Annotated in this window: 200 protein-coding genes, 1 tRNA gene, 1 pseudogene and 1 riboswitch (1 of these 203 running past the window's edge); of the genes and pseudogenes, 98 read left to right on the top strand and 104 right to left on the bottom strand. The window is 62.5% G+C overall.

From position 1 onward, the window contains the following. The 4 genes from LNV07_RS07115 to LNV07_RS07100 all read right to left on the bottom strand — a co-directional run. Positions 1-543: the start of an efflux RND transporter periplasmic adaptor subunit gene (locus LNV07_RS07115; protein ID WP_263570487.1), read on the bottom strand. 570 nt of this gene lie to the left of the window's left edge; the window shows 543 of its 1,113 coding nt (coding positions 1-543); its start codon is at positions 541-543; the stop codon falls past the left edge of the window. Continuing rightward, positions 540-1,154, bottom strand: a complete 615-nt coding sequence (locus LNV07_RS07110) for a hypothetical protein (RefSeq protein WP_263570486.1) — start codon at positions 1,152-1,154, stop codon at positions 540-542. Before LNV07_RS07110 ends, LNV07_RS07115 begins: the two co-directional genes overlap by 4 nt. Beyond that, positions 1,151-2,422: a TolC family protein gene (locus LNV07_RS07105; RefSeq protein ID WP_263570485.1), complete on the bottom strand. Its 1,272-nt coding sequence runs from the start codon at positions 2,420-2,422 to the stop codon at positions 1,151-1,153. Before LNV07_RS07105 ends, LNV07_RS07110 begins: the two co-directional genes overlap by 4 nt. 130 nt (positions 2,423-2,552) lie before the next feature. After that, entirely contained in the window at positions 2,553-2,912 is a 360-nt protein-coding gene (locus LNV07_RS07100; RefSeq protein ID WP_263570484.1) for a hypothetical protein, read from the bottom strand. A 181-nt stretch (positions 2,913-3,093) separates the two neighbouring features. Between LNV07_RS07100 and LNV07_RS07095 the strand changes: the two genes are divergently transcribed. After that, positions 3,094-3,756 (top strand): PEP-CTERM sorting domain-containing protein, encoded by a 663-nt coding sequence (locus LNV07_RS07095; RefSeq protein WP_263570483.1) that lies wholly within the window; start codon positions 3,094-3,096, stop codon positions 3,754-3,756. On the opposite strand, the gene LNV07_RS07090 is transcribed toward LNV07_RS07095, so the two are convergent. Together LNV07_RS07090 and LNV07_RS07085 are read right to left on the bottom strand one after the other, a co-directional pair. Further along, positions 3,745-4,410 (bottom strand): DNA alkylation repair protein, encoded by a 666-nt coding sequence (locus tag LNV07_RS07090; RefSeq protein ID WP_263570482.1) that lies wholly within the window; start codon positions 4,408-4,410, stop codon positions 3,745-3,747. The two genes, LNV07_RS07095 and LNV07_RS07090, sit on opposite strands and share 12 nt — an antisense overlap. Before the next feature lie 24 nt (positions 4,411-4,434). Continuing rightward, positions 4,435-5,028, bottom strand: a complete 594-nt coding sequence (locus LNV07_RS07085) for a Crp/Fnr family transcriptional regulator (RefSeq protein WP_263570481.1) — start codon at positions 5,026-5,028, stop codon at positions 4,435-4,437. 59 nt (positions 5,029-5,087) lie between these two features. Here LNV07_RS07085 and LNV07_RS07080 point away from each other — a divergent pair, with 59 nt between their 5' ends. The 5 genes from LNV07_RS07080 (at position 5,088) to LNV07_RS07060 (ending at position 9,758) form a co-directional block, all read left to right on the top strand. After that, the gene (locus LNV07_RS07080) at positions 5,088-5,822 is read left to right on the top strand and encodes an SDR family NAD(P)-dependent oxidoreductase (RefSeq protein ID WP_263570480.1); all 735 of its coding nucleotides are present in this window, start codon (positions 5,088-5,090) and stop codon (positions 5,820-5,822) included. 20 nt (positions 5,823-5,842) lie between these two features. Then, entirely contained in the window at positions 5,843-6,175 is a 333-nt protein-coding gene (locus LNV07_RS07075) for a darcynin family protein (RefSeq protein ID WP_263570479.1), read from the top strand. Positions 6,176-6,279: 104 nt separating this feature from the next. Then, on the top strand, positions 6,280-6,870 hold the full coding sequence (locus LNV07_RS07070; protein ID WP_263570478.1) for a LysE family translocator: 591 nt from the start codon (positions 6,280-6,282) through the stop codon (positions 6,868-6,870). 9 nt (positions 6,871-6,879) lie between these two features. Then, positions 6,880-8,349 carry an aminotransferase-like domain-containing protein gene (locus LNV07_RS07065; RefSeq protein ID WP_263570477.1) on the top strand — a complete coding sequence of 490 codons (1,470 nt, stop codon included), beginning with the start codon at positions 6,880-6,882 and terminating at the stop codon, positions 8,347-8,349. 101 nt (positions 8,350-8,450) lie between these two features. Beyond that, positions 8,451-9,758, top strand: a complete 1,308-nt coding sequence (locus LNV07_RS07060; RefSeq protein WP_263570476.1) for a hypothetical protein — start codon at positions 8,451-8,453, stop codon at positions 9,756-9,758. A gap of 8 nt (positions 9,759-9,766) precedes the next feature. Here LNV07_RS07060 and LNV07_RS07055 read toward each other — a convergent pair whose 3' ends face one another. Both LNV07_RS07055 and LNV07_RS07050 read right to left on the bottom strand, forming a co-directional pair. Beyond that, entirely contained in the window at positions 9,767-10,669 is a 903-nt protein-coding gene (locus LNV07_RS07055; protein ID WP_263570475.1) for a LysR family transcriptional regulator, read from the bottom strand. Positions 10,670-10,759: 90 nt separating this feature from the next. Further along, entirely contained in the window at positions 10,760-11,737 is a 978-nt protein-coding gene (locus LNV07_RS07050) for an alpha/beta hydrolase family protein (protein WP_263570474.1), read from the bottom strand. Positions 11,738-11,838: 101 nt separating this feature from the next. Between LNV07_RS07050 and LNV07_RS07045 the strand changes: the two genes are divergently transcribed. Continuing rightward, on the top strand, positions 11,839-12,774 hold the full coding sequence (locus LNV07_RS07045) for a LysR family transcriptional regulator (RefSeq protein WP_263570473.1): 936 nt from the start codon (positions 11,839-11,841) through the stop codon (positions 12,772-12,774). Positions 12,775-12,964: 190 nt separating this feature from the next. After that, a complete protein-coding gene (locus LNV07_RS07040) occupies positions 12,965-14,086 on the top strand; it encodes an acyltransferase family protein (protein WP_263570472.1) in 1,122 nt (373 codons plus the stop codon). 6 nt (positions 14,087-14,092) lie between these two features. Here LNV07_RS07040 and LNV07_RS07035 read toward each other — a convergent pair whose 3' ends face one another. The 4 genes from LNV07_RS07035 to LNV07_RS07020 form a co-directional block, all read right to left on the bottom strand. Continuing rightward, positions 14,093-14,440, bottom strand: a complete 348-nt coding sequence (locus LNV07_RS07035; protein WP_263570471.1) for a carboxymuconolactone decarboxylase family protein — start codon at positions 14,438-14,440, stop codon at positions 14,093-14,095. 31 nt (positions 14,441-14,471) lie between these two features. Beyond that, a complete protein-coding gene (locus tag LNV07_RS07030) occupies positions 14,472-15,002 on the bottom strand; it encodes a lipocalin family protein (RefSeq protein ID WP_263570470.1) in 531 nt (176 codons plus the stop codon). 47 nt (positions 15,003-15,049) lie between these two features. After that, positions 15,050-15,244, bottom strand: a complete 195-nt coding sequence (locus LNV07_RS07025; protein ID WP_263570469.1) for a YgaP family membrane protein — start codon at positions 15,242-15,244, stop codon at positions 15,050-15,052. Between the two features lie 84 nt (positions 15,245-15,328). Next, entirely contained in the window at positions 15,329-16,015 is a 687-nt protein-coding gene (locus tag LNV07_RS07020; RefSeq protein WP_263570468.1) for a helix-turn-helix transcriptional regulator, read from the bottom strand. A 102-nt stretch (positions 16,016-16,117) separates the two neighbouring features. Here LNV07_RS07020 and LNV07_RS07015 point away from each other — a divergent pair, with 102 nt between their 5' ends. Next, positions 16,118-16,729, top strand: coding sequence for a GNAT family N-acetyltransferase (locus LNV07_RS07015; RefSeq protein WP_263570467.1), 612 nt, complete (start codon positions 16,118-16,120; stop codon positions 16,727-16,729). On the opposite strand, the gene lplT is transcribed toward LNV07_RS07015, so the two are convergent. Further along, positions 16,726-18,015: a lysophospholipid transporter LplT gene (gene lplT, locus LNV07_RS07010; RefSeq protein WP_263570466.1), complete on the bottom strand. Its 1,290-nt coding sequence runs from the start codon at positions 18,013-18,015 to the stop codon at positions 16,726-16,728. The genes LNV07_RS07015 and lplT overlap by 4 nt on opposite strands. Positions 18,016-18,174: 159 nt before the next feature. Between lplT and alr the strand changes: the two genes are divergently transcribed. The 3 genes from alr (at position 18,175) to LNV07_RS06995 (ending at position 20,200) form a co-directional block, all read left to right on the top strand. Next, entirely contained in the window at positions 18,175-19,284 is a 1,110-nt protein-coding gene (gene alr / locus LNV07_RS07005) for an alanine racemase (protein WP_263570465.1), read from the top strand. Positions 19,285-19,290: 6 nt separating this feature from the next. Continuing rightward, positions 19,291-19,695, top strand: coding sequence for an alternative ribosome rescue aminoacyl-tRNA hydrolase ArfB (gene arfB, locus LNV07_RS07000; RefSeq protein ID WP_263570464.1), 405 nt, complete (start codon positions 19,291-19,293; stop codon positions 19,693-19,695). Positions 19,696-19,834: 139 nt separating this feature from the next. Continuing rightward, positions 19,835-20,200, top strand: coding sequence for a PspC domain-containing protein (locus LNV07_RS06995; RefSeq protein ID WP_263570463.1), 366 nt, complete (start codon positions 19,835-19,837; stop codon positions 20,198-20,200). A 3-nt stretch (positions 20,201-20,203) separates the two neighbouring features. Here the strand turns inward: LNV07_RS06995 and LNV07_RS06990 are convergent, their stop codons facing one another. The 4 genes from LNV07_RS06990 to LNV07_RS06975 are packed head-to-tail and all read right to left on the bottom strand — an operon-like array spanning position 20,204 to position 24,726. After that, positions 20,204-21,085 (bottom strand): DMT family transporter, encoded by an 882-nt coding sequence (locus tag LNV07_RS06990; protein WP_263570462.1) that lies wholly within the window; start codon positions 21,083-21,085, stop codon positions 20,204-20,206. Next, on the bottom strand, positions 21,085-21,714 hold the full coding sequence (locus LNV07_RS06985) for a LysE family transporter (RefSeq protein WP_263570461.1): 630 nt from the start codon (positions 21,712-21,714) through the stop codon (positions 21,085-21,087). The genes LNV07_RS06990 and LNV07_RS06985 overlap by 1 nt, the downstream gene beginning before the upstream one ends. A gap of 55 nt (positions 21,715-21,769) precedes the next feature. After that, on the bottom strand, positions 21,770-22,921 hold the full coding sequence (locus LNV07_RS06980; RefSeq protein ID WP_263570460.1) for an HD-GYP domain-containing protein: 1,152 nt from the start codon (positions 22,919-22,921) through the stop codon (positions 21,770-21,772). Between the two features lie 26 nt (positions 22,922-22,947). Continuing rightward, a complete protein-coding gene (locus LNV07_RS06975) occupies positions 22,948-24,726 on the bottom strand; it encodes an HDOD domain-containing protein (protein ID WP_263570459.1) in 1,779 nt (592 codons plus the stop codon). 91 nt (positions 24,727-24,817) lie between these two features. Here LNV07_RS06975 and radA point away from each other — a divergent pair, with 91 nt between their 5' ends. Genes radA through LNV07_RS06960 form a run of 3 tightly spaced genes read left to right on the top strand, consistent with a single transcriptional unit; the run spans position 24,818 to position 26,980 of the window. Next, a complete protein-coding gene (gene radA / locus LNV07_RS06970; protein WP_263570458.1) occupies positions 24,818-26,185 on the top strand; it encodes a DNA repair protein RadA in 1,368 nt (455 codons plus the stop codon). After that, positions 26,182-26,541, top strand: coding sequence for an antibiotic biosynthesis monooxygenase family protein (locus tag LNV07_RS06965; protein ID WP_263570457.1), 360 nt, complete (start codon positions 26,182-26,184; stop codon positions 26,539-26,541). Before radA ends, LNV07_RS06965 begins: the two co-directional genes overlap by 4 nt. A 22-nt stretch (positions 26,542-26,563) precedes the next feature. Further along, the gene (locus LNV07_RS06960; protein WP_263570456.1) at positions 26,564-26,980 is read left to right on the top strand and encodes a hypothetical protein; all 417 of its coding nucleotides are present in this window, start codon (positions 26,564-26,566) and stop codon (positions 26,978-26,980) included. Here LNV07_RS06960 and LNV07_RS06955 read toward each other — a convergent pair whose 3' ends face one another. Then, complete coding sequence (locus LNV07_RS06955) at positions 26,981-27,601, bottom strand: PEP-CTERM sorting domain-containing protein (RefSeq protein WP_263570455.1); 621 nt, start codon at positions 27,599-27,601, stop codon at positions 26,981-26,983. 202 nt (positions 27,602-27,803) lie between these two features. Here LNV07_RS06955 and LNV07_RS06950 point away from each other — a divergent pair, with 202 nt between their 5' ends. From LNV07_RS06950 to LNV07_RS06930, 5 genes are read left to right on the top strand one after another with little or no spacing between them, the layout of a single operon-like run. Further along, positions 27,804-28,739 carry a branched-chain amino acid transaminase gene (locus LNV07_RS06950; RefSeq protein WP_397545531.1) on the top strand — a complete coding sequence of 312 codons (936 nt, stop codon included), beginning with the start codon at positions 27,804-27,806 and terminating at the stop codon, positions 28,737-28,739. Between the two features lie 40 nt (positions 28,740-28,779). Beyond that, entirely contained in the window at positions 28,780-28,986 is a 207-nt protein-coding gene (locus LNV07_RS06945; RefSeq protein ID WP_263570453.1) for a zinc-finger domain-containing protein, read from the top strand. Between the two features lie 10 nt (positions 28,987-28,996). Further along, the gene (locus LNV07_RS06940; RefSeq protein WP_263570452.1) at positions 28,997-29,455 is read left to right on the top strand and encodes a YybH family protein; all 459 of its coding nucleotides are present in this window, start codon (positions 28,997-28,999) and stop codon (positions 29,453-29,455) included. Positions 29,456-29,466: 11 nt separating this feature from the next. After that, positions 29,467-30,441 (top strand): YheT family hydrolase, encoded by a 975-nt coding sequence (locus tag LNV07_RS06935; RefSeq protein ID WP_263570451.1) that lies wholly within the window; start codon positions 29,467-29,469, stop codon positions 30,439-30,441. Positions 30,442-30,443: 2 nt separating this feature from the next. Further along, entirely contained in the window at positions 30,444-30,977 is a 534-nt protein-coding gene (locus LNV07_RS06930; protein WP_263570450.1) for a DUF2946 family protein, read from the top strand. Positions 30,978-31,060: 83 nt separating this feature from the next. On the opposite strand, the gene LNV07_RS06925 is transcribed toward LNV07_RS06930, so the two are convergent. From LNV07_RS06925 to LNV07_RS06915, 3 genes are all read right to left on the bottom strand, one after another. Beyond that, entirely contained in the window at positions 31,061-31,633 is a 573-nt protein-coding gene (locus tag LNV07_RS06925; RefSeq protein WP_263570449.1) for a c-type cytochrome, read from the bottom strand. Between the two features lie 112 nt (positions 31,634-31,745). Beyond that, positions 31,746-33,107 carry a hypothetical protein gene (locus LNV07_RS06920; protein ID WP_263570448.1) on the bottom strand — a complete coding sequence of 454 codons (1,362 nt, stop codon included), beginning with the start codon at positions 33,105-33,107 and terminating at the stop codon, positions 31,746-31,748. 4 nt (positions 33,108-33,111) lie between these two features. Further along, a complete protein-coding gene (locus tag LNV07_RS06915) occupies positions 33,112-34,389 on the bottom strand; it encodes a PEP-CTERM sorting domain-containing protein (RefSeq protein ID WP_263570447.1) in 1,278 nt (425 codons plus the stop codon). A gap of 132 nt (positions 34,390-34,521) precedes the next feature. On the opposite strand from LNV07_RS06915, the gene LNV07_RS06910 reads away from it, so the two are divergent. Both LNV07_RS06910 and LNV07_RS06905 read left to right on the top strand, forming a co-directional pair. Continuing rightward, a complete protein-coding gene (locus tag LNV07_RS06910; RefSeq protein ID WP_263570838.1) occupies positions 34,522-35,427 on the top strand; it encodes a LysR family transcriptional regulator in 906 nt (301 codons plus the stop codon). Between the two features lie 54 nt (positions 35,428-35,481). Beyond that, positions 35,482-35,556 (top strand) — tRNA-Arg (locus tag LNV07_RS06905). Between the two features lie 299 nt (positions 35,557-35,855). Here the strand turns inward: LNV07_RS06905 and LNV07_RS06900 are convergent. The 5 genes from LNV07_RS06900 to LNV07_RS06880 form a co-directional block, all read right to left on the bottom strand. Then, complete coding sequence (locus LNV07_RS06900) at positions 35,856-43,259, bottom strand: autotransporter-associated beta strand repeat-containing protein (RefSeq protein WP_263570446.1); 7,404 nt, start codon at positions 43,257-43,259, stop codon at positions 35,856-35,858. Between the two features lie 467 nt (positions 43,260-43,726). Then, a complete protein-coding gene (locus tag LNV07_RS06895; RefSeq protein ID WP_263570445.1) occupies positions 43,727-44,167 on the bottom strand; it encodes a hypothetical protein in 441 nt (146 codons plus the stop codon). A gap of 270 nt (positions 44,168-44,437) precedes the next feature. Further along, positions 44,438-45,688: a D-alanyl-D-alanine carboxypeptidase family protein gene (locus tag LNV07_RS06890; protein WP_263570444.1), complete on the bottom strand. Its 1,251-nt coding sequence runs from the start codon at positions 45,686-45,688 to the stop codon at positions 44,438-44,440. Between the two features lie 949 nt (positions 45,689-46,637). Then, positions 46,638-46,829, bottom strand: a complete 192-nt coding sequence (locus tag LNV07_RS06885; RefSeq protein WP_263570443.1) for an anti-sigma factor family protein — start codon at positions 46,827-46,829, stop codon at positions 46,638-46,640. Continuing rightward, on the bottom strand, positions 46,826-47,398 hold the full coding sequence (locus LNV07_RS06880; RefSeq protein WP_263570442.1) for a sigma-70 family RNA polymerase sigma factor: 573 nt from the start codon (positions 47,396-47,398) through the stop codon (positions 46,826-46,828). Before LNV07_RS06880 ends, LNV07_RS06885 begins: the two co-directional genes overlap by 4 nt. 249 nt (positions 47,399-47,647) lie before the next feature. On the opposite strand from LNV07_RS06880, the gene LNV07_RS06875 reads away from it, so the two are divergent. After that, positions 47,648-50,452, top strand: coding sequence for a serine/threonine-protein kinase (locus tag LNV07_RS06875; RefSeq protein ID WP_263570441.1), 2,805 nt, complete (start codon positions 47,648-47,650; stop codon positions 50,450-50,452). Here the strand turns inward: LNV07_RS06875 and LNV07_RS06870 are convergent. Both LNV07_RS06870 and LNV07_RS06865 read right to left on the bottom strand, forming a co-directional pair. Next, positions 50,447-52,096 carry a mechanosensitive ion channel family protein gene (locus LNV07_RS06870; RefSeq protein ID WP_263570440.1) on the bottom strand — a complete coding sequence of 550 codons (1,650 nt, stop codon included), beginning with the start codon at positions 52,094-52,096 and terminating at the stop codon, positions 50,447-50,449. The two genes, LNV07_RS06875 and LNV07_RS06870, sit on opposite strands and share 6 nt — an antisense overlap. A 95-nt stretch (positions 52,097-52,191) precedes the next feature. Continuing rightward, positions 52,192-52,839: a hypothetical protein gene (locus LNV07_RS06865; protein WP_263570439.1), complete on the bottom strand. Its 648-nt coding sequence runs from the start codon at positions 52,837-52,839 to the stop codon at positions 52,192-52,194. A 196-nt stretch (positions 52,840-53,035) separates the two neighbouring features. Between LNV07_RS06865 and LNV07_RS06860 the strand changes: the two genes are divergently transcribed. After that, entirely contained in the window at positions 53,036-54,076 is a 1,041-nt protein-coding gene (locus LNV07_RS06860; protein WP_263570438.1) for an AraC family transcriptional regulator, read from the top strand. 197 nt (positions 54,077-54,273) lie between these two features. After that, entirely contained in the window at positions 54,274-55,689 is a 1,416-nt protein-coding gene (locus LNV07_RS06855) for a tyrosine phenol-lyase (RefSeq protein ID WP_263570437.1), read from the top strand. A gap of 5 nt (positions 55,690-55,694) precedes the next feature. On the opposite strand, the gene LNV07_RS06850 is transcribed toward LNV07_RS06855, so the two are convergent. Together LNV07_RS06850 and LNV07_RS06845 are read right to left on the bottom strand one after the other, a co-directional pair. After that, positions 55,695-57,086: an ATP-binding protein gene (locus LNV07_RS06850; protein WP_263570436.1), complete on the bottom strand. Its 1,392-nt coding sequence runs from the start codon at positions 57,084-57,086 to the stop codon at positions 55,695-55,697. Positions 57,087-57,088: 2 nt separating this feature from the next. Then, positions 57,089-57,754: a response regulator gene (locus LNV07_RS06845; RefSeq protein ID WP_263570435.1), complete on the bottom strand. Its 666-nt coding sequence runs from the start codon at positions 57,752-57,754 to the stop codon at positions 57,089-57,091. Between the two features lie 168 nt (positions 57,755-57,922). On the opposite strand from LNV07_RS06845, the gene LNV07_RS06840 reads away from it, so the two are divergent. Both LNV07_RS06840 and LNV07_RS06835 read left to right on the top strand, forming a co-directional pair. Continuing rightward, complete coding sequence (locus LNV07_RS06840) at positions 57,923-58,651, top strand: hypothetical protein (RefSeq protein ID WP_263570434.1); 729 nt, start codon at positions 57,923-57,925, stop codon at positions 58,649-58,651. Between the two features lie 35 nt (positions 58,652-58,686). Then, on the top strand, positions 58,687-59,247 hold the full coding sequence (locus LNV07_RS06835) for a cytochrome b (protein ID WP_263570433.1): 561 nt from the start codon (positions 58,687-58,689) through the stop codon (positions 59,245-59,247). A 56-nt stretch (positions 59,248-59,303) separates the two neighbouring features. On the opposite strand, the gene LNV07_RS06830 is transcribed toward LNV07_RS06835, so the two are convergent. The 3 genes from LNV07_RS06830 to LNV07_RS06820 all read right to left on the bottom strand — a co-directional run bounded on the left by LNV07_RS06830 (position 59,304) and on the right by LNV07_RS06820 (position 64,761). Next, complete coding sequence (locus LNV07_RS06830; RefSeq protein ID WP_263570432.1) at positions 59,304-59,771, bottom strand: cache domain-containing protein; 468 nt, start codon at positions 59,769-59,771, stop codon at positions 59,304-59,306. Positions 59,772-60,012: 241 nt separating this feature from the next. Then, the gene (locus LNV07_RS06825) at positions 60,013-60,480 is read right to left on the bottom strand and encodes a cache domain-containing protein (RefSeq protein WP_263570431.1); all 468 of its coding nucleotides are present in this window, start codon (positions 60,478-60,480) and stop codon (positions 60,013-60,015) included. 141 nt (positions 60,481-60,621) lie between these two features. Next, a complete protein-coding gene (locus LNV07_RS06820; RefSeq protein ID WP_263570430.1) occupies positions 60,622-64,761 on the bottom strand; it encodes a PAS domain-containing hybrid sensor histidine kinase/response regulator in 4,140 nt (1,379 codons plus the stop codon). Positions 64,762-65,131: 370 nt separating this feature from the next. Here LNV07_RS06820 and LNV07_RS06815 point away from each other — a divergent pair, with 370 nt between their 5' ends. After that, entirely contained in the window at positions 65,132-67,516 is a 2,385-nt protein-coding gene (locus LNV07_RS06815; protein WP_263570429.1) for a histidine kinase dimerization/phosphoacceptor domain -containing protein, read from the top strand. A gap of 10 nt (positions 67,517-67,526) precedes the next feature. Here the strand turns inward: LNV07_RS06815 and LNV07_RS06810 are convergent, their stop codons facing one another. After that, complete coding sequence (locus LNV07_RS06810) at positions 67,527-68,441, bottom strand: LysR family transcriptional regulator (RefSeq protein ID WP_263570428.1); 915 nt, start codon at positions 68,439-68,441, stop codon at positions 67,527-67,529. Positions 68,442-68,531: 90 nt separating this feature from the next. Here LNV07_RS06810 and LNV07_RS06805 point away from each other — a divergent pair, with 90 nt between their 5' ends. Together LNV07_RS06805 and LNV07_RS06800 are read left to right on the top strand one after the other, a co-directional pair. Beyond that, positions 68,532-69,437, top strand: coding sequence for a DMT family transporter (locus tag LNV07_RS06805; RefSeq protein WP_263570427.1), 906 nt, complete (start codon positions 68,532-68,534; stop codon positions 69,435-69,437). A gap of 36 nt (positions 69,438-69,473) precedes the next feature. Continuing rightward, on the top strand, positions 69,474-70,397 hold the full coding sequence (locus LNV07_RS06800) for a CHAD domain-containing protein (RefSeq protein ID WP_263570426.1): 924 nt from the start codon (positions 69,474-69,476) through the stop codon (positions 70,395-70,397). Here LNV07_RS06800 and LNV07_RS06795 read toward each other — a convergent pair. Then, positions 70,394-71,437: an SdiA-regulated domain-containing protein gene (locus LNV07_RS06795; protein ID WP_263570425.1), complete on the bottom strand. Its 1,044-nt coding sequence runs from the start codon at positions 71,435-71,437 to the stop codon at positions 70,394-70,396. The genes LNV07_RS06800 and LNV07_RS06795 overlap by 4 nt on opposite strands. Before the next feature lie 231 nt (positions 71,438-71,668). On the opposite strand from LNV07_RS06795, the gene LNV07_RS06790 reads away from it, so the two are divergent. Continuing rightward, the gene (locus LNV07_RS06790; RefSeq protein ID WP_263570424.1) at positions 71,669-72,439 is read left to right on the top strand and encodes a ParA family protein; all 771 of its coding nucleotides are present in this window, start codon (positions 71,669-71,671) and stop codon (positions 72,437-72,439) included. Here LNV07_RS06790 and LNV07_RS06785 read toward each other — a convergent pair. Further along, the gene (locus LNV07_RS06785; protein ID WP_263570423.1) at positions 72,425-74,197 is read right to left on the bottom strand and encodes a sensor domain-containing diguanylate cyclase; all 1,773 of its coding nucleotides are present in this window, start codon (positions 74,195-74,197) and stop codon (positions 72,425-72,427) included. The genes LNV07_RS06790 and LNV07_RS06785 overlap by 15 nt on opposite strands. A 193-nt stretch (positions 74,198-74,390) precedes the next feature. On the opposite strand from LNV07_RS06785, the gene LNV07_RS06780 reads away from it, so the two are divergent. The 3 genes from LNV07_RS06780 to LNV07_RS06770 all read left to right on the top strand — a co-directional run bounded on the left by LNV07_RS06780 (position 74,391) and on the right by LNV07_RS06770 (position 77,243). Next, positions 74,391-75,941, top strand: a complete 1,551-nt coding sequence (locus tag LNV07_RS06780) for a methyl-accepting chemotaxis protein (RefSeq protein ID WP_263570422.1) — start codon at positions 74,391-74,393, stop codon at positions 75,939-75,941. Between the two features lie 31 nt (positions 75,942-75,972). Further along, the gene (locus tag LNV07_RS06775) at positions 75,973-76,725 is read left to right on the top strand and encodes a hypothetical protein (protein ID WP_263570421.1); all 753 of its coding nucleotides are present in this window, start codon (positions 75,973-75,975) and stop codon (positions 76,723-76,725) included. A gap of 137 nt (positions 76,726-76,862) precedes the next feature. Next, on the top strand, positions 76,863-77,243 hold the full coding sequence (locus tag LNV07_RS06770) for a hypothetical protein (RefSeq protein WP_263570420.1): 381 nt from the start codon (positions 76,863-76,865) through the stop codon (positions 77,241-77,243). Between the two features lie 20 nt (positions 77,244-77,263). Here the strand turns inward: LNV07_RS06770 and nadC are convergent, their stop codons facing one another. Continuing rightward, entirely contained in the window at positions 77,264-78,130 is an 867-nt protein-coding gene (gene nadC / locus LNV07_RS06765) for a carboxylating nicotinate-nucleotide diphosphorylase (RefSeq protein WP_263570419.1), read from the bottom strand. A 20-nt stretch (positions 78,131-78,150) separates the two neighbouring features. After that, positions 78,151-78,849: a fumarylacetoacetate hydrolase family protein gene (locus tag LNV07_RS06760; RefSeq protein WP_263570418.1), complete on the bottom strand. Its 699-nt coding sequence runs from the start codon at positions 78,847-78,849 to the stop codon at positions 78,151-78,153. 92 nt (positions 78,850-78,941) lie between these two features. Here LNV07_RS06760 and LNV07_RS06755 point away from each other — a divergent pair, with 92 nt between their 5' ends. Beyond that, positions 78,942-79,901 (top strand): septal ring lytic transglycosylase RlpA family protein, encoded by a 960-nt coding sequence (locus tag LNV07_RS06755; protein WP_263570417.1) that lies wholly within the window; start codon positions 78,942-78,944, stop codon positions 79,899-79,901. Between the two features lie 11 nt (positions 79,902-79,912). On the opposite strand, the gene LNV07_RS06750 is transcribed toward LNV07_RS06755, so the two are convergent. Further along, positions 79,913-80,659, bottom strand: coding sequence for an SDR family oxidoreductase (locus tag LNV07_RS06750; protein WP_263570416.1), 747 nt, complete (start codon positions 80,657-80,659; stop codon positions 79,913-79,915). A gap of 87 nt (positions 80,660-80,746) precedes the next feature. Between LNV07_RS06750 and LNV07_RS06745 the strand changes: the two genes are divergently transcribed. Both LNV07_RS06745 and LNV07_RS06740 read left to right on the top strand, forming a co-directional pair. Then, positions 80,747-81,946, top strand: a complete 1,200-nt coding sequence (locus LNV07_RS06745) for a GGDEF domain-containing protein (RefSeq protein ID WP_263570415.1) — start codon at positions 80,747-80,749, stop codon at positions 81,944-81,946. Next, positions 81,943-83,124, top strand: coding sequence for a GGDEF domain-containing protein (locus LNV07_RS06740; protein WP_263570414.1), 1,182 nt, complete (start codon positions 81,943-81,945; stop codon positions 83,122-83,124). The genes LNV07_RS06745 and LNV07_RS06740 overlap by 4 nt, the downstream gene beginning before the upstream one ends. Here LNV07_RS06740 and LNV07_RS06735 read toward each other — a convergent pair. Beyond that, positions 83,121-84,746, bottom strand: coding sequence for a tetratricopeptide repeat-containing diguanylate cyclase (locus LNV07_RS06735; RefSeq protein WP_263570413.1), 1,626 nt, complete (start codon positions 84,744-84,746; stop codon positions 83,121-83,123). The genes LNV07_RS06740 and LNV07_RS06735 overlap by 4 nt on opposite strands. 291 nt (positions 84,747-85,037) lie before the next feature. On the opposite strand from LNV07_RS06735, the gene LNV07_RS06730 reads away from it, so the two are divergent. Continuing rightward, positions 85,038-85,550, top strand: a complete 513-nt coding sequence (locus tag LNV07_RS06730) for a nuclear transport factor 2 family protein (RefSeq protein WP_263570412.1) — start codon at positions 85,038-85,040, stop codon at positions 85,548-85,550. Between the two features lie 16 nt (positions 85,551-85,566). Here the strand turns inward: LNV07_RS06730 and LNV07_RS06725 are convergent, their stop codons facing one another. Further along, positions 85,567-87,081, bottom strand: a complete 1,515-nt coding sequence (locus tag LNV07_RS06725) for a CoA-acylating methylmalonate-semialdehyde dehydrogenase (protein WP_263570411.1) — start codon at positions 87,079-87,081, stop codon at positions 85,567-85,569. 91 nt (positions 87,082-87,172) lie between these two features. On the opposite strand from LNV07_RS06725, the gene LNV07_RS06720 reads away from it, so the two are divergent. Together LNV07_RS06720 and LNV07_RS06715 are read left to right on the top strand one after the other, a co-directional pair. Beyond that, complete coding sequence (locus tag LNV07_RS06720) at positions 87,173-88,132, top strand: LysR substrate-binding domain-containing protein (protein WP_263570410.1); 960 nt, start codon at positions 87,173-87,175, stop codon at positions 88,130-88,132. Between the two features lie 387 nt (positions 88,133-88,519). Then, entirely contained in the window at positions 88,520-89,218 is a 699-nt protein-coding gene (locus tag LNV07_RS06715; protein WP_263570409.1) for a YecA/YgfB family protein, read from the top strand. Here the strand turns inward: LNV07_RS06715 and LNV07_RS06710 are convergent. The 3 genes from LNV07_RS06710 to LNV07_RS06700 all read right to left on the bottom strand — a co-directional run bounded on the left by LNV07_RS06710 (position 89,212) and on the right by LNV07_RS06700 (position 94,357). Beyond that, a complete protein-coding gene (locus LNV07_RS06710; RefSeq protein WP_263570408.1) occupies positions 89,212-91,638 on the bottom strand; it encodes an alpha/beta hydrolase family protein in 2,427 nt (808 codons plus the stop codon). The genes LNV07_RS06715 and LNV07_RS06710 overlap by 7 nt on opposite strands. Before the next feature lie 46 nt (positions 91,639-91,684). Next, a complete protein-coding gene (locus tag LNV07_RS06705; RefSeq protein WP_263570407.1) occupies positions 91,685-93,001 on the bottom strand; it encodes an Hsp70 family protein in 1,317 nt (438 codons plus the stop codon). A 75-nt stretch (positions 93,002-93,076) separates the two neighbouring features. Next, complete coding sequence (locus LNV07_RS06700; RefSeq protein ID WP_263570406.1) at positions 93,077-94,357, bottom strand: D-amino acid dehydrogenase; 1,281 nt, start codon at positions 94,355-94,357, stop codon at positions 93,077-93,079. A 186-nt stretch (positions 94,358-94,543) separates the two neighbouring features. Here LNV07_RS06700 and LNV07_RS06695 point away from each other — a divergent pair, with 186 nt between their 5' ends. Continuing rightward, positions 94,544-95,470 carry a LysR family transcriptional regulator ArgP gene (locus tag LNV07_RS06695; protein WP_263570405.1) on the top strand — a complete coding sequence of 309 codons (927 nt, stop codon included), beginning with the start codon at positions 94,544-94,546 and terminating at the stop codon, positions 95,468-95,470. 9 nt (positions 95,471-95,479) lie between these two features. Here the strand turns inward: LNV07_RS06695 and LNV07_RS06690 are convergent, their stop codons facing one another. Then, positions 95,480-95,704, bottom strand: a complete 225-nt coding sequence (locus LNV07_RS06690; RefSeq protein WP_263570404.1) for a hypothetical protein — start codon at positions 95,702-95,704, stop codon at positions 95,480-95,482. A 278-nt stretch (positions 95,705-95,982) separates the two neighbouring features. Between LNV07_RS06690 and LNV07_RS06685 the strand changes: the two genes are divergently transcribed. Further along, positions 95,983-96,201: a hypothetical protein gene (locus LNV07_RS06685; RefSeq protein WP_263570403.1), complete on the top strand. Its 219-nt coding sequence runs from the start codon at positions 95,983-95,985 to the stop codon at positions 96,199-96,201. Positions 96,202-96,207: 6 nt separating this feature from the next. On the opposite strand, the gene LNV07_RS06680 is transcribed toward LNV07_RS06685, so the two are convergent. The 4 genes from LNV07_RS06680 to LNV07_RS06665 form a co-directional block, all read right to left on the bottom strand. Further along, a complete protein-coding gene (locus tag LNV07_RS06680) occupies positions 96,208-96,630 on the bottom strand; it encodes a universal stress protein (RefSeq protein WP_263570402.1) in 423 nt (140 codons plus the stop codon). Positions 96,631-96,702: 72 nt separating this feature from the next. Continuing rightward, on the bottom strand, positions 96,703-97,494 hold the full coding sequence (locus LNV07_RS06675; RefSeq protein ID WP_263570401.1) for a metallophosphoesterase: 792 nt from the start codon (positions 97,492-97,494) through the stop codon (positions 96,703-96,705). Positions 97,495-97,561: 67 nt separating this feature from the next. Next, a complete protein-coding gene (locus LNV07_RS06670; protein WP_263570400.1) occupies positions 97,562-98,320 on the bottom strand; it encodes a UPF0149 family protein in 759 nt (252 codons plus the stop codon). After that, on the bottom strand, positions 98,317-99,288 hold the full coding sequence (locus tag LNV07_RS06665) for a LysR family transcriptional regulator (protein WP_263570399.1): 972 nt from the start codon (positions 99,286-99,288) through the stop codon (positions 98,317-98,319). Before LNV07_RS06665 ends, LNV07_RS06670 begins: the two co-directional genes overlap by 4 nt. Before the next feature lie 122 nt (positions 99,289-99,410). Here LNV07_RS06665 and LNV07_RS06660 point away from each other — a divergent pair, with 122 nt between their 5' ends. Continuing rightward, a complete protein-coding gene (locus LNV07_RS06660; RefSeq protein ID WP_263570398.1) occupies positions 99,411-99,647 on the top strand; it encodes a hypothetical protein in 237 nt (78 codons plus the stop codon). Positions 99,648-99,736: 89 nt separating this feature from the next. Here the strand turns inward: LNV07_RS06660 and LNV07_RS06655 are convergent, their stop codons facing one another. Further along, a complete protein-coding gene (locus LNV07_RS06655; protein ID WP_263570397.1) occupies positions 99,737-101,605 on the bottom strand; it encodes a phosphoenolpyruvate carboxykinase (GTP) in 1,869 nt (622 codons plus the stop codon). Positions 101,606-101,915: 310 nt separating this feature from the next. Between LNV07_RS06655 and LNV07_RS06650 the strand changes: the two genes are divergently transcribed. After that, positions 101,916-102,488 (top strand): MOSC domain-containing protein, encoded by a 573-nt coding sequence (locus LNV07_RS06650; protein ID WP_263570396.1) that lies wholly within the window; start codon positions 101,916-101,918, stop codon positions 102,486-102,488. A 15-nt stretch (positions 102,489-102,503) separates the two neighbouring features. Here the strand turns inward: LNV07_RS06650 and LNV07_RS06645 are convergent, their stop codons facing one another. Then, positions 102,504-103,577, bottom strand: coding sequence for an alkene reductase (locus tag LNV07_RS06645; protein WP_263570395.1), 1,074 nt, complete (start codon positions 103,575-103,577; stop codon positions 102,504-102,506). A gap of 78 nt (positions 103,578-103,655) precedes the next feature. Between LNV07_RS06645 and LNV07_RS06640 the strand changes: the two genes are divergently transcribed. From LNV07_RS06640 to LNV07_RS06610, 7 genes and pseudogenes are all read left to right on the top strand, one after another. Beyond that, the gene (locus tag LNV07_RS06640) at positions 103,656-104,795 is read left to right on the top strand and encodes a right-handed parallel beta-helix repeat-containing protein (RefSeq protein ID WP_263570394.1); all 1,140 of its coding nucleotides are present in this window, start codon (positions 103,656-103,658) and stop codon (positions 104,793-104,795) included. Between the two features lie 28 nt (positions 104,796-104,823). Continuing rightward, entirely contained in the window at positions 104,824-105,681 is an 858-nt protein-coding gene (locus LNV07_RS06635; protein WP_263570393.1) for a 23S rRNA (adenine(2030)-N(6))-methyltransferase RlmJ, read from the top strand. Positions 105,682-105,789: 108 nt separating this feature from the next. Beyond that, positions 105,790-106,458 (top strand): CAAX prenyl protease-related protein, encoded by a 669-nt coding sequence (locus LNV07_RS06630; protein ID WP_263570392.1) that lies wholly within the window; start codon positions 105,790-105,792, stop codon positions 106,456-106,458. Between the two features lie 4 nt (positions 106,459-106,462). Beyond that, positions 106,463-107,773 (top strand): annotated as a pseudogene (locus LNV07_RS06625) (MFS transporter); the annotation flags it as partial. Positions 107,774-108,012: 239 nt separating this feature from the next. After that, positions 108,013-108,435, top strand: a complete 423-nt coding sequence (locus LNV07_RS06620; RefSeq protein ID WP_263570391.1) for a hypothetical protein — start codon at positions 108,013-108,015, stop codon at positions 108,433-108,435. Then, the gene (locus LNV07_RS06615; RefSeq protein ID WP_263570390.1) at positions 108,435-109,229 is read left to right on the top strand and encodes a DUF2145 domain-containing protein; all 795 of its coding nucleotides are present in this window, start codon (positions 108,435-108,437) and stop codon (positions 109,227-109,229) included. Before LNV07_RS06620 ends, LNV07_RS06615 begins: the two co-directional genes overlap by 1 nt. Positions 109,230-109,240: 11 nt before the next feature. Beyond that, positions 109,241-111,133, top strand: a complete 1,893-nt coding sequence (locus tag LNV07_RS06610) for an MFS transporter (protein ID WP_263570389.1) — start codon at positions 109,241-109,243, stop codon at positions 111,131-111,133. Here LNV07_RS06610 and LNV07_RS06605 read toward each other — a convergent pair. The 6 genes from LNV07_RS06605 to LNV07_RS06580 are packed head-to-tail and all read right to left on the bottom strand — an operon-like array spanning position 111,130 to position 117,058. Next, complete coding sequence (locus LNV07_RS06605) at positions 111,130-111,624, bottom strand: hypothetical protein (protein WP_263570388.1); 495 nt, start codon at positions 111,622-111,624, stop codon at positions 111,130-111,132. The two genes, LNV07_RS06610 and LNV07_RS06605, sit on opposite strands and share 4 nt — an antisense overlap. A 44-nt stretch (positions 111,625-111,668) precedes the next feature. Next, positions 111,669-112,805, bottom strand: a complete 1,137-nt coding sequence (tgt, locus tag LNV07_RS06600) for a tRNA guanosine(34) transglycosylase Tgt (protein ID WP_263570387.1) — start codon at positions 112,803-112,805, stop codon at positions 111,669-111,671. 22 nt (positions 112,806-112,827) lie between these two features. Then, positions 112,828-114,126 carry a hypothetical protein gene (locus LNV07_RS06595; RefSeq protein WP_263570386.1) on the bottom strand — a complete coding sequence of 433 codons (1,299 nt, stop codon included), beginning with the start codon at positions 114,124-114,126 and terminating at the stop codon, positions 112,828-112,830. Continuing rightward, positions 114,126-114,905, bottom strand: a complete 780-nt coding sequence (locus LNV07_RS06590; RefSeq protein WP_397545537.1) for an outer membrane lipoprotein-sorting protein — start codon at positions 114,903-114,905, stop codon at positions 114,126-114,128. The genes LNV07_RS06595 and LNV07_RS06590 overlap by 1 nt, the downstream gene beginning before the upstream one ends. 27 nt (positions 114,906-114,932) lie before the next feature. After that, on the bottom strand, positions 114,933-116,339 hold the full coding sequence (locus LNV07_RS06585) for an ABC transporter permease (RefSeq protein ID WP_263570385.1): 1,407 nt from the start codon (positions 116,337-116,339) through the stop codon (positions 114,933-114,935). After that, entirely contained in the window at positions 116,336-117,058 is a 723-nt protein-coding gene (locus LNV07_RS06580; RefSeq protein WP_263570384.1) for an ABC transporter ATP-binding protein, read from the bottom strand. Before LNV07_RS06580 ends, LNV07_RS06585 begins: the two co-directional genes overlap by 4 nt. A gap of 226 nt (positions 117,059-117,284) precedes the next feature. On the opposite strand from LNV07_RS06580, the gene LNV07_RS06575 reads away from it, so the two are divergent. Together LNV07_RS06575 and LNV07_RS06570 are read left to right on the top strand one after the other, a co-directional pair. Then, complete coding sequence (locus LNV07_RS06575; protein WP_263570383.1) at positions 117,285-118,112, top strand: substrate-binding periplasmic protein; 828 nt, start codon at positions 117,285-117,287, stop codon at positions 118,110-118,112. Between the two features lie 30 nt (positions 118,113-118,142). Then, on the top strand, positions 118,143-118,751 hold the full coding sequence (locus LNV07_RS06570) for an IMPACT family protein (protein WP_263570382.1): 609 nt from the start codon (positions 118,143-118,145) through the stop codon (positions 118,749-118,751). Here LNV07_RS06570 and LNV07_RS06565 read toward each other — a convergent pair. Then, complete coding sequence (locus LNV07_RS06565; protein ID WP_263570381.1) at positions 118,748-119,473, bottom strand: SOS response-associated peptidase; 726 nt, start codon at positions 119,471-119,473, stop codon at positions 118,748-118,750. The two genes, LNV07_RS06570 and LNV07_RS06565, sit on opposite strands and share 4 nt — an antisense overlap. A gap of 62 nt (positions 119,474-119,535) precedes the next feature. Between LNV07_RS06565 and speB the strand changes: the two genes are divergently transcribed. From speB to LNV07_RS06545, 4 genes are all read left to right on the top strand, one after another. Next, positions 119,536-120,456: an agmatinase gene (gene speB, locus LNV07_RS06560; protein WP_263570380.1), complete on the top strand. Its 921-nt coding sequence runs from the start codon at positions 119,536-119,538 to the stop codon at positions 120,454-120,456. Between the two features lie 107 nt (positions 120,457-120,563). Beyond that, positions 120,564-121,745, top strand: coding sequence for an FIST signal transduction protein (locus tag LNV07_RS06555; RefSeq protein WP_263570379.1), 1,182 nt, complete (start codon positions 120,564-120,566; stop codon positions 121,743-121,745). Positions 121,746-121,777: 32 nt separating this feature from the next. Continuing rightward, positions 121,778-124,954: a PAS domain-containing protein gene (locus tag LNV07_RS06550; protein WP_263570378.1), complete on the top strand. Its 3,177-nt coding sequence runs from the start codon at positions 121,778-121,780 to the stop codon at positions 124,952-124,954. Between the two features lies 1 nt (position 124,955). Continuing rightward, complete coding sequence (locus tag LNV07_RS06545) at positions 124,956-126,014, top strand: HD-GYP domain-containing protein (RefSeq protein ID WP_263570377.1); 1,059 nt, start codon at positions 124,956-124,958, stop codon at positions 126,012-126,014. Positions 126,015-126,045: 31 nt separating this feature from the next. Here the strand turns inward: LNV07_RS06545 and dacB are convergent, their stop codons facing one another. The 4 genes from dacB to queA all read right to left on the bottom strand — a co-directional run bounded on the left by dacB (position 126,046) and on the right by queA (position 130,677). Further along, the gene (gene dacB, locus LNV07_RS06540; RefSeq protein ID WP_263570376.1) at positions 126,046-127,488 is read right to left on the bottom strand and encodes a D-alanyl-D-alanine carboxypeptidase/D-alanyl-D-alanine endopeptidase; all 1,443 of its coding nucleotides are present in this window, start codon (positions 127,486-127,488) and stop codon (positions 126,046-126,048) included. A 4-nt stretch (positions 127,489-127,492) separates the two neighbouring features. Continuing rightward, positions 127,493-128,293: an alpha/beta hydrolase gene (locus LNV07_RS06535; RefSeq protein ID WP_263570375.1), complete on the bottom strand. Its 801-nt coding sequence runs from the start codon at positions 128,291-128,293 to the stop codon at positions 127,493-127,495. Positions 128,294-128,385: 92 nt separating this feature from the next. Continuing rightward, positions 128,386-129,573, bottom strand: a complete 1,188-nt coding sequence (locus LNV07_RS06530) for an amino acid aminotransferase (RefSeq protein WP_263570374.1) — start codon at positions 129,571-129,573, stop codon at positions 128,386-128,388. Positions 129,574-129,612: 39 nt separating this feature from the next. After that, positions 129,613-130,677 carry a tRNA preQ1(34) S-adenosylmethionine ribosyltransferase-isomerase QueA gene (gene queA / locus LNV07_RS06525; RefSeq protein ID WP_263570373.1) on the bottom strand — a complete coding sequence of 355 codons (1,065 nt, stop codon included), beginning with the start codon at positions 130,675-130,677 and terminating at the stop codon, positions 129,613-129,615. Between the two features lie 131 nt (positions 130,678-130,808). Between queA and LNV07_RS06520 the strand changes: the two genes are divergently transcribed. Both LNV07_RS06520 and LNV07_RS06515 read left to right on the top strand, forming a co-directional pair. After that, a complete protein-coding gene (locus tag LNV07_RS06520) occupies positions 130,809-131,213 on the top strand; it encodes a TraR/DksA family transcriptional regulator (protein ID WP_263570372.1) in 405 nt (134 codons plus the stop codon). A gap of 30 nt (positions 131,214-131,243) precedes the next feature. Further along, positions 131,244-131,624: a hypothetical protein gene (locus LNV07_RS06515; protein WP_263570371.1), complete on the top strand. Its 381-nt coding sequence runs from the start codon at positions 131,244-131,246 to the stop codon at positions 131,622-131,624. Between the two features lie 100 nt (positions 131,625-131,724). On the opposite strand, the gene LNV07_RS06510 is transcribed toward LNV07_RS06515, so the two are convergent. Beyond that, positions 131,725-134,121 (bottom strand): YCF48-related protein, encoded by a 2,397-nt coding sequence (locus tag LNV07_RS06510; protein ID WP_263570370.1) that lies wholly within the window; start codon positions 134,119-134,121, stop codon positions 131,725-131,727. 177 nt (positions 134,122-134,298) lie between these two features. On the opposite strand from LNV07_RS06510, the gene recG reads away from it, so the two are divergent. Next, positions 134,299-136,374, top strand: coding sequence for an ATP-dependent DNA helicase RecG (gene recG, locus LNV07_RS06505; protein WP_263570369.1), 2,076 nt, complete (start codon positions 134,299-134,301; stop codon positions 136,372-136,374). Between the two features lie 496 nt (positions 136,375-136,870). Here recG and LNV07_RS06500 read toward each other — a convergent pair whose 3' ends face one another. Both LNV07_RS06500 and LNV07_RS06495 read right to left on the bottom strand, forming a co-directional pair. Further along, complete coding sequence (locus LNV07_RS06500; protein WP_263570368.1) at positions 136,871-137,272, bottom strand: hypothetical protein; 402 nt, start codon at positions 137,270-137,272, stop codon at positions 136,871-136,873. Between the two features lie 101 nt (positions 137,273-137,373). Further along, positions 137,374-139,800 (bottom strand): beta strand repeat-containing protein, encoded by a 2,427-nt coding sequence (locus tag LNV07_RS06495; protein ID WP_263570367.1) that lies wholly within the window; start codon positions 139,798-139,800, stop codon positions 137,374-137,376. An 829-nt stretch (positions 139,801-140,629) separates the two neighbouring features. Here LNV07_RS06495 and LNV07_RS06490 point away from each other — a divergent pair. Next, positions 140,630-142,354, top strand: coding sequence for a hypothetical protein (locus LNV07_RS06490; protein ID WP_263570366.1), 1,725 nt, complete (start codon positions 140,630-140,632; stop codon positions 142,352-142,354). Between the two features lie 495 nt (positions 142,355-142,849). Here LNV07_RS06490 and trhP read toward each other — a convergent pair whose 3' ends face one another. After that, the gene (gene trhP / locus LNV07_RS06485) at positions 142,850-144,211 is read right to left on the bottom strand and encodes a prephenate-dependent tRNA uridine(34) hydroxylase TrhP (RefSeq protein ID WP_263570365.1); all 1,362 of its coding nucleotides are present in this window, start codon (positions 144,209-144,211) and stop codon (positions 142,850-142,852) included. 233 nt (positions 144,212-144,444) lie between these two features. Beyond that, the gene (locus LNV07_RS06480) at positions 144,445-146,559 is read right to left on the bottom strand and encodes a TonB-dependent receptor (RefSeq protein ID WP_263570364.1); all 2,115 of its coding nucleotides are present in this window, start codon (positions 146,557-146,559) and stop codon (positions 144,445-144,447) included. Between the two features lie 216 nt (positions 146,560-146,775). Here LNV07_RS06480 and LNV07_RS06475 point away from each other — a divergent pair, with 216 nt between their 5' ends. The 4 genes from LNV07_RS06475 (at position 146,776) to LNV07_RS06460 (ending at position 151,010) form a co-directional block, all read left to right on the top strand. Beyond that, on the top strand, positions 146,776-148,335 hold the full coding sequence (locus LNV07_RS06475; protein ID WP_263570363.1) for a DUF4331 domain-containing protein: 1,560 nt from the start codon (positions 146,776-146,778) through the stop codon (positions 148,333-148,335). A 22-nt stretch (positions 148,336-148,357) separates the two neighbouring features. Continuing rightward, entirely contained in the window at positions 148,358-148,624 is a 267-nt protein-coding gene (locus LNV07_RS06470; protein WP_263570362.1) for a hypothetical protein, read from the top strand. A 65-nt stretch (positions 148,625-148,689) separates the two neighbouring features. After that, on the top strand, positions 148,690-149,883 hold the full coding sequence (locus tag LNV07_RS06465; protein ID WP_263570361.1) for a tetratricopeptide repeat protein: 1,194 nt from the start codon (positions 148,690-148,692) through the stop codon (positions 149,881-149,883). Beyond that, positions 149,880-151,010 (top strand): HupE/UreJ family protein, encoded by a 1,131-nt coding sequence (locus tag LNV07_RS06460; protein ID WP_263570360.1) that lies wholly within the window; start codon positions 149,880-149,882, stop codon positions 151,008-151,010. The genes LNV07_RS06465 and LNV07_RS06460 overlap by 4 nt, the downstream gene beginning before the upstream one ends. Here the strand turns inward: LNV07_RS06460 and LNV07_RS06455 are convergent. Beyond that, positions 150,975-151,802, bottom strand: coding sequence for a S1/P1 nuclease (locus tag LNV07_RS06455; protein ID WP_263570359.1), 828 nt, complete (start codon positions 151,800-151,802; stop codon positions 150,975-150,977). The genes LNV07_RS06460 and LNV07_RS06455 overlap by 36 nt on opposite strands. 221 nt (positions 151,803-152,023) lie before the next feature. Here LNV07_RS06455 and LNV07_RS06450 point away from each other — a divergent pair, with 221 nt between their 5' ends. From LNV07_RS06450 to LNV07_RS06420, 7 genes are all read left to right on the top strand, one after another. Beyond that, positions 152,024-154,972: an EAL domain-containing protein gene (locus LNV07_RS06450; RefSeq protein ID WP_263570358.1), complete on the top strand. Its 2,949-nt coding sequence runs from the start codon at positions 152,024-152,026 to the stop codon at positions 154,970-154,972. Between the two features lie 35 nt (positions 154,973-155,007). Continuing rightward, positions 155,008-156,066 (top strand): LacI family DNA-binding transcriptional regulator, encoded by a 1,059-nt coding sequence (locus LNV07_RS06445; protein WP_263570357.1) that lies wholly within the window; start codon positions 155,008-155,010, stop codon positions 156,064-156,066. 170 nt (positions 156,067-156,236) lie between these two features. Continuing rightward, complete coding sequence (locus tag LNV07_RS06440) at positions 156,237-157,538, top strand: ABC transporter substrate-binding protein (protein WP_263570356.1); 1,302 nt, start codon at positions 156,237-156,239, stop codon at positions 157,536-157,538. Between the two features lie 22 nt (positions 157,539-157,560). Beyond that, positions 157,561-158,490 (top strand): carbohydrate ABC transporter permease, encoded by a 930-nt coding sequence (locus LNV07_RS06435; protein WP_263570355.1) that lies wholly within the window; start codon positions 157,561-157,563, stop codon positions 158,488-158,490. A gap of 18 nt (positions 158,491-158,508) precedes the next feature. Continuing rightward, positions 158,509-159,339: a carbohydrate ABC transporter permease gene (locus LNV07_RS06430; RefSeq protein ID WP_263570354.1), complete on the top strand. Its 831-nt coding sequence runs from the start codon at positions 158,509-158,511 to the stop codon at positions 159,337-159,339. A 40-nt stretch (positions 159,340-159,379) separates the two neighbouring features. Then, positions 159,380-160,705: a GH1 family beta-glucosidase gene (locus LNV07_RS06425; RefSeq protein ID WP_263570353.1), complete on the top strand. Its 1,326-nt coding sequence runs from the start codon at positions 159,380-159,382 to the stop codon at positions 160,703-160,705. A 12-nt stretch (positions 160,706-160,717) separates the two neighbouring features. Next, positions 160,718-161,779, top strand: a complete 1,062-nt coding sequence (locus tag LNV07_RS06420) for an ABC transporter ATP-binding protein (protein ID WP_263570352.1) — start codon at positions 160,718-160,720, stop codon at positions 161,777-161,779. A 23-nt stretch (positions 161,780-161,802) separates the two neighbouring features. Here LNV07_RS06420 and LNV07_RS06415 read toward each other — a convergent pair whose 3' ends face one another. The 6 genes from LNV07_RS06415 to LNV07_RS06390 all read right to left on the bottom strand — a co-directional run bounded on the left by LNV07_RS06415 (position 161,803) and on the right by LNV07_RS06390 (position 168,452). Next, positions 161,803-162,681 (bottom strand): LysR family transcriptional regulator, encoded by an 879-nt coding sequence (locus LNV07_RS06415; protein WP_263570351.1) that lies wholly within the window; start codon positions 162,679-162,681, stop codon positions 161,803-161,805. 25 nt (positions 162,682-162,706) lie between these two features. Further along, complete coding sequence (locus tag LNV07_RS06410; RefSeq protein ID WP_263570350.1) at positions 162,707-163,792, bottom strand: ABC transporter ATP-binding protein; 1,086 nt, start codon at positions 163,790-163,792, stop codon at positions 162,707-162,709. Between the two features lie 26 nt (positions 163,793-163,818). Continuing rightward, complete coding sequence (locus LNV07_RS06405; protein ID WP_263570349.1) at positions 163,819-165,585, bottom strand: ABC transporter permease; 1,767 nt, start codon at positions 165,583-165,585, stop codon at positions 163,819-163,821. Between the two features lie 42 nt (positions 165,586-165,627). After that, a complete protein-coding gene (locus LNV07_RS06400; RefSeq protein ID WP_397545536.1) occupies positions 165,628-166,956 on the bottom strand; it encodes an ABC transporter substrate-binding protein in 1,329 nt (442 codons plus the stop codon). A gap of 79 nt (positions 166,957-167,035) precedes the next feature. Further along, positions 167,036-167,692 carry a histidine phosphatase family protein gene (locus LNV07_RS06395; RefSeq protein ID WP_263570348.1) on the bottom strand — a complete coding sequence of 219 codons (657 nt, stop codon included), beginning with the start codon at positions 167,690-167,692 and terminating at the stop codon, positions 167,036-167,038. A 247-nt stretch (positions 167,693-167,939) separates the two neighbouring features. After that, positions 167,940-168,452, bottom strand: a complete 513-nt coding sequence (locus LNV07_RS06390; RefSeq protein ID WP_263570347.1) for a GNAT family N-acetyltransferase — start codon at positions 168,450-168,452, stop codon at positions 167,940-167,942. Positions 168,453-168,531: 79 nt separating this feature from the next. Here LNV07_RS06390 and LNV07_RS06385 point away from each other — a divergent pair, with 79 nt between their 5' ends. After that, a complete protein-coding gene (locus LNV07_RS06385) occupies positions 168,532-168,693 on the top strand; it encodes a hypothetical protein (protein ID WP_263570346.1) in 162 nt (53 codons plus the stop codon). A 12-nt stretch (positions 168,694-168,705) separates the two neighbouring features. Here LNV07_RS06385 and LNV07_RS06380 read toward each other — a convergent pair whose 3' ends face one another. The 5 genes from LNV07_RS06380 to LNV07_RS06360 form a co-directional block, all read right to left on the bottom strand. Beyond that, on the bottom strand, positions 168,706-169,320 hold the full coding sequence (locus tag LNV07_RS06380) for a DUF2306 domain-containing protein (RefSeq protein ID WP_263570345.1): 615 nt from the start codon (positions 169,318-169,320) through the stop codon (positions 168,706-168,708). A 55-nt stretch (positions 169,321-169,375) separates the two neighbouring features. Beyond that, positions 169,376-169,792: a GNAT family N-acetyltransferase gene (locus tag LNV07_RS06375; protein WP_263570344.1), complete on the bottom strand. Its 417-nt coding sequence runs from the start codon at positions 169,790-169,792 to the stop codon at positions 169,376-169,378. 68 nt (positions 169,793-169,860) lie between these two features. Beyond that, positions 169,861-170,682, bottom strand: coding sequence for a polysaccharide deacetylase family protein (locus tag LNV07_RS06370; protein WP_263570343.1), 822 nt, complete (start codon positions 170,680-170,682; stop codon positions 169,861-169,863). A gap of 39 nt (positions 170,683-170,721) precedes the next feature. Continuing rightward, the gene (locus LNV07_RS06365; protein ID WP_263570342.1) at positions 170,722-172,935 is read right to left on the bottom strand and encodes a formylglycine-generating enzyme family protein; all 2,214 of its coding nucleotides are present in this window, start codon (positions 172,933-172,935) and stop codon (positions 170,722-170,724) included. Further along, positions 172,907-173,878: a glycoside hydrolase family 16 protein gene (locus LNV07_RS06360; RefSeq protein WP_263570341.1), complete on the bottom strand. Its 972-nt coding sequence runs from the start codon at positions 173,876-173,878 to the stop codon at positions 172,907-172,909. Before LNV07_RS06360 ends, LNV07_RS06365 begins: the two co-directional genes overlap by 29 nt. 157 nt (positions 173,879-174,035) lie before the next feature. Between LNV07_RS06360 and LNV07_RS06355 the strand changes: the two genes are divergently transcribed. Next, the gene (locus LNV07_RS06355; protein WP_263570340.1) at positions 174,036-174,707 is read left to right on the top strand and encodes a response regulator; all 672 of its coding nucleotides are present in this window, start codon (positions 174,036-174,038) and stop codon (positions 174,705-174,707) included. A gap of 150 nt (positions 174,708-174,857) precedes the next feature. Continuing rightward, positions 174,858-176,381 carry a sensor histidine kinase gene (locus tag LNV07_RS06350; protein WP_263570339.1) on the top strand — a complete coding sequence of 508 codons (1,524 nt, stop codon included), beginning with the start codon at positions 174,858-174,860 and terminating at the stop codon, positions 176,379-176,381. On the opposite strand, the gene rodA is transcribed toward LNV07_RS06350, so the two are convergent. The 5 genes from rodA to LNV07_RS06325 all read right to left on the bottom strand — a co-directional run bounded on the left by rodA (position 176,372) and on the right by LNV07_RS06325 (position 182,360). Further along, positions 176,372-177,529, bottom strand: a complete 1,158-nt coding sequence (gene rodA / locus LNV07_RS06345; RefSeq protein WP_263570338.1) for a rod shape-determining protein RodA — start codon at positions 177,527-177,529, stop codon at positions 176,372-176,374. The two genes, LNV07_RS06350 and rodA, sit on opposite strands and share 10 nt — an antisense overlap. Then, positions 177,526-179,631 (bottom strand): penicillin-binding protein 2, encoded by a 2,106-nt coding sequence (gene mrdA / locus LNV07_RS06340; protein ID WP_263570337.1) that lies wholly within the window; start codon positions 179,629-179,631, stop codon positions 177,526-177,528. The genes rodA and mrdA overlap by 4 nt, the downstream gene beginning before the upstream one ends. 43 nt (positions 179,632-179,674) lie before the next feature. Continuing rightward, the gene (mreD, locus tag LNV07_RS06335) at positions 179,675-180,196 is read right to left on the bottom strand and encodes a rod shape-determining protein MreD (RefSeq protein WP_263570336.1); all 522 of its coding nucleotides are present in this window, start codon (positions 180,194-180,196) and stop codon (positions 179,675-179,677) included. Then, entirely contained in the window at positions 180,193-181,170 is a 978-nt protein-coding gene (gene mreC / locus LNV07_RS06330; protein WP_263570335.1) for a rod shape-determining protein MreC, read from the bottom strand. Before mreC ends, mreD begins: the two co-directional genes overlap by 4 nt. A gap of 146 nt (positions 181,171-181,316) precedes the next feature. Beyond that, positions 181,317-182,360 carry a rod shape-determining protein gene (locus tag LNV07_RS06325; RefSeq protein WP_263555083.1) on the bottom strand — a complete coding sequence of 348 codons (1,044 nt, stop codon included), beginning with the start codon at positions 182,358-182,360 and terminating at the stop codon, positions 181,317-181,319. 323 nt (positions 182,361-182,683) lie between these two features. Here LNV07_RS06325 and gatC point away from each other — a divergent pair, with 323 nt between their 5' ends. From gatC to gatB, 3 genes are read left to right on the top strand one after another with little or no spacing between them, the layout of a single operon-like run. Further along, positions 182,684-182,983 carry an Asp-tRNA(Asn)/Glu-tRNA(Gln) amidotransferase subunit GatC gene (gene gatC / locus LNV07_RS06320; protein WP_263570334.1) on the top strand — a complete coding sequence of 100 codons (300 nt, stop codon included), beginning with the start codon at positions 182,684-182,686 and terminating at the stop codon, positions 182,981-182,983. Then, positions 182,983-184,479, top strand: coding sequence for an Asp-tRNA(Asn)/Glu-tRNA(Gln) amidotransferase subunit GatA (gatA, locus tag LNV07_RS06315; RefSeq protein ID WP_263570333.1), 1,497 nt, complete (start codon positions 182,983-182,985; stop codon positions 184,477-184,479). The genes gatC and gatA overlap by 1 nt, the downstream gene beginning before the upstream one ends. 2 nt (positions 184,480-184,481) lie before the next feature. Continuing rightward, positions 184,482-185,933 (top strand): Asp-tRNA(Asn)/Glu-tRNA(Gln) amidotransferase subunit GatB, encoded by a 1,452-nt coding sequence (gene gatB, locus LNV07_RS06310; protein WP_263570332.1) that lies wholly within the window; start codon positions 184,482-184,484, stop codon positions 185,931-185,933. Here the strand turns inward: gatB and LNV07_RS06305 are convergent. From LNV07_RS06305 to LNV07_RS06295, 3 genes are all read right to left on the bottom strand, one after another. After that, positions 185,922-186,632 (bottom strand): hypothetical protein, encoded by a 711-nt coding sequence (locus tag LNV07_RS06305; RefSeq protein ID WP_263570331.1) that lies wholly within the window; start codon positions 186,630-186,632, stop codon positions 185,922-185,924. The two genes, gatB and LNV07_RS06305, sit on opposite strands and share 12 nt — an antisense overlap. After that, on the bottom strand, positions 186,632-187,309 hold the full coding sequence (gene pyrE / locus LNV07_RS06300) for an orotate phosphoribosyltransferase (protein ID WP_263570330.1): 678 nt from the start codon (positions 187,307-187,309) through the stop codon (positions 186,632-186,634). Before pyrE ends, LNV07_RS06305 begins: the two co-directional genes overlap by 1 nt. A gap of 119 nt (positions 187,310-187,428) precedes the next feature. Beyond that, the gene (locus LNV07_RS06295; protein WP_263570329.1) at positions 187,429-189,732 is read right to left on the bottom strand and encodes a TonB-dependent receptor; all 2,304 of its coding nucleotides are present in this window, start codon (positions 189,730-189,732) and stop codon (positions 187,429-187,431) included. Between the two features lie 268 nt (positions 189,733-190,000). On the opposite strand from LNV07_RS06295, the gene LNV07_RS06290 reads away from it, so the two are divergent. Next, positions 190,001-190,804 (top strand): exodeoxyribonuclease III, encoded by an 804-nt coding sequence (locus LNV07_RS06290; RefSeq protein WP_263570835.1) that lies wholly within the window; start codon positions 190,001-190,003, stop codon positions 190,802-190,804. A gap of 43 nt (positions 190,805-190,847) precedes the next feature. On the opposite strand, the gene LNV07_RS06285 is transcribed toward LNV07_RS06290, so the two are convergent. Both LNV07_RS06285 and LNV07_RS06280 read right to left on the bottom strand, forming a co-directional pair. Then, positions 190,848-191,819 carry an AraC family transcriptional regulator gene (locus tag LNV07_RS06285; protein WP_263570328.1) on the bottom strand — a complete coding sequence of 324 codons (972 nt, stop codon included), beginning with the start codon at positions 191,817-191,819 and terminating at the stop codon, positions 190,848-190,850. After that, on the bottom strand, positions 191,819-192,367 hold the full coding sequence (locus LNV07_RS06280; RefSeq protein WP_263570327.1) for an OsmC family protein: 549 nt from the start codon (positions 192,365-192,367) through the stop codon (positions 191,819-191,821). The genes LNV07_RS06285 and LNV07_RS06280 overlap by 1 nt, the downstream gene beginning before the upstream one ends. A gap of 208 nt (positions 192,368-192,575) precedes the next feature. On the opposite strand from LNV07_RS06280, the gene LNV07_RS06275 reads away from it, so the two are divergent. The 4 genes from LNV07_RS06275 to katG all read left to right on the top strand — a co-directional run bounded on the left by LNV07_RS06275 (position 192,576) and on the right by katG (position 197,497). Further along, on the top strand, positions 192,576-193,391 hold the full coding sequence (locus LNV07_RS06275) for a class I SAM-dependent methyltransferase (protein ID WP_263570326.1): 816 nt from the start codon (positions 192,576-192,578) through the stop codon (positions 193,389-193,391). A gap of 7 nt (positions 193,392-193,398) precedes the next feature. Further along, positions 193,399-194,217, top strand: coding sequence for a class I SAM-dependent methyltransferase (locus LNV07_RS06270; RefSeq protein ID WP_263570325.1), 819 nt, complete (start codon positions 193,399-193,401; stop codon positions 194,215-194,217). A 264-nt stretch (positions 194,218-194,481) separates the two neighbouring features. Next, positions 194,482-195,102, top strand: coding sequence for a transporter substrate-binding domain-containing protein (locus LNV07_RS06265; RefSeq protein ID WP_263570324.1), 621 nt, complete (start codon positions 194,482-194,484; stop codon positions 195,100-195,102). Positions 195,103-195,298: 196 nt separating this feature from the next. Then, entirely contained in the window at positions 195,299-197,497 is a 2,199-nt protein-coding gene (gene katG / locus LNV07_RS06260) for a catalase/peroxidase HPI (protein ID WP_263570323.1), read from the top strand. A 2-nt stretch (positions 197,498-197,499) separates the two neighbouring features. On the opposite strand, the gene LNV07_RS06255 is transcribed toward katG, so the two are convergent. From LNV07_RS06255 to LNV07_RS06235, 5 genes are all read right to left on the bottom strand, one after another. Continuing rightward, positions 197,500-198,603: a flavin monoamine oxidase family protein gene (locus tag LNV07_RS06255; protein ID WP_263570322.1), complete on the bottom strand. Its 1,104-nt coding sequence runs from the start codon at positions 198,601-198,603 to the stop codon at positions 197,500-197,502. Positions 198,604-198,671: 68 nt separating this feature from the next. Further along, positions 198,672-199,256 (bottom strand): TetR/AcrR family transcriptional regulator, encoded by a 585-nt coding sequence (locus tag LNV07_RS06250; protein ID WP_263570321.1) that lies wholly within the window; start codon positions 199,254-199,256, stop codon positions 198,672-198,674. A gap of 55 nt (positions 199,257-199,311) precedes the next feature. Beyond that, positions 199,312-200,007 carry a cupin domain-containing protein gene (locus LNV07_RS06245; RefSeq protein WP_263570320.1) on the bottom strand — a complete coding sequence of 232 codons (696 nt, stop codon included), beginning with the start codon at positions 200,005-200,007 and terminating at the stop codon, positions 199,312-199,314. Between the two features lie 37 nt (positions 200,008-200,044). Next, entirely contained in the window at positions 200,045-200,824 is a 780-nt protein-coding gene (locus LNV07_RS06240; protein WP_263570319.1) for an SDR family NAD(P)-dependent oxidoreductase, read from the bottom strand. 238 nt (positions 200,825-201,062) lie between these two features. Next, positions 201,063-201,950: a DMT family transporter gene (locus LNV07_RS06235; RefSeq protein ID WP_263570318.1), complete on the bottom strand. Its 888-nt coding sequence runs from the start codon at positions 201,948-201,950 to the stop codon at positions 201,063-201,065. Positions 201,951-202,060: 110 nt separating this feature from the next. On the opposite strand from LNV07_RS06235, the gene LNV07_RS06230 reads away from it, so the two are divergent. From LNV07_RS06230 to LNV07_RS06220, 3 genes are all read left to right on the top strand, one after another. Continuing rightward, positions 202,061-203,407 carry an aminotransferase-like domain-containing protein gene (locus tag LNV07_RS06230; protein ID WP_263570317.1) on the top strand — a complete coding sequence of 449 codons (1,347 nt, stop codon included), beginning with the start codon at positions 202,061-202,063 and terminating at the stop codon, positions 203,405-203,407. A gap of 629 nt (positions 203,408-204,036) precedes the next feature. Beyond that, on the top strand, positions 204,037-204,240 hold the full coding sequence (locus tag LNV07_RS06225; protein WP_263570316.1) for a helix-turn-helix transcriptional regulator: 204 nt from the start codon (positions 204,037-204,039) through the stop codon (positions 204,238-204,240). Between the two features lie 1,084 nt (positions 204,241-205,324). Further along, positions 205,325-205,570 (top strand): helix-turn-helix domain-containing protein, encoded by a 246-nt coding sequence (locus tag LNV07_RS06220; RefSeq protein WP_263570315.1) that lies wholly within the window; start codon positions 205,325-205,327, stop codon positions 205,568-205,570. 267 nt (positions 205,571-205,837) lie between these two features. Here LNV07_RS06220 and LNV07_RS06215 read toward each other — a convergent pair whose 3' ends face one another. The 3 genes from LNV07_RS06215 to LNV07_RS06205 all read right to left on the bottom strand — a co-directional run bounded on the left by LNV07_RS06215 (position 205,838) and on the right by LNV07_RS06205 (position 207,754). After that, entirely contained in the window at positions 205,838-206,311 is a 474-nt protein-coding gene (locus LNV07_RS06215; RefSeq protein ID WP_263570314.1) for a hypothetical protein, read from the bottom strand. Positions 206,312-206,542: 231 nt separating this feature from the next. Then, on the bottom strand, positions 206,543-207,346 hold the full coding sequence (locus LNV07_RS06210) for an N-formylglutamate amidohydrolase (protein ID WP_263570313.1): 804 nt from the start codon (positions 207,344-207,346) through the stop codon (positions 206,543-206,545). A gap of 12 nt (positions 207,347-207,358) precedes the next feature. Next, positions 207,359-207,754 (bottom strand): DUF3293 domain-containing protein, encoded by a 396-nt coding sequence (locus LNV07_RS06205; protein ID WP_263570312.1) that lies wholly within the window; start codon positions 207,752-207,754, stop codon positions 207,359-207,361. Between the two features lie 69 nt (positions 207,755-207,823). Next, positions 207,824-207,929, bottom strand: a riboswitch (SAM-I-IV-variant riboswitch). 21 nt (positions 207,930-207,950) lie between these two features. Here LNV07_RS06205 and LNV07_RS06200 point away from each other — a divergent pair. The 9 genes from LNV07_RS06200 to tnpC all read left to right on the top strand — a co-directional run bounded on the left by LNV07_RS06200 (position 207,951) and on the right by tnpC (position 215,169). Beyond that, positions 207,951-208,151 (top strand): hypothetical protein, encoded by a 201-nt coding sequence (locus tag LNV07_RS06200; protein WP_263570311.1) that lies wholly within the window; start codon positions 207,951-207,953, stop codon positions 208,149-208,151. Between the two features lie 116 nt (positions 208,152-208,267). Further along, positions 208,268-209,113 carry an SIR2 family NAD-dependent protein deacylase gene (locus LNV07_RS06195; protein WP_263570310.1) on the top strand — a complete coding sequence of 282 codons (846 nt, stop codon included), beginning with the start codon at positions 208,268-208,270 and terminating at the stop codon, positions 209,111-209,113. Positions 209,114-209,249: 136 nt separating this feature from the next. Continuing rightward, on the top strand, positions 209,250-209,636 hold the full coding sequence (locus LNV07_RS06190; protein ID WP_263570309.1) for an HIT family protein: 387 nt from the start codon (positions 209,250-209,252) through the stop codon (positions 209,634-209,636). Between the two features lie 80 nt (positions 209,637-209,716). Beyond that, positions 209,717-210,613 carry an HNH endonuclease gene (locus LNV07_RS06185; RefSeq protein WP_263570308.1) on the top strand — a complete coding sequence of 299 codons (897 nt, stop codon included), beginning with the start codon at positions 209,717-209,719 and terminating at the stop codon, positions 210,611-210,613. Between the two features lie 15 nt (positions 210,614-210,628). Next, the gene (locus LNV07_RS06180) at positions 210,629-210,943 is read left to right on the top strand and encodes a very short patch repair endonuclease (protein WP_318013690.1); all 315 of its coding nucleotides are present in this window, start codon (positions 210,629-210,631) and stop codon (positions 210,941-210,943) included. A 245-nt stretch (positions 210,944-211,188) separates the two neighbouring features. After that, complete coding sequence (locus LNV07_RS06175; RefSeq protein ID WP_263570307.1) at positions 211,189-212,784, top strand: DNA cytosine methyltransferase; 1,596 nt, start codon at positions 211,189-211,191, stop codon at positions 212,782-212,784. A 130-nt stretch (positions 212,785-212,914) separates the two neighbouring features. Further along, entirely contained in the window at positions 212,915-213,262 is a 348-nt protein-coding gene (tnpA, locus tag LNV07_RS06170; RefSeq protein ID WP_263570306.1) for an IS66-like element accessory protein TnpA, read from the top strand. Beyond that, positions 213,259-213,591: an IS66 family insertion sequence element accessory protein TnpB gene (gene tnpB / locus LNV07_RS06165; RefSeq protein WP_263570305.1), complete on the top strand. Its 333-nt coding sequence runs from the start codon at positions 213,259-213,261 to the stop codon at positions 213,589-213,591. The genes tnpA and tnpB overlap by 4 nt, the downstream gene beginning before the upstream one ends. A 57-nt stretch (positions 213,592-213,648) precedes the next feature. Further along, positions 213,649-215,169: an IS66 family transposase gene (tnpC, locus tag LNV07_RS06160; RefSeq protein WP_397545530.1), complete on the top strand. Its 1,521-nt coding sequence runs from the start codon at positions 213,649-213,651 to the stop codon at positions 215,167-215,169. A 219-nt stretch (positions 215,170-215,388) separates the two neighbouring features. Here tnpC and LNV07_RS06155 read toward each other — a convergent pair whose 3' ends face one another. The 7 genes from LNV07_RS06155 to LNV07_RS06125 all read right to left on the bottom strand — a co-directional run bounded on the left by LNV07_RS06155 (position 215,389) and on the right by LNV07_RS06125 (position 226,751). Next, on the bottom strand, positions 215,389-217,521 hold the full coding sequence (locus LNV07_RS06155) for an AIPR family protein (protein ID WP_263570304.1): 2,133 nt from the start codon (positions 217,519-217,521) through the stop codon (positions 215,389-215,391). Beyond that, a complete protein-coding gene (locus tag LNV07_RS06150; RefSeq protein ID WP_263570303.1) occupies positions 217,521-218,489 on the bottom strand; it encodes a PD-(D/E)XK motif protein in 969 nt (322 codons plus the stop codon). Before LNV07_RS06150 ends, LNV07_RS06155 begins: the two co-directional genes overlap by 1 nt. Beyond that, complete coding sequence (locus LNV07_RS06145; protein WP_263570302.1) at positions 218,476-221,202, bottom strand: Z1 domain-containing protein; 2,727 nt, start codon at positions 221,200-221,202, stop codon at positions 218,476-218,478. The genes LNV07_RS06150 and LNV07_RS06145 overlap by 14 nt, the downstream gene beginning before the upstream one ends. After that, positions 221,199-222,653 (bottom strand): ATP-binding protein, encoded by a 1,455-nt coding sequence (locus LNV07_RS06140; protein WP_263570301.1) that lies wholly within the window; start codon positions 222,651-222,653, stop codon positions 221,199-221,201. Before LNV07_RS06140 ends, LNV07_RS06145 begins: the two co-directional genes overlap by 4 nt. 405 nt (positions 222,654-223,058) lie before the next feature. Next, on the bottom strand, positions 223,059-223,730 hold the full coding sequence (locus LNV07_RS06135) for a hypothetical protein (protein WP_263570300.1): 672 nt from the start codon (positions 223,728-223,730) through the stop codon (positions 223,059-223,061). Positions 223,731-223,899: 169 nt separating this feature from the next. Beyond that, a complete protein-coding gene (locus tag LNV07_RS06130; protein ID WP_263570299.1) occupies positions 223,900-225,519 on the bottom strand; it encodes a site-specific integrase in 1,620 nt (539 codons plus the stop codon). Beyond that, positions 225,516-226,751, bottom strand: coding sequence for a ParB/RepB/Spo0J family partition protein (locus tag LNV07_RS06125; protein ID WP_263570298.1), 1,236 nt, complete (start codon positions 226,749-226,751; stop codon positions 225,516-225,518). The genes LNV07_RS06130 and LNV07_RS06125 overlap by 4 nt, the downstream gene beginning before the upstream one ends. A gap of 715 nt (positions 226,752-227,466) precedes the next feature. Here LNV07_RS06125 and LNV07_RS06120 point away from each other — a divergent pair. The 3 genes from LNV07_RS06120 (at position 227,467) to LNV07_RS06110 (ending at position 228,515) form a co-directional block, all read left to right on the top strand. Then, positions 227,467-227,688: an MbcA/ParS/Xre antitoxin family protein gene (locus LNV07_RS06120; protein WP_263570297.1), complete on the top strand. Its 222-nt coding sequence runs from the start codon at positions 227,467-227,469 to the stop codon at positions 227,686-227,688. A gap of 242 nt (positions 227,689-227,930) precedes the next feature. After that, complete coding sequence (locus tag LNV07_RS06115; RefSeq protein WP_263570296.1) at positions 227,931-228,170, top strand: hypothetical protein; 240 nt, start codon at positions 227,931-227,933, stop codon at positions 228,168-228,170. Between the two features lie 111 nt (positions 228,171-228,281). Next, the gene (locus tag LNV07_RS06110) at positions 228,282-228,515 is read left to right on the top strand and encodes a hypothetical protein (protein WP_263570295.1); all 234 of its coding nucleotides are present in this window, start codon (positions 228,282-228,284) and stop codon (positions 228,513-228,515) included. Positions 228,516-228,734 lie beyond the last annotated feature (219 nt).

The following is a 228,734-nucleotide window of genomic DNA, read 5'->3' as shown; positions in this document are numbered from 1 at the left end:
GGCCAATGATTGCGCCTCGATGCGGGCCGCCGCGATTTCCTTGGCCGGCACCGTGCCGGCCAGCGCCTCCAAACGCTGGACCCGCTGCTCGGCCAGCTCGCGGCCGGCGCGCAGCTCGCTGCGCTGTGACTGCTGTGCGGCCAAGGCAAAAGGTTCAGCGTTAGGGCGCACCCAGGCCAAGACCTCACCTTGATGCACCGTTTGGCCGGGCATCGGCAGACCCTGGGGGCCGGCCTCGATGCGGCCGCCGATAGACGCTTGCACGCGGCCGCTGGCGTTCGGGTCGGCCACCACGCGGCCCGGCAGCAATTGCGTCGCGGCCGCCTCCGTCTCCGGGGCCAGCAGGGTTCTGATCCCCAAACGGCGCTGCGCCAGCTTGGGCACATTGACGCTGCCATCGGGCAGGCGCGCCAAACCATCCGAAGCAGGCGCTACGGCGGCATCCAGATGCTCGCCGTTAGGACCGTGAGCGCCGGGGCCGGCAAGTGCAAACAGCGGCAGCAACAAGGTCGCGAGGAAAATGGCTTTATTGAACGCGCTCATGCCTGCTCTCCCGCAAACTTGGTGGCTTGTTTGGCCTTGCGGCGCCAAGCCCAGACCAGCAGGGTCAGCAGCAGCAAGGCCGCGCCGCCCAGCCAGCGCGCCCAAATGGGCAGCCAAGGTTTGCCATGGCCATACTCGGTGTCGTGATCCAGCCCGGCCGCACCCGCGGCGGCGGTGCGCAACACGCCTTCCAACAGATCGGCCTCGTCACCGGCCATGATCGTGATCAGCAGCGCATGCTCGCCGGGCGTGGCCAATAGCTTGAGCAGCGCCGGGTCGTCGACCGCATAGTCACCCTGCTCGGCGCGGAATTTGGCCTTGGCCTTCAAAGCGCCCGACTCCAACTCCACCGCCGCCTTGAGCACCGGCTCATTGCTGGCATAACGATCAATCAAGATAGACAAATGATCGCCTTGCAAACGGGCGACCAGCTCGAACAACTCGGACTTGGCCTCCAGACGGGCGCCGCCGGCCAGCGTCGAAGCGCCAGCGCTCGGTTCCGCATGATCGCCGTCCGGGCCATGGGCCAAGGCTGTTGGCGTGCCAAGACCCAACAAAACGCTCAAGAGGCTCGCGGCGACAAGCCGCTTGAATAAAAAGTAATGATTCACGGAAAAACTCCAAATGCTTGTTGAAACCGAGCCTGAGCCAGCGCATGGGCAAGGGCTTGTCGCGCGGCGGCGGCGTCGGCTTGTGCGGCGGCGTTGAGGGCACGCAGCAGCTCGGGCAAGGCTGTTTCGCCGAGCTTGAATGATTTGTCCAGCAACTGCGCTCGCTCACGCAGCAAGGCCGCACGCTCACGTTCGGTGGACTCTTGTGCGGCCGAGCTTTTCAAGCGCGCACGCGCGAGCGCCTGCTCGGCCTCGATCTGCAACTGGCTGCGCTGGGCGGCGGCAAGGGCCAGCCCTTGCTCGGCCAAGGCCGCTGCCAGTTGCTGCGTTCTTTGCGGTGGGTCACTGCCGAAGGGCATTCGCAGGCTGACGGCCACGCTGCTCTGAGCCGACTGGCCGGAACCCGGCTGTTCCTGGCGCAGGCTCAGCCCCAATTCCGGCTGCGCACCGCGCTGCGCCTGGCCCAGCGCGACCCGTTGGCGCGCCCGCTCGACGCCGAGCTCCAGCAGTCGCTGAGCCGGATGCTGCTGAGGCGATTGGGCGCCGATCAAGCCATCAAGGGCTGGCTCAGGCGCGGGTTCGGCATCAAATCCGGTCAGCAATCGCCAGGCCGAAGCTTGCCCGCGCAAAACCTGCTCAGCCTCGCTGGCGAGCGCCTTGGCGGATAACCACTCGGCCTTGGCGGCCAGCGCATCGGCCGGCGCCAAGTCCCCCGCCTTGACGCGCCGGTCGACGTCGACCGACAGCTGCTGCAGCAACAGTGCCTGCAGCTCGGCCATTTGCAGGTCGACCTGTGCGGCATGCAGGCTGCCACTCAGTTCCCGCAATTGACCGAGCAAACGCAGGCGCGCCGCCTGCTCGGCCGCTTGCGCCCAGTCCTGCTCGACCTGCGCCGCCTGGGTGCCGAGTTGACGCTGGCCAAAACGCCAGAGCGGCAACTGAACGCCGATTTCGGTCTCGCGCGCGCCGGCCGCAGCCGCGCCGCGGCCTTGGCGCTGCGAAATTTCCAGCGCCGGAGCGCCGGCCAACCAAGCCTCGGCCACGCGCCTCTCGGCGGCGGCCAAGCCGAGCTGACCGCGACTTTCGGCGGATTCCAAGGAGCGCGCCCAAGCGGCTTCAAGCGCTTGCGCCAGTGACGGTTGGGGTGCGCGTGGAGGGTTGATGGCTTGGCTAGGCTGCGCCTGCGCCGCAGCCAGGCCGCTGCCGACAAGCAGGCTCAGCAAGACCGAGCGGACGAGCCGGGGCCTGATTCTTAAAGAGGATTTCACGCGAACTATTCCTGAAGGAGATAGACGGCGGCATGCTCCGCAAGGACTCCTGTCCGAAGCCCTATGGTGCGAGCGAGGCCACCCGAAAGCATAGATGCCACTCAACGGACTGAGCAGCATCGCGGACGGTTCAGCGGTTCAGGCGCGGGGGCCTTTCGAGGCCCGGTAAAAACGGGCGCGGCCCTTCGATCGCGAGCAGGGCGACCGGCACATCCAGGCTCAGGCCGGGCAGCAGCAGCGGCGTAACAGGCAGCAAGGCCGGTGCATGCACGCAGGCATCATCGATCAAATGCTGCGCCGAAGCCTGCGAATCATCGAGCTTCAGATCGGCATGATCTTGCTCGTCATGGTGATGAGCCGCGCCCTCGAAGTGCAGGGTGGCATGCACCTTCTCGTTGCCGCTGGCCATCAAGACCGCCGAACCCGCGCAGGCCAAGGACTGCCAGAACAGGCAGAACATCAGCAAACAGGTAGTGAAACGGCGGCGCATGGGCGGCGAGTTTAGCTGAACTATCAAGACCACCTAGGGCGGCCATTTCCAGGCTTACCCCGGCACAACCCTAATTAACATCGACACCGAAATCGTTGATCCTCAGCTGGCCCTACCCTGGTGGATTGAGAATGCTCCGAATGACGGCTGCAAGCTGGCGGCCAACTTGCAAAGGACTGTCATGAAACTTGTGTTCAACACCCTGACCTTGGCCGCCACGCTGGCCTTGCTCTGCGCCGGGCCTGCCCGCGCCGACACCACTGTCATCACCTTCGAGGACCTTGTCGAAGGCGCCTTGTTGAGCACGCAGTACAGTGCGCTCGGTGTGACGTTCAGCGCCAATGCCTTCAGCGGCGCGGGCAGCTCGAGCTCGACCCAGCCCTGGGCCGGCAACACCGATATGACGATCACCGCCACCGATCTGGGCGGCCTCGGCTCGCCGCCGCTGGTCAGCGGCAAGATGCTGCATAGTTTCAACGGCTGGGTGGCAGAAGACGGTGACGCAAGTTTTTGGATCAACTTCTCGGCACCGGTCGGCTCGGTCAGCATGGACTTTGCGGGCATTTCCAAGGCTTCCGATGTGCGGCTGTTTGCCTACAACGGCACCAGCTTGCTGGGGGTGGTCAGTGCCACTGCCTTGACTGGCCAACAAACGCTGAGTTTCAGCGCAGCCGCCATCACCAAGGTCGCGGTAGCCCCGGGCAGCCATGACGACTGGGTCGGCGTCGACAACATCAAATTCGCGCCCGCCGCTGCGGTGCCCGAGCCCACCAGCCATGCGCTGATGGCGATCGGCCTGATGGCCTTGCTGGCCAAACGACGCGGCTGCGGCTCACGCATGTAGCCGAGGATGCAACTCACGCAAGGCGTCGGTGGCAATCCAGCGCGCCGCTTTTTCCGGCCGCTCGCGCAGCCGCTCGGCCAAAGCGATCGCCTGAGGCAGCAGCGCGCTTGAGCGCTTGCCGATCTGGCGCAGTGCCCAGTTGACCGATTTCTTCACAAAATTGCGCTCATCATCGGCGGCCGCAGCGATTAAGGGCAGCATCGCGATGAAGTCGGCATCGGCGCGCGGCTTGTCATGCACGGCCAGCACCGCCAAAAGCGAAAAGGCCGCCCGCTTGACGAATTCTTCGTCGCTGCGCGCCCACACCGGAATGCGCGCCCAAGCCAGCGGTGAACGCCGGAACGCATTCAAGCAAGCCTGGTCGCAGACATCCCAGGATCGCATGCCTGCGACCCAATGATTCATTTCACTAACGCTCAATTGGCGCGGGTCGGCTAGCAGGCTTGCGAGGATTTGCGCGTCCGGGATGGCGCTGTCCCACATCGCCAGCGCAAGTTGATGGTCCGGCCCCAGCTGCTTGCCCAAGCTGCGCAAGGCCGGCATCGACAAGCCCAGGCGCGCATCACCCGTCAAGCCGAATCTGGCCATCGCGCCCAGTTGATCGAGGCGCGCCTGCTGCTTCAATAATTCCAATGCCTGTTTGAGCTCGGCCATCGTGGACGCCCGGCTGGGCCGGGCTCAAGGCCGCAGCCGCGCGCGGATGCGGCTCAGGCTGACCGGCGTGACGCCCAGATAGCGGGCCAAATCCTTCTTCGGCAGGCGCTCGCTCAGGCTAGCATTGGCCTGCACAAAGGCGGCGTAGCGCTGCTCCGGGTTCAGGGTCAAAAGCTCACGTTCACGCGCCTCCTTAAGCGCAGCAAAGTGTTGCATCGCCCGGTACAGCGCCAGCAGCCAAGCGGGATGGCGCGCGGCCAAGGCTTCGAGCTCGAAGTAGTCAACCCGCTCCAGCTCGCTGTCCTCCACGGCCATCACGTCGAAGCTGCTCAGGCCGCCGTGCTTCAGCGCCGTCAGGCTGCCGAAGAACATGCCTTCATGGCTGAAGGACTTGATCCACTCGTCCCCATTGGCCAGCAGATAGTGCAGCTTCAACAAGCCCTTGCGCACCAGATAGACATAAGGGTGAGGCCGATCGGACTCGAACAGAGTCTGGCCGGCCGCCACCTGGACCCGCTTCAGCGTCAAGCCCTCGCTTTCGGGCAAGGGCTGCCCGGCCAGGTTTTGCAGCAAATCCAGCAGCATGACCTCGGCCGGCTTATCTTTTGTAAACGACATCGCGCCGCCGTCTCCCTAAAGTTCTTGGCATGCATTCAAACACATCCTTAGCTACAGCGATGCCACGGGTCTGGCTAGTTACTGGCGCCAGCTCGGGGCTAGGCCGTGCGATCGCCTTGCAACTGGCCGAGTCGGGTCAGCAAGTGATTGCCTGGGGTCGCGATCCCGCCCGCCTGGCCGAGCTGCAGTCCAGCCATCCCAACATTGTGGCCAGCGCCAGCCACGATCTGAGCAGGCTCGGTAGTTTGGAACAGGCGGGTCTGGACGCCGCCCGCCAATGGCCGGGCTTGAACGGCATCGTGCATTGCGCCGGCATTCAGCATGAGTTGCTGCTCGAAATACCGGGCTACGGCGCCGGCGACATCGAAGCGGAGTTGCTCGTCAATCTGGCCGCGCCGATCGAGTTGACCCGCGCGCTGCTGCCGCATCTGCAAGCACGGGCCAGCGCTCACATCGTCTTCGTCAGCAGCGCCCTGGCCCATGTGCCGAAAAAAAGATCGGCCACCTACAACGCCAGCAAGGCCGGCCTGAGCGCCTTTGCTTGCAGCCTGCGCGCCCAGCTGCGCGGCAGCCGGGTGCAGGTCAGCGAATTGATTCCGCCGTTGGTGGACACGCCGATGACGGCCGGTCGCGGCGGCAAGCACAAGCTGCCGCCGGAGGCCGTGGCGCGCAGCCTGCTGCGGGCCTTGCGCTCGCGCCGGCCGGCAACGCAGATCTGGGTCGGCCCGGCGCGCTGGCTGCCCTGGCTCTTGCGCCTTGCCCCCACGACGATCAAACAAGTTTTTTTACGTTAATCACTCTGGAGAGAATCGCTATGAATACCTGTTTCATGCTCGTCAACGCCCTGCCCGCCTGGTTGCGCCTGAGCCGAGGCCAACGCGCCGAGGTCTTCGCCCAGGAAGTGCTGAGTCTGCTGCCCCAACACCCCGGCATACAGATGCGGCACTTCGATGCCGAGGCCTATTCGGCCGTGTGCAGCGATGTGCTGATGTTGCAGGTGCCGGATACCAAGGCGCTGCACTTCTTCATCGAAGGCCTGCGCGATTCGGCGATCTACACCACGCCCTATTTCGAGATCGTCCACATCATCCCGACCTGGGAGGATGGGTACCGGGCCTATGAGGAGGCACAGGGCTTGGCCTTGTAGGGCTAGCCCGACTGATACAGCGCAAGCTTGTGGGCCGCTCCCTGTACCTTGGCGAATCTAGCCGAAGCCGCCACAGTCGAGGCCTTGCTGTTGGAGTCCAGACCATGTTGTTATCCCCCGCCGAGTTGCTGCCCTTGATGAGCTATTGCTTCGTGATGTCGGGCACGCCAGGGCCTAATAATGTGATGCTGGCCAGCTCGGGCGCCAACTTCGGCTACCGCCGCGCACTGCCCCTGATCATCGGCATCCAGGTCGGTGGCGCGCTGCTGACTTTTGTCACCTGCCTGGGCCTGGGCAGCTTGTTCAACGCGTTTCCGGTCTTGCACCAGATTCTGCGGGTGACCGGCGCGCTCTATCTGATCTTTCTGGCCTGGAAGCTCGGCACGATGAAGGTCGGCGAGGCCGCCAAGCCCTTGACCATCACCCAGGCGGCGCTGTTCCAGGCGGTCAACCCGAAGAGCTGGATGAAGTCCATCACGCTGGCCTCCGTCTTCATGCCGGCGGGTTTGAGCGTACCGGTCGGGGCGCTGTTGGTGACCGTTACCGGTGTCTTGGTCGGCCTGCCGATCTCCTCGACCTGGGCACTGTTCGGCGTCGCGATCCGCCGTTGGCTGGACGATCCGCTCAAGCGCCGCATCTTCAACCTGAGCATGGGCGGCACCTTGCTGGTGTTGGCGATTTCTTTCTTGCGCTAACCTACAAGCATGTTTTCCCTCGACCGCAATGCCGCTACGCCCTTGGCCGACCAGATCGAGCTGCGCCTGCGCGAGCTGATCGCGGCCGGCCAGATGCCGGCCGGCGCGCGTCTGCCGTCGATCCGGCAACTGGCTGCGCAGCTGCAGGTCAGCCCTAATACCGTCGTGACCGCCTATGACCGGCTGGTCGCGCTGGGTCTGATCGAATCGAGGGGTACGGCCGGCTATTTCGTCAGCGAAAGCTCGCGCCATCCGGTGCTGCCCGATGCGGCGGTGCTGGAGGCGGGCGAAGAGCAGGAGGCCGTCTGGCTGGTGCAACAGTCGGGCGACCAACGCGCAGGTGTCTTGCTGGCCAGCAGCGGAGCGCTGCCGGCGACTTGGCTGGAAGACGGGGTGACGGCCGCCGCCGTGCAGCGCGGGCTGGCGCGAGCCAGCGCCGGCATGGCCTCGCGTTGCCCGCCGCAGGGCTTGCCGGAGCTTCGCGAACGCCTCGCCATGATGCTGCGCGGCATCAGCATTGCAGTCGACGCCGGCCGCATCCTCACCACGTTTGGCGGCACCCACGCGATCGACCTGATCTGCCGGGCTTTTTTACAGCCGGGTGACTGCGTCCTGGTGGAAGACCCCGGTTACTTTTTGATGTTCGACCGGCTGCGCAAAGAGGGCATACGTCTGATCCCGGTCACTCGCCGCCCGGACGGCATCGATCTGGAGGAGTTGGAAGCCGCCTGCCTGGCTCACCGGCCGCGCCTGCTCTTCATCCAGACCGTGCTGCACAACCCGACCGGCTGGAGCAGCAGTGCAGCCAATCTGCACAAGGTTCTGGTGCTGGCTCAAAAGCATGGTTTTCTGATCGCCGAAGATGATGTGCAAGGCCAATTCAACCCCGGTCATGCCACGCGGCTCGCCAGTCTGTCGGGGCTGGACCGAGTGATCTACTACTCGAGCTTTTGCAAGGCCTTGAGCCCGGCGCTGCGCATGGGCTATATCGCCGCCGACCCCGTCCTGTTGAAGGCCTTGATGCGCGAGAAAATCTACTCGGTTCTGACCGGTGCGGCGCTGCTGGAATATGTGTTGCTGGAGGTCTTGGCGGCCGGGCGCTGGCGCAAGCATCTGGACCGCTTGAACGCCAAGTTGCTGGCGGCCCGCCACGCCAGTGCACGCCAACTGACTGCGGCCGGCATCACGCTCGACCACCCTGGCGAAGGCGGCATGTTTCTATGGGGTTCGGTGCCCGCCGAGCTTGACCTGAAGTTGCTGGTGCAAGACGCCTATCGCAACAAGATTTTGTTGGTGCGCGGCGCGACCTTTTCGGCCGGCCATGCTTTTGACTCGCACCTCCGGTTCAATGTCGTGTTCAGCCAGCAGCCGCGCTTGGCCGACTATCTGCGCGAGCGCCTGCAGTCGCTGGCGGGCGCCAAGGAGGCGCTTTCCCGGGCGAGTCTGGCACCAATCAAAGCGCCACTAAAAGCGCCCTGAGAGCGCAATTCATCCCGCCCAGGCTGCGGTCCGTCGGGCGGCCCGCGATGGCGGGAGGGCAAATCGATAAGCTGCCGATCTTTGCCTTTCAAGAGCCTCCGATGACCGTCCGTATCCGGCCCGCCATGCTGATTTTCAGCCTGCTGCTGGCCTCCTTTTCCGGGCTTGCCGCAGCGTCAAGCGGCGAACCCAATGCTGCCGAAACGGCTGCCGCCGAAGAAGCATCGCTGACGACAGAAGCCAGCGCCAAGGCCACCTCCCATCTGCACCAGGTGCAGGTGCAAGGCGTGTCCACGATGGCCCGCGACCGCAAGACCTTGGAGCAAATCTTCAAGGCGCAATCACTGTTCCAGAAACATCACAAACTGGCACCGCAAGCCAGTTTGAACTACCGCGTCTATGCCCGCAAGTACCCCGACGATCTGCAGCGCGCCGATTTGGGTCTGGTCGGCGCGCAAGGGCGTACGCCCGTCCCGCTGGATGAGCAACACCGATTCAAAGCCGACCCCGCTTGGGCGGCGCTGGACCAGGACAGCGAGGTGCGCAGCAAACTGGCGGATGGGCGCGTCACCTGGCGAGCCGACATCCGCACGCCCGGCTGGCCCGATGGCGAGCGCCGCCTGGGTGACCTGCGCCTGCAGTGCAAGGTGGGTTTTGGCAGCGGCCTGGCTCGCACAGACCAGGGCTTCGTCCGGCTGCTATTCAAGGTTTTCAATGCTTTTGAAGATCAATGCGACAAGCCTGATTGGAGCCCCAGCAACTTCGCCGACCGGCCGATTTTTTCGGTCACGCTGGTGCATGGCGAGCGCCGCTTGAGGCTCAACCAGCGCAATCTGCACGGCCTGTTTGACGAGCAAGGCGAGGACTATGACTGGGGCTTCTTGCTGCGCGACCGCATGTTCCGCCTGCCGCTGGGCGACCTCAGTTGGCCCGACGAGACGCGGGTGGTGTTCGAGTACATGGACGGCCCGGATCCCTCGGCAAGCCTGGGCTTGCAAGACTCAAAACATCGCTTCGCCGAGCTCGCTCGAGCGCTGACGCCCGGCGTGAGTGGCGAAGCCGACATTCGCGCCCTGATGGGGAAAATCAAATTCAAGGTACTGCGCTTTGAGGACGGCATGCAGATTTGGCGCTGTTGGCAGCTAGCGGCCGAGCCAACAGCGGGGGCCGGAGCAGCCGGACTCACCGAATTGGCCGGGCTGGTTGGACCGGGTGGCATAGCCGGCCTATCGGGGGCGAAAGGCATCGAGGATGCGGCGCAAGCGAAGGCCGCTTTGGCCGCTGTTGCGGCGAGTGCGGCCAAGGCGGCCAAGGTCTCACCCATGTCGTCCGAGCGCGGCACCGAGCTGGTGTTGCTGCTTAACGCCGATGGCCTGCTGAAAAAGTTCGCCTTCACCGAGCGGCGCTAGAAGCTGGTTCAAGCAATCGGCGCCTGCCCCTCAAACAGCGGCAGCATCGCGCGCGTGCCGTCATACACCGCATCAAACAATTGCTTGATGCGCGGCACCTGACGCAGCTCGACACGGGTCAGCATCCACAAATCGCTGCGCCACATCTTCGGTGGCGCTTGGATAACGCGGCAGATGGACGGCTCCAGATCGCCTAGATAGCAAGGCAAGACGGCCAAACCCGCGCCGGCCATGACCAGCTTCAAGACATTGACATGGCTGTTGGTGAGCAAGACCGCCTGCGCGTCCAGGCCTTGTTGGCGCAGCCATTTGGAAGAGTCCAGATGGGCAAAGGTGTCGTCACCGGCGATCCAGGAGAAGTCGGCCAGGTTCTCCGGCGTCACGCCGCCCAGCTTGCGCGAGCGATAGACGGTTGATTCGATACGGCACAAGCGCCGCGCCACCAGCGGGTCGGCGGGCCGGCCGCCGGCGCGTATCGCCACATCGGCCTCGCCCTTCAGGATGTCTTGCTGCACGGTCGAGGTGTTGATCAGCAGTTGCACACCGGCTGCGCGTTGATAGGCGCTGAGCATGGGCGCCAGCGCGGCATGCATCAGCGTGTCGGTGGTGGTCAAACGCACCACACCGCCCGGCCAGGCGGCGCGACTGCCGAGCCGGCGAGTGGCCGAGGCCAGGTCCAGCTCCATCTCGGCGGCAACCCGCAGCAACTCCTCGCCCGCAGCGGTCAAGGTGTAGCCGGCTCTTGAGCGCTCGAACAAGCGCACGCCGACCTCATCCTCGAGACGCTGCAGACGCCGGAACACCGTCGCATGGCTAACCGCCAAACTACCGGCAGCCGCAGTCAGCGAGCCGGCGCGGCCAATGTGCAAAAAGAAACGCAGATCGTCCCAAGAACTGGGAGTGATTGCCATGGCCGGCCTACTTTTATTTGCCTCGGGGAGATGCGAATTTTGCCATCGAGCTTGGTACGGCCGAGCTTGGCCTTTGAGTCTCCGGACGGATCACGCCAATCTTGCACGCAACACCGGCGTCGCCTGCTCCACCGGCGCCAGCAGCAAGGGCCAAATGCGTTCGCCCAAATCGCGCCTGAACATGCCGAAATGGCCGATCGCACGCAGGCCCAGGGCGCGCGGATCAAGCGTGTGGCGAGCCACGCTGGCGCTGCTGAACTGCTTGCCGAGGTGGTCCACCGCCGGGCCGGGGCCGAACAAGGTGTCGTCGCTGATGTTCCACAGATGCACCGGGCCCGTGAAGCGGTGAAATCCCAGCTCGGCCTGCAGCGCAGGGTCGGTGAACATATAACCCTTGCGGCGGCCCCAGCGGGCCCAGTCCAAGGCCGCCAACTTCGGCAAGCCTTCGGCCCTCGCACCCAGCAACCAGCCCGGCGCATGACCGAACATATGACTCAGGCCAGGCAGCAAGGCGTGAAAGAACATCGCCGCCTTGGCGCGTTGCAGGCCCGACCAAAAGCGCCAGTCGGCCGCCTGCGCCGCCACGCCCAACAAAGCGTCGACCTGCTCGAAGCCGGGCGCCAGGCCGACCGCATTGCCGCCGAAGGAATGCCCGATGGCCAGCAAGCCGATCGCATGCCCCTGCTCACGCCGCTCAAGCTGGCGGCGCTTGTCGGCCGCACGCAGCGCGGCGGCCATGTCCAGCTTGGCCCAGTCGCGCAGGCCAGCGCCTTCGCCGCGCAACGGCCCTTGCAAATTGGCGCCGATGCCGCGGTAGTCATAGCTGAGCACCGCGTAGCCACGCCCGCTCAGCCATTCGGCAAAACCTCGGTAGAAAGGACTGGACACCGCCATCGCCGGGCTAACGACCGCCACCGCACGCACCGGGCCGGCCGCTGCATCCGGCTCATACCAGCAGGCATTCAGCAAGCGGCCATCGGCGCAGCGCAATTGCAGCGGCCGGGGCCCGCGCGGTGCAGCCGATGGTGTGGGCGCTGGCGATTGTGAAGGGTTTTGGTCGGTATTCATGAGCTTGTACTCCTGCGGAAAAATCTGGGCTCAGTCTAAATTGGCAACATTGACGTGACTAGACCAAGACAAAGCCACACATTGGTGATTAAATATTGACAATGAAGCTCACCATATCCCGCAGCCGTCGCACCGCCGCCGACCAAGCCTTGGACGCCAATGCGCTGGAGCTGTTCGCCCGGATTGCTCAGGCCGGCAGCTTTGCGCGTGCGGCCCGCGAGTTGGGGCTGACGCGGGCGGCGGTAAGCCGGCGGGTGGCGGCGATCGAGGCCGCGGTTGGCCTGGCCTTGTTCGCCCGCAGCACCCGCAGCCTGAGCCTGACCGAGGCCGGTCGGCGCCTGCATGCTCGCGCCCGCACGGTGCTGGAGGCGGCCGAGGGCGCGCGGCTGGCGCTGCGCAGCGAGCGCGATATGCTGGGCGGCACGCTGCGCATCAGTGCCGCGCCGGTGTTTGGCGTCCATGTGCTGGCGCCGCTGCTGGCGCGCTTTCAGACCCTGCATCCGGCGTTGCGCTACGAGTTGATGTTTACCTACCGCAAGGTTGATCTCTTGCGCGAAGGGGTGGATATCGCCTTTCGCGCCACCGCCCGGCCGCCAGAGGACTGGGTGGTGCAACCACTGCTGCGCTACGCGGTGCGCGCCTATGGCGCCAGCGGTCGGGCGCCGCTGGCCGGCCCGCTAGCCTTGGCCGAATTGCCCTGCCTGCTGGTCGGCCAACATGAGGAGCCGAGCGCCGGTTTTTGGCTCAGCGAAAGCGGCGAACGTGTCGAGTTGAGCCTGCAAGCCAGCGCCTGGGGCAATGATCTGGACGCCTTGCTGATGATGGCAAGACATGGCGAAGGGGTGGTGCTGAGCCCGGATTTTTGTGTGCCGCCCGATGCCGGGCTGGTCGACCTTTTGCCGGGTTGGCGGCTTGCTGTGCAGGAGGGCGAATGGATTCAAGCGCTGACCTTGCCAATGCCGGCCGGCTCGGAAACAGCGCGTGCGCTGCTGCGCTTCCTTCGGGAAGTACTGGCTGACAGCCCATCCCCGGATTAAGTGATGGCGTAAATAGCCCCAAACTCCTACAATCGCGGGTTTGGCGCAGCGGCTTCGTCGCTTCGCGGCTTGAGCTTGGATCAGTTCCAAGGCCGCCGACCGAGTCGGCAAGAACAGCCGCCCCAGCCAAAACATAACAAGACAGAAGAACAAGAAGCGCCCTTTGCTGCGAGCTGGGTGTACTCGATACATGAGTTTGACCAAGCCCAAGTCCTCCCGCCTGCTGCATATCGACGCGCTGAAAGCCTTCGCGGCACAGCTGATCGTGCTGCACCATTTGTCCGCCTACGGCCCGATCGCCGACGCCATTCAAACGCTGGCGCCACAGTTGATCGCGGCGCTTTATCACTATGGCCGCATGGCCGTGCAGGTGTTCCTGGTGGTCGGCGGTTTCTTGAGCGCACGCGCCTTTTCGGCCCGTGGGCAACTGTTCGAGGGCAGCTTGCCCGAACAATTGTGGCGGCGCTATCTGCGTTTGACCCTGCCTTTTATGGCCGCCGTGTTGCTGACCTTGGTCTGCTCGGCCTTGATCGCGTCCTGGCTGCCCGAGTTGGCGCCCGAGTCGGTCGGCCTACCCCAGTTGCTGGCCCATGCGACTCTTTTGCACGGCGTACTCGGCTATGAGTCGCTGACCGTTGGCGCCTGGTATGTGGCGGTCGACTTCCAACTCTTCGCCCTCTTGCTGCTGATCTTGTGCTTGGCCCGCGGCCTCAACTCGAGCTTTGTTTTGGCCCGCTCGCAGGCCCGCTTCGTGGGCCCCGCCCTGGTGCTGCTGCTGAGCTTGGCCTCGCTGTTCGCCTTCAACCGCGATGCCAGCCTGGACATTTGGGCGCCCTACTACTTTGGCGCCTATGGGCTCGGCGCATTGGTGCATTGGCTGGGACTGGTTTCTTATCGGCGCGCGGGGCTCTATTTGATCAGCGCTGCCGTTTTGATCGCGCTGCTGCTGGACTTCCGCGAACGAGTCGCCTTGGCCTTGTTGACGGCCTGGGTTTTGGCCTGGTTGCAACAGCGTCATCAAAGCCAGCAATGCCTGCTGGCGGACCGACGGATCGCCCCGCTGCTGGCTCATCTGGGCACCCATTCCTACGCCTTGTTCCTGGTGCATTTTCCGATCTGCCTGCTGGTCAATGGCTTGTTTGAACACCGCGATGCCGAGCACGCTTGGTCGGCCTTGCTGGCGGCCTTGCTTGCCTTGGCCCTGAGCAATATGGCCGCCGTACCCTTCTATCGCTGGGTGGAGGCCCCTTCGGCGCGCCTGCGCGTGGGCCCATTGCTGGCTCGCCTGCTGCCCAAAGCCTCGCGCTCATGAGCCGCCTCAGGTCGGCGCCATATCGTCCCAGGCCTTGATGACTTCGGCGCAATACATCAGCGCCGGCCCGCCGCCCATATAGACGCAGACCGCCAGCATTTCGTCCAACTCGGCCCGCGTGCATTGCAGCTTGTGCAAGGCCTTGACGTGAAAGCCAATACAGCCGGAGCAATGCTGAGTCACGCCGATCGCCAGCGCGATCAGCTCCTTTTGCTTGCCGCTGAGCGCGCCTTCTTTCATGGCTGCGCCCGCTAGCTGACCGAAGGCCTGCAGCGCCTCGGGCTGCGACTTCCTCAATGGCGCCAAATTACTGTTGATGTCTTTGGTCAGGCCGATATGGTCAAAGCTGCTCATGGGGCATGTTCCTGATGTCAAGGTAGGGGCTTCAATCCAGCGGCTGCGTCTGCGGCGTGCGTTGAAACGCTGCACGCTCGAAACCTAGCTCGGCCGCCCGGTCCAGCAGCTTTTGCAAGGCGGTCTCATCCATCTGCGGCGTGCGCGACAAAATCCAGGCGTACTTGCGACTGGGCTCACCGATCAAGACTTGGCTGTAGTCCTTGTCCAAATCGAGCACCCAGTAATTGCCGTAAAAGGGCCAAAAAAACGTCACCTTGAGTTTGGCGTTCGCGCTGCCTTCCACCACCTTGGCGTGACCCGCCGTGCGATCAAGCTCGCCCTTGGCGGTGCGGCAGCGGTTGATCACCTCGACCCGGTCGCCATCCAGCCGATAACGCGCCTGGGTGTCCGCCACGCATTGCTTTTGGAAGCGGTTCGGGAGCAGCGCAATCTCATACCATGCGCCGGCATAACGCTGCAGGTCAAGTGCCACAACCGTCGGCAAGGCGGCCGGCTCCGCGGTCGCTTGGGCCGAGCCAAGACATGCCCACAAAACGAGAATGACAGAGAAGTTGCGCATAGAGGAGGTCGGCCGTTGATCAGCCGCCACCATAGCAAAGACCGAATTCACCGTTCTTTCAGCGGGCATGTGTTCATGCCCAGCAAAGAATAGGCGGGGCAAAAACGAAACACGCCGGTCAGCAACGGAACGATGCCCACATAACCCAAAAGTCCGACGGTACCTGTGGCCGCCAAGGCCATCAAGGCCAAGCCACCGGCAATGCGCAAGACCCGGTCGACAGTACCCACATTGGCTCTCATCGCAACTCCTTCAGCAAGCGTGAGGCTAGGTTTAGCTCTTGCTGAAGATTGTGGCCGTGGCCGCGCCGCTGCACTTGCGCTGGATCAACCCTCGCGTGCCGACTCGGCCCGCCGCATATCGGCCAAGGTCTTGCCGGCCTCGTCTCGAAAGCGATCTTCCAAAAGCATCAAACCCTGGATGCGATCAACTCTGAAGTTACGGAACCCGCCCCGCTTCTCGCACCAGGCCGCCAGCGTCCAGCTCGGCCCCCAGAAATAGCAAGCCAGCGGCCGCACCACGCGTTCGCTGGCGGCGCCCGACAGATCCAGATAATCGAGCCGCAATTTGTGGTGGCTCTCGGTCGCCTCCCGCAGCTTGGCCAAACGATCGCGCATGGCCTGATCCAGTCCGGTCAGCGGCGCGTACAAGGCCAAACTCTCGGCGGCGGCCCTGGCTTGCGCCGGCATAACTCCCAAAATCTTCAGCATGGCTTCTTCGGCCTGGGGCGCCAAGCCGCTGTCCAACTGACCCTGCGCCAGCCGCAAGGCCGCGACCAGCGCTTGCGCCTCTTGCTTGGTGAACATCAGCGGCGGCAAATCAAAGCCGGCGCGCATCCGGTAGCCGACCCCGGCCTCGCCGTCGATCGGCACGCCTTGCGCCTGCAAGGCGGCGATGTCGCGATAGACGGTGCGTACCGAGACCTCCAGGCGGGTCGCCAGGAAGTCGGCCGTCGACAGGCGACGCCCCCGGATCAGGTGAACGAGTTGAAAGAGTCGGTCGGCGCGGCGCATGGCGGCATTGTCGGGCCAGCCTGCAAAACACTGGCACGCGACTTGCGTAAGTCCTTCGGTGGACCTCGCGTCAAACCATCACCCAAGGATTAGGAGCTTTCCATGAGAAGACTTGCTGCATCCAACTTTCAGCTCGGTGCACTACCCCTGCAAAACCCCTTCATCGACTCGCTGCAGGCCTTGCACGGCCAGCACTTCGGCCGCGGTCAGATCTGGGTTGCCCGCGCCACCAATGCGCTGACGAACCGGCCCGCGCCAAGCCCCACGGTACAGATCGAAGCGTCAACACAGGCCGAAGTACAAGTATTGCTGAGCGCGCTGGATCAAGAACAAGACCGTTTGCTGCGCCCCAAGCCCCACATCAAAGCCAAGGCCGCTCTACGACGTGCGGGCTCGCGCTTGGCCGTGGTGCGCGACGCCCAAATGCGGGTCATCGCCTGCGGGGCGCTGCTGCTGCATGAGGACTACGCCGAGCTGGCCTGCTTGATGGTGACGCCCTCGCGGCGCGGCCAGGGTCTGGGCCAACTCTTGCTGAACAAGCTGGAAGGCGAAGCGCTTAGGCTGGGCCGGCCGGTCTTGCGGCTGCAGGTGGATGTGCGCCAACACGCGCTGCATCGCTTGGCCGAACGCGGAGGCTTCAGGCGTTGCGGCCCCTTTGATGGGCGCCGCGCCGACCCCTTCGGCGTCTTTATGGAGAAACTGCTCGGTGCTTAGGAGGGGGTGTGGCACTCATCGCACCGCGCCAACACCATCAGGCGCTCGACCTCTTCGCGGTGATTGATGCAGTTGCTCTGGTGCCAGAGCCGGATCAGCGCCATCGTGCCGGCCACGATCAGGCCGAAGATCGAAATGGCGATGAAGGCCGAGAGCCCTATCCTCGTCATGCCGGTATAGAGCGCGCCCAGCCCCAAGATGCAGGCCTGCTCATTGAAATTCTGTACCGCGATCGAACGACCCGCACCCATCAGGTTGTGCCCACGGTGCTGCAGCAAGGCGTTCATCGGCACGACCAGAAAGCCGCCGACCAGACCGAGCAGAATCAAGAATGGCACCGCCACCCAGATGTTCGTGACCGCATTCAGACCCACCACCAACAGACCCAGGATGATGCCCAGCGGGATCACTTTTGTGGCCCTGTCCAAACGCATATAGACCGAAGCCGCCACCGCGCCGACCGCCGTACCCAGCGCTACGACGCCGCCCAAGGTGGACGCCTGCGTGGTGCTGTAGCCCAGCGCCGCCGCCGCCCAGGGGAACACGATGATGCGCATATTGCCCGAGATGCCCCAGAACAAGGTCGTGGTGGCCAGCGAGATCTGGCCCAGCTTGTCGGCCCACAGGCGCGAGTTGCAAGAGGCGAAGTCGCGCACCAGAGCAAAAGGGCTGTGCGCCAAGGGCTGCAGCTCGGTCTGGGTACGCGGAATCGCCAAATTGAAAATCGCTGCCACCAGATACAGCAAGACCAGACTCGCAATCGCGGCCTCGGGCGGGGTGTCAATGCCGGTGTCGAGGAAGGGCAAGTCGAGGCCGAGCAAGAGCGGCGCCAAATGCGGACCGACCAGTTGACCGCCCAGCAAGATGCCCAGAATGATGGAGGCAATCGTCAAGCCTTCGATCCAGCCATTCGCTTTGACCAACTGCGAAGGGGGCAGCAACTCGGTCAAGATGCCGTACTTGGCAGGCGAGTAAGCCGCCGCGCCCAAGCCGACGATGGCATAAGACAAGAGCGGATGCGCGCCGAACATCATCATCAGGCAACCGACAATCTTGATCAGATTGGCGTAGAACATCACCTTGCCCTTGGGTACCGCGTCGGCAAAAGCGCCCACAAAAGGTGCCAAGATCACATAGAAGAGCGCAAAAATCGGCCCCAAAGCCGGGACCTGCCAAGCGGGCGCGCCGGTGTTCCTGAGCAACTCGATGGCGCCGACCAGCAATGCGTTATCAGCCAGCGAGCTGAAAAACTGCGCTGACATGATGGTGGAAAAGCCTTTTTTCATGGACCCATTCGATACTGCCGGAAAGGCGAAACCACGGCCTACAACCCGCCATGGCGGGCTCGGCAAATGTGGTGCTGCGTCGGGTTTATAGCATGCGCCTCGTTCTAGGGGGGTAGGCGGGTCAGCAAAGCGAAGCCCGGCCGATGCCACAATTCAGCCATGCCGCGTCCAATTGAAGCCCTCATCCACGTCCAAGCCCTGGCCCACAACCTTGCCCGCGCGCGCGCCTGCGCGCCGGATGCGATGGTGTGGGCGGTCGTCAAAGCCAATGCCTATGGCCACGGCATCACCAACGCTTACGAGGGCCTGCGCGCCGCCGATGGCTTCGCGCTACTTGACCTGGACGAAGCACAGCAGCTGCGCGCGCTCGGTTGGCGCGGCCCGATTCTGCTGCTGGAAGGCGCGTTCGAGACTCGCGATCTGGAACTCTGTTCGCGCCTGAAGCTCTGGCATGCGGTGCATTGCGAGCAGCAGATCGACTGGCTGGCGATGCACAAGACACATGAGCCGCACCGGGTCTTCTTGAAGCTCAACAGCGGCATGAACCGGCTGGGCTTCAGCCCGACCGCCTTCCGCGCCGCCTGGACTCGGCTGAACGCCTTGCCCCAAGTGGACGAGATTTCGTTGATGACGCATTTCTCCGATGCCGACGCGCTGCGCTTCGGTGTCGACGGCATCCAGCACCAGCTCGATGTGTTCGAGGCCGTCTGCGCCGACCTGCCCGGCGAGCGCTCGCTCAGCAACAGCGCCGCCACCTTGCGCCACAGCGCCCGCGTACACAGCGACTGGGTGCGCGCCGGCATCATGAGTTACGGCGGCGTGCCCGACTACCCCGAACATGGCCCGGAACATTGGGGCCTTCTGCCCGCGATGACGCTGCGCTCCAAGATCATCGGCGTGCAGCAGTTGCAGGCCGGCGACACGGTCGGCTACGGCAGCAGTTTCACCGCATCTCAGCCCATGCGCATTGGCACGGTCGCCTGCGGCTATGCCGATGGCTACCCCCGCCACGTGCCGAGCGGCTCACCCGTGCTGGTGAACGGCCAACGCACGACGACGGTCGGCCGGGTTTCGATGGACATGCTGGCGGTCGACCTGAGCGCGCTGCCCCAGGCTGGCTTTGGCAGCGAGGTCACCTTGTGGGGCCAAGGCCCCAAGGGTCAGGTCTTGCCGATCGATGAGGTTGCCAAGGCGGCGGGCACGATTGGCTATGAGTTGATGTGTGCGCTGGCCAAGCGCGTGCCAGTGACCGTTCAACACTTGGACTAAATCGCAGTGAACCTGCACTGGACGCCGGCCGATTGGGAGCTCGATTTCAGCTTCATCCGCGCCAGCGGCCCCGGCGGGCAAAACGTCAACAAGGTCTCCAGCGCCGTTCATCTGCGCTTTGACATTGCGCGCTCGACGCTGCCGCCCATCATCAAGGAGCGGCTGTTGGCGCTATCCGACCAGCGCATCACCAACGAAGGCGTGATCGTGATCAAGGCGCAGGAGACGCGCAGCCAGGAGCAGAACCGTGCCGATGCGGTGGCGCGGCTGGTCGAGATGGTGCAGGGCGTCGCCCACACACCCAAGACCCGGCGCGCGACCAAACCGACCTATGGCTCCAAAATGCGCCGGCTGGAGGGCAAGGCGCAGCGCAGCGGCATCAAGGCCGGGCGCGGGCGGGTCAGCGAATAGGCAAGCAGGCAAGGGATTACCCTTGACTTTGACGCCTCGACCGGCGCGGCTTGCAGTTCGTCGCATGCCGCTCGCCGGCCGGCGGGCTTGGCCGCAGACTGCCAACCATGGCATTCAAGCCTTCACACAGGAGCTCTCCATGTCCCTCAGCAACGAATTCGAACGCCTCGCCGATTTGCACGACGCCGGCCAACTGTCCGATGATGAATTCAGCCGCGCCAAGGCCAGGCTGCTGGATGGCCAAGCGAGCATGAGCGGCCGCGAGAGCCCCCCATTGCGAGGCGCGGGCCTGGGCCACGCGATCAACGGCCTGCAGCGCAGCCGCGACGAGCGCTGGTTGGGTGGTGTGTGCGGCGGGCTGGCGCAGATCAGCGGCTTGGCCGCCTGGATCTGGCGGCTGATCTTCATTGCTGCCGTGCCCTGCCACGGCATCGGCCTGATGGCCTATTTGATCCTGTGGGTTTTGGTGCCGGAAGAGCGCAACGAGCCGCTGCGCTTGAGATGAAAGTTAGCGCCGCTTGGTCGCCATATAGATGCTGACCAAGCACAGCGCCATGCCGCTCACCGACAAAACCGTCGGCACCCAACCCTCCAGCGCGGCCGAAATCACCAGCGCGATGACCGGAATTACCACCCCGGTCAGCGCGGCTCGGGCCGGGCCCTGCAACTGCGCCAGCTTGAAATACAAAACAAAGGCCGTGACCGAGCCAAACACCGACAGATAGAGCAGGCTCAAGACATAGGGCGCGTGCCAGTCAAAGTGCAGACCCTGACCGGTCAACAAGGACATCAGGATCAAAAAGAGCGCGCCATAGCCCATGCTCCAGGCCAGGATGGGCACCAACGCCAGCCCGCGCCTCGTCAGCGTGAGCGTCAGCACATTGCCGATGCAGGCGGCCAAGACGGCCAGCAGGCCCAAGCCAAGACCAAGCGCCGCGCTGGGTCGCGCGCCGGTCTCGGCAATCTCGGGCCAGAAGATCATCACCACGCCGACCACACCGCCGCTGGCCGCCAGCAAAAAGCGCCGCGTCACCGACTGGCCAAAAAACACCTTCCCCGACAAGGCGTTGCCGAACACCATCAGGCAGAACAAGACCGCCACCAAGCCCGTCGGGATATGCCGTTCGGCCTCGTAGACCGAGAAATAATTGCCGCTGTACTGAACGATGCCGGTGGCCAACATCAGCCCATGCGCGGAAGTCGGCATGCGCAATGACTCGCCCCGCAGCTTCGCCAAGCCGACCAAAAGCAAGGCCGCAATCGCAAAGCGCCAAGCCACCGAGTTGAGTACCGGCACGCCGCTGGCCAGTTGATACAGGATCACATGCCAGGTGCTGGCCCAGATCAGCGTCGGGCCCCAGAACAGGGTGCGAGGGGAAAGCCGCGCCATCAGGCGCTGCGCTTGAAGGTCGCCAGCAAGGCGCCGGCCGCGATGAAAAGCGAACCGAAGGTCCGGTTCATGATCCTGATGTGATGGCTGGAGCGCAAGGCCGACAGGACTCGCGCGGCCAAGGCCGTGTAGCCTGCCATCACCACCATATCGGTGAATGCCAGCGTCGCGGCGATCACCAGGTATTGATGCGTCAGGTCGCCCTTGAGGTTCAAGAACTGTGGCACCACGGCCAGCAAAAACACCGTGCCCTTGGGGTTGACCGCATTGATGCCCCAACCGCGCAGCACCAATTGGCGCCTTGTGACTAGCGCCACATCGCTATCCGCCGCCACCATCGGTGTGGCCGGAGCGCGCCATTGCTGCACGCCCAGATAGACCAGATAGGCCACGCCCAAATATTTGACCAAGGCAAAGCCCAGGCTGGAGGTGGCGATCAAGGCGCCGAGGCCGGCGCCGACCAAGAGGATCTGGGTCAGGATGCCCAGGATCAAGCCAAAAGTGGTGAAGTAGCCGCGCCGAAAACCGTGGTTGAGCCCCGAACTCATCGCCGCGATGGCACCCGCGCCGGGCGACAGGCTGATGGCCCAGGAGGCGGCAAAAAAGGCGGCCCAAGTCGAAAATTCCATCGGTGATTCCTAAACTGCTGAGGCAAGCCAAAGTGGCTTTGTAGCATGAGCGCTATCAATGCGTGGGATTCAGACTGTCCAACCCGTGCATGCCGTACAAGCCATATAGCCTCTCGCTGGGCATGCGCGCCAGCATGCTTTTGTCGGATTCGACCGCCACCACCGCGTATTCCCGCTTCGATGTATCGAGCCGCACCGGATTGGCGTTGATCTGTCCCTTGGCGTTGGCCAGCGCCATCACCAGCGGGCATTGCAGGCTGGCACCGCGCCGTATCACCACGGCCAGGTCGCCATTGGCCAAACGTAAGAGTTCACCCGGCGGATACATGCCGAATTCCTTGACCAAGGAGGCCACCATCGCATTGCCGGGTGCCTGCTCATAGACCTGGCGCACGGCGGTCTTGATATCCAGCGCCGGCCGGTTGACGCGTGCGCTGATTTTCGCCAAAAACACATCCGCCAGACGCAATAGCTGAGCCAACTCGACCACCTCGCGCTGACCCTTGGGGTAGCCCTTGCCGCCCACCTGCTCATGATGTTGAGCCACCGCCTGCAACCACTCCTCGTCCTGGATGCCGGCGGCTCGCAAACGTCGGTAGGCATCCTCCGGGTGCTGCCGCATCAGCTCGCGCTGCGACTGCGTCAGGCGCACACCACTGATTGCGTACACACCTTGCAGCTCGATGATGCTGGCATTCATCGTCAAAGCCGCCTTGACCGCCTTGCGCTGCCTTTCCTCCGGCCAGCCCAGTCGCCGCGACACCATCAGGCACAAGGTGGCAACGTACAAGGAATGCGTCAGCCCGTATTGGCGCAGCTGCAGGTTTTCTTGTCGCACCGCGTGGTAGATCGCCAAATCCCCGTCTTGCAAGGCCAAGGCGATCACCTCGCTGGCCGCTTCATCGCAGCTCCCCATGAAGCGCAGTGCGTCGGGCATGGTCTTCAGCATCGCATCGATAGACCAGACCGCCTGCGACCAGCGCGCCGCCAGCGGCGGGGGCTCGGCCGCCACCCTGCTGCCGGCCTTCAAGGCACGCAATTCCTCCGCATCGGCATACATGCCTCGTGTCAATAGCGAGGCCAGCTGGGCGGGGCTGATCACGATCTGCCCACAAGCCAAGAGCAATCCGCCCGAGGCATCGCGCACATTGAAGGGCAGCGGCGCGCCGATTTGAATTTGTTCCGCGACCAGCTTCAGTAATTGCATGGGCTGAGCAGCGTCGGGCAGAAGGTTCAGCCGTTGCCTGCGCCGAAGCGCAAGGCCATCACCACCTGATTGCGCAGCGTCTTCAACAAGGTCAACTCCCGTTCGCTGATCTGCAAGGTGCCGGCGTCCGCCTTGTCGCCATAAAAAGCACCGAGCACCTGCCCGCCCGCCACCATGGGCAAGAGCACAAAGGTGCCGGCCTGCACCTGATTGCGGAACCAGGCCGGCAGGCGCTGTGCGATCACCGGGTCGGCGGTGTCGGAGATCAAGGTGTCGGCGCCCTTGCTGCAAAGCAGACCGAACAGCTCGCTGGGAGGCTGCAGCGGAATCTGAAACACCGGCGCCAGCGCCGTTGCACGCTCGCCTACGCCCATGCCGCCCTTCAACATCGAGCCGCTCGGGTCGCGCAGGCAGACCACCACGCGACGCAAGTTCAGCGCCTCGTGCATCTGCTTCATGCAGAGTTGCAGCAGCTGACCTGGAGGCGCGCCGGACAAGACCAGACCACTGAGTTTTTCGAGCGCATTGGAGAGCGACTCGGCCACCGCAGGATTGACCGGCGCAGCCGGCACGACCGGCCGTGGCGGCGCCGGCTTGGCCGCAGCTGCCAAGTTGGACGAACCCGCAGCGCTCGCCACTTTGCCCACCCCCGGCTTGCCGCCCAGATCGGCCTCCTTGGGCTTTTTCGCCACCGGGGGCGCAGCCACCGGACCAAAACCGAGCACCTTGGCCAAGTCGTCCCAAACCTCTTGCACGCCTGCCACCTCATCCACCAGCGGCTCCGGGTCCAGGCTCAGAGGCACGGCCATCTCGGCCGCAAAGCGCTCGACACAGGCCCGCCGCGCCTCGGCTTTCTCTTCGGCCGAGCCGCTGCTGGGCAGACCCAGCAACTCGGCCGCCAGTACATTGGCGGCGGTGCAGAGCACGCGCTGGTATTCCTCCGGGCTGGCGGCGCGTTCAGCGCTGCTGGGCTGCAAGCGACGCATGCCATTGCGCACCGACTCCGGCCAACCCCATTGCCCGGCCACATCAATGGCGATGTCCTCGATGTCCACCCCCCAATGCTCGCGGGCCAACTTGTCGCGCGCATCCATCCAGTCACCCTTGCCCATGGTCAGGCCGCGCGCCGCCAATTTCTCCTCGAAACTCTGCAGATCCTCGGGGAAATGCAGGCCGCCGAGCATGCCGCCGAGGTTCTGGAACAACGCCGCCAGGTAAGAGCCTTCGATCGCCTTGTTTCGATTGCAGAACTGCTGAGCCAATAGCGCGGCCAGTTGCGCGCGGCCGAATTCCTCGCGCAGCCGGTTGCCATCGGCGCCCTTGGGCAGGCGGTCAAACAGCATCAGCGAATTCGCCATCATGCCGACGGTCTGAAAACCCATCAGCGCCACCGCACGCTGCAAACTGGTGATGTTGCCGCCACCGGCCGCGCTGTAGAAGGCCGCGTTGACCAAGCGCAAAAGCTTGGCCGTCATCGCAATATCCTCCGAAATAGCGCCGCTGAGCGCGCGCGCATGGGCATTCTCGGAGCGCGAAATCTTCTGCATCAAGCGCACCGAATCCTTCATTGAGGCGAAGTCGGCCTGCTTGGCAATTTTTTGCATCAGACGCTTGTGTCGTGCCTCGCGTTCGGCGGCAGCCTTGTCTTCGGCCTCCTGCTCGGCCTGCTTGCGGGCGGCTTCGGCCTCGGCGGCGGCGCGCTCTTCGGCGCTGAGCTCAGCCGGCGGCGCTGCGGCATCAAGTGCCGCTGGGTCTTCAGCATTCGAGGCCGCTTCGGCCTGCAAGTCGGGCGATTCAGTATTCATTCTTTTCAGACCCTGATGACAGAGTTAGGAGCTTCGGCAGCCAGGGTCCGAACTTGAGGCTGGCGCCTCGGCTTGCTGTGACAATCCACGCATGGCCAAAGAAAAATCGATCTATACCTGCAGCGATTGTGGCGGCATGAGCCCCAAATGGCTAGGCAAATGCCCTTCCTGCGGCGCCTGGAACACCTTGGTCGAGGGCATTGCCGAGGCGCCCGGCGCCGGCGGCAAGAACAATCGCTATCAAGCCTTGGCCAAGAGCCAGCCGGTCGCCACGCTGAGCGAGATCGAGGCGACCGACTTCGAGCGCACCCCCACCGGCCAGGAGGAACTCGACCGCGTGCTGGGCGGCGGCATCGTTGCCGGCGGCGTGGTCTTGATCGGCGGCGATCCCGGCATCGGCAAATCGACGCTGCTCTTGCAAGCGATTGAGGATCTGTCCCACAAGCTGCCGGTGCTCTACGTGACCGGCGAAGAGTCGGGCGCGCAGATTGCGATGCGCTCGCGCCGCTTGGGGCTGGCGGGCACCCATGTGCGCGTGCTGGCCGAGATCAGTCTGGAGAAAATTTTGGCCACGCTGGAGGCCGAGAAGCCGGCGTTTTGTGTGATCGATTCGATCCAGACGCTGTACTCTGAGCACCTGTCCTCCGCGCCGGGCTCGGTCGCGCAGGTGCGCGAATGCGCGGCGCAGCTGACGCGTACGGCCAAGTCCAGCGGCTGCGCCATCGTGCTGGTCGGCCATGTCACCAAAGAAGGCGCGATCGCCGGCCCGCGTGTGCTCGAGCATATCGTCGACACGGTGCTGTACTTTGAGGGCGACACCCATTCGAGTTTTCGGCTGGTGCGGGCGATCAAGAACCGCTTCGGCGCGGTCAATGAAATCGGCGTGTTCGCGATGACCGAAAAAGGCCTGAAGGGCGTCGCCAACCCGAGCGCCATCTTCTTGAGCACGCATGGCGAGCCGGTGCCGGGCAGTTGCGTGCTGGTGACGCTGGAAGGCACGCGGCCGCTCTTGGTCGAGTTGCAAGCGCTGGTCGACAGCGGCGGCCCCAGCCCGAGGCGGCTCTCGGTCGGACTCGACAAAGACCGCTTGGCGATGCTGCTCGCGGTCTTGCACCGCCATGCCGGCGTCGCCACCAATGATCAGGATGTGTTCATCAACGCGGTCGGCGGCGTGCGCATCAGCGAACCGGCGGCCGACTTGGCGGTGCTGCTGGCGATCCAAAGCTCGCTGCGCGGCCGGCCATTGCCCAAGGGTTTTATCGCCTTCGGCGAGATCGGCCTAGCCGGCGAAGTGCGCCCCGCGCCACGCGGCCAGGAGCGCTTGAAAGAAGCCGCCAAGCTCGGCTTCAGCGTCGCCATCGTGCCGAAGGCGAATGCGCCGAAAAAACCGATTGAAGGCCTGACCGTGCATGCGGTCGAGCGGATCGAAGAAGCGATGGATCTGGCCCGAGGACTATGAAAAACTTTGATTTCGAGCCGCCTTATTACGCGGTGATCTTCACCAGCCAGCGCAACTCGGTCGAGTTGGGCTATGCCGAAACGGCCGATCGTATGGTCGAGCTGGCTGCGCAACAGCCCGGCTACCTGGGTGTGGAGAGCGTGCGCGGGACCGACGGTTTGGGTATCACCGTCTCCTACTGGCGCAGCCTGCAAGACATCGCTGCCTGGCGCCGCGAGGGCGAACATGCGCAGGCCCGCGAGCAGGGTCGCGCCGACTGGTATCGCCATTACGCCTTGCGCATCGCCAAGGTCGAGCGGGCCTACGGCTGGGATGCCGAAGAAGGTGGCGGCGATCCGATGCTCGGCCAGCCATGATCTGGGGTTAGCATTCGCCCCCATGAATACTTGGATTGGAAGTGCGCTGGCCTTGCTGGCTTTTATTGCAGGCGGCATTTTGTGGGGCTGGAAGGGCGTGATCCTGGCCCTCAGCGTGGTGGTGTTCTGGCTGCTTTTGCAGTTCGGGCGCTTGATGCGAATCATGCGCGCCGCGTCCGAAGCACCGGTCGGTCAGATCGATAGCGCGGTGATGCTGAATTCCAAGCTGCAGGTCGGCATGAAGCTGATCGACCTGCTGCCCCTGAGCCGCAGCCTGGGCCGCAAACTGACGGACAGCCCCGAAACCTATGGCTGGATCGACGCCGGCGGCGTGCAGTTGGAGATCGTGATGGACAAGGGCAGAGTCATCAGCTGGGCACTGAACCGGCCGGCCGAGCCAGGCGACACCGTCGCCCAGTCGACTCTGCCGACCTCGTGATCAGACGGCGTTGCGACGCTTGGCGACAAAAGCCACAGCGGCCAAACCGGCCAGCAACATGGCATAGGTTTCTGGTTCCGGCACGGGCGACGCTGTCTGAAACACCGCCACCCCCGAGGACGCACTCATATAGGAATTCAGCGTAAAGATGTTGACACCCTGTGTCCCGGCATCGAACCTGTAAAACGCCGTCGCGCCGCCCGCCACGTTGGACGAGAATTTATCCGAACCTCCGCCCATGTGCAAACCGATCACCGTGTCGCCGATCAATAGCGTGCCGAAATTGACCGGGAAATTGCCACCGTTACTGGAAATTTTCTCGATATAGCTCATTGAACTCGCGTTGCTAAGGCCCAAAAGACCGAGCTGCTGAGCGATCTCAGTCGACACGGCAGCGCCGGTGCCGCCCTGCAGCAAATTGCCTTGTACGAAGCCCGCACAAGCCGTCACGGTGACGCCGGTCAAGTCGCTAAAGCTGCATGCGGGTACGGGGGCTGCGGCTGGAGCAGCCTGCGCCGGCAGAGCAAAGCCAGTCAGAGCAAGAAGGGCAATCGAAAGTTTTGTATTCATGATGGACTCCTGGTAAGCCGGTAACAAACTTTGCTTGGACAGTTGCGTCAAGCCATGACTGAACTATGCAACGTCCGCGCAGATTTGGTGGCGATTCGCCCCCCTGAACAGGGGCTGCAAAGCGTGCAAACTTCGCACTGGCGGCGTGAGATTTCGACACCTGTGAAATGCGTCACAACTGACGCTTGGTGCTTGGCCGCCCCGTTAGAATCGCAGCCTTGTGAGTTTCAGCGCAATGAACAAGGAAAGTCCCATGTCACTGGACGATCGCGACGGCAAAATCTGGATGGACGGCGAATTGGTCGAATGGCGTGACGCCAAGATCCATGTGCTGAGCCACACCTTGCACTACGGCTGCGGCGCTTTTGAGGGCGTGCGCGCCTACAAGACCGACCGCGGCCCGGCGATCTTCCGCCTGCAAGAGCACAGCCGGCGCTTGTTCGACAGCGCCAAGATCCTGCGCATGAAGATCCCGTTCAGCCAAGAACAGGTCGAAGACGCGCAGCGCCAGGTCGTGCGCGAGAACAAGCTGGAGAGTTGCTATTTGCGCCCGCTGGTCTGGATCGGCTCCGAAAAGCTGGGTATCAGCCCCAAGGGCAACAAGATTCATTTGATGGTGGCCGCTTGGGCCTGGGGCGCCTATCTGGGCGAAGACGGCATGAAGCGCGGCATCCGCGTCAAGACCAGTTCCTACACCCGCCACCATGTCAACATCACGATGACGCAGGCGAAAGCCGTTAGCAATTACACCAACTCGATCCTCGCCAATATGGAAGCGACCGAAGATGGTTACGACGAAGCGATGTTGCTCGACGCCTCGGGCTTTGTCTCCGAGGGGGCGGGAGAGAATCTGTTCGTGATCAAGAACGGCGTGGTCTACACGCCCGACCTCTCGGCCGGAGCGCTCAACGGCATCACCCGCAATACGATCTTTCACATCTGCGAAGACTTAGGGCTCAAGCTAGTGGAGAAGCGCATCACCCGCGATGAGGTCTATATCTGCGACGAGGCCTTCTTCACCGGCACCGCCGCCGAGGTGACGCCGATCCGCGAGTTGGATCGCATCGAACTGGGTGCGGGCAGTTATGTCGGCACACGTGGGCCGATCACCGAAAAAATTCAAGCCGCGTTCTTTGACATCGTCAACGGACGCAATCCGAAATATGCGCATTGGCTGACCCTGGTCTAAGCCCAATCCCCTCAGCCATTGCAAGAAACGAGACCCTCAAATGAGCGAAGCAAAATCCATCGTCGAAGTCGGCGCCGCCGATGTTCAAGGTGCCGGTGTAGTGGCCTGCCCTAACCCCAAGATGGCCTTGTGGAGCAGCCATCCCAAGGTCTTCATCGACCTCAGCCACGACGGCCAAGGCAAGTGCCCTTATTGCGGCACGGTCTACAAGCTCAAGGCGGGCGAAGTGCTGCACAGCCACCACTGAGCGCAGCAATATGCACCGCGCCAACGCCCCGGCCGCCGCCCTGCTGTCCTCGCCCGAGGACACCGAAGCGCAATTTTACGAAGCGCTGCAGCAGGCCGATCTGAGTCGTTTGATGGCCGTCTGGTCGGACGAAGAGGAGGTCTCCTGCGTGCACCCGGGCGGCCCGCGCGTGGTCGGTCTGGGGGCGATCCGGGCGGCCTTCGAGGTGGTGTTCGCGCAGGGTGCCATCTCGGTGCACCCGGAGCGTGTGCGGCGCGTCCAGACCAGTGAAACCGCCATCCACCAGGTGCTTGAGCGCGTCGTCGTCGAAGGCAATGGTGGGAGTGGTGGTCAGCAATGCGCATGGGTGATTGCCACCAATGTCTACCTGAAGACCGCGATGGGTTGGCGCATGGTGGTCCACCATGCCAGCCCAGGCACCGCGCATGACATCCAGGAAGTCATCGAAGAGCCGGCGACCTTGCATTGAGACCTAGCGTTATGCAGTACCAAGCCCCAAGGTGGCTACCCGGCGGCCAAGCGCAAACCATCTGGCCATCGCTCTTCTCTCGCCACACCGGCGGGCCCAAGCTCGACTTCAGGCGCGAGCGCTGGGACACGCCGGATGGCGATTTCGTCGACGTAGATTGGCTGGACAGCCCCTTCGAGTCAGCTGCCGAGCGCCCGCTCCTGGTCCTGTTCCACGGCCTTGAAGGCAGTTCACAAAGCCATTCCTCGCAGGCCTTCGCCACGGTTGCACGCTCGCGTGGTTGGGCCTTCGCGATGCCGCATTTCCGCGGCTGCTCAGGCGAGTTGAATCTGGCGCCGCGCGCCTATCACTCGGGTGACTTTGAAGAAGTGGCCTGGATGCTGGCGCGCTTCAAAGAAATGCATGACGGCCCGGTCTTGGCGGCCGGCGTTTCGCTCGGCGGCAACGCCTTGCTGCGTTGGGCCGAGGAGCATGGCCAGAGCGCGGCGGCCACCGCGCGTGCGGTCTGTTCGATTTGTTCGCCCCTCGATTTGGCGGCGGCCGGCCGTGCCATCGGCCAGGGCTTCAACCGCCTCGTCTATACCCGCATGTTTCTGCGCACCATGGTGCCCAAGGCCTTGCGCAAGCTGCAACAGCATCCGGGCCTGTTCGACGGCGAACGGCTGCGCGGTGCGCGCGATCTCTACGAGTTCGACAATCTATTCACCGCGCCGCTGCATGGCTTTCGCAGCACCGAAGACTATTGGGCGCGCGCCTCGGCCAAGCCGCATCTGAAGCGCATCCGCATTCCGGCGCTGGTCTTGAACGCCCGCAATGACCCCTTTGTGCCGGCCAGCTGCCTGCCCAGGCAGCAAGACGCTGGGCCCTATGTGACGCTGTGGCAGCCGGCGCAAGGTGGTCATGTCGGCTTTGCCGAAGGGCGGCCGCCCGGCCATGTGTTCGGCATGCCGGAGCAGGTGTGTGACTGGTTGGCGCGAGCGCTCTAACAATGGATGCCATCGTCGAGGCGGCACTCAAGAAATGGCCCAATGTGCCGCATTGCCATGGCTGGCTGGCGCTGGACGCGCGCGGTGACTGGTATATGCGGGACGAACGCATCCAGGCCGCCGGCCCCTTCCCGCTGGTCAAGGGCAGCCGCGTCACGCATGAGAAGCTGCGCCAGTTCATTGAGCGCAATTACGCGGCGGATGAGTCGGGTTGCTGGTTTTTTCAGAACGGGCCGCAGCGGGTCTATTTACAGCTCGAAGCCGCGCCCTGGGTGTTCAGGTTGGATGCCGGCCTGCTCGGCGACGGGCTGGTGCACACCCATACCGGCCTGAGTTGCCCTGTCGATGCGAGTTGGCTGGACGAACAGGACCGCCTCTTCCTCTCGACCCCGCTGGGTCTGGGCTTGGTGCACAGCATGGACATGGACTGGGCGGCGCAAGCGGTGGAGCTTGGGCTCTGGGCGCCGATGCCCCTCACTCATACCGAGCTATTGCAGCGGTATTGCGTGGTCTTGCAGCCAATGGTCAAGGCCTGACCCCAGCCGGGGCGAGAGTCAGGCGAAAGCTGGGCGTAAAAAAACCGACCAGGCTGGTCGGTTTTTTAAGGCAGGAACCCGCTTCAGTTTGCAGCCGAGGCCGCCGCTGCCGGCGCCTTCGGCTCATCAAACTTGGCACCGCCCTGATTGGCCATATAGACCACGGCGCGGGCAATTTCGAAATCGCTGAAATCACCGCCGCCTTGCGCGCCCATCGCGCCCTTGCCCTTCAGCGCCGAGCCCAGCAAGGCCTCGAATCCGGTCGCCACACGTGGGCCCCAGGCGGCCAGATCGGCCAGCTTCGGAGCACCGGCCGCGCCGGTGGCGTGGCAGGCCGCGCACTGTGCCTGGAACACCTGCTCGCCGGTCTTCAGGGACGCGACGTTGTTCATGTCCTTCAACTCGATGCTGCCAATCGGCTGGATGCGCGCAGCCACCGACATCGCCTCAAGAGCCTCGCTGCCGGCGGCCGGCTTGCTGTCGGTGCTGACGTAATTGGCCAGCATGATGATCACGATGATGGGCACAACAAAGGCAAAAAACACCGCCCAGGCCAATTGCTTGGGGGTCTTGATCGGGCCTTCATGGGCCTCTTCCTCGTGTGCGTGAGCCTGTGCTTGAGCTTTTGCGTTCACGTGGTTGTTGTTTGCGCTCATGAAATCCTCGTTGGCCGATTGGCCGTGTTGGGCAGAGAGAAAAAAGGCTGTGCCCCACTTGAACGCAGGGCGCAAAACCGCGAGATTATATCTAGCGGTTTTGCGATTCTCGTCAAGGGCGTTGGCGCGGCGCCACCCTTGATTCCAAGGCTGCGGGTTGAAAGTCGGGCTGCATGCGGCAACCGGGTCCAAAACCGCCCTCCATGGACTTGCATCGCCGCGCCACGCTGGCCGGACTGGGCTTCTCCCCGCGCGCCACCCAGTCCAACAATTCGGCCATCAAGGCCGGATAGACCGGGTCGCTCAAATAGCTGTGCTCGCCCTCGTCGCTGAAGGTCTGCACCAAACGCCCGGCCTGACCGGCCGCCGTCACCGTGCTGCGAAACTGCGACTCCAATTCGACAAAGGCGATCGGATCATGGATGCCGTGCACAGCCAGCATGGGCACGCCGACGCGGCCGTCGGGGTCGCTGTCCTGAGCAAACCTGGCCACTGCCTGCGGGTCGGCCGCATAGCGCAGCGCGCCGGCATTCAGCGCCGCATCATCGGCAGAGCCGCTGTAGCGCACGCCGATATTGCCCCAGGGGCTCAAGCCGCCGCTGCGCTTTTGCACCACATCCTGAAAATGCCAGGTCGCCCAGTTCAGATGACCCAGTACAGAGCGCTCCGGGATACGGATGACATCAACAAGGGTCTTCAAGCGTGCCGACTGTTCGGGCGTGCGCCGCGCGGCGGGCTTGGCAAGGCCCAGGCAGCTATCGGCCCGCGCCGCCAATTCGGCCCGCGTCAGCTGGGCGCCGTCAGGCAACCCCATCCAGAGCGGGTATTGCGCCTCGTCGGGTCGCGGATGATTGGCGCAGAGGTATTGATAGACCACGCGCAGATCGAGCCTGAAATCGTAAGACCTGGTGCCGCCGCCGAGCACGCCGTTGCTGAGCAGCACACCGTCGTAGGCCGGCCTTGGCGAGCCCGGCGCGGCATACATCTCGGCCGCCTTGGCCGCCACCCCGGCGCCCCAGGATTGCCCGTGCAATAGGGTGGTTTTTGGTTTGGCGACATGGGCGACAAAGATCTGCCGCAGCCGCTCGGTGTCGGCGGCGGCAGCGCGCACCGCCACCCCGCCTTGCGCAAAGGTCGAGCCGGCCCAGGCATAGCCGGCCTTGACCATGATGGCCCAGCGCTTCAGATCCTCGGCCGCACGTTCGGCCTTGGGCGCACCCAACTCCGGCCCACCATGCGCATGCAAGACCAGCACGCCGGCCCAATCCTTGGGGATAGCGATCAGATAGAAAGCGCCGGCCGAGTCCTGCCCGCCCAGACAGCGCGTGCCGGCGGGCAAGTCGGCCGGGCAATCGCGCGGCTGCGGGGCCGCCTCGGCGAAAGGGGGAGGCAAGGCGGGGCCGCCCGTGCAGCCCAATAAGAGTTGCATCGCCAAGACCGCGCCGGCACCGCGCATGAACCATGTAGCTCTCATGAACTCAAACCTTGCGTTGACGTGCCCGCAAGCCCATGAGCAGCAGCCCGGCCAGACTCAAGGCCCAGGTGCCGGGTTCCGGTACCGCAACTGCGAAGCCAAGTTGCGCCGCCGCCACCCCTTGCAAGGCCCAGGCCGCATCGGCGCTAATGCCGAGGTCAGCCGCAGCCTGCTCCTGCCTGCCCAGGCTTTGCGGGTCAAGCCCGGTGATGCTGCCGAACAGCGTCAAAGCGCTCAGGTAGGAGCCATATTTGCTGGCATGGGTGCGATCCAGCCACCAAAGATTCATGCTGCCGTCGCTCGGCTCGACATAGACGCCGTTGGCGTCATAAAAGCCCTTGCCAAGCACCAAGCCCTGATCGACGGCGCGCTGAAACGCGTCGCCTACCGGCACCACGCCGGCAAAGCCGCTATTGCTCGTCGCCTTGTCATAAAAGGACTTGTGCAGATCGCTCGTCATGCCGGCCAAGTTGCCGTAGTAGAGCGTGGCTGCGCCGCCGCTGGCGCCGGTGTCGACGATGGGCGCGCCATTGGGCGTGGTTTTGTCCGGCGTGGTGATTTTGTGCGCCTCGACCATATCCGGCCTGGCCCAGCTTTGCTCCAGATAGATCTGCGTGTTCGCGTTGGCGTTGTTGTTCTTCGGGATCACGCGGCTGAGGTTGCAGCTGGTGCTGCTCAGGCCGGTCGCCGTGCAAGCGGCCAGGCTGCCGAACAATTGCGTTTCGGTATAGGTCTGGGCCGAGCCGTCATGGATAAAGCGCTCGAACTGATCGGCATAGGCATTGAAGGTGGCGAGATTGGCGTTTTTGCCTTTGCCCGGCGGCAACGCTGCATCGCTTTGCTCCTGCAAGACCACCTTGCCCCAGCTTTGGGAGGCCACGTTGCCGCGCAAGTCCCAGGTCGAGTTGGCCGTGTTGAGAAATTGACCCCGCAGCGATGCGGCGTTACGGGTTGACAAAGAAACATCGTAATTGAGGCCGGCCTCATCGGTCATCTTCTTGAACACGCCGGGCACGCCGCCCCAGGGATGTTGCTCGAAGGAGCCCCCGGTGGCGGGTGGCGTGCCAATGGGATAGCTATTGGTGCCGCTTGGGTTGATCGCATTGAAAGCGGCGGTCAAATCATGCACATTGGCCGCGTTGTAACTCATCACCGGGTCGACCCGGCCGAAGGTGTAGCTGTTGCCCACGAACAAGATCGTCGTGGGGTCGGCCAAGGCGGCGGCGCTTGCGCCCAAAAGGGCTACCGCTAGGGCGGACTGGCGCAGAAAGGACGGGCTCATGTTTTGTCTCCATTTTTTGTTGGCTGCGCAAGGGCCGGCGCAGGCGCACTATGAGCATCTTGCCTCGCTAGGTCAAATATACTGATACGACAATTTCAAGACGTTTTGCATATGACGCCAGCCGCATTGCCCTTGGATCTGCGCCTCTTGCGCTACTTCCAAACCGTCGCCGAGGAGGGCCATATGACGCGCGCCGCCGCACGCCTGGGCCTGCAGCAGCCGCCGCTGAGCCAGCAGATCAAGGCGCTGGAATTGCAGCTCGGCCTGCAACTGTTCGAGCGCCACCCCAAGGGCGTCAGGCTGACCGAAGCGGGTCGACTGTTGCAGGCCGAGACCGCCAAGATCTTGCGAGACATGGCCGATATGCAGCAGCGCATGGCCCGTGTGGCGCAAGGCGAACAGGGGCGCGTGGCGGTGGGCTTCACCAGCTCGGCGGCGGCCCACCGTTTCACGCCGGCCGCGCTGCGCGAATGCCGGCGCCGCTACCCCGACATCGCGCTCGAGCTGAGCGAGGCCAATGCCGCCGAAATTACCGCCGCCGTGCTGGCCCACCGACTCGACTGCGGGCTGATCCGTGTGCCGGTCAGCCAAGCCGATGACTTGTGGTTCGAGACGCTGTTCCGCGAACCGGTGGTGCTGGCGCTGCCGGTCGACCATCACCTGCTGCGCGGCCGCCCCGTGCGCCGCACATTGAGCCTGCTCGATCTGCATGATGAGCCCTTGATTCTGGCTCGCCGGCCCGGCGCCCCCGGCCTGTATGCCAATTTGCTGGCCCAATGCGAGGCGCTCGGCGTCAAACCACACATCGCGGCCGAGGTTGACCGGATGATGAGCAACCTGAATCTGGTCGCCGCCGGTGTGGGCATCAGCGTGGTACCGGCGTCAATGCAGGGCAGCCATCCAGACGCAATCGTCTACTGCCCGCTGAAGGAGGCCGAACTGCTGGATGCGCCGATGACCCTGGTACGTCGCCGTGCCGCGCCGACCGGTGCGGTGGCGACCTTTTTAGCCTTGCTGGCCGAGTTGGCCCTGGCTTGATTTCGCTCCTTCTCCATGCCGGCGTCGGCACAGGTTAGAATGCCGCTCCAGTCAGCGACCGTGGTGAAGTGGATATCATTGGGCCCTCCGAAGGCTTAGGCGCAAGTTCGATTCTTGCCGGTCGCACCAAATCAGTGAATCACAAGGGTTCACAAACATTGTCAAGTAAAGCAAAACGTGTCGGTTTCGACACGTTTTGCTTTGAGACAAGTAGCGCCAACATTTTCTTGCCAGGATGCTCGCCCAAAGCGCCGTCTTGGGCAAAATAACTACGAAGCCGCTGCAGGCAGCAATGCCTGGCAGCGGCTTTTTCGTTCTGTCTGGGCGCTTTGGGGCCGTCACCCGACCACCAAAGCGATGGCCAGCACGCCGGCCCCTCAGCTCACACGCTGAACAAAAGGGGTCGTTTCACAGGTTCAAGAAAACATTCAGGCCGCCACCGCGCTCACCACCCGACGTCGCCTTGCCCAAGTGGCCAGCGCGGCCACGCCGCCCAGCATCAGCGCCCAGGAGGCCGGCTCGGGCACTGCCGTGACGGTCAAGCTGCCGTTGGCAGCGAACTGATTCAGGTCCAGGCGCTGGCGGTCAAAGCCGCTGACGGTGATGTGATCCGCGCTGAGGCTGCCGCCAAAGCTGTTGAAGCCCAGCAGCGCGAAGCTGCCCGACTGCGGCGCGAAGCCCGCACCGAAGACCAGATTCAGCGTGCCGTCGAATTGCAAGTTGCCAATGTTCAGCAACTGGTCGTACTGGCTGCCAGCCTGCAGGCCGTTGATCTCCAGCGTTAGCACCGAGTCTTTGCCGAAGTGCACATCGCCGCCATTGAAGTCGATGGCGGCCGGGCTGTTGCCGGGATTGAAGGCGGCCAGGAACTCGATCTTGCCGGCAAAGCTGCCGGCGCCGCTGACGGTGTTCAGGAAGCTCAGCGCGCCCTGCTTCGACTCGATCAGGCCCTGGTTGTCCACCAGGCCCGCCAGTTTGGCATCATTGCCGGTGCTCAGCGTGGCGCCTTGTGCCACCTCGACGGCCCCGGCCAAAGCGACCGGCTTGGAGCCGTCGCCCAAGACTAGACGGCCGGCGGCCACGGTGGTGATTCCGGTGTGGTCGGTGGCGCCCGTCAGCGTCAGCGTGCCGGTGCCGAGTTGCTGCAGGCTACCGCTGCCGCTAACTATGCCGATGAGCGTCTGATTGCCGGCGTTCGCGAAGGCCAGCGTACCTGTATTGATGGTGGTGGCGCCGGTGTAGCTGTTGATGCCGGCCAGGGTCAACGTGCCATCGTCCCCCGACTTGGTCAAGCCGCCGATACCAGAGATGTCCCCGCTGAGCGTCTGGTAGCCCGGGCTCGTAAAGGCCAGCGTACCGCCGTTGATGGCGGTGCTGCCGTAGTAGTTGCCGCTGTAGCCGGTCAAGGTCAAGGTGCCGGTCCCTGACTTGGTCAACCCACCTCTGCCTTGTAGGTAGTTGAGCGTCTGGTCGCCTTCATTCGTCAAGGCCAGCGTGCCGCCATTGATGGTGGTCGTGCCGCTGAAAGCACTGATGTCGCCGCTCACGGTCAAGGTGCCCGCACCCGACTTGATCAAATAGCCATTGATGCGTCCACTGATAGCGCCGCTGAGCGTCTGGTTGCCCGCATTCGTGAACAACACAGTGCCGCCTTGGATTTCGGTAGTGCCGCTGTAGCTGTTCATGCCGGCCAGGGTCAGTGTGCCGCCGCCAACCTTGATCAGATTGCCGCTGCCGATGATGTCGCCGGAGAGCGTCTGATTGCCCGAGTTCGTGAAGGCCAGCGCGCCGCCATTGATCTCGGTGACGCCAATGTAGCTGCTGATGTCGCCGCTCAGGGCCAGCACGCCCAAGCCCCCCTTGATCAATTGACCTTTGCCGGTGAGGGCACCGCTGAGCCATTGGTCGCCTGTACTCATGAACGCTAGCTTGCCATCGTTGACGGCGGTGGTGCCGCGGTAGCCGACGGAGCCGGCCAGGGTCAGCGTGCCTGCGCCGGACTTGGTCAAATTGCCATTGCCAGTGATGGCGCCGCTGAGCGTCTGATTGGCGTCCCTCGTGAACGCCAACGTGCCGGCGTCGATCCCGGTGACGCCAATGAAACTGTTGATGTCGCCGCTCAGGGTCAGCACGCCCCCGCCCGTCTTGCCCAGATGACCACTGCCGGTGATGGCACCGCTGAGCGTCTGATCGCGATGGCTCGCGAAAACCAGCTTGCCATCGTTGATGGCGGTAGTGCCGCTATAGCTGTTGATGTCGACCAGGGTCAGTGTGCCTGTGCCCGACTTGGCCAAATTGCCGCCGCCGGCAATGGTGGAGTGAAACTCATCGCGAGCGTTCGTGAACTCCAGCGTGCCGCCATTGATGGCGGTGGCGCCGCTGTAGCTGTTGTTGCCGGCCAGGGTCAGCGTCCCGGCGCCGGACTTGGTCAAACTGCCGGAGCCGGAGATGGCGCCGACAAACGTCTGATGGCCCGCGTTCATGATGCTCAGCGTGCCCTCGTTGATGACCGTCGGGCCGGTGTAGCCGTTAATGTCGCCGCTCAGGGCCAGCGTGCCTGAGCCTGTCTTGAACAAACTACCGCTTCCGGAGATGGCGCCGGCGAGCGTCTGAGCACTCGCGTTCGCGACGGTGATGACTAGTGTGCCGTCGTTGATGGTGGTCGTACCGCTATAGCTGTTGATGTCGGCCAGGGTCAGCATGCCTGCGCCGGACTTGGTCAAATTGCCGCTGCCGGTAATGACATTGAGAAACTGATTGCGCGCATTCGTGAACGCCAACGTGCCGCCGTTGATGGCCACGCTACCGATCCCCTGAACGAAGCCGCTCAGGTTTAGCGTGCCCGCGCCCGACTTGACCAAGCCGCCAAGGCTGCTACCGTCAATGGCGCTGACGAGCGTCTGGTTGTCTGCGTTTTCAAAGGCCAGCACGCCGCGCTTGATGTAGATGTCGCCGATGAATTTGCTGATGTCGCCGCCCAGGGTCAGCGTGCCGGCCCCGTCCTTTTGCAGCTGGCCGCTGCCGTTGATGGCGCCGGAGAGCGTCTGATTGCCTGCGTTCGTGAAAGCAAGCATGCCGCCGTTGATGGCAGTCGTGCCGGCGTAGCCGTTGATGCCGGCAAGGGTCAGCGTGCCCGCCCCATGCTTTTGCAAGCCGCCGCTGCCACTGATATTTCCAGAAAAGCTGAGGTTGTCGACACGGTTGAACGCCAACACACCGTTGTTGACCACATTGCCCACGATGGAGCCCATGTTGCCGCCGTCGCCGATCTGCAAGGTACCGCCAGAGATGGTGGTGCCGCCAGTGTAGGTGTTCTGGCCACTCAGGATCTGCGTGCCCGAACCCTCCTTGATGAGCTTGCCCCGGAACCCCGAGTTGTCCGGGTTGTCGGCGATCACACCCGAAAAGTTACCCGAGCCACCTGCCACACCGACGGTGAAGCCCTTGTTGTACAGGTCGCTTGTATAACCGGTGATGATGCTGCCGCCACCGCTCAAGGCATCGACGCGCACATTCGCTTCTGCGCCGGTGAACTTGGCGCCGGCTTCCACGTTCAAGCTGCTTCGGTTCTGGCTCCAGTCCTCGTTACCGTAGGCGCCGCCTTTGAGATGCCCGGCCTGCACATCGATCAGGCTGCCCGTATCCATTGCGAAGGTCGCTGCAGCACCGCCCCATACCGACTCGCCCGCGCCGGTTTTGTGCAGACTGCCCAGGCCTGAGAACCGGGTGTTCACGCCACTGTCAACGCTGCCGCTGGCAATATTCAACTCAAGCACGGCGCCACTGGAAATGGCAAAAGACGGGCTTCTGCTTTGCCCGTTCAGTAGCAAGGTGCCAGCGTTGATCTGGGTGGCGCCGGTGTAGGTGTTGTTGACACTTAGCATCAGCGTGCCCGCGCCGGCCTTGGTCAAAATTCCGTTGCCGCTGATCACGCCGGCAAAGCTGCTGGCGTCAGACCGGTTGAAGGCGAGCGTGCCGTTGTTCAGCACATTGCCGACGATGGCGCCCGTGTAGCCGCCATCGCCGATCTGCAAGCTGCCGCCCCAAATGGTGGTGCCACCGGTATAGGTGTTCTGGCCGCTCAAGATCTGCGTGCCGGTGCCCACCTTGACGTAAGCGCCGATATGGCCATTTGCCGCGTTGGTGTCGGCCAGCACGCCCGAGAAATTGCCCGAACCATTGGCCACGCCCATCGTGAAGCTGGCGTAGCCGGCGCCGCCAAAGCCTGAGGTGATGCGTCCGTCGCCTTCGATGCCGTCCACGCGCACGTTTGCCTCGGTGCCAGCGAAGGTGGCGCCATTGGCCACCAGCAGCTGGCTCTTGTTCTGGCTCCAGTCCTCGTTGGCATAAGAGCCGCCATTGAATCGCCCGCCCTGGATGTCGATCAGGCTGCCCGCAGCCATCGCGAAAGTCGCTTTGCTGCCAGTCCAGACCGACTCGCCCGCACCGGTTTTGCGCAGGCTGCCCAGGCCGCTGAACCGGGTGTCCACCGCGCCATCGCGGCTGCCGCTGGCGACGTTCAGTTCCAGCACGGCGTTCGTGGCGATGTCGAATGATGGGCTCCGGTTTTGCCCACTCAGCAGCAAGGTGCCTGCGTTGATCTGGGTGGCGCCTGAGTAGGTGTTGTCACCGCTCAGCGTCAGCGTGCCGGCGCCGAGCTTTTGCAGCTTGCCGTCGCCACTGATGAGGCCGGCAAAGCTGCTGGCATCGCTGCGGTTGAAAGCGAGCGTGCCGCCGCCCGAGAGCGACACATTGCCTGCCAGCGTGCCGCTATTGCCGCCGTTGCCCACCTGCAGCATGCCGCCGATGATGGAGGTGCCGCCGGTGTGCGTGGCGGCACCTAGCAAGGTGGTGCTGCCGCCGTATTCATGGACCAGCGCGCCGGCGCCTGTGATAGGCGCGGCCACGGTTTGCGTGTCTGCAAACAGCAGCGTCGCTCCCGCCGCGATAGCGAAGCTGCTGCTCGATACCGAAGAGGCCTGCGCACCGTTGGCGCCGAACTTCAGCATGCCGGCGTTGACGATGGTGGCGCCGGTGTAGGTCTGCGGGCCGGCCAGCGTCAGGATATGGCCGCTTTGCTTGCTCAAGCCGCCCGCACCGCTGACGGTGCCCAAGAGCGTGAAGTAGCCCCCCGTCGATTCGAAGCTGCCGCCCCCTGTCGGGCTCAGTACGACATTGCGCGTCAGGATGATGTCTTGGGTGTTGAGTAGGGTTCCGCCGCCAAAGAACAGATCGCCGCTGCCGAGGTTGGACGCGCTGGCGACCGAGATCTTGCCTGCACTCAGATAGGTGCCACCGGTGTAGCTGCTGCTGCCTCCCAGCACCAGCGTGCTGGTGCTGCCTTGTTGCAGGCTGCCGTCGCCGCTGATGTTGCCACTGATTATCTGATCGCCCGCGCTCGCAAAGGCGAGTCGGCCGCCGTTGATGGCCGTGGTTCCGGCGTAGCTATTGATGCCGGTGAGCGTCAGCGTGCCCGAGCCCGACTTGCTCAAACCGCCGCCGCCGGTGACGGCGCCGCTGAGCGTCTGATTGCCCGGGTTCGTGAAGGCCAGCGTACCGTCATTGATGTCGGTGGCGCCGGTATAGCTGTTGATACCGCCCAGAGTCAGCGTGCCCGGGCCAAATTTTCTTAAACTTCCGCTGCCGCTGATGGCGCCGCTGAGCGACTGATCGTTCCAGCTTGAAAATAGCAAGGTGCCACCGTTGATGACAGTGGCGCCGGTGTAGCTGTTGATGCCATCAAGCTGCAATGTCCCAGCACCCGATTTGGTCAAGCCACCGGTGCCGCTGATGGCGCCGGAGAGATAGCCGCCCGAGCCCGAGAATGCCAGTGTCCCGTCCTTGATGGTTGTGGCGCCGCCGTAGCTGACGTAGCCACTCAGCGTTAGCGTGCCCGCGCCCGACTTGCTCAAACCTCCCGAGCCGTAGATGAAGCCGCTGAGCGTCTGATTGCCCGGGTTCGTGAAGGCCAGCGTGCCTTCAGAGATGTCGGTGTAGCCTGTATAGCTGTTGATACCGGCCAGGGTCAGCGTGCCCGCGCCCGACTTGGTCAAGCCACCGCTGCCGCTGATGTTGCCGCTGAGTGTCTGGTTGCCCGCGTTTGCGAATTCCAGTGTGCCACTGTTGAGGGTGGTGGGTCCGGTGTAGCTGTTGATGCCGAGCAGGGTCAGCGTGCCAGCGCCCGACTTGGTCAAGCCACCGCCGCCACTGATGGCGCCGCTGAGCGTCTGATCGCTCGGGTTCGTGAACGCCAGCGTGCCGCCATTGATGGCGGTGGCGCCGCTGTAGCTGTTGATGCCGGCCAAGGTCAGCGTGCCAGCACCCGACTTGCTCAAGCCACCGCTGCCGCTGATGGCGCCGCTGAGCGTCTGATCGCCCGGGTTCGCGAAGGCCAGCGTGCCGCCGTTAATGGCGGTGACGCCGCTATAGCTGTTGATACCGGCCAGGGTCAGCGTGCCCGCGCCGGACTTGGTCAAGCCACCGTTGCCGCTGATGTTGCCGCTGAGTGTCTGGTTGCCCGCGTTTGCGAATTCCAGTGTGCCACTGTTGAGGGTGGTGGGTCCGGTGTAGCTGTTGATGCCGAGCAGGGTCAGCGTGCCGGCGCCCGACTTGGTCAAGCCACCGCCGCCACTGATGGCGCCGCTGAGCGTCTGATCGCCCGGGTTCGTGAACGCCAGCGAGCCGCCATTGATGGCGGTGGCGCCGCTGTAGCTGTTGATGCCGGCCAAGGTCAGCGTGCCAGCACCCGACTTGCTCAAGCCACCGCTGCCGCTGATGTTGCCGCTGAGCGTCTGATCGCCCGGGTTCGCGAAGGCCAGCGTGCCGCCGTTAATGGCGGTGACGCCGCTATAGCTGTTGATGCCGGCCAGGGTCAGCGTGCCGGCGCCGGACTTGCTCAAACCGCCCCAGCCGGTGATGGCGCCGCTGAGCGTCTGGTCACCTGCATTCGTGAACGCCAGCGTACCTTCTTCGATGTCGGTGGCACCGGTGTAGCTGTTGATGCCGGCCAGGGTCAGCGTGCCCCCGCCCGACTTTCTTAAACTTCCGCTGCCGGTGATCGCGCCGCTGAGCGACTGATCGTTCCAGCTTGAGAATAGCAAGGTGCCACCGTTGATGGAAGTGGCGCCGGTGTAGCTGTTGATGCCAGCAAGCGTTAATGTGCCAGCACCAGACTTGGTCAAGCCACCGCTGCCGCTGATGGCGCCGGAGAGATTGCCCCCCGAGAATGCCAGTGTCCCGTCCTTGATGGTTGTGGCGCCGCCGTAGTTGACGTAGCCGCTCAGCGTTAGCGTGCCCCCGCCCGACTTGCTCAAACCTCCCGAGCCATAGATGGAGCCGCTGAGCGTCTGATTGCCCGGGTTCGTGAAGGCCAGCGTGCCTTCAGCGATGACGGTGGTTCCGGTGTAGGTATTGATGCCACTCAACGTCAACGTGCCGGCACCTAGCTTTCTTAGATCACCGCTGCCGCTGATGCTGCCCGCAAAACTCAGGTCATTGGAACGATCGAAGATCAGCGTGCCGTTGTTGAGTACATTGCCGGTGATGGAGCCCGTGGTGCCGCCATTGCCGATTTGCAGCGTGCTGCTGGCGTTGATCAGCGTGCCGCCGCTGTAGCTGCTGGCGCCGGTGAGGGTGACCCAGCAATTGCTGCCTTGAACCAACAGCCCACCTGCGCCGATGTAGTCCTCACCGATCAGCGTGCAGGCCGGTGTGAGCCACTGGCCGCCCGGTATGCTGACCGTTGCCGCCTGCGCTTGCCCAAAAGCCATCGCCAGCCCAAGGGCCAGGGCGGAGTGGCGGGGGCGTAACGAGCGGGTGGGGCGGCGGTGCATGTTGATCTCCCTGATCTGTGGACTTGTTTGGCGCGATTTTGGGTGCAAGCGACACAGAGGCAGGCGAACCTGACTGTGCACTGCCATGGATGCCGGCTTCGGCCGGTCTTTGATTGGTCTTTGAGCCGACCGGATTCTGTTCGGCAACGACGGCTTTGTCCACCCTTGGGTTGAGGGGAAGGGTGGCCTGGAGATGAAAACCATGGAGAACCCCTGGCCCACCGCGCTCACCACCCGCTCCCGGCCGCTAGCTGTCATTGATACAGCCAAGTCCACCGACCACTTCATGACACCCCTCGGCCGCTCGCGCGGTAAGTGCGATCATGGCGCCGTTGACGTGCCGAGGCTTGGTTCTCCAGCGCGAGAGGGTCAGGTATTGCTCGAGCTAGGGCCTGAAACTTGAGCCCTGAATCTGAGCCTTGCGTGACCCCGAGCCTGCGAGCCTGATCTCTGCGGGGTTCGGCCGCTCATACCTTGGCGAGGAAGGCCGCCGCATCCCCAGCTTCACACTTCCAGTCTGCGAAGACCCCGACCAGATTGCATTCCACGCAGCGGCAAGCGATGTAGTACCAGCTCACGTCATGTGTGCCCTTGTACACGGAGACGCCGGACATCAGCTCGAACACCTCGTTCTCGCACACGCACTCGTGCGCCTCGGGCGCGGCTTCTTCAACGTAGTCCGCGCTGTCGCCCATCAGGTGCTCCTGCCCGCAGTCTGTGCAGGTGCGGATCGCCACGCCGGCTTCTTCATCGGTCTGCAGCGCGAAGGTCCGGCACCCGCAATCGCATTTGGACGCGGCAAACCGGACGGCCTCATGGCGATTCGCAACGCTGTAGCTGCGCAGCTCGGCTTGGGTGTCGCCGGACGTCGTCCCGTACCAGAACTCGCCTTTCTTCGTCAGTGCCATTGATGCTGCTCCATTCTTCAAGTTGGGCTTCCCGGCAGGCCTGATGCCAGGCTCGCCCCTATCATCTGGATTTTGCCTGGAGGCGCGGCGAATCGTCATCAGGGGCCCGGGTCGGGGTGGTCGCCGGCAAGGGCTGCGGACATCCTTAAATGCTGATTCTTGGAGATTGCAGCCCTCCGGTGGCCTCTCCGATTCGAACGGCTCCGATCAGCCTGTTGGCGCCGGTCTTGCTTGACAGCGACAGCTCGACGTCCACGCTCACCCGGTGCTTTACTTCGAGAACCAGCCGGAGACGCGCTGGCGCAGGCGCTCGAAGAAGCCCGCGCGCTCCACGTCAGCGAGCGCAACCACGGGGGCCTCGCCGAGTTGCTTTCCGTTGGCCGTGGCGACGACCTTGCCGATCACGGCGCCCTTGGCGATAGGCGCCTCGAGTGCAGGATTCAGCGTGACTGCCGTCTGGACAGCGGCCGCCTGGCCCTTGGGCACCACCAGCGTCCATGGCTGTGCAATGCCTGCAATGACCGTAGGCGCCACGCCGTAGGTGACCTTCGCGCTGGTCAGCGTCGCGCCAACCTGTGCGGGGGAGGCTTCCTCGAAGTTCGCGTATCCCCAGTTGAACAGCACGCGCGTCTGATCGGCGCGGGCCTGCTTACTGTCGGCATTCAGGATGACCGAGATCAGGCGCATGCCGTTGCGCTTGGCCGATGCGGTCAGGCAGTAGCCCGCTTCGTCGGTGTGCCCGGTCTTGAGTCCGTCGACCGTGGGGTCGGTGTACAGCAGTGCATTGCGGTTGCCTTGCTTGATGCCGTTGTAGGTGAACTCCCGCTCGGCGTAGATGGGGTAGTACTCGGCGCTGTTGCGGATGATGGCGGCCGCCAGCACCGCCAAGTCGCGGGCCGATGCCTTGTTGTTGGGGTCGGGCAGGCCGGCCGAATTCGCGAAATGGGTCTTGGTCATGCCCAGCTTCTGCGCCTCGGTGTTCATCATCGCCGCGAAGCCGGCCTCCGAGCCGCCAATGTGCTCTGCCAAGGCCTTGGACGCATCGTTGCCGCTGGCGATGACCACGCCGCGCAGCATGTCCATCAGGGACGCCTGCGCGTTGAGAGGCACGAACATACAGCTGTCACCCTCCTTGCCGCCGCGGCACCAGGCGCTGAGGCTCATGGTGACCGGATCGTTGGGTTTGACCTTGCCGTTCTTGAGCGCCTGCTCGACCAGGTAGCTGGTCATCATCTTGGTCAACGACGCCGGCGGCAGCGGCTCGTCCGGATTCGACGAGGCCAGGAGCTGCCCGGTATTGAAATCCAGCAGCACCCAGGCCTTGTTGGCAAGGACCGGCACCGACTGCCCGTTGGCGTCGGTGGTCATCGCCGGTTCAGCGGGGGCAGCGGCCTTTTGTTTGTGCGCGGCGGCGCGCGGCTTGGCGTGCTGGGCGCTGAGGGCCGTCGTGGGCGCTGCGACCAAGAAAGCGCTGGCAAGCATGACGGAAAGCTGGAAGGCAGGGTGGAAGCGGGAATTCATCGAGAGGTGCTTTTTCAAAAGGGCGACAGCTGGGAGCATGAAAAGGGCCGGCAACAGGCACGGGACGAAACGAAGCTAGATCGTGCATTGTGCCAATTGAGTAATTCTGCCGATTGTGGGGCCCTGCATGCTGCAGGGGCAACGCTGTTCGTTAGGAAAGCGGAAAGACGCCCGGGCCGTTTGACACGGGTTCACCGCTTCAGGGAAACGACGTGGGCATCGCCTAGGGCCGCACTGGGCCGGCTGCCTTGCAGCGAAGTGAGTCTGTCGCGACGCTCAGAAGCTGTCGTTTGGGGCCAGTGCGTAGGCCGCTCCGGCACCGAGCGAGCGATTCCGATCAGCCTAACGCTGAATGTGGACGAGCTTCCGCTTTGGGCACTTATGCACAGTGCCTCGTTATGAATAGTTTGATGTTGGCGCCGGCGGGCCCTGATGGTCTCGCGCCGCAAATTTGTCGATCGGCAGCTTCGGGAGGTGCTGCAGACGTTTGTCCAACGAAATGCTCATCCCTGTGCTCCTCAAAGTGCACGCCGGTTGACGATTGCCTCGAATTGCACCGACCCTATTCTGACGGCGTTTATTACCGCCTTGAACGTGCGCGCGAGGAGATACAAAGCCAGTCTTGCGACCAACTCAATGCAGCGCTCACCGCACCCCGCGTCAACCAAGCGTCCAGCACTTCCACTAGAAAACAATTGCTGGCGTAATTTGACATCGAGCCAGGTATTGCCTTGTCGCGGCCAGTCGTTTTCAAAAACAATTTGTACAGATCAATGGTTTACGCCCGCCGCAAACAAGGTCATGTATTGGTTGATGTTTTGCAAGCAGCGCCAAGAGATGCTTTATTTCCCGACGGGTATCAATTAACTTGTCAAAACAATCAAGCCCCCAAGTCCATCAAGGACTTGAGGGCTTTTTTCATATTTGTTCGGCGGCGGATTGGCCGAATTTACTCCCCGGAATAGCTGCGCCATTGCGCCGACGCCTTGCGCATCAACTCGACTTGCTTGCCGAAGTTGGTGCAGCCCTTGCAGATCAAATAATGCGCCCGTATCAGGAGTTGTTCGGTCTGGCCCAAGCGGCGTTCTTCGCCCTCAAGCACCATGCGAGTAATGTCCTTGCATTTGGGCAATCCCATCATGCTGCACCGCCAGTCTGCAGTTCCTGCGCATCAAACCAATTCAGTTGCAGACATTCGCGCAGACGCAAACGTGCCCGGTGCAACATGACCCAAAGGTTGGCCGGGCTGATGCTCAATTCCCGGCAGATCTCCTCGGTATCCAACTCCAGCCACTCGCGCATCATGAAGAGTCGGCCCTGCTGACCCGGCAAATGTTCAACGCAGGCCTCCATCACCTTCATGAAGTCCACCTGACGCAAACAATGATCGGGGTCGCCCCAATCCTTGGGTCGCTCACGCCAGTGGCCATCGGCCTTGAACAAATCATCATCGAGATCCTCGGCATCTTCCGGCGTGCTCGACATTTCACGGCAGTTGCGGCGGATCTGATCGACCAGCTTGTGTTTGAGGATGCCAATCAGCCAAGTCTTCAGCTGCGAAGCCCCGCTGAAACTTTGCGGTTTCTCGATCGCCACCAGCAGGGTCTCGGACACGGCATCCTCGGCCCAGGCCGCATTGCGCAGTTGCAATTGCGCAAACTTCAGCAACTGCGGGCGCAAGGCGTTCAGTTGGGTTGCGATGTCCTTCATGGGCGCGGGCATTTCCTGGCAAATTTGATGGGCAAGTGTAAACAGTCGCTGCTGATGCGATGCGGCTGACTCTACCGGCATCCGCTCATGCTTGAGGTCAGCATCGCTATTCATTGCCGAACCGATCAAATCACTTCAACATCGGCACCGATTTTGCTGTCAAAGCCGCTACATTCCAGCAGCCAAACCCTCGGATTTCGCGCCACCGGCCGGCGGCGCAATTTCTCTTGGAGTTGCCGCTCGCACGCCATGTCAACCCGCCTCGCCTTGATGTCGACAGAACGCCAAAATCGCCCACTTCACCCGCCTCTTCAGCAGCCAAGCGGGACCGCAGCTGACGAGGCGACGCAGCCTTTTGCGGCAGCCCATGGCTTCACCACAGGCAAACCCGCCGAGGCGGTGGAACAAACCTGGGCCGCCGAGTCCGAATCGGCAAGCACAATGCCGCCCTCGGCCGACACCTCCGTGCCGGCCGGGGGCGCCAAGACCGGGCAGCCTGCACTGCGCAAAGGTATGCGTCTGGGCGCCTGGGCGCTGCTGCAGCGCATAGGCCGGGGCGGCATGGGGGAGGTTTGGCTGGCGCGCCGAGCCGACGGTCTGTACGAGGCGCAGGCCGCCATCAAACTGCTGCGTGGCGACCTTGATGGCCAGGGCGTGACGGCACGCTTTGCCCGCGAGCGTGCGCTGCTGGCGCGCCTCAATCACTCGGCAATAGCGCGCCTGCTCGACGCTGGCCTGGCCGATGGCTCGCCCGATGGCCTGGCACCGGGCCAGGCCTATCTGGTGCTGGAGCATGTCAGCGGCCGCCAGTTGAATGAGCATGTGCGCGAGCATGGCCTGGGTGTTGCTGCCAGAGTGCGCCTGCTGATCGGCATCGCCGAGGCGGTCGCTTATGCGCACGCACAGCTGATCGTGCACCGCGACCTGAAACCGTCCAACGTGTTGGTGACGCCGAGCGGCGAGCCCAAGCTTTTGGACTTCGGCATTGCCGGCTTGCTGGACGAAGGCGAGCCGCTGGAAACCGACCTGACACGCCAGTCCGGCCTGGGCATGACACTGGGCTACGCGGCACCGGAGCAGGTCCTGGGCGAGCCCGTAGGCACCGAGGCCGATGTCTTCTCGCTCGGCGTGATGTTGTTCGAGCTGCTGAGCGGGACGCTGCCATTTGCGCCGCGCGGCAGCTATAGGCCGGCCGCCGAACACGCGATCCTGCATGACGAACCGCTGCGCCTGGCCCAAGCCGTGCAGCGCGCGGCGGCCTACCCCGACCCGATGAGTCCGGGCCGCCCCGTCGATGCCGAGCGCGCCTATGGCGACCTTGAGGCGGTCGCCGCCAAGGCGCTGCGCAAGCGCCCCGAAGAGCGCTACGGCAGCGTGCGCGAGCTGATCAGCGACCTGCAACGCTGGCTTGGGCATCGCCCGGTCAGCGTGCGCCGCGATGACTGGCGCCACCGCACCCAGCTGCTGCTGCGCCGCCATGGCTTGCTGGCCGGGGCGGCGGCGCTGGTCTTGCTGAGCCTGAGTGCCGGCCTGGCAGGCGCGACTTGGCAATGGCAGCGGGCCGAGCGAGCCGCCCGGCAGTCCGATCATGTGACCCGTTACCTGACTGATCTCTTGTCGTCGGCCACGCCCGAGGCGCATGGCGGCAACTGGCCCACCGTGCTGCAATTGCTGGACGACAGCCGCGCCGAGTTGGATCAGAAGTTTGGCCAAGACCCCGACACCCGTTTGCGCTTGCTGCAGGTCTTGACCAACACCTATAACGCGCTGAACCGTTTCGACCAGGCCGAGCCGCTGGCGGAGCAATGGGTGGCGCTGGCCGACGCACAGCTGGGCCCGGGCGCGCCGGAGAGTTTGTTGGCGCGCTTGGGCCAGGCGCAGGGTTTGCAGATCAAGGGCAGTGCGACCAGGGCGGTGGCTGTGGCGGAACCCTTGTTGCAGCCGCTGCGGCAGGCCTTCGGCACGCGCTCGGAACAATACCGCCTGCTCCTGCAGGTGCTCGCGGCCAGCTATATGCACAGCGATAGGCTGCGCGAGTCCGAGGCGATGCTGAACGAAAGCTGGGCCTTGACGCAAGCCATGCATCCCGGCGACACCTTGGAGCGGGCCGACTATCTGAACAACCTGAACGGGCTGCGCAGCCGGCAAGGCCGGCACCGCGAGGCCTTGGCGGCATTGCGCGAAACCCAGGACTTCTGGGCCAGCCGCGAGCCCAAGCATGCGATGCAGATCCTGGTGCTGCGGCGCAACTACCTGAGCGCCCAGCTGCGCTTGGCCGAGTTCGAGCAGGTGGAGGCACGCAGCCACGAACTGGTGCGCGATATGGACCGCCTGCTGGGCCCCGGCAACGATCTGGCCGCGTTGCAATTCTCGATGCTGGCGAGCTATTTCACCCAGACCGGCCAAGACGCCCGCGCCGCCGAGACCTACGCGGCGCTGTTCGAGAAGGCTCAGGCCGAGGGCAAGCTCAAGCCCGAGTCATTGCAGGAGGCGCGCGCCGAGGCCTTGCTGGCGCGCAGCCGCGCCAATCCGGCGGCGGCCTGGCGCCCCGAACTGGAGGCGCAATTGAAGGCCCTCAGCGATGACGCGAAGAAGCCCGAAGACGAGCAGAAAACGGCGCTGCAAACGCTGGCCGAGGTCGCCCTCGCGCATAACGATTTGCCGCTGGCCGAGGCCTGCTTGCGGCCGCTCGGGCGGGCCGAACAGCCAAATTCAAAGCAACTGCAGCTTGAGGGCCAAATGGCGCGCCTGCGCGGCGACCTCGGCGCCAGCCGCGAGCTGCTGGGGCGGCGGGTGGCGAACTTCGAGAAGGCCAGCGAAACCAGGCTGACGAAAACCTGGTCGGCTCACCTCGACCTGGCCTATACCCAGCTCTTGCAGGGCGACGTTGACGCCGCCCGACAAAGCCTGGACTTGGCCGCCCAGCGCCGACCGGCCGGCTTGCCGGCCAAACACCGCCTGGATGGCGTCGCCGCGCAGTTGAGGCAGGGTTTGGCCCAGCCCAGGGCCGCCGATTCGCCCATCAGCGCCAGCTTCGGCGCAGCCTTTCTATGACTTGGCCGGCGCGGTAAACCAGGCGCTCTTGGGCACGAACTTGGCCTCGGCGGGGTCGCCCAAATAATGCGGCGACATGATCTGCACCCCGTATTCGTTGAAGACATCCTGGATATTGGCGTGCAAGGCGCTCAGGACTTCGGCGCGCGGCCGCGGTTGGCTGGGCACCGCCTGGCAGACCAGCCGGTACTCGGGATAGAAGTCCGACAGCGCGGTCTGGAACACCCGCGCGCTTGGTGTCGACAAAACCCCCGGCGTGCGGTGCGCCGCCTCGATCAGCATCGCCTCGACCTGGCGCCAGGGCGTGTCATAACCAATGGTGACGACGGTATCGACGATAAAGCCGGGGCCGTTGACGGCGCGCGAGTAGTTCTTCGTCACGGTGCCCATCACCAGCGAATTGGGCATCGCCAGCTCCTCGCCCAGGCCGGTGCGGATGCGGGTGTTGAACATGCCCAGCTCGACGATGGTGCCTTCGTGACCGTCAATCCGCACGTACTCGCCGACCCGGATCGTGCGCGAGAACATCAGGATCATGCCGCTGGCGCCTTGACCGACGATGCTGGACGCGCCGAGTGAAATCATCAGCCCCAACAGCACCGAGACGCCCTTGAAGGCCTCGCTGCTGGAGCCCGGCAGATAGGGGTAGGCCATCACCAGCGCGAACAGCCAGATGGCGGTGCTGATGATGCGCCGCGAGGGCCGCACGGTGTCGCGGTCGAGCCAGCCGAGCGAGGCATCGCCGCGCTCGATACGGTCAAAGATCGGGGTGATCAAATTGATGACCCCACGGGCCAACAAAAATATCACCACGGCCACAAACAAGTCAGGCAAAGCGCCCAGAATGCCGCCGGCCAGCCGCACCACCACCTGCCATAGATAGCCGCTGAGTTGCTCGCCCCAGGGGCGGGTGTAGGGGAACTGGCTCAGCACCAGACTCAACCACTGATAGCTCAGCAAGGCCAGCAAGGCCCAGCCACCACCGCGCACGCCCCAGCTGACCATGGTGAGTACCTTGTCGCCTTGCAGCAACTGGGTGCCGGCGACTTCAAGCTCGGCCGCACGCCGGCTCATCTGTGAGGACAGCCAAGCCGCGAGAGCGCGCTGGCCGCGCCGCAGCAAGGCCAGCAGACCGGCGAAGACCAGGGTCGCGGCGACCGCAATCAACAGGCCGCGCAGCAGCTTCGATTCATCGCGGCTTTCGCGCGTCTCGGCGATCACTTGTTGGAGCTGAAACTTGGCCGCCGCTGCCGTTTCGTCCAAGGTCTTGGCCGTTCTCGCATCCACATCCTCGGGCGTCAAAACCAAGGCCATCTCGCCATCAATCATGATGATGCGGCCCTGCGGCTCTTGTTTGATCGTCACCTCGCCGGCCCCGGTGCGGGCCAACACCTCGTTCATATAGAGATGCGTGCGGCGTGCGCGTTCGGCCGGGCTAACGCCGAGAAACGGCGCCCTGTAAACGGCAATGGTTCGATTGAAAATGACCACCGCTGCTTCCGGGGGAGTATTTGCGGCGGCCGAAGCGGCGGCGGGCGCTAGCACCTGTGCCAAGGCCGGGCTGGCACCCGGGACCAGCAAGGCCCATATCAGGCCCAGGGCCGAGAAGAAACTCAGAATGCTTGGAGGAATCAGGCGGCGCATATGCAGGCACTCGGACAGAACAGTCGTCGGCCGCTGCCTCGCGGGCTCAGGCCGGCCCCCGAGGGAGCCTCGGGAGCCGGCCGAGCATAACGCCCTCAGTGCAGGGTCGGCAAGCAGTCGGTGTGGCGGCGCCTCGGCGGGCCTTCGGCGGGCGGCGTAACGGTGGATTCGCTCTGCACCGGCTCGCCCGCCCTTGGCGTCGTTGCCAGCGCAGGGCTACTGGACCGAGGCATGCGGTCGCGCAACTGCATATAGGCCGCCAGTAGACGGTCGCTGTACAGCAGCCAGGCCCTTTGCAGCCCCAGCAGGTCTTCATCCATCTGCCGGCGGGCGGCTTCGGTCAGCGGCATCTTGTCGGCCTGAATCCGGCTCAGCAACTCTTGCGCCCGCATCATCGCGGCCTCTATGGGCCGATTGACGGCCCGCCGCATCAGGCGCAGCGTCTGTTCACGCGCCCGCTCGGTGCCGAGCAAGCTGAGCACCACCTTGTCATAGCGCGTACTCTCGGCCAACGCCTCGGCCTGCCAGCGCGCATTCGCCAGTTCGGCCAGCATCGCGGCCGTCCAGGGGTCGCCCGACAACTTCAGCAAGGCGCCGATTTCGTCCCTTGCAAACATGCATTCGGCGCCAATGCGCGCAAACTCGGGGCGCTGATTCAGCAGCCCGAGCACCGTATCGATACGGGCATCGACCGGCATATGAAAGCCCTGCGCCTTCGGTGATTTGGGTGTCGAGTCGAACATGGCATCTCCAAAGTAGATTGGGTCGCAACCTCACCGAGCGACCTTGTGGAGCATGCTAAAAAATGATCGGGTTTTTGCCCATATCCGATGCGGCCAGGCCTTTGACAGTTCGGGACAATCGTCAGATCCCTGAACGCAAGCCGACTAAGATCGCCGTTACTGTTGTTATCGCTGCTTGATACGGAGTTGCCTCAGCGTGCCAAAACTCAATCGACAACGCGACGGTGTCGCCAGCGGCCTGCTGCTGCCCCTGCATCAAACCCTGTTGCTGCGGGGGCTGGATGCCGACGCCCTGCTGCTGCGCGCCAACATCAAGCCGCAGCAATTGCTCGATCAGCGCAGCCGCATCAGCCAACGCGACTCGATCCAGTTCTGGCGTCTGGCCGAGGCGGCCTGTGAGCATGACCCCGGCCTGGCGGTGGCCATCGCCGGGCAATTCAATCTGCGCGCATTGGGCATGCTGGGCATGGCCTGGCTGGCCAGCACCAGCCTGCGCGAGGCGACCCGGCGTTTGGTCCGTTACTACGATTTGGTCAGCTCGATTGCGGTGTTACGCGTGCAACAAGAAGGCGAGCTGATCTGGCTGCAATATCGGGCCAGCCCCGGTGTGCTGGCGCTCACCCATGACAGCTGGGCCGGCGTTGTCGGCGCGATGTGCCGCAGCGCCTATGCCGGCGCCAGCGGCCAATCCTTCAGCCCCGTCGCCGTACGCCTGGCCCATGGCCGCAACGCCGGCACCGCGCTGCTGGCGGCCAGCCTGGGCTGTGAAATCGAGCTTGACGCGGCTTGCACGGCGGTGGCGTTTTCGGCCGAGCAACTGGATGCGCCGCTGCCCGGCGGACACCCCGGCATGGCGCTGAGCGCCGAAAGAATCTTGGCATCGACCTTGGCCGCGCTGAACAGCGGCGCCACCCATCAACAAGTGCGCGCCCATTTGCTGACCATGCTGCCCTCGGGCCAGGTCTCGCGTGCTGCGGTGGCCGAGCGCATGCACATGACCGAACGCACCTTGCAGCGTCGGCTGGAAGAAGAACAGTTCGGCTTCGCCGAGTTGCTGCAGCAAACGCGGCTGGAGCTGGCGCAAAACCTGCTGCGCGACCCCGCGCATGACGTACAGGATGTCGCCTTCATCCTTGGCTTTGCCGAAATCTCCAGTTTCACTCGCGCCTTCCGGCGCTGGACCGGCCGCGCGCCAAGCGCATGGCGCGAGCAGCAGGTAGGCGCCGGCTTGCACTGAGCAAGAGTTTGCGCAGGATCAAAACCGCAGGCCGGACAGGCCGCTAAATTTCGCCCCACGGCCACTTGGTTGGGTGCCCTCGCGGCGCCCGGCAAAGGGATGAAACGCCGCAGCACGTGAGTGGCTGCGGTTGCATCAATCGGGCAGCGCTTCCACTGACGTTTTTCTTGCGAATCATCGTTTCCATGGAGGCAAAAATGTCTGCCAATTTCAATTCCACGCCCAACAAGCCCGCCCGCCATCGTTCCTGGGCCGAGCCCTTCAAGATCAAGATGGTCGAGTTGCTCAAGACCACGACGATAGAAGAACGCCAGCGCGCCATCGCCGAGGCCGGCTACAACACCTTTCTTCTGCGCTCGGAAGATGTCTATATCGACCTGCTGACCGACTCCGGCGTGTCGGCGATGAGTGACCGCCAATGGGCCGGCATGATGCTGGGCGACGAGTCCTACGCCGGTAGCGCCAACTTCTACCACCTCGAGGCGACGGTGCGCGAATGCTATAGCTACGCCCATATGGTGCCGACGCATCAGGGCCGCGCGGCCGAGCACATCCTGTCCAAGCTGCTGATCAAGCCGGGCGACTATGTGCCGGGCAATATGTACTTCACCACCACCCGCTTGCATCAGGAGTTAGCCGGCGGCACCTTTGTTGATGTGATCGTCGACGAGGCCCATGACCCGCAGAGCGAACTGCCCTTCAAGGGCAATGTCGACATCGCCAAGCTCGACGCCTTGGTGGAGCGGGTCGACGCCAAGAACATCCCCTATGTCAGCCTGGCGACCTGCGTCAATATGGCCGGCGGACAGCCGGTCTCGATGGCCAATCTGCGCGAACTGCGTGACTGGTGCACCCGCCACAAGGTCTTGCTGGTGCATGACATGACGCGCGTGGCCGAGAACGCCTGGTTCATCAAGCAGCGCGAGGTCGGCTACGCGGACAAATCGGTGGCCGCCATCGTGCACGAAATCTGCGCGCTGACCGACGCCGCGACGATGAGCGCCAAGAAGGACGCGCTGGTCAATATCGGCGGCTTCCTGGCCATGAATGACCCGGACCTGTACCGCCGCGCCTGCGACATGATCGTCGTCTACGAGGGCCTGCACACCTACGGCGGCCTGGCCGGGCGCGATATGGAGGCGATGGCGATCGGCATCCGCGAAAGCATCGATGACAACCATATCCGCGCCCGCATCGGCCAGGTCGAATACCTCGGCGCCAAGTTGCAAGCGGCCGGTGTGCCCATCGTGCGGCCGGTCGGCGGCCATGCGGTGTTTCTGGACGCGCGCCGCATCCTGCCCCATGTCGCGCAGGAGTTGCTGCCGGCGCAGGCCTTGGCGGCGGCGCTTTATGTGGACTCGGGCGTGCGCGCGATGGAGCGCGGCGTGGTGTCGGCCGGGCGTGACGCCAAGACCGGGCAGAACTATTACCCCAAGCTGGAGCTGGTGCGGCTGACGATCCCGCGCCGCGTCTACACCCAAGCGCATATGGACGTGGTGGCCGAGAGCGTGATCGAGGTGACCGAGCAGGCCGCTTCGATTCGCGGTCTGCGCTTCGTCTACGAGCCCGAGCAGCTGCGCTTCTTCCTCGGGCGCTTCGAGCCGGTTGCTTGAGGCAATCAGTTGGCGGCTGAGGCGCGCGGCAGGTTCAGGGTCAGCTCCAGCCCGCCGGCTGCGCGGCGCGCCAGCGAGAAGGCGCCGCCATAGCGCTTGACGATCGCCAGCACGATCGCCAGGCCTAAGCCACTGCCGGGGCCTTGGGCGCGACGCCAGAAACGCTCGGTGGCGCGCGCCATGTCTTCGTCGCTCATGCCGGGGCCGCGGTCGCTGAGCACCAGAATCAGCCGGTCGGCCTCGGTGCTGACGCTCAGATCGATCACTTCGTCGGCGGGCGAATGACGGGCCGCGTTGTCGAACAGATTGCGCAGCGCCGTAACGGCCAAGGCCAGCGGCAAAGCGAGCAGCAGCGCCGGCCCCGGTGCTTTGTGCAGCCGCAGCCGCGCCGGCGGCAGCGCCGGGCAGTCGCGCAAAGCCAAGCGGATCACCTCCTCGACATCGGCGCCGGCCGGCTGACCCTCGACTTGAGCGGCACCTTCATCCACATCCAGCTCGGCCAAGGTCAGCAGCTGCGCCAACACCTGCTGCAGGCGCGCCACGCCCTCGTTGGCATGCTCTAAGGCCACTTCCGCCGCCTGCCCCTGCGACAGGCCCAAGACCTGCAGGTGCAGCTTGATCGCGGTCAGCGGCGTGCGCAGCTCATGGGCGGCGTCGGCGGTGAAGCGGCGCTCGCGCGCCAGGCTCAGGTCGATCCGCTCCAGCATGTCATTCAAGCTGCCGACCAGCGGCGCCAGATCGGCCGGCAGGTCGCTCAGTACGACGGGGGTCAGGTCACGGCTATTGCGCAGCGCCAGCGTTTGGCGCAGGCGTTCGAGCGGCCGCAGGCCGACGCCAACACCCCACCACAACACGGCCAAGCCGCCGAGCAGCGCGACCACAAACGGCAGCGTCGCGGCCAGCATCAGCTGCTGCAACAACGCCGAGCGTTTGTCGATGCGGTCCGCCGTGGTGACCAGCAGGTCGCCCTGCTTGAGCGTGTAGGTGCGCCAGAGCAATTCGTGATCCAGGCGTTCCGCGAAGCCCGGCTTGTCGGCCCGGATGCTGCCCTCGGCGGGCCGGCTGTTGCCCGCGCTATGCGCATAGACCTCGCCGCGCAGATCGCTGATCTGGCAGACCAGGCTGCTATCGTCCGCAGCGGGAATCAGCGGCAGCGCCGGACGCTCGGCGGCGGGCCCGGTCCAGATGGCGGGGTTTTGCGCCGCTAGGTCGGCCACCATCTGGGCCGCCATCACCAGGCGCTGATCGAGCGTGCCACGCAGCGTGCTCTCCAGCTCGCGCTGCATCCAGAGCGCGACCGCTCCCCACAGCAAGCTCAGCGCCAGGCCGATCTGCAGCAGCAAACGCAGGCGCAGATTGATCCGCGTGCCGACCGGTTTTTTGTCATTCGTGCTCATGATCATTTGTTGATTGAGGCCATGCGGTAACCCAGACCCCGCACGGTCTCGATCAGGTCCGCACCGAGCTTGCGGCGCAGGTGGTGGATATGCACATTGAGGGCATTGCTCTCGATGTCATCATGCAAGTCGTAAATGCTGTCCTTGAGCTGCTCGGCGCTGAGCACACGACCCTGCGCATTCAACAAGGCCACCAGCAAGGCCAGCTCGCGCCGCGACAGCGGCACGCTGCGATCGCCAACCCGGGTCTCGCCGCCAAGCGGGTCCACCCGCAAGACGCCCCAATCGATCAGATCGGCGCCACGCCCAGCCGCCCGGCGGGTCAGCGCCTGCAAGCGCGCCACCAACTCGTTCAGATCAAAAGGCTTGACCAGATAGTCGTCGGCGCCGGTCTGCAGGCCGCTGACGCGCTCCTCGACCCTTGAGCGGGCGCTCAGGATCAGCACCGGCAACATGGAGCCGGCCGCACGCCAGGCGCGCAGCAAGCTCATGCCGTCTTCGTCCGGCAGGCCCAGGTCCAGCACGGCGGCCGCGTAGTCGGTGGCCGCGACGGCCGCACGCGCCTGACTCGCCGTCTTGGCATGGTCGGCCGCCATGCCATGCGCACGCAGCCCGGCCAGCAAACCCAGCGCAATCAGCTCGTCGTCTTCAATCACCAACACCCGCATCAACAGCCCTTGAGTAAACCGCCCAGGCCGGCAGTGTCGCTCCAAGCGCGCCGCTTGGCCATGCTCGCGTCCCTTCGACCCGGCCGGTCAAAGGTCCTTAACCTTGCCTTAATCCAAGCTCGGCAAGCTGCGGACTTCGCCTCTCAGCCCCCGACCCGCACAACCGCCATGACGTCGCCCCAGCCATCACTCGCCCGCCGGCCCCGCAGCCGCTTTCACCTGGGGGCGGGCCTGCTCGCGCTTGGCCTGGTGCTGGCCGGCTTTGGCCCTAACTTCCAGGCCAAGCTGCATAGCGGCTTTGCCAGCCTGCCGCCGATATTGCATCTGCATGCCTTGGTGATGGGCGCATGGTTGACGCTGTTCATGGCTCAGGTCGCGCTGGTGCTCAAGGGCCGGCAAGACTTGCACCGCAGGCTCGGCCGCTTCGGCGCGGGCCTGGCCCTGCTGGTGCTGGCCGTCGGCATCGCAACGGCCTTGGCCAGTGCCGGCCGCGGCCTGCGCGCCGGGGAGGGGCCGCAAAGCCTGTCCTTTCTGAGCACGCCGCTGGGCGATCTTTTGGTATTTGCAAGCTTGATTGCCGCCGGCCTGCGGATGCGCCGACGGCCCGACTGGCACAGCCGCCTGATGCTGCTGGCCAATCTCAGCCTGCTGGCCCCGGCGATCGCGCGCATTCCGCTGCCCTTGATTCAGAACGGCAGCGAGTGGCTGGTGTTCGGCCTGCATGACGCCTGCATAGCCCTGGTCTTCGTCTTCGAGGGCTACAGGCAGCGGCGCACCGGCTTGCTTCATCCGGCCTTCGCCTGGGGCGGCCTGTTGATCGTGTTGGCCCAACCATTGCGCATCTTCATCGGCGCCAGCCCGGCCTGGATTGGCTTCGCTACCTGGCTGCTCGGCTAAGGCATGACTCTTTTTTCAACTTCCACAAGCATCCTATGAATCACATTCCCGCCATCAACAAAGCCACCCGCAGCCTGCATTGGATCGTTGCCCTCGCCATGCTGGGCCTGCTGGCCATGGGTTTTTACATGAGCAAGTTCGAAGTCTGGGGCTTGTACGAACTGCATAAATCGCTGGCCCTGCTGGCCTGTATCGCCATTGCCCTGCGGCTGTTCTGGCGCTACTTGCGCCCCTGGCAGGCACTGCCCAGCAAAGCTTCGCCCATGATGCAAGGGCTGGCCAAATGGACGCACCGCTTGCTGCTGATGTCAACCCTGGCCATGCCGATCAGCGGCATGCTGTTCTCGGGCATCAGTGGCCATGGTTTTGGCGTTTTCGGCCTGCGCTTGCTGGCGGCCAATCCGGACCCCATGCAGCCGGGCGAAGTGCTCAGCCATAACAAGTCACTTGAAGTGCTGGCGCAAAATCTGCATGAGTATTTTGGCTACGCTGTCGTGGCCCTGCTGCTCTTGCATATCGCCGGGGCGCTCAAGCACCATTGGGTGGACAAGGACGCCACGCTGCTGCGCATGCTGGGCGGCACTTCAAAGCATTGATTGAGGCAAACCTTCCGGGTCGGCCCAAGCTCGAGTTGCGGCTTGCTTTGCTCCGCTTATTGATAAATGCCGCAACCTATCCAGATATCCCCAACTCGCTCGACATACGACAGCTTGGTCTCTACCGCTCTGGTCAAGGTATTGGGCCATTTGTATTTGTACCAACCCTTGCCCTCGGGCGAATTCGCGATCGCTGTCATGTCCCGGATGACAAAAAGACCGTCGGGGTCTCTCATGTCGATCAGCTTCTTGCCGAGCATTTTCGGATTCTGTCCATGCGCGAGCACGATGCCATCGCCATTGGTGCCGTACACGAAAAAGTACAACTCACCCTTGACGAACTCGCCCTTTTGATCATTGAAGGCCGCCAACGCCTTCTCCTTGCCATGCGCTTTCAAATAGGCCGCGCCTTTCTTCACCATCGCCACCGCATCTTCCGGCGTCGCCCTCTGGGCAAACGCAAGGCTTGCGCAGGCAATCGAGAGCAACAGTCCAAGGCTGAATTTCACCCAACTGTTTTTCATCTGAATACTCCTGAACAGGCCCTGCCGACAAGATTCAAGATGAAGCGGCTGCCGGCGCGAGGCAAGAGCTTACTGCCGAAATTCTCAAACTGGATTTGTCCCACCCTTATTGCTCCCTGCAGTCTATTGCGAGTCCGGGTCTGTAGCTTGAGGCCGAGGCCAAGTTTTTTTTCACGCTCATAAAGCCCGGGCAAGCAAAAGGCCACCGCAAGGTGGCCCTTTCTCTATCCGCAGCGGCGGCCTATTGATAAATGCCGCAGCCGATCCAGACATCCCCGACTCGCTCGACATAGGACTGCTTTCCTTCGACCGCCTTGGTCACCGAATTGGGCCATTTGTACTTGTACCAACCCTTGCCTTCGGGTGAATTGGCAATCGCGGTCATGTCCCGAATGATGGGCAAGCCATCAACATCCTTCATGTCGATCAACTTTTTGCCGAGCATCTTCGGATTCTGTCCATGGGCGAGCACGATGCCATCTCCATTGGTTCCGTAAACGAAGAAGTACAACTCGCCCTTGACGAACTGGCCCTGCGGATCATTGAATGCCGCAAAGGCCTTCTCCTTGCCGTTTTCCTTCAGGTATGCCACGCCCTTTTTGACCAAGGCCACCGCGTCTTCGGTCGTCGCCTTCTGGGCAAATGAGCTGGTGAGACAGCCGAGCGAGACCAACAGACCCAAACCAAATTTCAGCCAATTTCTGCGCATCTGAATACTCCTGAAAAGTTGCAAACGGGACTTACATGGAAGCGGGATTGACCATAACAGCAGCGGTTGACCGAACGCAAGCCCCCACGAGAAAAATCCTGTCGGCCTGCATTCAAAGCAACGCCGGCTGCGAACTTCGGCTCATTCGAGACTCTCGATCAAGGCTTCGCAATCCCGTAGCGCAAGCTCAAAGTCCAGCGCGCCAACCGCCTCATCGAGCCCGCCGAGCCGCTCCCCGAGCAAAGCGCCGTAGCCTTGCTGCAGATTGCCCAAGGTCTCCGTCGCGCCCATGTCCGAGTCACGCAACTGCCGCGCCAGCGCTTGCAAGATCGGCAGCAAGGCGGCCGGGTCCGCGCCGCTGTTCGCTCCTTTATCGTGCTCTGACGAGGGCTGCGCTGTGGCGGCCTGTAGCGAGCCCACCAACGCGTTCAGACTCGGCTCGGCCTGCGTCATCGCGAGGGCGGCTTGCTCGGCCACCAGCACCAAGCGGCTCGCGCTGGGGTCGGACAGCAATTGCTTTTCACACAGCGCCGCCTGTGCGGCCAACCGGTCGACGCCTAGCGTTGCCGCCAAGCCCTTGAGCGTGTGCAGCGCGCGCTTGGCGGCATCGATGTCGCCCGCTTCGGCATCGCGGCCGAGCTGCGCCTGCAGGCCGGGCAGATCGTGAACAAAAGTCTTCAGCATGCGCATGTAGATCGCTTGCTTGCCACCCAGCCGGTGCAGCGCGGTGGGCAGATCCACGGCGGACGCTTGCGCCAGCAACAGCAGCGCCGGCTCGACCAGCGGCTCGGCCGCCGGAACCGTCTGGCTGGCGTCGGCCCGGCCGGTCTGTTTGAGCAGCACCCGCACCAGATCACTCAGATCAAAGGGCTTGCCGACATGGTCATTCATGCCCGCCGCCAGGCAGGCCTCGCGGTCACTGCTCATCGCGTTGGCGGTCATCGCGACGATGGGCAAATCTATCAGGGCCAACTCGCTGCGGATGTAGCGGGCGGCCGTATAGCCGTCCATCACCGGCATCTGCAGGTCCATCAACACGACATCAAAGGCCGGCCTTTCGCCCGCTGCCTTCAGCGCATCAATCGCCTCTTGGCCATGATTGGCGATTTGCACGCTGGCGCCTTCGTCCTGCAACAACTCCTGCGCGACTTGCTGGTTGTTGAGGTTGTCTTCCACCAAGAGCAAACGCAGGCCGGCCAACCTGGCTTTGTTCGGCGTGGCCGACTTCACTTTCAATGATGCGCCTGAAGGATGCGTTAGGAACTTGCCCGCACGGGCATCGATGACCGCATCAAACAACATCGAGGCGGTAACCGGTTTGACCAGAAAACCGTCCAGCTGAGCTTGCTCCACCTCGCTGCGTTGGGCCAGCATCTCGCGCCCATGCGCGGTCACCATCACAATCACCGGCGGCGCGGCCGCATGGCTGAGCGCTTGGATCTGCTGACTGGTTTGCCAGCCATCCAGACCCGGCATCTGCCAGTCCACAAAGACCGCCTCGTAGGCAACGCCCGCTTGCGCGCTCGACTTGAGCATGGCCAGCGCCGCTTCGCCACTCTCGGCCACATCGACCCGCCAGCCCAGCGACTCGCCCATCTGCGCCAGGATCTCGCGCGCCAAGGGGTTGTCATCCACCACCAGCGCCCGCCATGAGCGGCCGTCTTGGCCATCGGGTTGGGCGTTAGCGACCCGACTCTGGAGGATCACCTGCGCTTCTTCAGGACTTGCCAACGGCAAGGTGATGGTGAAGAAGAAGCGGCTGCCTTCGCCCAGCGCGCTCTCCAGCTCCAGCTCCCCGCCCATCAAGGCGACGAAGCGCTGGCTGATCGCCACGCCCAAACCGGTGCCACCAAAACGACGCGTGGTGTTGGCCTCGGCCTGACTGAAGCCGCTGAAGATACGCGCTTGGTTTTCGGGTGCAATGCCTATGCCCGAGTCGCGCATGCTGAACTGCACGGTCACCCCCACCTCGCTTCGCTGCAGCACCTTGATGCTCAGCACCACATGGCCGGCGGGCGTGAACTTGATCGCGTTGCTGCCCAGATTGAGCAGCACCTGCTGCAAGCGCATCGCGTCACCGACCAATTGGCGCGGCAGGCTGGCGTCGATGTCATACAAAACCTCGACCGGCTTGGCGCCCGCGCTGGCCGACAGCAGCACCGACAGATCGCGCAGCAATTGGTCGATGCCGAAGGGCTGCGGGTCCAGCGTCATTTTGCCGGCCTCGATCTTGGAGAAGTCCAGGATCTCATTGATCAGGCCCAAGAGCGAACGCGCCGCGCCCTCGGTCTTGGCGGCGTAGTCGGCCTGCTTGGCCGTCATCTCCGTCTTGCGCAAGAGCATCAACAGCCCCAAGATCGCGTTCATCGGCGTGCGAATCTCGTGGCTCATATTGGCCAGGAATTGGCTCTTGGCGGTGGATGCGGCCTCGGCGGCCTCGGTCGCGGCCTTCAAGGCTTGTTCGGCCTTGCTCTTGGCGGTGATGTCGGAATAGGTGCCCACCATGCGCAACGGCGCGCCCGCCGCATCGCGCTGAACGATCAGGCCGCGCGCCAGCACCCAGATCACGCTGCCGTCCTTGCAAATGGCCCGGTGTTCATTCGCGTAGCTGCTCGTGTGCCCGTCTAGATGGGCGGTCACGGCGGCCCAGGTGGCGGGCAGATCCTGCGGGTGAACCCAGTTGGACCAGCTGCTCAGATCGTCGGCAATTTCGCTGGGCTCGAAGCCGAGCATCTGCTTCATCCGATCCGAATACTGCACATGGCTGGTCTTGACGTCCCAGTCCCAGACGCCGTCGCCGCTGCCCTCCAGCGCAAAGGCGATGCGCTCCTGGCTGACGCGCAAATCATTGGCCGCCTGCTTGCTGGCGGTGATATCGATGCGGATCGAGATGTACTTCGAGATCATGCCCTGCGCATCGACGAAGGGTGCGATAAAGGTGTCGACCCAGTACAGGCGCCCTCCCTTGGCGCGGTTGCAAATTTCGCCCCGCCAGGGTCGGCCATTGGCGATTTCATGCCACATCTGGTCCCAGAACTCGCCGTCTTGAACGCCCGACTTGACGATGCGATGGTTCTGCCCGATCAACTCCTCACGGCTATAGCCGCTGATGGCGCAAAAGGCCGGATTGGCATCGGTGATGATGCCGGCCCGGTCGGCCGTGGAGATGATGGCATGCATGTCCAGCGCGGCCAAGAGCGCGGAGTTTTCGCTATGCGCCTGCTTGAGCTTGGCCTGCAGCGCGTCATAGGCTACGGCCAACCCGTTCATCTCTGCATAGGCCTGGCGACCATTGCCAATCGCTGGCGTACCGGCCTCGGCCGCCGCAATCTTGCGGGTCATCGCCGCGATCGGCGCGGTGACCCAGCGCGACACCCACCAGGCGGCCAACAGCGCGAAGGCCAGCAGACCCAGGGCCAGGGCCAGCGCCCGGGCGCGCATCTGCTTGATCGGCGCAAACGCCTCGGCCTGATCCATATGCGCCATCACGCAGCCGGCGCCGATTTCGGGCATGAAGCGAAAGCCGTGAATGACCGGCGTGGCGCGGTAGTCCAGCTCCAGCATCTCGCCGTTTTCGAGGCTCAGGCAGCGCTGCATCGGCAGGACCGAAATCGGCTCGTCGGCATGGCCTTGCTGGGCCTGATAGCGGGAGCTGGTGATCAAGAATCCTTTCTCGTCGGCCAGAAAGGTTTCGCCCGTGTTGCCGAGCTCGGGGTGCTGAACAAAGATCGACTGAACCAGGCTGAGCGGGTAATGCACGACCAGTCGCAGCCGAGCGGCGGGCTCGCTGGCCAGGACATAGAAACTGGGGCTGCCGCCCGGCACGCGCGGAGTGAAACGTGCCAGTTGATCGGCTTTGAAGGCAGCGCCGCGCGCCTCATCGGCCAAGACATCGGCCTGCCTCATGTCACCCTCGGCCCACAACACGCCGTCGGCCACCAGCAGACTGGCACCCAGCGCCTGCTCATTGGCCACGAAAGCGCGCAAGCCCTCGCGGAAGCAGTCGCGGCCCTCATCGGCGCTGCCGCATTGGCGGATCAAGTCCCGCAGCGTGTTGTTGGCGCGACTGGTCGCGCGCGCCAGCACACTGAGCATTTGCGTGCGCCGCTCGCTCGCCACCTTGCCGACCGAGTGGATGGCATTGGCGCGGGTCAGCTCATACAGCTGCGAATAGTTCAGCCAGGCGAGTGCCAACAGGGGGACACCGACCAGGCCGAACACCAGCAGCGCCAGCACGCGGCGCAGCTGCCAAGTCGAAGGATGGGGGGCGTATCCAAACATCGCTGTGTTCACTCAGGAGGCGCGAGACCGCCATCCTAAGGCGCCGGAGCCCCGGCTGTCGGCCGAAAAGCCCTGGTTTTTCCTGGGCAACATTCGCTTAGGGATGCTCTGCATGACAAGGCGCAAATGGATGCCATGCGGACGGTGATGGGCTGCAGCCATTGCGGATGAGCTCAGCGGCTCAGGGCCGCAAGAAAGCAGCCCTTGTTAACCCGACTTTTGGGTCATCGTCAACGACCGGGCTCAAAAATAAATTTAACAAAAACCGCCATCGGGCTTGCGCCGCTTCTGCTCATCCGGCCTAAGCGTGGGATCATCGCTCGGCCGAAATTTTTAGTCTCGGTTCTCAGCCCCATGGCAAAGGAGCGCAATGTCTTTAGACCATCGATCTGGATTGACCAAGGTGATATGGCTGGTCAACCTGGTATTTGCGCTGGTACTGGGCGCGATGTTGTGGATCAGTCACCAGCAGCAACTGCAGCATGCACGCGAGCGCACGGAGAATACCTCGCTGACCCTGGAACGCGGCCTCTCCGGCATGCTCAACCAGATCGATCTGCTGCTATTGCTCACCCAGGATGCGCTCGAAAACGGCATGGTGGGCGGTCAGCTTGATACCCAAATGGTCAGGCGGGTGATCAACCGGGCAGCGCCGCAGATCGCCGGCACGGTGGCGGTGTTCTTCTCCGATGCTCAGGGGCAGGTTGCCGGCAACAGCGGTTTTCCGCTGCAGCATGCCCCGCTGTCGATTCAGGACCGGGACTACTTTCGGCAATTGCGCGAGAACCCCGCTCGCGGTGTCGTCAGCTCCAAACCGCTGATCGGGCGCAGCAGCGGCAAATGGGCCATCTTGTTTTCGCGCGCTTATCGAAACCCGGGCGGAAACTTTGCCGGCGTGATCCTTGTCAGCGTCGATCTTGAACGCTTCTCCGGCATGTTCGCGGCACTCAAACTGGGCGAGCGCTCGCGCATTGCGATGATCGACCAGGACTTTGCCCGGATTGCCGCATACCCCGTCCCCAGTGACACCAGCTTGCTCGGCAAACGCATGCAGCAGGAGGCGGTGATTCAGCAGCTGCAGACCGGCATCGAATCGCTGACCACAACCATCACCACCATGATCGACGGGGTCGAGCGGATTTACGCGTTTCGCAAACTCGAATCAAGGCCGTACTGGATCATGTCCGCGCTGAGCGTCCAGGATGAGCTGCAAGCCTGGCGGCATCAACTCGCTTTCAGCCTGGTTTTCATGCTGGCCTTCAGCGCCTTCAGCGCCTGCGCCGCCCTGCTCTTGCAGCGCGGTTGGCGCCGCCAGGAAGAATCGCAGGTGATGCTGGCCAGCACCATCGAGGCCAGCGACAACGGCATCATGGTGACCGATGCGGGGCGCAAGCTCATTCATTGCAACCGCAACTTTCTGGCCATGTGGCGCTTGCCGGCTGCGCATGGCGATGAGATGGCCGTGCTGATGCAAATGCGCGCTCAATTGCGCGACAGCGAGGCGTTTCTGGCGGGGGTGGAGGCGCTGCATGCGGCGCGGCTGAGTGAGGAGGTCGCCACCCTGTATTTGCAAGACGGTCGCATCTTCGAACGCAGCTCAATGCCCATGCTGGTCGCCGACCAGCCGGCCGGGCGAGTCTGGAGTTTTCGCGACATCACCGAACGCAAACGGGCGGAAGAGCAATTGCTTGCAAGCGCGGCCATGCTGCGCGAGTCCGAGCATCGATTCAGGGATTTGGTCAATTCCAGCGATGGCATCGTCTGGGAGGCAGATGCCCAAACGTTTCAATTCACCTTCATCAGCGACAAGGCGGAGCGCCTGTTGGGCTTTCCGGTCGGCGACTGGTTGGTGCCGGGCTTCTGGGTCAGCCATCTGCACCCGGACGACCAGTCTTGGGCGCCGGCCTATTGCGCCAGTTGCACGGGGCGCCTGCAAGCGCATGATTTTGAATATCGCTTCATCGCCCAGGATGGCCGCACCGTCTGGCTGCATGACATCGTGGCCGTGGTGGAGGAGCAAGGCGCGCCGCGCTGGTTGCGCGGCCTGATGATAGACATCACCGCGCATAAGCAGGCCGAGCAAGACCTGCAGGGCCTGCTGAAAGAAAAGACCGCGCTGCTGCTTGAGGTTCATCACCGCGTCAAGAACAATCTGCAGGTGATCTCCAGCCTGCTGCGCCTGGAAAGCTCGCGCAGCAAGGAGGCGCCCACCAAGGCCGTGCTGCAAGACATGCAGAGCCGCGTGCGCTCGATGGCGCTCTTGCACGAAACCATCTACCGTCAAGGCAATTTCGCCGCCATCGACCTGGGCGGCTACATCGGGCAGATCGCGCGGGAGTCCTTGAAGTCACTTCAGCTCAAACCCGGCGCGGTGCAGCTGCGCCTGGACATGAGCCAGGTGCAAGTCGGCCTCGACCAAGCCGCACCCGCAGGCATGCTGATCAGCGAGTTGGTGTCGAACAGCCTCAAACATGGCTTCCCCGATGGTCACAGCGGCGAAATCTGCATCACGCTCCAGCCCCTGCCCGAGCCCGGCCATTGGTGTATGCAGGTGACAGACAGCGGCATCGGTTTACCGGTCGACTTCGAGTTGCGGCGCCAAGGTTCAATGGGCCTTCAGTTGGCCGTTGACCTGGCCAATCAGATGGGCGGCACGCTGCACATTGGGGCCGGGCCGCAGGTGATGATGACGGTCAATTTCAAGGCCCAAGTGCCGGCGCCTATCGAAATCACTCTCGGGGGCGAGAGGCTTTGAACAAGACGCTTCAGTCGGCCAGGCCGCCCACCAGATGGTCGATCCAGGCCCGCAGCTTGGGCGCCATAAAGCGGTTCGGCGGGTAAAGCAGCCAGGCCATGCCGGCGTAGTCGGTGGCATGTTCCCAATCGCTCAGCACCGGCACCAGTTCACCGGACTCAAGCGCCGCGCGGGCGACGAACTCGGGCAGGCTGGCAATGCCGAGATGCTGAATGGCGCCCTCCAGGCGCAGCTCGCTGTGGTTGGCCACATAACGCCCCGTCACCTTGACCGTGACGGCTTCACCGGCACGCTTGAAGCGCCAATGGCGGTCGCGCTCGTCCTCGCCCAGATAGAGGCAGCTGTGCGCCGCCAGCTCGCGCGGCTGGCTCGGCATGCCGCGCTGGCTCAGGTATTGCGGGCTGGCGCAGAGCATGTGGCGCAGGCGCAGCAAGGGCCGCCCGGCCAAGCCCGGCGGCGGCGAATCGCCCACGCAGATCGCCAGATCGATCGCCTCACGGTACAGGTCGACGGTTCGATCGGTGACGACCAATTGCACATCGACCTGCGGGTAACGCGCCAGAAAACCGGCCACCAGCGGGTGGATCAACTGGCGTGCAATCGCCTTCGGGCAGCTGACGCGAATCAGGCCACTGGGCTGCGCCGCGCTGTTGGTATCGCTCAGCGCGATGACCTCGCGCGCCGCCGCCAGCATTGCCTGACAGCTTGAATAGGCGGCCTGGCCCGCCTCGGTCGGGCGCAGCCTGCGCGTGCTGCGCTCCAGCAGGCGCACCCGCAGCAAGGCCTCCAGCCGCGCCACTTGGCGGCTCACCGCCGAGGGGCTGAGCCCCATTTGGCGCGCCGCGGCCGAGAAGCTGCCGGCCTCGACCACGCAGGCAAACATCGCCATGTCTGGCAGGCTGTCCAGCTTGTTATTGATGCTCATGGCGCACAACTGCTATTCCGATTCGCTGGATTATCACCAAAGGCGCAAAAGCAAATAATTCGGCCTCGCTTTGAATTTCCGATAAAAACCATGTCCACCCTGAGCCTGCCCCGCCCGAAATCGCATTTGTTGCACCTGTCCGATCTGATGCTTTTGGGGGTCGCGATGGTCTGGGGCAGCAGCTACGGCGTGGCCAAGGGCGCGCTAGCTTTCTACCCGGTGCTGGGCTTCTTGGCGCTGCGCTTCTTGATCACCTTCGCCCTATTGCTGCCGGCGCTGCTGCGGGCCGATGCCGCGCAGCGCCGCGATGCACTGCTCAGCGGCCTGCCGCTGGGGGCGCTGATGCTGTCGATCTTCTTGTGCGAGACCTTTGGCCTGGCGCTGACACAGGCCAGCAACGCGGCCTTTTTGATCAGCTTGTGCGTGGTGTTCACGCCCTTTGTCGAATGGGGCTTGCTCGGGCGGCGGCCGGCGCCGGCAATGCTGGGCTTCGCGGCCGTTTCGCTGTTCGGTGCGGCCTTGTTGAGCGGCGCCACCAACGGCGGCTTGCTGGGCCATATCGGGCTGGGTGACGGCTTGATGCTGGCCGCCGCGCTGCTGCGCGCCGTCACCGTTTGCATGACGAACAAGCTGACCCGCGACCGACACGCCCCGGCCTTGGCCTTGACGGCGGTGCAGTCCGGCGTGATAGGCCTGGGCAGCCTGAGCCTGGCCCTGCTCTCGCCGGCCGGCCTGCCGGCGCTGCCCGGCGATGCCGGCTTCTGGCTGGCCAGTGTCTACCTGGTGCTGGGCTGCACCGTGTTCGCCTTTTTTGCGCAGAACTGGGCGCTCAAGCACAGCTCGCCCAGCCGCGTCGCGCTACTGACCGGCAGCGAGCCGGCCTTTGGCGCGCTGTTCGCGGTGCTGTGGCTGGGTGAATCGCTGAGCCCGCTGGCTTGGGCCGGCGGCAGCTTGATCGTGCTGGCGGCGCTCTGGAGCGGCACAAGGCGCAGCTGAGCTAAGCTGCTACTTAAGCAGCCCATCAAACCCACCATGCCCAAGTCGCTTGAACCGTCAAAAGCCACCGAAATCAAATTTCGCGCCGGCATCACGTTGGAGCAAGGCTTTGTGACAATCGCCCGCAACTGCCTGAAGCAAATGCGTGCCAATGAGGCCGGCTTGCGGGGCAGCGTTGACCCCGAGTTCGTGCACCAGATGCGCGTCGGCCTGCGGCGCTTGCGCTCGGGCTTGAGTCTATTCAAACCATGGATTGCGCTGCCGCCCGGTTTGGCCGATGAGATCGAATGGCTGTCGCAGTCGCTGGGCAAGGCGCGCGATGCCGAAGTGCTGGCCGCAACGACCTTGCCTGCCTTGATAGCGGCCTGCCCCGACGAAAGCTTGAATGCCCTGCAAAAAGCCGCATTGACCCTGGCGCGACGGCGCCGCCGCGCGGCCGTGCTGGCGCTGAACTCCGCGCGCTACCGGACCCTGATGGGGCGCTTGGAACAATGGCTCAAGGCCGCAGCTTGGCGTGCTGATTGCCCTTGCCAGGAAGAGCTCGATGCGGAACTGGCGCCGGCGGCTGCGTCCATGCTGCGGCGGCGCAAGAAGAAGATGCAGGCCTGCGCAATGGCCTTGCAAGAACAAGCCGGAGGGGACGCTCGGCACAGGCTGCGCATCGCCGTCAAAAAGCTGCGTTATGCGACCGAGTTTTTCCGCTCCATCGAAGCAAAGAAGGCCATCGCCAGGCTCGCCAGGCTGAGCGACTTGCAAGAATTGCTGGGCCAACTCAATGACGCCGAAGTCGCCCGGACCTTGCTGCTGGACTTGGGCCAAGCGCAAGCGAGCTTGCTCGCGCCGGCCGCCTTTGCGCGCGGCGTTTTGTGGGCGCAGTCACAGCAGCAGATCGCCCATCTGGGTCCGCTGCTGCGTGGGCCCGTCCCCGATCAAGAACGGCCCGCTCTGCGAGCTCATTAAGCCTGGCGGCGACGCGCACGCAGGCCGAGCAGGCCCAGACCCAAGGCCATCAAGCCATAAGTCGCCGGCTCGGGCACCGGTGCCATGGCCGACAACACGATCAGCTGCGATTTGACGCCCAGCGCGGCGCCGCCGGTCTGGTCTTGCTCGGCGACCAAATAGATATTGCCCAATTCGTCGATGGTCACGCCTTCGATGCCGTTGTTCGGCAGCACATTGCCGAGATCAAAGCTGCTCAAGACCTGACCCTGGCGGTTCACTTCGACCAGCTTGCGCGAGCCCAGGCTCAGCACCAGCAGATTGTCGGCCGCAGCGCTGCCAAGCAAGGCGTCCACCGAAGACAGAGTTTGCACATCCGACAAGGTGCCCAGGCCCATCAAGGTCGGGTCGAACAGGCTGCTCATCGAGGCCACGCCGCCGCCCGGTGGGGTGGACCCATCGCCCGAGGTCGAAGGCGGGTTGCCGGTGGCCGCCGCGAAAGTCAGCGAACCGGCCAGGATGTTCTGCGGCGTCTGCTGTTTGATGGTGACAAAGCTGCCGCCATTGCGAGCGTCATAACTGATACCTTCGATGCCATTGTTGCCGACCACATCATTGGCGATGGAGACAAAGCTGTTCTTCAGCAGGGCGCTGCCGCCGTTCGCGAAGCTGAACTTGTACACATCCTGCAGGCGCTCTTCGCTGACCACCAGCACGCCGCCGCCCAAATAGGCCAGGCCTTCGGTGTCATGCTTTTTGCTGCCGCTGCCGGTCCAGTCGAAGCTCATCTTGCCCAGGGTCTGGCCGGTGCGGGAGATCTCGACCACGCCGGTGCCTTCATCGCCGACGAAGAACAGCGTGCCGCGATCGCGCGCATAGGTGACGGCCGAAGCCTCCAGGCCCGAAATCTGGCCTGCACCGGCGCCGGCGCCGGCCAGGATGTCCAAGGCATAGCCGGCGCTGACCTGATAGTTGGCCAAGTTGATGGAATTGCCGGCCTGGGCAAAGCCGCTGCTGGCCTGGAGCGCCACGAGGGCGAGGATCAAATGTTTGAGTTTCATGCTGTGCAAGATGGGAGAAAACGGCTGGAAGCGCCGAGGCGGGGCCAGTGTGGCCGCGACCTGTGACAGTTTTATGGGGGCTGTCATCAAAGCAAACATAGACCTGCCCTAGACACCCCGGATGAGGGGGGTGAGGGGTGAATATTGGAAGTTGCTGGCGGATACCCGCAGCCGGCGCGCACTTGCTGCAGTGCACAATACGGTCATTGCAGCTCAGCCAGGGATAAGCGAATGCGCCGCGTTGTTTTCAATCAAAAAGGTGGTGTCGGCAAGTCCACCATCACCAGCAACCTCGCGGCGATTGCCGCTCAACAGGGCCGGCGCACGCTGCTGGTCGATCTGGATAGGCAGGGCAACTCCAGCCGCTATCTGCTCGGCGAGGCGGCCGATGAGGCCACGCCGGGTGCGGCCGAATTCTTCGAGACCACGCTGAAGTTCAGCGTTCGCGCGCCCAAAACCAGCGACTTCATCATCGAAACGCCGTGGGAAAACCTGCATCTGATGCCGGCCAGCCCCTTGCTGGACGAGTTGCACAGCAAGCTCGAGAGCCGCTACAAGATCTACAAGCTGCGCGAGGCCTTGACCGACTTGAGCGAGGACTACGACGAGATCTGGATCGACACGCCGCCCTCGCTGAACTTCTACACCCGCTCGGCGCTGATCGCGGCCGAGACCTGCCTGATCCCGTTTGACTGTGACGAGTTCGCGCGCCGTGCGCTTTATGAATTGCTGGAAAACGTCAAGGAAATCCAGGCCGATCACAACGCCGATCTGGAGGTCGAGGGCATCATCGTCAACCAATTCCAGGCCCGCGCCGCGCTGCCGCAGCGCACGGTGCAGGCCTTGATAGACGAAGGCCTGCCGGTGCTAACGCCATACCTCAGCGCCAGCGTGAAGGTCAAGGAGTCGCATGAATTGGCGCGGCCGATGATTCACCTGGACCCGCGCCACAAGCTCACGCAGGAATTCGTCGCGCTGTACGAGGGGCTAAGGCAAAGCTAGATTTGGCGCCACCCGGTTGCGGCCCAGATGCTTGGCTTCAAAGAGCTTGGCATCGGCCGCGTTGATCAAGTCCTCCAGGCACAAGGCCTCGCCGCGCTCGGCCACACCGATGCTGGCCGTCAACTCGGGCGCCACATTGTTGAGCGCCGGCCGGCTTTGCGCGATCGCCACCCGCAGGCGTTCGGCCAGCATGCAGGCTTGGCCAAGGTCGGTCTCCGGCATCAGCAGCACCAGTTCCTCGCCGCCCCAGCGCGCCAAGATATCGCCGGCGCGGCAGCCCTGTTCGAGCAAACGCGCCACTTTGATCAAGGCCCGGTCGCCTGCGGCATGACCAAGTTGGTCATTGATCTGCTTGAAATGGTCGAGGTCCAACATGATCAAACTGAGCGGCCGCCCATTGCGCAGCGCGGTGCTCCAGGGCGCAGCCGCTTGCTCCAGAAAGGCGCGCCGGTTGCGCAACTGGGTCAAGGGGTCCAAACGTGCGATCTGCTCGGCTCGCAGTGCAGCGTCTTGCTGTTGTCGCACCCAATGGGCCAGCGCCAAGGCCAGCAGGCTGGCCTCCAGGATGAAGCCGATCTCCAGCGCATGGAAGGTCCACGGGAGAAAGGGCAGAAAGCCCCAGACCGACAAGGCCGTGACCAAGGTACCCAGCATGCCGCAGAGTGCGGCAATCAAGAAGTAAAAGCCGGCCCGCCGGCCGCGCCGCAAGGTCAGCAAGCCCAGGCCCACCATGGCGACCGCGAACAAGGCCACAAAGCTGAAAGCCAGCAAGGCCGCAGCGTGGTGAAAATCGCTCAGCACCGCCACCAGCATAGCGAGCGCAGCCGCAGCGCAAGACCAAGCCACGCCTCGCAAGACCCGTGAAGCATGCTCCGCCAGCGCCAGAAAACGCGAAGCAAAGAGCAGGCCGCTGCAGCCGAACAGCAGCATCAAAACCAGAATTACATAACGCTGGAAATACACGTCCCCAGGCCAAAACCAGGCATAGCCATGACCGGTGTAAGCCAGATTCATCGCAATCAGCGTGGCCAGGTAAAGCGCGTAGTAGAGGTAGCTGCGCTGGCGAAGCCCGGCGAACAGCAGCAGGTTGTAGCTGCACAGCGCGAGCAGGAAACCGTAGACAAAACCGTAAAAATAGCTGATCTCCCGCTCACGCTGCGCGAACTGCGCGACGGTCAGCAAGTCCAGCGGCAAGACCATCGGGTCGACCGAGGCGACACGCAAATACACCTCGCTGACGCCGGCCGCCAAGCTGATGGGGAACACGAAACCGATGGCCGGGGTCAGGCCCGGCGCTTTGGGCTGCTCATCGCCGCTCTGCAGGTGGCTGACCAGCCGGCCTTCGTGCAATAGATAGAGCTCGATGCTGTCCAGCCAGGTGCTGCCGGCCAGCAAGCGCATCGCCATCAGCGGCTCGCCCGGATTGTTGAGCGCCAGACGCACCCATAGCGGGCGGGCGCCGATACCAAGATTGAGTATTTGCTGCTGACCGGCGCTGAATTTGCCCGCCCGGTGCAGCGCCTGCGCCTGCGTCAAGTCCAGCGGCGCTGCGGACGTTTCAACAAATATTTCCGCCTGCAGCCCCAGCGGACCGACGGGCAACTCGGTCAAACGCAGCGGCTCGGCGGCATTTGACCCGGCAATGGACAACAAGAGCAGCGCCAGCATCAATACCCGCGACCACCCCGCCACGGTGGCTGCCAACAAAGACAGCCCCCAGCGCCGAGCGGTCACAGCAATGCAGAGGGTCGAACTCACCCGCCAAGTCTAAGCCGCCAAGCCACCTGCGCAAGCAAGAACAGTTGGCAATACAGCCGGCAATTCGACGCTCGATCGCCGCAGATTCGCCAGATGATGGACGCCGCTCAAGTTCTCAAATACAGCGCCGATAGCTGGGAACTGCGCGCCGCTTTGCCCAACACTCGGAAGAATACTTGTCATGGAGTTCCGCATGAAGCTGAATTTGGCCCAACGCATCCTGCTGTCCAACCTCCTGCTTCTGGCCATATTCTTGGCCATCCTCTCCGCCATCATGGTGATGATGGGGCGCATGGACACCATCAATGACGACATCACCGACAACAATATCCCGCAGCTGACCGCGCTGTCGGCGCTGAATGATTCGGTCAACGGGCGCGGCATCTCCATCCGCAATCTGGCCCTCTTGCCCGCCGCCAAACATGAGGCCGAAATCGCCACCCTGAGCAAGCTGCGCGAGCAAGGCAATGAAGCGATCAAAAACATCGGCGAGCAATTCGTAGTCGGCGATGCCACGGCAGAAGAAATCTCCGCAGCCAAGGACATCATCGCCAAGAACCTGACCTCGCGCACCGTGGTGGACGAACTTCTGACGCTGATCCGGGCCGGCAAAAAAGACGAATACATCGAGTTGCTCTATGGCCGCTACGACGGACTGGAGGACGAGATTCTCGAAAAGCTGGACAAATTGAGTACCCAAATGGAGGCTGCGGCCAAAAAGGACGGCCTGACCGCCGCTGCGGCCTATGACAGCGCGCGCGCGACCGCCATCGCCGGCATCTTGCTGGCAGGATTTGCGGCGCTCTTGGTGGGCTTCATGCTGCGCCGCTATGTGCTGCATCGTTTGGGTGCCGACCCCGCCGACCTGGCCGAAGTGGCTCAACGGATTGCTGACGGCGACCTGCGCGCCTTGAACCACAGCGGCGTCACCTTCAATGGCAGCGTGATCCAGGCAATGGCCACCATGCAGCAGTCGCTGGCGGCATTGGTCAAGGCGGTCGGCGACAACGTCAACTCGGTGGCCACTGCCAGCGACGAAATTGCCCATGCCAGCCATGACCTGAGTACGCGAACCGAGCAGCAGGCAGCCAATCTGGAGCAGGTCGCGGCCACCGCGCAGGAGCTCAATGGCAGCGTGCAGCGTACCTCGGCCTCGGCACAAGAGGCGCATCAACTTTCCACCGCCACCAGCCAGGCGGCCGACGCCGGCGGCACGGCGGTGGGCCGGGTGGTCAGCACGATGGAGCAGATTCAGGCTTCGTCACGCCAGATCGGCGAGATCAGTTCGGTGATCGATGGCATCGCCTTTCAGACCAATATCCTGGCGCTGAACGCCGCCGTCGAGGCCGCCCGTGCCGGTGAGCAAGGGCGCGGCTTTGCCGTGGTGGCCAGTGAGGTGCGCAGCCTGGCACAGCGCAGCGCCGAGGCCTCCAAGCAAATCGGCGCGCTGATCGCCCGCTCGACCGAAACCGTCAATGATGGCGCCGGCTTGGTCGAGAAAGCCCGCCACACCATGGACGAGCTGCGCGAATCGGTGCAAAAGGTCCAGACCATGATCAGTGAGATTTCAAGTGCCACGCAAGACCAGGCGACCAGTTTGGGGGAGGTTTCACAGGCGATTCGCCAGCTCGACGAAATGACCCAGCAAAACGCAGCGATGGTGGAGGAAACCACCGCCTCCTCCGATAACCTGCGCCGCATGGGTGGCGAACTGAAACAACATATCGATCGCTTCCAGGTCTGACTTGGCTCCGTTCGACCCTCGAAAGGCATTCATGAAGCTGAATCAGCGACTGGCGCCAAGCCGCAGCATGACGATGATGGCCGGCTTGGCTTTGACCCTGGCTGCCGCCATTCCTGCTCAAGCCGGACGCCCTTTGTCCAGCGATGACGCCGGCACCGCCGACCCCGGCAGCTGCCAGCTTGAGGGCTGGGGCGAGAAGGCCGGCAGCAACCGAGCCTTGGTATTGGCACCCGCCTGCGGCATCGCCGAGGGCTGGGAAATCGACCTCGACTACAGCCACCCTCACCCGCGCGATGAGATACGCGGCGAGGCCGGCTTCGCCATCAAATGGGTGCCCAAAAGCTGGGGGCTGCTGACCGCGGCCGGGCAAATCAACTTTGGCCTCAAGGTGGGCGCGGGCTACGAACATCCGAGCAATGCGGGCTGGCGCCGCACCGGCCAGGGTTTGCTGGGCCTGGCGACATTGGTGGTCAACGAAGACTTTGCCTTGCATGCCAATCTGGGACCGCAGCAAGACCGCGCCAGCGGCCAGACCGCCACCGCGCTGAACCTGGCGCTGGTCTGGGTGCCCAGTCCAATGGGGCTGCTGTTTGCCGAGCTCCTGAGCAATGACCGTCGCAGCCTTTTTGGCGGCACCCAACGTACCGTCGGCGGGCTGTGGTGGCTGACGCCGGAGAAGTTTGGTCTGAGCATGACGGTCGGCCAGCAAGCCGGCCGTAGCGAGACGCTGTGGACCTTGGGCTTTGGCTGGTATGGGCTGAATGCCTGGACAACATCGCCATGATTTCCGTGACTTATTCCTCAAACTAGGGCCGACCCGCCCCCTTGGCCAGGGGTGGCGCGGTATGGCCGCCGGCCTTAAGCTGTGCGGCACAGATTCGGGCCATTGAACGGCCCTTACAACACAAAAGGTTGACCACCATGACGCACATATTCAATTCCATCGCCCTGATCGGCCTGAGCCTGATCGCCGTGGGTGCGCAAGCCGCCAGCCCCGTCGCCAACGAGTCGGCCGCCGGCCAAGCCTTGCGCGGTGAATGCGCGAGCAAGTACAGCGCCAACTATGCGCAAGCCGACCAGGCGCAAGCAGCCGGTGCGGCTGAGTACACCTTTGTGTATCACAAGGGTCAGTACAAGGGCGAGCATGTCGCCGGCCAGAGCCTGGACTGCACCGAGCAGCAGTACGCGCATTACCTGACGACGGTGGATCTGGACCGCGTGATGAACGCCTACCCAACCGCCGCCGGCCGCCCCAGCGTCAAGGCGCCACGCCTGCCACGCGCACCAAGCGCCGGCAAGTAAGCGTTCCGCAGAGCGGGCCGTTAAAGCGGCCCGTCCACGCGCATCGAGTAGTCGACCGCCCGCACATCCTTGGTCAGCCGGCCGATCGAAATACGGTCGACTCCGGTGGCGGCGATCCAGCGCAGCTGATCCAGCGCCACGCCGCCCGAGACTTCCAGCAGCGCCCGGCCGGCCGTCAGGGCCACGGCCTCACGCATCATCGCTTCGGTGAATTCGTCCAGCAGCACACTGACCGCACCCGCCTCCAAGGCCTCTTGAAGTTCGGCCATTGACTCGACTTCAACCTGGATGCTGACGCCTGCGTGCAAGGCTTGCGCCGCTTTCAAGGCCGCGCTGACGCCGCCGGCCGCTGCGATATGGTTCTCCTTGATCAGGATGCCGTCATACAGCGCCAGCCGCTGATTGGCACCGCCGCCCACCCGCACCGCGTATTTCTGCGCCAAGCGCAGGCCCGGCAATGTCTTGCGCGTGTCCAGCACCAGGCAGCCACGCGGATTGCTGCTGGCGCCTGCAATCGCCGTCACATGCGCATGGGTCAGCGTCGCGGTGGCCGACAGCAGTTGCAGGAAGTTCAGCGCCGGCCGCTCGGCCGACAAGAGCAGCCGGCCATCGGCCTCGATACGGCAGACCACCGTGTCGGCCGCCATCAAGGCGCCTTCGGCATACAGCCACTCGATCCGGCTGCTGGCGTCAAGCGCGGCAAACACGCCCTCGAACCAGTCGCGCCCGCACAGCACCGCGTCTTCGCGTACCCGCACATGGGCCTTGACGCGGCGGCCCGCCGGCACCAGTTGCGCGGTCCAGTCGCGGATACCGATGTCCTCGAACAAGGCATCGTGGATATTGCGCTGGCGCGCTTCGCTGAGGGTTTCGTTGTGGTCGAACATGGTGGAATATCGGGAACGATTTAATCGCGTGCGGCGATCGTCAAGCTGATGTTGGGCAGGCCGGCAATCTCTCCGGTGATCACATCACCGGGCAAGACCGGGCCGACGCCGTCGGGCGTGCCGGTGTAGATCAAGTCACCCGGATGCAGGTGATAAAGCTGGGACAGATTGGCAACGATCTCGGCCACATTCCAGATCATGTCGGCCAAATCGCCGCGCTGCTTTTCAACCCCGTTGACGGCCAGCGTGATGGCGCCGGCGCCCATGGGCCCGGTCTCGCTGGCGCGCACCAGCTCGGTGATGATGGCCGACTGATCAAAGCCCTTGGCGGTGTCCCAGGGCCGGCCATTCGCCTTGGCCTCGGTCTGCAAGTCGCGCCTGGTCATGTCGAGGCCGGCGGCATAGCCCCAGACCGCCGCACGCGCCACCTCGGGCGTCACCTTGAAGACCGGCGCCCCGAGCGCCACCACCAACTCCATCTCGTAATGATAATTTTTGGTGGCCGGCGGGTAGGCAACGGTGGCGCCCGAAGGCACCAAGGCGCAGGCCGGCTTGCTGAAGTAGAACGGGGGCTCGCGGTCCGGGTCCGAGCCCATCTCGCGGGCATGGGCGGCGTAGTTGCGGCCGACGCAGAAGATGCGCGACACGGCGTAGCGTGCGCTGCTGCCGCGCACGGCCACGCTGGGCTGCTCGGCTGGGGGGAAAATGTAGTCGCTCATGTGTCAAAGCCACCTTGAAAATGAAGGTTCGCGCAGCATACGACTGTTCGCGCCACTTGGGCGCCGGCCTGAAATGGTTTAGGGTAGCGCCCATGCAGAAAATTTTGTCCTCCCGTTTGGGCTTGTCATGCCGACGCTGGCTGCCCTTGTTGGCCGCAGGCGCGCTTGGCCTGGCGGGCTGCGCCAGCCGTGCACCGCTGCTACCTTCCAGCAATAGCAAAGACGGCCCCGAAGCCGTCATCCCGGCCAATCTGCAACAGGTACCCGACGCCTTGCCGCAAATCGAGCCTATCCGCAAAGGTGGGCCGAACAAGCCTTACGAGGTCTTGGGTCAGCGCTACGAGCCGATCACCATCGATGCGCCGCTGAGCGAACGCGGCCTGGCCTCCTGGTACGGCAAAAAGTTCCACGGCCGCTCGACCAGCAGCGGCGAAATTTACAATATGTACGCGATGACGGCGGCCCACCCGACCATGCCGATCCCGAGTTATGCGCGGGTGCGCAACCCGGCCAATGGACGCGAGGTGCTGGTGCGCATCAATGACCGTGGGCCATTCCACTCGAGCCGCATCATCGACCTCAGCTACACCGCTGCGCTGAAGCTGGATATTTTGCGCGGCGTCACGCCGGTCGAGCTGGAGCGCATCACCTACGAAGAAATTCGCAGCGGCGCTTGGCAACGCGGCCGCGGCGAGGAGCTTGGCCCGGTCGATCCACCGGTGTTTGCGGCCGCCCCGCCGGCCGGTTCAGCCGAACCGGAAAGCATCGCCAGCATGACAGCAGCCGCCCCGGTGGTGACGCTGCCGCGCCATGCCGCGCCGGGATTCTGGGTGCAGATGGGCGCCTACAGCAAGCTCGACGGAGCCGAGCAATTCCGCCAAAAACTGCTGCAAGAGCTGGACTGGATGGCGCCGCTGCTGGCGGTCTTCAAAGATGGCGGTCTGCACCGGCTGCAGGCCGGCCCGTACAGCTCACGCGAAGACGCGCGCCAAGCGGCCGAGCGGGTCAAGCTGGCGCTGAATATGAACGCGCTGGTGGTGGAGCGGCGCTAATCCACCGATGCTTAGCGGCCCCCGCCCACGTCCAGGAGCGTGCCCACGCAGTAGCTGGACGCAGCGGACATCAACCAGACAATCGACTGTGCGACCTCGTCGGCGCTGCCCATGCGCCCGATCGGCAGCGTCGCAGCGACCCCAGGCACCAGATCCGCCATGCCGCCCGAGGCGTGGATTTCGGTATCGATGATGCCGGGCCTCACACCATTGACGCGTATGCCTTCGCCGATCAACTCACGCGCTAGGCCCAGGGTCAGACTGTCGATGGCGCCTTTGCTGGCGGCGTAGTCGACATAGATACCGGGCGAACCCAGCTGCGCCACGCGCGAGGAAACATTGACGATCACACCACCCGCGCCACCATGCAGCCGGCTCATGCGCATGACCGCAGCCCGCGCGCACAAAAGACTGCCGATCACATTGACACCAAAAACCCGCTGCCAACGGGTCAGGCTCATTTCATCCAGGCGCGCGGCCGCTGCCACCACGCCGGCGTTATTGACCAAGGCGCTCAAAGGCCCCAACTCTGCATCGACGCGCTCGAACATGGCCAATACCTGCGCCTCGTCCGACACATCGGCCCGCACCGTCAAGGCCCGCACACCGAGGCTGCGGACCTGCTCGGCCACGGCGTCGGCGGCAGCGGCGTCATGCGCGTAATTGATGGCCACGTCATAGCCGGCACGAGCGCAAAGCAAGGCCGTGGCGGCACCGATGCCGCGGCTGCCACCGGTGATCAAAACGATTGGTTTCATGAGCCCATTGTGCAGGACAAGCGCCTGGGCGATCATTAGGGTCAGATCTTGCTTCGATGTTCCCGTGTTTGTATATTTCTTGCGCCCATGCATTCTTTTGACGCCGATACGCTTGCCCTGGTGACCGCCGTCATCAACGGCTTCATGGCCATCGTTTGGCTGCTCATGGTGCGCTCGTTCCGGATTGCGCCGACCGCCGGCGCGCTCCTGAGCGGCGCCTACGCCTTGTTCGTTCCCAGCCTGTTGTGCCTGCAATGCCATAGCTGGTGGCCGGGCAGCCTGGGCTTATGGCCGCAGTCCTACAGCACTCTCGCCGGCTTCGCTTTGATGAGCTTGGGCGTGCGCCGTCTGATGCGCTTGCGTCAGCGCTGGGGCGACGTGGCCTTGATCGCGGGCAGCGCCGGCTTGCTGATGCTGACGGGGGCCTTTGCAAAGAGTGGCACGGGGCCGAGCTTGCTGCCGCTGGTGCTGGGCTCGAGTTTGCTGTCCATTGCCTGCGCGCGCGATGTCTTGAGCGGCGGCCGCGCGCTGCAGCCGGCCTGGTTGACGGCGCTGCTGGCGCTGCCCTTCTTGTTGACCGGCCTGCTATTGCTGCTGCGTGCCGCCAGCCTGCTCTGGTTGCCGGGAGCCGGTGGCTTTTTCATGCAGGGCAGCCTGGATCGCTCGACCCTGGCTTGGCTGTATTTGTTGATGACGCTGCTGATCGCCCTGGGTTTGGTCAGCATCGTGGTGATGCGCTTGGTCGCCCGCATTCACTACATGACTCAGCGCGACCCGCTGACCAACGCGCTGAACCGGCGCGCCATTGCGTCCGAGTTGCGGACGCTGCAGGCACAGGTCGAGCGTGGCCAACGGCATAGCCTGGTCATGATTGACGTTGACCATTTCAAACGCATCAACGACCAATTTGGCCATGCGGCCGGGGACGCGGCGCTGCTGCATCTGGTGGCGGTACTGCAGGCCAATATGCGCGAGCTTGACCGCCTGGGCCGACTCGGCGGCGAGGAGTTCTGCCTGCTGCTGCCGCACACAACGCAGAACGATGCCGGCCTGGTCGCACAGCGCATGTGCGTGGCCTTGCGCCAGCAATCGCTGCAATGGTTGGGCGCACCGATTGCAATGACGGCCAGCTTCGGTGTGGCCGCTTGCCAGCCCCATGACTCGCAGGGCGACACCACCCTGGCAATGGCCGACTGGCTGGTCTACCGGGCCAAATCCGCCGGGCGCGACCGTGTCTGCGTGGCCGATCCCGAAGCGATGCTGGGCCGCATGGTGGCTGCCACATGAACGGCCTCAACAGCGACCCGTTGACCCTGCTGGCGGCCGCCATGCTGGTGTATTTTGTCGGCGGCCTGGCTTGGCTTTTGCTGGCCTTGGTGGCCCGCGTGGCACCGCGTATTTCGCTCGGCCTGGCGCTGGCCAATGGCCTGTTGACCGCCGCCTTGGCAACCCATTCCTTGCGCGGCCAAGCCTCGGCGTGGCTGGCCTTTTGGGGTTCGGATGTGTTGGCCATGGCCACCCTGGCAACCTTGCGCGCCGTCATGCCGGCCTTGAGCGAAGAGTCGGCGAGCGGCAAGGCCACCATCGCTTGGCGAAGCGCGCTGATATTGCTGCTGCCCGCTGCGGCCGCGATCGCTTGGCTGCCCTATGAAGGCGATTTGCGCTGGCATACCCGCATCATCTTCGGAGTCACTCTGGTCCTGACCTTGCTGGCCGCCGGGGATGCGTGGCGGCAGTTGCGCGCTCGCTTGGCGCCTCATTTGGCCGCCCAATTGACGGCGCCGCTGTTCGTGATTGCGCTGTTCTTGCTGCTTCCCTTGATCAATTCTTTCATACGTCCGTCCGCGACCTTTGACCTGTTGGCCGCCAACAAATTCCAGGTCGGCTGGCTTTGGTCGATGCTGGCCTTGGGTCTGCTGATCAATGCAACCATGGCCCTGCTCGTGCTGGCGCGGGTGATTCTGCAGATTCAGCGCCTCACTCGGCGTGACCCGCTGACCGATGTGCTGAACCGGCGTGCGCTCAGCGAGGCGATCGATGATGAGCATGCGCGCTTGCAGCGCGGCAAGCCCTATGCGCTGGTGATGATAGACATGGATCATTTCAAGCAGCTCAACGACAGCATGGGCCATGCGGCCGGCGACGCCGCCCTATTGCAGGCGGTGCAGGTGCTCAGCGTTTGCGTGCGCGATGTTGACCGGCTTGGACGACTCGGCGGCGAAGAATTTTGCGTGCTGCTGCCATTGACCGATCTGGCCGGCGCCGCCTTGGTGGCCGAACGCATGCGCCACAACCTTGAAGCCAGCAGCTTCGCCTGGCAAGGCAAGACCTGGCCCCTAACCGCCAGTTTCGGCGTCGCCGAAGCGCAGGCCGAGGACGTCAGCGCCGACGCGGTCTTGCAGCGCGCCGACAAGGGCATGTACCGCGCCAAGGCGCAAGGGCGCAATCTCGTCCAAGAAGCTTAGGCCAGCGCGACCCGGTTACGCCCCAGATGCTTGGCCCGGTACATCGCACTCTCGGCGCGACCCAGCAACAGGTCGGTCGCATAGGGCGGGGCATTGGCCAGACCTATGCTCAGCGTGACATCCAGGCCCTCGGCCAGCCTTGCCCAGGGATACTGTTCGACCGTCTGGCGCAGGCGTTCGCAGACCTCGAAGGCACGGTCGGCAATGGTATCGGGCAAAACCATCAAAATTTGCTCGGCCTCCAGACGCAGCAATAGATCACTGCCACGCGTGTTGTCGCGCAGCATCTGCGCCAAGACCTGCAACACATGGTTGGCCACCGACTCACCATGGCGGGTCGTGATTTCAGCCAGGCGATCGATGTCCACCAAGGCCAGGGTCAGAGCCGCACCGCGCTGCTCGGCCGAGCGCATCAGCGCCGGCAGACGTAGCTCCAGGCCGCGTCTCGTGCCCAGGCCTGTCAGAGGATCGCGCAGGCCGGCCTCTGCGTCGGCATCGGCTCGCTCGGCGGCCGGCGTGTCACCGCCCAAGGCCCGCTCGGCTTCGATCCGACTCACGACAAAGCGCGCCTGCGCCTTTAACTGCGCGACCGTGCGATGGCGCTCCGCAGCTTGGTACAGCTCCAGATGCGCCAGCGCCTTGGCGTCATCCCCCAAGGCCTTGTGGGCGCGGTAGGCCGCATATTGCAGGCGTTGCCAAACGGCTTGCTGGGCCAGGCCGGCCGCTTCGGCCAGCAAGACATCAAGCTCATGCGCGGCATCTGCGGCCCGCCCACGGCGCAAGTCCAACTCGGCCAAAGAGCAGCGAACGCGCCAGCCCAGAGCGGTAAAGCGATGCGCGTTGACCCGGGCCAAGGTGGCCTTCAAGATCTTTTCGGACTCCTCCAACTCATCCAGATGCAGCAGGACCTCGCCGCAGTTGCCGTCGCTCAGCGCCAGCAAAAAGCCGTCGCCCAGAGTCAAGGCATAGGGGCGAGCCAAGCCGGCATGATGGCGCGCGCGCTGCAGCGCATCGGCCGCCTCACGCTGATGGTCGGCCTGCTTGCCATGGCGCAGCAGATGGAACATGCCCAGCGCCACGGTGGCCAGATTATTGTGCGAGACCATCAACTCGAAATCATTCGCCGCGCCACCCAGGAGCGCCATGGCTTCATTCATCAAGCGCTCGGCCTGCCAGGGGTCGCCCATGCGCTCAAGGCAGGCGCCGACCGCATTCAGCGCGATCGCGATCAAGGCCTTGTTGTCCATTTGGCGAGCGCGCGCCAGGCTCTCATTGACATGGCCCAGCGCCATTTCAAACTCACCCACTTCGGCCGACGCAAAGGCCATCCAGCGCAACAATTCACACAATGCAGCGCTATTGCCTTGTTCGCGCAAGCCCGGCAGCAAGGCCTGCGCGGCCACCAACATGGCGGCCATATCGCCGTGCCTGAACAAGAAAAAGGCCCGCAGAATGCCGGCCTCCAGATGCTCGGCCACATAACCGCGCTGACCGGCGGCGCTCCAGGCCTGCGTGGCCAGGCGCAACCCCAAGTCGAGGTTGACCTGCTTTTGCGCGCGTGCACTCACCAGCCATTCAACGATTTGTTCGCCACTCACCTCACTGGGACGGAGATCCTGCATGCCGCTGCCTTCCTTCGCTCTTGACCAGGGCGCAAGCGTAGCCGATTGGCGTGCAATTGCTGAGCCCGCGAATGAGGGAGGCTGATTCGGCTCAAACTCTGTTTGACTCTTTTGCTGCGCCAGCGCACTGCATCGCGGCTGCGGCTCAGGCGAAAGATCCGCCCGGTCAAGGCCGCCTTGCAGCCTTCCATCGCATCCGGCTTGGGGCTTGGGCTGGCCCTGCCTAAGATTGCGTCCGTCGCGGGCTCCAGAGCCGCGGCCCTGTCTGTATGTCATCAAAAGGTAGTTTCAATGTCACTCATTCATCGTGAATCTCTCGGTCTTTTTCGAGTCACTGCGCTCGCCATCACGGTCGCTGTTGCTGCGGCCTTACCGGCGTACGCCCAGGTCCCTGTGACGGCCGACGCCGACCATGCCCGCCTGCTGGCCAGCAGCGATGCCAAGGCCGCGGCCAATAAGCGCCTGGTCTACGACTTTTGGCGCGAGGTCTTCGAAGGCGGGCATATGGAGTTGGCCGACAAATACCTGGCCGAAAACTATATTCAGCACAACCCCGGCGTGCCCACCGGCCGCGCCGGCTTCGTGAACCTGTTCTCCAAATTCGTCAAGCCCAGCCCGATTGAAGCGCGCGTCAAAGCGCCGCTGGTGAGCATCGTTGCCGAAGGCGACAAGGTGGTGCTGGCCTTTGTGCAGGAGCTGCCCGACCCCAAAGAGCCGGGCAAGAAATACAGCAGCACCTGGTTCGATATGTTCCGCATCGAAAACGGCTTGATCGCCGAGCATTGGGATCCGGCGACCAAGTAGGCAGCGAAGTAAAGGCTTAGCTGCTGGTCGGCATCACAAACTCCGCACCCTTGGCGACGCTGGCGGGCCAGCGCTGCATGATGCTTTTTTGCTTGGTATAGAAGCGCACGCCTTCTTCGCCATAGGCATGCATATCGCCGAACAGGCTCTTCTTCCAACCGCCAAAACCATGCCAGGCCATCGGCACCGGAATCGGCACATTGATGCCGACCATGCCGACCTGCACGCGCCGCACAAACTCGCGCGCGACATTGCCGTCGCTGGTGTAGCAGGCCACACCATTGCCGTATTCATGCTCGTTGACGAGTTGCACGGCGGCGGCAAAGTCGGCCATGCGCACGCAGGCCAGAACCGGGCCGAAGATCTCTTCCTTGTAGATGCGCATCGCCGGCGTGACATGGTCAAACAAGGTACCGCCGGTAAAGAAGCCGTCCTCGTAACCCGTCACCTTGTGGCCACGACCGTCGACCAAGAGCTTGGCCCCTTCTTCCACGCCGATGCCGATATAGCCCTCGATGCGGTCGCGCGCCTCGCGGGTGACGATGGGGCCCATCTCGGCGTCCAGTTCCATGCCGTTTTTGATCTTCAAGGCGCGCGCGCGCTCGGCCAGCTTGGGCACGATCTTGTCCGCCACATCGCCGACCAAGACCGCCACCGAGATCGCCATGCAGCGCTCGCCGGCCGAGCCATAGGCGGCGCCGATCAGCGCGTCGACGGTCTGCTCGATGTCGGCATCCGGCATCACCACCATATGGTTCTTGGCGCCGCCCAGTGCCTGCACGCGCTTGCCCTTAGCGGCACCGGTCGCGTAGATGTATTGCGCGATCGGCGTCGAGCCGACAAAGCTCAGCGCCTTCACATCGGGGTGGTTCAAGAGGCCGTCCACGGCCACCTTGTCGCCCTGCAGCACATTGAAGATGCCGTCCGGCAGACCCGCTTGTTTGAACAACTCGGCGATCAACAGGCTGGGCGAAGGGTCGCGTTCGCTCGGCTTCAGGATGAAGGCATTGCCGGTCACGATGGCCAAGGGCGCCATCCACATCGGCACCATGAAGGGGAAGTTGAACGGCGTGATGCCAGCAACGACACCAAGCGGCTGGCGCAGCGTCCAGTTGTCCATGCCGGTCGAAACCTGCTCGGTGAAATCACCCTTCAACAGCTGCGGCGCACCGCAGGCGAACTCGATGATGTCGATGCCACGCGCCACCTCGCCCAAGGCGTCGGTGAAGACCTTGCCATGCTCGGCGGTCAGCATCGCCGCGAACTCTTCCTTGTGCGCGTTGACCAGTTCCAGAAACTTGAACATCACGCGGGCGCGGCGCAGCGGCGGCGCATCCGCCCAAGCCGGGAAGGCGGCCTGGGCCGCCGCCACCACCGCATTGACATCGTCCTGGCTGGCCAGTTGCACCTGGCGCGCCACCGCACCGGTGGTCGGGTTGTAGACCGCTTGGCTGCGGCCGGAAGTGGCGGCTTGAGCCTTGCCGTTGATGAAATGGGTCAGGTCTTGCTGGCTGGTGTAAGGCGCGGTCATCTGAGGTCTCCTTGGGATGGCTGCAGTCTAGGCAGCATGGCGCCGCTTGCCAATCCTGGTTTGACGATTTGATTGTTCGATAAAATGAACAATGGCAAGAACAAGCACCAGCCCGAATCCCGGCGATCTGCGCCACGATGTCTTATGGGGTCAGCTGCACGCGCTGACCGTGATCGCGCAACTCGGCAGTTTCACCAAGGCGGCGCAGCGCCTGGGCCTATCGAAAGCGGCGGTCAGCCAGCGCATCAGCGAACTGGAACGCGCCATGGGGCAAAGCCTGGTCGCGCGCACCACCCGCTCGGTACGCTTGAGCGAGGCCGGCCAGCGCTTGGTGGAAGAAACCGAGGCCAGCTTTGCCCACATCACCCGCACGCTGGGCGCGGCCCGCGACGCGGTTGGCCAGCCGCGCGGGCTCTTGCGCGTGACCGCGCCGGTGGCGCTGGGTCGCCAGCATGTGGCGCCTTGCCTGAGCACTTTTTTCAAGCAATACCCGCAGATTCGCATCGAACTGGAGCTCTCGGATCGGCTGGTGCCGCTGGCGCAAGAGGGTTTTGATCTGGCCATCCGCCACTGCACCGCGCCGCCGGACAGCCATGTCGCCGTCAAGCTCTGTGCTTCGCGTGCCTTGCTCGTCGCCAGCCCCGCCTATCTTTTGGCCCAAGGCGAGCCCAAACACCCGGCTGAATTGGCCGAGCATGCCTGCCTGCCCTATCTGCGCCCGGGCCCGGCGGTTTGGCTGTTTGAACAGGCAGGCAACGGGGAGCCGCAGCGCCTGCGCATCCCCGTGCAAGGCCCGCTGCGCGCCAGCAATAGCGAGATCTTGCGCGATGCGGCATTGGACGACTTGGGGCTGGCCCTGCTGCCCGACTTCTCGGCCGCCCCGGCGCTGCGCAGCGGCGCGCTGGTCGAAGTCTTGCCCGACTGGCGGCCGGTCGGCTTCTTTGGTGACGCGATCTACGCCGTTTACCCCTGGAGCAATCAGGCCCCGCGACCACTGGTGCTCTTGATTCAGCATTTGCGCAAATCCTTCGCCACAGGATTCGCGCCCTAAAAAAACGCCCACCAAGCAAAGCCGGGTGGGCGCTGAAAGTCCTCAATAAAGAGGACGTCGTTGGGACTGACACAAGACATTGGTTACATGACTCGCTTGGGAATTAATGTAGGGCTTCGGGTTCGCTTCGAACATCCCCAAAGAGTGGGATACCGAGCCGGGGCCGCAGCAGTCTTCAGCAATTTCTTGTAACCGGCGATTCGGCCGGACAATAGCGCCATGAGTCAAGAAAAGAAACCCCCCCGTCCACCGGCATCGCGCCCGCCCCAATCACGCGCAACTGCAGCGCCCCGCAACAGCGGGGGACGGCCAGCATCGGCCGGGCCGGCTCGCAATGGACCGACTCGTCCGACAGCGCAGCCCAGCGCACCGGCCGCGATACGCCCCTTGAGCGAGACCGAACTGGACCGACTGCAAACCCTGCTGGACGCCGTGCCCGCGCCGCTTGATCCGCTCGATGTCAGCATGCTGGATGGTTACTTGGTCGGCGTCTTGTTGCAACCCAAGGCGGTGCCGGCATTTCAATGGTCGCGTTATGTTCTGGACAGCGACGAAGGCCGCCCCCCCCCGGCCGGCTTTGACAGCCACGCGCTGATGAGTCTGGTCAAGCGCCGCTACCAGGAACTGAACCAAGCCATCACCCAGCGCCAATGGTTTGATCCCTGGGTGTTTGAACTGGAAGACGACGACGCAGACGAAAGCACGGCGCAGTTCGAGAACGAAGCCGAAGACGACGATGAGCTTGACGGCGATGTGGACGGCAATCCTTCGGACGCCTTATTCCCCTGGGTGGCTGGCTTTTCGCTCGCCTGCGAGCATTTCCCCGACTTGATGCGCGAAGACGCCGCCGATCTGCTTGAACCGCTGGCCGCGATCTTCCGTCACATCGATCCTGAAGACCTGGAAGACGCCGACGACCTTTTGGAAGAAATCGAATCGCTGGAGCCGGCCAAGGATCTGGAAGAAGCCGTCGAAAGCTTGGTCAGCGCCTGCTTGATGCTGGCCGACGTGTCGCGGCCGCAGGCCAAGCCGATGGCGCAGAAGCCACCGGCAAGGCGCGGCCCACCGCCAAGAGGGCGCTACTGAGCCGAGGGCAGTGCGCGCGGGTCACGGGTCTGCCGCTTCATCCAGTCGCTCATCTCGCGCAGCACATGGCCCTGCGATTCACGCGCCGAATAGCCATGCGATTCGAACGGTAAGCTCACGTAACGCACATGGCCGCCGGTGCCGGCCAGCGCTTGATAAAGGCGCTGACTCTGGATCGGATAGGTGCCGGGGTTGTCATCTACCTCACCGTGGATCAACAGAATCGGCTCCTTCAGCTTGTCGGCATAGTTGAACGGGGACAGGCGCAGATAGACGTCTTGTGCCTCCCAGAAGCTGCGCCGCTCGCTCTGAAAACCGAAGGGCGTCAAGCTGCGGTTGTAGGCGCCGCTGCGGGCGATGCCGGCCTTGAACAGATCGGTGTGGGCCAACAAATTGGCGGTCATGAAAGCGCCATAGCTATGACCGCCGACCACCATCTGCGAGCGCTCGCTGACGCCCAGGTCCACCGCCTTGTCGATGATGGCCTGGGCATTCGCCGTGATCTGTTCGACAAAGCTGTCATTGACTGTCTTGGGCTCGCCGACCACCGGCATGGTTGCATCCATCAACACCACATAGCCGTCGAGCAAGAGCATCAGCGGGCTGCTGCCGCCGAAGCTGTTGAAGCGACTGCTGGAGCCACTCACTTGGCCGGCTGTGGAGTTGTCGCTGAACTCCAGTGGATAGGCCCAGACAAAGGTCGGGCGGCGCTCGCCCGGCTTGTGATCGGGTGGCAGATAGAGCCAGAAGGACAGCTCGACGCCGTCGGCCCGCTTGAACTTGACGAGCTCGCGCTTAATGCTGCGCAGCTGCGGCGTTGGGTCGGCATGCTGGGTGACGGCCTGCACCTGCGCCAAGCCAATGCCACTGCGCAGGCGCAGATTGGGCGGCTCGGCCGCGCTCTCACGACTGCTCAACAAGCGACCATCGGCAAGCATGCTGATCGGCCGCTCGTAATCAACGGCACTGGACTGGAACAGCCTTTCCGTCCTGCCATCGGCAAGGCTGCGGCGATCGATGAAGGGCCGATCACCGTCTGGGCCGGCACCCTGGCCAATCAAGAACAGCTGCTCACCGCCATCGACCCGCACAACGGTACGACCATTGGCCATGACACGCATCAAGGGCTGGCCGGGGTCGCCGTAGCGATCCCGCATTGAGCGATTCTGCAGGCGCTGCGGCGGAGCCGAGGCATCCAGCGAAAGCAGATCAACCGCCAGCCAACGGCGGTCGCGGTCATATTCGGTCACGAGTGCGCGCTCGGGCGTTTCCGCGAAGCCGAGGCTGGCCAGGCGACCGACCGTGCGGTGCACCTCGCGGGCCGCTCCCAGATAGGGCGGGTCGAGCCGCATCAAGCGATCACGCTGCGGCACCTTGACGTTAGGGTCGCCACCGTCGAGGGCCTCGACCCAGAAGATCGCGGCATCGGCATGAGGCGAAGACCAATATTCGCGCGGGCCGGTGATGACGCCCTCGACAGGCACGCCCTCGCGCAGTTTGATGGCACCCAATTCGCGCTTGATCTTGCCATTCAGATCGCGCAGCTCGACCCGATGGCCAAAGTCGCGCCAGCCAACTTGGTAGCTGAACGGCGCCTGCAGGCGCTCGGTCAAGAGCTGAACGACGCTGCCGCCGACACGCTCCAGGCTGACGAACAGGGCGGGCTCTCCCAGCTCCTGCGAGGCGCCGGTGCCCAGATGGATGCGCCGCAGCACCGAGCTGGCGGCATGCGCGAAGAGCGCCTCGTCCTGGCTGTTCTTCAGCAAGTCCTGGCGCGTCACCTCGGGCGACGCGCGGCCCATGGCCTCTTGGATGGCGGGGCCGGTCGGGGCATCGAAGTGAGGCGCCTTAGCGCGTCGGCTCGGTACCGTCAGGGCGATGATCTCATCGGCGCTCAGCCAGACCAACTCGCCTTCCAGCACCTGGTTGAGCTGCACGCCCTTGAGTTGCCGCAGCTTGCCGCTGGCGACCTCACCGACCCACAACTCGGTCGCCTTGGCCGTGCGGCGATTGAGCAAAAAGCGCTGGCCATCGGGCGACCAGCGTAGCTGATGAAAAGCGCCACCGGTCGGCAGGCTGACCTCACGTTCAAGCGCCCCCGCTTGCGTCAAGTCACGCAGTTTCAGCGATTCGATGGCCGTGATCAGCTGCGGGCCGCTTGCCGCTGCGTCTATCCGCTTGCCGGCCAGGCGCAGAACCGGGCGAGCTAACTCGGCAATACGACGGTGGCGTTGCAGCCCGACGATCGCCAAGCTGCGCTGGTCGGGCGACAGCTGATGCGTGGGCAGGGCCTTGGCATCAAGCACCGCGCGCACCTCGGCCGAAGGCTGCTGGTATTGCTGTGGAATTGAAGGCTCGACGGCGCGGCAAGGCGCCCACAAAAAGGTCGAGGCCAAGGCCAGCAGGGAGAGTTTCTTCATGGGTGCGCGATCTCTTTTTGGCAAAGCAGAGCGCGCAATTTAGCAGTTATCTGAACAACCTCGCCGCGTGCAGGCCCAGGCCCGTCGCGACCGAAGCAAAGCGGTCGCCGCGCGCCAGCACAGCCGTCGGGTAGTCTGCGGCAATGCGCTCGGCCAGCAAGCGCAGGCCGGTGGAGCCGCCGGTGAAGTAGAGCGCGTCGATTTGCTCGGGCTTCAAGCCCGCTTGCGCCACCGCCTCGCGGCCGGCCTGGGCGATGCGCTCGATATCGGGGCCGATGGCGGCCACTGCGGCGGCTTCCGACAGCTCGATCTGCAAGCCGTTCTCGACCACGCCGAGGTCGATGACGGTGTCACCGCCATTGGCGACGGCGATCTTGGCCGCTTCGGCGCGGCCGGCCAACTCATGGCCGAGATGATCTTCGACCACCGTCATCAGCCGTTGGTGATGCTGGATATTGCCGTAAAAGCTGCGCATATTGCGCAGCTCGGCGACGCGGCCGGGGCTGTAGACGGTGTTGATCAAATGCCAGGTCGCGAGGTCGAAATAGACGCCGCTGGGCACTTCACGAGCCGGCGCGCCGGGGCGCTCGGGGCCATAGGAGCGGTAGCCGAATTCGCGCAACACGCTGGCCAGCTCGACATGGCGGTCGAAGTCGGTGCCGGCGATATGCACGCCGTGGTTGGCCAGGATGTCGTCGCGCCGGTCGACGCGCTTCATGCGCTCGGGGCCCACGCGCACGACCGAGAAGTCGGAAGTGCCGCCACCGATGTCGGCCACCAGCACGATTTGCTCGCGCTCGCTGTGCTGCTCGAAGTCGAACGCCGCCGCGATCGGCTCGAACTGGAAGTGCACATCATCGAAGCCGACCGCGTGAGCAGCGGCTTCCAGCGAGGCCTGCGCCTGCGCGTCGCGCTTGGGTTCGCCGTCGACAAAAAATACCGGCCGGCCCAGCACCAGCTTGTTCAGCGGGGCCGGCGCGCCGGCGGCCAGCGCCGAGTTGCGCAGGCGCTTCAGGTAGCCGGACAAGATGTCCGAGTATTTGACCCCGCGGCCGCCGCCGACATCGGTGGTCTGGTCGATCAGGCCGCTGCCGAGGATGCTCTTCATCGAGCGCATCAGCCGCCCGTCGGCCCCTTCAACATAGGCCGCCACGGCGGCGCGTCCAAAAGCACGCGGCGGGCCGTCGGCGTCGTGCTTGCCCTCGACGTAATAGAACACCGCCGTCGGCATGGTCGGCTGTCCGGCCTCCAGTTCCACCAGGCGCATGCCGCCGCTGCCGTCCAGACGCGGGATCGCAATGGCGGAGTTGGAGGTGCCAAAGTCAATGGCGCAGAACGAGGGGCTGGAAAGCGAAGCAGGCATGGGCAGGGACAACGGATGGGGGCCGGATTGTACGGCCCCGGCTCGTTTTCGCTTCGCTACGACCCTGTCAAGCTATCAAAGCACGGAACCGTAGAAACCAAATTCCAGCGGCGGGCGGCGGCCGGCCATCAACTCGGCCATCGCATGGCCGGAGCCGGCGCCATGGGTCCAGCCCAAGGTGCCATGGCCGGCGTTGATCCACAGATTGCCGGCCTTTTTGCTGCGGCCGATGTAGGGGATATTGGTCGGCGTGCTGGGGCGCAGGCCGGTCCAGTAATTGGTTTCGCTCAAGTCCGCGACGCCGGGGAACAGCTCTTCATAGCGTTTGACCAAGGCCTCGCAACGGGTGCGCGAGGTCGGGCGATCAAGGTCGGAGTCAAAGCCGCAGAGTTCGGCGGTGCCGGCGATGCGGATGCTGTCGCCGAGGCGCGAAATGGCGATCTTGCGGGTGTCATCAAGCAGGCTGACGACGCTGGCCTGCTCGGGCTTCTTGAGCTTCATGGTGGCCGAGTAGCCCTTGGCCGGATAGATATTCAAAAACTCACCCAGCGGCCGCAGCAAGGCCGGCGTGTACGAGCCCATCGCGGCGACAAAGGCATCGGCCTTCAACTCGCTCTTCTTGCCGCTGCGGATGGACGCGATTTGCACCGCATCGACTTGCTGGCCGCTGCGGGACAAGGCCAGGATGTCGTGCTCGTACAGAAATTTGGCGCCGCGCTCGGCGCACAGGCGCGCCAGCTTTTGCGTGAACACACAGGCGTCGCCCGACTCATCGCTGGGCGTGAAGGTGCCGCCGTGGATGTTGTTGCCGAACGTGGCCAGCGCCGGCTCGATCTTCAAGACCTCGGCGCGGTTCAGTACGCGGCGGTCAACACCGTGACGACGCATGATTTCGGCACCGGCGGCGCCGGCCTCGAAGTCCGCCTGCGAGGAAAAGAAATGCAGGATGCCGCGCTCCAGCCGCTCGTACTCGATGCCGGTCTGCGCCACCAGCGTCTTCAGCGACTCATGGCTGTAGCGGCCCAGTTGCACCAGTTGCTCGACATTGCGCTCGAAGGCTGCGGTCGTGCACTGAGTCAAGAAACTCAGGCCCCAGATCCACTGCTTGGGGTCCAGGCTGGGGCGAAACAGCAGCGGCGAATCATCCCGCAACAGCCATTTGGCGACCTTGAACGGCGCCCCCGCGTTCGCCCAGGGCTCGCAAAAGCTGACCGAAATCTGCGCGCCATTGGCGAAGCTGGTCTCCAGCGCGGCATCGGCTTGGCGGTCGACCACCGTCACCTCATGGCCCTGCTCGAGCAGATACCAGGCGGTGCTGATGCCGATGATGCCGGCTCCCAAAACGACGACTTTCATAGCAACTCCAAGGAACCCGAGGCGGGTCGATTGATCGGTCTTGCAGTCCAAAGATGGATATCGGCAAAGTCGCGCAGGGACTGCAGGCCAATCACGCATTCATCACCGATGGAGGGCGGATTGTCGGCATGCTCAGGTAAAACCAGAAGGAAAATTACTATTTCTCTGGATACATTAGCATTACTTATGAAAGACCTAGACTCCGCCGCCCTTGATTGCTTGGCCGCCCTGGCCGATGAGCGCAGCTTTGAGCGCGCCGCCCAGCGCCTCAGCATCACCCAAAGTGCGGTCTCGCAGCGCCTGCGCAGCCTGGAGTCGCAGGTCGGGCAGCTATTGGTGGTGCGCTCACGGCCATTACGACTGACCGAACCGGGCAAGGTCTTGCTGCGCTTCGCCCGTCAGTTGCAAGCCTTGCGCACCGATGTGGCGCGCGAGTTGGGTGGGCAAGTTGCGCCGAATGAGCGGATTGCCATCGCGGTCAACGCCGACAGCCTGGCGACCTGGGTCTTGCCCGCGCTGGATTCGGTCGTGCAAGCGGGTCTGAAGCAGGGTTTCGGCCTTGAGTTGGTCGTCGATGACCAGGACTTCACCCATGACTGGTTACGCCAAGGCGAGGTCTTGGGCTGCATCAGCACGGTGCGCCAGGCCTTGCGTGGCTGCTTGGTCCAACCCCTGGGCGTGATGCGCTATGTGGCGGTGGCCAGTCCGGCCTTTATGCGGGCGCAGTTGCCCGAAGGCCTCAACGCTGGCAATTTCGCGAGCACGCCCTTTTTGGTGGTCAATCGCAAGGACGATTGCCAGGTGCAATGGGTGGCCAAGGCCTTCGGGGTGCGGGCGCCGCGTTTGCAGGAGCGCTATGTGCCGTCCAGCGACGCCTATGTGCGGGCGGTCTGCATGGGCTGGGGGGTTGGCGTGGCGCCGGAGTTACAGGCCAGGCCGTTGATCGCCAGCGGCGACCTGGTGGCGCTACGACCCGATTTGGGCGTGGATGTCACGCTCTATTGGCACCAGTGGAAGTTGCTCTCCGACCTGGTGGCGGCGCCGACTCGGGTGGCCTTGCTCGACCAAATCGGCCAAGCACTTGCGCGGGGCGCGAAAACGGCGCTGGCCTGAAATCTTGGTTCAGCGCAGCTCTACAACACGCCGTGTAGCCGCAGAAGCAGCATATTCGGCCGGCCGAGGCGTCCGCTCGACGCTACGGAAATTCTGCGTTGAGCCGGCCGCAGCCGCCAAGCGATAAGGCACACCGGCGGGATTCATCTTCAGCGACCCCGCAAGCCAGATCGCGCTGCACACCACCAAGCCAATAATGCCTGCGGTCAGCCACTTCAAAAGTAATGCATTCATGCGTGAAAGTCCCGTGATGAATTTGGCATCAGGGGAGGCGGAGCATAACCAACTCGAAACTCAAACACCACCCACAAAAGTAGGATATGGGGTTATTCCCTTAATTGCCCCCCCCCTGAGTTGCGGGGAGCCGGCATCTTCTCAGAGTTTTCGCCGTGTCTTTTTCACAACTAGGCCTTTTAGACCACCCAAATTGGTGATTCGAAGCGGCGCGCGATCAAGCACACTGAAGTTCAGGGCGATGCTTCCCCTGCCATAGTCCGAGAGCGAGGTTTGATATGCGATTCGCCCCATCATTACGTTTCTTTCGCCGCAGCCCCGCGCCGTCGCAGGAGCAAGATCCGGCGGACTTGGGCACCGCCTTCGGCATGGAAGCCAGCCTCGAAGACGGTGATGACTACCGCGCCAGCGTCACCGAAGTGGAGTTGGAATCGCAGCGCGCTCGCACGGCCCTTGAGTCGCCACTGGCCTGGCTCAGCAAGCGCAGCGGCTCCTAAGACTCGTCAGCGGATCAGCAACACCGGCACGCTGCAATGCGCCATCACCTTGGTGGCGACCGAGCCCATGATCAAATTGCCGATCGAGCTGTGCCCATGTGAGCCCAGGATCACCAAGTCGAATTTGCCCTTGTCGGCCGTGGCCGCAATCAGATCCGCAGCCGGGCCGACCTTGTTGATGTATTCGGCCTGAATACCCTGTTTGCCGAAAAAGCTACGCACCGTCTTCAAAACCTTCTCGCCTTCATCGGCGTAGTAGCCCTTCAGCAAATCTTTGTCGAGCACCGCAGCGGCTCGCGGAGGCACTGCCGGCACGGCATGCACAACGGTGTACTGATGCGCGCCCCCCAGCCATTCATCATGCGCGGCCAAGTAGGCCAACATACGTTTGGTGTAGCTACTGCCGTCAACGGCGACCAATATCTTCATATCCGCTCCTTTGCTGAAATTACTCCGAGTGACTCAGTCTGACATAGACACAGACTGCCGAATTGATACCGGTCAAGCTAGAGTTGCAAATACGTCGATCAATAGCTCTGGCTCAAAGCGCGCCGGTTCGCCCTTGCGTTGGTGTCCGCGGGCGTTACAGATGACACGGGTGGCGCCGCCGGCGCGTTCAAACAGATAGTCATGCTGACAATGCAGATGGCCATGCAACCATAGGCGGGCCTGTGAGAACAACGCCTCGTCATCGTTGCAGAAGCTGGCCGTGCCGGGCTGCTTTCCGTAGCGCGGATCTGCACTACGGAGGCTGGGAGCAAAGTGAGTAATCACCACCGTTGCATCCCAAGCGGCCGATACATCGCCCAGAGTCAGTTCTTGCGTCAACCATTCACGGCAATTCAAGGCCTCGGCACGCACGGCTATTGCATCGAAGGGTTGGCCATCTCGGCTGGCCGCCATCATGCGCTGGAAATAGCTGGCCGCCCGCATCGCTCGGGCCCGCTCGCTGGGCCCAAAAACATCGAAATCGCTCCAGCGCGTGCTACCGACAAAGCGCACGCGCCTGCCTTGGCTATCGGTATGCACACAACTGGCGTTGTCCAGCATGGTGAAGCCGAGCTCATCGGCCAAGGCATGCAGGCCGGCGCAAGCGAGGTCGAAGTCGCGGCCGTCGTATTCATGGTTTCCGGGCACGAACAGCACCGGCACCGGCCAGTCGCGGAACAGCTGCAGTCCACGCCAGCTGCTGTCGACATCGCCGGCCAGCACCAGCAAGTCGGCACCCGGCGCGGGCTGCGGCAAAAAGGCCTCGGTCTCCAGATGGAGGTCCGACAGGAGTTGGATTTTCAAATGCGCAATCTAATTTGTTGGCGACAGAGCTACTCGCTACGCTCGGGCGGTCTGTCACTCAATGTCATTAGTTTGCCCCATGGCACTGCTTGTACTTGCGCCCCGAGCCGCAGTGGCAAGGATCGTTGCGACCCAGTTTGGGGCCTTCACGGCGCAGGGTCTCGACACGGTAGCGCTGCTCTTGGGTCAGGTCGCAGAGGTCGGCCACTGTGACGACCAATTCTTCGACCGCCTCGTCAATGTCCTTCAACGGATGCTCGCGATCCAGCGTGGCGACCACTTCCCGCTCTTCATGGGTCTCGGCCGGCAAATGACGGTACAGGCGCGCCAGAGCCGCCATCACCGCATCGTCGGTCATGTCCATCAACTCGGGAAAGCACAGCGCCCCATGCTGGAATCCTGCAACCCAGGGCATCAAGGTGCGCGAAATCAGGCTCATGCCTTCGTAGGTCAAGCGGGCCTGCTTCGCTTCAGCGTCTTCATCCTCCGGGATGGGCTCGGGCTCGGCCGACTCTTCAAGATCCAGCACGACCGGATCAAACCAGCCGTCTTCAACCATCTGGCGATTCAAGGCCACATGGCGGCGCTCGACCAGCTCGCGAATACGCGCCAGCCAGACCGGGTCGACATCATCCGGCAGCACGCCGCCGTCATAGTCAAAAATATTCGGCAGCCACTCATCCACGTCAATCAAACGCGGCTGCACCAGCACGCAGCATAGATAACCGTCCAGCATGGAGGCATCCAGCGCTTGCAGCGGCTCGGGCGTGGTGGCAAGAAGTTCGTCGAGTTCAGCGAACTCGGTATCGGTCAGGTCGATGCTCATCTTGCAATTGTCGCCGCAGTTCGCACTTCGACGCCAGCCTGCGCGCGTCTTGCGGCTTCAATCAGACGTTCGCGCATCCATTGCTGGGCACTTCGGCTCTCGCTGCGCAGATGCCACAACATGTCCACATGCACCTTGGACAAGGGTACCGGCAAGGGCCGTTCGATCAGCTGCTCCTGGTAGCCGGTCGCCTCCACAAACTTGGCGGGCAAGACGGTCAATAGATCGGACTTGGTGACCACCCGCCCGGCGGTAAAAAATTGATTGACCGTCAAGACAATGCGTCGGCTGCGGTTCATGGCGTTCAAGGCCTCATCGACGAAGCCATGCGGCCGACCCGAAAAGCTGACCAAGAGATGATGAGCGGCGCAAAACGCATCAAGATCCAATGGTTGTTGCGCCAAGGGATGGGCTCGCCGCATCACGCAGACATATTCACTGTCGTAGAGCCGGTGCTGGCGGATCACCGACTGGCCGCCATGAGCGCGCAACGCAGCCACCGCGCCGGGAAAATATCCGACCGCAAAATCGGCTTCGCCTTGATCCAACAAGGCGCGCGGATCGCGGGTCGCCAATGGGAGCACATGCACATTGGCCAAGGCCCCAACCTCTTCCAGCTGCGCGACCAAGGGTGGCAGCAACAAGGCTGCGGTCGCGTCTGCCATCGCGATTCGAAAGGTGTACTCCTCCTTCTGCGGCTGAAACTCACCCGGCGCCAAAAGCGCCTGCAAGCGTTGCAATATCAGTTGAACCTCGGGCCACATGCCTTCCGCTCGCGACGTGGGCTTCATGCCAAAGGCCTGGCGCACGAACAGCTCTTCGCCCAAAGCTTCCCGCAAGCGCTTCAGCGCATGACTCACGGCGGGCTGCGTCATCGCCAAACGGGTTGCCGCCCGGGTCAGGCTGCGCTCGGCCATCACCGCATCAAAGACCCTCAGCAAGTTCAGATCGAGATTGCGAAAGTTCATTGCCCCAACCCTTGATATTCGAAGTTTTCATATCTTCGATTCAAACAATTCATTTGTCGAGGCCTAGGGTTTACCCGAAAATGCCACATCGGCCCAAAAAGCCACCCAAATAAGGACATGCAATGAGCGTCGCTACCCAAACCTTCGGCCTGCCACTGAGCCGCAATATCCGCCACAGCGGCTCGTTCACCTTCATCGGCGCACGCCTGTGGATGAACGCGATTTCGTCTGTCAAGGCTCGCATGGCAGTCGCTGCCGAAGCGCGCGCCGAACGCGAGTTGCTGGCTCTGGCCCAGCAATACGAAACCAGCATGCCTTCGTTTGCGGCCGAATTGCGCGCCGCCAACTGCCGCCGCTGAAGCAAGCCTCGGCCGCAGCAGCCGCCCAGTAAAAAAGCCCGCTTGATCAAGCGGGCTTTTTTACTGGCTGAAGCTTCTATCGCTACGACCTATTCCGCGGCCAGACGAGCTTCGATCTTCAGCTTGGTCGCGGGCAGTTCGGCGGGCAGATGGTGGGCGAGTTGCTGGAAAAGCTCCTCGTGCAACTTCATCTCCACGCCCCAAGCCGCCTTGTCGATATGGGTGGTGATGTTGAACTGCTCCTGCGTGAAGTCCAGGCCGTTCCAGTTGATGTCTTGATAGCGCGGCGTGACGCCGAACGCATGCTCCTCGCCGACCCCCGTGCCTTCGACGCGGTCCAGCATCCACTTCAGGACGCGCATGTTTTCGCCATAGCCGGGCCAGACGAACTTGCCATCCGCGCCCTTGCGGAACCAGTTGACGCAGTAGATCTTGGGCAAGGCCGCGCCGCCAGCCGCCAGCTTGGCGCCCATGTCCAGCCAATGCTGGAAATAGTCGCTCATGTTGTAGCCCATGAAGGGCAGCATCGCGAAGGGGTCACGGCGCACCACGCCTTGTTGGCCGGCCGCAGCCGCGGTGGTTTCCGAGCCCATGGTGGCGGCCATATAGACGCCCTCGATCCAATCGCGCGCCTCGGTCACCAAGGGCACGGTCGTCGAACGGCGGCCACCGAAGATGAAGGCATCGATGGGCACGCCGGCCGGGTTGTCCCATTCGGCGTCGAGCGCCGGGTTGTTGACTGCCGAGACGGTGAAACGGGCGTTCGGGTGCGCGGCCTTGGCGCCCGTTTCCTTGGCGATTGCCGGCGTCCAGTCCTTGCCCTGCCAGTCAATCAGATGGGCCGGCGCTGTGTCGGTCATGCCCTCCCACCAGACATCGCCGTCGTCGGTCAAGGCGACGTTGGTGAAGATCACGTCCTGGTTCAAACTGGCCATGCAGTTGAAATTGGTCAGCGTGTTGGTGCCGGGGGCGACGCCAAAATAGCCGGCTTCCGGATTGATCGCGTAGAGGCGGCCATCGGCGGCGGGCTTGATCCAGGCGATGTCGTCGCCAATGGTGGTGACCTTCCAGCCGTCGAAGGCGGCCGGTGGGATCAGCATCGAGAAGTTGGTCTTGCCGCAGGCGCTCGGGAAAGCGGCCGCGAAGTGATATTTTTTGCCCTCGGGCGAGGTCACACCCAGGATCAACATATGCTCGGCCAGCCAGCCTTGGTCACGGCCCATGGTCGACGCGATACGCAAGGCGAAGCATTTTTTGCCCAGCAAGGCATTGCCGCCATAGCCGGAGCCATAGGACCAGATTTCGCGCGTCTCGGGGAAATGCACGATGTATTTGGTCTGGTTGCACGGCCATTTGACATCTGCCTGACCGGCTTCCAATGGCGCGGCCACGGTATGAACACAGGGCACAAAAGTGCCGTCGCTGCCCAACACGTCCAACACCGCCCGACCCATGCGCGTCATCGTGCGCATATTGACGGCCACATAAGGGCTATCGGACAACTCGACGCCGATATGCGCAATAGGTGAACCGATCGGGCCCATGCTGAAGGGCACCACATAGAGCGTGCGGCCACGCATGCAGCCCTTGAACAGCGCCTTGTCGCCGGTTTGCAAGAGGCTGCGCATCTCGGCCGGGGCCATCCAGTTATTGGTCGGGCCGGCGTCTTCCTTGTTGGCCGAACAGATATAGGTGCGGTCTTCGACGCGGGCGACATCGCTGGGGTCGCTGCAGGCCAAATAGCTGTTCGCGCGCTTGGCCGGGTTCAGTTTCTTGAATGTACCTGCGTTCACCAATTGGGTGCATAGGCGGTCGTATTCGGCTTGACTGCCGTCGCACCAGTAGACGTCGCGCGCTTGGGTCAGCGCGGCCACTTCGGCCACCCAGCCGATCAAGCGCTGGTGTTTTACGTAAGCCGGCACATTCAAGCGCAGCCCTTCCATCACGGGTTGGTTCATGGTCGTTCCTTCAATATAAAAGCAAAATTTGGTCAAACCCGTAGGCGAGCGCTCACATATTTCGAGAACTTCACCTTCGAACTTGACCAAATGCCGCTGATCGCACTGTGCCGGGCGGAGCTTGTGCTCCACCTCGCTCGGTCAAACCATACAAAAACCGCAGCCGCTTTTGCTGCGGGTCCGCAATTGTCACCGCAATGTAACCATGCCGTAACTTCCGGAGAACCCGTGGTTATGCATTTGCAGAATGAAGTCATGCCCGGATAGATTCGCAAAGCAAGTTGCCGCGACTTTTGTCACACTCCGGGTCATGAAACTGATCAGCATCAATGTGACCAAGGCCCAAATCCTGCAGACCTTGGACGGTCAAACCGTGCAAAGCGGGATTCGAAAACAAGCGGTGAGCGGCACCGTCGCGGTGCAGCCGCTGGGTTTGCAGGGCGACGAGCAAGCCGACCTGAGCGTGCATGGCGGCCTGAGCAAGGCCGTCTACGCCTACCCGAACGAGCATTACGCCTTCTGGCAAACGGTGCGGGCGCAGGCCAAGGTGGCCGCTTGGGACGAAGCGTTGGCGCCCGGCGCGATGGGCGAGAACCTGACGCTGGCCGGGCTGCTGGAAAAAGACGTCTGGATCGGCGACCGCCTGCGTTTTGCCGACTGCGAGCTGCTGGTCAGCGAGCCGCGCTATCCCTGCTTCAAGTTCAACGCGGTGATGGGTTTCAACAAGGCCGTCAAGCTGATGAGCGAAAGCGCCTGGTGCGGCTTCTACCTGGCCGTGCAAACGCCGGGGACGATAGGGGCCGGCGAGAGCTTTGAGCTGCTGGCCGGCCCGCGCGAGCTCACGATCTCGGAACTATTCCGAGCCAAGATGCGGCGAGGCTGAGGCCGCCGCGGTGGCTCACAAACTCGGATAGTCGGTATAGCCCTGGGCGCCGCCGCCATACAAGGTCGTTCGCTCCAGCGGCTGCAATTCGGCATTCAGGCGCAGGCGGCGAACCAGATCGGGGTTGGAGATGAAGGCGCGCCCAAAGGCGACCAGATCGGCGCGACCCTCGGCCACCGCCTTCAAGGCCATCTCGCGGCTGTAACCGTTGTTGACCATCCAGGGGCCGCCGAAACGTTCGCGCATGGCCTGGTAATCGAACGGCGTTGCGTCGCGCTCACCGCCGGTCTGGCCCTCCACCACATGCAAAAACGCCAGGCCCAGCGGCGCGAGTCGCTCGGCCACATGGTTGTACAGCGCCTGCACCTGTGAGTCGCAACCGGCCGGCGTGCTGGCCAAGTTGACCGGACTCAGGCGCAGCCCCGTGCGCCCGGCGCCGATGGCCCCGGCCACCGCCGTCATCACTTCCAACACGAAGCGCGCCCGGTTCTCGAGCGAGCCGCCATAGACATCACTTCTGTCATTGATGCTGTCGTGGAGGAATTGATCGATCAGATAGCTGTTGGCGCCATGCACCTCCACCGCGTCGAAGCCCGCCTCCATCGCACAGCGTGCGGCATGGGCGAATTGCTGCACTACGGCGCCGACCTCGGCCGTGCTCAGCGCATGCGGCGTGGACAGCGGCTTGACGCCTGTTGGTGTGCGTGCGTTGCCGACCGCGGCGCGCGCGGTGCTGGAGACCGGCGCTCGGCCTTCGGGCTGGAAATCGCAATGCGAGATCCGTCCGACATGCCAAAGCTGCGCGGCGATCTTGCCGCCCGCCGCATGCACGGCGTCGGTGACGCGCCGCCAGCCGGCCACTTGCTCCGGCGTGTGGATGCCGGGCGTATCGAAGTAACCCTGACCTTCGGCGCAGATTTGCGTGCCCTCGCTGATGATCAGGCCGGCCGTGGCGCGCTGGCGGTAATACTCGACCATCAAGTCATTGGGCACCAGGCCCGGTGCGCGGCTGCGCGTCAGCGGCGCCATGACGATGCGATTGGCGAGCGACAGATCGCCGATTTGGATGGGGTCGAAGAGGCTGGGCATTGAATGGGCTGGTTTTGCAAAGGTGAAGAGCCTATACGGATTTTCTTGGTCGCGCCAAGGCTAGACTCCGCCAAGCCCATGAAACCCGATCACCATATTCGCCGTGGCCTGCTGGCCGCCTTTGCGCTAAGCCCCCTGCAGCGCGCTTGGCCTGCGCCCGCCCGAGTCTTGCGCGTCGGCCCCAATGAGTCGATACACAGCCTGGCCGAAGCCTCTCGGCTGGCGCGTGATGGCGACCTTGTCGAGGTTCAGGCCGGCGACTATGTCGGCGATGTGGCCAATTGGACGCAAAACCATTTGCGCCTGGTCGCCGTGGGTGGCCGCGTTCGCTTGCTGGCGCAAGGTGCACATGCGCGCGGCAAGGGCATTTTTGTCGTCAACGGCAGAGGCGTGGAGATCAGCGGCTTCGACTTCATCGACGCCAAGGTGCCCGACGGCATCGGCGCCGGCATTCGCTTCGAGACCGGCTCGCTGCTGGTGCGCGACTGCAGCTTCACGCGCTGCGAAATGGGCTTGTTGACCAATAACGACGAGCAGGCCCGGCTGGAACTCGAAGGTTGCGAGTTCTCCTACGGCCACCGCGACAACACCTTCAGCCACCTGCTCTACGTCGGCCGCATCGCCAGGCTGACGGTCAGCGCCTGCTATTTTCATCACGCCGAACGCGGTCATCTGCTGAAAAGCCGCGCAGCGCAGAACCTGATTCTCTACAACCGCCTGAGCGACGAAGCCGGCGGGACGGCCAGTTATGAATTGGAATTCCCAAACGGCGGCCAGGCCACGGTGATGGGCAATGTGCTGGATCAAAACGCGCAGACCGACAACCCCTTGATGATTTCCTATGGCGTTGAGGGCTATGTTTGGCCACGCAACGAGCTCGACCTGATTCACAACACCCTGGTCAATCTGCGGCCGCACAACAGCCCGCTGCTGCGCGTCTCGAAGGCCGATGTGCGGGTGCGCATCATCAATAATTTGATCGCCGGCGCCGGCAGCCTCGGGGACGATGCGCTGGGCGAATGGCGCCACAACCCGCGGCTGAACCTGGATCAGCTGGGCGCCGCCAGCGGCTACGCGCTGCCGACACTATCGCCCTTGCGCAACAGCGCGGTGAGCTTGGCGGCCGAGTTGAGGCCGACGCGGCAGTATCAACATCCACGCGCCAGCAGCCCGCTGATTCGCCCGCCCCTGCACCCCGGCGCAATTCAATATCCTTGAAGGCGGCCACACAGCCTAAAATTCGCCCATGCTCGCCTACAGACACGCCTTCCACGCCGGTAACCATGCCGATGTTCTCAAACACCTGATCCTGACTCAGGTGCTTCGCTATATGGGCGAAAAAGACAAGCCCTACACGCTGGTCGACACCCACGCCGGTGCCGGCGGCTATTCGATCGAAGGCCAGTACGCGCAGAAAAAGGGCGAGTATGTGCAGGGTGTTTCGCGCCTGTGGGACGCCAAAGACCTGCCCGCGCCGCTGGCCAACTATATGGAGCTGGTGCGCGCCTTCAACACCGACGGCCAGCTGCGCCAATACCCAGGCTCGCCCGGCATCGCCAACTTGATCATGCGCGAAGAAGACAGGCTGCGCGTGCATGAGTTGCACCCCACCGATTTCCGTATTCTGGAAACCTATCTGTCGACCCGACCCCATACCCAGGTCAGCGACAAAGACGGTTTCGCCGCGCTGCGCGCCGAGTTGCCGCCGCCCTCGCGCCGCGGCGTCGTGCTGATGGATCCGTCCTATGAGTTGAAGACCGACTACGCCAAGGTGCTGACCGCCGTGCGCGAAGGCCTCGAGCGCTTCGCCGACGGTGTGTTCCTGATCTGGTATCCGCAGCTGCAACTGCTGGAATCGGCACAACTGGCGCAGCGGCTCAAGGCCGCCGCCGACGCGAGCGCAAAGAAGGGCTGGCTGCATGTGCGCCTGACCGTGCAGCAGCAATCCGATATCCGTGGCTTTGGCATGCTAGGCAGCGGCATGTTCGTGATCAACCCACCGTTCACGCTGCATGACGATCTGCAGGCCTGCATGCCTTATCTGGTCGACAAGCTCGGCCAGTACGATGGGGCTAACTTCCTGCTGGAGCAGCGCAGCTCTTGAGCCGGCTCGCCCCCCGAACTGGGGCTTTCACTGCTGGGTTTGTCATCAAATCAAGGTAGGCTTGCGGCCTCTTCCGTTCCGACGCGGCCGCCGCGAGCAAGACCCACGATGAACCTCAGCCCCGCCGCTCTGGCCCGCTCTATTCCATTTGCCGCCTTCATGGCCCTGTTGGCCCTGCGGGGTTTTTTGCCGGAAAGCTCCGGCCTGGACCCACGCTATGTCTACGGCGTCAGCGTGCTGGTGGTCGGCGGCTTGCTGGCCTGGTTCTGGCTCGATTACGGCGAGCTGACCCGCCAGAACTTCCCGAGCGTGCGGGAATCGCTACTCAGCGTGGCCGTCGGCGTCATCGTGTTCGGACTCTGGATCCATCTCGATGCGCCCTGGATGCAACTCGGCGAGCCGACCGCCAGCTTCCTGCCGCTGGATGAGCAAGGCCGCTTGATCTGGCCCTTGATCGCGCTGCGCTGGTGCGGCGCCGCCCTGATCGTGCCGGTGATGGAGGAGTTGTTCTGGCGCAGCTTCTTGATGCGCTGGGTCGAGAGACCGAAATTCGAGACCGTTGACCCGCGGCGCGTCGGCATCAAGGCCATCGTGCTGTCGACCTTTGTCTTCATGCTGGCGCATACGCTGTGGCTGGGCGCCGTTGTCGCCGGCCTCGCCTACGCCTGGCTCTATATCCGCACCGGCAAGCTCTGGACGGCCGTGATCGCGCATGCCGTGACCAATGGCGTGCTCGGCATCTGGGTGGTACACAGCGGTCAATGGCAATTTTGGTAAACCAATGAATCCCCAAAAACCTAACAGTCAATTTGCGCTGCTTGGCCAGCGCCGTTTTGCGCCCTATTTCTGGGTGCAATTTCTCAACGCCGGCAATGACAATCTGTTCAAGTTCCCGCTCATCATCCTGATTACTTACCAGCTCCAATTGGACTGGTTGCCGGCCTCGCAGGCCGGGCTGCTGATCAACGCGCTGTTCATCCTGCCCTATGTGTTGTTCTCCGCCACCAGCGGGCAGTTGGCCGACAAGCTGGAAAAACACCGCCTGATGCGCTTCGTCAAGTCGATCGAGGTGGCCATCATGGCGCTGGCCGCTTGGGGCTACCTAACGACCAATGTCCCCATGCTCTTGGCCTGCGTCTTGCTGATGGGTTTGCACTCGACGCTGTTTGGCCCGGTCAAATACGCCTACCTGCCGCAGCAGTTGAGCGAGCGCGAGCTGATGGGCGGCAACGGCATGGTCGAGATGGGCACGTTTGTGGCGATCCTGTTGGGCCAGGTCTTCGGCGGCCTGCTGATCGCGATGCCCGAGGTCGGCGCACGCAATGTCGCCATCGCCTGTCTGGTGGCCGCCGTGGTTGGCCGCTTGCTGGCGCAGTTCATTCCGGCCTGCCCGGCCACCGACCCCAAGCTCAAGATCAACTGGAATCCTTTCACCGAAACCTGGCGCAATTTGAAGCTGTCCCGCGAGGTGCCGGTGGTGTTCCGCTCGCTCCTGGGCATCTCCTGGATGTGGTTTTTCGGCGCGGTCTATCTGAGCAGCTTCCCGGCCTTTGCCAAAGAGGTCTTGCATGGTGACGCGCAGGTGGCCACCGCGCTGCTGGTGATGTTCTCGCTCGGCATCGGCATCGGCTCGTTGCTGTGCGAGCGGCTGTCGCGGCACTCGGTCGAGATCGGCCTGGTGCCGGTCGGGGCGATCGGCATGACGCTTTTCTCCATCGACCTCTACTTCGCTTCGCGTGGCCTGTCGACCAAGCCGGTGCTGATGGGCCTGAACGAGTTCTTCTCGCACCCCGAGCATTGGCGGGTACTGGCCGACCTGGGCCTGCTGGCGCTGTTCACCGGCCTCTACAGCGTGCCCATGTATGCCTTGATCCAGCTGCGCTCGCAGCCCAGCCACCGCGCCCGCATCATCGCCGCCAACAATATTCTCAATGCGCTGTTCATGATCGTTAGCTCGCTGCTGGCCGGCGTGTTGCTGGGCAGTTTTGGTTTCACCATCCCCGAGCTGTTCCTGGCGGTTGGTCTGGCCAATCTGGTCGTTAGCTTGTATGTGTTCGTGCGTGCACCCGAGTATTTGCAGCGCTTCCAGGCCTTGTTCACTTCGGCGCAGGCTTGAAGCAGGCAGGGCCAAGCCGGTAGCGGAATTCAATACCGGGCGGCGCGCGAGCGGCCACATGGCCGGATTTCCCCTTCGCGGACGCGACATGCGACAAGATGGGCAGCAAGAACTCAGCCCGCCAGGCAAAAGCCGCCCCTGATCGAAATTCCGAAATCCCGAAGTTCCGGTGGTTTTGTCGGCAACCAACCCGATAGCTGCTCATGGAGACGCTCATGCAATCACGCAAGCCACTTTTAACCCTGATCGCCGCCTTGCTCCTGAGCCCACTGGCTCAGACGGGCGCTCAAGCGCAGTCCACCGCCTCCGAGGCCAGCGCCCTGTCGATGCTGCCGGTGGCGATCTCGGTGGCCGCGCCGGTCTTGCTGTTGTCGGCCGGCGTGAGCCTGACCGTGGTCGCAATCGAGTCCACGGCCAAGGGCACGGTCTGGGTGCTGGAACGGGCCTCGGACGGCGCAAGGGTCAGCGTGATGTTCGCTTCGCAACTGCTGGCCGGCGCGGCCCTCTCGGTCGGCACGGCGGTGGTGGTCAGCGTGATCGGCAGCGGCTATGTGCTCTCGGCCGCCGGTGCTGCCATCGCCTTCATTCCGAACGAGATCGGTGCCTCGCTGCTCTATAACGAACGCGTCACCCGCTGATGAAATCGGCTAGCCGACTGGCCGCCTGCTTGCCCCTGCTGGCGCTCGCCGGCCCGGCGCTGGCCGGCAGGTCTTGTGAGGACAAGCCGCTCAGCCCTCTGCAGATCGAGCGCGGCATGAATCTGGCCCAGGCCACGGCGCGTCAACTCGACGCCAGCGGTGCGCAGGTGCTGGTGTTGGCGCGGGCGGGTCAGGACCTGAGCAAGTATGGCGTGCAATGGTCGCATCTCGGCTTCGCCTATCGCGAACAGCTGGACAGCAAGCCGGTCTGGCGCGTGCTGCACAAGCTCAATCAATGCGGCAGCGCCAAGGGCGATTTGTATCGGCAAGGTCTGGGCGAATTCTTCCTTGACCGCCCGCATCGCTATGCGGCCGCCTACGTCGCGCTAAAGCCCGAGCTGCAGGCCGCGCTGCTGCCGGTGCTGCGCGACAACGGCCGCGCCAGCGCGCTGCATGAGCCGCGTTACAGCATGGTGGCCTACGCCTGGGCGCAAACCTATCAGCAGAGCAATCAATGGGTGCTGGAGACGCTGGCCAGCGCGGCCGCACCGGAGCTGCAGGGTCGCGCCGCGGCGCAAGGCTGGCTGAAGGCGAAGGGCTACCGCCCCAGCGACCTGCAGCTGTCCACCGCCACCCGCCTGGGCGCCCGCGTCGGCATGGCCAATGTCGCGTTTGACGATCACCCGATGGCCAGGCGCTTGGCCGGTCACATCGAAACCATCACCGCCGATTCCTTGTTCGACTGGTTGCCGCGCGCCGGCCTGAGTCAAGGGCTCGAATTGGTCCAGCAATAAGCCCCTCGACGATGATCAATTCCGAACCTAGCAGCCAGTTTCAACTGCTCACCCAGCGCCGCTTCGCGCCCTTCTTCTGGACCCAGTTCCTCGGCGCCGGTAATGACAATTTGTTCAAGTTCGCCTTCACCGTACTGATCACCTATCAGCTGCAACTGGACTGGCTGCCGCCCACCCAAGCCGGCCTGGTGATAGGGGCGCTATTCATCCTGCCCTTTGTGCTGTTCTCGGCCACCAGCGGCCAGTTGGCCGACAAGTTCGACAAGACCCGGCTGATCCGCTTCGTCAAGAATCTTGAAATCGCCATCATGGCCCTGGTGGCCTGGGGCTTTTTGAGCAGCAACATTCCCTTGCTGCTGGCCTGCGTGTTCTTGATGGGCTTGCACTCGACGCTGTTCGGCCCGGTCAAGTTTGCCTATCTGCCGCAGCAGCTCAGCGAGCGCGAGTTGACCGGCGGCAACGGCATCGTCGAGATGGGCACCTTTGTGGCCATCCTGCTCGGCAATGTGGCGGGCGGCTTGTTGATTGCCACCCCGCTGGTCGGCGCCCGCCATGTGGCGATCGCGGCGCTGGCCGTGGCGCTGCTCGGGCGACTGTGCGCCCAGGCCATTCCCGCCTCGCCCGCCACCGACCCGCAGCTCAAGATCAACTGGAATCCGCTCACCGAGACCTGGCGCAATTTGCAACTCGCCCGCCAACAGCTGAGCGTCTTCCGCTCGCTGCTGGGGATCTCCTGGATGTGGTTTTTCGGCGCCGTCTTTCTCGCCAATTTCCCGGCCTTTGCCAAGCAGGTTTTGCATGGCGACGAGCAGGTCGCCTCGATGCTCTTGGTGGTTTTTTCCATCGGCATTGGCACGGGCTCTTTGCTCTGCGAGTTCTTGTCACGCCGCCATGTCGAGATCGGCCTGGTGCCGCTCGGCGCAATCGGCATGAGCGTGTTCGCGATCGACCTCTACTTCGCCTCGCGCGGCCTGCCGCCCAGCGCCGGCCTGAGTCTGGCGCAGTTCATGGCCATGCCCGCGCATTGGCGTGTGCTCGCTGACCTGACGCTGTTGGCGCTGTTCGCCGGCCTCTACAGCGTGCCCATGTATGCCTTGATACAGCTGCGCTCGCAGCCCACCCACCGGGCCCGCATCATTGCCGCCAACAATATCCTCAACGCGCTCTTCATGATCGCGAGTTCGGTGTTGGCCGGTGCCTTGCTCGGCGCGGGCCTGAGCATCCCCGAGTTGTTTCTGGCCGTTGGCCTAGCCAATGCGGTGGTCGCTTTCTACATCTTCATGCTGGTGCCCGAATACCTGTTGCGCTTTGTCGCCTTCATCGCCTCGCGGCTGATCTATCGCTTCAAGGTGCAGGGCGACGAACATATCCCCTTGCAGGGCGCGGCGCTGCTGGTCTGCAACCATGTGTCCTTCATCGACGCGGTGCTCTTGATGGCCGCCAGCCCGAGGCCGATCCGCTTCCTGATGGATCACAAGATCTTCCGCACCCCGCTGCTGGGCCCCTTGTTCCGTCTCGCCAAGGCGATCCCGATCGCGCCGCAAAAAGACGACCCCGACACCTATGAGCGCGCCTTCAGCGAAGCCCGGCGCGTGCTGGCCGAGGGCGAGTTGCTGTGCATCTTCCCCGAAGGCGCCATCACCCGCGACGGCCAATTGCAGCCGTTCAAGGGCGGCGTTATGAAAATTCTGGAGGGCCAGGGCGACATCCCCGTCGTGCCCATGGCCTTGCTGAATCTATGGGGCTCCTACTTCTCGCGGGTCGAGCAAGGTGGGGCGATGACCCGGCCGTTCCGGCGCGGTCTGCTCAGTCGCGTCGGCCTGCTGGCCGGGCCGCCAATATTGGCCGCCAAGGTCAGCCCCGAACTCCTGCGCGAACGGGTGGCGGAGTTGCTGAAAAACTAAACCCGCGCGCGGCGCAATCGACGGGCCAGGCGCATTTTGAAAACACGCGACCAGCGCCAGACTTGGCTACCGCGCACCCAGGCCAATAGCCCGGTCTTCCAGATCGTCCAACCCGCATAGACACGCGCGAACCAGGCCATCCGCAACAGCGCCGGCCGGGTCAGCTGAAACAGCCGCGCGATGATGGCGGTGCCGACCAGCTTGGCCAGAATGATCAGGCACAGGCCCAAGCCCACACGCCCGCTGCTGATCAGCAGCAGCGCCAGCAGCTTGACCGGCAAGAGCAGCAGCGTCGGCGTCAGCAAGGCGAACAAGGCGGCCACCGGCGGCAAGCGCTGGAGCAAACATTCCAGCTGACGAAACACCGGCCAGCGCCCGATGCGCGCCATCAAGCGGCTCAAGGGCCGGTAGCCCCATTCCTCGAACAGAATCAGCAGCGCCAGCAACAGCCGCAAGGGCTGGAGCAAGGCTTGCAAGAGCGCGTTCAGCATAGGCCCATCATGCCGGCAAGGAGGCCGCTAGCCCCCGTGCCAAATTACACCCCGCGCGCCCTATCCTCGGCGAACTTGAGGCGGAAGGCTGCGAAGCCGCCGCTGCCCGGAGCGTCCAGCGCATCGCGCGCTTCCTGCATCAGATTCAGGTAGTAATGCAGGTTGTGGATGCTGGTCAGCATCGGACCCAGCATCTCGCCGCAGCGATCCAGATGGTGCAGATAGGCGCGCGAGAAGTTGGCGCAGCAGTAGCAAGTGCAGGTCTCGTCGACCGGCCGCTCGTCGGTCTTGTAGCGCGCATTGCGCAGGCGCAAATCGCCAAAGCGGGTGAACAAATGGCCATTGCGCGCATTGCGAGTCGGCATCACGCAGTCGAACATATCGATGCCTTGCGTCACGCCTTCGATCAGGTCTTCCGGCGTGCCCACACCCATCAGGTAACGCGGCTTGTCGGCGGGTAGCTGATGGCCGATATGGGCCAGCACGCGGCGCATGTCTTCCTTGGGTTCACCGACGCTCAAGCCACCGATCGCGTAGCCGGGCAGGTCCAGCGCGGCCAGGCCGGCGAGAGAGTGGTCACGCAGGCCCTCATACATGCCGCCCTGCACGATGCCGAACAAGGCGTTCGGATTTTGCAAACGGTTGATTTCATCGGCGCAGCGCTTGGCCCAGCGCAAGCTCATCTCCATCGAGACGCGGGCTTCCTTCTCGGTCGTGATATGGCCCTTGCTTTCATAGGGCGTGCATTCGTCGAACTGCATCACGATGTCGGAGTTCAGCACCGTCTGGATCTGCATGCTGATCTCGGGCGTCAGGAAGAGCTTGTCACCGTTCACCGGCGAGGCGAACTTGACGCCCTCTTCCGAAATCTTGCGCATCTCGCCGAGGCTCCAGACCTGGAAGCCGCCGCTGTCGGTCAGGATCGGTTTGTTCCAGCTCTCGAAACGGTGCAGACCGCCGAACTGTTTGATGATGTCCATGCCGGGCCGCAGCCACAGATGGAAGGTGTTGCCGAGGATGATTTGCGCGCCCATCTCCTCGAGCGAACGCGGCATCACGCCCTTGACGGTGCCATAGGTGCCCACCGGCATGAAGATCGGCGTTTGCACCACTCCATGGTTGAGCGTCATCTGGCCACGACGTGCATGGCCCTCGGTTTTGAGTAGGTCGAACTTCAGCATAGGGGGCGATTGTCGCAGCCTCTCAGAACAGCCTCCGCAGCAAGACTTGCAAAAGCCTGGCTTGCGGCAGTGCGCCGAACTCGCTGCCCGGCCCGCCCTGATTGCGCTGGTATTGCAGGGCCAGGTCGGTTTCAGGCCAGTGGTAGCGCGCCTCGACCCAGCCGAGCCGGCTGTGATCATCCAGGTTATGCCGCAGCATCGCGTTGAAATCCAGATTCGGCTGCGCCAGCGCGTCCTGCCAACTGGCATAGGCAAACAGCACATGACGGGTCGGCATGTCGAAACGGTCTTGCACCCAACGGCGGTATTGGACGTAGGCCGCGGCCGACACATGCGGCAACGCGCGCCAAACGGCCTGGCTCATCCCGCCGCCATTGAAGTTGTATTCCAGCGTCAGACTGAGCTTGTCGGCACTGGTGTAGGTCAGGCCGCCGGCATAGCGGGAGCGAAAGGCCTGGTCGTTCGCCGCGCCCTGAGCAGCCAGGGCCTGCGCGAGTTGCGAGGCCGAGCGCCCGCCCGACCACTCGACATAGGCCACCGTCGCTTGGCCCAGCAAGCCCGTCAGGTTGAAGCCCAATTGCGGTGATTGCCCTTCTTCGCCAAACAGCAGCCATTGCGGGTTGATGCCTTCGGCCAAGCGCTGGCTGAGCAGCAAGAGCCAGCGATTGCTGCAATTGGTCGCCCCCGCATTCAGGCTGAAGTCGGCATCGCTGGCTGCTTGCTCGGTCAGCTTGGGCGAGGCCAGCGCACTCAGCGATCCGTCGGCCCAGAGGGTTTGGCCGCGCAGCATCACGCTGCCCTGGCGGTTCTTTTTCAGGCTGGCCGGGTCGATCGCCACGATGGAGCGGACTGCGCCGCTGCGAAAATAGTCGCTCGGGTTATAGCCCAAGGCGACCCCGTGGCGGGCATTGATGCGGCCGAGGTCGAGCGCCCGGTCGGGCTGCGGCTGCCAGCTCAGATAGGCCTCGCGCAGGGTGTTGATGGCGCTGCGCTCGCCAAAACCGCCCTGCCAGCGCAGGTCCAGCTGATTCGAGAAAGCGCCGCGCCAGCCCGCGCCGAGGGCCCGGTCGAGTTGCAGATCCAGGGACAGGCGCTCGGTATTTGTATTGAGGTCTCGACCGCCTGCGCGTTCGGTCGCGGCGCCCAGGCCGGCCTCGACTGCCAACAACCAGTCCCGCCTAGGCTCGCTGGCCGCCGCCGGCAAGTCCGCCAATTGCAGCGCCGCCGCCTCGGCATCCTTGGCGCGTGAGGTTTCATCCGCCAGCGCCGGCCCGCTCAAGCAGGCCAGCAGCAGCAGTTGCCCCAGTCGGCGGCCGCCCATCACTCGGCCTTGAAGCGCGGCAGATAGTCGCGCTGCAGCCAGGCATCGGGTACATCGCGCCAGTTCCAATCGGAGTAGCGCATCACCGTGACCCAGTTCGGGTCCAAGCCGTCGATGATGACGGTCTCGGTCGGCCGCATTGATCCCAGCTGCTGCTCGTATTTGCGGTAATAGGCGGTCTTCAACAGCCGCTCGCTCTCGGAGTAATAGCGGCCCTTGACCGGCTGATTATTGGCCACATCAACCCACATCTCGATGCGGTGGTAGGTGACGTCCGGCGATGTCGCTGCCAGGGCTAACTTGTAACATTTACGGGTCTGGCGGTCGCCGTCCAGCGTATCTTCCTCGGCGACAAGGCTGGCCCGATAGTCGAGCGCTAGATTGACGGTCACCACATCGCCATTCGCCGCCTGGCCAAGCAAGCGTTGCTGCGGCGACATGCGGATGCTGGCCTTGCTGGCCGGGTCATAGAACCACAAATCATTGCCGCTTTTCAGCATCAGCTTGTTGGCGTCGCGCAGCGGCTTCAAAAAGCGGATCAGGTTCCGATATTGGCCGCCGCTGGCCTCGGCCTTGGCATAGACGGCCAGGCTCAAATTGGCCGACTCGCGCCCGTTGCGGTACTCGATCAGCTGGGTCTGTAGCGCAAAAGGCTTGGCCGGGTTGCGCACCGCATCGCTGGCGGCCAGAATTTCCTGCGCAGTCGGCGTGGCGGCCGCCGCCACCGGGCCGCCAATGAGCATCAACAAGGGCCATAGGCCCGCCAAGATCGGTTTCAGGATTCGCATAGCCTGCCTCTTCTCTGCTCAAACATGCCGCAAGGCATCGACCACGGCCAGATTGGCGGCCCGCTTGGCCGGCCACCAGGCCGACAGCGTGGCTACCAGAATCAGCCCCAGGCTGCTGCCAAGAATCAGCGGCGCATTGCCCCAAACCCTGCTCTTCAGCGGATAGGCGTAGACATAACCGGGTGGCGTCCAGGTCAGCCCGCTGTGATTGATAAAGAAGGCCAGCAACAAGGCCATCAGCAGCCCCAGCAAGACGCCGATGCCACCGAGCAGCAGGCCCTCGACCATGAACAGGCGCCGGATGCCGGAGCGGCGCAGGCCGATCGCCCGCAGCGTGCCGATCTCGACCGTGCGCTCGACCACCGCCATGCTCATGGTGTTGCCGACGGTGAACAAGACGATCACGCCGATCAGCGTGGCAATGAAGCCGAACATGGAATCGAAGAAGCTGATCGTCTGACCATAAATCGGTGCCAGCGTCTGGAAGTCTTGCAGCTCCAGGTCGGCGCCCTGCAAGGCCCCGGCCAGCAACTCGGTCAAACGCGCCCGGGCCTGGGCGATCTGGTCGCTGTGCTGCAGCTGCAGCTGAATCGCGGTCACCTGCGGCTTGTCGGCTCCGAAGATCAAGCGCTGCGCATGGCCGAGATGCATTTCCACCGAGATGTCGTCCAGCTCCTTGAGGCCGTAGTTCTCGGCCTTGACGACCTTCAGGCTGGCCACATTGGGCACGCCATGGTCATTGGCGGCCAGCAGTTCGATCCGCGTCTCGGCGCCGCCATCCGGCGCAGCGCCGGCTTGGGCTTGTTCGAGCGCCGACAAGGCGCCGATGTCGGCCGGCAGTGCCTGGCCGGTCCCGGCAGCAGCGGGTTTACTGGGCAAGGCGTGGCAATTCGGCACCTGCAGCGGCCCGCACAACTGCAGCAAACGCGCCACGCCGGTGCCGATGACGGCCGCATCGGGCGGGCTGCCGGTCAGCGCCAGCGGCCGCGCATAGCTGAGGCTGCCGTAATCGTTCCAGAGCCGCATCTGGTTTTGCTCATCCACCAGCACGCCCGCCACCAACACCGTCTTGGAAACACCGGCCGAGAAGTTGCCGGCGATGCCGCCCAGATTCAGCTTGGGCGTCACCACGGTCAGCAGCGGCCGCAGCAGCGGGTCGGCCTTGACGAGGTCGATGATGGCTTGATAGTCGGGAATGCCAAAGGCCGCCGGGTTGCCGCTGCCGTAGAGAAAGTAGTCCTTGCGCTGAATCTGCAGATGGCCGAGCTTTTGCACATAGCCGGTCTGCATCGCCAGGATGGAATTGCTGGCATAACCGCCAAACAAGAGGGTGGCGCTCAGGCCGATCACCATCGCCAACAAGGTGGTCACCGAGCGGCGGCGGTTGCGCATCAGATTGCGCAGCGCGAGTGACAGCGTGCTCATGCCGACAACTCCGCCGCTGCCGCATCCTCGAGCGGCTCGCCGCGCGTGACCGAGACAATCCGCCCATCGCGCAGCAGCACCGTGTCATCGGCCTGCGCCTGCACCATCGCGTCATGCGAAGAAAAAACAAAAGCGACCCGCTGCTCGCGCTGCATCTTGCGCATCAGCGCGATGATGGCGGCGCCGGTCTGGCTGTCGAGATTGGCAGTCGGCTCGTCCGCCAGCACCAGCTTGGGGGCGGTGGCCAGCGCACGCGCAATCGCCACCCGTTGGCGCTGCCCACCCGACAGCTGGCCGGGCAGGTTGGCGGCCTTGTCGGCCAGGCCCACCGCCTCCAACATGGCCAGCACGCGTTCGCGCCGCTGCGCCGCCGGCATCTTGGTCAGCAACAAGGGGTACTCGACGTTCTCATAGGCCGTCAGCACCGGCAGCAGGTTGAAATTCTGAAAGATGAAACCGAGATGGCGGGCCCGAAAGTCCGACAAGGCGTCATCGGACATCGCATGCGCCGGCTGCCCGGCCACGCTCACTTCGCCCCGGTCGGGTCGGTCGATGCAGGCAATCAAATTGAGCAAGGTGGTCTTGCCGCTGCCCGAGGGGCCGCAAATCACCGTGAAACAATTGCCTCGAATCTCAAGATTTATGTCGGTCAAGGCCGGCACTTCGACCGCACCGAGCTGGTAGATCTTGCTGACGTTTTTAAGGCTGACGGGATGCATAGGCTTGCTTCAAAATGACCGGGTGAATAGATCGTCGCTGACGGCCGCGAGTTTCCCTCCCCGCACAGGGCTTTATCTTGAGCGATTGCAACATGAACTCATTGCAGCACCGGAATGGCATGCCCACTTGGCCTCCGATCGCGCCGCCGCCGCGCCTGAACTGGCGTATAAGAACGGCAGGGATGATGTATCGGGCGGAATCGATCCGCCTTCAGCAGGGCTTGGTATGCGTCGATTGATCTTGGGGTGGCTGTTCGGCCTTGGTCTGGCCGGGCTCGGCAATGTGCAGGCGCAGGCTGCGCAATGCGGCCCCTACAGCCTGGCCTTCTATGAGCATGGCGTGCTCTATTACCGCGATGTCGACGGTCAATACGCGGGCGTCGACCTCGACATCGTCAATGAGTTGGCCAGACGCAGCGGCTGCCAATTCAAGACCGTGCTGGAGTCTCGCGTACGCATCTGGGACCAACTGGCCAAGCACAATTTGGACATCAGCGTGTCCGGCATCCCCAGCCCAGAACGCGAAAAATTCGCCGAGTTCATGCTCTATATGCAGAGCCATAACTTTGCCCTCGTACGGCAGGATCTGGCAGGCGCCCTGAGCACGCCCGAGGCATTTTTGGCCGACACCAAGCGCTTGGTGGTGGTCGTCAAGAGCTTCAAGCATGGCGCCGTTTTCGATGCCTGGCTGGACAAAATGCGGGCCCAGCAGCGCGTCACCGAGGTGCCGGATTTTGAATCCGCGGTGCGCGTCTTCAAGCTCGGCCGCGCCGACGCGATGCTGGCGCTGCCGACCAGCTGGCCGCTGATCCTGCGCCGCGAGGGCTTGCAGGAGCAGATCAGCGTGCTCGACTGGGCGCCGCAGGATCGCATCACCGCCGGCCTGGTCGTCTCGCGCCAGCGGGTCAGCGAGGTCGACCGGCAGCGCCTGCGCGCTGCCCTGCATTCGATGCAGAAAGACGGCACGCTCGAGGCCATCTACAAACGCCATGTCGGCGCCCAGTTGGCCAAGGCCTTGCTGTTCGAGCCGCCGGCGGCGGTGCCGAAACAATAGGGTCGGCGCGGCCGCGGCGAAAATGGCCCCATGCCCCACGCCATCGCCCAGCCCGTTCACAGTGAACTGATCATCAAGAAGAGCCGCTTTATCGGCTGCGTGGAAGCGATGGCCGACCGCGCCGGCGCCAGCAAGAGGGTGGCCGAGTTGAAGGCCGAGCACCCCGGCGCTGTTCATGTCTGCTGGGCCTTCTCGGGCGGCGGGCAGTCGGCCGCGGTGGATGATGGCGAGCCCAGCGGCACCGCCGGCCGGCCAATGCTGGAGGTGCTGCGGCATCAGGATCTGGAAGGCGTGCTGGCCACCGTCGTGCGCTATTGGGGCGGCACAAAACTCGGTGCCGGCGGCCTGGTACGCGCCTATACCGATGCGGTCGCGCAGGCCTTGCTGAAGGCCGAGAAGATACCGTTGGTAAAACTGCAGACGTTGCGCTGCACGGTGCCCTATGCCTTTGAAGGCCTGTTGCGGCGCGAGATCGAGGCCGCGCAGGCACAACTGCTTGAGGTCTTGCATGGCAGCCAGGTCGAGCTCAGCTTCGCGCTGCCGGCGCCGGCCGCCGACGCCTTTGTGGCTCGCCTCAATGAAGCCGGCCAAGGCCGCATCGGCTGGCTCAAGGCATTGTCCGAACTCGAGCCCGACTAAATCAACAAGCCCTGCTCGGGCCCGTCTCGGCCGCGCAGGCGAGCCAATAATTCATCGGTCTGTTGCGCCGGACTTGGGTCGAACATTTCGGCCGGCGCTACCCGCAGCAACTGCATCGCCTCGTCCCGGCGACCCTGCAACCAACAGTCCCAGTCGGCGGCATTGATTTGAATGGCGGAGCGCTTGTCTTGCGCGTCGGCGGGCAGCCTCGGGTCGGGCTTGTGCAAACGACTCAGCAGCGGGTGGCCATCGCAATTCATCGTCAGCATCGAGTAGTTGGCGACGAGTTCACCGCTGAGCGGGTTGACCCACTCCGACCAAATGCCGGCCAGCGCCCAGGGCGCACCGTCGGCCCTGCGGAGCTGCCACCAGATATTGCGCCCGGTTTCCCAGTTAGGCTCCTGGTAGCTTTGAGCCGGAATCAGGCAGCGCCGGCCGGCGCTCCAGGCGGCACGGTAGGTCGGCCGCTCAGCCACCGATTCGATGCGGGCGTTATTGGTCAGCACCCCGCGCGAGCTCGGTCTGGCCTGCAGCGCATGCGGCGCGATCATGCCCCATTGGCCGGCAACCGCCTGCCGCTCACCCTGGGCATTGGTGCGGATCAACAGGCCTTGCCCGAACGGCCCGACCGGCCCCTCGGGCCAGGCCAGCTTGGGCTCGACGATCAGCCTGAAATGCCGCTCGATCTCCTGCTTGGGCGAGACATGATAGAGATTGCACATGGCGGCCACTGTAGCGGCGATTTACCATCGCTACTCTTGTCCCGCCGGAGCTAGATCCAAGCATGAGCAATTTCGCTTTTCTGAGCAACAACACCTTCATGAAGGTGGCGCCGCAGGCGGCCCAGCCCTTCGCCATCGCCGGCGTCGCCTGGGACGGCTGCGTGACCAACCGCCCCGGCGCCCGCTTCGGCCCGCGCGCTATTCGGCAGGCTAGCCATATGCTGTGTGACGGCACTCATCCGCTGTTCGACACCACGCCCGAAGGCCGGCTGACCGATCTGGGCGATCTGCTTTTGCCCAACACCAGCCTGGCGGCGATGCGCGAGGCCATGCTGCCGCTGGTCGCGCCTATGCTGGCCAAGCACCATATGGCCTGGCTGGGCGGCGACCACTCGATCACGCTGCCGCTGCTGCGGGCCTACAAGGCACATTACGGCCGGCCGCTGGCGGTGCTGCATTTCGATGCACACTGCGACACCTGGACCGACCATTTCGGTGAACCCAGTGGCCATGGCACCTGGGTCTACGAGGCGATGCAAGAGGGCCTGGTCGATCCCAACTGCTTTGTGCAGTTCGGCATCCGCTCGGCCGGCCAGCGCGAGGCGCGCGACTATGTGGCCGATCAAGGCGGCTTGATCTTTACCGCCCGCGCGCTGCGTGGCCTGGAGAGTCCGGCGCAACTGGCCGGCGTCTTGCAGCAGGTGCGTGAACGCATGGCCGCACATGGCCACCCACCGCTCTACCTGAGCCTGGACATCGACTGCCTGGACCCGGCCTTTGCGCCCGGCACCGGCACGCCCGAACCGGGCGGCATGACGACCAATCAGGTCTTCAGCATCCTGGAGGAGTTGGTGCCGGTACTGAACTTCGTCGGCATGGATTGCGTGGAGGTGGCGCCACCTTATGACCACGCGGAGCTGAGCAGTTACGCGGCGGCTCAGATGGTCTGGACCTATCTCTGTGCGCGCTTGGCGGCCAGATAGCCCCGTTTTGCCGACCAGTTTTTGCGCCGCCGCTGGCCTCGGCTCGGGCAGAATGGGTCGATTGAGCAATGCTCGATGCGCCGTCAACCTCCCAAAGGACTCCCGCCATGAAAGTCGCACAAATCATCCTGCATGAGCAAGACGATATCGAGCGGGCCTTGGCGACTTGGAACCCGACCGAAGTCGGTTCACCGGCACCTCACTTGGTCTTGGTCTTCAGCGCCATCCCCTTGTTGCAGCGCATCGCCGCGCCCTTGATGGCCCGTTTCCCCACGGCCTTGCGGCTGGGTTGTTCCACCGCTGGCGAGATATCGGCCGAGGGTGTCGGCGACGATAGCTGCGTGCTGACGGCGCTGCGCTTCGAAAGCGCCGACGGCCACGCGCTGCAAGCCTCGACCCCTCTCGCCGATATGGCCGACTCCGAAGCCGCCGGGCGGCGCTTGGCGGCACAGCTTCCTCAAGCCGGCCTGCGTGCCGTGCTGGTGCTGGGCCAGGGCGTCGCCGTCAACGGCAGCGCCTTGATCGCCGGCATGACTCAGCTGCTCGGCCAGAACGTCACCATCACCGGCGGCCTGGCCGGCGACGGGGCGGCGTTCAAGGAAACCTGGGTGCTGAATCAAAGCGGCGTGCATAACAACCAGCTCGTTTGCGTCGGGCTCTACGGTGAAGATCTGGTCTTTGCCCATGGCTCTTTCGGTGGCTGGGCACCGTTCGGGCCGGCCCGCCGCGTCACCCGCTGCGAGGGCAATGTGCTGTTCGAGTTGGACGGCGAGCCGGCGTTGGATGTCTACAAGCGCTACCTCGGCGACTATGCCCGCGACCTGCCGGCGTCTGGCCTCTTGTTCCCGTTTGCGATGCTGGGCCGGGACCACAACGAGATCGGCTTGATCCGCACGATTCTGGGCGTCGATGAGGCCGTCGGCAGCCTGACCTTGGCCGGCGACATCGACCCGACCGGTTACCTGAAGTTGATGCATGCCAGCACCGATGCGCTGGTAAGCGGCGCCGAGTCGGCCGCGCAAGCCGCTGCGGCCGCCGCCGAAGTGGCCGGGCCCCAGGGGCAAGAAAAGAGTCGGGGCCTCGCGCTGCTGGTCAGCTGCGTTGGCCGCAAGCTGGTGATGGGCGGCCGGGTCGAGGAAGAAATCGAGGCGGTGGCCGATGTCTTCGGTCGCTCCGCCGTGTTGGCCGGTTTCTATTCCAATGGCGAGATCAGCCCCTTCACCGGCAATCTTGAATGCAAGCTGCACAACCAGACCATGACCATCACCTATCTGGGCGAACGTCGCTAAAGCCGAATTTCAAGCCTGCAGCACAAGCGACGATGCACAAGCTCCTGTCCCGCCAGATCAAACGCCTGCTGGGTAGTGACGAGCAGCAATTGCCCGCGCTGCTGGCAGAGTTGGCCGAATTGGCGGAGCGGCCCGAGCTGTCGCCGGCGGCGGCCAGATTTTTGCTCGGCCTGGGCGCGCTGTTCGAACGCGTTGACGGTGCCTATGAGCAAAGCGACCGTGACCTCGATCTGAAGACCCGCAGCCTGGAGCTCAGCTCGGTCGAGTTAAGCGGCACGTTTGATCGCATTCGCAAGGAGTTGGCCAGCCGCACACGCGCGATTGAATCGCTGCGAGCCACCGCGCAAGGCCTGTTGCAATCGACCGGCACCGCCCTGCCGGCGCTGCATGATGACAACGATCTGGAGGCGCTGTCGCAGCTGATGTCGGAGCTGGTGCGCCAGCGCGAGGACAGCCAGCAAAGTTTGCAGCTCGCCCTGGATGAGTTGGCGGACCAGAAGTTCGCGCTTGACCAGCATGGCATCGTCAGCATCACCAACCTGGCCGGCGAGATTACCTACGTCAACGACAAGTTCTGCCAGATCAGCGGTTACCGCCGAGAGGAGTTGTTAGGCAAGAACCACCGCATGATCAGCTCGGGTCTGCACTCGGACGCCTTCTTCGCCGATCTCTGGGCCACCATCACCGCGGGCCGGGTTTGGCATGGCGATGTCTGCAACCGCGCCAAGGCAGGGCCGCTGTACTGGGTGCAAGCGACCATCGTGCCGCTGAAGGGCAAAACCGGCGTGCCGGAGCAGTACATCGCCATCCGCACCGAGATCACCGAGCGCAAAAACATGGAGGCGGCCGTCAAGGCCGGCGAAGCCCGGCTGCGCCACATCACCAACACAGTGCCCGGTGTGCTCTATCGCTGCCAGGTCAACCTGCAAACAAACCGCATCCAATTCAGCTATGTCAGCGACAGGCTGAAGGAGGTGCTGGGCCTGGAACCCGAAGCACTGCTGGCCGACGGCAGCATTGTGGTGGCACAAATCGCCCCGGAGTTCCGCGAGCGCTGCGTCCAGGGCGTGCTGAGCGCCGCCCGTTCGCGCAGCCATTGGCGCGATGACTACAGAATCATTCGGCCCGACGGCGTGCAGCGCTGGGTGCGCTCCGAAACGCGGCCCGAGCCGGATCTGGCCGCAGACGGCTCGGTCGTCTACAGCGGCATCTGGCAAGACGTCACGCTGCTGAAGGAGGCCGGCGCGCGTCTGAAGGACATCACCGAGAGCATTCCGGTGGCGGTGTTTCAGGCCTATAGCTCGGCTGCGGGTTGGCGCTCGATTCCTTTTTGCAGCCCGGCGCTGGAGCGCATCTGCGGCATTGCGCCGGACGATGTCGTCAAAGACGCCCAAGTCTTGGTGGCCCAGGTGGACCCTCGTGATGGCCCCGAATTGATCGAAGCCTTTGCCAAATCGGCGCGCAGTTTGGAGGCGTTGACGGTAGATTTTCGCCTGCGCCACAAACACAGCGGTGCGCAAGTCTGGGTGCATGGCGAGGTGCAGCCCAAGCCAACCGCCGATGGCGGCCTGGTCTGGAACGGCTACCTGACCGACATCAGCGAGGCCAAACGGGTCTCCGAAGAACTGCGCCGGGCCAAGGAAGGGGCCGAGGCCGCCAACCGGGCCAAGAGCGATTTTCTGGCCAATATGAGTCACGAAATCCGCACCCCGATGAACGGCATCATCGGCATGACCGAGTTGGCGCTGGACGATGCGGTCGACGCCGAGCAGCGCGGCCATCTGCTGGTGGTCAGGGACTCCTCCGAAGCCTTGCTGCGGGTCATCAACGACATCCTGGACTTCTCCAAGATCGAGGCCGGCAAGCTGCAGATCGAGTCGATTGCCTTTGATCTCGAGGCCGCCGTCGAGGACACTCTCAAGCCGCTGGCCTTGCGCGCCAACGACAAGGGGCTTGAGCTCCTGTGCAGGCTGGCGCCGGATCTGCCGGCGCAGACATTGCTCGGTGATCCGGGCCGGCTGCGGCAGATTCTGATCAATTTGATCGGCAATGCGATCAAGTTCACCGCCCATGGCGAAGTGGCGCTGGAACTCAGCCTGGCCGCCGGCACTGCCGATGCGCCCAGCATCTTGTTCACCATCCGTGACACCGGCATTGGCATCCCGGCGGAAAACCTGAATTCGATTTTCGATGCCTTCGCGCAGCAAGACAGCTCGATCACCCGACGCTTTGGAGGCACCGGCCTGGGGCTGACGATTTCCTCGCGGCTGGTCGAAGCGCTGGGCGGCACGATCTGGGTCGACAGCGTGGTCGGCCGAGGCAGCAGCTTTCACTTTGCCCTGCCCTTCACCTTGGCTCCGCTGCCGAATGGCGTCAGCACCGACGCGGCCAGCGCCGTGGCGGGCTTCGTTCCGACGGCTGCCGACTCCCAAGAAGGAAGCGGCCTGGAGGTGCTATTGGTCGAGGACCATCCGGTCAATCAACAGCTGGCGATGGCCTTGCTGCACCGCAGCGGCCACCGCGTCAGCTTGGCCGAGAACGGCCAGCAGGCCTTGGATCTGCTTGCGCAGCGGCGCTTCGATCTGGTCTTGATGGACATGATGATGCCGGTGCTGGACGGGCTTGAGGCGACCCGACGCTTTCGTGCCAGCGAGCCGCCGGGGCAGGCGCGCACGCCCATCCTGGCGATGACGGCGCGGGCCACTTCGGCCGACCGCGACCTCTGCCTCGCCGCCGGCATGGACGACTACCTTTCCAAGCCCTTTGACGTCAAGGCCTTTCAGCTGATGGTACAGCGCTACCTGCCCGCCTTGGCCGGCGCCGCCTCGACCCAGCCGGCGCCGGCACCCGCGCCACCGCCCATCGCAGCAATGACGGAATTCGATTACGCAGCGGCGCTCCGCGAGGTCGACCAAGAGGTGATTGCCATCGTCAGCACGATCTTTGTGCGGCGCTGGCCGCTGGAGCTGGAAAAGTTGCGCGTCGCCTTGCTCGCAGGCGAGCTGGAAACCCTGCTGCATAGTGGCCACGCCTTGAAGGGTACGCTGGGCATGTTCGGTGCCCGCCCAGCGGCCGCCTTGGCCCACCAAATCGAGGGCGACGCCGAGCTGGGTCGCCTGGACGATATGGCCGAACTCATCGAGGGGCTCGGCATCCAGGTGTCTTTGCTTTTGCAGGCGCTGGCCAATCACCATATAGAGCGGGGCTGACATGAGCAATGGTCGAATCAAGCGGCAAGTCCTGATCGTTGACGACAGCGAAATCAACCTCGCCCTGTTCGAGGCGCTGGTGCTCAAGCTCGGCGATATCGAGGCCAAAAGCATGGCCTCCGCCACCGAGGGCCTAGCCTGGGCCCAGCAGCACGCACCGGATCTGATCATCGTCGACTACATGATGCCCGAACTCGACGGTGTGCAATTCATCGAGCGCCTTCGGGCGACGGCGGGCAAAGACGGCGTGCCGATTTTGATGATCACCGCCAATGACCAAAAGCCGGTGCGCTACCGAGCCCTCAATGCAGGTGCTTCGGACTTCCTGACCAAGCCGATCGACAAGGTCGAATTTCTGGCACGCTGCAGCAATCTGCTGGCCTTGAGTGAAATGCGCCGCAAGTTGGACGACCGCGCCGCCTGGCTGGCCGACGAGGTGCGGCTGGCCACCGCCAAGATCGTCGAGCGCGAGCGCGAGACGGTGATCCGTCTGGCCAAGGCGGCCGAATACCGCGACCCCGAGACCGGCGCGCATATCTTGCGCATGGCGCATTACTCGCAGCTGATTGCGCGTGGCCTGGGCCTGAGCGAGGGCGAACAAGAGTTGCTATTGCAGGCGGCACCGCTGCATGACATCGGCAAGGTTGGTATCAGCGACAGCATCCTGCTCAAGCCGGGCCGCCTGACACCGGCCGAATTCGACACGATGAAGCAGCATGCGGCCTATGGCTATGAAATTTTGAAGGAAAGCAGCTCCAGCATCCTGCAGACCGGCGCGTCAATCGCGCTCGGTCATCACGAGAAGTTTGACGGCAGCGGCTATCCGGGCGGCCTCGTCGGCGAAGCGATTCCAATCTTCTGCCGCATCGTGGCGGTGGCCGATGTCTTCGACGCGCTGACCTCGGCACGGCCGTATAAGTCGGCCTGGACGCTGGAGGATGCCGCGACCCATATCCGGTCCCAGTCCGGCAGCCATTTCGACCCGGCCTGTGTGGCGGTCTTCTTTGAGCTTTGGCCCGAGGTTTTAGAGATTCGCGAGCGCTTTAGGGACGATGATTGACCCACCTTGCTGGCGCCGCTATGACCGGCAGTTAGCGCCTACTGGCCAGCCATTCGACCAAGGCATCCATCGCCGCTCGCCCCTTGGCGGCCTCCGCATGGTTGACGGCGACCACCAACACCCAGGGCCGTCGTCGGCGGTCGTAAACATAGCCTGCCAAGGCCTTGACGTCGCGGAGCGTGCCGGTCTTAAGCCGCGCTCGCCCCTCCGCCGGCCCGCCCTTGAAACGCCGCGTCAGCGTGCCATCGACACCAGCCAAGGGCAGGCCGCTGAGCAGCTCGGGCGCCAGAGGGCCATCCCAGGCCGCAGCCAGCAAGGCGGCCAGTTGCGCCGGCTTGATGCGCTCGCTGCGCGACAGGCCCGCGCCGTTGTCCAGCACCAGCCCCTCGCTGTCGATGTGTTTGGCCGCAAACCATTCGCTCACCGCGCGCGCGGCGGCCGCCTGCGTCGCCTCGCCCGGCTCGGCCACCGCGGCACCCAGGCGCAGAAAAACCAAACGGCTGAGCGGGTTGTCAGACTGCTTGAGCGCAGCACGCAGCAACTCGCCCAGCGGCCGGTCTTGATGACTGGCCAATAGGCGGGCGTCAACAGGTGTGGCGCCCTCCAGGTTGGCCGGGCCCATGCTGCCACCCAGCTCGGCCCAAATCTGCCGTACGGCCTGGGTGCTCAGCCATTGACGGTCGAGCAAATTCAGCTTCGGTCGCTGCTCGCAATGACGCGGGAACTCGCCCTTCAATTCGATCGTCGCGCCGCTGCCGTCTTGGCGCACCATGGGCAAGCGCCAACCCTGCTCCCAGTCGACGCAGGGTCTATCAACCAAAGTCATGCCGCTGACATCCAGCCCTATGCCGGGCCAGGCCGGGCTGGACTTGGCGCTGACCGAGCTAGCGTCGGATCTCAGCGTGTAGCCGAGCAGGCTGCCGTTCAGATGCAAGGCATCGGGGATGACGTTGTACGGCCACTCGGGTGACTCGTCGAAGGCCGGCACGCCGAGCTCGGGCCGAGCCGGGCTGAACAAGGTGCGGTCGACCACCAGGCCGCCCTGGATTTCGCGCAGCCCTTGCTGCTCGCGCAAGACCCGCAGCATTTGCCACAGCACGCCCCAGTCCAACTCGGCGTCGGCGCCGCCACGCAGATAGAGCGAGCCGTTCAGCACATCTCCCGTCTGGTTGCCGTCCACCAACAGATCGGTGCGCCCGCGTGAGGCGGCCCCGAGCCGATCCATGGCCACCACGGCGGTGACCAACTTCATCGCCGAGCCGACCGAGATCGCCTCTTGCCCACGCACACTCAAAATCTGCGCCGCTTGCTGCAAGGGGAAGGCATGCACGGCCATGGCCGATTCGGGCAGGCCCGCCTTGGCCAACGCCAGTCTCACTTCGGCAGGCAAGCGCAAGGGCGGCATGGCAAGAGCGGCGCAGTTGGCCAGCAAGGCGCCCACACAGAGAATTCGCAAACGCAAGCTCGAACCCATGGATCTATTTCAAGCTTTGCACAAAGGCCAGCACCTGCGCCACCATGGTCGCGGTGGCCTTGGGCGCCTCGATGTCGCCGGCCAACACATGCTGGCCCGCGCTTTCGCTGTAATCGACCTCGATCAGGCATTTGATCGCACTGCCGAAACGCTTGAAAGCCGCCCGCGCGAGGGTCACGTTGATGACGCTGTCACGCGGCGACAGCAGCATCAGCAGCGGCGCCTTGACGGCCTCCAGCGGGCTGGCGCGCACCTGATTCACCAGCGACATCATCGGGTCCAGCGCCGAGGTCGGGTATTCATGCGTCCAGAAACGCGCCTTGGTCTCGTTGCCGGGCTTGTAACGCATGACGCCACCGTGCACCCAATGGATCAAGGCGCGACCCCATGACCAATTGATCAGGGCGGCAAATCTGTCTTTGGGCCCGAAGTTGGGCGACACCAGGACCCAGGCCGCCACATCACGCCCCTGCGGCTGCAGGGCGGCCCAAGCAGCCAGCGTGGCCCCCGTCGAGGTGCCCATCACCAGCACTCGTTCGCCCAGCTTCTGGCCCAGCGCCAGCGCCTCTAGCGCGTCGGCCTGCCATTGAGCGACCGACATGCCGGCCATCGCCGCGCCGGGCCGGCCATGGCCGGTGAGGCGGGTGTAGAAGACATGGCCGCCCAGGCTTTGGGCCAGCAACTCGGGCAACGGTGCCATCTCTTGCCGCGTGGCGGTGAAGCCATGCAGATAGACCACCGCCCAGGGCGCCCGCACCCGGCCGGCGCGGCCCCAGACGATCTGCTTCTCGGCCCCCGGCGTCACGTCGAGCAGACGCGCTTCGGAGGCGGCCAGATGCGCGTCGAGCTGATCTAGCTGCGAGGGCAGCCAGTCGCCCGCGCTGGAGACAACTGGCTTCAGGCGAGCACGGCCGCCATCGCAGCAGCCGTGGCCTCAACGTTCTTGCTGTTCAAGCCAGCGACGCACATCCGGCCCGAACGGACCAGATAGACGGCGAACTCTTCCTTCAAGCGATCCACCTGAGCGGCGCTCAAACCGGTGTAGCTGAACATGCCGCGCTGAGTCAGGAAGTAGTCGAAATTGCGACCCGGCAACTTGGCGCTGAGCACCTCGTACAAGGCATTGCGCATTTCATGAATGCGCTGGCGCATCTCGTTGACTTCACCTTCCCACTGCGAGCGCAGGGCCGGGTCGGTCAGCACGCGAGCGACCAGCTGGCCACCATGCATCGGCGGGTTCGAGTAGTTGCGACGGATCAGGAACTTCAGCTGCCCCAGCACATTGACCGCCTGCGCCGCGTTCGGGCACACCACGCTCAAGGCACCGCAACGCTCGCCGTACAAGCTCATGCTCTTGGAGAAGCTGTTGGCAACGAAGAAGCTCAGGCCCGCATCGGCCATTGCGCGGATCGCGAAGGCGTCCTCATCAATGCCGTCGCCATAGCCTTGATAGGCCAGGTCCAGGAAGGGCAGCAAGTCGCGCTCCTTCAAGACCGGGATCAGCTCATCCCATTGCAGCGGGGTCAGGTCAACACCGGTCGGGTTGTGGCAGCAGGCGTGCATCAGGACCACGCTCTTGGGCGGCAAGGCCTTGATGGCGGCCAGCATGTCGGCAAAACGCACGCCACCGGTGGCCGCGTCGTAGTAAGGATAGGTCTTGACCTCGATGTTCGAGCCCTCGAACACCGCGCGGTGGTTGTCCCAGGTCGGGTCGGACACATAGATGGCGCTGTCGGGGAAGTAGCGCTTGATGAAATCGGCACCGACTTTCAGGCCGCCGCTGGAGCCGACGCTCTGGATCGTCACCGTGCGCTCACGCACCGGATTGTTCTCACCGAACAGCAGCGCTTGCACAGCCGAGCGGAAATTGGCCGCGCCTTCCATCGGCAGATAAGGGCGAGCGCCGGCCTCGGCCACCACCTGCAACTCGGCCTTGCGGACCGAATCCAGCATCGGAATCTTGCCGTTGTCGTCAAAGTAGATCCCGATCGACAGATTGATCTTGCCCGGACGGGTATCTTTCTGGAAAGCCTCGTTGAGGCTCAGGATAGGGTCGCCGGCATAGGCGTCAACGTGGTGAAACATGGTCAGGACTCCAGGCAAAGGGGAACAAAACTCGTGGCATTATCGCGGCGCTTGCGGCTGCAACTGCAGCAGCATCGCGTCGCCATAGCTGAAAAATCGGTATTCGGCCGCGATGGCATGGCGATACAGCGCCATGATGGGCGCATATCCGGCAAAAGCGCTGACCAACATCATCAGCGTGCTCTTGGGTAAATGAAAGTTGGTGACGAGCAAATCAACGACGCGGAACTGGAAACCCGGCGTGATGAAGATCGCCGTCTCGCGCGCACCGGCCTGCAACTCGCCGCCCAGCGCAGCCGACTCCAGCGCTCGCAGCGTGGTCGTGCCGACCGCCACCACCCGCCCGCCCCGCGCCTTGCACGCCGCGATCGCCGCGACCGTCTCGGCCGTTACCTCGAACCATTCGCTGTGCATCTTGTGCTCATCGAGCTTTTCCACCCGCACCGGCTGAAAGGTGCCGGCGCCGACATGCAAGGTGACATGAGCGGTCGCGACGCCCTGCTCGCTCAAGCGTGCCAACAAGGCCTCATCAAAATGCAAGGCGGCGGTCGGCGCGGCCACCGCGCCGGGCTCTTTGGCAAACACCGTCTGGTACCGCCGCACATCGTCGGCCTCGTCGGCATGCTCGATATAGGGCGGCAGCGGCACATGACCATGCAGTTCCAGCAGCGCAAACGGATAGCTGGGGAAGCGCAGATGGAACATGCCGTTGTCGGGGCCGCAGCGGCCCAGCACCTCGGCGTCAAACGCGTCATTGAAGCGCACGAAACTGCCGGGCTTCGGGCTCTTGCTGGCGCGCAGATGGGCCCAGACTTCCAAGGTTCCGGGGTGGACTCGTTCCACCAGCGCCTCGACGGCGCCGCCCGACATCTTGGCGCCGTAAAGCCGCGCCTTGATCACCTTGGTGTTGTTGAAGACCAGCAGATCGCCGGCCTTCAGCAGTTCAGGTAACTCGTAAAAGATGCGGTCCACCGGCGGCTGACTGCGGCCATCCAGGAGGCGTGAGCCGCTGCGCTCCGCTGCGGGATGCTGGGCGATCAACTCGGGCGGCAGGTCGAAATCGAAGTCGCTGACGCTGTGGACTGAAGAAGTTGAGGATTGCATGAAAGTTGAGGGCCGGACGGACCCGTGCCAAACAGAAAGGAAGAAGGCAGCATTTTCCCATGCGGGCTTTTTGACGCAGGTCAATCGAGCGGACAGGGCTTGGTGCGACCATTCATTCAAGGAGCGATTCGATGAGACATCAACAAGCGCAAGTCCTGACCCCCGGCCAGCAAGCGATGCTGGAAGATACATTGCTGCAGCGCCAGCGTTCGCTTGAGCATGAGTTGCAAACCCAGTTGGGCGCACAAGGCCGGGTTGAACATGCCCGCGAGCAACTGCTGCAAGACGCCGATGGCGAGCAGGCCCATGCGACCGATCGCGAGGTGGATCTGGCTCGCAGCGATGCGAATCTGGAGGCCCTGCGTCAAGTCAATGAAGCGCTGCAACGTCTGCGCAGCCCGGAATTTGGCCTGTGCAGCAACTGCGGTGAAGCGATTGCCTTCGATCGCTTGAAGGCCAATCCAGAGGCCTTGCGTTGCATCACTTGCCAAGCCGCCGAGGAGCGCTTGCATGGCGGCACCTCACACAAGCTCTGAATCTTCATCCCACCGAAAGGACTTTCACTCATGAGTATGTTTCACGCGGTTGTCTGGCTCGATCACCAAAGCGCCAAGGTCTTGCAGTTCGACGAGGCCCATGTGCAGGCCGAAAAGGTCAAGGCCCACAGCCACCACACCAAGCAGCATGGCAGCGCGGTGCGCAGCGAGCATGAATTTTTCGGCGAGGTTTGCGATGCATTGAACGGCATCGAGGAGGTCTTGGTGGTCGGTTCATCGACCGCGCAGTCCGACTTCAAGCATTACGCCGACAAGCACCGCCCGCAAACCGCCAAGCACATCGTCGGCTATGAGACCGTTGATCATCCGACCGAAAACCAACTCATTGCCATGGCCAAGCAGTACTTCTTGAAGTACGACCGGATGGCCGGGACACCGTCGCCGATGTGAGTTATTGGCAATAGCCAAATGTAGAAAGGCCGACCCGCTAACTCAGCGGGTCGGCCTTCTTTTTTGGGTGCCGAACTTGCTTAGCCTCGGTTGACTGTCCTCAAATGCCGCCGGTTCCAGTCGCCAACAAACTGCCATCTTCACCGGACACCCAGCCGGTGCGAGGGTCGACAAAGAACACTTGATTCAGCGTCTTCTGGGTGCCCGAGTAGATGCGCTGCCAGGTCTTGCCGCCATCCTGGGTGCTCAAAATGGCGCCAGCACTGCCGACCACCCAGCCCCGCTGTGCGTCCAAAAACTGGATGTCCTGCAACTGCACGGCGTCACCCTGCATGCTTATTGACCAAGTCTGGCCGGCGTCCCGCGACTGCAGCACGGTACCGTTGGCTCCGATTGCCCAAACCGTCGTGGCATCGACGAAGACGACCCGGCGGAGCTCGGAGCCCGTGCCACTGAACCTGCTCTGCCAAGTCAGCCCGCCATCTTGTGTGCTGACGATGCGCCCGCCATTGCCGACCGCCACGCCCTGCTTGGCGTTGGCGAAATGGATGCTGTTGATCCCTTCGACAAAATCGGCCACTTTCGCCCAACTCTGACCGGCGTCAATCGAAGTCAACAAAACAGGCGTGGGATAAAAGCTGCCGGGTCGCAACTCGGTCGATAAGGCATAGCCCTTGTTCTCATCGATAAATTGGAATTGGCTGATCTTGGCCGTGCCACTCAAGGGCGACGCCCAAGTCGCGCCGGCATCAATACTGCGATAGACCTTGCCGTCAGCGGCCAAGAGCCAACCCTTGGTAGCAGAAAGGAACTGGAAGCGAACCTGATTCCAGTAGTCCGGTTTCACTAAATCCTTCAGTTTGACCGTCCAGTCAAGACCGCCGTTACTGGTCTCCAGCAACTCCCCGGCCGCACTGATGGCCAAGGCTCGTTTGGCGTCAAAGAACCAAGTCGCGATGAAGGAACTCTGGGCGAACTGAGCCTCCTTGCCGACCGCCAGTCGCCAAGTCAGCATATCGTCGCTGCTGATGTATTCAAGGCCGAAATAGGCATGTTTGAGCGCCCAAGTCTTGGCGCCGACCTTGCGCAAACCGCTCACTTCGTAGCCATTGCCCGGCAACTGGATTTCGCGCCAAGTCCGCCCGAGATCCTCGCTGAAATCGCGCTTGAAACTGTTGTTTGTGCTGTCACTGACCGCGCGGTAAATCGCCCCGCTGGGCAATAGGCTCAGTTGGCTTTGATAGGAACTGGCGTTCAAGGCAAACACCATCGCTTGCCAATTGCGGCCGCCATCGCTCGTCGTGTACAAGGAAGTGTCATTCCCGACCAGGCTCAAGATGCCATTCAAGGCGTCGGTAAAGACGATTTTTTGAACCGTGAAATAACCAATGGCCGGCAAGCCCTGCGCATCAAAGCGCTCCCATGTCAGACCGGCATCCTGGCTGCGACGCAGATTGAGTTTGTACGTGGACCTGCCGGTTTCATAGTCATAACTCTGCACGCCCTCGCTCAGCAAAACTCCCGACTTGCCCATGGTGATCGAGCCGGAGGTGCTGTAGTTCAGTTTGGCCAGCAGCTCGACCTGCGTCTTGCCCAGATCGGTCGACTTGAAGAGCTTGTCTTCGCTGCGACTCCAGATCGCACCGTCGGCATCAATACGATCGAGCCGCAGTTTGCGCTGCGCCCAAGTGGCGCCACCGTCGCTGCTGGCGGTGATGAAATCGTCGCCCACAATCACCGCCGTCGTGGCATTGATGACCGACAGGGACAAGGAATTGCTGTTCGGGTAAGGAGAATCCTGCCTCGACCAAGAAGCCTGCAAGACCCAGTTAGCGCCACCATCAACGGTGCGCAGCACGGCGCCATATTCGCCCACGGCCCACCCATTGTTGGCGTCGGCAAAACGAATCGATGTCAAGCGGGTCCGCAGTCCCGAAACTTGGCCGACCCATGTCTTGGCGCCATCGCTGGACTTGAGAATCTCGCCATTAGATCCGACCGACCAGGCTGTCTTGCTGTCCAGGAAGAAGAGGTCCGCACGGTCATTGCCGCTCGGTTTTGGCATCTGCCAGCACCAACCGCTATCCGCAGCGCCGGTACAGGCCAAGCCCTTGACATGCGTCCGGTTGTTGACGCTAACGCGGAATTTCAACTCCTTGGAGCTGCCCGCCTCGTTGCTGACCTTGAGCGTGACGTCATAGTCGCCCACTTTGGCGAACTCATGCTTTGGAGCCGGCTCGGTGCTGCTGGCGCCGTCACCAAAGGACCAGGCAAACTTCAAGCCAGTCAGTGCGGCAGCACTGTTATCAAAACTGGCCGCGCTACCGACATCGGCACTGGCCGCGGCCTTGATCGACAACGTCTCCGGGATCACCGTGGCCGGTGTGACCGGCGTTGGCGGCTCGACCGGCGTGCTGCCCTCACTGCCGCCGCCACAGGCGCTCAACAGGCTGGACACCAAGACCGTGATGGCCAAGACTTGACTTGTATATTTCATTTTCAACCCTCCCTGATGGTTCTTCTTGAAAGTTCATGGATCGATTCGATGACCGATTTCGGTGCGGATTGTAGGGAGGGTCGGCTGGGTCGCAGCCCACCCAAATGGGGGAGAGGGTAACTACAGTCAAAGCGAATGCGCGCGGCGCGCGCCTCGCGCCAAGGCAGAATGCCGCCCATGCCCGAGGCCGATCGAAAAGAAACCAGCGCCGCCAACAAGCCCAAATCCGCGCCGCAAAAGGCGATGGAAAAACTCGGCCTGCTGCGCGACATCGATCTGGCCCTGCATCTGCCGATGCGCTACGAGGACGAGACCCGCATCACGCCGATCGCCGAGGCGCGCTCGCACGAGGGCGAGGCGGTGCAATGCGAGGGCGAGGTGCTGGAATGCCGGATCGAGACGCGCGGCCGGCGTGTGTTGCTGGTCAAGATCAGCGATGAAAGCGGCGCCGAACTGTTGTTGCGCTTCATACATTTCTATCCTTCACATCAGAAGACCATGGCGGTCGGCGCCCGCATCCGCGTGCGCGGCGAGTTACGCCATGGCTTCTTTGGTCGCGAGATGGTGCACCCGACCTTCAAGGCGGTCGTCGAAGGCGCGGCACTGGCCACCGCGCTGACGCCGGTCTACCCGGCCAGCAACGGCCTGCCGCAGGCCTATCTGCGCCGCGCGATCGCCTCGGGCCTGAGTCGCGCCGACCTGGGCGAGCTGCTGCCCGCCGGGGTGGTGCCGCCCACCCTGCCCGCGCTGCGCGACGCGCTGAACTTTTTGCACCACCCGCCGCCGCAAGCGCGCCTGTCGACGCTGGAAGATCACAGCCACCCGGCCTGGCAGCGCCTCAAGTTCGAGGAATTGCTGGCCCAGCAAATCAGCCAGATGCAGGCGCAGCGCGAGCGGGCATTGTTGAAGGCGCCCGCCCTGATGGCCAAACGCGGCGGCTTGCATGAGCAGTTGCTGGCGGTGCTGCCCTTTGGCTTGACCGGCGCGCAGCAGCGCGTCAGCGAGGAGATCGCGCAGGAGCTGGCATTGCCACAACCGATGCACAGGCTCTTGCAAGGCGATGTCGGTTCCGGCAAGACGGTGGTGGCGGCGCTAGCCGCGGCGGTCGCCATCGACGCGGGCTGGCAATGCGCGCTGATGGCGCCGACCGAAATCCTGGCCGAGCAGCATTTCAAGAAGCTGGTCGGCTGGCTGGAGCCGCTGGGGCTGAAGGTCGCTTGGCTGACCGGCAGCGTCAAGGGCAAGGCCAGGCAGAAGATGCTGGACGCGGCCGCCGATGGCTCCGCGCAGCTGGTCATCGGCACCCATGCGGTGATCGAAGACAAGGTGAAGTTCGCCAGGCTGGGCCTGGCCATCATCGACGAGCAGCACCGCTTCGGCGTTGCCCAGCGGCTGGCCTTGCGCAAGAAGCTCGCTGCGATGGACCTGGAGCCGCATCTGCTGATGATGAGCGCGACGCCGATTCCGCGCACCTTGGCGATGACTTATTTCGCCGACTTGGCGGTGTCCACCATCGACGAGCTGCCGCCGGGGCGCACGCCCATCGTCACCAAGGTGTTCGCCGACAGCAAGCGCTTCAATGTGATCGAGAAGATCCGCGATGAAGTGGTCAACAAGGCCGCACAGGTCTACTGGGTCTGCCCGCTGATCGAAGAGTCCGAGACGCTGGATCTGAACAACGCGACCGAGACGCATGCCGAGCTGTCCGCCGCGCTGGACGGTTACGTGGTCGGCTTGCTACATGGTCGCATGACGCCGGCCGACAAGGCCGCCGTGATGGCCGAGTTCACGGCCGGGCGCATCAGCGTGCTGGTGGCGACGACGGTGATCGAGGTCGGCGTCGATGTGCCGAACGCCAGCCTGATGGTGATCGAACATGCCGAACGCTTTGGCCTCAGCCAGTTGCACCAGCTGCGCGGCCGGGTCGGGCGCGGCGCGGTCGCGAGTGTCTGCGTGCTGCTCTACACCGGGCCGCTGTCGGACACCGGCAAGTCGCGGCTGAAGGCGATGGCCGAGACCAATGATGGCTTCGAGATTGCAAGGCGCGACCTCGACATCCGCGGGCCGGGTGAGTTCATGGGCGCGCGCCAAAGCGGCGCCGAGCTTTTACGCTTCGCCGACCTGCAGGAGGACTCGGTGCTGCTGCAAGCCGCCCGCCGCTTGGCGCCGCAGTTACTGGATAAACACCCGCAGGCGGCGCGCAGACAGGTGGAACGTTGGTTGGGGGCTAAGGCGGAGTTTTTGAAAGCTTAGTTAGTCCGTACTCCGGTCGATTTGGCCACCTTTTCCGATTCAACGTAGCCCAGTATTCCGATTCAAAATGGCCACCCACGCCGATGTGGCTACGCCAGCCGAAAGTCGGTGTTGGCGATCTGGTTTCAAGAGATCTGAACGGCTCCAAGGTGCCCATTGCCGAAGTTCGAAGTAGTGGGTTGTAGGGCAATGCCCCAACGGCTACGGTCGTTGGCAGTTGTGAGGCGGATTCACGTTGTCGACCACTCAGCAGTCACTCGCCTGCCCCAATGCTGGTTCCGTCAACGTCCGGTCTCGGGTGAACTGCGGTCATCCTAGGCGTGGCAAACCACGCAGCCTGTATAAGGCGCCGCTAAATGCCTGTTGTTCGAACCGTCGAAGGGCGGAACCGACCCAGAGGGGCCGGCGGCGAAAGGGCGTTCTTGGATTGACGCGCTTAAAGTTCAGGTGCCTAGAAAAATCGAACATCACTTGAGAGGCCCAACCTATCCCAGTCTTACTTATCGGCTTTGCTTTGTTCCGCAATCAGCTTAGCAATTTGTGACTCTGGCTTCACCGGTTCGATCACCATAATCTGTTGCCGGTTGATGATCATTCGGTCGGGACCATGCCATTCACCGCCACGCTTGATCATCGTGTTAGCAACTTCTTTGGTCTCCGCATTGACCACCCTGCTCTGGATGTAGAACACATCGCGCAGGACGGTGTAGTCGGTCCCAAGTGCCTCAATACGCCCGAAATAGACTTGGCCATTCAGCAATGAGATGGCATGGTAAGCCGTGACCAATTCTGGCGCTGCATGTTGGCGCATGCTTTGATAGGCAGTAAGCCCTTGTGATCCTGCGATAACCAATGCTGCGAGGCTCAACATCCAGGCTTGCGTTTTCGAAATCGTCATTTTTTCTAGTGAATAGGTGGTGTATTTGAGACTGGGCTACCGGAGCACAACTGGCCTTGGCTTCGTTCGGCGATATGTAGCCAGTTTTCGAAGGATTCGAATCAGGCCAAGTCAGTCAATCGACGGCTAACTTGCCTTCTTGTATAGGCAAGTCCAACAAGTGCAAGAACGAGCAGCGCCAAAGTATCGGGCTCTGGAACATCGCCTCCATTTGCGTCTGACAGTGTCAGCAACAATTGGAGGTGACACAGCGCATTCAATGTTTGGCAGGACTGGGTAAGCTGCGCCTCATAGTGCTTGTTTGAGCCTGCAGCGAATTCCAAACTAACCTTATCGAAGCCTTCCATTGAAGTTGCTTCAAGAAAATCAAAGTGATAAGAGTCGTCATCAAGCCCAAGGGCCAGCATGAGATTGATTCGCGCGCCCGCGTCAAACTTGAGAAGACCAAGCACTTTCAAGACGTCAAAGCTCGATGCTGAGGCAAGCTCCAGATTTAAAGTTCCGCCAAACAACACATTGCCCACCATCGTCAAAGTACCAGGCGATTCGCCGGGCGCCACGGTCGCGGCACTACCAATGACAATGTTTGCGGCCTCTATCGTTCCGCTGCCTTGCACGTTTCCGCCATCGATATGAATGCTGCTAGCGCGGAGGCTTCCGTCGACTTTAGTGGTTCCACTGGCCTGCGAATAATCACTACCCAACACTTGGCTGTTTGCAGAAACAGAGACTACGCCAAAATTGGTTGCTGGACCGGTGAGGCCTAGCACACCAGCATTGACATTGAGCGTGCCTTTGTTTTCAAACGCGATGCCAATGTCGCTGTACCCGGCCCCGACCTTGCTGTACGTGCCCGCGTTGACGAACTTCGAGTCCGCAGTCCCACCGATTGAATTGCGGTAGGTGCTGCTACCGTTGTCAACGAAGGTTCCGGTGTTGGTCAGGACGGCGCCGTTCACGGCGAAGAGCGTGCCGCCGTCCAAACTGGTCGTGCCGGCGAAGTCAATGCTGCGCTGATTGGCGGTGGCGTACCGGCCGTAGCCAAGCAGCGCGAGCTCACCCGTAAAGGTGGTCGTGCCGGTGCCGTTCATTGAGCCGCCGGTCCAGGTGCTGGGGCCGCTGACGTTCAGCGCGCCGGCACCCATGATGGCGCCTCCGGCTAGATTGAGCGTGGTCGCGTTGAAGGTGCCGCCAAGATTGAGCGCACCTGGGTAGACCTCAAGTAGTCCCGTGAAGGTATTGGAGCCTTTGGTGTTGACCAGAGCGTTGCCACCAATTTGTAGGCCGCCGTTGCCACTAGCAACCGTCAAACCGCCAAGTTCATGCACTCCGCCGCCGTAGACCAAGGTGGCGCCAGAGGCAATATTGAGGCCGCCGGTGATGCTGCTACTGGCGGTCAGGCCCAGCACACCAGCATTGACATTGAGCGTGCCTTTGTTTTCAAACGCGATGCCAATGTCGCTGTACCCGGCCCCGACCTTGCTGTACGTGCCCGCGTTGACGAACTTCGAGTCCGCAGTCCCACCGATTGAATTGCGGTAGGTGCTGCTACCGTTGTCAACGAAGGTTCCGGTGTTGGTCAGGACGGCGCCGTTCACGGCGAAGAGCGTGCCGCCGTCCAAACTGGTCGTGCCGGCGAAGTCAATGCTGCGCTGATTGGCGGTGGCGTACCGGCCGTAGCCAAGCAGCGCGAGCTCACCCGTAAAGGTGGTCGTGCCGGTGCCGTTCATTGAGCCGCCGGTCCAGGTGCTGGGGCCGCTGACGTTCAGCGCGCCGGCACCCATGATGGCGCCTCCGGCTAGATTGAGCGTGGTCGCGTTGAAGGTGCCGCCAAGATTGAGCGCACCTGGGTAGACCTCAAGTAGTCCCGTGAAGGTATTGGAGCCTTTGGTGTTGACCAGAGCGTTGCCACCAATTTGTAGGCCGCCGTTGCCACTAGCAACCGTCAAACCGCCAAGTTCATGCACTCCGCCGCCGTAGACCAAGGTGGCGCCAGAGGCAATATTGAGGCCGCCGGTGATGCTGCTACTGGCGGTCAGGCCCAGCACACCAGCATTGACATTGAGCGTGCCTTTGTTTTCAAACGCGATGCCAATGTCGCTGTACCCGGCCCCGACCTTGCTGTACGTGCCCGCGTTGACGAACTTCGAGTCCGCAGTCCCACCGATTGAATTGCGGTAGGTGCTGCTACCGTTGTCAACGAAGGTTCCGGTGTTGGTCAGGACGGCGCCGTTCACGGCGAAGAGCGTGCCGCCGTCCAAACTGGTCGTGCCGGCGAAGTCAATGCTGCGCTGATTGGCGGTGGCGTACCGGCCGTAGCCAAGCAGCGCGAGCTCACCCGTAAAGGTGGTCGTGCCGGTGCCGTTCATTGAGCCGCCGGTCCAGGTGCTGGGGCCGCTGACGTTCAGCGCGCCGGCACCCATGATGGCGCCTCCTGAAAACGCCAGTGCCCCGATTGCCGAGGCTTCCGAGTTCTGCAGCACACCGCCGGCAAAGGAAAGTCGCCCGCTGCCTGAAAACGAGCGCACAGAGATCGAGCCTGATCCAAAAAATGTATCAAACGCGCCAAGATTTGCATCGTCAGCTAAGCCTGGGATCCCATTGCTCCAATTTCCTGCAGCGTCCCAAGATCCATTGTTAGTGCCTACCCAAGCAACGGGAATTGCATTTACCGTCCCGGCTAGCACTACAAGCGCAGCGGCTGTCGCCACCGAACGAATCATGTGGCGACAAATAGATCGTGCACGCATCGACTTCTCCCTAACTATTTTTGTTCGGGGGAGTCTAGGGCCTAACGCTTTAGTTGCAGGCTGACCGGCCCCATTGAATGGGGGGGGGGCAGATACCCTTGGCATCACAGTGGGAAATTGCAACTTAGCGGGGGTCTAAGGTCAACGTTGGACATTGAACTGCCAAATGGGCGGTGCCACCGAAATGGCGTGGACCGCGTGAGGTCGAGAGCTCGAAGGAACGGCGCATAGCTGAAGTTTCGCTCGTCGACCGTTTTGGCCAACGGCGGCTTGTTGGCGATGGAGCGACCTCACGCTCCCGGCCAGGTCGAGTCATTCGATGCCAGGGAGGATCGGCAACGAAGTGCGCGCTGCGATTGCATTTTTGCCCGCTTTGGCGGCATCGACCACGTAGACTGTGGTCGATGGTCACATTACTTCGCCCCATACTATTGATTCAATTAATGACAAACATGGGAAGGCCAGCGATGCCAACCATGCAACCGGTCTGGACCTCTATCGCCGCTCCAAGCGCCAGCCAGTGAGCGAAGTTGATCACAATGCTTCTTGCTCTGGGCCCAGCCGCATGGGTAGAGCGGCGGCATTCCTTGGTCGCGCATATCTATTCTTGGCCTTGCTCGCAGCGGCGGCGGTTCAAGCTCCTGAACTAAACGCGGGCTGGCTGCTTGCCCTAGCACTGATATTAGCGGTGCCTGCGGTACTCGCGCTATGGCATCTAGCGGTGGTGCGCTGCCTGCTATCCCTGCATCAGTTCCAGCCCGGCCACGTACTCCATTGGATCGGCAGTCGTCTCGTGTTGCGAAAAGTTTTCGCCGCAGGGTTCGCCGTGTTTGCCGCATTTCTGTCGATTCTCCACTGCGCTTCATTCGGCCGGCGTGACTGGGTGCTTTTGATCTTGATGCCGATCGTTTTCGTGATCGCGCGTTTTAGTTTTGAAGGGCTGGTCAGGCCGCAGTTCAAAGGCGCGCCGTACGCAGCACAAGCGATGTTAAAGCCGGCTGGATGGGCTGTAGTGCTTATTTACATACTGGGATGGGTCGGACTTGGAGTGATGGCGCCTGACGCCGCTCAGGGCGGCCTACTTGAACGCGTCGAGCTACTGCAAGCGCCCTGGAGGCACGCCCCGGCAGCTTCGGCCCGATATGCGGCTGATGCCATGGCTTGGGCAACGGCGGCGCTGGACTTAGCCAATGCGCTGTCACAGACGCCAGACTGGCATATTGCCCTCGGCGTGATGACGGCACCGCTGGCCACGGTCGTGTTCGCTTCTTTGGCTTTGAAGGGCTTGGCACTTCCGGTGGCGGAGGTGCGACGCACCTGTTCACCGGGCCCTAGCGCAGCCGAAGTGCCACCTCCGATCACGCCTGTGGGAGCTGGAGCCCATGCGGCAGTCATCGTTGTGCTCCTGCTAATTCTCTTCCAGTTTGCTGCGCGTGTGGAGCATGCGCTCGTGGGCGGAGACAGTCCGCTCGCAGTTCGCCAACTCATGGATTGCGAGGCCATCGACGGCAAGGTTTACAAGTTGGGAACGGTGGCCTCAATCACCAAGGCCATGACAGAGGCCTCGGCCAAGGCCGAGCATGCACAGGCGAGCGCCTGTGCGGAGCTCGATTCGGCCCAGGGAGCGGCAGAGAAGGCTGTCGAAAAGTATTTGGACTGGTACTTCAGCCTTCAGGCGGAGTGGATGAGAACGGTGATGATGCTGACAGGCAGTTCTGAACAGATGCTGTCGGATCAATTGACGAAGACGCTTAAATCGGCGCCCGGGCTGGCCGAAGCTTTAGCACGCGCGCAGGTCGGTAGCCGAATCCAGGCAAGCACGCGCGATGCTCTGCCTGACAAGGTTCAAAGCATACTGGGCGACAACGTGCTTGTGCTCGACGAGCGCGCGTGCAAGGTGGTGCGCCACGAGTCGATTGCGCAGACTCTTGCAGCAAAGGAGCGCGAATCGTCTCACCTAAGAACTGCAGGTGGTCTCGGGGTCGGCCTAGCTGCGGGTGTTGTGGTTGGCAAGGTTGCAGCCAAGGCGCTTACGAAGGGGTCGATGAAGGCGGCGGCCAAGGTGCTCGCGAAGTTCGCCGCTAAAAAGGCGGCCTCGATCACGGTATCCACGGGAGTTGGCATGGCAACGGGTTCAGTGATCCCGGTCGTGGGGACGGCGGCTGGAGCGGTCGTCGGCGCAGCCGTAGGTGTTGTGATAAGCGTAGGCGTCGAATGGGCCGCGCTGGCGGCAGAGGAGCACCTCTCGCGCGACGCAATGAAGACTGAGCTGCTGGCGGCGTTTAGGGAGACGTTGGCGCCCATGCGAGTAGCGATGGCATGCACACCTTGAGCGTGGACTGTATCCACGTTCTTTCCATGTAAGCAAAGCCGACCGTTTAGTACGTATTGGTGAAGCCGCGATTGCCTCAGGATTCAGACGGGCACCTCTCCCAAATATCATTTGCTTCGGTCGCTTCTTGGCTCGAGATGACTTAGGCTGAGAACCATCGTTGCAAATGCCCACTAAGGGTTGTACATCAGACGTTGGCCCTTTGACTTGCTCAAAGGCCGGTATTGAATCCAGCGGCCATTGGGCCGCCGAAACTCAACGACCGCCGCCAGCCTTCCAGTGTCCGGCGATCTCGCGCGATGGGCGACAGCAATGGGCACAAAGCAGCAACTGAGAGACGGACCCTATTTGTGCTTACTGAACCCGCTTCGGCTGGACAGCATGACTCGGAACATGCGGCCATGTTTGAGTCGAGCCGAGTGCCCACACGTTCGATCCCAATAGGTGGCCAAATTGAAACGGAATGGGCGCCACTTTTGGCCCAGACAACGCAGCTTAGGTCAATAGCCGCGCGATCAAGGCCCCCTGGTAACGCGCCGGCAACCGTATCGACACCGCCACCCCATTGCCCGCCGCCGCCATCACCGGCTCGCCGTCTTTGCCGCGCATCTCGGTCAACTCAAGTATCTCGTTACCGCTGGGATGAATGATCTCCAGTCTGTCGCCGACCTCGAAGCGGTTTTTCACCTCGATATCGGCCCAGCCCTGCGCATCGATGCTACGCACCTCGCCGACATATTGGCTGCGCCTCGCCTTGGAGTGCCCATCCAGATAGTTCTGCGTGTCCTGGCTGCGATGGCGCTGGTAGAAGCCGCTGGTGTAGCCGCGGTTGGACAGGCCGTCCAGCTCGGCCAGCAGCGTTGGGTCGAAACTGCGACCGGCCACCGCATCATCGATCGCCCGTCGGTAAACCTGTGCCGCGCGCGAGACGTAATAGCGGCTCTTGGTGCGGCCCTCGATCTTCAGCGAATCGACGCCGATCTCGACCAGACGCTGCACATGTTCGACCGCGCGCAGGTCCTTGGAGTTCATGATGTAAGTGCCATGCTCGTCCTCCTGGATAGGCATCAACTCACCGGGGCGCTGCGACTCTTCGATCAGATAAGTCTGGTCGGCCAGCGGGTGCCGCTCGGTGCCGCCGGCGGCCGAGAAGTCCCGGTCGGCTTGTTCCACCGCCTTGTGGAAGTCGAACTTGATCGCTTGCGCCTGGCCGGCCTCGTCCTCGAACGCGTCGCCCAGTTTGTAATCCCAGCGGCAGGCGTTGGTGCAGGTGCCCTGATTGGCGTCGCGGTGATTGAAGTAGCCCGACAGCAGGCAGCGGCCCGAGTATGCGATGCAAAGCGCACCGTGCACAAACACCTCCAACTCCATGTCCGGGCATTCTTGGCGGATCTGCGCCACCTCGTCCAGACTCAGCTCACGCGACAGAATGACCCGCTTCAAACCCTGCTTCTGCCAGAACTTGACGCCGGCGAAGTTGACCGTATTGGCCTGCACCGACAAGTGGATGGGTAAATCCGGCCAGCGCTCGCGCACCATCATGATCAAGCCCGGATCGGCCATGATCAGCGCGTCGGGCTTCATCTCGACGACCGGCGCCATATCGGCCAGATAGCGCTTGAGTTTGTCGTTATGCGGCAGGATGTTGCTGGCGACGAGGAATTTTTTACCGCGTGCATGGGCCTCGGCGATGCCGGTGCGCAGGTTCTCCAGCTTGAAGTCGTTGTTACGGGCACGCAGCGAATAGCGTGGCTGGCCGGCGTAGACGGCATCGGCGCCGAAGTCGAAGGCGGCCCGCATACGGTCGAGGTCACCGGCCGGCAGCAAGAGCTCCGGGGATTTACTGATTTGCGCCATGGAGTGATCCGGCCCGGGCTTGCGGGGACGCGAAGCGGGCGGAAAAATGTTTTCGAACCGGGCAGTCTATGCAAACTGGCCTTGGCGAAGCTTGCGACAGGTCAAAGCCAGGCGAAAACACGAATTGGCGCGCTGAGCGCACGCTGTAGAGCAAGCTCAGCAGCGGTGGCGGCAGCTTTCCGGGCGCGATATGGGTCGGCCACCCTTGAACTCCGGCTCAAACACGCGGCTGACTAAAAACCGATGCTCAAACCCAGCCGCAGGCTGCGCGGCTCGACCGGGTGAAAGTGGATGTCGGGCAGCCCTGCAGCCGGCTCGCCCTTCAGGCGCGAGGCGTAGTAGTAGTCGATGTCGCTGGCCTTGCTGGCGAAGAGATTGAAGATGTCCAGGTTCAAGCTGGTGTTGGCGTTGATGCGGTAGCCGATGCGCATCTGCGCCAGCGTCGTGGCCTTGGAGCGCTGGCTGTTGTCTTCGGTCAGCGCGCGCGGGCCGAAATAGCGCAGCTGGAATTGGCCCGACCAATTGCCCAAACCCGTCAGCGTCGCGCCGGCCGAGAAGACCCGGTTGATGGCGCCGGGCACATGTCTATCATTCGGGGCAGCGGCCGCATCAAACTCGGTATAGCGTGCCTTGGACAGAGCCACATCCGCGTCCAGCAGCAGCCACGACGCCGCCTGGTAATGGTTGTTCCATTCCACGCCGCTGCGCCGGCTGGCGCGGCTGGCCTCGGTCTCACCGGCATCGCCGACAAACACCAACTCCGACGCCAGGCTCAGCTGCCACAAGGCCAGCGAGCTTTGCACGCCCGGGATGATCTCGGTGCGCAGACCCAGCTCGCTGCCCTTGGTGCGTACCAACGGCCGCACCGCGTCAACGGGCAAGCCTTCTTTGGCGGAGACCCGGGCGGTGGCGCCACGCGCGTCATTGCTGTGAAAGCCCTGGCCGTAGTTGACGAAGGCTTCGGTCTTTTGCCAGGGGCCAAAGATCAGCGACAGCTTGGGGCTGCTCAGATGGGCTTTTTCGCTGCCGCTATTGGCCGGGATCGAGCTGCTGGCCTTCAGCGTTAGCTGATCAAACCGCAGGCCGGCGACGCTGCGCAGCCAAGGCAGCCATTGGGTGGAGTTCTCGGCAAATAGGCCGACCGAGGTTTGGCGCACGCTGCTTTCCTGGATGACGCCGACCCGCTGGCGCGCGACCGCCCCATACAGGCCGACCGGGTTCAGGCGGTCATGGCGGACTTGCAAGCCAATGGTGTTGCTGGTCTCCAGCCCGCCGACCTTCAGGTCCCAGTTGCTGCTCGTGGCCAGGCCGTAAACCTGGCGCCGCTCGGCCTGCTCGAATTGGTCGCCATGCTTGGCACCGGGGTCCAGATCGACCGGATGCTCCAGAAAGTAGCTGAAATTGGAGAACAAATCCAGCCTGGATTTCAGTGCATAGGCATTGAACTTGAAGCCGCCGTCGTCACCCCGTCGCTCGGTCGTGAAGGACAGGCTCTGGCGCGAGGTATGGCCGCCATCGGTCGGGTCGAGTGCGCCGAAGCGGCCGACCAAGCCGGCCTCCACCGCGCGCAGCGGAATCTGATCGGTCGAGTTCCAGTCGGCCTCGTAGGCCATTGCAGTGATGCTGCTGCGCATGTTCGCCGGGCCAAAGCTGTAGCGCAGCACGCCATTTTTGCGCCGCAAATGCTCCGGGTTCTCCCACGGGCCGTCGTTGTGCGAGGCCTCCAGTGCATAGAGTAGATCGCCACCGTTCAATTCGACCGATTTGGTCAGCAAGGCGCGCCGGTAGCCGTTTTGGCCGAGCGTCAACTCGGCCAGGCCGGCATCCATGCGGTCGGCCAACTCGAAGCGGGCCGCGCCGGCCGAGGCAAAGTCGCCCACATCGGCAAAGTAAGGGCCCTTCTTGTAGCTGATGCGATTGACGATTTCGGGGATCAACCAATTCAGATCGCTATAACCATGGCCATGCGCGTGGGTCGGCATATTGACCGGCATGCCGTCCACAAAGGTGGAGAAGTCGGTGCCGTGATCGAGGTTGAAACCCCGCAGAAAATACTGGTTAGCTTTGCCGCCACCGCTGTGCTGGGTGACGATCACGCCGGGCACAAACTCCAGCAGTTCGGCCGGCCTCAAGGTTGGGCGGCTCGCGATCAAGCGGGCACTGACCGCGCCCTGCGAGGCCGCGTCCGAGCTGCCGACACCATTGACGTAATTGCCGATCACCAGCACGGGCGCCAAGGTCTGCGTCTCTTCGCTTGCATCGGTATTGGCTGCCGCGCGCTGGCTCAGCACGGCCAGCAAGCCGAGCGAAACGGCCAAGCTCAGCGAGTTCTTGTTTCTGGTTTTCAAAGCGGGGTCCTGATGGCGGTGCCGGTAGTTTTCTATGCCGTGTGACCCGATACGCAGCGCCGGCGCCTTTGGATGCAGAACGAGACCGGCGCGCCGCTCGGAAACTATTTCGATCTTTTTTGCATCCACGCCCGAGCCAACTCCGTATGGGGAGTCACGACGACACAAATCCCTGTGCCGCCCGGTCCCTCGATAGCCCCACCAAGGAGTCCTCACATGAAGAAATCTGCCCACCTTTCGATCAACAAGGCCAACGCCTGCGCGCTGGCCGTCTCATTGGCGCTGGCCAGCCTGGCCGCGCCCGCCTTCGCTTCCAGCCACCGCGAAGCGCCTTTCATCACCACCGTGCCCAAGGTCGACGGTTCCGACTTCTATATGTTTCGCAGCTACGAGGCCGATCGCAGCGACTATGTGACGCTGCTGGCCAACTACCTGCCGCTGCAAGACGGCTACGGCGGCCCGAACTATTTCGCCCTCGACCAGAACGCGCTGTATGAAATCCATATCGACAACAACGGCGACGCCAAAGAAGACCTGACCTTCCAATTCCGCTTCAAGAACACGCTGTCCAACAGCGGCGCCGGCCAGGCCCTCAATGTCGGCGGCAAGATGATGAACATCCCGCTGGTGCAGTTTGGCGGCGTCAGCAATGTCAAGGACGGCAATCTGCAATTGGCCGAAACCTATGGCGTCACCGTCGTGCGCGGCGACCGCCGCAGCGGCACGGCGCAGGCCGTCACCAACGCCAATGGCGGCAGCGCCAGCTTTGACAAGCCAGTCGACAATATCGGCAAGAAGACGATTGCCGACTACGCCGGTTACGCGGCCAAGCATATCTACACGGTCAATATTCCCGGTTGCAGCATGCCGGCCAAGCTTTTCGTCGGTCAGCGCAAGGATGCGTTCGCGGTCAATCTGGGCACCATCTTCGACCTGGTCAATGCACCGGTCGGCGTCATCACCGACCCTAGCCTGATCGGCGCGGCGCCCAACACCATTGACGACAAGAACGTCACCACCTTGGGCCTGGAAGTCCACAAGAGTTGCCTGACCAATGGCAGCGACGATGTGATCGGCGGCTGGACCTCCGCCAGCATGCGCCAAGCCCGCTTGCTGAACGGCAAGCCGGGCTCGGGCCATCAGGCCAGCGAGAAGGCCGGCGGCGCCTGGGTGCAGGTCTCGCGTCTGGGTATGCCGCTGGTCAACGAGGTCGTCATCGGCCTGAAGGACAAGGACAAGTTCAACTCGTCCAAGCCAACCGGCGACGCTCAGTTTGCCGATTACGTGACCAACCCGACCCTGCCGGCTTTGCTTGAAATCGCGCTGGCCCTGCCCAACACGGCACCGACCAACTTCCCGCGCACCGATCTGGTCACGACCTTCCTGACCGGCATCAAGGGCGTCAACCAGCCCAAGAATGTGGTCGGCTCCGAGATGCTGCGCCTCAACACGGCGATCCCGCCGGTCGCATTTGCGCAGCAGAACCGCTTGGGGCTAGTCGGCAACATCCTCGCCGGTGGCAATGACAACGCCGGCTACCCGAACGGCCGCCGTCCCAAGGACGATGTGGTCGACATCTCGCTGGTGGCCGTGATGGGCGGCCTGTGCATGGCCAATGGCGATACCGACAAGCTCGGCTTCGGCGCCGCATGCAAGCCTGCCGCCGTGCCGCTGGGCGCCACTTCCTTCAAGCTGCATGACGCCGTTGACCAAGCGACCGTGCCCTTGCTGAGCGGCTTCCCTTATCTCAACACGCCGGTTCCAGGCACCAAGTAAATCGACAGCGAGGCCAGACATCATGAACAAGCAACTCTTGCTATGCAGCGTACTGCTTGCCGCCTTAGGCCTAACGGCCTGCGGCAGCGGTGGCGGCGATGACGCCCCGCCGCCGGTGATTCAACCACCGGAGCCGGTGACGGAAGTCCCAAGCTCGGCCGGAGCTTCGGCCGACGCCTATCGCAGCTATGCCGCCGGCCTGACGGCGACCGAAGTGGCCGAGCCGCTGGGCCTGGACAAGGTCGCCGAGGCGCCGGTGTCGGAGACGGCCGAGCCGGCGGAACTCTGAAGTAAGTTCGACCCAAGGGCCGCCCTTGCGCATCGGCGCAGCGGCGGCCCCGTCAAGGATGTCAGTTGAAAACCAAATTGTTGCCGAGCCTGTTGAGTCTGTTAAGCGCCCTGCTGCTGCAGCCCGCCACAGCCGCCCTCTACACGCCGGCCCACGATCAAGAAGTCGTGCAAGCGCTGCCGAATCGACTCGATGCCGGCGCCCGAGCTCAGCGCAAAGAGTTGGCCCGCCACCCTCAGCAGCTGACGCTGGCCCTGGCCACCGCACAAGCGGCCATAGTCCGCGCCCGCAGCCACGGCGCCCCCCGCGAGCTGGGCCTGGCCGAAGCCGCGCTGGCCCCTTGGTGGGGGCTGGAGCAGGCGCCGCCGCAGGTGCGCTTGCTGCGCGCCAGCGTGCGCCAGAGCCAACATGATTTCGCCACCTCTTTGCGAGACCTCGACAAGCTGGTCGCGCAGCCGAGTCGGCTGCCGCTGCAAGTGCAGGCGCAGGCCGGCTTGATCCGCGCCTCGGTCTTGCAGGTGACCGGCCAGTTGGCCTTGGCCCGGCAGGCCTGCGAAGCCTTGACCGAAGTGCGCTTCGCCAGCCTCGGCCCCGCCCTGGCATTGCCGGCGCGGGCTTGCCTGGCCGAACTGCGCAGCTTGGTCGGTGAGCCCAAGCAGGCGGCGGCCGAGCTGGCCAGCTTGGCCAGGCAGTCGCCCGATGACGCTTGGCTATCGCTGCTGCGGGCCGAATTGGCCCAGCGCATGGGCGACAGCGTCGCCGCCGAGGCCCGCTACCGTGAAGCGCTAGCCGCCAGTTCGGGCGGCGACATTTACACCCGCGGCGCTTATGCTGACTATCTGCTCGAACAGGGCCGCCCGGCCGAGGCCTTGCGCTTGGTCGAGGGTGCCGACGCCGAATCCGATGCCCTGCTTTTGCGCCGTGCGATTGCCTTGAAACGACTTGGCAGCCCGCTGCTGGCGCCGGCCGCCGCCGCCCTGACGGCCCGCTTCGAGGCCGCCCGCCTGCGCGGCGAAAACTACCATGCGCGCGAGCAAGCGCGGCTGGCGCTCGATGTGCTGGGGCAAGCGAAGCCGGCCTTGCAGTTGGCACTGGTCAACTGGGCGCAACAGAAAGAACCCGCCGACGCCTTGCTGCTGCAACGCGCCGCCCTGGCCGCCGGTCAGCCGGCCGCCGCCGAGGCGGAGCTCAAGCGCCTCGCGCTTGCGGGTTGGATTGATATGCGCCTGGCCGGCGCCGCTCGGAGTGCCAAGCCATGATGCGTTTCATCCTCATTCTTCTTGCCCTTGCTCTGGCCGGCCCCGTGCAAGCCCACAAGTCAAGCGACGCCTACCTAACTTTACAGGTCAGCGGCAGTACGATCACGCAGCGCTTGGACATCGCCTTGCAAGACCTGGACCGCGATCTAGACCTCGATGCCAACGACGACAAGCAGCTGAGCTGGGGCGAACTGCGCACGCGCTGGCCCGAGCTGGAGCGGCTGGTGGCCGACACCGTCAAGCTTAGCGCCGACGGCCGCCCATGCATGGTGGATCAGAAGTTAGCGCCCCAACTCGATCAACAGAGCGACGGCACTTACGCGGTGCTGCAACAGACGCTGCAATGTGCGGCACCGGTGCAAAGCCTTGCGATGGACTATCGCTTGTTCGCCGGCAGTGATGCCAAGCATCGCGGCATTGCCCGCTTGCTTGCGGGCGGCGATGAACAAAGCGCGGTGCTGATTCCCGCCGAGGGCGTCAGATCCTTCCAGCTCAACACCAGCGCGCAGGAAAAGCTGCGCAGCCTGGGCGGCTTCATTGTCGAAGGCATGCACCATATCTCGGTCGGCCTGGACCACATCTTGTTCCTGCTCAGCCTGTTGATGGTGGCCGTTTGGCGCCGCGAGGGCAGAGGCTGGGTGGCAAGGGCGACGCCGCGCTCGGCCTGGCGCGAAGCCTTCAAGCTGGTGACGGCCTTCACCTTGGCGCATTCGCTGACCTTGGGTTTGGCGGCGGCCGGCGTGTTGGCGCCGCCCTCGCGCTGGGTTGAGTCGCTGATCGCGGCCAGCGTGCTGGTCGCCGCCGTCGACAACCTGCGCCCCTTTGTGCGTGGCCCGCGCTGGCTGATGGTGGCCCTGTTCGGTCTGGTGCACGGCTTTGGTTTTGCCGGCCCGCTGCAAGCCTTGGGACTGCAGCGCGGCAATCTGGCGCTGCCTCTGCTGGGCTTCAATCTGGGCGTTGAGTTGGCGCAACTGGGTTTGGTCGCACTGATCTTGCCGCTGGCCATTGCCATGCGCGACAAACCGCTTTATGGCCGCCTGTTGGTGCGCCCTGCTTCGGCACTGATTGGCGTACTGGCCTTGCTGTGGTTGCTAGAGCGCAGCCTGGACCTCAGCTTGCTTGCCTAGACTGTCGTTCAAAACCTCGGCCAGCCGCTGCGCCGCAACCCTCAGCTGCGCACGCAAAGGCTGGTCATGTGCGTCGGCATAACTCTGATCGACCTTGTGCCCGGCGGGGTAAAAGCCCGGCATGCTGGCGATTCTGCATGACTCGCTGGCCCAGTGAGCCGCAGCGTTAGGCGAACTTGGCAGATCGACCTTCAAGGTGATGGCTTCGCTGATCTGCGCTTCCAGCGCCGCCGCTGCACCGGGCCGGTTCAGGATCAGGCCGGAATCCCACAGGGCATGCAGGTTGGAGCCGCGCCCGAAGCCATGCAGCTGGTAGCTGTTGCCGCCACGGTCGTCGCCAAAACCGGCATGCAGCGGTTGATGCACATCGGCGACCAGATGGACGACATATTTCAAGGCCTTCAGCCGGCTTGGGTCGTCGGCGCTGTTGCGCAGCAGCGCTGTTTGGCGCTGAATCGCCGCCACCACGCAGGCGCCACCCTCGCAGTCGCGCTGCGGCTCGTAGACGCAGGCGGCATCCCGTGGGAAATTGACGTAATGCCAAGGCGCGGTTTGCGGCGATCGGTGTTCATCGGCCCAGGTGGAGATCGAGGCCAAGGTGCTACCGGGCTCCAGCGCCAACAGCCGCGTCAGCTCGGCCCGCGCGGCGGGGTTCAAACCTTGCTCGGCCACGCTGGCGATCAGGCGATGGCCGTCGGCGCCCCAGGCCTGGGCGGACTTCGCTTGGCCAAACAGGGCGGCAGCAACAAACAATACGGCGATGGGCTGGCGAAAACGGAGCAGAGCAATCAAGGGCAGCGGATTCGCGAGAACTACATTCGGGGAGATAGCGCGGCGGCAAAGTACGCGGCCAGCGCCCGGCGGGGCATTGTGCCAAAACGCCGGTGCCCATGTCGGCAGCGGCTCTACCGTTGCCAAACCACTCGGCCCGCTAGCATCTAATTCGAGCGGTACGCAAAGGCGAGGGTAAAACAGGGCGCACGCCGCGATGCAGGGGCCCGATACTTCGCCCGATGCGTATGCGGCTTCAATCTTGTTGGCTAACGGCTTACGACCTGGCACGGGCGGCTTTGGCGGATGCCTGCCAGCAACTCGCATCCAAGCGCTGGCTGAGGGTGCCGATATTGATGCTGATGCTGGGAACAGGCTTCACTGCCCGCGCGGCAAGCGAGCTTGAGCTGAGTCCGCCGCCCTTGGCATTGTTGCTGGTGTCCTACCACCAGGGTTTGGCTTGGAGTGACGATCAGGTTTCCGGTTTCATCAAAGCGCTTGGCGACGCCCGACTTGATCTGAGAATCGAATATCTTGATACCAAGCATAGCCGCCCGAGTCCGGCGTATTTCGAGCAGGTCGAGCGGCTTTTGATTCACAAGTATGGCGCCACCAAGCCGGCAATCTTGCTGGCCAGCGATGATGATGCCCTGGATCTGGCGTTCCAATTGCGCAGCCATCAATTCGAAAATATTCCGATCCTGTTCAGCGGCATTGGACGCGGTCGCAAGGCCGAGTTGCAGGCCGCCGGCAATATCAGCGGCATATTTGACGATGTGGATATTTCAAAGAATATCGATCTCGCCTTGAAACTGCGGCCGCAGACCCGCCGGCTGGTTTTCATTCATGACCAAAGTCGCAGCAGTTTGAGTCAAATAGATTCGGTGCGGCGCGAACTGCGCGGCTATACGCAATATCAACATGAATTTCTCAGTGATCTATCGATAAGCGAACTGCAGCAGCGTTTGAGTCGTTTGGGCGAACAGGATTTGGTCTTCATGTTCGCTTTCAACCGCGATGCTCAAGGTCAGGTATTCAGCCATGAGCGGTCGACCGATCTCTGGGTTGCGGCCAGCAAGGCGCCGCTGATCGCACAATGGGACATCAATATGCGGCCCGGCGTACTCGGCGGCCGCTTGGTCACCGGGCGGGCCCAGGGGCAAACTCTTGCCCGCCTGGCACAGCAATGGTTGCAGGGTGGCAGCCTGGATAAATTGCCGATGATTGATGGTTTGGGTACACCGGTATTTGATTTCGCCGCGCTGCAACGTTGGCAGGTGCGGGAGGCCGATTTACCCGCTGGTACCTTGCTGATCAATAAGCCGTCCAATTGGTTCGACCAATTGCGGCCGGTGCTCGGGTTGCTGCTCGCTATTTTGATCGGCGCTGGCAGCATCATCATGATGCTTTTGCAACTGCTGAGGGTCAAGCGGCGCAGCCAAATTGCGCTACAAAGAAGCGAGAGTAACTACCGGGAGTTATTCAACGCCAGCAGTGATGCGGTCAGTATTCATGATATTGACAGCGCGACCATCCTGAAAACAAATCAGCAGTTTTCTGCAATGTATGGCTTCAGCAGCGAGCGCGTGCCGGCTAACACCTTGGCCGCGGTGCCACTACAGATTGAAGACATCAGTTCGAATCAGGCGCCGTTCACCCGCACCGATGCTTTGGCCTGGTTCAAGGCTGCGGCGGACGGTGGTGCCCAGCTCTTCGAGTGGCAGGCCAAAAATGCACGGGGCGAGCTGTTTTGGGTGGAAATATCGCTGCATGTCGAGGTCATTGACGGCGAGCGGCGCGTGGTGGCGTCGGCTCGCGACGTGACCGAGCGCCGCGCCGCGCAGGACGAAATCAGGAACCTGGCCTTTTACGACCCCTTGACGCGCTTGCCCAATCGCCGCCTGCTGCTCGACCGGCTCAAGCACAGCCAGGACCTTTGCGCTCGGCATCAGCAACGCGGCGCCTTGCTGTTTGTGGACCTCGACCATTTCAAGAACATCAACGATACCGCCGGGCATTTCCAGGGTGACCTTTTGCTGCAAGCGGTGGCGCTGCGCCTGAGTGCCTGCGTGCGCGAGGGGGATACCGTGGCGCGGCTGGGTGGCGATGAGTTCGTGGTGATGCTGGAGGATCTGCACGGCGATGAACTCGACGCCGCAAGCCAGGCGCAAACGGTTGGCCGGAAGATTCTGACCACCCTGGACCATCGCTTCGAGTTCGGCAGCCAGGTGCATCACAGCAGCGCCAGTGTTGGCGTCACCTTGTTCGGCGGCAGCCTGATCGAGGGCATCGATGAACCGATGAAACGAGCCGACTTGGCCATGTATCAAGCCAAGTCGGAGGGCCGCAATATGGTGCGCTTCTTCGACCCGCAGATGCAGTCGGTGGTGAACCAGCGAGCGGCGCTCGAAACGGATTTGCGCGAGGCCGTGCAGACCGAACAGTTCGAGCTCCACTACCAGCCCCAGATTGCTGCGGGCGGGCGCGTGTTGGGCGCCGAGGCCTTGCTGCGCTGGACCCATGGCAGGCGCGGTGCCGTGTCTCCGGCCGACTTCATCCCGCTGGCCGAGGACACGGGCTTGATTCTGCCCTTGGGGACTTGGGTGCTGGAAACCGCCTGCGCCCAATTGGCCTTGTGGGCCGGTCAGCCCGAGTTGACCGACCTGGCCCTCTCCGTCAATGTCAGCGCCCGGCAGTTCAGGCAGGTCGATTTTGTCGAACTGGTGCTCGACATATTGGCGCGCAGCGGGGCGCGGCCGGGGCGTCTCAAGCTGGAGTTGACCGAGAGCATGTTGGTGGCCGATGTGGAGGCGGTGATTGCCACCATGAATGCCTTGAAGGCGCATGGCGTCGGTTTCTCGCTGGACGACTTCGGCACCGGCTATTCCTCCTTGTCGTACTTGAAACGCTTGCCGCTGGAGCAACTCAAGATCGACCAGGGTTTTGTGCGCGATCTGCTGACCGACCCCAATGACGCCGCGATCGCCAAGATGCTGATTGCGTTGGCCGCCACCTTGGGGCTAACGGTCATCGCCGAGGGCGTCGAGACCGAGGCGCAACGGGACTTTTTGGCGAGCCAAGGCTGCCTTTGCTACCAGGGTTATCTATTCAGCCGGGCGCTGGCGCTGTGCCGCTTCGAGGAATTTGTAAAAACGCAGCGATCGCTGGCCGCGGGCCCTGCTCTTGCGTAGCCTATAAACTGCAGCTCCACAAACGATGCCAGTCCATGAAGAGTAGCGAGAAAACACGCAAGACCAAGCGCAGCACACCGTCCGGCCATGACCCCAAGGTCACGCTGGGCATGGTGGCCACAGCATGCGGGGTTTCGCCCAGCACGGTCTCGCGGATATTGAATGGCACGGCCGTCGTCAGCGCCGAGAAGCGCGCGGCGGTGGACCAGGCGATTGCCGAGCTGGGCTTTGTGCCCAACCCGATGGCTCGCGGCTTGGCCGGTGGGCGCACGCTCAGCGTCGGCGTGATCACCCAGGCGATCGACAGCCCGTTTTATGGGCTCGCGCTGCGTGGCATCGAAGAAGAACTGAACAAGGTCGGCTACAGCCCGCTCTTTGTCAGCGGCCATTGGAATGCCAAGGAAGAAGCGCGCTGCATCGAGGTGCTGCGCTCGCGCCGTGTCGACGGCATCATCGTTTTGACCGGTCGCCTCAGCGATGAGGCGCTGAAGACCTTGGCCAAGGCCTTGCCGGTGGTCGTCACCGGCCGCAGTCTGGTCGCGCCGGGACTGTTCTCGCTGGACTTCAATAACTTCGAGGGTGCCAGGCTCGCGACTGCCCATCTTTTGTCCTTGGGCCATCGCGAGATTGCCTTCATCGCCGGCCCGGTCATTCACCCGGACGCGGCCGAGCGTCTGCGCGGCTACCGCGCCGCGCTGGACGAGGCCGGCATCGCCTACCAAGCCGGCCTGGTGCTGCAAGGCATGTATAGCGAAGAAAGCGGCCTGCAAGCGGTCGAGCAATTGATTGCGAGCCGCCAGCATTTCACGGCCATCTTTGCCGCCAATGACCAGATGGCATTCGGTGCCGCCTTGGCACTGCATCGCCATGGCCTGCATGTGCCGGACCAGGTGTCGCTGGTCGGCTTCGATGATGTGGCCGGCGCCGCGCACTCGGTGCCGCCGCTGACCACCATCCATCACCCGGCCTATGAACTCGGCAGCTTGGCGGCCGCAGCGCTGCTGCAGCTCTTGGCCGGTGAAGCGCCGCAGGCCAGCCTTTCGGAGCCTCGCTTGACGGTGCGCGGCTCAAGCCGGGCCTTGCTCAATCCCTGAGCCTGTGTTCGCCGGCACGCCACCCGGTTGCCCGCCCCCCCGCATTTACCCTTTGTTGACATGAAAAGCGGGCTGCATTACATTCTGAAAGCGCTTTCATAAAGCGTTCACAACTCAAAATGCAGACCGAATCGTCGTGGCGGCCGATTCAAGGTGGAGACAAGCAGGCAATGAAAACGAACAAGCGTGCCGGTTGGCGCGTCTGGCTGGGCCACTGGTTCAGGCAGCCCAGGCTGGCGATGCTGCTCGGGCTGGCCTGCCTCGCGCTGCCGCCCGGCGCGGCGGCGCAGCAAGTGCTGGTGGTGGCAGCCTACCCGGCGGTGGACCAGATCGTCCGCGCGGCGATTCCTGCCTGGCAGCGCCTGCACCCCCATGTCGAGGTCAAGGTGGTCAGCCGCCAGTTTGCCGACCACCACACCGCGATGACCACCGCCTTGTCGACAGCGGTCTATCTGCCCGATGTGATGGCGCTGGAGGTTGGCTATCTGGGGCGTTTTTCACCCGGCTACGGCCTCGAAGACTTGACGCGCCCGCCTTACGACATCGCCAGGTTCAAGCCCCGCTTTGTGCCCTATGCCTACCAGCAGGCGAGCAACCGGCGCGGCGAGGTGGTGGCGGTGCCGACCGATATCGGCCCCGGCACGCTGCTCTACCGCAAAGATGTGCTGGCCAAGGCCGGCGTCAGCGAGGCGGAATTGACGCAAAGCTGGGACAGCTATGTGGCGGCCGGCATCAAGATCAAGGCAAGCAGCGGCGCTTTCCTGCTGGCCCATGCGCGCGACATCAAGAACATCCTGATCCGCACCGGCATACAGCCCGGCGAAGGGCTGTACTTTGACAATCAGTCGCAGGTGCTGGTGGCATCAGCGCGCTTTGTGCGCGCCTTCGAGTTGGCCCGCGAGGTGCGCAAGCACAAGCTGGACGCGCGGGTGCTGGCCTGGTCGGGCGATTGGACCGAAGGCTTCAAGCGCGGCAGCATCGCCACGCAATTGAGCGGTGCCTGGCTGGCAGGTCATCTGAACAGCTGGTTAGCCCCCGACACCTCCGGCCTGTGGCGCGCCGCGCAACTGCCCGAAGGCGCCTTTGCGGCCTATGGCGGCACTTTCTTTGCGATGCCGCGCAAGGCCGACAAGGCCAACAAGGCGCTGGCCTGGGACTTGATTCAGTTTCTGACCCTGAACCGCGACATGCAACTGCGTGCCTTCAAGGCGCAAGACGCCTTCCCGGCCTTGCTGGAGGCTCATGACGACGCCTTCTTCGAGCAGCCGATCGCCTTCTTGAGCGGTCAGACCGCGCGCCTGGGCTGGCGCGACGCGGCCCGCCGCATCCAGGCGGTGGACGTGCACAAGCAAGACGCGTTTGCCGAAGAGGTGATAGACACCGAGCTCGACAAGGTGCTGGAGCGCGGCAAAGACATCCACGCAGCGCTGGCCGATGCCGAGCGCCTGCTGAAGCAGCGCGCCACCCGTTGATCGCCGCATCAGGAACCTAACGATGAAATTACCCGTCTTCCTGCGCCTGCCGCCGCGCTGGGCACCCTATGTCTTCCTGGCACCTTTTGTGCTGCTGTTTCTGGTCTTCGGCATGTTCCCGCTGGCCTTCTCGCTTTACCTCGCTTTTCAGACCTGGGAGCCGACCAGCGGCCTGAGCGCAATGAGCTTCGTCGGCCTAGACAACTTCGTCTTCGCGCTGCAAGACGAATGGTTCTGGAAGTCGCTGAAGAACACCGCCTGGCTGGCGCTGGCCTCGGGCGTGCCCCAGCATCTGGTCGCGATCCCGCTGGCCTGCTTCATCCACGCCTCCTTCAAGCGCCTGCGCAATGGCGTGGTCGGCGCCTACTTCATGCCCTACATCACCTCGACGGTGGCGATCGCGATCCTGTTCAGCTCGCTGTTCTCGACCGACTACGGCCTGATCAACGCCATCATCGCGGCCTTGCGCGAGCTGCCGCTGCTGGGCTGGCTGATGCCGGCCGCTGCGATCGACTGGCTCAACAACCCGGATGCGCTCAAACCCGCGATCGCGATGATCGTGTTCTGGCGCTATGTCGGCTTCAATGTGGTGCTCTATCTGGCTGCTTTGCAGACCATTCCCGTCGACATCATGGAGGCCGCCCGCATGGACGGCGCCGGCCGCCTGCAGCAGTTCTGGTACATCACGCTGCCGAGCTTGATGCCGATGATCTATTTCGGCGTAACGCTGAGCGTGATCGGTGGCCTGCAGCTGTTCGAGGAGCCCTTCATCCTGACCAATGGCCGCGGCGGCACCGACCAGGCCGGCATGACGACGGCCATCTATCTCTACCGCATGGCTTTTGATTTCAATGATTTCGGCGCGGCCAGCGCGATGTCCTGGCTGCTCTTCCTGCTGGTGGGCCTGCTGACCTGGCTGACCAACCGCGCTTTCCGCCAGCGCGGCGCTTGAACCGAGGCCACCTTCACCATGCAAGTCACTCGTCACCAACTCGCACCCTGGGCCGCTTATGGCCTGGTCGGCATCGGCATGCTTGTCATGCTGGCGCCGTTCTACTTCATGTTCGTGTTTGCCACCCATTCGCGCGGCGAGATTTTCAGCATGCCGCCGCCGATGTTCTTCGGCAATGACTTTCTCGACAATCTCGCGATCCTGACCGGGCGCATCCCGTTCTGGCGCAACCTGGGCTGGAGCATCTATGTCGGCCTGGCGTCGACGCTGCTGACCCTGCTGTTCTGCGCCATGGGCGGCTATGCGTTCGCCTTGTTCGAGTTCCGCCACAAGAAGGCGCTGTTCGGCCTGGTAATGGGCACGATGCTGCTGCCGACCTTCATGAACATGATCCCGACCTTCATGATCATGGACATGCTGGGCTGGATCGATCAGCCGCGCGCGCTCTACATCCCTGGTGCGGCCAGCGCCTTCGGCATCTTTCTGATGCGGCAATTCGCCTTGACCTCGATCCCGCGCGAGCTGGTCGAGGCGGCGCGCATGGATGGCTGCGGCGAATTCGGCATCTTCTTCCGCATCGTGCTGCCGCTGCTCAAACCCGCGCTGGGCACCCTGGGCCTGATCACCTTCATCGCCTCCTGGAATAACTTCATCGGCCCGCTGATCGTGATGCGTTCACCCGATATGTACACGCTGCCGCTGGCGCTGCGCAGCCTGCAAAGCCCGGTCGACACCGAATGGGGCGCGCTGATGGCCGGCTCGGCGATTGCCACGCTGCCCTTGATCATTTTGTTTGTGCTGTCCTCCAGACAGCTGATTTCCGGCCTGACCGTGGGCGCCGTCAAGTAGACGAGCGCTTGAAACTCTCTCTCTCCTGCACTCTCTGCCCATGAGCAACAAGACCAATAACTTCCCCGCTGACTTTGTCTGGGGTGTGGCCACCAGCGCCTTTCAGATCGAAGGAGCCAGCAGCGCCGACGGCAAGGGCCCCTCCATCTGGGACAGCTTTTGCGCCAAGCCCGGCGCGATTGCCGACGCCAGCAACGGCGACAACGCCTGCCAGCATTACCAGCGCTGGGCCGAGGATCTCGACATGATTGCCGCTTTAGGCGTCAATGCCTACCGCTTCTCGGTCTCTTGGCCGCGCGTGCAGCCCGCCGGCAGCGGCGCCTGGAACGCCAAAGGCCTGGACTTCTACGAGCGCATCGTCGACGGCCTGCTCGCGCGCGACCTGCAGCCTCACCTGACGCTCAACCATTGGGATCTGCCGGACGCGCTGCAAGCCACAGGTGGCTGGGCCAATCGCGACACCACGCAGCGCTTTGTCGACTACGCGCTCGGCATCAACGCCCGCCTGGGCGACCGCCTGGCCTCGATCGCCACGCACAACGAACCCTGGGTGGTGGCGGTGCTGGGCCATGAAGCCGGCATCTTTGCGCCCGGCATCAAGAGCCGCAAGACCGCCGCGCAGGTCTCGCACCATCTGCTGCTCAGCCATGGCCTGGCGCTGCGGGCGCTGCGCGAACAAGGGGTTAGCGCCAAGCTCGGCATCGTGTTGAATCTGGCGCCCATGCACCCGGCCACCGACTCTGCCGCCGACCGCGCGCAGGCCACTCTGGAAGATGGCCGCCTGTTGCGCTGGTATCTGGACCCGCTCTTCAAGGGCGCCTATCCCGCCGATGTGCTGGCCGATCTGGGCGACGATGCACCGCAGATTGAGCCCGGCGATCTGCAGTCGATGACGGCGCCCATGGACTTCCTCGGCGTCAACTACTACTCGCACTCGGTCGTCAGCGCCGACAAGAGCTACAAGGCCGGCAGCACCGGTCTGCCGGTTACCGACATGGGCTGGGAGGTCTACCCCGAGGGACTGACCGAGCTGCTCTTGCGCCTCAAGCGCGACTACCCGGTGCCGCCGCTGTTCGTCACCGAAAACGGCGGCGCCTTCAAGGATGAAATGGTAGACGGGCAGGTGCATGACAGTGACCGGCTCGACTATCTGGCGCGTCACATCGAAGCGGTGGCCGAGGCGATGCGCCAGGGCGTGAATATGGGCGGCTATATGGTCTGGAGCCTGATGGACAACTTCGAATGGGCCTCGGGCTACGAGAAGCGCTTCGGCATCGTCCATGTCGACTACCAAACCCAGCAGCGCACGCTCAAAGACAGCGCGCTCTGGTACCGTGATTTCTTGCAAGCGCAAAAGACCCTCTGAGGACAAACAAAAATGGGACAGGTATCACTGCGCGGTATCCGCAAGAGCTACGACAAGACCGAGATCATCAAAGGCATCGATCTGGAGGTGCGCGACGGCGAGTTCATGGTCTTTGTCGGCCCCTCGGGCTGCGGCAAATCGACCACGCTGCGGATGATCGCGGGGCTGGAAGAAATCACGGCAGGCGAGTTGCAGATCGCCGGCCTGCGCGCCAATGAGGTGCGCCCGGCCGACCGCGGTGCGGCCATGGTGTTTCAGAGTTATGCGCTGTACCCGCATATGACGGTGGCCGAGAATATGGGCTTCGCCTTGAAGATGGCGGGCGAGTCCAAGGCCAAGCGCGAGAGCCAAGTTGCGCGTACCGCCGAGGTCTTGCGCATCACTGATCTGCTCGGCCGCTACCCCAAGGAGCTGTCCGGCGGCCAGCGTCAGCGCGTCGCGATCGGGCGGGCGATTGTGCGCAAGCCCAAGGTTTTCTTGTTCGACGAGCCCTTGTCCAATCTGGACGCGGCCTTGCGCGTCAATATGCGCATCGAGTTGTCCAGGCTGCACAAGGAACTCGGCACGACGATGATTTACGTCACCCATGATCAGGTCGAGGCAATGACCATGGGCGACCGCATCGCGGTCTTCAACCAGGGCCGCATCGAGCAGCTCGGCGCGCCGCTGGAGCTCTATCAGCGCCCGGCGAATGAGTTCGTGGCCGCCTTCATCGGTGCCCCGCGCATCAATTTCATTGACCGGCCGGAGGCGGGCGCAGCCAGCCAGGCGCACCAAGGCCTATGGGCAAGACTGCTGGCTAACAGCGAAGACTTGGCTGCCCAGCGCGTGGGCTTGCGCGCCGAGCATGTGCGTTTGGTCGCCGCCGATCAAGGCGTTGCGGCCGAGGTCGAATTGGCCGAGCATCTGGGCGACAGCTCGATCCTGTATCTGCGGGTTGAAGGTCTCAAGGACTTGCTCAGCGCCAAGGTCGGCGCGGGCCACAGCGGCGTCCTGGCCGGCCAGCGGGTTGGTCTGGATGTCGATGCCTCGGCGGCGCTGCGCTTTGGTGCGGATGCGCGCTTGCTGGCCTAGTCATCAGCCTGGCTCCCGCACGCTCAGGCCCATACCGCCTGCACCGCCGAGTTCAGCGCTACCACCAGGGGGTCGCTGGCACGCTCGGCCGCGCTGCTGAAATAGAGATTGGCGTCCACCCGGGCATGCCCCCACACCATCCAGTCATTGCGCTCCACGCCCAGCAAGGCCGGTTCTTCACGCAACAAGGCGCATGCACTGCCGGCCCGCACATAACTGTCCAGGGCACTGGTGTCATCGCTGCGCATGACCACATTGGGAGCCAAGCCCTGCTGCTCGAAAATTCCACGCAACATCTGGTGAATGTGAGAGTCGACGCTACCGTCCACCCAGGGTAAGGCCGCCAATACGCGCCAACCACCGCGCTGCATTTCATGGGCCAGAGAGTGGGGAATGGCAATGCGGTAATTGACCGAACGCAGCGCCAGCCATTGCAGGTCGCGCGGCGGGTGCACCCCGATGGTGAAGGCGGCCGTCAGGCCTCCGGCCCGCACCTGATCAAGCAAATGCCCGACCGCCTGGGTATGCGTGTGAAACTCCATCAGGGGCAGATCGCGCTGCACCGCCAATGAGAGTGCGCCGGTGCGCAGGAACTCGGCCGTTTCGCCCGGCAGGCCCAAATCGATCCGGCCGCTCAACTCGCCTTGCATGGCGCGCGCCGAGCCCTTCAATTCGGCCGCCGTGGCCAGCAGCAGTTCGGCCTGGGGCAATAGCTTGTCGCCCGCCCGCGTCAACATCATGCGACCGGCGCTGCGATCAAACAAGGCCACGCCCAAGCTGGACTCCAAACCCTTGATTTGCGCGGTGACGGCCGGCTGGGTCAGGCAGAGCACCTCGGCCGCCTTGGTCACATTGGCCACCCTGGCCACCGCCACAAAGGCGCGAATCTGATGCAACTCCATGAACTGAGCGGTCGGCCTGTGACGATCAAGCGCCGAACATGCGCACTTGCGAGGGCTCAATGCCCAGACTCACCGCGACCCCGACCGGGAACTTGGACAAGCCCACATGGTGAGCCTGATCGACCGACAGACATTGCCGACCTACCCGCACGCGGTAGCGGGTGAACTCACCCAGAAACTCGCTGGCCTCTACGGTGCCGGGTACCCAGACAAAACGCGCATCCTGGGTCGCATCGGCCACTTCCACTCGCAAAGAATGGGGGCGGAAGCTGATCTGGATGGTGTCGGCCTCCGGGGCGTCAGACAGCAAGGGGAAGTTCAGTTCGCCCACGCCGTCGACATCCAAGGCCAAGCTGTCGCCGCGGCGCGACCGCACCTTGCCTGAGAGCAAATTCATGGTTCCGACAAAATTGGCAACAAAGGGGTTCACCGGGTAATCGTACAGGGTGGCGGGCGCGCCCACCTGCTGCACGACGCCCTTGTCCAACACCGCCATGCGATCGGCCGTCGTCATCGCTTCTTCCTGGTCATGGGTCACGAAGATGGTCGTGAGGCCCAGGCGGCGCTGCATGGCCAGCAGTTCCTGGCGCATCTGCACGCGCAGGGTTTTGTCCAGATTGGACAGCGGTTCATCCAGCAGCAGCACCTGGGGCTCGATCACGATGGTGCGCGCCAAGGCCACCCGTTGCTGCTGGCCGCCTGAGAGCTGGCTAGGCCGGCGTTGCGCGTATTGCGACAGGCCCACCAGCTCCAGCGCAGCGCCGACCTTCTCCTTGATCACCTGCTTGGGGGCTCTGCGCTCAACCAGGCCAAAGGCCACGTTGTCCCACACGGACAGATGCGGCCACAGGGCATAACTCTGAAACACCATGCCTACATTGCGCTCCCAGGGTGCTTTGGCACTGACGTCCTGGCCGTCGATCAGCAACTGGCCGTGCTGATGTTTGTTGAAGCCGGCAATCAGACGCAGCAAGGTGGACTTGCCCGAACCCGAGGGGCCCAGCAAGGCGAAGAACTCACCCGGCTCGATGTCCAGATTGACGTCCTTGAGTACCTCGGTTTCGCCATAGGAGAGGCGGATATTGCGGCATTGAACGGGGACTTTTTTCATGGCTTGACTTTCGTGTCAGATCTTGTTCATGGGGCTGGCGGGAGGGGCGGTAGCGCCTCGTCCACCGGCCTGGACTCGAAGCGCTTGCTGGTGCGCTCCACCACCAGATGCGAGAGATAGGTACCCAGTGCCACCACGACAATGGCCAGCACACCCAGGGCGGCCCCTGGTCCGCGCCCGGCAATGCTCTGCATATAGAGGTAGATGCCGTAACTCATGGGTGCCTGCGACTCCGCCGAAACCAGCAGAATGGTCGCCGACAATTCCACCGCCGCCGTGATGAAGCTGGTGACGAAACCCGCCAGGATGCCGCCTGCCATCAGCGGCACCACGACGCGCTGGATGGTGCGCAGCTTGGTGGCGCCGAGGCTTTCGGCCGCCTCTTCCAGCGACACATGTACCTGCTGCAAGGCCGCCACGCAGGAACGCAGCGCATAGGGCAGGCGGCGCACCGCGTAGGCCAGCATGATGATGACCCAGGTGCTCGTGACCAGGGTGTCGGTGCCCGGCACCGTGGCGCCCTTGAACAGGCGCAGATAGCCGATGGCCAGCACGATGCCCGGCACGGCGAGCGTGGCGGTGGCGATCCAGTCCAGCCATTTGCGCGCCGGCAGCGTCGTGCGCAGCACCAGGTAGGCGATGGTCACGCTCAGCACCACGTCCAGCGTTGCCGCGAGGCCGCAGTACAGCAAGGTGTTGCCCATCATGCCGCTTGCATCCGAGAACACGGTTTGGTAATGCTCCACGGTGTAGGCATCTGGCAGGGGCGAGAAGCTCCAGACCTTGGCAAAGGACAGCAGCAGCACGCCCAGATGGGGGCTGAGCACGATGGCCAGCACCAGGAAGATCCAGCCATAGGCGGCGATGGAGCCCCAGTTCGTCAGCTTGCGCTTGGCGATGCTGGCGCCGCCCTTCTGGATGGTGGAGTAGTCCTTGCCTGCCAGGACCTTGGCCGACAAGGCCATGGCGCTGATGGAGAACAGGATCATGATCACGCTGATCACATAGCCCATCGGGTCTTCCAGGCCCACCTGGGTGATACGCAGATAGGCTTGCGGCGCCAACAAATTGGTCTGACCCAGCACCAGAGGCGTCCCCAGATCATCGAAGACCTTGACGAAGACCAACGAGGCGCCGGCCACAAAGCCCGGCATTGCCAGCGGGAAGATCACGCGCCGGAACAAGCGCATGCCGGTGCAACCCAGGTTGAGCGCAGCCTCCTCCATGGCGCCGTCAATATTGCGCAGGGCCACGGTGAGGTTCATCAGGATGAAGGGGAAGTAGTGAATGGCCTCGACGAAGATGACACCGTTCAGGCCGTCCATGATGGGAACGCTGATGCCGAAATGATCTTGCAGCAACAGGTTCACCGTGCCAGAGCGGCCGAAGATAAGCTGCATCGCAGCGGCCCCGACAAAAGGCGGCATGATCAAGGGCAGCACGCCCAGGGTCTGAATCATCAGCGCGCCGCGGAATTGAAAGCGCACCGTGAAGTAGGCCAGGGGCACCGCGATGAGGGCCGCAAACACGGCCGACATGCTGGCCACATAGAGGCTGTTGAAGAAGGCCTCGCGCATCAATCCCTGGCTGAAGAAATTGCCGAAGTGGCCCAATGTCAGACTGCCATCGGCGTCGACAAAGGCGGTGTAAAACACCTTGCTTACAGGCAGAACGAGGAAGAGCAGCAAGAAGCTCAAGATGAGGCCGCCCGCGATCCAAGCGCCGGGTCTGACCTGATCGAAGTAACGGGATTGCAGGCTTTTGAAGGCACTGCTGGCGAGCACGGTGGACATGGGATTCCTGTCGTCTAAGTTCAGCGCTTGTTCAAGGCGCGATCAGCGAGCCGTGGCCAGGGCTTGCTCTGCAAAGCTCTTGGCGCGGGCATAGTTGTCGCGCGCCTGGCTGCTCCACCGGTCTTCCAGACCCGTCAGCTGCTTGCCCGCAGCTGCGTCCTTTTTATTGGCGGTGAACAGGGCCAGGAAGTTCTTGTCACCTGCCAGGCCCGAACCCGCGATGGGGGTGAAGGCCAGGTCGCGGGCCTGCTTCAGCAAAGCCTGCCCGTTAGTATTTGGCTTTTTGGCCAGGGCGCCGGCGGCCAGGTGAATGGCCTGGGTGGCCTCCTTCAACTCTTTGTGGCGGAAGGTGATGGTCTGGTCGAACAGCGAGGACACGAGGTTGTAACGTGCCTCCGAGAGGTCCGAGTCAAAGCGCACTTTGGCCTTCTTTGCGATCTCAAACGGGTTGGGGTAAGCGGCAGGCACCTTGCCGCCCAAGTCGCTCGGCGGCAGCACCGGCAGGCGTGAAATCTTGGGGTCCAGCAGCAGCAACTGGCCTTCGGTCGACACGCTGTAGGCGATGAACTTGCGCGCTTCCTCGGGGTTCTTGCTGCCCTTGATCAAACCGATATTGGCGGGCACCACCGAGGTCACGTCGGGGTAGACAAACTCCACCGGAAAGCCCGAGTACTTGCCGGCCAGGCCAAAAAAGTCGATCACCAGACCAATGCCGAACTGGCCGTTATTCACCCCGTCAGGGACACCAAAGCTGCGCTCGGTGATGGCGGCGCAATTGCCGCTGATTTGCAGCAGCTGATTCCAACCCTTGTCCCAGCCCTCGCCTTGCAGCATGGTCTCGACGGTCAGATGGGTGGTGCCGGACCGCGAGGGTGCGCTCATGGCGGCATGCCCAAAGTAGACCGGCTTGGCCAGGTCGGCCCATTGGGCCGGCGCCGGCAGCTTATTGGCCGCCATATAGCGGGTGTTCCACATCAGGCCATAGCCCGCGAGCGCTTGGCCCAGGTACAAACCTTGCGGGTCATTGATCGGGTAGCTGCCTACCTTCTCCGGCACGGCCTTATTGGCCTGCCCACTGACGTTCTCCAGCAATTGTTGGCCGGACAAGACCTCGAAAGCGTCGGGTGCCGAGGCCCAGAAAATATCGGGGCGCTGACCCACCGGCAACTCGCGCACATAAGACAAGCCCTGCACGGTGCTCTTGTTGAGGATTTCCAGCTTGATGGCTGGGTTGGCCTTTTCAAAAGCCTGCTTGTAGACCTGCGTCAGTTCCTTGGGAAAAGAGGTCACCACCGTGACCGTGCCTGCCGAAGCATTGGGCAACATCGCTGCGCTCAAGGCCAAGGCCAGAGGCAGAGTGATGGCGCGCAGGTGCATGCGTGCGGGGCGGCTCTGGAACGAATTGCTCTTGCTCATCAATGTCTCCTAGAAGATGTACAAACTGCGCGGCTCAGGGCGCGGGGAAGCTCTCGGGTACCTCATCGCGCGCACTTGCTTCCAAATGCGAGGTGTTGCCCCAGTCCAGCAGGGTGAATCCTTCGGGGCCATGTTTCAGGCGGCTGAGCGCGGCGTTGTTCAGCGGCCAAGCGCGTGCTGACTCCAGCCCCAGGCCTGCAGCGGCGCGGTACAAGCAATCCAGCAGCCCACCATGGCAGACGAGCGCAATGGCTTGCCCGCGATGGCGCAAGGCCAGGCGCTCGATGGCCGCCATGCAGCGCGCATTGAAAACGCTGCGGCTCTCGCCGCCCTCGGGCCCAAAGCCGGCTTCGCGGCGATGCCAGCGCGCATGCTCTTCGGGCCAGCGTTGCAAAATCTCAGCCGAAGTCAAACCCTGGAAAACACCGAAATGCTGCTCCCGCAAATCGGGCTCGATGTGCAGCGGCATCTGCTTCAGTTCAGCGATCAGATGGGCAGTTTGCAGCGCGCGGGCAAGGTCGCTGGTGTAGATAGCATCGAGCGGCACCGAGGCCAACGCCTGCGCGGTCAGCTTGGCTTGCACCAAGCCCTGCTCATTCAAGGGGATGTCGGTCTGGCCCTGATAGCGGCCCAGGCAATTCCAATCGGTTTCGCCATGGCGTATGGCAAGAATCTGTGTGCTGGAGTTCACTGGCGGCGGCCCTTGTATGAGGAATTGCCCGCATCGTGCATGAACTCCGCCAGCAGGGCCAATCAGAAAATATGATGCGGCTCATCAGAGGCGAGGGTTGACCCGCAGACCGGGACCCGGGTCTGGGCCGGGGCCGGGGCCGCTGATCGCTCGGCCAAGGGTCGCGGCATGACAGGGCATGCTCTTCCCGCCTTCTTCTATCTATCGAAGTTGAGCCAGCGCTGTCCCGACCTAACTCGACGCCCACTCACAAGCTGGAAAACCGGTAGAGCCGGCATGGCAGGCCGTCGCTGTCGGTGTCCGTGACGAGCACCTCCTGATCACCCGTTTGCTGCGCAATCGCCTTCGGCCAAAAGCGGGCGGCAGGCAGGTTGTCCACGAAGAAATAGACCTCCCAGCGCCCTGGATGGCGCTCAAAAAGCAGCCGCAACATCTCTTGCGCGGCGCCGCTGCCCCGGTAGCGCCGGCCCAGGAAGAAGTAGCCCAAGTTGAACTGCGACTGCGGGTCTTGCACCTCATCGTCAACGACCGCAAAACCGGCAAGTTCGCCGTCAATCTTGGCGATATAGGGCCTCACCGACGGCTTGGCCCAATAGGCCTCCTTGGGTCGCAAAGCATAGAGCCCGGTGGCAGAGAACTCGACCGGCCAGAACTCGCTCAGGTCGTAGTTGTAGAACTGCATCAGGTTTTCGATGCGCGGCAGATCCTCGGCGGTGGCCTCGTGCAGCGAGATGGGGACTGTTGATTTTGTGCTTTGCATGGGAGATCCAAATGTTCGGGTGATAGTGTGCCGACAAAGCTCAGTCTGTCATCATCAGCGCCGCCAATTCCCTGCCAACTTGGGCCGGGTCCGAATGTTCGAGCTGCAAGCAGATCGTGGCTTCGAGCAGAAAGGGCAGCGCTTGCTGGTACTCCGCGTAGAGACCGCGCAGGATGGCTGGGCCGACGTGCTCTTGCCCACCCCCACAGGGCCGGTGAGCAGCAACAGCCTGGGTGTTTGAGCGAGCTTCAAACTAAGCGGCGATGGCCTTGCCATGGGGCTTATTGAAGACGATCTCTGCGACCCAGAGGTTGGGCACCCAGCACAGCCATGCGATGGCCGGATAGGCCAGTTCGAACGGAATGCCCGTCACCATCGACAGCGGTAAATAGATACGCAGACTCACTGCAGCCAAGGTCAGCGAAACATTGCGAACAATCCATCTGCGGTGCGCCTGGACCGCGCCGCTCCGGATCGCTTGAAAGGCGCGTAAACCCGTGAACAACCAAGCAAGCGCTAGGCAGGCAAAGCCAAGCTTGCCGACCCAGCCACCGAAGGCGAATACCGACATATACAGGCCCGTCAGGCCGCCCACCAGGACGCCGAGGCCGAGATAGATGCGGCCCAAGACACGATGCAAGCGCGGGCGCCCTCTTCGAAGCCGGCTGGAGAACTGAAACGGACTCAGCATCAGCGCGACAAGCGACGCAAACACATGCGTGTAGATGCCCAGCGGATGGGTCTGGTAATTGAGCTTCATCGCAGGATGAACCAGCGAACCCAATGGCATCAAACCATAGGCGAAGACCGCGTAGCCAGCGACGCCAAAAGCGAGCAGGTAAAAGCAGAAGGTTCCGAAACGTTTCATGGACATATTCCCGTCAAGTCTTGCGCACCCAAGCGCCTTTGAAGTTCGAGAGCTTTCACAGATATCGCTTCAGCAAAAACAAGCGCTCGGGGCTGTCTTGCAGCTCCGTGACTCGGCCCACCACCTCAAAACCCAGCTTGGCGTAGAAGTCGGGGGCTTGCACCGCCAAGGTATCGACCTGGGCCGCCACGCAGCCGCGCTGCCTGGCTTCGGTTTCCGCCATGGCCATCAATTTGCGGCCAAGCCCGCTGCCGCGCGCGCACCTGTCCACCCAGACGACTTCGATCAAAAACTGTTTATAGATCGTCCGCCCCGCAACCCCGCCCAAGAGCTTGCCCTCATCATCACGGCCAATCGCTAGAAGTGGCTTCGAAACTTCTTGACCCAGAAGCTCGAAGTTATGCGCCCTGACGCCAGCAACCAAGGCGTCGAAGACAGCCTGATTGCTTTCCCTGAGAATTTCCAAATGCATGTTTTGACTCCAAGCGGCCCATTCATTCATTCATGATCCGGTCGATTCGGGCTCGGCCCGATGCCGCCTCACTTCAAACCTGGCGCCGACCTCCGTCCCTTCACATAGCTGATGATATTCAAGAAAGTCTCCGTCCAAAACCGATCCCGGTGCGCGGCGAGGTAACCGAGCAGTTCCGCATGCGCTTGGGTGGACACGCTGAGGTGATCGCCGCCGATGCCGTGAAAAGTGAGGTTGATCATCGTGCCCGCCTGGGCGGCCTGCTCGACCAGGGAGATCAGCTGCGCGCCGCTGGCCTCCACGGGCACGAAAACCTCGACCGCATAGGGGTCGAGCTGGGCCATATCCGGCACGACGCCGCCCAGCTTGGCCTTGATCGCGACAAAGTCGCCCTTGATCAAGTCCAGATAGTTTTGCCCGCCGGCCAGCAGGTCGCCACAGGGCGCGGTGAAGCTGCGCAGGGTTTGACCGTCGATCGCCCGCAGCAAGGTGTTGCCGACGCGAATCTGCGCGGCCAGTTGTGCGGCGCTGATTTTGTCCAGATCCTTGTCGGCGCTGACCCAGGCGCGGTCGGGGCCAGCGCGCGAGCATTGGTGGAACAGCGTGTGATTGCCCAGCTCATGGCCGGCGGCGGCCGCAGCGCGCCAATCGCTCATGCGTTGGCTGACGACGTCGCTGCTCAGCGTCAAGTAAAAACTGCCGCGCAGACCGGCCCGGTTCAGGGCGGGGATGGCGTTATCAAGCTGGCTGTTCAGCGCATCGTCATAGGCCAGGCTGACCGCCGCACGCTCGCCCTTGGGCCATTGAAAGGGGCGGCTTTCGGCGCCGAAGGCCGCGGCAGTCAGCTTCAGCAGCGCTGCGGCCAAGATCAAGCTCCGGGCGGATTTCATCACCATCTTGTGCTTGCTGCCTTTCAATAGAATTTGAAGCTAACTCCCATCCACCACGCAGCGAAAGCCAATGCTGCCGGCCCGATCCTTGGCCGGCGCCATCAACAGGTATTTGCCATGCTCGTTCAGCTTCAAGGCCGGCGGGAAGTACCAGTGAGAGCCTTGGGGCCGATAGTAGCTGCCGCCGCGCAGCACCGCCGCACGGGTGTGCTCATCGGAAAATTCATCGGTCCATTGCCAGACCAAGCCGACCATGTCCTGGACACCAAACGGGCTGGCGCCCAAGGGGTACGTGCCGACCGGGGCCGGTGGCGGCATGTCCCGCGCGGTGGCTGGCGGGGGCGCGGCAGCGGCCAGCCATTGATTGCCCCAGGGGTATTGCCGGCCATCGCTGCCCTGCGCCGCGTATTGCCACTCCCACTCATGCGGCAGGCGCTTGCCGGCCCAATGGCAATAGGCGCGCGCGTCTTCAATTGATACCCAGGTAACCGGGCGCTGCTCATCACCCGGCTTAGGCGCGCGGCCAGCCCATGCCTTCAGGAAGTTATGCGCATCGGCGGGCCGGTAGTCGGCCGCATCGATGAAGGCCTTGAACTGGGCGTTGGTGACCGGGAAGCGGTCGATGAAGAAGCGCTTGCTCGCCATGCGGTGCAGATGGGCGCGGCGGGGAAAGAGCTCCCAGGGATATTGCACATCCATGCCGGGGCGGTTCTCGCCTTCGATCTCGACGCCGGTGACGCGGAAGTCAAACTCGCCGGCGGGTATGGCCACCATGCCGCTCGGCGCCTGGCTGGCAGGCCGTGTAGCCGCTATTGGCAGCATCGCCTGCGGCAAGGGCTTCCACTCGGCCGAATAGGCTCTCAAGGGCTGGCTGGCCCGCGCCTGCTGAGCCTTCATGAAGGCCGCAAGCTCGGCCGGCAATGGGCCTTCATCCAAGCCGAGCACCGCACCATAGGCAAGTGCTTCCATCTCGAAGCTCAAGACCGCGTCGGCACCGTCGACTCTGACGCTTAGCTCCACCCCGCGCCACAGATCAAAATAGCGCCGGCCCGGCCGATGCGCCACTTTCACAATGGCTTCGTCGAGCGCAAAATCATTGCGGTTGACCAGCGTCCACAGCGTGCGACCCGCGCCGGCAAAGCTGCTCGCGTAAACACCGTAATGCTGCGTCGGCAGATGCGGCACCCAATCGGGGCTGCTGATCAGCTCGGGTACTGTACGGTAGATGTTCGCGATGCGCCGCAGCGCCTCGGCATCGCGCGGCGTGAACTGATTCCACCAACCCCAGATGTTCTCCCAGCTCTGGATGCCGGCGCCGTTGAAGAAGGCCGCTTGCATGATGTTGTGACGGTCGGTCGCCCAGCGGTCGCTGACATGGATCAGATGGCGCGGCTCCAGCCATTTCCATTGGCTGACCATGGGCACCAACGGCGTCTCCCAATAGCCCCAGCTCTGCTGGTTGAAGGCGAGCATCGCATCGTCCTTGAAGGACAACTCGGGCTGCAGCAGCAGCGCGCGGCCGCTGGCGTCGGCGGCTTGTCGGTAGGCCAGCGGCAGACCGTCCATGGTGTCGCCATTGATACCGTCGGCGCCGATCTCGGCCATCAACTCGGCGATGGCCTGCGGCATCGGCTTGCCTTCCTCGCGCGAACCCTGATCCCAGGGCAGCAGCGGAAACAGCACGCGCACGCCCCGGCTTTGAAAGTCCTTGACCAATTGGCGCAGCGCCGGCAGACCGCCGGGCAGGTCGCGCAGCATGTCCCATTGGTTGCGGTCGTCGATGCCGATGTTCGGATAGACCGGCCAGAGCAGCACGCTGTCAATGCCGCCATAACGCCGATTCAGGTCGGCGAGGTAACGGTCCGGTGTGTAGCGCCGCGTCAGTGGATCGTAGAGGTAGCGGTCCTCCATCATCGCCTGTGGCTGCACAAAATTGCGCTGCGTCCAGAGCAAGTCGGGGCGGCGGTATTGCGCGTCGTCATAGCCGATGGCCTTGAGCCGCTGCGAGCGCCAGGCGCGCATCGCCTGCAACCAAGGCTCGAATGCACCGGCGCTGTCGCGCTGCCAGTTGTTCATGCGCGCCTGCCAGTCGGGCTCACCGCGGTCTTCTTGCGCCGGGCCGGCGATTTGGCTGCCGCGTGGCTTGATCTCGACCGGCGCAGCTTGAGCGGGGGAATTCACGGCCAGCAGCAGTCCGGTGATCAAGCCAGCCCAGTCGCGCCGCTTACTTGGCCTGTTGGTAGACGCGCACATGCTCGACTTCCATCCTGATTGGCAAGACGGCGTCATCGACCGCCCCGCCCAGATCACCGCCAATAGCGATATTCAGAATCAAATACTGCGGCGCATCAAAAGGCCAGGCGGCCTTGCCGGTCTTGGGGTTCGGGTAGACCGCATGGGGCTGGCCGTCGATGCCGAAGGTGACTTGCTCGGCCGTCCAGTGCATTTGGTAGTTATGGAAGGCGCTGCAGGCATCTGGCACCTGGGTCGCGCCGCCCTTGCCATAGGCGCCGCTGCCGGCCGTGGTGTGGACGGTGCTGAAGACCTTGGCGGGCTCATGGCCGACTTGCTCCATGATGTCCAACTCGCCGCCGGCCGGCCATTCGCCCTGGCTGGCCAGCGTCCAGATCGCCGGCCAACTGCCCTTGCCGCAGGGCAGCTTGGCGCGGATCTCGAAGAAGCCATAGGTCCACTCGGCCTTGCCGGCGGTGATCAGCCGGGCCGAGCTGTAGCGCTGGCCACCCCAGTCGGGCTGCTGGGCGAGCGACTCCAGGCGCGCGGTGATGACGAGCTTCCCGTCTTGCACCGACGAGTTCTCCGCCCGCGCATGGCTGTAATACTGCTTCTCCTTGTTGTGCCAGCCCTGCTTGTTCATGCCGGTGTCGTAGACCCATTTACTCGGGTCCGGCAGGCCGCTGCCCGCAAACTCATCGGACCACACGAGGCTGTAGCTTGCCGGCGGCGCAAGCGTTGCGCTGGCCGAAGGCTTGGCCTCATCGGCCGCTCCCCCAGAGCCGCAGGCGCAGAGCGCCATGGCGGCGAGCAGAGGCGTCCAGCGCCAGCTTTGAAAGCAGGGATAGGGTGTATTCGGCATGAATGGGTTCAAGCGTTGAAAAGAGGCGGAGAGTTCATCGGCATGGACAGCGTCGGATGCGGACACCGGCATAACGGCCGACGCGGCAATTCTTGCGGGCATTTGCCTGGTCTCCGAGGGCAATTTCTGAAAGCGCTTTCAGAATATATTGCAAATGCGGCGGATTGGCATTTCTGGCTAACCCTTAGGCGCGCTCATCCCTCGAGCTGCGGGCTCCTAGAATGGAGAACAAGAACTTGCCAAGGACGGAGACACAAAAATGCGCATCCTGATTGCGGAAGATGATCAAGTGCTGGCCGATGCGTTGCTGCGCTCGCTGCGGGCCTCCGGCTATGCGGTTGATCAGGTCAGCAATGGTGGCGAGGCCGACGCAGCATTGGCCTCGCATGAATTCGACTTGGTGATTCTGGATCTGGGCCTGCCCAAGCTCCACGGCCTGGAGGTCTTGCGCAAATTGCGTGCACGCGGCTCGACCATGCCGGTGCTGATATTGACCGCCGCCGACAGCGTCGAGCAGCGGGTCAAGGGGCTGGATTTTGGCGCCGATGACTTCATGGCCAAGCCCTTCTCGCTGCAGGAGTTGGAGGCGCGCGTGCGGGCCTTGACGCGGCGTGGCCTCGGGACCGCGTCCAGCGTCATCAAACATGGGCCGCTCAGCTTCGATGCCACCGGGCGCGTCGCCTATATCAATGATCAGATGATCGAGTTGTCGGCCCGCGAACTGAGCCTGCTTGAGGTGCTGTTGCAGCGCGCCGGTCGCCTGGTCAGCAAGGATCAGTTGGTCGAGCGCCTGTGTGAATGGGGCGAAGAAGTCAGCAATAACGCGATCGAGGTTTATATCCACCGCCTGCGCAAGAAGATCGAGCAGGGCCCGATCCGCATCGCCACCGTGCGCGGCTTGGGCTACTGCCTGGAAAAGATATCCTCTTGACCGGATTGCAAGCATGATCCGGGCGTTACGGGCCGAGCGCTGGGCCGCCCCCGAGCCGGCCCGATTGACGATGTGCTTGCTGGCCAATCCAGCAAGCATCGCCGTCCCCTCGGGGGAGCGATCAGCGTGCCCGCTGAGCGAGGGGCTCACATGAGCGCCGCTGAACCCGTAGAAAAAGGTCAGCGCTCGCTGTTCGGCGAGATCCTTGATTGGATGCTCGCGCCATTGCTGCTGATTTGGCCGATCAGCGTGGCGCTGACCTGGCTGGTTGCACAAGGCATCGCCAGCAAGCCCTATGACCGCGAGTTGGGCGAAATGGCGCGCACGCTGGGTCTGCAGGTCGCCGCCGCGGAGCCGAATATGCGCGGCGGGCGTTCCAAATATGCGCTGGCGCCCGAGGCCGCCGCGCTGTTGCGGGCCGACGAAACCGACACCATCTTCTATCAGGTGCTGGGCCTGCGCGGTGAGCTGCTGAACGGCGACGCCAAACTGCCGGTGCCCCCCGACGAGGATCTGATCGTGCCCTGGGAACTGCATTTTCGCGATGACGAGATCGGCAATGAGCGGGTTCGCGTCGCCTATATCTGGGTCGCGCCCGAAGGCATGGCGGGCTCGACCAAAACCATGTTGGTGCAGGTGGCCGAGACATTAGGCAAGCGCTCGCGCCTGACCAACGAAATCATCAAGGGCGTGATCCTGCCGCAGTTTGTGATCCTGCCGCTGGCGGTCTTGCTGGTGTGGCTGGCGCTGGCGCGCGGCATCGCGCCGCTGAATGATTTGCAGCGCCGCATCCGCTCGCGCGACAGCTCCGACCTGAGCCCGATCGACGAGCGCCGCATCCCCGATGAGGTGGCGCCCTTGGTGCGGGCGATCAATGATTTGCTGGCGCGGCTGGATCAGTCGATCAGCAGTCAGAAGCATTTTTTGGCCGATGCCGCCCACCAGCTGAAAACGCCGTTAGCAGGCCTGCGCGCGCAAGCGGAATTTGCGCAGCGCGAGATCGATGAGGGGCGCAGCGAGCCGGCCGAGCTGAAGCGCTCGCTGCAGCAAATCGCATTAAGCAGCCAGCGCGCCGCGCATATGGTCAATCAGTTGCTGGCGATGGCGCGCGCCGAAGACAAGGAGCATGCCGCGCGGCGCAGCGAAGTGAATCTGGCCGAACTGGCGATTGAGACGGTGCGCGACTTCGTGCCGCGTGCGCTCGATAAGCGCATTGATTTGGGCTATGAGGGGCCGTCCGAAGACCAATGCAGCTTGCGGGTGCTGGGCCACCCCATCTTGATCCGCGAGCTGATTCGCAACCTGGTCGACAACGCGCTGCTCTACACACCGCCCGCCGGCACCGTCACCGTGCGCGTGGTCGAAGACCCGTTTGGCCAGGTCAGTGTCTTGCAGGTGGAAGACACCGGGCCGGGCATTCCCGAGTCGGAGCGCGAGAAGGTTTTTCAGCCTTTCTACCGGGCGCTGGGGACCAATGTCGATGGCTCTGGTTTGGGCCTGGCGATCGTGCGCGAGATTGCCGGCCAGCATGAGGCCGAGGTCAGCCTGGACGACACCCGCCAGCGCCGGCCGGGTCAGACCGATGCGGCCGGCCAGGGGCCGGGGGCGCGTTTCACGGTGCGCTTCGCTGCGCACCCAGCCGGGCCAGCCAGGGCGCCGCAGGCTCAGGACTGATTGAAGCGCCGGCTCTTGGCGATGGACATCAACAGCCCCAGGCTGATGCCCAGCATCACCATCGCCGTGCCGCCATAACTGATGAAGGGCAGGGGCACGCCGACGACCGGCAGGATGCCGCTGACCATGCCCATATTGACGAACACATAGGTGAAAAAACTCATCGTCACCGCGCCCGCCATCAGGCGCGAAAACATCGTCGGCGCGCTTGAAGCGATCAACAAGCCGCGCAGAATCAGTGCCGAAAAGCCGGCCAGCAGCGCCATCGCGCCGGCCAGGCCGAACTCCTCGCCGAAGGCGGCGAAGATGAAGTCGGTGGTGCGCTCGGGGATGAATTCCAGATGGGTTTGCGTCCCCTTCATAAAGCCCTTGCCGGTGATGCCGCCGGAGCCGATCGCGATGCCGCCCTGGATGATGTGAAAGCCCTTGCCCAGCGGGTCCTTGGTCGGATCAAGCAGGGTGCAGACACGGTTCTTTTGATACTCGCGCAGCACCGGCCAGGTCACCTCGGGCTGACAGATGGCCTCCTCGCTCATGATCAAGGCGGTAATGCCGGCCGCACCGAGCACAAAGGCCGGCAGGATCAAGCGCCAGGACAGCCCGGCGAAAAAGATCACATACAGGCCGGCCGCCGCGATCAGGATGCCGGTGCCCAGGTCGGGCTGTTTGGCGACCAGACCCACCGGCAGCAGCAGCAAGATAAAAGCGGCGATGAAGTCGGCCAGTCGCAGCGCGCCTTCGCGCTTTTGAAACCACCAGGCCAGCATCAAGGGCGTGGCGATCTTCAGCAACTCGGAGGGCTGGATGACGATGCCGATATTGAGCCAACGCGTTGCGCCCTTCTTGCTGATGCCGAACAGCGCCGTCGCCACCAACAGGCCCAAGCCCACGGTGTAGAGCGGAATCGCCAGCGCCATCAGGCGCTGCGGCGGCAACTGGGCGACCAGAAACATCACCCCAAGCGCCAGCAGCATATTGCGGCCATGATCAACGAAGCGGGTGCCGTGATCAAAGCCGGCCGAATACATCGACACCAGACCTATGCCCGCCAGCCAGGCAATCGCCAGCAAGAGCGGCAGGTCGAAACCCGAGAACCAGGGTTTGAGGCTGTGCCACCAGCTTGGTTTATTGAAGGCGCTATGACTCATCGACTGGCTCCCGAGACAGGTGGGCGCGCTGCCGCGCCGGCCGCAAGCGGCGAACTGCCGGAGGCCATTGGCTTCGATGCGGCGGATGCCGCCGCGGCTCCCGCCGCGCTGGCCGCACTGGCGGCGGCAGAAGCAGCGGCGGCAGCGTCGGCCGGGTTGCCCGGCAAAGGCATCTCGGCCGCCACACGCGGCTTGCCGACCGGCGCGGTGGTCTTGCCTTGCTGGGTCAGCGCAATGTCTTCCTCGCTCGGGTATTGGCCCATCAGCACATAGTCGAACAGGCGCCGGGCAATCGGTGCGGCCGAGGTCGAGCCGTAGCCGGCATTCTCGACAATCACCGCCAGCGCGATCGTCGGCGCCTCAATCGGCGCGAAGGCGACATACAGCGAGTGGTCGCGCTTGCGCTCATCGGCCTTGATGTCCTTGTACTTTTCGCCGGCCCGCAGCCCAATCGCCTGTGCGGTGCCGGTCTTGCCGCCGCTCTTGTAGCCGGCACCCGCGAAGACCGCGCGCGAAGTGCCCTCGATCGTCACACCATGCATCGCGTTAAGAATCACCTCGACCTGCTCGGGCTTGAGCGGCAACGGGGGCAAGGCATCACTGGCCACGCGGCGTTGCTCGTGCTTGACCACATCCTCGATTTCACGCACCAGCCGCGGCTTGTAGCGCAGGCCGGCGGAAGACATGGTCGAGGTGGCGGCCGCCATTTGCAGCATGGTGAAGTTGTTATAGCCCTGGCCGATGCCCAGTGAAATGGTCTCGCCGGCATACCATTTCTGTTGCTCGGGCTTCTTGAAACGCTTGCGCTTCCACTCGGTCGATGGCAGATCGCCGATCAACTCGCCAATCAGGTCGATCTCGGTCTTGCGGCCAAAACCGAAGGGCTTCAGCTCATCATGAATCAGGTCGACCCCCATCTCATTGGCGAGGCTGTAGAAGTACACATTGCTGGAGCTGACGATGGCCAGGCGCATGTCCTTGGGGCCGGGCCGGTCGACTTCCGGGCTGCCGAAGGTGCGGCCGCCGAAGCTGTAGGTGAGGTTGTCCTGGATGACCAGGCTGGGTGAGCGCTTGCCCGAATTCAAGGCCGCCATCGCCATAAAGGGCTTGAAGGTCGAGCCCGGCGGGTAGGTGCCACGCATGGCGCGGTTCAAGAGTGGTTTGTCGATGTCCTCGTTCAGCTCGCGCCAGTTTTCAGCGTCGATACCGTCTACGAACAGGTTGGGATCAAAGGTCGGCTTGGACACGAAGGCCAGCACCTCGCCGTTGCGCGGGTCGATCGCCACCAAGGCGCCGCGCCGGTCTTTGTACAGCTCCTCCACCAAGGCTTGCAGGCGGATGTCGATCGACAGCAGCAGGTTGTTGCCCGGCGTCGGCGGGCGATGGGCCAAGCGCCGCACGGCGCGGCCGCCCGCGCTGGTTTCCAATTGCTCGAAGCCGGTGATGCCATGCAGCTCGCGCTCGTAGGCCTGCTCCAGGCCGAGCTTGCCGATGTATTCGGTTCCGCGGTAATTGGCAAAGTCTTCTTCCTCCCAATCATCCATGGCCTTCTTCTCGGCCTGGTTGATGCGGCCGATATAGCCGATCAAATGCGCGCCGACCTGGCCGAGCGGATAGCTGCGGAACAAGCGCGCCTTGATTTCGACGCCGGGGAAGCGAAAGCGCTGCGCGGTGAAGCGGGCCACCTCGATGTCGCTGAGCTTGGTGCGGATCGGCAGCGACTCGAAATTCTTGCTTTCGCTCATCAGCCGTTTGAGGCGCTTGCGGTCGCGCGGCTGGATCTCGATCACTTGGGCCAGTGCGTCGATGGTGGCCTCCAGATCGGCCACCTTGCTGGGAATGATTTCGAGCGTGTAAGCCGAGTAGTTACTCGCCAACACGACGCCATTGCGGTCCTTGATCAGGCCCCGGTTGGGCACGATGGGCACGATGGTGGTGCGATTCGATTCGGCGCGGTCGAGCAGGTTGTCATGTTGCTTGACCTGCAGAAACACCAGCCGGGCCGTCAGCAGGCCAAAGCACAAGAGCACGAACAAACCGGCCGCGATCAAGCGCAGCCGGAAGCCTCCCAGCTCTTGCTGGACGTTCTTCATCTCGGTCATACAAACGGCCGATCAGGCAAATGAAGGCATGCGCAAACGCGGCTCACAGCGGCCGATTCGCATCACGATCCGGCGCCCGCCGCTGCGGTGCCAGCAGCAATACGGTCGCCAAGGGCCACAGCATGGCTTCGAAAATCGGCGCCAGGGCCAGGCCCCAACCCGGCCACATACCGCCCACCGCCAGGCGCACCAACAGCGCCACTGCGTGCGCCACCAGGAACAAGGGCAGCACATGCAAGGCCTGCGTGAACGGATCAAAACCTTGCAAACGCCGATGCAGGCTGACGGCACCGTAGCTGAGCAGGCTGTAGGCCAGCGCATGCTGCCCGAGCAACGCGCCATGGTGAACGTCGATCAAGAGGCCGAAGGCAAAGGCCCAGGACACGCCAATCCGGCGCGGCTGATGCACACCCCAGAACACCAGCACCAGCGCCAGCAGATCGGGCATCGCCGGGCTGCGCCCGATCGGCACCATGTCGAACATCAGCGCCAGCATCAGACTCAGGCCGATGAAGAGCGGATTGGCCGGCAACAAGAGCTGGCCGGAGCCACGCGGCATGATCATTTATGCGCTCCTTTATTGGCGGCATTTGCGGCGCCGGCGGTCGCCTTGCGGGCCAATTTTCCGGCCGCTGCCGACGCCGCCTCGGCCGCCGCAGCGGCGGCGGCTTCCGCCTGCGCGGCCTCGTGCAAGGCCAAGGGTTGCAGCACCAACACATGGCGGGCGCTGTCGGCCTGTGCAATCGGCTGCAGGCCAACGCTGGCAAAACTGGTGTCGCCGCGACGCTCCACCACCGCCACGCGCGCCACCGGCAGGCCGGCCGGATAGACACCGTCGAGGCCGGAAGTTACCAAAATGTCGCCTTCCTTGACATCGGCATTGGCGGCCAGAAAACGCAGCTCCATGCCGCTGCCGTCGCTGCGCCCGAAGGCCGCATTGCGCTGCTGGGTGCGGGAGTTCAAGACCGGAATGGCCGCATCCTTGTCATTCAGCAGCGTGACCTCGGCGCTCAGGCCATAAACGCGGGTGACCTGCCCCAGCACGCCGGTGTCATTGATCACCGGTGCGCCGGGCTGCACGCCTTGGCGGCTGCCACGGTCGATGACAACGCGGCGGGAATAGGGGTCGGTTGCCTCATAAAGCACTTCGGCCGACACCGAGCTGACCTGCAAGGCCGGGCGCAACTCCAGCAAGGCACGCAGGCGCTGGTTCTCTGTCTGCAACTGCTCGGCCCGGCTGAGCCGTTCGGCCTGCTGGACCAATTGACGGCGCGCCAGACTCTCGGCGGCGCGGGCACTCTCGGTGCCGCGCAAATAGTCTTGCAGCGACTCCCAGGCATCCACCGGCGCCAGCAGCAGGGTCTGCAAGGGGTGCAGCGCCAAAGCCATGGTCGCGCGGGCCGGCGCCGTCATCTTGAAGCGCGAGTCGGCCACCATCAAGAACAAGGCAAGCGCCGTGCACAGCAGCAGCTTCGTCAGCGCCGAAGCGCCTTGACGAAAGAAAGGTGGCGTGTCGCGATCAAAAGGGCCGAGGGACATGGCTCAAAAGAAGAATCTAACGGGCCGTAGCGAGCGGAGGCTTGGCTAGGCGGCCGGAGCACAGCAACCGGAACGTACTTCCTGTACGTGAGGATTGCGCGCACCGCCCAACGACGCCAGGCCTTCGCGCAGTAGGCCTCCGCCCATCATTCGTAGGTGAAGATGGAGCCGAGGCGCTCCATGCGTTCGAGCGCCATCCCGCAACCGCGCACCACGCAGGTCAGCGGATCTTCGGCCACCAGCACCGGCAGGCCGGTTTCCTCGGCCAGCAAACGGTCCAGATCGCGCAGCAGCGCGCCACCGCCGGTCAGCATCATGCCGCGCTCGGCAATGTCGGCGCCCAACTCGGGCGGGGTCTGCTCAAGCGCATTCTTGACGGCCGAGACGATCTGGTTCAGCGGGTCGGTCAGCGCTTCGAGGATCTCGTTGGACGAGATCGTGAAGCTGCGCGGCACGCCTTCGGCCAGATTGCGGCCCTTGACTTCGATTTCCTTGACCTCGGAGCCGGGGAAGGCGCTGCCGATGGTTTTCTTGATCATCTCGGCGGTCGGCTCGCCGATCAACATGCCGTAGTTGCGGCGGATGTAGTTGATGATGGCCTCGTCGAACTTGTCGCCGCCGACCCGCACGCTGCCCTTGTAGACCATGCCGCCGAGCGAGATCACGCCGACCTCGGTCGTGCCGCCGCCGATGTCCACCACCATCGAACCGGAGGCTTCGCTGACCGGCAGGCCGGCACCGATCGCGGCCGCCATAGGCTCTTCGATCAGGAACACTTGCGAGGCACCGGCACCGAGCGCCGATTCGCGGATCGCGCGGCGTTCGACTTGGGTCGAACCGCAGGGCACGCAAATGATGATGCGCGGGCTGGGGCGCAGCATCTTCGAGTCGTGCACCATCTTGATGAACTGCTTGAGCATCTGCTCGGTGACGGTGAAGTCGGCGATCACGCCGTCCTTCATCGGGCGGATCGCCTCGATATTGCCCGGCACCTTGCCCAGCATGGCCTTGGCTTCGCGGCCGACGGCCTGAATGGTTTTCTTGCCATTGGGGCCGCCTTCGTGGCGGATCGAAACGACCGAAGGTTCGTCCAGCACGATGCCTTTGCCGCGGACGTAAATCAGCGTATTGGCGGTGCCCAGGTCGATGGCGAGGTCGGTGGAGAAGTAGCGGCGCAGGGAGGCGAACATGGTATTTTTTAAGGCGCTGGGCTTGGCATCTGAGCCCTTGGGCTGGAGATCGCCTGCACATCACGCTTGTCAAGCGTTGATCGGGGCTAGGGTTGTGAGCCGGGGCGAGAAGAAATCGTTTAATGGGGAATGCTTGGCTTCGCCATATGCAGCGAGGCTGCCTGAGCCTTCGGGTACTCAAAAGTACCGCTAAGCTTGCGCAGCCCCGTTGCATTGGAGATAAGCATAGATAATAACTGATCACCCAATATTTCTTCACCGAACGGGCCCTTTGTTCTTCTACTTGGGGCTTTGTTTTTTGCCTGAATCGGACTTGGTTTGCCATGGCCCTGACCCCACAAGACGTAAGCCGCATCGCCAATTTGGCTCGACTGGAACTGCAAGAGGCCGAAAGCGCCGCCCTGCTCGGCCAGCTGAATGGCTTTTTTTCCATCGTCGAGCAAATGAGCGCGGTGGACACCAGCGGCGTCGAGCCGCTCTACACGCCGCTGTCTGCCGTGCAAGAAGTGAGCCTGCGTCTGCGCGAGGACCTGGTTACGGAGAGCAATCAGCGTGAGCTGAATCAGCGCAGCGCGCCCGCCGTTGAGGACGGCCTGTTCCTGGTGCCCAAGGTGATTGAATAATGACAACGAATAAAGCATTGCATGATTTGGGCGTGGCCGATTTGAGCCGCGCGCTGGCGGCCCAACAAGTCAGCAGCGTCGAATTGACGCAACATTTGCTGGCCCGCGTGACGCAGCACGAAAGCCTGGGCTGCTTCCTGCACACCGATGCCGACGCCGCGCTGGCCGCTGCGGCCAGCGCCGATGCGCGCCGCGCGGCCGGCGACGGTGCCGCGCTGCTCGGCATTCCGCTGGCGCACAAGGACATCTTCGTCACCAAGGACATGCCGACCACCGCCGGCTCCAAGATCCTGGCCAATTACCGCAGCCCGTTTGATGCGACCGTGCTGGAGCGGCTTTTTGCGGCCGGCACGATCTCGCTGGGCAAGCTTAACTGCGACGAATTCGCGATGGGCTCGGCGAACGAGAACTCGGCCTTCGGGCCGGTCGCCAACCCCTGGGACCGCACCCGCGTGCCGGGCGGCTCATCCGGCGGCTCGGCAGCGGCCGTCGCTGCCCGCCTGGTGCCCGCCACCACCGGCACCGACACCGGCGGCTCGATTCGCCAACCCGCCAGCTTCACCGGCATCACCGGTATCAAGCCGACCTATGGCGTGTGCAGCCGCTACGGCATGATCGCCTTTGCGTCCAGCCTGGACCAAGCCGGCCCGATGGCCCGCTCGGCCGAAGACTGCGCCTTCTTGTTGTCGGCGATGAGCGGTTTTGATGAGCGCGACGCCACCAGCGTGGAACGGCCTCCGCAAGACTTCCACGCGCAGATGCTGCAGGCCCGCCCAGGTGCGACCGCTGCCCAGCCGTTAAAAGGCCTGCGCATCGGCCTGCCGCTCGAGTTCTTTCCGGCGGCCCTGGCGGCCGATGTCAATGGCGCCGTGCGCGCCGGCCTGGCGGAGCTGGAAAAGCTCGGCGCCACGCTGGTGGACGTCAGCCTGCCGCGCACCGAATTGGCGATTCCGGTCTACTACATCATTGCGCCGGCCGAGGCCAGCTCGAACCTGAGTCGCTTTGACGGCGTCAAGTTCGGCCACCGCGCGGCCCAGTACGACGACCTGCTGGATATGTACAAAAAGACCCGCGCCGAAGGTTTCGGCGCCGAGGTCAAGCGCCGCATCATGATTGGCAGCTACGTGCTGTCTCATGGTTATTACGATGCCTACTATCTGCAGGCGCAAAAGCTGCGCCGCATGATTGCCGATGACTTCCAGCGCTGCTTCACGCAGTGCGATCTGATCGCCGGCCCGGTCGCACCGACCGTTGCTTGGAAGAAGGGTGAAGGCGCCGACGATCCGGTCAAGGCCTATCTGGCCGACATCTTCACCCTGCCCGGCTCGCTGGCCGGCCTGCCCGGCATGAGCGTGCCGGTCGGTTTTGGCGAGGGCGGCATGCCTGTGGGCTTGCAGTTACTCGGCAACTATTTCCAGGAGGGTCAGCTCTTGCATGCGGCCCATGCCTTGCAACAAGCGACCGATTGGCACCGCGCAGCCCCGGCAGGAATTTAAGAATGGCACAAAGCAAACTCATTCGCGGCTATGAAGTGGTGATCGGCCTGGAAAACCATGTCCAGCTGTCCACCCAATCCAAAATTTTCAGCGGCTCGTCGACCGCTTTTGGCGCCGCACCGAACACGCAGGCCTCGCCGGTCGATCTGGCCCTGCCGGGCACGCTGCCGGTCTTAAACCGTGGCGCGGTCGAGCGGGCAATCCGCTTCGGCCTGGCCGTCGGCGCCAAGGTCGCGCCGCTGTCGATCTTCGCGCGCAAGAACTACTTCTACCCCGATCTGCCCAAGGGTTATCAGATCAGCCAGTACGAAATTCCGGTTGTGCAAGGCGGCAAGCTGGAGTTCTTTGTCGGTGACGTCAAGCATTGCGTCAACCTGACCCGCGCCCACCTCGAAGAAGACGCGGGCAAGAGCTTGCACGAGGACTATCACGGCCTCACCGGCATCGACCTGAACCGCGCCGGCACGCCGCTGCTGGAGATCGTTTCCGAGCCCGAAATGCGCAGCGCGGCCGAGGCGGCCGAGTACGCCAAGACCCTGCATGCGCTGGTGATGTGGTTGGGCATCTGCGACGGCAATATGCAGGAAGGCTCGTTCCGCTGCGACGTCAATGTGTCGGTGCGCCGCCCGGGCGAGCCTTACGGTACGCGCCGTGAGATCAAGAACCTGAACAGCTTCCGCTACATCCTGCAAGCGGTCGACTATGAGGTGAACTGGCAGATCGACGAGCTGGAAGACGGCCGCGCGATCAGCCAAGCGACGATTCTGTTCAACCCCGATACGGGCGAAACGCGGGCCATGCGCAGCAAGGAAGATGCGGCCGATTACCGCTATTTCCCAGACCCGGATCTGCCGCCATTGGTCATCGCTAACGAATGGATTGAGCGGGTGCGCAGCGAAATGCCCGAGTTGCCCGAGCCGATGGCCAAGCGCTTCCAGGCCGCCTACGGTCTGCCCGCCTATGACGCGGCGATGATGACGCAGAGCAAGGACTTCGGCGCCTTCTTCGAGACCGCGGCCAAGGCTTGCGCACAGCCAAAGCTGGTGGCCAACTGGTTGATGGGCGAATTCGCGCGCCGGCTCAATAGCGAAGACCGGCCCTTGTCCAGCAGCCCGGTCAATGCGGCCACGCTGGCCGCGCTGATCTCGCGCATCAACGATGGCACGATTTCCAACAATGGCGCACGCCAGTTGTTCGAGGCGCTGTGGACCGGCGCCGAGCAGAATGTCGATGCGCTGATCGAGTCCATGGGCTTGAAGCAGATGAGCGATAACACCGAGTTGGAGCGCATCCTCGACGAGGTCCTGGCCGCCAATCCGAAATCGGTCGAAGAGTTCCGCGCCGGCAAGGAAAAGGCTTTCAATGCGCTGGTGGGTCAAGCGATGAAGGCGACCAAGGGCAAGGCGAATCCGACCGTCGTCAACGATCTCCTAAAGCTCAAGTTAGCGAGCTAAGTTCGGCGCTGCGGATGCTGCGGCATCCGCAGCGCCGTTGCCTAGGCTGCCCGGCGCGGCGCCGGCCCACAGGCGCTTCAGGCGTGCCAGCTCCAAGTCATAGCGGCTGCTGATGCGCACCAACTCGGCCTTCTGGTTCTCGATCAACTGCTTCTGCGCATCAACCGCCGCGTCGTTGGCATCAAGCTGCTGCTTGAGCTTGGATGGCAGCGGCTTGCCCTTGTAGAACTCGGCCTCGTCCATCAAGGGCTTGCGTTCGAGTGCCAGGTCCTTGACGCGGTGCTCCGAGATCAAACGAGCCTTGTTGGCATCGTCCAGCGAGCTCTCACGCGCATGCTGGTGAGCTGCCTCGTTAGGGTAGCGCAGCATCAAATTTCGATCCCGTCGGATCGCATCGGTCTGGGCCGAGCGCTCGGCCGCCAGCTTGCGTTCCCGCGCCTCATGGGCAGCGCGCTGCTCGGGAGACATCGCCGCCGGCAACACCGAACGCAGCGAGCCATCGGCATTCAACACCCTTTGCTCAACCGCATTGCAGTCGCTGATCGGGCGATCCGAGGTCAGCCGCCGGCCATCGGCCGTGGTGCAGGTGTAGATGGCGGGCTTGGCCTGTGTGCTGGGCTTGGCAGACGTTGGCTGCGCCAACACCAGCTTCGGCGCAAGCGCGGCCACACAAACCGCCAAAGTGGTGAATTTGCCCATCAGACCCCGTAGCGATCCCGATAGGCCTGCACCGCACCGGCATGCGCGGTGACCCGCGCGTCGCTGGTGGTCTTCAAGAATTCCAACAGATCGCTCAGACCGGCGATCGCGATCACCGGCAAGTGCAGTTGCTCGGTCACATATTGCACCGCCGACTTGGGGCTGTCGACGCCGTTCTCAACGGCCTTCTCCTGCCGGTCGAGCGCGATGGTGACGCCGCAAGGCGTGGCGCCGGCAGCAGTGATCATCGCAATCGATTCGCGCACCGAGGTGCCGGCGGAAATCACATCATCAATGATCAAGACCCGACCCTGCACCGGTGCGCCGACCAGGGTGCCGCCCTCGCCATGGTCCTTGGCTTCCTTGCGGTTGTAGGCAAATGGCTTGTTATGGCCGAGCCGCGCCAGCTCGATGGACAAGGCGGCCGCCAGCGTGATGCCTTTGTAGGCAGGGCCGAAGATCATGTCGAATTGCAGGCCGGACGCGATCAAACGCTGCGCATAGAACTGCGCCAAACGACCGAGCTTGGCGCCGTCGTCGAACAGGCCGGCGTTGAAAAAATAAGGGCTCAGCCGGCCGGCCTTGGTCTTGAATTCGCCGAAGCGGAGCACACCGGCTTCAACCGCAAAAGCGACAAATTCTTGGGCGAGCGGATCGGGCATGTTGGCAGTCGTCATGGGCTTGTTTGGCGGGTTCTTTCGAAACATTGTAGGGGCCAAAAAAAGCCCGATCCTCGCTGAAGGATCGGGCTTGGGATGCGCAGCCGGACGCTGCGCCCGCGTGGCTTATCGCCCGCTCAGAAACTGGCCTTGAACTGCAGACCATAGCTGCGTGGCTCGTTGATGATGCCGGTCAGGTTGTTGAAGTCAATGGCGGCCACGACTTGCTGCTCATTGGTCATATTGCGCACATAGGCCGACACTTCATACTTCGAGTTGTTCCAGCCGTAGCCGACCCGCAGACCGCCCTCTAACAATGACTTGGCACGGTACTCGGCCGCCTTGTAGAGGAACATGTTGTACTCGGCCTTGTAGGCCCAATCGGTCAACACATAGACGTCGCCGCCGGCCAATTCGGTGCTGTAACGCAGCGTCCAGTTACCCACCCACTTGGGTGCGCGTGGCAACGGGTTGCCGCCAATCAAGACCCCGCCCTTGGCATCTGGGCTAGGCTTGTTCTGCACGGTGCAGCCAGTGTTGGGCGTCAGATCCGTCCAGTTCTTGTTGCCGCAAGGCGAGACGAAGAGCTTGTCGTCCTTGATCTCGGTATCGTTGTAGCTCAGGCCCAGCGTGGTGCGCCAGTCGCGCGCGATGATGGCCTGTGCGTCCAACTCGAACCCTTGACCGGTCGCCTTCTTGGCATTCACCAACTGATTCTGGTTGACGCTGCCGCTGCCGGCGGTCAATTGCAAGTCATCGACTTTGTAGCTGAACACGGTGCCGCTGATACGGGCCGTTTTGTTCAATAGATCGGTCTTGAAGCCGGCCTCAAACGACAAGGCCTTCTCGGAGTTGGCGACCGAGATCGAGTCGCCGAACAAGACCCGGCCCTGGATACTCGGCGCGCGGTAGCCGGTGGCCACTCGGGTGAATAGCGAGGTGTCCTTGTTCAGCGTGTAGTTGGCGCTCAGATCCCAGCTCCAGTTGGTCGAACGCGGGTTGGCCGTGAACGGGCCGGCGTTCGGATTGCCAAACGGTGTCTGCGTGCGCGCGGCGTCAAAGTCCTTCTTATCGTCGGTATAGCGCAGGCCACCGCGAATTTTCAGGTCGCTTGTGACAGCGTAGTTCAGGCTGCCGAAGGCGGCCCATGAGGTCGAATCTTGATGCTGATAGGCGTAGCCGTTTTGCGGGTCGCCGGCCGAGAAGGAATCAAAGTTGAAGCTGTCGACCTGCATCTTCTCCTTGAAGAAATACAGGCCGCCGATCCATTGCAGCGCCTCGCTGGTATTGGACTGCAGGCGGAACTCCTGCGTGGTCTGCTTCAGCTCGGGCAAGCCATCGGCGGTCTGCGCGTCGAAGGGAATCACCGAAGGCTGACCGGAGAACTTCGGGCCATCCGGAATGCCGCACAACCGGCAACCAAAACCCCCGTCCACATCGCCACGGCTGTAGAACTTGGCGGTGTCGTAGGCAGTGATCGAATGCAAGGTCATGCCGTTCAACTCCCAGCGCAGGCGGGCGCTGGCACCTTTGGACTTGAGCGTCTGCTCGTTGTAACCATCGGTCGGGTAGACCGATGCGTCGAAGCCATCGACCAGATCATTCGTGCCGCGCTTGATGATGTTGGCGCGGAATGTCGTGGCGCTGCCGGCGTAGTCTCGGCCATGCAGATTGAACAGCGCATTGAAGCCGCCGTTCTTGTAAGACGCCTGCACCCGCGCGGCCTTGTCGTTATAGCCTTCCAGGTCGGACGTGGCGCCGGCCAGCGGGTTGTGTACCCGGTCGCTGGCGCGCTGGAACAGCACCGCAGCTCGCATCGCCCAGTCCTCACTCAAGGGCGCGTTGACCGCCGCTTCGAGATTGAAGGCGCTGTTTTTACCGAAACCGGTGTTGACATAACCCTCAAAACGCTTGCCCGGCTTGACCGAGTCAAACTTCATCACGCCGGCCGGCGAGTTACGGCCGAACAGCGTGCCTTGCGGGCCGCGCAGCACTTCAACCTGCTCGACGTCAAAGACCGGGAAGCCCTTCAGCATCGGGCTTTCCTGCACCACATCGTCATAGACCAGACCGACAGGCTGCGAGGCGTTCAAGTCGAAGTCGGTATTGCCCAGGCCGCGAATATAGAAACGCGGGAAGGTGCGGCCAAAGTCGGACTCGATGTTCAGACTGGGCACGCGGCCCGACAAGGCGCGCACGTCTTGGCCACTGGCGTTATAGGCGTCGAGTTCTTCGCCCTTGATGGCCGAGATCGACATCGGCACGTCGCGGATGTTCTCCGCCCGGCGGCTGCCGGTGACGATCACCGTATTCAGCGTCGTCGTGTCTTTTTTGGCCTCGGCCGCAGGAGCTTCCGCGCTTTGCGCCAAGGCAGCGTGCATGGGGAAGGCCGCCGCGAGGGCGAGGGCGATCAGATGGGGTTTGATGGGGAGGGTTTTCATTTGGGTCCTGCTGTTGAATAGGTTCAAAGAGCGAGCTGTACGGGCCTTTGCGGCCAATCGATGGAAGGACGCTCCAACAAAGATCCGAGCCGCGTTCACCGCTTTGGCAAACGTTTGCTTCCTCTGCAACCCTGAATCTATCAAGTCGCATTGATGAAAGTCACCGCAAAATGGTTTTCCCCAGGGTTTTGTGGCCAAAACACAGCAGACCAATCGAAGCCAGTCGCCTGCGATACTGGCCAGCCCTTCACCAGCCCCGCCCTTTTTCATCATGCGTTTCATCACCGCCAATCTGAACGGCATCCGTTCCGCCGCCACCAAGGGATTTTTCGATTGGCTGCCCGAGCAAAAAGCCGATGCGCTGGGCGTGCAGGAGGTGAAGGCGCAAGACGAACATGTGGCCGGCAATTTCTGCAGCTCGGGTGACCTGAAGGGACACTTTCACTACGCGCAGAAAAAAGGCTATTCCGGCGTCGGCCTCTACACCCGCGAGCAGCCCAGCGATGTCATCACCGGTATCGGCGTTGAGGAATTCGACTTCGAAGGCCGCTATATCGAAAAGCGCTTCGACAAGCCCGGCCGCAAGCTCAGCCTGATCAGTTGCTACTTCCCCAGCGGCAGCAGCGGCCCCGAGCGCCAAGAAGCCAAGTACCGCTTTCTGGCCGCGATGGCGCCCCACTTGGAGGCCTTGAAGGCCGAGCGCGAGTTCATTCTGGTGGCCGATGTCAACATCGCCCACCGAGAAGCCGACCTGAAGAACTGGAAGGGCAATTTGAAAAACAGCGGCTTCTTGCCCGAGGAGCGCGCTTGGCTGGACCAGCTGTTTGGGTCCGGCAAGGGTCAGGGCGGCTTGGTCGACGTCTATCGCCAGCTTCACCCCGACACCACCGACGATTGCTACACATGGTGGAGCAACCGCGGCCAAGCCTATGCCAAGAATGTGGGCTGGCGGCTGGACTATCACTTTGCGACGCCAAAGCTGGCGGCGCTGGCCAAGAGTGCCTCGATCTACAAGGCTCAAAAGTTCAGCGACCATGCGCCGCTGACGGTGGATTACGACTTCCAGCTCTGAAAAGCCGAGCGCCTCACAGCGCTGTATAGCGCCGTATAGCGCCCTATAGCGCCGCGCTGCGCACCGTCTGTTTGCGCCGCCAAGCCGCCGGTGGTTCGCCAAATTCGCGCCGAAAAGCGCGGCTGAAGGCAGTGTCGGTTTGATAGCCGACCTCCTCGGCGATACGCGCCAGCGGTGCATTGCTGCGCGCCAGCAAATGGGTTGCCAGCAGCATGCGCCACTGCGCCAAGTACTGCATCGGCGAGCTGCCCACCAACTGCTGAAAGCGCTCGGCCAGCACCGAGCGGGAGGTATTCGCATCGCGGGCCAGGGTCTCCAGCGTCCAGGCCTGCGCGGGCCGCGTGTGCATGGCGCGCAGCGCAGCACCAACGACGCGGTCATTGACGCCGGCCAGCCAGCCGCTGCGCCCTTCACCTTGCTCGTTCATGTACAGGCGCAGCACTTCGATAAACAGCAGCTCGGCCAGCTTGGCCAGCACGCCTGCGCCGCCAGGCCTTGGCGAGCGCGCCTCTGCCAGCGCATAACGCAGCGAGGCCTCCAGCCACACCCCCGCGTTCGAGCCCCGCACGCTCACCTTGACCAGCGAGGGCAAGCCGGCCAACAAGATCCGCGCGAGCCTGGCGTCGCAGGCCAGATAGCCGCAGACCAGGCGGCAAGTGGCCCCGCCGCCGCCATAGGCCAGCAGCCGCGGCCGCCGCGCGAGCACGGCGTCCAGCCTTGCGCCCGAAGCCGGCGGCAGCCCGGGCTGCGAACTCATGCGGTGCGCATGGCCTTGCGGAAAGATCACCGCGTCACCGGCCTGCAGATGCACCGGCGCCTGGTCGGCGAGTTCGACCCAGCAATCGCCCTCGGTGATCATGTGGAAGATCACCACGCGCTCGGCCGTCGGCTCAAGCAGTGGCGCGGCGGCATCGGCGTGCGGCGATTGGTAGCACCAGGGCGCCGTGAAGCGGCCATGCAAAAAGATCGCGCCGACCAGGCGCACCACGCGCAGCGTTTCGGACAGTGCGTCCATCAAGTCTCGGTCGGCAGGTCCGTGCAGATCTCCACCTGCAGCGCCACCGCCAAGGGCTGTGCCAGCGCCTGACTGATAGGCGCCAGCGCGATCGCCTGGTCGACCAGCATGCGCAAGCGTTCGGGTGCGACCCCGGTGGCGGCAATTTGCACCCGCAGCGTCAGCTCGCCCGGGCCGGCAAACAAGGCCATGCCGTCGCTGTCGGGCAGGCCGAGCAGGCCGCGCGCGTCGGAGCGACTGTGCGCCGAGGCCTCCAAGCGCTGCAGATCGATGCCGGCCTCGGCGGCGGCCATCGCAATGCGCGTCACGGCGCAGGAGGCCAGCGCGGCCCGCAAGAGCCAGCCCGGGCTGGGCTGGTCGCCACTGCCTCCGAGCTCGACCGGCATGTCGGTGATGGTCTGCGCGCCACCGGCATATTGCGTGCTGACGCGCAGGCCGCCGCACCAGGCGGACAGGGCCGGCGCGTCCTCAACGATGCCGGCCCGCGGGTGCTTGCGCAGCACCGCGTTCACGCGTGCCATTGCCGACGCGATGCTTGATGAGGCCATGGTCTTGCTCCCTGCGGGTTGATGCGCCGATTCTGGCCGACCCGGCAGGCGCTGCCTAGAGCGCCAAGCGGCGCGGGCCCGCAGCGCGGACGATTCGGCAGCGCGGGCGGACGATCGGGCAGGACGCTTTGAAGCCGGGCGCGGACAGTTGCATCCATCGCAAGGATTCGCCGGGCCGCCGGCCTCAACCCCCGAAGGAGACCTGATCATGAGCACCATCACCCCCGACTACCAGGCCATCAAGGCCCGCCAGCAGGCGGCCTGGAGCAGCTGCGATTACGCCGTCATCGGCTGCACGCTGCAAATCGTCGGCGAGCAACTGGCCGAGGCCTGCGACCTGAGAACCGATGAGCGCGTGCTTGACGTCGCCGCCGGCAACGGCAATATGAGCCTGGCGGCAGCGCGCCGGGGCTGCGAGGTGGTCTCCACCGACTATGTGCCCGGCTTGCTGGAGCGCAGCGCCGAGCGCGCGCACGCCGAGCGGCTGAACATCCGTTTTGAAGTGGCCGATGTTGAGGCGCTGCCCTTCGAGGCCGCCAGCTTTGACACCGTGGTCTCCAGCTTCGGCGTGATGTTCGCCCCCGACCACCTGCGCTCGGCCGCCGAGATGGCGCGCGTGTGCAGACCCGGTGGCCGCATCGGCTTGGCGAACTGGACCCCCGACAGCCTGATCGGCCGCATGTTCAAGGTCCTGGGGCGCCATGTGCCGCCGCCGGCCGGCGTACAAGCGCCTTCGCTCTGGGGCACGGAGGCGCACCTGCGCACGCTCTTTGGCGAGCGCGTGGTCCATCTTGAGATGACGGCGCGTCACTTCAACTTCCGCTACCGCTCGGCGGCTCATTTCATCGACGTCTTCCGCAACTGGTACGGGCCGGTGCACAAGGCCTTTGCCGCCTTGCCGGCCGAGCAAGCCGAGTTGCTGGCGCGCGAACTGACCGAATTGCTGGAAGAGCAGAACCGCGCCGGCCCCGGCTCGCTGGTGGTGCCCAGCGAGTACCTCGAAGCCGTGCTGACGCTGCGCTGAGCCGGCCATGGACGCCCGCTTGCAGCGCCGCATCCAGCGCTACGGCTGGGACCTGGCGGCCGCCTGCTACGAGCCGCTGTGGCGTGCCCCGCTGGCCGCCGCACAGGCTGCGCTGCTCGACTGCGCCGCCTTGGCGCCGGGCGAGCGCGTGCTGGATGTGGCCTGCGGCACCGGCCTCGTCACGCTGCCGGCGGCGCGCGCCGTCGGGCCTACCGGGCAAGTGATCGCGGTCGACATCGCCGACCGCATGGTCGAGGCGCTGCGCCTGCACGCCGCCGCTGCCGGCTTGACCCAGGTGCAGGTGGCGCGCATGGATGCCGAGCATCTGGCCCTGCCCGATGGCAGCGTCGATGTTGTGCTTTGTGCGCTGGGGCTGATGTACCTGCCCGACCCCGCGCAGGCGCTGCGCGAAGCATGCCGGGTGCTGCGCCCCGGCGGCCGCGCGGTGTTCGCGGTCTGGGGCGAACGCGCGCGCTGCGGCTGGGCACCGCTGTTCGGCATCGTCGATGCCGAGGTCAGCAGCGAGGTCTGCCCGTTGTTCTTTGGTCTCGGCCGGGCCGATGCACTGGCGCGCTTGTGCCGCAGCGTCGGCCTGATCGTCGGCACCGAGCTGCGCCTGGCCACAACGCTGGACCATGCCGACGGTCGCGCGGCCTGCGATGCCGCTTTTGCCGGCGGCCCGGTGGCGCTGGCCTGGCAGCGCTTTGACGCGCAAACGCGCGAGCGGGTGTGCGCCCGCTACCTGGAGGCCATCGCGCCCTGGCAGCAAGACAGCGCCTACCGCATCCCGGCGGAGTTTGTCATCGTCGCGGCCATGGCTGCCTAACGTCCTTGAGAGGTCGCCCGCGCCGGCGCAATCATCTTCAAATAAATGCTTACTCTCAATAGAGCCGAGACTGATCATGCTCAAAGGAAAGCGCGCGCGCAGGGTGACGATCGCATCGTTAGGCATTTGCTTGATGCTGGCGCTGAACGCGCGAGCACATGCCGACACGCCTCCCCCCCCGCAACAGCAGCGGCAGCGGCAACGGCAACAGCAACAGCAACAGCAACAGCAGTATCGGCAAGCCGCCTCAAGCCCTTTCGCATCGTGCCGAATTCGCGCGCCGATAGCCAAGACACCCGGCGCCGATACACCATCATCGAGACAGCTCTGAACCGCCTGGGTTATGCGCCAAGCTTCACGAACGAGCCAGGCGAGCGCGCCTTGCTGAGCCTGAAGAACGGCATGTATGACGGCGATGCTAGGCGCGTGGAAGGCTTTACCCAGGTCTACCCGGAGGGCCTGCGTATCGAGCCCCATTTGTCGACGGTAAGGTATATCGCGGTGAGCCACTCGGCCGAGATCCGGCCCGCAGGATGGGCCGAACTTGAGCATTTCCGTATTGCCTATGTTCATGGCGTCAAGGCGATTGATTTGGCAACCGCCCATGCCGCTCGGCGAGAACTCCCGAAAACCCACGATGCCTGTCTCGGCATGGTCGCGAGGCGCCGCGTCGACGTCTGCATCTTGAACGCGCCGCAGGACTATCAGCCTCCGGCCGAGCTGTCGGGTACAGACTTGTACGCCACCACAATCGCCCAGATGAAACTGTATATGTGGCTGGCGCCCAGCCACAGGGTGTTGGCCGAGCGGCTCCGCCAAGTGTTGCGCGAGATGGATCGCAACGGCGAATTGCAGCGGATCTCCGGTCCCGGTCGGTTGCCCTGACGTCCCGCCGGAGTGAGCCTCAGGGGCAGCGCGTTCAAGCTGCGCCCTCAAGCCTTGCGATCCCACAGACGCCGCTTCACCCGCACCCAGTGAGGGTACTGGCTATGGTCACGATTGGCAAAAGTCATCATCTGCTGGTGGCCTAAACCCTAAACTGCTCAGGCACTTCAATGACCAACATCCTCAGGAGCCCGCCATGTCTGCAGAATCCAAATGTCCTTTCGCCGGCCACCCGCGCCCCAACGCCATTGCCGCCGCGCCTTCCAACGCCGATTGGTGGCCGAACCAGCTCAAGCTGAGCATCCTGCACCAGCATTCGCCGCAGTCCGACCCGATGGGCGCCGACTTTGACTACGCCGCTGAATTCAAACGTTTGGATCTGGCCGCCGTCGTCAAAGACTTGCACGCCTTGATGACCGACTCACAAGACTGGTGGCCGGCCGATTGGGGCCATTACGGCGGCTTGATGGTGCGCATGGCCTGGCATGCGGCCGGCACTTACCGCGTGGCCGACGGTCGCGGCGGCGCGGGCACCGGCAACCAGCGCTTTGCGCCGCTGAACAGCTGGCCCGACAACGGCAACTTGGACAAGGCGCGCCGCCTGCTCTGGCCGATCAAACAGAAATATGGCCGCCAGATCTCCTGGGCCGACTTGATGATCTTGGCGGGCAATGTCGCGCTGGAATCGATGGGCTTCAAGACCTTTGGTTTCGCTGGCGGCCGCCCCGACATCTGGGCGCCCGAGGAAGATGTTTACTGGGGCTCCGAAAGCAGCTGGCTGGGTGATAAACGCTATAGCGGCGATCGTGAGTTGGAGAACCCACTGGCCGCCGTGCAGATGGGCCTGATCTATGTGAACCCGGAAGGCCCGAACGGCGTGCCCGATCCGGTCGCATCCGGCCGCGATGTGCGCGAAACCTTTGCCCGCATGGCGATGAATGACGAAGAGACCGTCGCCCTGGTGGCCGGCGGCCACACCTTCGGCAAGGCGCATGGCGCGGGCGATCCCGCGCTGGTCGGCCCGGAACCCGAAGCGGCGCCGCTTGAAGCCCAAGGCCTGGGCTGGATCAACGCCTTGGGCAGCGGCAAGGGCGTACACACCACCACCAGCGGCATCGAAGGCGCGTGGAAGCCCAATCCGACACAGTGGGACAACGGCTATTTCGACATGCTCTTCGGCTATGAGTGGGTGCTAACTAAAAGCCCGGCCGGCGCGCATCAATGGGTGGCGCAGAACGTCAAGCCCGAGCACATGATCCCCGACGCGCATGACCCGGCCAAAAAGCACCCGCCGATGATGACGACGGCCGATCTATCGCTGCGCATGGACCCGGCCTACGAGAAGATTTCGCGCCGCTTCCACCAAGACCCGGCCGCCTTCGCCGACGCCTTTGCGCGCGCCTGGTTCAAGCTGACGCACCGCGATATGGGGCCGCGTTCGCGCTACCTCGGCGCCCTCGTGCCGCAAGAGGTGCTGAGCTGGCAAGACCCGATTCCGGCCGTGGATCACGCGCTGGTCGATGCGCAAGACATTGCCGGCCTGAAGGCCCTGTTGCTGGGCTCCGGGCTGAGCATTGCGCAGTTGGTCAACACCGCCTGGGCCTCGGCCTCGACCTTCCGCGGCAGCGACAAGCGCGGCGGCGCCAATGGGGCGCGCATCCGCCTGGCGCCGCAGAAGGATTGGGCCGTCAATCAACCGGACTTGTTGGCTGCGGTGTTGAGCAAGCTGGAGGCGATTCAGGCCGAGTTCAACGCGGCTCATTCGGCAAGCGGCAAGAAAATCTCGCTGGCCGATCTGATCGTGCTTGGCGGCAATGCCGCCGTGGAAGCGGCGGCCAAGAAGGCCGGTCAGGTGGTGCTCGTGCCCTTCACGCCGGGCCGCATGGACGCGACCCAGGCGCAGACCGATGTGGCGTCCTTCGCCGTGTTGGAGCCGGTCGCCGATGGTTTCCGCAATTGCGCGCGCGCAGGTCTGGCAGCGGTGACGGCCGAACTGCTGCTGGACAAGGCGCAACTGCTGACGCTGACGGCGCCGGAGCTGACGGTGCTGATCGGCGGCATGCGCGTGCTGAATGCGAACGTGGGGCAGTCCCAACATGGCGTCTTCACCACGCGGCCCGAAACCTTGAGCAACGACTTCTTTGTCAATCTGCTCGATATGCGCACGCAATGGCAAAAATCGGCCAGCTCCGAGGGATTGCTGGAGGGGCGTGATCGCAGCTCGGGTGCGCTGAAATGGACGGCTACGGTGGTGGATCTGGTCTTCGGCTCGAACTCGCAGCTGCGCGCGCTGGCCGAGGTTTACGCCTGCAGCGATGCGACTCCGAAGTTCGTGCAGGACTTTGTCGCGGCCTGGGGCAAGGTGATGGCGCTGGATCGATTCGATCTGGCTTGATATCAGCGGGCGGCCAGCAAGCTGTTCTCCATCAGGTCGACGGCCTGCTCCGCCGCTTCCAGCGCGCCTTCCAAAAATCCGCCCGAGCGCGGTGCAAACTCGGTGCCGGCCATCCACAGCCGGCCGCGCCATTCGGCCGGTATATCCGGCGATTGGTAAACCGGATGATGGCTGAGCGGTCTATGGTCCAGGGCATGGGCCGTTAGCGGTTCTTGCGCCCAGTCTTGCACGGCCGACCATAGCGGCGCCTCGGCCTGCGGGCCGAACAGGCGGGCGAGCTGCGCCAAGGCTTGCCCGCGCAAGGCATCGTCTCCAATGCTTTGGCGATAGGACGGCGGCAGGCCAATAAAGCCGAACAGAGCGGCATGCTGGCCACTGCGGTCCGAGGCATCGTGAATTTCCACCATGGGCCCGCGTTGGCTGCCCGCCGCGCCCGAGAGGCCGGCCTCGCGCCAGAAGGGATGCCGATAGACCGCGACGAACTTGGCCTGGCCCGCCATCCAGGTCGGCTGGTCGCGCCAGGCCTGCGCTGTGGCTGGCGGCCAGGCTGGCTCGGCCCTCAGCTCGGCGAGCAGGCGCGGCGGCAAGCTGCTGATGACGCGCGCGGCGCGCTGCACCGAGCGGCGCTCGCCCTGCGTCAGATGCAGATCCACGCCGCCTTCGGGCCGCAGCTGCAAGGCCTCGACCTGCGTGCCCGGCAGCCATGTCACCCGCGTCAACAAGTTATGGATGCCGTCCACCAAGGCGGCCATGCCACCGGCAACGCGCATCGCGCGTGGCTGCTGCTCCCAGCTGTGGCCCATGCGTCGCACCGCCCCATCGGGCCCTTCAAGCAGGCCGGCACCCTCTGTATGCTGCGGGTAACTTGTTAGCCCCAGGCGCTGCACCCAGTCCGTCATCAGCGGATTGATCTCGGGCCAGTACCAGGACGGGCCCAGATCCAGCCGGTGTTCGGCGGCTTCGGGCCCCGCCGCGCTGAAAATTCGGCCGCCCGAGCGCTGGCGCGGCTCCACCAACAGCACCGAATGACCTGCTTCTTGCAGCCGCCACGCGGCATGCAGGCCGCTCAGGCCCGCGCCGATGACGACGGTCAGTTGCTCGCTCATGCCTATTCCTTTTTTTCCCCCGCGTCAAACCAAAACTCGGTAGTGCCGTTCAAGCAAAAAATGGCAACTCATGCCCCTATCGATACCAATAAGGTGTCCATCACTTGGCGCGGTCCCCGGCCCGACTGCAGACCCCGGCCCACCAGCATTGCGCCCTCCAGCGCGCCCAAGAGGGTCAGAGCCCATTCCGGCGCGGAGATGGCAACTTTCAAGGCCCCGGCCTGCTGGCCTAGGGCAATCACGGTCTCGAGCCAGGCCACGTTTATTTCAAAAAACCGCCGCACCTCGGCATTGATCTCGGCCGGCAAGGAGTCTGACTCGGCACCCAACATGCCGCACACGCACAGGCGGCGGTTTTCGGCATAGGTCGTCTCGAACAGCTGCGCATAGGCGCGCAAGCGCTCCGCAGCCCGCGCCTGCGTGCCTTCGATATGCAGCAGGGCCTGGCGGAAGCGATGGGTGTAGCGCTGCGCCACCACGACCCCCAACTCGATCTTGGTCGGGAAATGGTGATGAATGCTGGGCTTGCGAATGCCGACCATCTTGGCCACGTCTTCATAGGAGAAGCCGTTGTAGCCGACGCGCTGTATCAGCGCCTCACCGGCATCCACAATGCGCTCGGCCGACGCCGTCAGTTCGGAGAAATGTTTCATGAGCTCTGGCGTCCTTGACCAAGCAATAGGTAGAGCAATTCTAAGGAGCTGAGCATCAAGGCCTAGCGCCGGATGTCGGCGGCAGATGCCCGGTCTTGAGCCAGAAACTGCAGCCCTGCGCGCTGGATATTGTCTGGCGCTGATCGCCGTCGAGGAGGCGCAGCCAGCTGCCGGGTCCGTGGCGGCGCTGCTCTTGCTGGAGTTCGCCGCTGATGACAAAGATCTCTGCGCCGCCCTGGCGTTCTTGATCGCCGAGGCAAGGCAAGCTGGCCGCCGGAGCCAGCTTCACCAGTCTGGTCTGCTCCGTGTCGAAGGCGCCGAGTGGAATCAGCTCGATGCCGGCCGCCGGACCCGGCGCCCAAGCCGTGGCGCGGGTGTCGAGCACCCGGCGCTGCCGGTCCTCGGCCTGCAACTGCCTGAGCTTGACGAAAATGATGCAACCGCTGTCGGTAAACGGCGCATGCGACGAGCCCCAGGGGTTGCGCACATAGCTGCCCGCCGGGTAACGGCCATATTCATCGGCAAACTCACCCTCCAGCACGAAGAACTCCTCGCCCATATCGTGGGTATGCCGATCAAACTTGGAGCCCGGCGCATAACGAACCAGTGAGGTGGCGATGGCCACCTCGTCGCCATCGCGATGCAGCAGCTTGCGCATCACCCCGGCAGCCGGTGAAGGCAGCCAGGGCAGCGTTTGCGAGTCAATTTGCGCAGGCTGCGTCAGGTCGCTGTGCAGCTTCAGATGGTTCATACGGCCATTGCCCGTCGACGCCATTGCCGAGAAGGCTTCAGGCCGCATTGCGCCCGGCCATCACGCCGCCGTCCACATCCCAGACCGCACCGGTGACCCAAGCTGCCTTGTCGGACAGCAAAAAGCCGATCGCCTCTGCCACATCTCGCGGGGTGCCGACGCGACCAATCGGATGGAAGCTGTTGAAGCCTTGCAGCGCGCTGTGGACCTCGGCCCTGGGAATGAAGCCCTCATAGATCGGCGTCTCCACCACGGCCGGCGACACCGCATTGACGCGGATGCCATGCGGGGCCAACTCCATCGCCAGATGCTGGGTCAGCGAATGCAGGCCGGCCTTGGCCATCGAATAGGCGCTCGACGGCGTGGCCTGAATCGCCTGCTTGGCCCACATCGAGCCGATGTTGACGACGGCGCCTTTGCGGCCGCTCGCCACCATGTTCTGCGCCACCCGCTGCGTGATGAAGAAGAAAGCGCGGTTCAGATCCATGTACTGGTCGTAGTCGGTATGGCTATGTTCCAGAAAGGGCTTGGGGAAGAACACCCCGGCGGCATTGACCAGCAGGTCGATGTCCTTGTGGGCCGCATCCAGGGTCTCGATCAGCGCCTGCACGCCGGCTTCGCCGCGCAGATCGGCGGTCAATGCCGTCACCTCGCCCAGCTGCGCCAGCAGTTGGCGCGCTTCTTCGCTCTTGTCGGCACGATGGCCTACGACGACGACGCGGCCGCCCTGCTCCAGCACCAGACGGGCTGTTTCCAGACCCATGCCGCTGGTGCCGCCGATGACCAAGAGTTTCTTGCCAGTGAATGTTGCAGTCAAAATATTCTCCAATTGAATACCTACTACTTGGTAGGTGTTTTGGCAAAAAAAACAGACAACGTCTGCAGAGCTTCGATCTATTTAATTTTGTTGAAGGCGCTTTAACTCTGAATCAGCGGCGCCTAAACAAAATACAAACCAACCGATAGGTAGACATTGTGCCGGAAATTTGGAATCGCGCAAGTGCCTGATCGGAAAATTGGGCGAAGGTAGGTTTGCTTGGAAGACCTTGCCGCGCCTACCTGGAAAATCTTCTCGAACCCGCCACGCAAAGAATCACCGCGACGGTAACGCCCAGCATCAGCGGGCTGACCTGCTCATGGAGCAGCGTGGCCGCCAGCGCCAGCCCAAAGAAGGGCTGCAACAGTTGCAACTGGCCGACGGCGGCAATGCCGCCTTGCGCCAAGCCGCGATACCAGAACACAAAGCCGATCAGCATGCTGAAGACAGAGACATAGGCCAGACTCAACCAGGCGGGGGCGGTGATGCCGGTGAAGTCGGGCGGCGCTTTGAACCAGCTCAGCAGCGCCATCAGCGGCAGCGCCAGCACCAAGGCCCAAGAAATCACCTGCCAGCCGCCCAGCGTGCGCGACAGCTTGGCGCCTTCTGCGTAGCCGAGTCCGCAGACAAGTATGGCCAGCAACATCAACAGGTCTCCCGCCGGAGAGGCCGTCAGTCCTTGCGACAAGGCAAAGCCCACCACCAGCAAACTGCCCAAAACCGAGAAGAACCAGAACGCGGGCCGCGGACGCTCACCCCCGCGCCACACCCCAAAGCTGGCGGTGGCGAGCGGCAACAGGCCCAGAAAGACGATCGAATGCGCCGACGTCACATATTGCAGCGCCAAGGCCGTCAGCAGCGGAAAGCCCAGCACAACGCCGGCCGCGACGATGGCCAAAGGCCCCAGCTGATGCTTGGCCGGCGGCTTTTCCTTGAAGATCAGCAGCAGGCATAGCGCCAACAGGCCGGCGATGCTGGCGCGGGCTGCAGTCAGGAAGAAGGGCGAAAACTCCCGCACCGCCAGCCGGGTCGCTGGCAAGGAGGCGCTGAAGATCAGCACGCCGATAAAGCCGTTGAGCCAACCGCTGCTGGATGATTTTGTTGTGGGGGTTTGCGGCAGCGTCAATTGAGCTTCTCCATTAGTGCCAGCGTCCGGGTCTGCCCGCGCGCTTGTAAATCGCCAGTCTAGGCATCACAATCAGGACAATCAAATAATTGTCATAGATACATTGCCCTATGGTGCAAGCCCGGTACAAGCAGGTCGTCGATCGCTTCGCCGCCGATATTCGCGCCGGCCGCATGCCGCCCGGCACGCGCTTGCCCACACACCGGCGGCTCGCGGCCAGCGAAGGGTTGGCGTTGATGACCGCAAGCCGCGTGTATGCGGAGTTGGGAGCTATGGGCCTGGTCAGCGGGGAGACCGGCCGCGGCACTTTTGTGCGCGAAACCGCGCTGCCGCGTGGCCATGGTCTGATCGGTCAACAAGCTGTGGCGGCGGACATGGTGGACTTGAGTTTCAACTATCCATCCTTACCCGGCCAAGCCGAGTTGCTGAGGGCGTCCTTGCGGGAAATTGCCTCGGGCGGCGACCTTGAAGCCTTGTTGCGATACCAGCCGCATGGCGGCCGCCCGCATGAGCGCGCGGCGGTGGCGCGGCATCTTGCCGCCAGCGGCCTGAACGCGGCGGGCGAACAGGTGCTGCTGGTCGATGGGGCGCAGCATGGCCTGGCGATCACCGTGATGGCTTTGCTGCAAGCCGGCGATGTGGTCGCCGTCGATGCCTTGAGTTACCCCGGCTTCAAGCTGCTGGCCGAAGCTCATCGTCTGGAGTTGGTGGCGCTGCCGCCGGCGGGCCAAGGCCCTGATCCGGACGCACTGGACGCGCTGTGCAAGCGCCGCAAGGTCAAGGCGATCTACACCATGCCGACGCTGCACAACCCGCTGGGGTGGGTGATGAGCGCGAGCCGCCGGCACGACCTGGTGGCCGTGGCGCGGCGGCATGGCCTGCTGATCATCGAGGATGCAGCCTACGCTTTTTTGGTTGAAAACGCGCCCGCGCCCTTGGCGTCGTTGGCTCCGGAAATAACGGTCTACGTATCCGGCTTCTCCAAGAGTGTGGCAACGGGACTGCGGGTCGGATTCGTTGTCGCACCAACTGCATCGAAGGCCCGGCTCGAGCGAGCGATCCGCGCCACGACCTGGAACACGCCGGGCCTGATGACCGCCATCGCCTGCGGCTGGTTGGCCGACGGCACGGTCGCTCGTCTGGAAGCCACCAAGCGCCAGGATGCGCGCGAGCGCCAGCAACTCGCCGCACGAATATTGGGCAAAATCAAGCGCGTCTGCCATCCCGCCTCTTACTTCGTCTGGCTTCCGCTGGGAGAGGACATGCGAGCCGATCAGGTGGCGATGGCCTTGCTGCGCGACCGGATCTCGGTCTCCACCGCCGAGCCCTATGCCACCTCGACGCAGGTCCCCCATGCGATCCGCTTGGCCTTGGGCTCGGTGGAGATGCCCAGGTTGCGCAGCGCGCTGGCCAGGGTGGCTGAGGTGATTGGGGAGATTGATCCGTATGGGAAATAGAGGTTAAGGGCACGATCCCAGTTCGTTCGCGCATTTTCGAACGGAAGGTGCCTGCTCGGCTCAGGCCAATCAGTCATTCTCCGTGCCCTCCCGGGCACTGCGGACCATCGCTGCGCGATGTCCTGTGACAGCCACTGGCTGTCAAAGAGCGAACCACATCGTTGGCTCTCATCCACCTGTCAAACCCCCAAACGAAAATGGCTCCCACAAGGGGAGCCATTTGCGTTTGGTGGCCTGGGGCGGAACAAACAACCCCGAGAAAGCCGCTCTACATCTACAGATCCGATTCCCCACAGAAAAGTCACTGCAAGAGTCACCCTCTGTTCCAAAAGCCGGTCGTGAAAGCAGTTTATCGGCCTTTTGAGGGACTGCAAAGCAGAGCCTGCGGAGCGCAAGCAGCGCGTCTCAGGACCTTCTGCACGCACACAGACGAAACCATCGAAACGAACGAAATCTGACGCAGCAAGGAGCGCTTTGAAAACGCAAAAATGAACTGGGTGCTAACTCGGTCCAGCGGCCCACAAGAGGTCAATTTTTCGAAAGAATACTCTCAACCCAAGATTCTCCGGCCGCAATTCAGCACCGAAGAACTGCAATGTGTAGTTGGGCAAACCCAGGAGAGCATTTACATGAGTCAGACGCAGCGCCAATACACCAAATCCCGCCCCGCCCCGTTGCTCCGGATCAACGACGTACTTCAATTGATCCCTGTTTCGCGATCGTCCTTTTACAGTGGCATGCAGACAGGGCTTTATCCAAAGCCCGTTCGAATCGGTAAGCGCACAGTGGCTTGGAAGCATGACGACATCGAGAAGCTCATGCAAGGCTTTTGAATTGGTGACGAAATCGCTTCATCACTGAGGGCATTCCCCGCGCGACGTGTTGACATGGTTGCGCAGCGTAAATTGCTCGGAGCTTGAACGCGCGGATAGGCGCCATAGGTTAAGGCGCTTCTACGATGCCCTAACTGTTCGAGTGCCTCTTCAAGGCGATACTGAAAGGCAACAAACTCGGAGCGACGGATCTTTCTCGGGTCTTTTTGAGCTTCAGAGTTGCGGACATAGCCGGAGGTCTGGAAGTCGTTAAACGGGTCGACCACTCTCTGCCTCCTCCATGCAATTGTTCAGAAGGCGCATTGCTTGGCGACCGGTGATGACGTGCTTCTTGGCGAGAGCGACCAACAGGTTCTCGGTCGCATCAAGCTTCACATCGTCTCCGGCGGCCTAGTTGACCGCTTCAGCCCAGTCGTCAAGGCGAGTTCGCTTGTAAGCAACCTGATTCACTTCTGCCAGTCGACGAATGAAGTCGGCAACACCGTTCTTTGGGAGCTCGTCGACGCCGCCAGTAAGGCAGGTCACGATGGCTATGCCCCGTACTTGCATCCCGCCGACCAATACGCCTCGCTATCCGCCACCAACTCCAAGTCCGCTTCGCCGGCCAGATACACGCACCCAGAAGCACATAGAAGGGCTGTTCGAATCTCGTCCGGCGATGCGCTACGCCAAGGCGCTATTTTTTGCACAGACTCAACCTTCGGTGAACCTTGTGCATTTTCAGGAGGGATCAGAACTGAGATGGACTCGATTTCGGTATTCAGCTCGCCCAAGAGTTGGAGGCCTGCAATGTTGGGGGCTACTAGGAGCACCTTGTCCGAAGGGTCGGAGGCCAAATCGCGTTGAACAAGACAGACCATCAATATGCAGGACCATCTCCAACGCGCGGCCAGCCAACCCTCACGGTTGTCGGCCGAGGCGATTTTTTCATTCGAAACAAGAGTTTCCCCTTGGCACTCTGTGAGTGTTTGGCTTTCTTGCATGTGTTTACCGCTACTCATGCGTCGACGACAAGTGCTCGCACGCTAAAAAATGTGGAAGATCGTCCGTGGTGTGATTGGCATCATATGGCAATCATCCCGTGATGCCAATAGCCTCGCCACGCCATGCAAACGATCCCGCGCTAGTAGCGCTTGGACTTGCGATTCGCGCCGCGCGTAAAGAGCGCGGAATTTCTCAGGAGGAGTTGGCGCATATGGCTGCCATTGACCGCTCATACCTCAGCAGCATCGAGCGCGGAGCTCAGAACCCTGGAATCGTCTCGATCCTTCGAATGACGAACGCGATGGAAATGACGGCGACCGAGCTCTTTGCCGAGGCGTGCCTATGAACAAAATTCGGCAATGAGATAAGGTCGGCGTTGTTACGAAGCGGCCTTGTGAGATGCAAGAATTGCACGAAGTAACTCCTCCAGCCTGTACATCTCAGCCCCTTGTGCCATGGAAAGCGAAGACTTTCCATAAACCATTACTGTGCGCGGTATTTGCTAATGTCCATAGCAGCCCAGCCTAGCCTGGCCCGGCTTTGCCATGACTCGCGCGGGCTTGGGCAATTGCCGGAGTCCTAACTCCTCCAGTCAAGTCGCACGCAGATTGGTTCAGTCAGCTTCGCCGCTGCAGTTATCTAGGGCCAGGCGTGCTGCGCGGGCGGCAAGGCACGACCTAGCAATAGCGATGGCTTTTGCCATGTCGTTATAGAGACGAGGGCGGTCAACGCCACCGAAGCATATCAATGACACCTTTTCAAAGTCAAAGTGCTGGAGGACATAAGCACATGCCTCTGGTGCATCTTGTAACAGCCCGGCCAACTGATTCATCAACCCATAGTGGGTGAAAAAATCAGCCAGACATCGCGGATCGGCCTTGGCTAGGTCCTCGTTGACCAGCGTGTAGGCGACCGCGTCATGCAAATGGTTGTGATGCATCAAAAGAAGCGTGGCTTCGATCCCCAAGCCATGCACAAGAACACTCACACCGCAAGGTGATGCGAACAGGCGCCTGTTTCCAGGCAGCTTCCCCTGCGCTTCAGCCCATTTGACGGATTCGGTATCCCATTTTCCGCTACCCACCATTCCGACCTCCCCCACCCAAAAACAGTGTTCATGATCGCATTCAACGTCACTAAATCGCCCTTCGGCACCTGTCGTCGAGCAGGCCGCACTGATTGAGCATGACAACCAGAGTCCCCAAATCACCAGCGCCTACTTTCGACTGGCCTAACAACATCGAAATGGGTGGACACCTTGAATCGGAACAGATGGCCGTCTTGAGCGCAGATCCGCAAGTAGAGTGACCTTCACTTCCTAAAGACCGCTCGTAGCAAGAGCCTCCTGGCAGCAGCGTCGAACCCGATTCCCGATGTCGACAAAAGAGGCCAGCGGCGCTGCATCCCGCTCGCGCAAGTAGAGCCGCCGGTTGACCTCCACCATCACGGCGCTGACCCTGGGATCTTTTCGGTAACGACTGCTAGGTACCAACGCACCGGCGAATGGGGTATTTAAGCCAACGCTCCAGCCCTCACGCTGGAATGCTACAACGAAGGCATTGGCCAAAGCCGTTCCTGTATGGAATTCATCGCTGCCAATGCAGATGTCCGGTCTGGAGGCTCTCGGGTCTGCGAGTTCGTATGGCAAGGCCACACTCGGGAAGCTGTGGCAATCAATCACGAGGCAGCGGGCGTGACCTTCGAGGGCTGCTGAAACGGCTGCCTCAAGCTGGGCATGGTGGGGTCGGTAATAGGCCGCCATCAAGGCCTCCCGTTCACCGGCATTCAATGATCGCCGTAGTGGCTTCAAATCTGATTTGAACGTGTAGATCGCGCCCATGCCCCGGGCCGCCATGGCTTCAAACTCGTCATCTTCAAAGCGTTCCACGTCCACCACGAGTCGGCTGACAGTCGCGCGGACAATCGCTGCTGCTGAAGTTGATGCCTCTTGACCCGCAAACAGGCTCAAGGTCCGGTGATCAGTCATGCGGGTCAATTCGGCCGCCAGTTCACGGTCGTCCAGCAAGAACTGACCACGCACTTCAGCGGGAATCTCGACTGAATCGTGCGGCAGATGCAGAACCACCCAGGGCGGAAAAGACGCTGCAGGGAAGCTATTCAAGCGGCCCCCAGTTCAGCGCAACAAGATCAACTGCGGCACCGCGTCGGCACCGCTCCAGATGATGGCGTTCTGTGCCCACCTTGTGCCCAGCGTCTTGGCGGCTTCCAAGGTCAATCCAAAGATCAGATAGCTCGCCTCGCCGGGCTGCTGGTTCGACGGATGCTGGCCAAGCCCTTCGATGCTGGCGAGGCTGCGCGTGCGAAGCTCTGCGGATAGCTCGGCATTGCGCTGGGTGTTGACACCAATCTCTTGGTCTACACCGAGCGGATTCCACGCGGTGACGTAAGCACTGCAATTCACGCCGTAACGCTTGTGTGCGGCGGCCAGTGCCGGACTGGCCTCCTCCACTTTCAGCATGAAGGGCTGGTCGCCATGCACCTTGTATTCGGTTTCCAGGTAGGCCTGCACGAGACCGCTGTCAATGACTGATTCGAACAAAACAAAGCCCCCCGAAAAAGACATTTGGGAGGGCCGACGCAGCTCCCGTATCTTTGCCCCCAACGAGGCCACATCCGCTTGCGCGATCCACCTTGCCCGGGAGGGCAGGTTGGCGTGGGCGTCGGCCCATCTCCAGATGCGGGTTGGACTGTACCTGATCACCCGCTTGCTCGACATCTTCCCGCGCGCCGAGGCCTTGGTCGGCGGCATGCGGCTCGACTGCGTCCGCAAAGACGTGACCTATGAAACCCTGGCCAGCGTTGATTTCCGGGAAACAGTGCGCAAAGCATTCCCCTTCGAAGCATGGAACAAGCCGCTCGCTGAGTTCACTGCGGCGCAGGCTGCCCAAGCAGTCCAACGCCGTTGACCGACAGGCAAGGTCGGCCCGCCACTGGGCCAGAATGCCGGAAATCCAAGCAAAAGAATTTCATATACAAACACCCGCCGGAGAAGCGATTGACCGCAACAAGCCAAGGCACAAGCATGGGCATTCACACCGCACTGGAACAAGCAGCCGACTTGATCGAGCAGGCCGACGCGCTGATCATCGCGGCGGGTGCCGGCATGGGCATCGACTCCGGCCTGCCCGACTTTCGAGGCAAAGAGGGTTTCTGGCGCGCCTACCCAGCGCTGCGCCAAGCCGGGCTCGACTTCCAAAGCATCGCCTCCCCGGCAAGTTTCAAGATCGAATCCGAAATAGCCTGGGGCTTCTACGGCCACCGCCTAGCGCTCTACCGCAGTACCGTCCCGCACGCCGGCTTCGACTTGCTGAAGTCCTGGGGCGAGCAGATGCTGCAGGGCTACACCGTCTTCACCAGCAATGTCGACGGGCAGTTTCAGAAGGCAGGCTTGGCGGCCGAGTCCGTACAAGAATGCCATGGCTCCATCCACCATCTGCAATGCCTAGAGCCCTGTTGCGAACACATCTGGCCGGCAAATGACTTCCATCCGGAAGTGGACGAGGCCAGATGCCGGCTGCTAAGCGAACCACCTACCTGCCCGAGATGCGGCGGCCTGGCGCGTCCGAACATCCTGATGTTCGGCGATTGGGGCTGGCTGGAGCAGCGCACTGCCGGTCAAGCCACCAGGCAAGACGCCTGGTTGGTCGGTCTTGGCTCGGCATCGCGTCCGCTGGTGATAGAGCTTGGCGCCGGCACAGCCATCCCCTCAGTGCGCCACTTCAGTCACCGGGTCATTCACGAAATGGGCGGGCGGCTGATTCGCATCAACCCGGCCGAGGCTGCGGTGCCGACTGGCTTGGACGTTAGTTTGCCTTTGGGAGCGCTGGCGGGACTGGAGGGGATAGCGGCGTTGTTGGTGGAGCCGTGATTCAAAATGGACTCCACGGTACTTGGCTTGCGCCCGCTTGCCGGAGCTATTGCAGTTAACGCAAATTTCAACTGGTCAACTGACCCGCAATCGACACGGAAGCAAAAGCATCCCTATCCATTGCTACGATCGAACCATGCCCGAAACCACATCCTGTCCGTTTTGCCAGTTAGCTTCTAGTCGCATGGTGAAGGAGAACGCACATGGTGTTGTCATTCGCGACGCATTTCCCGTCGCGCTCGGTCACAGCTTGATCGTGAGCCGGCGCCATGTCGGATCTTTCTTTGAACTAACCTCAGGCGAGCGCCTGGACTTGATGACTCTGGTGGAAGACGCCAAACTCGAGTTGGATGAGCAGTATTGCCCAAGCGGATACAACGTTGGCTTTAACGATGGCCCCGCTGCGGGCCAGACCGTTCCTCATGTTCACATCCACTTGATTCCGCGATATGCCGGTGATTGCATTGACCCCAGAGGCGGCATCCGCTGGGTCTTGCCTGACAAAGCGAAATACTGGTTATGACAATTCAAAGCTACTGTGAGAAGACCGCTCTATTGAAGGTCAACCTCCAGCAAGGTCGCGCCAGTCCTCACAAGATTTGCATGCTGCTGGCAATGCTGGACCTGGCGCGCAGCGGCGCCCTCACGGAGAACCGAATTATCTTTGCTCCGCCCTTGCTTGAGCGCTATGCCAGCTATTTCAAGGCAGTGGCAGGACCTGCTGATCACGCCAATCCGTTTTTCCCGTTTTTCCATTTGACGGGCAGACTACGCAACGGTGCCGCGGCCTTCTGGCATTTGCAAGCTCTGCCGGGGCGCGAAAGCGTGATTGAGGCAATGGCCTCGGCGCGCAGCTCCTCCGCCATTACCGACAACATTGCATATGCATATCTGGATCAAGAGTTGTTCGAACTATTGCGCCTGCCCGCAAACATCGAGTGTTTGGCCGACGCCCTGTCGACAGCCTGGTTCGACCGCGGGCTGAACGAACTCAAATCGATCGCCGCCCGCTGCGGCGACATCAGCCGTTATGAGCGTCAGTTACGTATGGAGCCCGAATTGGTAGCCCGCTCGCCCGCGCCTCCCGCCTGTATCCGTGACCCTGCATTCCGTCGCGTGGTGACTCAGCTATATGACTATCGATGCGCGGCCACCGGAGTCCGTTTGCTGCTGGAAGATGGCACGGCGTTGGTCGAGGCGGCGCATATCCACCCTTTCAGCGAAGGGCAGGATGACGACCCTCGCAACGGCTTGGCGCTAACGCCCAATATGCACTGGGCGATGGACCAAAACCTGATCGCGCCTGGGCCTGACTACCTGTGGCATGTGAGCAGACTCCTTGATCATCGGATACCTGATTACCGGATGTTGGTCGACCTGCAGGGCCACAGACTCTTGCTTCCAGTTGACGCTCGGATGTATCCGAAACGGGAGGCTCTGGAGTGGCGATTGGAGCGGTTGCTCACTGCTTCCGGCAATCAACTGCAATTCGACCATTGAACGCAAACCCGCACTATGGCGGACATCGTCGACAAAGAGACCCGCTCCCGGATGATGGCTGGAATCCGTGCCTGCGACACCAAGCCTGAGTTACTTGTCCGTCGATACCTATGGGCTGCAGGATTCAGGTTCAGGCTTCATGCCACGGGCCTACCAGGAAAGCCTGACCTCGTAATGCCCAAATGTCGGACCGCAATTTTCGTCCATGGCTGTTGCTGGCATCGACACCCAGGCTGTCGCTATGCGACTCAGCCGAAGTCGAACGCGGATTTTGGAACAGGAAATTCGCCGCCAACACAATTCGTAACACAAGCACGGCAGAAGCCCTGACCGCTCTCGGTTGGAGAGGCCTGACTATCTGGAGCTGCGAGACCAGTGTTGACTTCGCCTTGGACAAGTTGTTCTGGCAGGTTGTAGCACCTTGTTCCGGCTCCGGCAAAAGTCACTGTAAGTGACCGTTGAGGGCGAGCCGCAACAACTGCTTAAGCAACGCTCCACAATGAGAGCTCTAGCTCTTGGGCAGGTGATCGCAAACAGCTCCGCCGGTAGAATAGGGGTTAAACAGAACACTCTCGATGCCTATTCCTATCATTGACTTATTCGCTGGCCCGGGAGGACTTGGAGAAGGTTTTTCCTCCGTTCTGGACCACGACGGCAAGCCCGCCTTCCGCATTGGTTTATCGATCGAGAAGGAAGCCAGCGCGCACAAAACTTTGACCCTGCGCTCTGTGTATCGTTTGCTGAAAGGCACGCCCGCCATTGAGCATTACTACGCGTACGCGCGCGGCGAAATATCTGCGGATGAATTCCAGTCGATCCCCACAGTTGCAGCTGCTTTTGCGCATGCGGGCAAGGAAGCCCGGGCATACGAACTCGGCAAGACAAGCGAGGCCCAGATCGACGCGGAGATCAGTGCCGTCTTAAAGGGTCGACAGGATTGGCTTCTGATCGGCGGCCCGCCCTGCCAAGCCTATTCTCTCGCCGGGCGGGCGAGACGCACAAACGACGTCAACTTCCAAGCCGACGAAAAGCACTTCCTCTACAGGGAGTACCTGAGAATCATCAGGGTACACAAGCCTGCGGTTTTCGTTATGGAAAACGTGAAAGGACTGCTGACCTCCAAGCATTCCGGTGCCCATATGTTTGACCGAATTTTGGCCGATCTTTCATGCCCGGAACCAGGCACTGAATACGAGATTCGCTCATTCACAAAGAGCGAGGTGTTGGCACCTGAAGATTACGTGATCGAGACTGAACGATTCGGCATTCCGCAAACCCGGCATCGCATCATCCTGTTCGGCGTGCGCAAAGGACTCGGCTTCTCGGCTCATACCTTGCTTCGCGAAACAACGCCGCATGTAGGCGTCAAAGAGGCAATAGGCGATTTGCCCAGGATTCGCAGCAGACTGTCCCGCACGGAAGACACCCTCGAAAACTGGCGCTCGATACTCAAGAACTCAGCTGCACTGATAGAAGATTGGGATACCAGTGAAGTCCAGAATATGGTCGATTGCATGGATGCTGCTGCACATTCTGGGCGTGCCCCGGAGTCTTCGGGCTCAAGTTTCTTCCCTTATCCACCAAAAAGGCGACCAGCACCACAAGAATTGGCTGACTGGGTCGTCAGACCCGACTTTGGTGGCATATCGCACCACGAGTCACGAGCACACATGGACTCGGATCTTTCACGATATCTGTTCGCCGCTAGCTTCACAAAGCTACATGGCCGATCCCCTCGGCTGGGTTCATACCCACCTGCTCTGTTGCCGGATCACAAGAATGCGGTTGCAGCAGAAGGCAAAACATCTATTCCGTTCAAAGATAGATTCCGCGTGCAATGTGAAAACGAACCATCGTCGACCATCGTCTCGCACATAGCGAAGGACGGGCACTACTACATCCATTACGACCCTTCACAGTGCCGTAGCTTGACCGTACGCGAAGCTGCACGCCTGCAGACTTTTCCCGATGACTATTTCTTCGAAGGGAATCGCACAGAGCGGTATACACAGGTCGGCAATGCTGTTCCGCCTTTGCTCGCATACAAGCTGGGATCCATCGTTTTTGGCTTGATGGAAAAACGAACCAAGCCCACCATAGAGGAAAAAAAACAGGCCACCGTTCGGCGTATCCCAGCACTGGCGAAGCGTCCAGTTTGTACATCAAAGTAGTTGTATTGCAGAAACGAAAAAACGATTTCTATTCCCAAGTGCAAAACCTGGGTATGCGTCCGGTGAACCCATCTTGAATGAGCCTGTCCGGTCTGTAAGGATCACGTCCACTTAGCAATAGATGGACATGATGGCAACAGAGAAGATCGTTAGACGGCGGCAATACAGCGCTGAGCTCAAGGCCAAAGTCGTTGCCGAATGCAACGAGGCGGGAGCCTCAGTGGCCAGGGTGGCGATGTCGCACGGCATCAATGCCAACATCGTGCATGGCTGGCGACAACTGCAGCGTGAAGCCAGTCCATCATTTCCCTCGAATTCAAGCGGGTTCATTCCGGTGTCGCTTGCCCCTCCGTCGGCGCCCGTTGTCAACGGAGATATTCGGGTCGAGCTGCGCCGGGGATCCCTTGCCATGACGATCAATTGGCCGGCGTCGGCGGCAGCCGAGTTCGCCGTCTGGACCCGAGAGCTGCTGCGTTGATCCGCATCGACGCCGTGTGGATGGCCGTCGAGCCGATGGACATGCGGGCCGGCACCGAGACCGCATTGGCGCGTGTGGTCAAGGTCTTCGGCGCCGCCCATCCCCACACGGCCTACCTCTTCGCTAACGCCCGCGCCAACCGCATGAAGGTGTTGGTGCATGACGGCGTCGGCGTCTGGTTGGCAGCCCGGCATCTCAACCGGGGCAAGTTTGTCTGGCCCCATAACGTGGAAGGTACGCTGAGTCTGAGTCGCTCGCAACTGGATGCCTTGGTGCTGGGTCTGCCCTGGCAGATGATGGGCGAGGCTGGGATCATCCGCGTGCTGTAGCGCAATTGCTGTAAATGCCGATGTCTGGGGCCATCGAAGCGGGCAACATTCGTTCCCGTGATTCACGAAGCCCAGCTCGATACCCTGACACCCGCGCAGTTGCGCGAGTTGACGGCGCGACTGCTGAGCGAAGTGCGCTACAAGCAGGCCACCATCGACAAGCTTACGCACGAGAACGCGGTGCTCAAGCGGATGAAGTTCGCCGCCAGCAGTGAGGTGTTCCAGGGCGACCAGCGAAGCTTGCTCGAAGACGCGGTCGATGAGGATTTGGAGGCGGTGCAAAGCGAGCTGCAACAGCTCGCCAGCAAGCCCGCAGTGCCTGCCCGGCAAACACCCAAGCGTCAGGCCCTGCCGGCGGAGCTGCCGCGCCGCGAGTTCCGCCACGAACCCGACAGCACCCGCTGCGCTTGTGGCTGCCAGATGAAGCGCATCGGCGAGGACGTCGCCGAGAAGCTGGACTACGCTCCTGGCGTGTTCACGGTCGAGCGGCACATCCGCGGCAAGTGGGCGTGCGCCCAGTGTGAGCGCTTGGTGCAAGCGCCGGTCGAAGCGCATGTGATCGACAAAGGCATTCCGACCGCCGGCCTGCTCGCGCAGGTGCTGGTCGCCAAATACGCTGACCATCAGCCGTTGTACAGGCAAGAAGGCATTTATGCCCGCAGCGGCGTGACGCTGCCGCGTTCAACCTTGGCGGCCTGGGTCGGCGCATGCGGTGTGCAGTCGCAGCCGCTGGTGGACGCACTCAAGGCCGAGATGCTCAGCCACCAGGTGCTGCATGCGGATGAAACCCCGGTGGCGATGCTCGATCCCGGTGCCGGCAAAACGCACCGTGCCTATCTATGGAGCTACTGCACAGGCCAATTCGAAGACAGTCGCATCGTCGTCTACGACTTCGCCGAGAGCCGGGCCGGCAAGCACGCGATGGAGTTCCTGGGGCACCCTGGCGAGAGCGCATGGCGCGGTGCGCTGGTATGTGACGACTACTCAGGCTACAAGGCCCTGCTCGCCAAGGGTGTGACGGAGGTGGGTTGCATGGCCCACGCGCGGCGCAAGTTCTATGAGCTGTGGGCTAACCACCGCAGCGAAATCGCCGAGCAGGCGCTGAGCCACTTCGGCCAGTTGTACGAGATTGAGCGAGAAGCGCGGGACGCATCGCCCGAACAGCGTTTGCAGACCAGGCAAGCCCAAGCCAAACCGGTCGTCGATGCCTTGCACCGTTGGCTTGCGCTGCATCGGCAGAAAGTGCCCGACGGCTCGGCCACAGCCAAGGCCATCGACTACAGCCTCAAACGCTGGGTGGCGCTAACGCGTTACGTTGATGACGCCATGCTGCCCATTGACAACAATTGGGTCGAGAATCGAATCAGGCCAGTGGCGCTTGGGCGCTCGAATTGGCTCTTCGCCGGCAGCTTGCGAGCGGGCAAGCGAGCGGCGGCCGTGATGAGTTTGATCCAGTCCGCCAAGCTCAATGGTGTGGAGCCGTGGGCTTACCTGAAGGACGTGCTGACCAGGCTGCCAACACAACCGGCCAGCCGAGTAGCGGAGTTGCTGCCGCATCGCTGGATTCAGCCCACGTAACTCGGGCAGCGCGCAGCTGGGCGACTCGTCAAGATGACTTCGCTGGACGCATACAAACCTGGGTCAATGAACTTGAATCGAAGGCTGCAACGGCCTTCTAAGTGTGCATAGGTTCACCCCGCTTATTTCATCACGTCGGATATAACCAATATCTTGGCAACGCTAGGCGGCAACCTCTGACAAGGGCTTACTCACAACTCTTGAGTACCAAGCCGGGCGTTAGTCTGCAAGTAAGTCGATCCCGACTTGTGGAGGTCTGAATCCCTCTTCTTCACACCGATGCTGAATTTCAAGAAGCTTCCGCCAGTCTTTTTCGACATTGACTTTCATGAACCCATGCGTTGTACTGGCTTTGATGACCAGAGTGCGTTCAACGGGAAGGAGTAGCGCAGACACCTGTGTCCATTTGAGCAATGCCGACCAATATCCACTCGTCGTCAATTGCAAGACTCTTTTCTGTAAAGTGATGCCGTCGTCCTGCTTCCCCAGCTTCCTCCCGTCGGCCATGGTCCTATTGAATTCTTCTTTGCTGACAGCCCACTGCTCCATGTGATCACTGTTGTGTATGGTCAGCTGCTTTACATTTTCCCAGCAAGCCTCTTTCTTTGCCCATTCACCGACGTTTGTCATGCCTGCCGGTGGATTGAGAATCACCGCCTGAGCCTCTATTGCGATATTGCGGAGGCAATCTTCGAGACTGCTGTCGATTCCTTGTTTAGCCCATACCTGACTCAGATTTAATTGGCGCCCAAAGCATCGCAGCGAATGGAACAATAGAGAAAGTGAATACGCGACAATCTGAGGTCGATACCCACCAAGATACCAACCTCCACGGCCCGCGGAAACTATTATTTCGACCCGCCTCCACAAAATAGCCACCGATACCATATGCCGATAGTACGACTCCCCATAGTTTGGACTAATCGTATCCCAGAATTCTCTCTCAGAGACTTCAATATTCTTATTCGAAAATTGATCCGCAAATTTTGTGAAGTTCTTCTGTGCTGCCAAGCTTACCCAATGGGGCTTCTCTCGCCAGACGCTGTCATATTTTGCTAGCTCAGTTTTATTGATCAATTGTTCCGTTGGATACTCTAAATCGAAGGCGTCCTTCTTCGCCTTAGTTAGATACAAACGCTCGCTTTGAAATTGTCCACGCGAGCGCTCATAGAACCATTTACTTTGGATTCTTGCGCCAGCTTTCGCAGGCACTTGGAGTCTGCGCGATATTTCGGCAATCTTTATGTGAAATGGGTGATTAGCAAAAAAGTCAGCAGGATCGATTTTGTTCTGCGTGTTGGCAAACTGGGCAATCTTCGGAATAAGATCGTGAGCATCTTCCCGGCTAACCTCTGTCAGTTTCATCTGAATGGTTACTCCACTAAGCGACAGTCGATCCTTCTTCCTTGCATTGAGAATGCTTGCGGTAGTCTGCCCACCGTTGACAATCTGAAAATCGATCATTCCGGTCAGAAGATGACGGCCATCGACATTCTGAACGGTCAGATTGGCCGCTGTCGCAGCAATACCATTGTTATAAGCAAAGAATAATGATGGGGAATCCTGAATCGTTGAACGAATACCCTTGTTGACCCCGCCTTTCATTCCAAGGAATGAGCGCACGTTACCCTCTAGAAGGCGGCTTCCATAGTGTTCGAAGAGGTCCGCAAGTAACGTTGCGTCCATAACGCATAAAAAAGAACGCAGACTGTCGGTGCGCGCTGCCTCTAGGCAGGGAATGCCATTGGATCCGAATTCGGCCAAAGATATCTGAACAGCTTCCCGCTCCCGAGATGACTCGTACGTAGCCTTCAGCCGCTGAAGATCCCATATGTGCCTTTCAATCGGAATTCCAGCGACTGTCCCAAACTGCTCTTCTTTGAATTTCTGTGACAACGATTGGTTGGAAAAAACATGCAAGCGGATTCGATTAATCCTCTTACCTTGATCCTGTAGCTGACAGGCAAGTTCGTAAGCTGAATTAACTTCGGCTATCCGCTCACTTAGTTTGGATTCAATTGCCTCAGCAACGAAGCTTTCCAGCCAGCCTGTTAGCTGGTTTACCGATTGAGTGGTAAGGGTCCCGGGTTCATCAGCGTCGGACCACTTGCCAATCACAAGCCCTATAGTCCCGTCTGATTCATCCAATCTAGTAAAACCATGAACCCTTAGCTGCCTGTTCCTGCTACCTGTTCCAGAAAACTCGAGAGGAACAAGTTCCCCGAACACAGGGTCGTCTTCCAAGCGTTCAGCGACTTCCGAAACAAATGCCATCGTATCTACGAGGTGCATGACCGTAGCACGACGGATGACAATCTGCCTGAGTTCATCCAAGAAAGTCTTGTCGTCCATCATGTTGGCATGTCGCTTCTGAAATCCTTAATCCAATCTATTCCTATCGAATAAGTAGCGCTGCCAATGCCTTTGGGAACCATGGCCCGAATCAGTTTCGGGAATTCATCCGTAATCGCGTAGCAATCAATTGACGTAGGCTCGAACAAAATCGTGTCATAAAATTCGTGTTCGACATAGCGAGCTTCGAGAAGTCGATCCTTGAATGTATTGAGTGCTTCGGGACTCTCGGCTATCAGGCCTTCTATTCTTGCGGTTAGGCCATTTAGGCCGATGGCGCAGTGCTCCCCTGGAGTTGCTAACCTGAGCGTAGCAAGAACCAGATGCATTCTCACCTCACTGTGTAGCTGATCCAGCGATGAAATTGATATGCTATCGACCCCTAGTCCCACTGCCTTCACTTCGATTGCTTGATCTGAATACACGAAATCTTGGTCAGAGCCAAGTGGTCCAACCCAGCCGGATACCGTTTCAAGCAGATCTCTTTCACCACGTTGGAGCAAAATCTCGAGCGTGAGCATTTCGGCAATTAGACCCTTGATTTCGTGAGCTAGGAGAAAGCCGCTTCCGCTATGCTGAAATAGCTTTTTCCAGAGATTGAGCCGTTCTCTGAAGAGACTCACTAGGGCTTTTTCATCTGGTACACCTTCTGCGGCATCCACGAGGTCCTGACATAACCTTCCGAAAACGGTTTCAAGCCCATTCTGGCGCAGCCGAAGCACCATAAGCCATGAACCATCCTTGCGCTGTTGCCTGAAATAATCAAGTGACGACGAGTCGGTAGCTATGTTGGGCGGGCGAGCTTGAATACCAACAGCAAGTAGAACGAAAGATGTTGAGTCCACCCCTCCGTAGATATCGAAGCGGGATTCCGGGGCCATTCTGGTCAGACGATATCCATCCGCTTCGATTGGTTTGACTATCACCTGCTGAAGGGCGTCCCGCCAGAGTTCCTCAATCCTCGTCATCTTCGTCCTCCTGATCATTGATCAAACCCATAGCCCGCAAGGCAACCTTATTGAGCCGATACGGCACACGCGCTGACTTGTCTTCATCTTCGAATTGTGGAAAAGAAAGACCAACCGCAACCAGCACTTTGGACTCGATGTCCGACGCCATCATCATTCGGTCTTTGCGCTTCGATACATCTTTGGGATCTTTTGGTTCAATAAGATGAATGGTCAGCAAAGGCCTTTCTCTATAGCGTCTATACAGGGAGCCGGGCACCGTTTCTCCCTTTTCCGGGTCTTCTTTTCTTTCCTCTTCCCAATCTTTTTGAGCTTGTTCAATATCCCGTTTTTCGAGAGCCACGGTTTCATCCGCTATCTCTCCAACACGCTGCTTGTTGAGCTTTAAGTAGTCCGACCCGGCAGGAATCTTTTCAAATTGGCGGTTTCTTGGTTTGATTTCTCGGGTAGCTCCGTTGGTATCCCGTACAACAAATCCGCTTATGGGGGCCCCTTCGCCTTGGGGAAGGCAAACATCCCATGTAGCCAGTCTCTCGATTTCATTTCCGCTGATAAATGAAAGAATCGGGCGCTCCCGACCAGTTATGTCGGTCATAAATGGCATATTCATGCTTGATATTTCAAGACCATGCAGAAATCCGGCGATTTGCGTGGCTGACACATTTTTCCATATGCACTTGTTCTTAACCGTCTGGGCAGGCGGTAACCCAGAAAGAAATTTATTTACAGACGCTAGGTTTTTCTCATTTGCGTCTGTATTTTTGGGGAGGAACGGTGTTTCCGCGCCGCATGCACTGTATGAAACGTCGACCTCAACCTCTTGGGCATTGCGCATCTTGTTGAGTGCCGTCACTATCAAAGCATCAGGATGAGACCTTACCTTCATTCCAAAACGGCTCGGCGGCTGTCGGTTGGCATGCATACGCCGAATGTCCAGTTTTAGTTCTCCCACAACATTCGCTACGTGGGAAAACCATTCCTGCACGTCAGGATCCATCCAAATCCTGCAGACATCCTCATAGCCAGTTCGATAGCCGAACCATCGCCCCATCTGGAGAAGAGTGTCGTATGCCTTTGAGTTTCTGTAAAAGTAGCTCACGCTCAAGCCGTAAAGCGTCAATCCGCGAGACAGCGTCAACCCTCCCACTGCGATTACTCGCCGTCCTTTTTCGGATTTCTCATACGCCTTGTAATTCAGTCGGTCAACTGCTTCGCTTTTTTGGTTAATTGTCAAAACCTTTATGGATGCAATGGATTCATAGAGAACCTTCCTGACCGCGTCCCAAGATACTTCGCTTTCCGCATAATGCAACTGCCATGTTGCGTGCAAACTCTTTAATTTTAAGTGTTTCGCCCACAGATCATCATCAGAGAGGTATTGTTTTATTTCCTCCGTGAGTGCATACAGATAATTTTTTATCAAGTCTGATAGTCGACCCTGTACATCCGTAAATCTGGTCACATTAACAAGCATTGACCGGTGCCTGAGAGGTTCCTTTCTTAAATCGCGAATGGCACTGGAAAGTAAAAACGTTTCAATTGCCTCGCAGAGCGATTCGGGCAAGGAGTGGATAGACTGATCTTTCCTGTGTTTATATGGAAAAGAAGTATCTGCATCGGTAATGTCCTGCACCTGATATTGATGGATGCCGGACTCAGTGAAAATTGAAGATGCCCCGATATAGTTTGTGGGGGTGTTCAACGAGTAGACGAAGTTCGACGGAAAGAGGTCGTCGTAGTCAGGGTTTATAAAGACATTTGCAAAGGGGGTAGCAGTATATGCGACGTAAGTCGATCTGCCGAAACGCCTAAGTACCTCGCGGATTAGCTTGTTTATAGTTGCAGGATCTTCGTCTTTTTTTGAATTCACAGATGCGTTATCCGCCTCGTCATCAATCAGGAGAAATGGCAATGCTAGCTGATTGTTCCCCTTGGACATCTGGGAGTCGAGAAAAGAAATAAGGTTCTGAAGCGGAGACCTGTGTTTTTTCATCACAAGCAATACTGGTTCGCTTATATTTTCCAACGGTATCCCGCCAAGTACCTTTTTATTCGCTGTCAGAAAGTCAAAATCGATCGATGTAAGCACGTTGGGAACAACAGAACGGAATCGTCCTGAACCAATAGGTTTTTTTTCCCGCTCGCCTTCGAAAATGCTTCTGCTGTCACGGCCAACGAATCCACTGTCTAGCCGCTCCTGAGACTGCGCGCGCAACTCCTCGATCATTCCGGTCAGCAGGACAACAAATTTGTAACCCGCATCGGCCGCCTTATTTACTAAGCCACAGTAATTTGCAGTCTTGCCGGATTGAACATCGCCCATTACGAGTCCCTGGACCCTCCAGCCGACATCGACGCTGGGATTGCCACATTCATTCAGAATATTATGAGTATCTTCATCAAGAACTCTGATCACTTCTTTTCCGAATCCGTTTGATTTAAGTTCGTGAGAGTAGGCGTCCCAGTAGGTCCATTTGATTGTTGTTTTGACCTCGTCAAGCCAAGGTTCCTGCTCGCCACCATGGAGCCCCTGTCCGGTCACCATGCTTATTCCGATAATTGCTTCAAGTTGTTTTCGGACTTTTGTTAGCGCATCTACTTCGAGATCAAGTGTGACTTTTGGCAACATACCCATGACCTCATTGAGGAGTTCATCAGTAAGGTCTCGTGTGCCGATGATACCTACAGCAATTAGAAAAGGATCGCTACTCATTTATTCAGCTCCATTCGAAGTTTTTCGTGATGCTGCGGGTACCGCACCATTGGGTCGATATTCAGAACTTGGGTCACATTCAGCCCCGTGATTTCCAGCATGTTTTTGGCAATTTCCATCAGATTGGTAAACGTGTCTTCTTCATTGCCAGTTCGGCGATCACCACACATGTCAGCATAGATGGATTCGAATGGCAGGGCATCTCCGAACAAACTCAAGATTTTCTGAAAATATCGTTGGTCATCACCGTTAAGGGTGGTGGAGAATGACTGAATCACCGGATGATCGATATTAAGTTCATAACGGAAAGTTCCATGCCGTGGTTCGACTCGTAGCCAAAGTGGAACAAACCCTTTAACTGACTGTTTTCTTCCTGGGTAAGTAACCGTTTTTTTACTGGTGTCAGCGAAGTGCGGGATAAGATCCTTCAGTCTGTTTCTGATAACATCTGGCGGAAATGCAGCTGATTTTTTTATGTCCAACGCCCACAAATCATCGAAGGTGTTGGGAATATCAACCTGTACCCGCGTCAACTTGTAGAATTCCTCCTTAGGGACGAGCCTGAACCATGTGCCCCATATAACCAGCCGTCTATTGCGGTAGATGTAGAATCCCTGCGTTCCTCTGAGGCCGTCTTTTCCTCCCGCCATACTAATTTCATCTGGGGATAGATGACTTACCGGGGGAAGAACGAATGGCAAAACTCGAACGTTCCCTCTTTCGTGTTTAATTACTTGACCCTCAAGCGGCTGACGGAATGTATTAGTTCTCAGGAACGGGTCTCTCGGTGGTATACGTTGCCCATTCGCCATCATTGTGACTGGCCCGACACCATCCTCTTTCAGCGTGAAACGATGGAAAACTAGGGCGAGATGTTCATACAAGGATGCCAGTTTGGACGTCATTTCCGACTGAGGGTCAAGCGCTCCGGCGGTCAGTCTATCCAAGTCCTGCCACACCACCAGCGTTCCCGACTTCATCGCCTGTAGACGCGAAAACATCGGAAGCATCTCAAGCTCCTTGATGTCAGGAACAACCACCAGCCACCGCCCGGAGCGCTGAACTACATCTAGGTCCCAGCGTCTAGCACTGGTGACCCCTGCTTGTCGGCTGATTACTGTGAGTTTCCTGCACTGAGACAATGACGCCGTCTTCAGACCCAAACCGAATCGTCCCAAATCTTCCAGATCCCGTACATCGGAAGGATTGTGACTCCCATGCCGCATAGCATTGGTTAGCTTATCCGCCGACATACCAAGCCCGTTGTCCAAAATTGCGACAAACGGGTCCTCAGTTGCGTCGTACTTGATATCGACTACATCGGCCCGAGCAGAAATACTGTTATCGATGAGATCTGCGATGGCAGCCTCAACGGAATATCCAACGGCGCGCATCGACTCGATCAAAGAAACCGGATCTGGTATTACCTCAATTGTCTCTAAACTTTCCAAACCTCACCCCTTTTCATTTGCTATTAATTTTGGCGAGAGTTTATGTGACTTTTGTTAACATAAATTTCAGTCAATTAAAAATGACTGGCTATGCCACTAAAGCCCTCAGACGCAGTAACCCACGCAAAGATATGCCACCCTAAATTTATGACAGACCTCGCCGGGAAATCACCATGACGCAAGCCGTAAATGTCGGCTATCGCACAGGCATGTAGGGCGCTTGAAACTGACTCAAGCCAACTGATAGCCCAACTGACCAATTCACTCCACCAATATCTTCACCAAACTCTGCTGCCCCACTCCCGGCCCGGCCAGCAGGGCCCTGACCTCGGCCACTAGTTGATTGTCATCGCTGCGGCCGAGGCTTCCCGACGCGACCAACGCAGCCTCAAGGCCTCACGCACATCAGCGCCGGTGATGTCGTAGCCAAAGCCCCGGGCCATCTAATGCAGCGCGGCTTTGGCTGCCTCGAGCGCGAATTGCGACTGCGCCTGGGCGTGATCGCGCACTGCGCGTGTGTGAGTGCTCGAATCGGTGGGTGAATGGGCGACCAGCGCGATCGCCTCGCTGAACAGGCCCGCCGACTTGGGCGCCGCAAACCTCCTGCCGGTTTTGCCCGGCGTTCTGGCGACCAGGTCGCGTAGGATCTCGGCCTGCGCTTTTGTGTGGATACTTTTTGGCGATGGCTCGGAAGGCCGCCAGATAGATGCCTGCTTGGTTGCCGACCACGGCATAACGCGTGTAAGCCTCGGCAGTGTCGCGTATCAGGCCCGAGGCGAGCAGGATCTCCTCGCAGGTTTGCGAGATCAGTTGATCCGGCGCATTGAGACCCCGGCTGTCTTCCGCGTATTGCAGCGCCTCGGCCTTGCGACCCAAAACCAAGAGCGCACGCACGCCCCATTGCCGGTAGTGCCACATCTTGTAGGGCGCCATCGCAGCAACCAGAAGCGCGAGCGGGGCCTCATGCTGCTGCGCTGCGTACATGGTGGACAGGCACGCGGTGGAGCCGCTGAGATAGCCATGGCCGCTGGCCTCGAGGCGCCATACAGACTCCGCCTGGGGTAGCAGCTCGGTCATGGGCGTGCTCACTAAGCGGCTGATCGCTGCGGCCAAATCGCGATCCGTGCGATCGGGCGACTTGTGTCAAGGCAGCCGAGATTACCTACCGAGCCTACGTCGATAGGCTCGATTGTCACGCTGCATCAGCCAGCCTTTAGCCGTCGCTCCTCTGTCATGCCGGCCTCCTTTACGCACCAAGTCTCGGCTTGCCCGACTGCTTCTTGACCGACTTCCCGTCATGCTTCTTCGCCAAGAAATCCGACTCACGCCGCACGACCGGCCGCGCTGTCTGCACCGTTCCCCGTTCAATCGCAACTTGTGGGATCCGTCTGAACTTCGAACCCCGCCATCTCAGCCCGTACCATCTTGATGTCGCCGCGCACCGCTCCCCCAGAACCTGAGCAATCTCCGCGGAATCCCACCCCTCTTGCCGCAGATCTGTCGCGATCGCATGCCGGAGCACATAGCTGCTCAAGATCAACTGAGGCTTGTCGCCTTGTACCGGGAACACTTGGGGCGATAAGCGCTTGAGATAGCTGCGCATTGCAATACTGGGCGCTGAGTAGGTCTTGGGCTGACTGCCCAGGTCTTCGAGAAACCAAGCCGGAAACTTCTCGGCCGGAATGAACACTCCGCGCCAGGGCTGGCCCGCCGTCTCACGTACCTTCGCCCCCTGTATCTTGATTGCCACCGTGGGTCCGCGCCGCCACACCACAACCCCTCGCTCTAGCTCCAACGGGCGCATACCGCATAAGCCCTGAAGAAGAGCTGCATGGCGGTACTTGCTAGATTGCGCTGTCACCCGAAAGTATTCTTCTCGCCAACTTTCATCAGCTTTCTTAAGCACCAGTCGCTTCGATTTAGGTGCTACGGCCACAGCGGCACTGAGATGGCGGGCGCTCTTTAGATCCAAGCCTTGAATGCTCCGCAAGAGTTGCATTGCTGCGTTGAGCGAATCCACGCTGTTCGACCATTCTTTCGTGGCGCTGGGGGGCTGCCTCTGCAGTTGGTCCTGCTGCTTCAGCAATTGCGCCACCTTGCCTTGCACTACCCACGCCGCAGCGCTTCGCATTGTGTAGAAGCTATTCCCCTTTGCTGCATAGTCTGCAAGCGCCACACAGACAGAGGGCATGGAATTGACTCCGTGCGGCACTTGTTTCGCGCGCTTAAGCAGCACTTTGGTCAACTGTCTGTACTTTTCTGTCGTTCCATCTGCCGGCTCTGTGTCCTTCCGTTTTTCGCGGCTCTGTGCGATCTCTCGCATCAGCGACCGAGCAGACCTGACTACTTCGAAGTGCGCGGCCCGATTCAGTTCGCCTCCGAAGCCATCGTTTTCGATATCCTCTTCGTTCGCGTTTGCATCCCCTGCGTCGGCCACGGTAATGCACGCAGGCTGTGCCTGCTCTGCTTCTCCGGGCCCAGCAACCGCCGCGCCACCCGTGCCCCCCTGCACTGCAGGGGTCACGAGTGTCACGTCGCTTGCCGGTCCCGTCTCAGGGCTTGTGCTTTCGCTACGCGACCCCTCAAAAGAGGGGGCAGCACACATTACCGGTCGAGTTACTGTGATGTTCTCTTGGATACGTCCTCGTATCCAAGATGCGACCGGTAATGTGGAAATGGCTGTTGCTTTTTCTTCGTGACCGTTGCTCTGCGTGAGCGCAGTTGAAGCTTCGCAAGCGTTGCGGCGGGCTTCGCCGTGGCCCGCTGGGACGGCAGCGTTTGCATCATGCTCAGCCGACTTGCATGATGCAAGTCCTCTGGCTTTGCTTGTCGCGCCTGCCTGGGGTTCCTTGCCTTCGCCACTCATGCTTGTTCTCCTGTAACCGGGACCTGCACCGCCCCAGCTGATGACGCCTCGGCGGCCTCGTTCGCTGTGGCCGTCTTGAGCACTTCGAGTTCCAGTTGCGCCACCATCACTGCGATCAATTCTTCCCGCTGAAACTGCGACATCGGCGAGTTGATCTGCAACGTGATTGCGCCATTGGGCAAGACCACCCATGACCCGATGTCCTGGCCCTTTGCCCGGATAGGCTGCGGTGGCCTGGCGGCCGGGGCCGATTTGCCTGAAGCAAGTCCCTGCCCGCCACCATCCTCCGCTTCGGAAGCTCCGCCTTCCTTGGCTAGCTGTCCCGTCTGGGCACGCTGCGCGGCTTGCTCGAGGCGCTCGATGACTCCCACCGTCGTCGGCGGATCGAGTTCTTCGCGGATCAGTTCGGCCTCACTCAGCACCGCCGCGGGGGCAGCTTGATATGCACGCTTCAGTGGCAGCATGTGCGCGTACTGCAGTTCCAGCGGCGTTTCGAAGGCCTCAAGGATTGCGCAGGGCAAGCTTGCTAGTTCATAAGCCCTGCCCACGTGCCCCGCATGACAGCCCAGAATTTTGGCGAGCTGGGTGCGGTTGAGACCATTGCCGGGGTCGTCGAGCACGTGTTTCACTTGTCGGCCGAACTCCAACGGGGTCAACTCGCGTCGTCCCCGGTTCTCGCCAAGACGCAGAAGGGCGTTGTCAATAGAAGAATGTGACTGCATCACCATTGCCCTAACTTCCACCCCCGCTTCGCGGCAAGCACGCACTCGGCGCTCGCCGAAGACCACTTCATGAAACCGCTGTTCGGCAGCGTCGATGCGCTCGACAACGCAAATGGGTTGCAAGTTGCCACGATGGGCGATGACACTGCGCAGCAACTCTTTGAAGTCCGGCGTGTCGAAGCTGGCTTCGTCTCTGTTGTGGGCCTCACTGAATCGCAGTAGCCATGGATCAAGGAAGACAATCGAGTGATTGACGAGATCCAAGGACGGCGGCGCTGCCGATGGGGGAGTTGGCGGTAGCGATGGTGACTGTGTCGGCAGTGGCAACTGGGCCGTCTGCGCAGGGGCGATGACCGATGAAGTTGACAGGGAAGTCGAAGAGTCGTCTGAGAGATCCAAATCCAACACACGATCTACGGATAGCGGCGGGCCAACGAGTTGATTAGGGATCGGTGGCTTTGCGGTGGCAACTGTTGAAGGCAGGGTTTTGGTGAATTGCGATGAGGCCATGGGCCACTCCTGTGAACGTTGAAGAACGGTCAGAGGAGGGCTTGAGACATGCGGCGGCCCCCCCGGTTTGACCGGGAGCCGCGGCTGTCAGTGCCGCAGCAACGAGATGTGCTGACTGACACCCTGAGCATCGTGCTACCTGTTCTGAGGCAGCATCGACAAACGGGTCAGCACATACATGAATGCTATCTATCGATTACGCGTTTGTGTCCCGAAGAGGCTGCCAAAGGGGCTGTAAAGTTTGCTCAAAAAACAGGCAACTTGTTGTCATCTTCTTAGGGAGCAATGCGATGCAGAAGAGTTTCTACGTAGAAACAATCACCTTCGCGCGGAGGTTCCTCGACTGAGCCCGGACTAAAACAAGCCTGAGGACTGTTTTAGCCCGGTGAAGGATAGGGCCACTGGCTCGAGCTCGAGCGGAGCAGAGCGCCCAGTCGTCCTGATCATCGCCGTTACTGGCGCCAACTATGAACGGCGACTCCGGGCACGGAGCTGCCCTCCACGAGCACGTTCTCCGTCTGCAACAGCGGTGGCCTGATGCGTTTTTGCAGCCTGTGAAAGCTGTGATTGCGTCAGATAGCGGCTAGGCAACTTCATTAGAACCATTTGGTCCCAATTTGGCGCACATTCCAAGCATCATGCTACAGCCGGGGCGCTGGTCGCGGCTTGCAAATTGATCTTAATGATTGCATGCAATGTTGGAGCTTGGACGGTCGTGAAATCGCTTGAGACCTCGAATCACAGTGAATCCGATGCTGCCGAACTCGCTGCAATGGCTCGCGACACCTTCAAAACAGAAGCAGACGCAGACGGCTGGATGCGAGAAAAGCACCCTCTGCTCGACGGCCAGAGCCCGTTCATGGCGGCGCAAACAAAAGCCGGTGCAAAGCGTGTGAGCGAAATCCTGACAGCAATAAAGTGGGGAGGTGCCGTTTGAGGACTTTGTTCTACTTTAGACAACAAACTGCAGCATCTTTCAATCAAGCCCCGGGCCTTGGATACAGCGCGTGCGATTGAGCAAAATGTTGACGGCAGGCGCGGTGCCATGCGATTTGCAGCTTTACGCATACATGCGTAAATTTTCGGCCTTACGCAAATCGAGCAAAAACTATTGCCGATCTCACTGCCATTTGGCACTACAACCGACCCGCACTTGCTGCCCTTTTCACCAAGAGACTGGTGAATCACGTGCGAATCGCGGTGTTCGGCCCGCGTCAGATGGGCAAAGCCACGCTTTTGCTCGAGGAAATCATGCCGGCCTTGACCAAAGCCGGCGTGCTACCCCTGTACATCGAATGTTGGGCGGACAAGGCCATCCTCCTACTCGGCAAGAGCAACTGCATAGGTCTGTTCCATGTGCTCGATAGCTTTGTGCATCAATTTCCCTTCAAGACCACAAGTTGCGTGTACGCATCATGATCAATTGAAGAGAGATCAACAAGAAATTGAAGTCCTGCCAAAATAGAAAGCCGCGTCTACGCAAGACAACCAACTCATAATGCCCATGTACAAGATGGCGTGGTGATCGCAATGATTCGTATCCGACTTGCTGAATTGATGACTGAACACAGCTTCCGTGCGGGCCATGGCGTAAAACCTGCTGACGCAATCGTCAGCGAAGATCAAATGGCCAGGCTTTTAAGCAGCGAAACAGCAGCAGACGTTTGCATGTCGCTTCCGCATCCCAGTCAAGCCGTCGATCTGACAGAAGCCCAGATGCTCGGAGTCCAAGGTGACATTGACGTGCCGACTAGGCGCTACTGAATCGCGCCAGCGCTATTCCATCAGATCAGTCTGAAGCGTCAGCAAAGGAACGAAATCCGGCAACTATGCAGCGGTTGCTGTCGTCCGTGGAATGAAGCCGGGCTCACGCTCCGAGGCCTGAAGCGGTCATCGATTCACCGGCCGACTTGCCATCAGCGATGACCGCTGTCTTTAGTGAAGCAGTCTGACAGTCCTTCGTGGCGAGCAACCGGCTTCACG

The organism is Roseateles oligotrophus (assembly GCF_025717515.1).
GTDB classification, from domain to species: domain Bacteria; phylum Pseudomonadota; class Gammaproteobacteria; order Burkholderiales; family Burkholderiaceae_C; genus Paucibacter_A; species Paucibacter_A oligotrophus.
Note: the sequence above shows the minus strand (reverse complement) of the source record. Positions and strands in the feature narration are given on the sequence as shown.

What these genes read in the sequence shown, in the direction of transcription:
- LNV07_RS06135 (WP_263570300.1), bottom strand. Translation starts at nt 223,730, where the DNA reads ATGACCGAGCTGCTACCCCAGGCGGAGTCTGTATGGCGCCTCGAGGCC.
- alr (WP_263570465.1), top strand. Translation starts at nt 18,175, where the DNA reads ATGCCGCGTCCAATTGAAGCCCTCATCCACGTCCAAGCCCTGGCCCAC.
- LNV07_RS07065 (WP_263570477.1), top strand. Translation starts at nt 6,880, where the DNA reads ATGTTTTCCCTCGACCGCAATGCCGCTACGCCCTTGGCCGACCAGATC.
- LNV07_RS06610 (WP_263570389.1), top strand. Translation starts at nt 109,241, where the DNA reads ATGATCAATTCCGAACCTAGCAGCCAGTTTCAACTGCTCACCCAGCGC.
- LNV07_RS06255 (WP_263570322.1), bottom strand. Translation starts at nt 198,603, where the DNA reads ATGAGCGAGCAACTGACCGTCGTCATCGGCGCGGGCCTGAGCGGCCTG.
- LNV07_RS07080 (WP_263570480.1), top strand. Translation starts at nt 5,088, where the DNA reads ATGCCACGGGTCTGGCTAGTTACTGGCGCCAGCTCGGGGCTAGGCCGT.
- LNV07_RS06775 (WP_263570421.1), top strand. Translation starts at nt 75,973, where the DNA reads ATGAAGCTGAATCAGCGACTGGCGCCAAGCCGCAGCATGACGATGATG.
- LNV07_RS07020 (WP_263570468.1), bottom strand. Translation starts at nt 16,015, where the DNA reads ATGCGCCGCGCCGACCGACTCTTTCAACTCGTTCACCTGATCCGGGGG.
- LNV07_RS06885 (WP_263570443.1), bottom strand. Translation starts at nt 46,829, where the DNA reads ATGATGGGATTGCCCAAATGCAAGGACATTACTCGCATGGTGCTTGAG.
- LNV07_RS06815 (WP_263570429.1), top strand. Translation starts at nt 65,132, where the DNA reads ATGTCTTTAGACCATCGATCTGGATTGACCAAGGTGATATGGCTGGTC.
- LNV07_RS06635 (WP_263570393.1), top strand. Translation starts at nt 104,824, where the DNA reads ATGCTCGCCTACAGACACGCCTTCCACGCCGGTAACCATGCCGATGTT.
- LNV07_RS06515 (WP_263570371.1), top strand. Translation starts at nt 131,244, where the DNA reads ATGAGTATGTTTCACGCGGTTGTCTGGCTCGATCACCAAAGCGCCAAG.
- LNV07_RS06415 (WP_263570351.1), bottom strand. Translation starts at nt 162,681, where the DNA reads ATGGAGTTGCATCAGATTCGCGCCTTTGTGGCGGTGGCCAGGGTGGCC.
- LNV07_RS06900 (WP_263570446.1), bottom strand. Translation starts at nt 43,259, where the DNA reads ATGCACCGCCGCCCCACCCGCTCGTTACGCCCCCGCCACTCCGCCCTG.
- LNV07_RS07075 (WP_263570479.1), top strand. Translation starts at nt 5,843, where the DNA reads ATGAATACCTGTTTCATGCTCGTCAACGCCCTGCCCGCCTGGTTGCGC.
- LNV07_RS06195 (WP_263570310.1), top strand. Translation starts at nt 208,268, where the DNA reads ATGGGCATTCACACCGCACTGGAACAAGCAGCCGACTTGATCGAGCAG.
- LNV07_RS06920 (WP_263570448.1), bottom strand. Translation starts at nt 33,107, where the DNA reads ATGAGAGCTACATGGTTCATGCGCGGTGCCGGCGCGGTCTTGGCGATG.
- LNV07_RS06645 (WP_263570395.1), bottom strand. Translation starts at nt 103,577, where the DNA reads ATGCCCAGCCTCTTCGACCCCATCCAAATCGGCGATCTGTCGCTCGCC.
- LNV07_RS07025 (WP_263570469.1), bottom strand. Translation starts at nt 15,244, where the DNA reads ATGAGAGCCAATGTGGGTACTGTCGACCGGGTCTTGCGCATTGCCGGT.
- LNV07_RS06410 (WP_263570350.1), bottom strand. Translation starts at nt 163,792, where the DNA reads ATGAAAAAAGTCCCCGTTCAATGCCGCAATATCCGCCTCTCCTATGGC.
- LNV07_RS06935 (WP_263570451.1), top strand. Translation starts at nt 29,467, where the DNA reads ATGCAGTACCAAGCCCCAAGGTGGCTACCCGGCGGCCAAGCGCAAACC.
- LNV07_RS06835 (WP_263570433.1), top strand. Translation starts at nt 58,687, where the DNA reads ATGAATCACATTCCCGCCATCAACAAAGCCACCCGCAGCCTGCATTGG.
- LNV07_RS06825 (WP_263570431.1), bottom strand. Translation starts at nt 60,480, where the DNA reads ATGCGCAGAAATTGGCTGAAATTTGGTTTGGGTCTGTTGGTCTCGCTC.
- LNV07_RS06190 (WP_263570309.1), top strand. Translation starts at nt 209,250, where the DNA reads ATGCCCGAAACCACATCCTGTCCGTTTTGCCAGTTAGCTTCTAGTCGC.
- LNV07_RS06440 (WP_263570356.1), top strand. Translation starts at nt 156,237, where the DNA reads ATGAAAACGAACAAGCGTGCCGGTTGGCGCGTCTGGCTGGGCCACTGG.
- LNV07_RS06685 (WP_263570403.1), top strand. Translation starts at nt 95,983, where the DNA reads ATGCGATTCGCCCCATCATTACGTTTCTTTCGCCGCAGCCCCGCGCCG.
- LNV07_RS07035 (WP_263570471.1), bottom strand. Translation starts at nt 14,440, where the DNA reads ATGAGCAGCTTTGACCATATCGGCCTGACCAAAGACATCAACAGTAAT.
- rodA (WP_263570338.1), bottom strand. Translation starts at nt 177,529, where the DNA reads ATGAGTCATAGCGCCTTCAATAAACCAAGCTGGTGGCACAGCCTCAAA.
- LNV07_RS06355 (WP_263570340.1), top strand. Translation starts at nt 174,036, where the DNA reads ATGCGCATCCTGATTGCGGAAGATGATCAAGTGCTGGCCGATGCGTTG.
- LNV07_RS06975 (WP_263570459.1), bottom strand. Translation starts at nt 24,726, where the DNA reads ATGAATACTGAATCGCCCGACTTGCAGGCCGAAGCGGCCTCGAATGCT.
- LNV07_RS06305 (WP_263570331.1), bottom strand. Translation starts at nt 186,632, where the DNA reads ATGGGCAAATTCACCACTTTGGCGGTTTGTGTGGCCGCGCTTGCGCCG.
- LNV07_RS06695 (WP_263570405.1), top strand. Translation starts at nt 94,544, where the DNA reads ATGAAAGACCTAGACTCCGCCGCCCTTGATTGCTTGGCCGCCCTGGCC.
- LNV07_RS06270 (WP_263570325.1), top strand. Translation starts at nt 193,399, where the DNA reads ATGGACGCCCGCTTGCAGCGCCGCATCCAGCGCTACGGCTGGGACCTG.
- trhP (WP_263570365.1), bottom strand. Translation starts at nt 144,211, where the DNA reads ATGGCGCAAATCAGTAAATCCCCGGAGCTCTTGCTGCCGGCCGGTGAC.
- LNV07_RS06740 (WP_263570414.1), top strand. Translation starts at nt 81,943, where the DNA reads ATGAACGGCCTCAACAGCGACCCGTTGACCCTGCTGGCGGCCGCCATG.
- LNV07_RS06285 (WP_263570328.1), bottom strand. Translation starts at nt 191,819, where the DNA reads ATGGACGCACTGTCCGAAACGCTGCGCGTGGTGCGCCTGGTCGGCGCG.
- LNV07_RS06500 (WP_263570368.1), bottom strand. Translation starts at nt 137,272, where the DNA reads ATGACGATTTCGAAAACGCAAGCCTGGATGTTGAGCCTCGCAGCATTG.
- LNV07_RS06790 (WP_263570424.1), top strand. Translation starts at nt 71,669, where the DNA reads ATGCGCCGCGTTGTTTTCAATCAAAAAGGTGGTGTCGGCAAGTCCACC.
- LNV07_RS06830 (WP_263570432.1), bottom strand. Translation starts at nt 59,771, where the DNA reads ATGAAAAACAGTTGGGTGAAATTCAGCCTTGGACTGTTGCTCTCGATT.
- LNV07_RS06615 (WP_263570390.1), top strand. Translation starts at nt 108,435, where the DNA reads ATGAAATCGGCTAGCCGACTGGCCGCCTGCTTGCCCCTGCTGGCGCTC.
- LNV07_RS06360 (WP_263570341.1), bottom strand. Translation starts at nt 173,878, where the DNA reads ATGCCCGCAAGAATTGCCGCGTCGGCCGTTATGCCGGTGTCCGCATCC.
- LNV07_RS06690 (WP_263570404.1), bottom strand. Translation starts at nt 95,704, where the DNA reads ATGAATGCATTACTTTTGAAGTGGCTGACCGCAGGCATTATTGGCTTG.
- LNV07_RS06875 (WP_263570441.1), top strand. Translation starts at nt 47,648, where the DNA reads ATGTCAACCCGCCTCGCCTTGATGTCGACAGAACGCCAAAATCGCCCA.
- LNV07_RS06890 (WP_263570444.1), bottom strand. Translation starts at nt 45,688, where the DNA reads ATGAATTCCCGCTTCCACCCTGCCTTCCAGCTTTCCGTCATGCTTGCC.
- LNV07_RS06650 (WP_263570396.1), top strand. Translation starts at nt 101,916, where the DNA reads ATGAAACTGATCAGCATCAATGTGACCAAGGCCCAAATCCTGCAGACC.
- LNV07_RS07060 (WP_263570476.1), top strand. Translation starts at nt 8,451, where the DNA reads ATGACCGTCCGTATCCGGCCCGCCATGCTGATTTTCAGCCTGCTGCTG.
- LNV07_RS06295 (WP_263570329.1), bottom strand. Translation starts at nt 189,732, where the DNA reads ATGAAAACCCTCCCCATCAAACCCCATCTGATCGCCCTCGCCCTCGCG.
- LNV07_RS06805 (WP_263570427.1), top strand. Translation starts at nt 68,532, where the DNA reads ATGTCCACCCTGAGCCTGCCCCGCCCGAAATCGCATTTGTTGCACCTG.
- LNV07_RS06555 (WP_263570379.1), top strand. Translation starts at nt 120,564, where the DNA reads ATGAAAGTCGCACAAATCATCCTGCATGAGCAAGACGATATCGAGCGG.
- LNV07_RS06225 (WP_263570316.1), top strand. Translation starts at nt 204,037, where the DNA reads ATGAGTCAGACGCAGCGCCAATACACCAAATCCCGCCCCGCCCCGTTG.
- LNV07_RS06460 (WP_263570360.1), top strand. Translation starts at nt 149,880, where the DNA reads ATGATGCGTTTCATCCTCATTCTTCTTGCCCTTGCTCTGGCCGGCCCC.
- LNV07_RS06820 (WP_263570430.1), bottom strand. Translation starts at nt 64,761, where the DNA reads ATGTTTGGATACGCCCCCCATCCTTCGACTTGGCAGCTGCGCCGCGTG.
- LNV07_RS06850 (WP_263570436.1), bottom strand. Translation starts at nt 57,086, where the DNA reads ATGAGCACGAATGACAAAAAACCGGTCGGCACGCGGATCAATCTGCGC.
- LNV07_RS06565 (WP_263570381.1), bottom strand. Translation starts at nt 119,473, where the DNA reads ATGTGCAATCTCTATCATGTCTCGCCCAAGCAGGAGATCGAGCGGCAT.
- LNV07_RS06145 (WP_263570302.1), bottom strand. Translation starts at nt 221,202, where the DNA reads ATGAGTAGCGATCCTTTTCTAATTGCTGTAGGTATCATCGGCACACGA.
- LNV07_RS07070 (WP_263570478.1), top strand. Translation starts at nt 6,280, where the DNA reads ATGTTGTTATCCCCCGCCGAGTTGCTGCCCTTGATGAGCTATTGCTTC.
- LNV07_RS06605 (WP_263570388.1), bottom strand. Translation starts at nt 111,624, where the DNA reads ATGCTGAACGCGCTCTTGCAAGCCTTGCTCCAGCCCTTGCGGCTGTTG.
- LNV07_RS06945 (WP_263570453.1), top strand. Translation starts at nt 28,780, where the DNA reads ATGAGCGAAGCAAAATCCATCGTCGAAGTCGGCGCCGCCGATGTTCAA.
- LNV07_RS06810 (WP_263570428.1), bottom strand. Translation starts at nt 68,441, where the DNA reads ATGAGCATCAATAACAAGCTGGACAGCCTGCCAGACATGGCGATGTTT.
- LNV07_RS06595 (WP_263570386.1), bottom strand. Translation starts at nt 114,126, where the DNA reads ATGGGCGGCCGCCGACTGGGGCAACTGCTGCTGCTGGCCTGCTTGAGC.
- gatC (WP_263570334.1), top strand. Translation starts at nt 182,684, where the DNA reads ATGGCCCTGACCCCACAAGACGTAAGCCGCATCGCCAATTTGGCTCGA.
- LNV07_RS06325 (WP_263555083.1), bottom strand. Translation starts at nt 182,360, where the DNA reads ATGTTCGCCTCCCTGCGCCGCTACTTCTCCACCGACCTCGCCATCGAC.
- LNV07_RS06895 (WP_263570445.1), bottom strand. Translation starts at nt 44,167, where the DNA reads ATGGCACTGACGAAGAAAGGCGAGTTCTGGTACGGGACGACGTCCGGC.
- LNV07_RS06510 (WP_263570370.1), bottom strand. Translation starts at nt 134,121, where the DNA reads ATGAAATATACAAGTCAAGTCTTGGCCATCACGGTCTTGGTGTCCAGC.
- LNV07_RS06700 (WP_263570406.1), bottom strand. Translation starts at nt 94,357, where the DNA reads ATGAAAGTCGTCGTTTTGGGAGCCGGCATCATCGGCATCAGCACCGCC.
- LNV07_RS06985 (WP_263570461.1), bottom strand. Translation starts at nt 21,714, where the DNA reads ATGGAATTTTCGACTTGGGCCGCCTTTTTTGCCGCCTCCTGGGCCATC.
- LNV07_RS06245 (WP_263570320.1), bottom strand. Translation starts at nt 200,007, where the DNA reads ATGAACCATCTGAAGCTGCACAGCGACCTGACGCAGCCTGCGCAAATT.
- LNV07_RS06280 (WP_263570327.1), bottom strand. Translation starts at nt 192,367, where the DNA reads ATGGCCTCATCAAGCATCGCGTCGGCAATGGCACGCGTGAACGCGGTG.
- LNV07_RS07090 (WP_263570482.1), bottom strand. Translation starts at nt 4,410, where the DNA reads ATGGCCGAGCTCAAACAGGCATTGGAATTATTGAAGCAGCAGGCGCGC.
- LNV07_RS06550 (WP_263570378.1), top strand. Translation starts at nt 121,778, where the DNA reads ATGCACAAGCTCCTGTCCCGCCAGATCAAACGCCTGCTGGGTAGTGAC.
- LNV07_RS06990 (WP_263570462.1), bottom strand. Translation starts at nt 21,085, where the DNA reads ATGGCGCGGCTTTCCCCTCGCACCCTGTTCTGGGGCCCGACGCTGATC.
- LNV07_RS06580 (WP_263570384.1), bottom strand. Translation starts at nt 117,058, where the DNA reads ATGCATCCCGTCAGCCTTAAAAACGTCAGCAAGATCTACCAGCTCGGT.
- LNV07_RS06680 (WP_263570402.1), bottom strand. Translation starts at nt 96,630, where the DNA reads ATGAAGATATTGGTCGCCGTTGACGGCAGTAGCTACACCAAACGTATG.
- LNV07_RS06445 (WP_263570357.1), top strand. Translation starts at nt 155,008, where the DNA reads ATGAAGAGTAGCGAGAAAACACGCAAGACCAAGCGCAGCACACCGTCC.
- LNV07_RS06965 (WP_263570457.1), top strand. Translation starts at nt 26,182, where the DNA reads ATGAAAAACTTTGATTTCGAGCCGCCTTATTACGCGGTGATCTTCACC.
- pyrE (WP_263570330.1), bottom strand. Translation starts at nt 187,309, where the DNA reads ATGACGACTGCCAACATGCCCGATCCGCTCGCCCAAGAATTTGTCGCT.
- LNV07_RS06470 (WP_263570362.1), top strand. Translation starts at nt 148,358, where the DNA reads ATGAACAAGCAACTCTTGCTATGCAGCGTACTGCTTGCCGCCTTAGGC.
- LNV07_RS06155 (WP_263570304.1), bottom strand. Translation starts at nt 217,521, where the DNA reads ATGGACGACAAGACTTTCTTGGATGAACTCAGGCAGATTGTCATCCGT.
- LNV07_RS06220 (WP_263570315.1), top strand. Translation starts at nt 205,325, where the DNA reads ATGCCAATAGCCTCGCCACGCCATGCAAACGATCCCGCGCTAGTAGCG.
- LNV07_RS06670 (WP_263570400.1), bottom strand. Translation starts at nt 98,320, where the DNA reads ATGAGCATCGACCTGACCGATACCGAGTTCGCTGAACTCGACGAACTT.
- tnpA (WP_263570306.1), top strand. Translation starts at nt 212,915, where the DNA reads ATGGCAACAGAGAAGATCGTTAGACGGCGGCAATACAGCGCTGAGCTC.
- LNV07_RS06735 (WP_263570413.1), bottom strand. Translation starts at nt 84,746, where the DNA reads ATGCAGGATCTCCGTCCCAGTGAGGTGAGTGGCGAACAAATCGTTGAA.
- LNV07_RS06865 (WP_263570439.1), bottom strand. Translation starts at nt 52,839, where the DNA reads ATGTTCGACTCGACACCCAAATCACCGAAGGCGCAGGGCTTTCATATG.
- LNV07_RS06425 (WP_263570353.1), top strand. Translation starts at nt 159,380, where the DNA reads ATGAGCAACAAGACCAATAACTTCCCCGCTGACTTTGTCTGGGGTGTG.
- katG (WP_263570323.1), top strand. Translation starts at nt 195,299, where the DNA reads ATGTCTGCAGAATCCAAATGTCCTTTCGCCGGCCACCCGCGCCCCAAC.
- LNV07_RS06435 (WP_263570355.1), top strand. Translation starts at nt 157,561, where the DNA reads ATGAAATTACCCGTCTTCCTGCGCCTGCCGCCGCGCTGGGCACCCTAT.
- LNV07_RS06585 (WP_263570385.1), bottom strand. Translation starts at nt 116,339, where the DNA reads ATGAGCACGCTGTCACTCGCGCTGCGCAATCTGATGCGCAACCGCCGC.
- LNV07_RS06230 (WP_263570317.1), top strand. Translation starts at nt 202,061, where the DNA reads ATGGTGCAAGCCCGGTACAAGCAGGTCGTCGATCGCTTCGCCGCCGAT.
- LNV07_RS06840 (WP_263570434.1), top strand. Translation starts at nt 57,923, where the DNA reads ATGACGTCGCCCCAGCCATCACTCGCCCGCCGGCCCCGCAGCCGCTTT.
- LNV07_RS06620 (WP_263570391.1), top strand. Translation starts at nt 108,013, where the DNA reads ATGCAATCACGCAAGCCACTTTTAACCCTGATCGCCGCCTTGCTCCTG.
- LNV07_RS06760 (WP_263570418.1), bottom strand. Translation starts at nt 78,849, where the DNA reads ATGAGCGACTACATTTTCCCCCCAGCCGAGCAGCCCAGCGTGGCCGTG.
- LNV07_RS06960 (WP_263570456.1), top strand. Translation starts at nt 26,564, where the DNA reads ATGAATACTTGGATTGGAAGTGCGCTGGCCTTGCTGGCTTTTATTGCA.
- LNV07_RS06915 (WP_263570447.1), bottom strand. Translation starts at nt 34,389, where the DNA reads ATGAGCCCGTCCTTTCTGCGCCAGTCCGCCCTAGCGGTAGCCCTTTTG.
- LNV07_RS06720 (WP_263570410.1), top strand. Translation starts at nt 87,173, where the DNA reads ATGGCAAGAACAAGCACCAGCCCGAATCCCGGCGATCTGCGCCACGAT.
- LNV07_RS06180 (WP_318013690.1), top strand. Translation starts at nt 210,629, where the DNA reads ATGGCGGACATCGTCGACAAAGAGACCCGCTCCCGGATGATGGCTGGA.
- LNV07_RS06770 (WP_263570420.1), top strand. Translation starts at nt 76,863, where the DNA reads ATGACGCACATATTCAATTCCATCGCCCTGATCGGCCTGAGCCTGATC.
- LNV07_RS06750 (WP_263570416.1), bottom strand. Translation starts at nt 80,659, where the DNA reads ATGAAACCAATCGTTTTGATCACCGGTGGCAGCCGCGGCATCGGTGCC.
- LNV07_RS06575 (WP_263570383.1), top strand. Translation starts at nt 117,285, where the DNA reads ATGCGTCGATTGATCTTGGGGTGGCTGTTCGGCCTTGGTCTGGCCGGG.
- mrdA (WP_263570337.1), bottom strand. Translation starts at nt 179,631, where the DNA reads ATGACCGAGATGAAGAACGTCCAGCAAGAGCTGGGAGGCTTCCGGCTG.
- LNV07_RS06475 (WP_263570363.1), top strand. Translation starts at nt 146,776, where the DNA reads ATGAAGAAATCTGCCCACCTTTCGATCAACAAGGCCAACGCCTGCGCG.
- LNV07_RS06880 (WP_263570442.1), bottom strand. Translation starts at nt 47,398, where the DNA reads ATGAAGGACATCGCAACCCAACTGAACGCCTTGCGCCCGCAGTTGCTG.
- LNV07_RS06980 (WP_263570460.1), bottom strand. Translation starts at nt 22,921, where the DNA reads ATGCAATTACTGAAGCTGGTCGCGGAACAAATTCAAATCGGCGCGCCG.
- LNV07_RS06870 (WP_263570440.1), bottom strand. Translation starts at nt 52,096, where the DNA reads ATGCGCCGCCTGATTCCTCCAAGCATTCTGAGTTTCTTCTCGGCCCTG.
- LNV07_RS06530 (WP_263570374.1), bottom strand. Translation starts at nt 129,573, where the DNA reads ATGTTTCACCACGTTGACGCCTATGCCGGCGACCCTATCCTGAGCCTC.
- LNV07_RS06420 (WP_263570352.1), top strand. Translation starts at nt 160,718, where the DNA reads ATGGGACAGGTATCACTGCGCGGTATCCGCAAGAGCTACGACAAGACC.
- LNV07_RS06390 (WP_263570347.1), bottom strand. Translation starts at nt 168,452, where the DNA reads ATGCAAAGCACAAAATCAACAGTCCCCATCTCGCTGCACGAGGCCACC.
- tgt (WP_263570387.1), bottom strand. Translation starts at nt 112,805, where the DNA reads ATGCTGAAGTTCGACCTACTCAAAACCGAGGGCCATGCACGTCGTGGC.
- LNV07_RS06940 (WP_263570452.1), top strand. Translation starts at nt 28,997, where the DNA reads ATGCACCGCGCCAACGCCCCGGCCGCCGCCCTGCTGTCCTCGCCCGAG.
- LNV07_RS06730 (WP_263570412.1), top strand. Translation starts at nt 85,038, where the DNA reads ATGTCACTCATTCATCGTGAATCTCTCGGTCTTTTTCGAGTCACTGCG.
- LNV07_RS06250 (WP_263570321.1), bottom strand. Translation starts at nt 199,256, where the DNA reads ATGAAACATTTCTCCGAACTGACGGCGTCGGCCGAGCGCATTGTGGAT.
- LNV07_RS06930 (WP_263570450.1), top strand. Translation starts at nt 30,444, where the DNA reads ATGGATGCCATCGTCGAGGCGGCACTCAAGAAATGGCCCAATGTGCCG.
- LNV07_RS06705 (WP_263570407.1), bottom strand. Translation starts at nt 93,001, where the DNA reads ATGCCTGCTTCGCTTTCCAGCCCCTCGTTCTGCGCCATTGACTTTGGC.
- LNV07_RS06450 (WP_263570358.1), top strand. Translation starts at nt 152,024, where the DNA reads ATGCGTATGCGGCTTCAATCTTGTTGGCTAACGGCTTACGACCTGGCA.
- gatA (WP_263570333.1), top strand. Translation starts at nt 182,983, where the DNA reads ATGACAACGAATAAAGCATTGCATGATTTGGGCGTGGCCGATTTGAGC.
- LNV07_RS06845 (WP_263570435.1), bottom strand. Translation starts at nt 57,754, where the DNA reads ATGCGGGTGTTGGTGATTGAAGACGACGAGCTGATTGCGCTGGGTTTG.
- LNV07_RS06725 (WP_263570411.1), bottom strand. Translation starts at nt 87,081, where the DNA reads ATGACCGCGCCTTACACCAGCCAGCAAGACCTGACCCATTTCATCAAC.
- LNV07_RS06995 (WP_263570463.1), top strand. Translation starts at nt 19,835, where the DNA reads ATGTCCCTCAGCAACGAATTCGAACGCCTCGCCGATTTGCACGACGCC.
- LNV07_RS06570 (WP_263570382.1), top strand. Translation starts at nt 118,143, where the DNA reads ATGCCCCACGCCATCGCCCAGCCCGTTCACAGTGAACTGATCATCAAG.
- mreD (WP_263570336.1), bottom strand. Translation starts at nt 180,196, where the DNA reads ATGATCATGCCGCGTGGCTCCGGCCAGCTCTTGTTGCCGGCCAATCCG.
- LNV07_RS06130 (WP_263570299.1), bottom strand. Translation starts at nt 225,519, where the DNA reads ATGAGTGGCGAAGGCAAGGAACCCCAGGCAGGCGCGACAAGCAAAGCC.
- LNV07_RS06800 (WP_263570426.1), top strand. Translation starts at nt 69,474, where the DNA reads ATGCCCAAGTCGCTTGAACCGTCAAAAGCCACCGAAATCAAATTTCGC.
- LNV07_RS06125 (WP_263570298.1), bottom strand. Translation starts at nt 226,751, where the DNA reads ATGGCCTCATCGCAATTCACCAAAACCCTGCCTTCAACAGTTGCCACC.
- LNV07_RS06430 (WP_263570354.1), top strand. Translation starts at nt 158,509, where the DNA reads ATGCAAGTCACTCGTCACCAACTCGCACCCTGGGCCGCTTATGGCCTG.
- nadC (WP_263570419.1), bottom strand. Translation starts at nt 78,130, where the DNA reads ATGTTCGACCACAACGAAACCCTCAGCGAAGCGCGCCAGCGCAATATC.
- LNV07_RS06755 (WP_263570417.1), top strand. Translation starts at nt 78,942, where the DNA reads ATGCAGAAAATTTTGTCCTCCCGTTTGGGCTTGTCATGCCGACGCTGG.
- LNV07_RS06215 (WP_263570314.1), bottom strand. Translation starts at nt 206,311, where the DNA reads ATGGTGGGTAGCGGAAAATGGGATACCGAATCCGTCAAATGGGCTGAA.
- LNV07_RS06175 (WP_263570307.1), top strand. Translation starts at nt 211,189, where the DNA reads ATGCCTATTCCTATCATTGACTTATTCGCTGGCCCGGGAGGACTTGGA.
- radA (WP_263570458.1), top strand. Translation starts at nt 24,818, where the DNA reads ATGGCCAAAGAAAAATCGATCTATACCTGCAGCGATTGTGGCGGCATG.
- LNV07_RS06745 (WP_263570415.1), top strand. Translation starts at nt 80,747, where the DNA reads ATGCATTCTTTTGACGCCGATACGCTTGCCCTGGTGACCGCCGTCATC.
- LNV07_RS06150 (WP_263570303.1), bottom strand. Translation starts at nt 218,489, where the DNA reads ATGACGAGGATTGAGGAACTCTGGCGGGACGCCCTTCAGCAGGTGATA.
- LNV07_RS07015 (WP_263570467.1), top strand. Translation starts at nt 16,118, where the DNA reads ATGAGAAGACTTGCTGCATCCAACTTTCAGCTCGGTGCACTACCCCTG.
- LNV07_RS07045 (WP_263570473.1), top strand. Translation starts at nt 11,839, where the DNA reads ATGAAGCTCACCATATCCCGCAGCCGTCGCACCGCCGCCGACCAAGCC.
- LNV07_RS06545 (WP_263570377.1), top strand. Translation starts at nt 124,956, where the DNA reads ATGAGCAATGGTCGAATCAAGCGGCAAGTCCTGATCGTTGACGACAGC.
- queA (WP_263570373.1), bottom strand. Translation starts at nt 130,677, where the DNA reads ATGCAATCCTCAACTTCTTCAGTCCACAGCGTCAGCGACTTCGATTTC.
- LNV07_RS06710 (WP_263570408.1), bottom strand. Translation starts at nt 91,638, where the DNA reads ATGAAGAAACTCTCCCTGCTGGCCTTGGCCTCGACCTTTTTGTGGGCG.
- LNV07_RS07095 (WP_263570483.1), top strand. Translation starts at nt 3,094, where the DNA reads ATGAAACTTGTGTTCAACACCCTGACCTTGGCCGCCACGCTGGCCTTG.
- LNV07_RS06855 (WP_263570437.1), top strand. Translation starts at nt 54,274, where the DNA reads ATGTCTGCCAATTTCAATTCCACGCCCAACAAGCCCGCCCGCCATCGT.
- dacB (WP_263570376.1), bottom strand. Translation starts at nt 127,488, where the DNA reads ATGGGTTCGAGCTTGCGTTTGCGAATTCTCTGTGTGGGCGCCTTGCTG.
- LNV07_RS07050 (WP_263570474.1), bottom strand. Translation starts at nt 11,737, where the DNA reads ATGAATACCGACCAAAACCCTTCACAATCGCCAGCGCCCACACCATCG.
- LNV07_RS06630 (WP_263570392.1), top strand. Translation starts at nt 105,790, where the DNA reads ATGAACCTCAGCCCCGCCGCTCTGGCCCGCTCTATTCCATTTGCCGCC.
- LNV07_RS06370 (WP_263570343.1), bottom strand. Translation starts at nt 170,682, where the DNA reads ATGAAATCCGCCCGGAGCTTGATCTTGGCCGCAGCGCTGCTGAAGCTG.
- LNV07_RS07100 (WP_263570484.1), bottom strand. Translation starts at nt 2,912, where the DNA reads ATGCGCCGCCGTTTCACTACCTGTTTGCTGATGTTCTGCCTGTTCTGG.
- LNV07_RS06405 (WP_263570349.1), bottom strand. Translation starts at nt 165,585, where the DNA reads ATGTCCACCGTGCTCGCCAGCAGTGCCTTCAAAAGCCTGCAATCCCGT.
- LNV07_RS06375 (WP_263570344.1), bottom strand. Translation starts at nt 169,792, where the DNA reads ATGCATTTGGAAATTCTCAGGGAAAGCAATCAGGCTGTCTTCGACGCC.
- LNV07_RS06110 (WP_263570295.1), top strand. Translation starts at nt 228,282, where the DNA reads ATGATTCGTATCCGACTTGCTGAATTGATGACTGAACACAGCTTCCGT.
- LNV07_RS06795 (WP_263570425.1), bottom strand. Translation starts at nt 71,437, where the DNA reads ATGAAACTCAAACATTTGATCCTCGCCCTCGTGGCGCTCCAGGCCAGC.
- speB (WP_263570380.1), top strand. Translation starts at nt 119,536, where the DNA reads ATGAGCAATTTCGCTTTTCTGAGCAACAACACCTTCATGAAGGTGGCG.
- LNV07_RS06365 (WP_263570342.1), bottom strand. Translation starts at nt 172,935, where the DNA reads ATGTGCGCGTCTACCAACAGGCCAAGTAAGCGGCGCGACTGGGCTGGC.
- LNV07_RS07055 (WP_263570475.1), bottom strand. Translation starts at nt 10,669, where the DNA reads ATGGCAATCACTCCCAGTTCTTGGGACGATCTGCGTTTCTTTTTGCAC.
- LNV07_RS07030 (WP_263570470.1), bottom strand. Translation starts at nt 15,002, where the DNA reads ATGCGCAACTTCTCTGTCATTCTCGTTTTGTGGGCATGTCTTGGCTCG.
- LNV07_RS06780 (WP_263570422.1), top strand. Translation starts at nt 74,391, where the DNA reads ATGAAGCTGAATTTGGCCCAACGCATCCTGCTGTCCAACCTCCTGCTT.
- LNV07_RS07040 (WP_263570472.1), top strand. Translation starts at nt 12,965, where the DNA reads ATGAGTTTGACCAAGCCCAAGTCCTCCCGCCTGCTGCATATCGACGCG.
- LNV07_RS06380 (WP_263570345.1), bottom strand. Translation starts at nt 169,320, where the DNA reads ATGAAACGTTTCGGAACCTTCTGCTTTTACCTGCTCGCTTTTGGCGTC.
- LNV07_RS06655 (WP_263570397.1), bottom strand. Translation starts at nt 101,605, where the DNA reads ATGAACCAACCCGTGATGGAAGGGCTGCGCTTGAATGTGCCGGCTTAC.
- LNV07_RS07085 (WP_263570481.1), bottom strand. Translation starts at nt 5,028, where the DNA reads ATGTCGTTTACAAAAGATAAGCCGGCCGAGGTCATGCTGCTGGATTTG.
- LNV07_RS06185 (WP_263570308.1), top strand. Translation starts at nt 209,717, where the DNA reads ATGCTGCTGGCAATGCTGGACCTGGCGCGCAGCGGCGCCCTCACGGAG.
- LNV07_RS06520 (WP_263570372.1), top strand. Translation starts at nt 130,809, where the DNA reads ATGAGACATCAACAAGCGCAAGTCCTGACCCCCGGCCAGCAAGCGATG.
- gatB (WP_263570332.1), top strand. Translation starts at nt 184,482, where the DNA reads ATGGCACAAAGCAAACTCATTCGCGGCTATGAAGTGGTGATCGGCCTG.
- recG (WP_263570369.1), top strand. Translation starts at nt 134,299, where the DNA reads ATGCCCGAGGCCGATCGAAAAGAAACCAGCGCCGCCAACAAGCCCAAA.
- LNV07_RS06665 (WP_263570399.1), bottom strand. Translation starts at nt 99,288, where the DNA reads ATGAACTTTCGCAATCTCGATCTGAACTTGCTGAGGGTCTTTGATGCG.
- LNV07_RS06275 (WP_263570326.1), top strand. Translation starts at nt 192,576, where the DNA reads ATGAGCACCATCACCCCCGACTACCAGGCCATCAAGGCCCGCCAGCAG.
- LNV07_RS06950 (WP_397545531.1), top strand. Translation starts at nt 27,804, where the DNA reads ATGTCACTGGACGATCGCGACGGCAAAATCTGGATGGACGGCGAATTG.
- LNV07_RS06640 (WP_263570394.1), top strand. Translation starts at nt 103,656, where the DNA reads ATGAAACCCGATCACCATATTCGCCGTGGCCTGCTGGCCGCCTTTGCG.
- LNV07_RS06350 (WP_263570339.1), top strand. Translation starts at nt 174,858, where the DNA reads ATGAGCGCCGCTGAACCCGTAGAAAAAGGTCAGCGCTCGCTGTTCGGC.
- LNV07_RS06660 (WP_263570398.1), top strand. Translation starts at nt 99,411, where the DNA reads ATGAGCGTCGCTACCCAAACCTTCGGCCTGCCACTGAGCCGCAATATC.
- LNV07_RS06925 (WP_263570449.1), bottom strand. Translation starts at nt 31,633, where the DNA reads ATGAGCGCAAACAACAACCACGTGAACGCAAAAGCTCAAGCACAGGCT.
- mreC (WP_263570335.1), bottom strand. Translation starts at nt 181,170, where the DNA reads ATGTCCCTCGGCCCTTTTGATCGCGACACGCCACCTTTCTTTCGTCAA.
- lplT (WP_263570466.1), bottom strand. Translation starts at nt 18,015, where the DNA reads ATGAAAAAAGGCTTTTCCACCATCATGTCAGCGCAGTTTTTCAGCTCG.